The organism is Burkholderia theae (genome assembly GCF_048565265.1).
In the GTDB taxonomy this organism is placed as follows: domain Bacteria; phylum Pseudomonadota; class Gammaproteobacteria; order Burkholderiales; family Burkholderiaceae; genus Burkholderia; species Burkholderia theae.
Genome location: NZ_CP183461.1, coordinates 1,587,386 through 1,813,205 on the forward strand (window position 1 = coordinate 1,587,386; position 225,820 = coordinate 1,813,205).

The following is a 225,820-nucleotide window of genomic DNA, read 5'->3' on the forward strand; positions in this document are numbered from 1 at the left end:
CTACGTGAACGTGCCGTTCGAGCTCGTGACGCCCGAGAACATGAACCAGTACGCGAAGCACTGACCGGCTTTTCCGTTGAACTGCGCGGGCCCGGCATGCCGGGTTCGCGTGCGACTTGTCGAGGAACGTCCATGTTTACAGCCAGGATCGCGCGCCCGATGGCCGGCGGCGACGCGCCGGCCTCTTCGTCCGGAGGATCGCCCGGCGCGTCCGGATCGTCCGGTTCACCGGCTTCTTCCACCGCCGACTGCGTGCTCGAGGTGCGTGGCGTCGGCAAGTCCTTTCCGGGTGTCATTGCGCTCGACGGCGTGCAGTTCCGCGTGCGCCGCGGCACCGTCCATGCGCTGATGGGCGAGAACGGCGCGGGCAAGTCGACGCTGATGAAGATCATCGCGGGCGTCTACACGCCCGACCAGGGCGAAATCCTGATCAACGGCGAACCCGTCGTGCTGAACGGCCCGCTCGATGCGCTCAATCGTGGCATCGCGATGATCCATCAGGAACTCAACCTGATGCCGTACATGACGGTCGCGGAGAACATCTGGATCCGCCGCGAACCGAAGAACCGCTTCGGCCTGATCGATCACGCGGAGCTGCGCCGCCGCACGGCCGCGCTGTTCGAGCGGCTGTCGATCGACATCGATCCGGAAACCGACGTGCGCACCCTGACCGTCGCGAGCCGCCAGATGGTCGAGATCGCGAAGGCCGTGTCGTTCGACTCGGACGTGCTGATCATGGACGAGCCGACGTCGGCGCTGACCGACAAGGAAGTCACGCACCTGTTCCGGATCATTCGCCAGCTGCGCGAGCAGGGCAAGGGCATCGTCTACATCACGCACAAGATGAACGAGCTGTTCGAGATCGCCGACGAGTTCTCGGTGTTCCGCGACGGCAAGTACATCGGCACGCATGCATCGACCGACGTCACGCGCGACGACATCATCCGCATGATGGTCGGCCGCGAGATCACGCAGATGTTCCCGAAGGAGGAGGTGCCGATCGGCGAAGTCGTGCTGTCGGTAAAGAACCTCGGCGTTGAAGGCGTGTTTCGCGACGTGAGCTTCGAGCTGCGTGCAGGCGAGATCCTCGGCGTCGCGGGTCTGGTCGGCTCGGGGCGCTCGAACGTCGCGGAGGCGCTGTTCGGCGTCGTGCCGGCCACGACCGGCGAGATCCGGATCGACGGCAAGCCGGTGCGGATCGCGACGCCCGCGCAGGCGATGAAGCACGGGATGGCGTTCCTGACCGAGGACCGCAAGGACACCGGCTGCTTCCTGAATCTCGACCTGCTCGCGAACATGGAAGCGGCGGTGCTCAGCAACCGCTACGTGAAGTTCAACTTCGTGCGGCAGGCGCAGCTCAAGCGCGACTGCGAGGAAATGAGCCGGACGCTGCGCGTGAAGACGCCCGGGCTGCACGAGGAAATCCAGAACCTGTCGGGCGGCAACCAGCAGAAGGTGCTGATCGGCCGCTGGCTGCTCACGCAACCGCGCATCCTGATCCTCGACGAACCGACGCGCGGCATCGACGTCGGCGCGAAGGCGGAGATCCACCGGCTCGTCAGCGCACTCGCCGGCAAGGGCGTCGCGGTGCTGATGATCTCGTCGGAGATGCCGGAGGTGCTGGGCATGAGCGACCGGATCATGGTGATGCACGAAGGGCGCATGACCGGCATCGTCGAACGCAAGGACGCCGACCAGGTCCGCATCATGGATCTCGCGTCGCGCTGAGCCGAACCAAGATTGGAGACAAAGAAATGGGCAACCTGAACCCGGTCGCGGATGCGCAGACCATGACCATCAAGGCGCGGCACACGAAGTGGCCGCCCGAGCTGAGCATCTTCCTGGTGCTGGTCGGCATCAGCCTGTTCTTCGAGATCGTCGGCTGGATCGTCGTCGGCCAGAGCTTCCTGTTCAACGCCGAGCGGCTCGAGATCATCGTGCTGCAGATGGCCGTGATCGGCATCATCGCGGTCGGCGTGAACCTCGTGATCATCACCAGCGGGATCGACCTGTCGTCGGGGTCGGTCGTGGCCGCCGCGGCCGTCGTGTCGGCAAGCCTCGCGCAGGTGTCCGACTTCCCGCGCGCGGTGTTTCCGCACCTGACCGACCTGCCGATCATCTGGCCCGTGCTGGCCGGCGTGTGCGTCGGGCTGCTGGTCGGGCTGCTGAACGGCTCGCTGATCGCGCTGACCGGCATTCCGCCGTTCATCGCGACGCTGGGCACCATGGTGGCCGCGCGCGGATTCGCGAAGTGGTTCACCAACGGGATGCCGGTGTCGATGCTGACCGACCCGTTCGCGGCGATCGGCGCGGGCGCCAACCCGGTGATCATCTTCCTCGTGATCGCCGCGATCTTCCACGTCGTGCTGCGCTATACGCGCTTCGGCAAATACACGTACGCGATCGGCGCGAACCGTCATGCGGCTGTCGTGTCGGGCATCAACGTCACGCGTCACCTGATCTTCGTCTATGCGATCGCGGGCCTGCTGAGCGGGATCGCCGGCACCGTGACGGCCGCGCGTGCGATCTCGGGCCAGTCGGGCATGGGCGTGATGTACGAACTCGACGCGATCGCGGCGGTCGTGATCGGCGGCACGTCGCTGTCGGGCGGCCTCGGCCGCGTGACGGGCACCGTGATCGGCGTGCTGATCCTCGGCGTGATGACGTCGGGCTTCACGTTCATCCGCATCGACGCGTATTACCAGGAGATGGTCAAGGGCGCGATCATCGTCGCGGCCGTGATCGCCGACCAGTACCGCAACAAGAAGTCGCGTCGCTGACCCTGCCGGTTCGACCGGAATCCGCTATCGCCAAGGATGCCTGATGAAGATCGCGCTGGACCCTTACATGATTCGCCACCTGCCGCTCGACCGGCTGCCGCACGCGGTGGCCGAGCTCGGCTACGACCAGATCGAGCTGTCGCCGCGCAGCGACTTTCTCGACTGGTGGGTGATGCCGCGTGCGACGCGCGAGCGCATGGCCGGGTTCCGGCAGGCGATGCGCGCGAGCGGCGTCGGCCTCGCGTCGCTGCAGCCGATGTACCGGTGGGCGAGCCCGTTCGAGGACGAGCGGTCATGGGCCGTGCGCTGCTGGAAGCGGGCGATCGAGGTCGCGGTCGAGATGGAGTGCACGCTGATGGTGTCGGAGGTCGGCCGCGGCGCGTCGCCCGAACGTTCGGTCGGCGAGCGGCCCGGCGCGAACCCGAAGGAGCTGTGCGAGGCCGCGTGGTTCCGGTCGATGGACGAGCTGCTGCCGATCCTCGAGCGCGAACGCATCGTGCTGTCGGTCGAGCCGCATCCGGAGGACTGGATCGAGCAGCTGCAGCCGGCGATCGACATCGTCACGAACCTCGGCTCGCCGTCGCTGAAGCTGTCGTACATCGCGCCGCACACGTTCTACTACGGCGACGACATGGCCGCGATGATCGCGCAGGCCGCGCCGATCCTCGCGCACGTGCGTGTGGCCGACACCTTCGACCACCGCAAGAGCAGCCAGCTGCGCTACATCGTGAATCCGCCGGGCTCGAACCAGATCCGCGTGCACCAGCATCTCGACATCGGGCAGGGCGAGATCGACTGGGACATGTTCTTCCGCGCGCTCGGCGCCGCGGGTTTCGACGGCGTGATGTCGTCGTGCGTGTTCGCGTGGGAGGACCGCGCGGAAGCGTCGTCGCGCTACATGCGCGACACGATCCAGCGCTACGTCGATCGCCATTTCGATCACGCGGCGCGCTGAGAGATTGTTGACCGGTGCGGCACGGGCCGCGCCGCTGATGAATGACTGGAGACCTCTAGATGACCTTGCAAATCGGCGTGATCGGCTGCGGCGCGATCGGCCAGGACCATATCCGCAGACTGACCCGCACGCTGTCCGGCGCGCGCGTCGTGGCCGTCAACGACATCGATCCGCAGCAGGCGCGCGATGCGGTGTCGAAGTTCGGGCTCGATGCCGAGATCTATGCCGACGGCCATGACGTGGTCGCGGCCGCCGACGTGCAGGCCGTGCTCGTCACGTCGTGGGGGCCGACGCACGAAGCGTTCGTGCTCGACGCGATCGCGCACGGCAAGACGGTGTTCTGCGAGAAGCCGCTCGCCGTCACGGCCGAAGGCTGCATGCGGATCGTCGAAGCCGAAGTCGCGCACGGCAAACGGCTCGTGCAGGTCGGCTTCATGCGGCCTTACGACGAAGGTTATCGCGCGCTGAAGCGCGTGATCGACAGCGGCGAGATCGGCGCGCCGCTGATGCTGCATTGCGCGCATCGCAACCAGTCGGTCGGCGAGCGCTACACGACCGACATGGCGATCACCGACACGCTGATCCACGAGCTCGACGTGCTGCGCTGGCTGCTCGGCGAGGACTACACGAGCGCGCAGGTCGTCTATCCGAAGAAGACGCGCCATGCGTCGGCGCATCTCGCCGATCCGCAGATCGTGCTGCTGGAAACCGCGAGCGGCGTGCGCATCGACGTCGAGATCTTCGTGAACTGCCAGTACGGCTACGACATCCAGTGCGAGGTGGTCGGCGAGCAGGGCATCGCGAAGCTGCCCGATCCGCCGGCCGTGGGCCTCAAGCGCGCGGCGCGGCAATCGGTCGAGATCATGACCGACTGGAAGGAGCGTTTCATCGCGTCGTACGACGTCGAGCTGCAGGCGTTCATCGACGGCGTGCGGCAGGGTGCGCTGACCGGTCCGTCCGCATGGGACGGTTACGCGGCGGCGGTCGCCGCCGACGCCTGCGTGCGTGCGCAGCGCAGCGGCGCGGTCGAGCCGATCGCGATGGCCGATCGCCCCGCGTTCTATCGCGGCTGAAGCGTAGCCGCGCGCCGCTTACTTGCCGGACTGACCGACATGACGATGAAGATAGGTTGCGCCCCGTGCTGCTGGGGTGTCGACGACGTGAAGAACCCGCACCTGCCGCCGTGGCGGCACGTGCTCGCCGAGGCCGCGCAGGCCGGCTATTCGGGCATCGAGCTTGGGCCCTACGGCTATATCCCGCTCGAGCTCGACGTCGTGAGCGCCGAGCTCGAGCGGCAGCGCCTGAGCATCACCGCCGGCACGATCTTCGACGATCTCGTGTCGCCGGAGAACCTGCCGAACCTGTTGCGCCAGACGCGCGAGATCTGCGCGCTGATCACGCGGCTGCCGAAGCTGCCGACGCAGCAGGGCCAGCGCTACGCGGCGCCGTACCTGGTCGTGATGGACTGGGGGCACGAAGAACGCGATTACGCGGCCGGCCACGCCGATCGCGCGCCGCGGCTGTCCGACGAACGCTGGGCGCGGATGGTCGACCACATCCGGCAGATCGCGACGCTCGCGCGCGACGAGTTCGGCGTGCGCGCAGTGATCCATCCGCATGCGGGCGGCTACATCGAGTTCGCGGACGAGATCGACCGGATCGTCGCCGATCTTCCGGCCGACACGGTCGGCCTCTGCCTCGACACGGGCCACCTGCATTACTCGGGCATGGACCCGGAGACGTGGCTGCGCCGTCATGCGGCACGCGTCGACTACGTGCATTTCAAGGATATCGACGCAGCCGTGTACGACGCGGTGATGGGCGAGCACATCGCGTTCTTCGCCGCGTGCGCGCGCGGCGTGATGTGCCCGATCGGCACCGGCGTGCTCGACTACCGGGCGATCCGGCGCGCGCTCGACGACATCGGCTACGCGGGCTATATCACGATCGAACAGGAGCGCGATCCGCGCAATGCCGGCACGAGCCTGCGCGATGTTGCCGCGAGCCGCGCGTTTCTCGCGTCGGCCGGCTTCGCATGAACCCCTGAACACGGACCAGGAACACCATCATCATGATTGACGGACAGATTCTGCTTGGACATTCGATTCGCTGGGGCATGGTCGGCGGCGGGCTCGGCAGCCAGATCGGCTATAGCCACCGGTCGGCCGCGTTGCGCGACGGCAGCTTCCAGCTGGTTGCCGGCGCGTTCGACATCGACCCCGAGCGCGGCCGCCAGTTCGGCGTGAAGCTCGGCGTCGCGGCGGACCGTTGTTATCCCGACTACGCGACGATGTTCGAGGCCGAGGCGCGCCGCCCGGACGGCATCCGCGCGGTGTCGATCGCGACGCCGAACAACACGCACTTCGAGATCTGTCGCGCCGCGCTGAACGCGGGGCTGCACGTGGTCTGCGAGAAGCCGCTGTGCTTCACGACCGACGAGGCCGAGACGCTGCAGCGCCTGTCGGTCGAGAAGAACCGCATCGTCGGCGTCGCGTACGGCTACTCGGGGCACCAGATGATCGAACAGGCGCGCGAGATGATCGCGCGCGGCGATCTCGGCGAGATCCGCATCGTGCAGATGCAGTTCGCGCACGGGTTCCACAGCGAGGGTGTCGAGGCCGCGAGCGCGGCCGCGCGCTGGCGGGTCGACCCGAAGTTCGCGGGCCCGAGCTACGTGCTCGGCGATATCGGCACGCATCCGCTGTACATCTCCGAGGTGATGGCGCCCGAGCTGAAGATCCGGCGGCTGATGTGTTCGCGGCAGAGCTTCGTGAAGAGCCGCGCGCCGCTCGAGGACAACGCGTTCACGATCATGGAATACGAGTCGGGCGCGATCGGCTACGTGTGGTCGAGCGCGGTGAACGCGGGCTCGATGCACAGCCAGAAGGTGAGGGTGATCGGCTCGAAGGCGAGCGTCGAATGGTGGGACGAGCATCCGAACCAGTTGCGCTACGAAGTGCAGGGGCAGCCCGCGCAGGTGCTCGATCGCGGGATGGGTTATCTGCATCCGCACGCATTGCGCGAGGATCGCATCGGCGCCGGGCATCCGGAAGGGTTGTTCGAGGCCTGGTCGAACCTATACCAGCGTTTCGCGCTCGCGATGGACGCGGCCGATCGCGGCGACGCCGCGGCGTTGAAGACGATCCGCTTTCCGGACGTCCACGCGGGCGTCGAGGGCGTTCGATGGGTCGAGAACTGCGTGCGTTCCGCCGACGCGGGCAGCGTGTGGGTCGACTATCGCTGAGTCGCACCCGACGGGCCGGTTGCGGCGCTGCGTACCGCTTCGCACCGGCAGCCGGCCTCGACGGGCACTCGGTAGACGCCCTAATCTTTACGACGCCGCGAGAGCGTTGGACAATCGCTTCCAGTCCTGCCGTGGAGCGTGTGCAAGTGATGATCGAGCGCGTGGGAGCGAACCGCGCGGCGCGGGCCGTGCCGCAAACGTGATTAAATTCGCCCTTCATGCATGTATCCAGGTGAGTCCCGGGCCGCGTCCGTCAGTGCCGCGCGCGCATCGGGGCCGTCAACTTCGCGCTATCCGATGAGTTCATCCGAGAAACCTCCCGCCACCGTCGAGCAGTTCCTGCAGCACCTGACGCAGGAATACGACGGCCTCAGCAATCGCCTGAAGGTCATTGCGCGCCACGTGGAAACCCATCGGGACCAGCTGGGGCTGGAAGGCATCCAGTCGCTCGCGGAGGCGTGCGGCGTCCAGCCGTCCGCGGTCGTGCGCTTCGCGAAGCACTTCGGCTTCTCCGGCTTCTCCGAGATGCAGCGGGTGTTCCGCGAAGGGCTCGCGCAGCAGATCGCGCCGGGGCGCGCATACAACCTGCGGCTGCGCGACGTGATCGAATCGGGTTCGTCGAGCCTGCAGCCCGAGCAGATCGCCGACGAATTCATCAAGGGCAGCATTGCCGGGATGCAGCAATTGCGGCAGACGCTCGATCCGCAGGCGCTCGCGCAGGCCGTCGACCTGCTCGCCGACACGCAGGCCATCTGGATCGCGGGCTCGCGGCGCGCGTTTCCGATCGCCGTGTATCTCGACTATGCGCTGCAGCACACCGACAAGCGCATCGGGCTGTTCAGCGCGCTCGGCAGCATGCATCTCGGGCAGATCCGGTCGGTGCGCAAGGGCGACGTGATGATCGTCATCTCGTTCATGCCGTATGCGGACGAGACCGTGCAGGTCGCGCAGCAGGCCGTGCAGCGCGGCGCGCGCCTGATCGCGATCACCGACAGCCGGATGAGCCCGCTCGCGCGGGAGGCCGAGGTGACGCTGATGGTGCAGGACAGCGAGACGTTCGGTTTCCGCGCGCTGACGGCCACGATGGGCCTCGCGCAGAGCCTGTTCGTCGCGCTCGCGTACCGGCTCGAACTGTCGTACCTGCCGACCGCCGACGGCGCGCACGGCAGCAAAGCCGGCTGACGGGTTACGGGTTCTGCCGGCGCACCGCCCGCGCAATCGATCGGCGGGCGGCGCACCGCCTGGCTTACTTCGCGGTCGGCATCGCGAATTCGGCGCCCTTGCCGATGCTCGACGACCAGCGCTGCATCACCGACTTCTGGCGCGTGTAGAAGCGCACGCCTTCCTCGCCGTACGCGTGCATGTCGCCGAACAGGCTCTTCTTCCAGCCGCCGAAGCCGTGCCACGCCATCGGCACCGGAATCGGCACATTGATGCCGACCATCCCGACCTGGATGCGCCGCGCGAATTCGCGCGCGATGCCGCCGTCGCTCGTGAAGCACGACACGCCGTTGCCGAATTCGTGCGCGTTGATCAGGTCGACCGCTTCGCCGAAATCCTTCACGCGTACGCAGCCGAGCACGGGCCCGAAGATTTCTTCCTTGTAGATCCGCATGTCGGGCGTCACGTGGTCGAACAGCGTGCCGCCGGTGAAGAAGCCTGCCTCGCGGCCCGGCACGCGCAGCCCGCGGCCGTCGACCACCAGTTGCGCGCCTTCGCTCACGCCTTGCTCGATATAAGCTTCGATGCGCTTCAGCGCTTCGCCGGTGACGATCGGGCCCATCTCGACTTCCGGCGACATGCCGTCGCCGATCACCAGCTTGCGCGCGCGCTCGGCCACGGCCGGCACGATCTTGTCCGCGACGTCGCCGACCAGCACCGCGACGCTGATCGCCATGCAGCGCTCGCCGGCCGAACCGTACGCAGCGCCGATCAGTGCGTCGACGGCCTGCTCGATGTTCGCATCGGGCATCACGACGAGGTGGTTCTTCGCGCCGCCGAGTGCCTGCACACGCTTGCCGGACTGCACCGCGCGTTGCTGCACGTAGGCCGCGATCGGCGTCGAGCCGACGAAGCTCACGGCCTGCACGTCCGGGTGGTCGAGCAGCGCGTCGACCGCGCCCTTGTCGCCCTGCACGACGTTGAATACGCCGGCCGGCAGCCCGGCTTGAGTCAACAGGTCGGCGATGAACAATGCCGCCGACGGGTCGCGCTCGCTCGGCTTCAGCACGAACGTGTTGCCCGTCGCGATCGCGACCGGGAACATCCAGCACGGCACCATGCACGGGAAGTTGAACGGTGTGATGCCCGCGACGACGCCGAGCGGCTGGCGCATCGTCCAGTTGTCGATACCGGTGCTGACCTGGTCGGTGAAATCGCCCTTCAGGAGCTGCGGCACGCCGCACGCGAATTCGATGATGTCGATGCCGCGCGCGACTTCGCCCTGCGCGTCGGAGAACACCTTGCCGTGCTCGGCCGTGATGATCGCCGCGAGCGTGTCCTGGTGCTCGTTCATCAGCTGCAGGAAGCGGTGCAGCACGCGCGCACGGCGGATCGGCGGCGTCGCGGCCCAGGCCGGGAACGCGGCGTGGGCGGAGGCGACGGCCTGCTGCACTTCGCTGTCGTCGGCGAGCGCCACGCGGCGCACCGCGCGGCCGAGCGCCGGGTTGAGGACGTCCTGGAAGCGGCCGCTGCGGCCGGCAACGGGCGCGCCGTCGACATAGTGGCCGACGTCGGCATCGGACGTGTACGCGGGAACCGGATTCATCGTGTCTCCTGGGGATGAGGGGGAACGGTACCTAGTCTAGGGAAACCGGCGGGGCGGGAGAAGACCGCGCAACTTGATTCACTGTTCAGAATTCTGAATAATCGATGGATGAATCAGCAAAATGTCCAGGCGCTCTGGCCGCATATCCATTCGCTGACGGTACTGGCCGCGGCCGGCAGTTTCACGGCCGCCGCGCAGCGGCTCGGCATCAGCAAGGCCGCGATGAGCCAGCGCATCGCCGATCTCGAAAAGGCGGCGGGCGTGCCGCTCGTGCGCCGCACGACGCGCAGCGTGCGGCTCACCGATGCGGGCCAGACGCTCGTCGACAGCACGCGCGACGCGTTCGAGTCGATCGGGCAGCATTTCGCGCGCGTGAAGGATCTGGCCGGCGAGCCGCGCGGACTGCTGCGCGTGACGGCGCCGGTCGCGCTCGGGCGCCAGCAGGTCGTGCCGCACCTGCCCGATTTCCTGCGGCAGCATCCCGGCGTGCACATCGAGCTGGACCTGTCGGACCGGCTGCATTCGCTGACGCAGGAGGGTTTCGACCTCGCGATCCGCCATACCACCACCGCGCCGCAGACCCATGTCGCGTGGAAGCTGTGCGACACGCGCTCGCTGCTCGTCGCGAGCCGCGACTACCTCGACGCGCGCGGCGCGCCGCGGCACCCGAGCGAACTCGTCGATCACAGCTGCCTGTGCTACCTGCGCGACAACGAGCCGGCCGCTTGGAGCTTCGAGCCGGACGGCCGGCGGCGCCAGCGCGTGAGCGTGCCGGTGCGTGGCAGTTTCGCGGCGAACAACAGCGAGGCGATGCGCGAGGCCGCGCTCGGCGGGCTCGGCATCGCGCTGCTGCCGGATTTCAGCGCGCGGCGCGATCTCGACGCCGGCCGGCTCGTCGCGCTGCTCGACGGCTGGCGGCCGTCGGGCGCGTTCGGCGACCACATCTTCGCGATCCGCCCGTACAGCCCGGTCGTGCCGAGAGCGGTGCGCGCGCTCGTGCGGCACCTGCGCGAACGGCTCGCGGGCGGCTTTTCCGGCACCTGACGGCGTCGCCCGCGGGCGCCGGGCCGCGGGCCGCCCGGGCGGCCGACGCGGTGCTGCGGTAAAATCGCTGCTTCCTCCCGCGCCGCGTGTGGCGCGTCATTCGAAGGTCGACAGCCGATGCAGATTCACAAGGAAGTGGACGCGCGCGGGCTTAATTGCCCGTTGCCGATCCTGCGTGCCAAGAAAGCGCTTGCCGATATGGAAAGCGGGCAGATCCTCAAGGTGCTCGCGACCGATCCGGGTTCGCAGCGCGATTTCGCCGCGTTCGCGAAGCAGACGGGCAACGAGATCGTCGAATCGACGACGCAGGACAAGACCTTCGTGTTCCTGATGCGCCGCCGCTGACGGCCCGCATCACGTGTCCGCCGCGCCCGGCACCGACCGGCCGCGCCTCTGACAATTCTTAAACCTCGCTTCGTTGCCTGCTGCGTATACTGACGCGGCCGGTCATCCGCTCGCAGCGGAGGCACCGGCCACGGTACGTCACAGGGCGGGCACGGGGGCCATGCCTGACGCTACCGTCGTACAAACGGGGAGAGGACATGTCCTTCAGACCAGGGACCATTCGAAGTCCATCCGAAGCGGGATGCATCGCGCCTGTGCGCGCGTCGGAGCTGAGTCGTATCGAGCTCGATCCGCAACAGGATCGCCACGCGCGTGCCGCGCTGGAGGCCTACGCGGATTCGGCCGCGGCCGAGATGCCGTGGCTGGCCGAGTGGCTCGACGAACGGCTGCGCGATGCCGCGCAGGACGACGGCTCGGGCCCGACCTACTGCGGTGCGACGATCGAGCGCGTGTTCGATCTGGCGCAGGCATGGGCGGCGGGCCAGCCCGACTACGCGGCCAGCGCGTGGGAACGCGTGCGCGGCCAGTTGCAGCGGATGCTCGCGCAACCGGCGCCGCCGGAACCGCTGTCGCACCGGGTGACGGCCGACGATTTCGCCGAGCCGGTAGCCGGCATCGCGGGCGCCGACTAGGCGTCCGATTGAACGACAGGAAGGATTATTCGAAAAAGGACGGTAGTCCGCGCAATTTCTTGGCGAATTTCATACTACTATGATGAAATCGCCGGTTCGTCCGTGCCCCGTTTTTGAGATATTTAGCCGGGGTCGCCGGTTTGCGCAGGTGGCGCGAGCGGCGAACGACGGCTCACCGGCCGGTATCCGGAATCCGCGCACGTGCTGCGCGGCGGGGTGGGCGCGGGGAGCTGAACTGGACGAATCGCTTTTGATTTGCGGGGTGCTATGAGAATTGCTGTACTGGATGACGATCCGGCCCAGACGGATTTCGTCAGTCAAACGCTGACGGCCGTTGGCCATACGTGCTATGCGTTCAAGGAAGGCAAGGCCCTGAAGAAGCGTCTGCAGCGCGAGACGTTCGATCTGCTGGTGCTCGACTGGAACGTGCCCGACATGTCAGGCGAGGAAGTGCTGAAGTGGGTGCGCGCCAATCAGACCGAGCACAGCCTGCCGATCATCTTCATGACGAGTCGCGACGACGAAGCGGGGATCACGCAGATCCTCAACGCCGGCGCCGACGATTACGTGGTCAAGCCCGTCTCGGGCCCGATCCTGCGCGCGCGCATCGGCTCGCTGCTGCGCCGCGCGTATCCGGTCAATGCCGAGGCGACCGTTCGCGAGTTCGACCAGTTCCGTTTCGACGTGAACCTGAAGCAGGCGTACGTCGGCGACAAGGCGGTGAGCCTCACGCAGAAGGAATTCGAACTCGCGCTGCTGCTGTTCCAGCATCTCGACCGGCCGCTGTCGCGCGCGCACATTCTCGATCTCGTGTGGAAGCAGGCGACCGACATTCCGTCGCGCACGATGGATACGCACATCTCGATGCTGCGCACCAAGCTCGGCCTGCGACCCGAAAACGGCTATCGCCTCGCGCCGATCTACGGTTACGGCTACCGGCTCGAGCGGGTCGGCCAGGGAGAACCGGAGTGATCGCGGGCGTCACGCAGCGCACGGCGAACCTGCGCACGGTGGCGTTGCGCACGGCCTGCGCGGTCGCGTTCGCGTTCGCCGCGCAACATGCGGCTGCGCAACCGCCTGCCGACGCCGGCAAGATGGTGGTCTACCGCACGCAGGCGGGCGACACGCTGTACGACGTCGCCGCGCGCTACCTGCAGGGCGCGGACGACTGGCAACTGCTCCAGCGGATCAACGGCGTGCCCGCGCCGAAGCACCTGCAGCCCGGCGTCGCGCTGAAGCTGCCGGTCGCGCGGCTGCGCAAGGAAAAGCTGACCGCGCGCGTCGTCGCGGTGCAGGGCACGGCCGAACGCGCGTCCGGCGGCGCTTACGCGCCGCTCGCGAACGATGCGACGCTCGCCGAGGGCGACCGCGTGCGCACCGGCCCGAACGGTTTCGTCACGCTCGAGCTGACCGACGGCACGCACATGAGCCTGCCGCCCGACAGCCAGCTCGACCTGAAGTCGCTGCGCCGCACCGTGCTGACCGGCACGCTCGATCGCGAGTTCGAACTCACGCGCGGCTCGGTCGAAAGCGAAGTCACCCATCTGAAGAAACGCGACGACCGCTTCCAGATCCGTTCGCCGTCGGTCGTCGCCGGCGTGCGCGGCACGCGTTTTCGCGTGAACTACGATGCGGCCGGCAATGCGTCGACGCGCGTCGAAGTACTCGACGGCACCGTCGGCGTCGCGGGTCACCGGCAGGCGGCCGACCCGACGCTCGTGCATGCGAACTTCGGCAGCGTCGCGACATCGTCCGGCGCGGTCGGCGCGCCCGTCGAACTGCTGGCCGCACCGGCGCTCGCGCATCCCGACAAGGTGCAGGACGAGCCCGACGTCGCGTTCGACGTCGCGCCGCTCGCACAGGCCCATGCGTACCACCTGCAGATCGCGCACGACGCGGGGATGCTCGACCCGTTCCGCGAAACGCGCACCGTTTCGTCGCGCGCGGTGTTCCGCGATGTGCCGAACGGCACGTATTTCGTGCGGGTGGCCGCGATCGACGAGAACGGTCTCGAAGGCGTGCCGCGCATCTATGCGTTCGAGCGGCGCCTGATGGGGCTCGACGCGAGTGCGTCGCCCGCCGCGAGCGGCTACGAATTCCGCTGGTCGCCGAACGGTTCGGGCAAGGATGCACGCTACCGGTTCGTGCTGTCGCGCTCGAAGGACCTGAGCGCGCCGGTCGTCGACGAGGTCGGCCTGCAGGCGCGCAAGATCACGATCGCGCACCTGCCGCCCGGCGACTACTACTGGGCCGTGACCGTCGAGGAATACGAAGGCGGCAAGTTCTACGAGAAGACCAGTCCGGTCAGCGCGTTCACGCTGTCGCGCTGATCCGCGGCGCATGAAACCCGACTCCGTTTCCCCGCGGCGGCATCTCGGCCGCCGCTTCCTGATCGAATGGATCGCGATCGGCTGCCTCGGGATCGCGGTGATTCTCGCGTGTGCGCTCGGCCGCCTGTCGTCGAGCGTCGACGGGCTGATCTACGACCGGCTGCTGATGCAGCGCAGCCTGCCGCTGTCGCCCGACGTGGTCGTCGTCGACATCGACAACCAGAGCGTATCGGCGCTCGGCCGCTGGCCGTGGTCGCGCGACGTGCATGCGCGGCTGCTCGACACGCTGGCCCGCGCGCAGCCGGCCGCCGTCGTCTACGACGTGCTGTTTACCGAACCGTCGCCGCAGGATCGCGCGTTCGCGGACGCGATGACCCACGTGCCGACCTTCCTGCCCGTGCTGCTGAGCCCCGAGCAGGCGGACGGCACGCGCACCGTCGATCCGCCGGTGGCCGCGCTCGCCGCGCGCGCGATGGGGCTCGGCCACATCAACCTCGAAGTCGATCGCGACGGCATCGTGCGCAGCGTCGCGCTGTTCGAAAGCGACGGCCGCGTGCGCTGGCCGCAGCTGATGGTGCCCGTCTACCGCGCGATCCAGGGCGGCCGGCTGCGTCCTGCCGGCGGCGCGCCGGGCGCGGGCGCGCACGACCTGTCGCGCGACGCGGCCGGCGAGGGCCGCTACCTGATCCCGTTCAGCCGCAACACGCCCGCCTATCCGACGCTGTCGTTCGACGACGTGCTCGAAGGGCGCGTGAAGCCCGACGCGCTGCGCGGCAAGATCGTCGTCGTCGGCGTGACGGCGTCGGGGCTGTACGACCGCTTCGCGACGCCCGTGTCCGGCGACTTCGGCCCGCTCGCCGGCGTGTACATCCATGCCAACGTACTCGACATGCTGGCGACCGGCAGTGCGATCTCGCCGGCGTCGCGCCTGGGACTGTTCGCCGCGTCGCTGCTGCCGCTCGCCGCGCTGCTCGGCGGCTTCCTGATGCTGTCGCCGTGGCGCGCGCTGCTGCTGACGCTGAGCCTCGCCGCGCTCGCCGTCGTCGCGAGCACGGCGCTGCTGTTCGAGGCGCGCATCTGGCTGTCGCCGGCCCCCGCGATCTTCGGGCTGATCGCCGTCTACCCGATCTGGAACTGGCGACGCCTGGAAATGACGATGTCGTACCTGCGCCGCGAGCTGCAGCGTCTTGCCGACGAGCCGCACCTGCTGCCCGAGGCGCCGCGCACGCGCAGCGTCGGCGGCGACGTGCTCGAGCGGCAGATGGCGCTGATGGCGCAAGCCGCACAGCGCGTGCAGGACATGAAGCGCTTCGTGTGGGACAGCCTCGACAGCATGCCGGAACCGATCTTCGTGACCGACCTGGCCGGCACGGTGCTGATCGCGAACCATGCGGCGAAGCGCTACGGGTCGCGGCTCGCGCTGCCGTTGCCGGAAGGGCGGCCGCTGCGCACCGCGCTCGGCGAGCTGACGTTCATGAAGACCGTCGACGGCAACGCCGAGCACGATGCGACGATCCGCGAGCACTGGCCGGCCGCGCTCGACCCGACGCTCGAGGCCGAGCACGACGCGATGGCGCGCGGCATCGAGGTGCGCGATCGCGACGGCCTCGACCATCTGTTACGCTACGCGGCTTGTACGAACGCGCAGGGCCGCGTGACGGGCTGGATTGCCGGCCTCGTCGACGTGACCGAACTGCACGCGGCCGAGCGGCATCGCGAGGAAGCGCTGCACCTGCTGTCGCACGACATGCGCTCGCCGCAGGCTTCGATCCTCGCGCTCGTCGAAATCGAGCGCGACCGCGTCGAGACCGACGCGACGCGCGGGCTGCTCGCGCGGATCGAGCGCTATGCGCACCGCGCGCTGTCGCTCGCCGACGAGTTCGTGCAGTTGGCGCGCGCGGAGTCACAGGCGTACCAGTTCGAAGTGACGAGCCTCGTCGACGTGCTGATCGATGCGAGCGACGAGGTGTGGCCGCAGGCGCAGGCGAAGCACATCCGCATCGACACCGAGGTCGGCGCCGACATGTGCTGGGTGCGCGCGGATCGCTCGCTGATCACGCGCGCCTTCGTGAACCTGATGAACAATGCGGTCAAATACAGTCCGTCCGATACCGTGATCACGTGTACGCTGACGGTCGAGCACGCGTCGAAGCGGATGTTCTGTACGATTCGCGATCAGGGGTACGGCATTGCGCCGGAAGATCAGCGGCATCTGTTCGAACGTTTCAAGCGATTCCACGCCGGCGAGCGGCCCGAGATTTCGGGTTCCGGGCTCGGCATGGCATTCGTGAAGACGGTCGTCACGCGCCATGGGGGCAGCGTGACGGTCGACAGCGAAGTGGGGGTCGGCACCGCGGTGACGGTGTCGCTGCCCTCGATCGACGAGCCGTCCGCCTGACAGGGCCGGGCGCGACGGCAGGCATTTGGGGAAAGTCATGAGAAAGCAATGGGCAGCGGCCGCGCTTGCGGCGTCGCTGTTGGCGGGTTGCGCCGGCGTGACGAGCGGCGTGAGTGCGGTCGGGCAGCCGAATGCGTTTGCATCCGGCGCGCACGGTTACGATTTCGTGCGGACGGCCGCGCAGGCCAATGATGCCGAGTACCGGCAGATCGAGACACTCGTGCACGACGAACTCGCGCGCCGCGGCTTCGACGCGCAGCCGCTCGCGGCCGCGCGCTACCGGCTGTCGATCGCGTACGCCACGCAGCCGGCCTCGGTCGCGGCGAGCGCCGACCGGTGCGGCGCCGCGAGCAGCGCGTGCGTGACGGTCGACGGGCCGGCGCCGTTCGCGCTGCCGTTCATGGGCACCGTGTATCGCCACGTGCTGACGCTGCGTTTCGTCGATGCGAAATCGGGTGCCGACGTCTACCGCGTGTCGGCCGCGCTGCGCGATCGCGATCCCGGCACGCAGCAGGCCGCGCCGGCACTCGTGAAGAGCGCACTCGCGAAGGTGCCGTTCGACGCCGGCGGCGGCTGGCTGGTCAAGACGAAAAAAGACGACGCGGGCGCAATGCCGGGCGTCGTCTCGGTGAAGCCGGCCGAAGCACGCTGAAGCGGCGGCCGGTAAGGTGAGGGCGGACCCGCCGGGGCGAGCCCTTGCCGCGTTCAGGCGGCCGGATGCGCGCCGCCTCGCGTGCGCAGGTAGGCTTCGAATTCCGCACTGACTTCCGGGTGGCGCAGCGCGAATTCGACCGTCGCCTTCAGGTAGCCGAGCTTGCTGCCGCAGTCGTAGCGCGTGCCCTGGTACTTGTAGGCCAGCACCTGTTCATCGGTGAGCAATGCCTGGATCGCGTCGGTGAGCTGCAGCTCGCCGCCCGCGCCGGGCTTCAGCGCGCGCAGGTGTTCGAAGATCCGCGGCTTCAGGATATAACGGCCGACCACGCCGAGGTTCGACGGCGCGACTTCCGGCGCCGGCTTCTCGACGATCGCCGACATCTTGACGATCGACTCTTCCCATTCCTTGCCGTCGACGATCCCGTACGACTTCGTCTCCGACGGCGGGATCTCTTCGACGCCGATCACCGAGCTGTGATAGTGGTCGAACACGTCGACCATCTGCTTCATCACGGGCGGGTTGCCGTCGAGCAGGTCGTCGGCGAGGATCACCGCGAACGGGTTGTCGGCGACGAGCTTCTCCGCGCACAGCACCGCATGGCCGAGGCCGAGCGCTTCCGGCTGGCGCACGTAGAAGCAGTCGACATGGCTCGGCTTGATGCTGCGCACGAGCTCGAGCAGCTTTTCCTTGCCGCGTGCCTCGAGTTCCGCCTCGACCTCGTACGACTTGTCGAAGTGATCCTCGATCGCGCGCTTGCTGCGCCCGGTGACGAAGATCATCTCGGTGATGCCGGCGGCGATCGCTTCCTCGACCGCGTACTGGATCAGTGGCTTGTCGACGACCGGCAGCATTTCCTTCGGGCTCGCCTTCGTTGCCGGCAGGAACCGCGTGCCGAGACCGGCAACGGGGAATACCGCCTTGGTGACTTTCAACATGATCGAACCTTTATTCCTGTAATCGACTTGTCAGACGATGTATGTTCACGTCCCCATTATAGTGAACGCAAACAGCCTTACCGATTGTTACGCAGGCAACCGATCGAGCTGCGCACGCAGTTTTTCGAGCGTGCTCTGGAATTCCGCGACGCGTTTCTGCTCCTGTTCGACCACGGCCGGCGGCGCTTTCGCGACGAATGCCTCATTGCCGAGCTTCGCGTTGCACTTCGTGATCTCGCCCGTCAGGCGCGCGATTTCCTTCGACAGGCGCTCGCGTTCGGCCGCGACGTCGATTTCCACCTTCAGCACCAGCTTGTTCGGGCCGACGATCGCGATCGGCGCACCGTGCGCCTCCTTGTCGAGCGTTGCCTCGTCCGCGAGGATCTGCACTTCCGACAGGCGCGCGAGGGCCTGAACGTACGGCGCGAACGAGCGCAGGCGCTCGGCATCGCCGGCCGCGAGCAGCGGCACCTTCGTCGCCGGCGACAGGTTCATCTCGCCGCGCAGGTTGCGGCATGCGTCGACGATCGCCTTCAGGTCGGCGGCCCATTGCTCGGACGCCTCGTCGATCTTCTGCAGGTTGGCGACCGGATACGCCTGCATCATCAGCGACGCTTCGCCCTCGGCCTTGCCTTGCGGATAGCGGCCCGCGAGCGGCGCGACCTTCTGCCAGAGCGCTTCGGTGATGAACGGGATGACCGGGTGCGCGAGGCGCAGCACCGTTTCGAGCACGCGCAGCAGCGTGCGGCGCGTGGCGCGCTGCTGCTCCGGCGTGCCGTTCTGGATCTGCACCTTCGCGAGTTCGAGATACCAGTCGCAGTACTCGTCCCACACGAACTTGTAGATGCTGGTCGCGACGTTGTCGAAGCGGTAATCGGCGAAGCCCTTCGCGATGTCGGCCTCGGTGCGCTGCAGCAGCGACACGATCCAGCGGTCGGCCGCCGAGAAGTCGAGGTAGCCGCCCGGGCCGCAGTCGCCCGCGCCGCAGACCTCCGGCTTGTCGCTGCCGCAGTCGTGGCCTTCGCAGTTCATCAGCACGAAGCGCGTGGCGTTCCACAGCTTGTTGCAGAAGTTGCGATAGCCCTCGCAGCGCGCGAGGTCGAAGTTCACGTTGCGGCCGAGCGTCGCCATCGACGCCATCGTGAAGCGCAGCGCGTCGGTGCCGAACGCGGGGATGCCGTCCGGGAATTCCTTGCGCGTCTTCTTCTCGATCGTCGCGGCCTGCTTCGGGTTCATCAGGCCCGTCGTGCGTTTTGCGACCAGCGTTTCGAGGTCGATGCCGTCGACGATGTCGAGCGGGTCGAGCGTGTTGCCCTTGCTCTTCGACATCTTCTGGCCTTCCGCGTCGCGCACGAGACCGTGCATGTAGACGGTGTGGAACGGCACCTTGCCCGTGAAGTGCGTGGTCATCATCACCATCCGGGCGACCCAGAAGAAGATGATGTCGAAACCCGTGACGAGCACCGACGACGGCAGGAAGTGCTGCAGTTCAGGCGTTTCGTTCGGCCAGCCGAGCGACGAGAACGGCACGAGCGCCGACGAGAACCACGTATCGAGCACGTCTTCGTCACGCGTCAGCGTGCCCGTGTAGCCCTGTGCGGCGGCCTTCGCGCGTGCGTCTTCCTCGCTGCGTGCGACGAACACCTCGCCGTTCTCGCCGTACCACGCGGGAATCTGGTGACCCCACCACAGCTGGCGCGAGATGCACCAGTCCTGGATGTTCTCGAGCCACTGGTAGTAGGTGGTCGTCCAGTTTTCCGGGACGAACTTGATCTGGCCGTCACGAACGACGTCGAGCGATACCTCGGTGATCGACTTGCCCGGGTGGAACGTGCCTTCCGGCGCCGGTTTCGTCATCGCGACGAACCACTGGTCGGTCAGGATCGGCTCGATCACGACGCCCGTGCGGTCGCCGCGCGGCACCATCAGCTTGTGCGGCTTCACGGAGTCGAGGAAGCCCAGCGCGTCGAGGTCGGCGACGATCGCCTTGCGCGCGTCGAAGCGGTCGAGGCCGCGATACTGCTCGGGGCCGTTGTCGTTGATCTTCGCGTCGAGCGTCAGGATCTCGATCGGCGCGAGGTTGTGGCGCAGGCCGACCTGGTAGTCGTTGAAATCGTGCGCGGGCGTGACCTTCACGACACCCGTGCCGAATTCGCGGTCGACGTAGTCGTCGGCGATCACCGGGATCTCGCGGCCCGTCAGCGGCAGCGTGACGAGCTTGCCGATCAGGTGCGCGTAGCGCTCGTCTTCCGGGTGGACCATCAGCGCGACGTCGCCGAGCATCGTCTCGGGACGCGTCGTCGCGACGGTCAGCGAGCCGGAGCCGTCGACGAGCGGGTAGCGGATGTGCCACAGGTGGCCGTTTTCTTCTTCGCTGACGACCTCGAGATCCGACACGGCGGTCAGCAGCACCGGATCCCAGTTGACGAGGCGCTTGCCGCGATAGATCAGGCCCTGTTCATGGAGCGTGACGAACACGTCGCGCACGGCGGCCGACATCTTGTCGTCCATCGTGAAGTATTCGCGCGACCAGTCGGTCGACGCGCCGAGGCGGCGCACCTGGCCGGTGATCGTCGAACCGGACTGCTGCTTCCATTCCCACACGCGCTCGACGAACTTCTCGCGGCCGAGGTCATGGCGCGACACGCCCTTCGCGTCGAGCTGGCGCTCGACGACGATCTGCGTGGCGATCCCCGCGTGGTCGGTGCCGGGCACCCACAGCGTGTTCTCGCCGAGCATCCGGTGGTAGCGGGCGAGGCCGTCCATGATCGTCTGGTTGAACGCGTGGCCCATGTGCAGCGTGCCCGTCACGTTCGGCGGCGGCAACTGGATCGCGAAATCGGGGCGCGCCGGGTCGAACGCCGGGGCGGCATAACCGCGTTTTTCCCACTCCGGCCCCCATTGGGCTTCGATGGTGTGGGGTTCGAAACTCTTCGCAAGCGTGTTGTCGCTCATGTTGGAAATCTGCCGAAATATGCGTGAATTGGATGCCGAATCTGACAATTATAAAGGGATGCCCATCGGCCAGCCATCGCCTTGCCCGCACGGGCCCGTCGCGAGGTGGCCGCAACATGCTCGCGGCACGCGATCGAACGGATCGGGAACGGCGGCGCGCGGCCGACTTATAATGTCGGGTCCGCATTTTTCTCGCCCGCCCGCTGCCGCTCCATGCCCGATCTGCTCGCCAATCTGAACCCCGAACAACACGCCGCCGTCACGTTGCCGAACGAACCGGCGCTGATCCTCGCAGGGGCGGGCAGCGGCAAGACCCGCGTGCTGATCACGCGCATCGCGTGGCTGATCCAGCAGGGCTACGCGTCGCCGCCCACGGTGCTCGCCGTCACCTTCACGAACAAGGCCGCGCGCGAGATGATGGCGCGCCTGTCGGCAATGATGCCGATCGACACGCGCGGGATGTGGATCGGCACGTTCCACGGCCTCTGCAACCGGATGCTGCGCACGCACTGGCGCGACGCCGGCCTGCCGCAGACGTTCCAGATCCTCGACACCGCCGACCAGCTGTCCGCGATCAAGCGGCTGATGAAGGCGGCGAACGTCGACGACGAGAAGTACCCGCCGAAGAACGTCCAGTACTTCATCAACAACGCGAAGGAGCAGGGGCTGCGCCCCGACAAGGTCGACGCAACCGACAGCTTCAACCGCAAGTTCGTCGAGCTGTACCAGGCATACGACCAGCAGTGCCAGCGCGAGGGTGTCGTCGATTTCCCCGAGTTGCTGTTGCGCTGCTACGAGCTGCTCGCGTACAACGCGCCGCTGCGCGCGCACTACCAGGCGCGCTTCAAGCACATCCTGGTCGACGAGTTCCAGGACACCAACAAGCTGCAGTACGCGTGGCTCAAGATGCTCGCGGGCGGCCAGAACGCGATCTTCGCGGTCGGCGACGACGATCAGTCGATCTACGCGTTCCGCGGCGCGAACGTCGGCAACATGCGCGACTTCGAAGACGAATTCCGCGTGCGCAACCTGATCAAGCTCGAGCAGAACTACCGGTCGCACGGCAACATCCTCGACGCGGCGAACCAGCTGATCTCGAACAACGCGCACCGCCTCGGCAAGAACCTGCGCACCGACGCGGGCCACGGCGAGCCCGTGCGCGTGTACGAGGCCAGCACCGATTCGCAGGAGGCCGGCTGGATCGTCGAGGAGATCCGCTCGCTGATCAACACCGGGATGGCCCGCAGCGAAGTGGCCGTCCTGTACCGCAGCAACGCGCAGTCGCGCTCGATCGAGCATACGCTGATGTCGTCGGGCATCCCGTACCGCGTGTACGGCGGCCTGCGCTTCTTCGAGCGGCAGGAAGTGAAGCACGCGCTCGCGTACCTGCGCCTGATCGACAACCCGAGCGACGACACGGCGTTCGTGCGGGTCGTGAACTTCCCGACCCGCGGGATCGGTGCGCGCTCGATCGAGCAACTGGCCGACGCCGCGCGCCTGTACGGCTGCTCGATGGCCGCCGCGATTCCGTACGTGACCGGCAAGGCCGGCACGAGCCTCGGCGGGTTCGCGAACCTGGTCGCGAAGATGCGCGCCGACACGCAGCAGATGAACCTGCCGGAGACCGTCGAGTACGTGGTGCGCGCGAGCGGCCTTTCCGATTTCTACCAGGGCGAGCGCGAAGGGCAGGACCGCCTCGAGAACTTGCAGGAACTCGTGAACGCGGCCACCGCGTTCGTCGCCGAGGAAGGTTACGGGCTCGATACGCCGGCGCGCTCGATCCCGCTGCGCGCGGGCGCGATCGCGGCGCCCGAACTCGGCGTGGCAACGGACGATGCCGCGGTCGACGTGCTCGATCCGGCGTCGCTCGGCGATCCGGCGCAGAACCCCGACACGATGACGCCGCTCGCGGGCTTCCTGTCGCATGCGTCGCTGGAGGCCGGCGACAACCAGGCGCAGGCCGGGCAGGACGCCGTGCAGCTGATGACGGTGCACGCGGCGAAGGGGCTCGAATTCTCGGCCGTGTTCATCACGGGCCTCGAGGAAGGGCTGTTCCCGCACGAAAACAGCGTGCTCGAATCGGACGGCCTCGAGGAAGAGCGCCGGCTGATGTACGTCGCGATCACGCGCGCGAAGGAGCGGCTCTACCTGTCGTTCGCGCAAAGCCGGATGCTGCACGGCCAGACGCGCTACAACGTGCGCTCGCGCTTCTTCGACGAACTGCCCGAGCACGTGCTGAAGTGGCTGACGCCGAAGGTCGAGGCCGGTTCGCGCTGGGGCGGGCGGTCGGACAACGCGGGTTACGGGCGCGACTGGTTCGCGCGGCCGGGCGGCGGCAGCCGCGAGCAGATCGTCGACGCGGCCGTGACCGCGCCGCTGCCCGCGTTCGCGAACAAGCAGCGCGCGGCCGACACCGGCTTCCGGGTCGGCCAGCAGGTGTTCCATACCAAGTTCGGCGAAGGCACGGTGACCGCGCTCGAAGGCAACGGCACCGACGCGAAGGCACAGGTGAAGTTCAAGCGGCACGGCGAGAAATGGCTCGCGCTCGCGGTCGCGAAACTGCAGGCGGTGGAATGATGGGTATCGACACGGATGTGACGCCTGCGGCTCGCCCGCTCGGCATTCTGGCCGCGCTGCCCGAGGAACTCGGCGACCTGATCGCCGCGATGCGCGCCGACGGCGCGATGAAGACGGTCACGCTCGGCCGCCGCGACTATCACGTCGGCACCGTGCACGGTGCTGCCTGCGTCGTCACGCTCGCGCGGGTCGGCAAGGTCGCGGCCGCCGCGACGGTCAGCGCGCTGATCCACGTGTTCGGCGTCGCGGGTGTCGTGTTCACCGGCGTCGCGGGCGGCGTGTCGCGCACGGTGCGCGTCGGCGACGTCGTCGTGGCCGACACGCTGCTGCAGCACGACCTCGACGCATCGCCGCTCTTTCCGCGCTACGAGGTGCCGCTGCTCGGCATCACGCGTTTCGCGACCGACGCGGAACTGACGGCCCGTCTCAGGGCCGCATGCACGCTGTTCGTCGCGGAAGAGGGCGCACAGTTCGCCGAGCGCTTCGGGCTGGCCGGCGCCCAGCTGCACGCCGGACTCATCATCAGCGGCGACCGGTTCGTGTCGAGCGAGAGCGAGGTCGTCGCGCTGCGCGATGCGCTGCCAGACGCGCTCGCGGTCGAAATGGAAGGGGCGGCGATCGCGCAGGTGTGCGCGGAACACGACGTGCCGTTCGCGCTCGTGCGCACGATCTCCGATACGGCCGACGATCACGCGACGCAGTCGTTCTCGCACTTCCTGTCGGCAATCGCGAGCAGCTATTCGTCCGGCATCCTCAAGCGTTTCCTGACGCTGCATGCGACGACGGCGGCCTGAAGCCGCCGTCGTTTTCTCCTTTCAAGCCGGTCGACCGGCCGCGGCGCGCACGCCGCGGCCGGCTTGTCACGCCTTCTTGCGCCGGCTGCTTTCGAGGTTCGGCAGGAACACCGTCAGCACGCCGATCAACGGCAGGAACGAGCACACCTTGTAGACGAACGTGATGCTCGTCGCGTCGGCGAGCTGGCCGAGCACGGCCGCGCCGACGCCGCCCAGGCCGAACGCGAAGCCGAAGAACAGGCCCGCGACCATCCCGACCTTGCCGGGCATCAGTTCCGTCGCGTAGACGAGGATCGCGGCAAACGCCGACGCCAGCACGATGCCGATGATCACGGTCAACACGCTCGTCCAGAACAGGTTCGCGTACGGCAGCAGCAGCGTGAACGGCGCGACGCCGAGAATCGATACCCAGATCACGTACTTGCGGCCGATCCGGTCGCCGACGGGCCCGCCGATCAGCGTACCGGCCGCCACGGCCGCGAGGAACACGAACAGGTGGATCTGCGCGGCCTGCACCGACAGGTGGAACTTGTCGATCAGGTAGAACGTGAAATAGCTGTTGATGCTCGCAAGATAGAAGTACTTCGAGAACACGAGCAGCACCAGCACGCCGATCGCGCCGATCACGCGGCCGCGCGACAGCGTCGGGTGGCCGGCCGACACGGCCTTCTTCTTCATCGACGGATGCTTCTTGTACCAGTGGCCGATCTGCGTGAGCACGACCATCGCGACGAGCGCGGCCGCCGAGAACCACGCGATGCTGTGCTGGCCGTGCGGAATGATCACGAGCGCGGCGAGCAGCGGCCCGAGCGCGGAACCCGCGTTACCGCCGACCTGGAACACCGACTGCGCGAGCCCGTGCTGGCCGCCCGACGCCATCCGCGCGACACGCGACGATTCCGGATGGAACACCGACGAGCCGCAGCCGACGAGTGCCGCGGCCACCAGCAGCACCGGGAAGCTCGGCGCGACCGACATCAGCAGCAGCCCCGCGAGCGTGAAGCCCATGCCGACCGGCAGCGAATACGGCTTCGGGCGCTTGTCGGTATAGAGGCCGACGAGCGGCTGCAGCAGCGACGCGGTGATCTGGTAGGTGAGCGTGATCAGGCCGATCTGCGCGAACGACAGCGCGAACTGGCTCTTGAGCATCGGGTAGATCGCGAGGATCAACGACTGGATCATGTCGTTGAGCATGTGCGAGAAGCTGATCGCGCCGAGCACCGGATAGACGGTGCGGGGAACGGGTGGCGCGGACGGCTGGGCGGCGGCTGCGCCGGCGACTCCGGTGTCGAGGCTGGTTTCCATGTGAGCTGAACGAGTTGAGGTGACGGGCGCGCTCTGATGGGGATCGGCGCGTTTTGAATCGTTGCTGCGTCAAAGAAGTGTAATGTGGCGTATCGAGAATGTCAGGCCAAGTTTTATCGCGAATCGGACATTCATGTGACGGATCGGCCGGTGCCCGTTTTTTTGACCGGGTATAACGCTGGCGACGCGTCCGCCCGTCCGCGGAGCCGCGCCGGGGCCCGGATCCGTGTATGACCGGACTCAAGAAACGGCGGTGGCGGCCGTAGATGAACCCAATGACAACAGGCGCGCCGCGCCCGGCACCGGCTACCCGCCGTGCGGGCGCAGGACGCGCGGCATGGCCAGCCGTCGCGGGAATGCCGGAACCGACCTATCCGGCAACGTGATCCATACGGGGATATATCGATGAAAGCAGCATCATTGCATCCGCAGCCAGGTGCGGCCGCCGGTCGCGCCGCACGGCGCACGCGAGCGGCGCGTCGCGAGCGCCGGCCGTGGACCGTCAAGTCGACCTTGCGCGCCGCATTCGCGATCCTGCTGGCCGGCACGCTCGCGATCGGCGTGTTTTCGCTGTGGCAGATCAGTCGGCTGAACGCGTCGATCGCGTCGGTCTACGAGCAGGGCCACGTCGCGAGCCGCGCGGCGCAGGAGGTCCGGGCCGAGCTGCTGCGGGCAAGCCGTGCACAGAAGATGCTGCTGACCGCCACCACCGCGAAGGAGCGCGACGAACTGGGCGCCGAGGTCGGCGCGGGGCTCGCGTCGATCGGGCAGGCGCTCGGCACGCTGCAGCGCTACGCCGATCCGGCCGATGCCGACGATTCGGCGCGGCTGCGTGCGTTCTCGACGGCGGTCGGCACGTGGAGCGCGCATCTGCGCGATTTCGTCGCGCTGGTGCGCGCGCAGCCGCTCGACCTGTCGCAGATGAACTGGCAGGTCGGCACGCAGGACGTGTCGCTGCTGGTCGAAACCGGCAAGCTCGAGAAACTCGTCGCCGACCTCGTGAAGACGCGCGGCGAGAAGTCGAAGGCGACGCTCGATGCGTCCGCCACCATCTTCTCGTCGTCGTTCGCGATGATCGCGGCGATGACGGCCGCGCTGATCGTGCTCGCGATCGTGATCGCCGAGCGCGTCGTGCGCCGCCTCGCGTCGCAGCTCGGCGGCGAGCCCGCGCATGCGAAGGCGATCGCCGCGGACATCGCGCGCGGCGACCTGACGCGACCGATCACGCTCGGCCGGCACGACCGCGACAGCATGGTGCGCGCGCTGGCCGAGATGCAGACGGGGCTCGCGGCGACCGTCGGCGAGATCGCCGTCAGCGCCGAGGCCATCGCGGCCGCGTCCGGCGAGATCTCGACCGGCAATCTCGACCTGTCGCGGCGCACCGAGCAGCAGGCCGTCGCGCTCGAGCGCACCGCGGCCAGCATGGAGCAGCTCACGTCGACCGTGCGGCAGAACGCCGAGAATGCGCGCCAGGCGAGCACGCTCGCGGCCAATGCGTCGGCCGTCGCGGAGACGGGCGGTGAAGTCGTCGGGCGGGTGGTCGCGACGATGAGCGAGATCGACGACAGCGCGAAGAACATTCGCGACATCATCGGGACGATCGAGGGGATCGCGTTCCAGACCAACATTCTCGCGTTGAACGCGGCGGTCGAGGCCGCGCGCGCCGGCGAGCAGGGGCGCGGCTTCTCGGTGGTCGCGGGCGAGGTGCGCCTGCTCGCGCAGCGCGCGGCGACCGCGGCGAAGGAGATCCGCGCGCTGATCGGCGCGTCGGTCGAGCGCGTCGCGAACGGCGCGGCGCTCGCGCACGATGCGGGCCGCACGATGGGCGACGTCGTGCGCGCGGTCAAGCGCGTGACCGACATCATCGGCGAGATTTCCGCGGCATCGGACGAGCAGAGCGCCGGGATCGAAGAGATTGGCCGCGCGGTCACGCAGATGGACTCAGGCACCCAGCAGAACGCGGCACTCGTCGAACAGGCGGCTGCCGCGGCGAACGCGCTCGACGAGCAGGCGCAGGCATTGAAGTCGCTGGTCGGGCGCTTTCGCATCGCGGCCTGAGCGCGCCCGGCCGTCCGGCCATCAGGACTTCTTTCGCTGGTCCGGATCGATGATGACCGTGCAGGTCGTGCCCGCCGACAGCACCACGTCGGCCGGCACCTCGTCGATCCGGATGCGCACCGGCACGCGCTGCGCGAGGCGCACCCAGTTGAAGGTCGGGTTCACGTCCGCGACGAGGTCGCGGCTTTGCGGATTGTCGCGATCGTAGATGCCGCGCGAGATGCTTTCGACATGGCCCTTCATCACGCCGCCGCTCATCAGCCGCATTTCGGCCGGCGCGCCGATCTTCACGCGCGGCAGCTTGGTTTCCTCGAAGTAGCCGTAGACCCAGAACGAATGGCTGTCGACGATCGCGAGTTTCGCCTGGCCGGCCACCGCGTAGTTGCCCTTGAACGTCTGCAGGTTCGTGATGTAACCGTCGACCGGCGCGACGACGCGCGTGCGCTCGAGATTGAGCTTCGCGGCGTCGAGCGCGGCGATCGCCTGCTGGTACTGCGCATCGGCGCTCGACGCGCTGTGCGCCGCGTTCTCGCGGTTTTCCTTCGACACGACGAGCGCATCGAGATCCGCGCGGCGGGCCGCATCGTCGCGGCGCATCTGCAGTTCCGCGCGGCGCGCGGCGACGGCCGCCTGCGCCTGCTCGACCGCGATCTGGTAGTGCGACGGGTCGATCTGCATGATCAGGTCGCCCTTTTTCACGAGCTGGTTGTCATGCACGGGCAGCTCGACGATCGCGCCCGACACGTCCGGCGCGACGTTGACGATCTCGGCGCGCACGCGCCCGTCGCGCGTCCACGGATCGTCCATGTAGTGCACCCACAGCGAGCGCCCGATCAGGATCGCGACGAGAAGGATGACGGCGGTCGCGACGAAGCCGAAGAGTTTTCTGAGAATCATGATGGTTCGGAATCAACGGTAAACGGCAAGACTCAGTCCGCCGCAAATGCAGACGAGAAGACAGGCCCGGAACAGCGACGGGTGCCAGACGACCCGGTAGAGGCCCGTATAGGCAAGCAGGCGGTCGACGGCCCAGGTCGCGAGCGCGCCCAGGACGAACATCAGCACCACCGTGGGCATGTAGGCATCGAGAATGGCGATTTCACGCGGCATCATGACGAGGCTCCAGGTTGGGGACGCACGGGGCGGTTGCGGTAAAGCGGCTCGAGCGGCGATTCCGGATCGAGCAGCGCCGTGCGCACGAAATGAAGATGGCTCAGAATGCGCTGCAGCCGGTGGCGTTCGTCGCGCGTCGGTGCGAACACGTCGAGCGCCTGCCGGGTCGCGTCGATCGCCGCATTGGTCGCGGCGAGCGTCGCATCGAAGCGTGCGGCGCTCGGCTTCGAGAACAGCGTCGCCAGCGCGCCGCGCATCGTCTCGATCGCACGACGCCACGGCATCGACGGCGCATAACGCGGGTCGGGCGGCAGCGCCGCCAGCTCGTGGCGCAGGTCGATCGCCGCATTGCCGGTTTCGAGCACCGCGAACATCCAGCGCAACGCGTCGCGCTGCACGTCGGGCTGGTCCGCCGACAGCGTGTGCGCCTGATACATCAGGTCGCGCGCACCGCTCTCGAAACGCGTGCGCAATCCGGCGAGCCGCGCGTGGCAGGCCGCGACGGCCTGGTGGCGCAGGTCGGCGAACAGCCGCTTCTTGAGCCACGGCGCGGTCGGCGGGAACAGCACCGCGAACGCGATCGCCGAGACCAGCATCGACAGCACGAGCGCGAGCGCGTCGTTCATGAAGCTGGTCGGGTCGTAGTGCGTGATGTTGTCCGGGCCGGCGAGGAAGCTGAAGAAGATCAGGTAGCCCATCCCGTAGCCCGCGAGCTTCGGCTTCAACGTCATGAAGATGCCGATCGCGAGGAGCGGCGCGAGGGCGACGCACAGCAGCGGGAATCCGTCGATGTGCGGATAGATCCCGAACGTCAGCAGGAAGCCGGTACAGACGGCGAGCGCCGTCCCCATGCCCATCTGCGCGGACATCGCGGTCGGCCGCGGCGTCGACGACGCGAGCGCGCAGGTGGCCGCCGCCGTCAGCGTGAGCGTCACGCCGCTCGGCCAGGCCGTCTCGATCCAGAACCAGCCGAGCAGGAGGATCACGGTCGCGGTGCGGATCGCCGCGATCACCATCGCCGTCATGTTGGTGCGCGGCTCATAGCGTTCGATCCAGCGCTCGCGTTCGTGCGTCGGCGTCGACAGCGACGCGTAGGTCGCCGCGTACTCGTGCAGGTCGGTGATGAAGCGGTACAGCAGTTCGGCGGCCGTGTCGAAATCGAGCAGCGGAAAGTCCGGCTGCGTTTCGAGCGCCGCGCGCGTCGCGCGGATGCGGCGCGGCAGCGCATCGCGCCACGCGAGCAGCTGCTCGGCTGCATGCCCCGCGTCGGTCGACGTGCGCACGGGTTCGCCGGCCGGCGTCAGCAGCAGCGGCGCGATCTCGCGGAAGTACGGCTCGATCGCGTCGATCGCGGCCTGCGCGCCGATCGCATGCAGCCGGTTCATCAACTGGTGCAGCGCATGGAAACGGCTCGACGCGCTCATGAATTCGCTGTTCAGCCGCGCGAGGCGGCCGCTGCGCATCCGTGTGTCCGGATCCTCGAACACGGCCATGCTGCGCGCGGCTTCGAACCCGACCACGTCGGCGACGAAGCGCGTATGGATGGTTTCGATATGCGCGCGGTCGAGCTTGCCCGACAGCGCCGACGCGACGTAGTCGACGAAGCTGCCGAAGCGCTTGCGCACTGTCGTGCGCATCTGCTCGCCCGTGTACTGCGGAAACACGAGCGCGCTGACCACGCCGGCCGACACGATCCCGACCATGATTTCGGCCACCCGCGTCAGCGCGCTCATGAACGCGCCGTCCGGGTGCTGCGAAGCGGGCAGTCCGATCAGCGCGGTCGTATAACCGGCCAGCAGGAAACCGTAGCTGCGGAAGTTGCGGTTGCGCGCGGCACCGGCCGTGCACAGCGCGACCCACAGCGCGACCGCCAGCAGGAACAGCTGCGGCTGCTGCGGGAACAACCCGACGAACGTGAGCGTCGCGATGAGCCCGAAGATCGTGCCGGCGACGCGATAGAAGCTCTTCGCGAGCACCGCGCCGCTTTGCGGCTGCATCACGATGAACACCGTCGTCATCGCGGTTTTCGGCGCGGGCAGGTCGAGCCGCATCGACACGCCGGTTGCGATGAACGCGGCGAGCAGCGCCTTGAACAGATAGAGCCACGCGGCGCCGTCGGTGCGGGCCCAGTCGCCGAACGCGGCGTACCAGGCCGCGAGCGGACCGCCGGCGTGCGTGGAAGCGGAGGAGGAGGCTGACATGGCGGGTGCTCCGCGTTACCGTGCGGCCGGCACGCCGGACGCGCCGGCGGTGGCGACCTGCGCGGGCCGGGCGACCGCCGCAGCGGGTTCGTCATGCGGCGGATGGCCGCCCCGAACGTCGCTACCCGTCTCGACACCGCCGCCGAGCGCGGCCATCAGCTGCGCATGCGCGGCGAGGCGTTCCGCATCGATGCGGGCGGCCGTCTCCTGCGCGCGCAGCAGCTGCTGTTGCGCGATCAGCACGTTCACGTAATCGGTCAGCCCGCGCCGGAAGCCTTCGCGCGACAGCTGGTAGCTGCGGTCGTTGGCGGCCACCGAGCGTGCGGCGTCCTTCTTCTGCGTATCGAGCGAACGGATCCGCACGACCTGGTCGGCAATATCCTTGAGCGCGCCGACGATCGTCTGGTTGTAGCGCTCGACCGCCTGGTCGTAACCGGCGTTCGCGGCGCCGAGCTGCGCGCGCAGCCGGCCGCCTTCGAAGATCGGCAGCGACAGCGCGGGGCCGGCCGTCCAGCCGCCGTTCATCGCGCGCAGGAAGTCGGTGAACGGCGCGGTCACGCCGAAGCCGCCGACCGTCGCGAGCAGGTCGATGTTCGGGTAGAACGATGCCTTCGCGACGTCGATGCCGCGCGCCTGCGCGTCGACCGTCCAGCGCGCCGCGACCACGTCGGGGCGGCGGCCGAGCAGGTCGGCCGGCATGGCCGACGGCAGGCCGGCCGGCGCGTCGAGCGAGAGCTGCGGCCGCTTGATCGCGTCGCCTGCGCCCGGACCCTTGCCGGCCAGCGCGGCGAGCTGGTGGCGCGCGAGCTGGATCGCTTCTTCATAGCTGTCGATCTGGCGTTCGTAGTCGGGCAGCGTCGATTCCGCCTGGCTTACTTCGAGCTGCGTGCCGAGGCCGGCCTGCAGGCGCTTGCGCGCGAGATCGGCGAGCGAGCGCTGGCGTTCGAAGGTTTCGTGCGCGAGGTCGAGCAGCGCATAGTTCATCGACATGCCGACATACGCGCGCACGACGTTGACTTCGAGCTCGAGCTTCGCCGCACGCGCGTCGGCGGCGGTCGCATGCGCGGTGTCGAGTGCGCGCTCGGTCGTGTTCTTGTCCTTGCCCCACAGGTCGAGGTGGTACGACAGGCCGAGCGTGCCCGTGTTGTTCCAGGTATCGGCGTTCGCGAGCGGGCCCGGGCCGTAGTACACGTTGTCGGGCCAGTGCTCGCGCATCAGCGACAGGTTGCCGTTGATCTGCGGCAGTTCGGCCGAGCGGGCGACACGCGCCATTGCCTGCGCTTCGCGTACCCGTGCCTCGGCGGCCGCGAGCGTCGGGTTGCCGGCCTGGGCGGCGGCGATCCACGTATCGAGTTGCGGATCGCGGTACGCGCGCCACCAGTCGGCCGCGGGCCAGCCCGCGTCCCGGTCGGCCGCGCGGATGGCCGCGCCGGCGTCGAGCGCGTTCGCTTCGATGCGGGCCGACTGCGGCTTGTTGTCGCCCATGCTCGCGCATCCGGCCATTATTAATGAGACTGCAAGAACCGCCAGTGCGAGCGTCCCTTTTGGTGCCGGAGACTGCACGATTTTCTCCCTTTCGGATATAGATGAGCCGGATGCGATTATATTTTTCAGTGATTCCTGAATAAATGGACAACGGTGCAAGTCATTTTTACGAATCCTGAGATAATATTTGTTGGCCTCTGTGCAACAATCCCTCCGGATTCAAACGGGTATTGGGATGGATACGTTACAAAACATGCGGGTATTCGTCCGTGTGGTCGACGCGGGAAGCTTTACCGCGGCTGCCCAGCAGATGAATTCGACCACCGCCTACGCGTCGCGCGCGGTCTCGGATCTCGAGGCGCACCTGCGCACGCGTCTCCTGAACCGCACGACGCGGCGGATCGCGCTGACCGAAGCCGGTGAGCGCTATCTGCAGCGTTGCGAGCAGATCCTCGCGTATGTCGACCAGGCCGAAGCCGAGGCTGGCGACGCGCATGCGCGGCCGTCGGGCAAGCTGAAGGTCCATTGCTTCACGAGCCTCGGCCAGCACTACCTGGTGCCGGCCATCGCGCGCTATCGCGAGCGCTATCCGGACGTGCACGTCGAGTTGACGCTCGCGCAGCGGATGCCCGATCTGCTTGACGAGGGGTACGACGTCGCGATCGTCGTCGGCCGCGACCTGCCCGATTCGGGGCTGGTGTCGCAGCGGCTCGGCGAGAGCTACAGCGTGGTGTGCGCGTCGCCCGGCTACGTCGAGGCGCACGGTGTGCCGCTGCGGCCGGCGGATCTCGCGCAACACGTGTGCCTCGGGATGGTCGCGCCGGGCTTTCACTACGACGAATGGGTGCTGGCGGGGCCGAACGGCGACGAGATCGTCCCGATCACGGCGCCGCCGTTTCGCGTGAACGTCGCCGAGGCGCTCGCGGTGGCCGTGCGGGAGGGGATGGGGGTCGGCGGGCTGCCGCTTTATTCGGCGATCGGCTGGCTGCGCAGCGGACACATCGTGCGCGTGATGCCCGAGTACCGGTCGCACGTGATGAACATCTACGCGCTCTATCCGTCGCGCCAGTACCTCGACGCGAAAATTCGCACCTGGGTCGATTTCCTGCGCGACGAGCTGCCGACCACGCTCGAAGCCGACGAAGCCGCGCTCGAGCAATACACGCGTGCGACATGAGCGCGCGGTCGACCGCAATCTGACCAGATTTGTCCTTCACGCAACATTTTTTTACGAACGCGTGCCAGACAGTTTGATACTGTGGGAATTATCGAGATACGTCACACCGGAGTAGCAATGGATACGCACCTGATGATCGGCCTTGGCGTCCTGCTTGGCGCGGCCGCTGCCGCCGCGGCAACCCGCGACCTGCTGCGTGCGATGAAGGCGAAGGCGCGGATGAAGCCGGTGCCGGTGCGCGTGCGCGAGCCCCAGCACGGCGCGCGTCGTAACGACCGCTGATCGGGCCGTATCAGCCCGGGTTGGAGCAGGCCGCGCAACGCGGCCGGGCGGGCCGGCGTTCAGCCGAGCTCGACGACCTTGTCCCATGCGAACGCGGTATTTTCCCGTTCGCCGGTGCGCCGGTGGATGTAGCCGCGCGGGTTGCACACCACGCGTGTGCCGCCGTCCGCAACGTAGTCGAATGACGTATGCGTGTGGCCGTGGAGCCACAGATCCACCGGTGGACGCACCAGTTCCGCCATGTCCGTGACGAATCCCGCCGAAGCGAGGTCTTGCGCATAGCGTTCCGCCAGCGAACGCCGGTGCGGCGCATGATGGGTGACGACGATCGTCCGGCCCGCGAACGGCACCGCGAGCTGCGCTTCCAGCCATGCGCGGCCTTGCCGATGCAGCGCGATCGCGTCGGCCGGCGAGAAATCCCGTTCCGCGGCGCCCGGTGCCGCATGCAGCGCCGCGTCGTGCGGCCAGGTCACCTGGATCAATCCCTTGAAATCGAGCATTACGCGCAGCGCGGCGTCGATTGCATTGGCGATGCTGGCCTCGTCCGTGCCGAACAGTGAGAAATCGGCCCAGAGCGTCGTGCCCAGCACGCGGAAGCGCTGTTCGGGATCGACGTAGACGCCGTTGTTCAGGTAATGCACGTTGTCGAGCGTATGCGCGGCGTCGCGCATCGCCGTCTCCAGCGCACCGAATTCCCCGTCGTAGTATTCGTGGTTGCCGGGCACGTAGATCACGCGTACTTCCGGGTCGAACGTCTCGGCGGCCCAGCGCAGCCCTTCCGCGTGATTGTGGATGTCGCCGGCCAGTACGACGAGGTCCGCGTCGGCATGCGCGATGGTGTCGGGCTGGTTGCTCTCGAGATGCAGGTCGGACAGGACGCGGACTTTCACGGGCTTCGCTCCGGAGTGGGCGGGTTCAGCGCAGGACCTTGCCGGGGTTCATCAGGCCGCGCGGGTCCAGCGCGGTCTTCAGCGTGCGCATCAGCGTCGTTTCGACCGGCGACTTGTAGCGCTGCGCATCGTCGATCTTCAGTTGGCCGATGCCGTGCTCCGCGCTGATCGTGCCGTGGTGGCGGTGCACGTTGTCGTAGACGATCCGGTTGATCGGCGCCTGGAACGCGGCAAGGAACGCCTTCGGATCGCCGCCTTCGGGCATCTGCACGTTGTAGTGCAGGTTGCCGTCGCCGAGGTGGCCGAACGTGACCATCCGCGCGCCCGGCGCGGCCTGCTGGATCGCCGTGTCGGTCTCGTCGATGAAACGCGCGACCGACGAGATCGGCACCGCGATGTCGTGCTTGATGTTGAGCCCCTCGTCGGCCTGCGCGAGCGGGATGTGCTCGCGCAGGTCCCAGAACGCGCGCGACTGCGCGAGATTCTCCGCGACCACCGCGTCGACCACGAGCCCGGCCTCGAACGCTTCTTCCATCAGTTTCTCGAACAGCGCGCGCGCATGGGCTTCGCTTTCGTTGTCGGACAGTTCGAGCAGCACCGTCTGCGCATGCGTCTGCGCGAACGGGTAGCGCAGTTGCGGGTAGTGCTTGCCGACCAGCTGCATGCAGAAATCCGACATCAGCTCGAAGCCGGTCAGCAGCGGCCCGGCCGCGCGCTGCGCGAGCGCGAGGAAATCGAGCGCCGCGTGCGGCGATTCGAGCGCGGCCAGTGCGGTGACCTGCGCGGCCGGCAGCGGGTGCAGCTTCATCACGGCCGCCGTGATGATCCCGAGCGTGCCTTCCGCGCCGATGAACAGGTCGCGCAGGTCGTAACCCGTGTTGTCCTTGCGCAGGCCGCGCAGGCCGTCCCAGATCTCACCCTGCGGCGTCACGACCTCGAGCCCGAGGCACAGCTCGCGCGCGTTGCCGTAGCGCAGCACCGCGGTGCCGCCCGCATTGGTCGACAGGTTGCCGCCGATCGTGCAGCTGCCTTCCGCCGCGAGGCTCAGCGCGAACAGCCGGCCGCCTTCGCGGGCGCGCGCCTGCACGTCGGCGAGGATCACGCCGGCTTCGACGGTGATCGTGTTGTTGTGCGGATCGAGCGCACGCACGCGGTTCAGGCGCGCGACGCTCAGGACGGCCTGGCTGCCGCTCGCGTCGGGCGTTGCGCCCCCGGCCAGGCCCGTGTTGCCGCCTTGCGGCACGAGCGCGATGCCGTGCGCGTTGGCCAGCTTCACGAGCGCGGCGACTTCGGCCGTGTCGGCCGGCTTCAGCACCGCGCACGCGGCACCCTTGTAGCGGCGCCGCCAGTCGGTCAGGAACGGTTCGGTATCGTGCGGGTCGGTCAGCACGTGGTCGGCGCCGATCGCGTCGCGGCACGCGGAAACGAAAGCTTCGGAGGACATCATCACCTTGTCGCGTAAGGGTCAGGACGCGGCGCGCGATTTTTTCGCCGCGCGCTTGAACGGCGCGACGTACGCCAGCGCCGCCACGAAGAAGCCGACGGCGAGCGCGGTCTCGCACCAGCCGAGCGTGGCGGACAGCCCGCGATCGGACATGCCGCGCACGATGCCTTCGGCGAAATAAACGAGAATCAGCATGCTCGCCCACTGCAACGTATAGATGTTACGCCGCCAGACGCCGGGCAGCGCGAGCGCGAGCGGCACGGCCTTGAGCATCAGCGCGGAGCCGCCCGGGCGCAGCGGCGCGAGCCACAGCTCCCACGCGAGCGACAGCGCGATCAGCGCGACGAGGCACGCGGCGGCGGCCAGCGCATAACGCGGCCGGGCCGCGACGGCGGGGCGGGCGGGGGCGTTCATGCGGCCTCGGCGGCGGCGAGGGCGGCCGCCGCGCGCGCGAGCCGCACGCCGAGCGCGGCCGCGAGCGCCTTTTCGTCCGCCGACAGCCCGCCGGGCGCGTCGCGATCGTGCTGCGACACATGCGATGCGCCGTACGGCGTGCCGCCGGTGCGCGTCGTGCTGAGCGCGGATTCGGTGTACGGGATGCCGACGATCATCATCCCGTGATGCAACAGCGGCAGCATCATCGACAGCAGCGTCGATTCCTGGCCGCCGTGCAGGCTGCCCGTCGACGTGAACACGCTCGCCGGCTTGCCGGTCAATGCGCCCGACAGCCATTGCGGCGTCGTGCCGTCGAGGAAATACTTGAGCGAGGCGGCCATGTTGCCGAAGCGGGTCGGCGAGCCGAGCGCGAGGCCCGCGCATTCCCCGAGGTCGCGCAGTTCCGCGTACGGCGGGCCGTCGGCGGGGATGTCGGGGGCGGTGCTTTCGCAGACGGTCGATACGGGCGGCACGGTGCGGATGCGTGCCTGCATGCCCGGCACGCTGTCGATGCCGTTCGCGATCGCAAGCGCGAGGTCGCGCGTGGCGCCGTGACGGCTGTAATAGAGGACGAGGATGTCTTTCATGGGCTACGGAGCCGCGTGCGGCCGCGCGCGTGCCCGGTGCAGTCGGCCCCTGCTGGATCGAGCGGCTATTATAGGGGCTGAAGCCGTCGCGCAGCGCGGCGGCGGCGCGCCATCAGGCGCGCGGCATCAGGAAGGAGAAGCCGTTTGCCGAAGTTGAGCGTCGATCTCGACACCCTCAAGCGCCTCGCGCAGTTCGCGGCCCGGCGCAGCGCCGAGGATCGCATCCCGCAAGTGGCGGGCAGCCTGACGTTCACGACGATGCTGGCGCTCGTGCCGCTCGTGACGGTCGCGTTCGCGCTGTTCACCGCGTTCCCGATGTTCGCGTCGTTCCAGATCTCGCTGCAGGGGTTCCTCGCGGATCACCTGATGCCCGCGCAGTTCAACGTCCAGATCTTCAAGTACCTGAACCAGTTCGCGTCGAAGGCCAAGGGGCTGACGACCGCCGGCCTGATCGTGCTCGTCGTCACGTCGGTGATGACGATGATGACGATCGAATCGGCGTTCAACCTGATCTGGCGGGTGCGCAAGCCGCGGCCGTTCGCACAGCGCGTGCTCGCATACTGGGCGCTGATCACGCTTGGGCCCTTGCTGTTCGGCGTGAGCCTGTCGATCTCGTCGTACCTGTTCACGCAGTCGCTCGCGTTCACCGGCGCGGGGCCGTCCACGTCGATCGTCGAGTGGCTGCTCGCGCTCGCGTCGCTGCCGCTGACGGTGCTCGCGTTCACGCTGCTGTACGTGTACCTGCCGAACTGCACGGTCGCGTGGCGCGACGCGGTGATCGGCGGGCTGTTCGCGGCCATCGCGTTCGAGTTCGCGAAACGCGGCTTCGGCTACTACGTGCGGCGCATTCCGACCTATACGGCCGTCTACGGCGCGTTCGCGGCGCTGCCCGTGTTCCTGCTGTGGGTGTACCTGAGCTGGTTCATCGCGCTGCTCGGCGCGATGGTGGCCTCTGCGCTGCCGGCGATCCGCGTCGGCCAGTTCCACCGCATCCACTATCCGGGCAGCGACCTGCTCGACGCGCTCGAGCTGCTCGCCCGGCTGGCCGAGGCGCGCGCGGCCGGCAAGCGCGGTTACACGGCGATGCGGCTCGCGACCATGTTGCGGTGCGACATGGAAACCGCGCAGCGGTTGCTGACGACGATGGAAGAGCGGGAATGGATTGCGCGCCTCGACGGCGGCGGCGATGCCACGCCGCGCTTCATCCTGCTCGCGAACCCGGAAGAGCTGACGCTCGCGCAATTGTTCGACGTGCTGGTGATCGACCGCACGGAGCTGACCTACCAGTTGCAGCGGCGCCGCAGCCATGTCGACGGTGCGGCGCTGCTCGCGGTGCTGTCGAGCGACCGCTTCGACGTGTCGCTCGCGTCGCTGATCGCCGCGCACCGGCTCGCGGGCGCGCAGCCGGCGGGGATTCCCGGGCAGGCGCCTGACGGCGTGTCCGATCCGCACGCGCGGCCGCCGCGGCCCGCGTGAGCGCGGTGCCCGGTGGTTACAGCGGAATCTTGCCGGTGCAGATGTCCTTGAACATCACCCAGTCGCCCATCAGGCTGTAGATCGGGTGCCGGAATGTGGCCGGGCGGTTCTTCTCGAAGAAGAAGTGCCCGACCCACGCGAACCCGTAGCCGCAGACCACCGCCGCCGGCAGCCACAGCCAGTGGCCCGTCGCGATCGCCATCGCGACGCAGCCGATCACGCCGAGCGAGCCGATGAAGTGCAGCCGCCGCGACGTCAGGTTCTGGTGTTCGTTCAGGTAATACGGGTAGAAATCGGCGAAGCTCGCGAATTGCTCCGAATGCGTATGCGCCATGGCCGTCTCCTCGGGCGGCTGTCGATGGGGTCATTGTGCGGCGGCCGGCCGGCATCCGCAAGCGGGGCGCGGCTGACCGCACCGGCCTGCGCTTTCCTTTTGACAGGCTTTCCGATAGGATCGAAAGAGGTTTTGCATTCGCATTCAAGCATGAGGGGACTAAGATGCGCGTCAGCGATATTCTGAAAGTGAAGGGCAACACGCTGTTTACGGTGACGCCCGATATGCCGCTGCGCGAAGCGGTCGATACGATGGCCGAGCACGACATCGGTTCGCTCGTCGTGATGGAGTACGGCGATCTCGTCGGGATGCTGACGTTCCGCGAGATCATCCTGCGCCTGCACACCAACGGCGGCGCGATCGGCGACGTGCAGGTGCGCAAGGTGATGGACGAGCCGCTCACGTGCACGCCGGAAACCGACGTCAACGAAGTGCGCCGGATGATGCTCGAGCGCCACGCGCGCTACATGCCGGTGCTCGACAAGAAGGTGCTGATGGGCGTCATCTCGTTCTACGACGTCGCGAAGACGGTCGTCGAGGCGCAGAGCTTCGAGAACCGGATGCTGAAGGCATACATCCGCGACTGGCCGGAATCGGAAGCCGAAGCGCACAAGCCGTGAACCCTGCCGCGCCCGTCGCCGTGATGCGTGGGCGCCGCCATCCGGCACGCGGCGGCGCAGGTTTGTCCTGCGCCGCCGTTTTTTCAACGACAACACAAGGCCCGCGCAGCTTCGCCGAGACGATGCACGCGTATTCCGCATGAGCGATCAAACGCAAGCCACTTCGGGGGAGCGCGCAGAACGGCGCGCCCACGCGTCACAGTTCGACCTGCTGCGCGAGCGCCGTTTCGCGCCGTTCTTCACGACCCAGTTCCTCGGCGCGCTGAACGACAACGTCTTCAAGATCGGCTTCACGTCGCTCGTCACCTATCACACCGCACGGTTCTCCGGCGTCGATGCGAAGACGGCCGCATTCCTGATTTCCGCCATTTTCATTCTGCCGTTCGTGCTGTTCTCGGCGACGTCCGGCCAGATCGCCGACAAATACGACAAGGCGACCCTCACGCGCTTCGTGAAGACCTTCGAGATCGCGCTGATGCTGGTCGGCGCGGCCGGCTTCGTCACGCACAGCGCGACCCTGCTGTATCTGTGCACGTTCATGATGGGGATGCACTCGACGCTGTTCGGGCCCGTCAAGTATTCGTACCTGCCGCAGCATCTCGCCGAGCACGAGCTGGTCGGCGGCAACGGCCTCGTCGAGATGGGCACGTTCATCGCGATCCTGATCGGCACGCTCATCGGCGGCGCGGCCGCGGGCATCGAAGGCAGCGGCGAGCGCGTGCTCGCGGTGAGCGTCGTCGTCATCGCACTCGCGGGGCGGCTCGTCGCGCAGCGCGTGCCGTCCACGCCGGCGCCGCAGCCCGATCTCGTGATCAACTGGAATCCGGTCAGCGAGACCTGGCGCAACCTCGGGCTCGCGCGCCAGAACCGCACGGTGTTCCTGAGCCTGCTCGGCATCTCGTGGCTGTGGTTCGTCGGCGCGACGTTCCTCACGTCGTTCTTCAATTTCGCGAAGGACGTGCTGTCCGCGAGCCCTGACGTCGTCACGATCCTGCTCGCGACGTTCTCGGTCGGCATCGGCCTCGGCTCGCTGCTGTGCGAGCGGCTGTCGCAGCGGCGCGTCGAGATCGGTCTCGTGCCGCTCGGCTCGATCGGCATCAGCGTGTTCGCGATCGAGCTGTATTTCGCGAGCCACGCGCTGCCGGCGCCCGGCCATCTGCTGTCGGTCGGCGAATTCCTGGCCGGCGCGCGCCACTGGCGCATCCTTGCGGACCTGTTCCTGCTGGCGATGTTCGGCGGCTTCTACAGCGTGCCGCTGTACGCGCTGATCCAGAGCCGCAGCGCGCCGACGCACCGCGCGCGGATCATCGCCGCGAACAACATCCTGAACGCGCTGTTCATGATCCTGTCGGCGTTGATGGCGATGGGGCTGACGAAGGCCGGCGTCGGCATTCCGGGCCTGTTCCTCGTCACCGCGTTGCTGAACGTCATCGTCGCGGCGTATATCTACCTGCTCGTGCCCGAATTCCTGCTGCGCTTCGTCGCGTGGGTGCTCGTGCACACCTTCTACCGGATTCGCCTCGTGCACGCGGAGCGGATTCCGGAAGAGGGCGGCGCGGTGCTCGTGTGCAACCACGTCAGCTACGTCGATGCGCTCGTGCTGGCCGCCGCGAGCCCGCGCCCGATCCGTTTCGTGATGGATCACCGGATCTTCAAGACGCGCTTCGCGAGCTGGGTGTTCCGGCATGCGAAGGCGATCCCGATCGCGCCGCGTCACGAGGATCCCGCGATGCTCGCGCGCGCGTACGACGCGTGCGAGGCCGCGCTGAAGGATGGCGAACTCGTGTGCATCTTCCCCGAGGGCAAGCTGACGAAGACGGGCGACATCAACACGTTCCACCACGGCATCACCGAGATCCTGACCCGTACGCCGGCGCCGGTGATTCCGATGGCGCTGCGCGGGCTGTGGGGCAGTTATTTTTCACGGCATTCCGATGCGCGGATGCCGCGGCCCATCAAGCGCGGCGTGATGAGCCGCCTGACGCTGGCGGTCGGCGAACCGGTCCCGGCATCGGTTGCAACGCCCGAGGCGTTGCAGGCCGCGGTCACCGAACTGCGCGGCGCGCGGAAGTAGGCGGGCGCCCGCCGGCGGTGCGCCGGGCAGGCATTCGGCTGCAACCAACCGGGCCTGAACGGGCTTCCGGCCGCACCGTCCGGGCCGGACGTGCACGCCCCGTGCACCCGGCCTGCGTTTCATGCGGCCCGCGCGCCCGGGACGGCTGGCATAATAGCGTCTTACCTCTTTTTCTCGACCGGCAAACGATCGACCTGCCTGCGGCCCGGGCAGCGCATCGGTTTGCCCATTTCTATTTGGGCGGTTCCATCATGTCCGGCAATACCCTCGGCACGCTTTTCACTGTCACGACCTTCGGCGAATCGCACGGTCCCGCGATCGGCTGCGTGATCGACGGCTGCCCGCCGGGGATGGGGCTGACCGAAGCCGATATCCAGGGCGAGCTGGATCGCCGCAAGCCCGGCACGTCGCGGCACGTGACGCAACGGCAGGAGGCCGACGAGGTCGAGATCCTGTCGGGCGTGTTCGAAGGCTTGACGACCGGCACGCCGATCGCGCTGCTGATCCGCAACACCGACCAGCGCAGCAAGGACTACGGCAACATTGTCGAGACGTTCCGCCCCGGTCACGCCGATTACACCTACTGGCAGAAATACGGCATCCGCGACTACCGCGGCGGCGGCCGTTCGTCCGCGCGCCTGACCGCACCGATCGTCGGCGCGGGCGCGGTCGCGAAGAAGTGGCTGCGCGAGCGCTTCGGCGTCGAGGTGCGCGGCTACATGAGCAGCCTCGGCGAGATCGACGTGCCGTTCGTCGACTGGTCGCACGTGCGCGAGAATCCGTTCTTCTCGCCGAACGCGGCGGTCGTTCCGGAGCTCGAGGCCTACATGGATGCGCTGCGCAAGGACGGCGATTCGATCGGTGCGCGTATCGATGTCGTCGCGTCGGGCGTGCCAGTCGGCTGGGGCGAGCCCGTGTTCGATCGACTCGACGCGGACATCGCGAAGGCGATGATGAGCATCAACGCGGTGAAGGGCGTCGAGATCGGCGCGGGTTTCGGCAGCGTCGCGCAGCGTGGCTCGGTGCACGGCGACGAACTGACGCCGGGCGGCTTCGTCGGCAACCATGCGGGCGGCGTGCTGGGTGGGATTTCGACGGGGCAGGACATCACCGTGTCGATCGCGATCAAACCGACGTCGAGCATCCGCACGCCGCGCCGTTCGATCACGAAGGCCGGCGAACAGGCGACGGTGGAGACGTTCGGCCGCCACGATCCGTGCGTCGGCATTCGTGCGACGCCGATCGCCGAGTCGATGCTCGCGCTGGTGCTGATCGACCATGCGCTGCGCCATCGCGCGCAGTGCGGCGACGTCGAGACGCCGACGCCGAAGATTTCGGGCAGCGCGACCTGACGCAAGCGGGCGGGGCGCGGCTGCCCCGTCTCGATCGTCGTGCGACGAAGGCAAACGGGGCGCTGCTTGATGCAGCGCCCCGTTTCGTTTGCGGCGGCAAAAAAACGCGCCGCTCGTGGCGGCGCGTTCCGGCAGCTTACATGTTCGGGTAATTCGGCCCGCCGCCACCTTCCGGCGTGACCCACACGATGTTCTGCGTCGGGTCCTTGATGTCGCAGGTCTTGCAGTGCACGCAGTTCTGCGCGTTGATCACGAGGCGATCGCTGCCGTCGTCGTTCTTCATGAACTCGTACACCGCCGCCGGGCAGAACCGCGCCTCCGGCCCCGCGTACGTGCGCAGGTTCACGTTCACCGGCACGCTCGCATCCTTCAGCGTCAGGTGCGCCGGCTGGTTCTCCTCGTGGTTCGTGTTCGAGATGAACACCGACGACAGCCGGTCGAACGTCAGCTTGCCGTCCGGCTTCGGATACTCGATCGGCTCGCACTGCGACGCCGGCTTCAGCATCTCGTGGTCCGCATGCTGGTGATGCAGCGTCCACGGCACGTTGCCGCCCATCACCTTCTGCTCGATCCCCACCATCAGCGTGCCCAGGTACAGGCCCTTCGCCATCCACTGCTTGAAGTTGCGCGCGCGGTACAGCTCCGTGTACAGCCACGACTGCTTGAAGGCGTCCGGGTATGCGTTGAGCTCGTCCGACTGACGGCCTGCCTGCAGCGCGTCGAACGCGGCATCGGCCGCCAGCATACCGGTCTTGATCGCCGCGTGGCTGCCCTTGATCCGCGATGCGTTCAGGAAGCCTGCATCGTCGCCGATCAGCGCGCCGCCGGGGAACACCGTCTTCGGCAGCGACAGCAGACCGCCCGCCGTGATCGCACGCGCGCCGTACGACACGCGCTTGCCGCCTTCCAGGAACGCGCGGATCGACGGGTGCGTCTTGTAGCGCTGGAATTCCTCGAACGGCGACAGGTACGGGTTCGTGTAGCCAAGGCCCACCACGAAGCCGACCACGACCTGGTTGTTGTCCATGTGATACAGGAACGAGCCGCCGTAGGTATCCGACTTCAGCGGCCAGCCGGCCGTGTGGATCACGAGGCCCGGCTTGTGCTTCGCGGGATCGATTTCCCACAGTTCCTTGATGCCGATCCCGTACGCCTGCGGCTCGGCGTTCGCGTCGAGCTTGAACTTCGAGATCAGCTGGCGGCCGAGGTGGCCGCGGCAGCCTTCGGCGAACAGCGTGTACTTCGCGTGCAGCTCCATGCCGAGCTGGAAGTTCTCGGTCGGCTCGCCGTCCTTGCCCACGCCCATGTTGCCGGTCGCGACACCCTTCACGGAGCCGTCGTCGTTGTAGAGAATCTCGGCGGCCGGGAAGCCCGGGAAGATCTCGACGCCCAGCGCTTCGGCCTGCTGGCCGAGCCAACGCGTGACGTTGCCCAGCGAGATCACGTAGTTGCCGTGGTTCTTGAAGTTCTCGGGCAGCGCCCAGTTCGGCGTCGTCACCGCGCTCTTCTCGGACAGGAACAGGAAGCGGTCTTCCGTCACCTCGACGTCGAGCGGCGCGCCGCGTTCCTTCCAGTCGGGGAACAGTTCGGTGATCGCGCGCGGGTCCATCACCGCGCCCGACAGGATGTGCGCGCCGATCTCGGAACCCTTCTCGAGCACGCACACGCCGATCTCGGTGCCTTTCTCGGCGGCCAGCTGCTTGAGCCGGATCGCCGCCGACAGCCCGGCGGGGCCGCCGCCGACGATCACGACGTCGTATTCCATCGATTCGCGCGGGCCGTATTGCTCGATGAGGCTTGCGGGGGTCATTGGCGTTCCTCTAACCGTTAGAATGCTTTTATTCGGGAGCGTATTGTCTGCGAAACGAAACGCTTGCCGCAACAGCATGCGGCTAGATTAGCACGATCGTTCTATTTTTGTGCTACGGTAATGCCGCTCGGGCCATGCTGCCCGTGGCGGCGAAATGACATCGAAAGGGGATGTGCAAATGGGTCGATCGATCAATCTGGAAGGCAAGGTTGCGCTGGTCACGGGCGCGTCGAGCGGCCTTGGGCAGCGCTTTGCGCAGGTACTGTCGCAGGCCGGTGCGAAGGTCGTGCTCGCAAGCCGCCGCGTCGAACGCCTGAAGGAGCTGCGTGCGGAAATCGAGGCGGCGGGCGGCGCCGCGCACGTCGTGTCGCTCGACGTCACCGACGTCCAGAGCATCAAGGCGGCGGTCGCGCACGCGGAGACGGAAGCCGGCACGATCGACATCCTCGTGAACAATTCGGGCGTTTCGACGATGCAGAAGCTCGTCGACGTGACCCCCGCCGATTTCGAGTTCGTGTTCGACACCAACACGCGCGGCGCATTTTTCGTCGCGCAGGAAGTTGCGAAGCGGATGATGATGCGCGCGAACGGCAACGGCAAGCCGCCGTACCGGATCATCAACATCGCGTCGGTGGCCGGGCTGCGCGCGTTCCCGCAGATCGGGCTGTATGCGATGAGCAAGTCCGCGGTCGTGCAGATGACGCGCGCGATGGCGCTCGAATGGGGGCGCCACGGGATCAACGTCAACGCGATCTGTCCGGGCTATATCGATACCGAAATCAATCATTACCTGTGGGAAACCGAGCAGGGCCAGAAGCTGCAGTCGATGCTGCCGCGTCGGCGCGTCGGCAAGCCGCAGGATCTCGACGGGCTGTTGTTGCTGCTCGCGGCCGACGAGTCGCAGTTCATCAATGGCTCGATTATCTCCGCCGACGACGGCTTCGGCCTCGCCTGAGCGGATGACATTCAGCAATAAAGAAGACTGCAATGAGTGCAACAAGCGATTATTCACCCGTATTCGAGATGTCGATGCCGATCCGCTGGGGCGACATGGACGCGTTCGGCCACGTGAACAACACGGTCTATTTCCGTTATATGGAGCAGGCGCGGATCTCGTGGTTCGAGGAGCTCGGCATTGCCGGCGGCAACGGCGAGGGGCAGGGGCCCGTGATCGTCACGGCGTCGATGGAGTTTCTCAAGCAACTGCACTATCCGGGCGACGTGATCGCGAAGATGTCGGCCGCGAAACCGGGCCGAAGCAGCTTCGACACCGGTTTCGAGCTCACGCGCGCGGACGATCCGCAGCACGTCTATGCGCGCGGCAAGGCGCGTTGCGTATGGGTCGACTACGCGCTCGGCAAGTCGGTGCCGCTGCCGCAACTGCTGCGCGACACGATCGAGCGCGCGCTCGCGACGAAGATCGGGTGAGCGTCGACAGGGTGAGGCCGGCGCCGGTCACGCCCCATAACCATGGTTTCCCGAATCGGCCGCTTTACGCGGCCGATTGTCATCCGGGAGCCGCCATTCAGTGCCCAAGCAGGCGCTGCAGCAGCTCCGGCGTATTGTTCGTCCCGTATTTGCGCATCAGCCGTGCGCGGTAGATGTCGACCGTGCGCGAGCTGATGTCGAGCACGCGCCCGATCTGCTTGCTGGTCTTGCCGGTCGCGAGCTGCGCGGCGATCTCGCGTTCGCGCGGGGTCAGCTCGACGGCGACCCGGCGCGTCGCGCTCAAATCCTCGAAGGTCCAGACGCCGGCCGCGAGCGGCGCGGTGCGGTCGAGCGCGCGGCCCGTCACGTGGCACCAGAACAGCTCGCCGTCCGCCCGCTTCATGATTCTGTCATCCGAGTAGATGCCGTTCGCGGCCATCACACGCGCGATACGCTCGCCGATTCGCTGGAATTCGTCCGTCGACGGGTAGAGCACCTCGTACGATTTCCCGATCAGGTCGGCCCGCGCGCAGCGGAAGATCGACGCGAGCGCGTCGTTGCAGTCCTCGATCACGCGATCGCGCGACAGGACGAGGCCGAGCGGCGCGAGGTGGAAGGCAGTCTGGTAATCGAGAGCGGGCATGGCGCGGGCAAGCGGAGGCAAACGCTTATGTATTTTTGCGTATTGTGCCGCATCCGCGCCGCATCGTACCCTTTCAGGCATCTCGCGGCGGTTTGCCGCGACATAAAAAAGCGCGCCTCGACGCAGGCATCGCCGTGCATGCATAGAATGATGCGGCGGGCTTGCGGGCCACGTGGGCGCGTGAACCGGTTTTGCTGGTTTCCATAAAGGAAGGGACAACAGATGAACAAAGTCTATCCAAGCGCGGCTGCCGCGCTGGAAGGGATCGTCCGCGACGGACAGACCTTCGCGGTGGGCGGCTTCGGCCTGTGCGGGATTCCGGAGGCGCTGATCGCGGCGTTGCGCGATTCGGCCGTCAAGGGCATCACCTGCATCAGCAACAACGCGGGCGTCGACGGTTTCGGCCTCGGCCTGCTGCTGGAAACGCGCCAGATCAAGAAAATGATCTCGTCGTACGTCGGCGAGAACAAGGAGTTCGAGCGCCAGTACCTGGCGGGCGAACTCGAGCTCGAATTCACGCCGCAAGGCACGCTCGCGGAAAAACTGCGCGCGGGCGGCGCCGGCATCCCCGCATTCTTCACGAATACCGGCTACGGCACCGTGATTGCGGAAGGCAAGGAAACGCGCCAGTTCGGCGATCGCCACTACGTGCTCGAGCCGTCGCTGACGGCCGACGTCGCGCTCGTGAAGGCCTGGCAGGCCGACAAGTCCGGCAACCTGATCTATCGCCGCACCGCGCGCAACTTCAACCCGATGTGCGCGATGGCCGGCAAGATCACCGTGGTCGAGGTCGAGGAGATCGTCGAGAACGGCACACTCGATCCGGACCAGGTCCATACGCCGGGGATTTTCGTGCAGCGCATCGTGCTGAACGCGACGCCCGAAAAACGCATCGAACAACGCGTCGTACGCGCGAAAGGAGACTGACATGGCCTGGAATCGTGACCAGATGGCCGCGCGCGCGGCGAAGGAACTGCAGGACGGCTTCTACGTGAACCTCGGCATCGGTCTGCCGACGCTCGTCGCGAACCACGTGCCGGAAGGCGTCGAGGTGTGGCTGCAGTCGGAGAACGGCCTGCTCGGCATCGGCCCGTCGCCGACCGAAGACGAAGTCGACGCCGATCTCATCAACGCCGGCAAGCAGACCGTCACGACGCTGCCGGGTTCGTCGATCTTCTCGTCGGCCGACTCGTTCGCGATGATCCGCGGCGGCCACATCAACCTCGCGATCCTCGGTGCGATGCAGGTCAGCAAGCAGGGCGACCTCGCGAACTGGATGATCCCCGGCAAGATGATCAAGGGGATGGGCGGTGCGATGGACCTCGTCGCTGGCGTGAAGCGCGTCGTCGTGCTGATGGAGCATGTCGCGAAGGGCGACCAGCACAAGATCCTCGAGGAGTGCAACCTGCCGTTGACCGGTGTCGGTGTGGTCGACCTGATCATCACCGATCTCGGCGTGATCGAAGTGACGCCGGCCGGCCTGAAGGTCCTCGAGCTCGCCGACGGCGTGAGCGCCGACGAGATCCAGGCGAAGACGGGCGCGCCGCTCGACGTCAGCGCGGTCGCCTGAGTTCTCCGCGCGCAGGCGCGGTGTCGACGCCCCGCATGCCGGACGACGGCATGCGGGGCGTTTGTCATAACGTGCGGCCGCGCCGCCTGTCCGGCGCCCGGTGGGCGGACCCGTGCGGCGGAAGCGGTTTACAATCGTTTGCATCGGGCGTCGCAAGCGTTGCCCCGCGCGTCGCCCCCGTTCGACAGGATGCCAACGATGCCAACAATTCCAGCGAATCCCCCGGTTCCTCGCCAGCGGCGCGTGCAGTGTGCGAGCGTTGCCGGCCTGCATCACGTCGCCTATACGGAGTGGGGCGATCCCGCCAACCCGCGCGTGCTGGTCTGCGTGCATGGCCTGACCCGTTCCGGGCGTGATTTCGACCGGCTCGCCGCCGCGCTGTCCGATACGTATCGCGTCGTGTGCCCCGATGTCGTCGGGCGCGGCCAGTCCGACCGGCTGGTTGATCCGCGGCTCTATGCGATTCCGCAATACGTGGCCGACATGGTGACGCTGATCGCGCGGCTCGACGTCGAATCGGTCGACTGGTTCGGCACGTCGATGGGCGGCCTGATCGGCCTGGCGCTCGCGGGGCTGCCCGGTTCGCCGCTGCGCCGGATGATCGTCAACGACGTCGGCCCGCGCATCGAGCCTGATTCGCTGACGCGCATCGGCGAATATCTCGGCGTGCAGCCGCGCTTTGCGACCGAACAGGAGGGCATCGATTACCTGACGTCGCTGTCGTTGCCGTTCGGCGCGCTGACCGGCGACGAGTGGCGCGAGATCAACGGACCGCTGCTGCGCGAGCTGCCCGAAGGCGGCTGGACGATGCGCTACGATCCGCGCATCGCCGAACCGTTCAAGGCGACGACGCCCGAACTGGCCGCACTCGGCGAGGCGGTGCTGTGGCGCGCCATCGAGACGACGGACGCGTCGCTGCTCGTCGTGCGCGGCGAAACATCCGACCTGCTGTCGCGCGACACGGTGGCCGAAATGATGCGTCGCGGCCGGCATGTGACGCAGGTCGAGATTCCGGGTGCGGGTCACGCGCCGGCATTCATCAGCGCCGACCAGATAACGCTCGCGCGGCGGTTTTTCGTCGAAGGCGTCGCATAAACGCGTCATAATATGCGGTTCGGCGGCACGCGGGCCGTGTCGCCGTCCGATTCATCATCCACTCACGACCGGAACATTCCATGGCAGTCATTCGTCACCACGTCGGGGCCCGTCTCTCCGAAACCGCGATCCACAACGGTACCGTGTATCTGGCCGGCCAGATCGCCGAAGACACCACGCAGGACATCAAGGGCCAGACGCGCGAAGTGTTCGGCCACATCGATCGCCTGCTCGCCGAAGCGAACAGCGACAAGGCGCATCTGCTGTCGGTGCAGATCTACATTTCGGATCTGGCGAACTTCGAAGGCATGAATGCGGAGTGGGACGCGTGGGTCGCGCAGGGCAACACGCCGCCGCGCGCCACCGTCGAGGCGAAGCTCGCGGATCCGGCGCTGCTCGTCGAGATCGTGGTCGTCGCCGCACAGCGGAGCTGAGCGTCGTTCGACGATGACCGCATTACGCCAGGCCGTGCAATGACCGAGTCCGTTTCCGCTTCCTCCGTTTCGGCACCGTCGTTCGACGACGTGCTCGCATTCGTGCGCGAGCGGGCCGGCGATGCGCGCCTGTCATCGGGTGAACTGCTCGCCGACCACTCGGCAGGCACGGCGTCGATCATGCGCACGCTGAACGTCGATCCGTCCGCGATGCAGGCCGCCGCGCTGTTCGTGCTGACACCGCACCTGAGCGACCCCGAGCGCGAGCTGACCGAGCGTTTCGGCGACGAAGTGGCGCGCCTCGTGTCCGACGTGCGCAAGCTGTTGCGGCTCGGTACCGTCAGCCTGCGTGCCGCGCAGAATGCGGTGGCCGACGCGGGGCGCGACGCGGCGGAAGAGCGGCGCACGCAGATCGAGGCGTTGCGCAAGATGCTGCTCGCGTTCGCGCAGGATATCCGCGTGGTGCTGATCCGGCTCGCGTCGCGGCTGCAGTCGCTGCGTTACTACGCGGCCGCGAAGATCGATCCGCCGCCCGACGTCGCGCGCGAGACGCTCGAGATCTATGCACCGCTCGCGAACCGTCTCGGTATCTGGCAACTGAAGTGGGAGCTCGAGGATCTCGCGTTCCGCTTCGAGGATCCCGTCACCTACAAGCGGATCGCGAAACTGCTCGACGAAAAGCGCATCGAACGCGAGGCGTACGTCAGGCAAGCGATCGAGCGGCTGCAGCATGAGCTGGCGGAAGCACACATCCAGGCCGACGTGAGCGGCCGGCCGAAGCATATCTACAGCATCTGGCGCAAGATGCGCGGCAAGGAGCTCGATTTCGCCGAGCTGTACGACGTGCGCGCGTTCCGCGTGATCGTGCCCGACATCAAGGATTGCTACACGGTGCTCGGTATCGTGCATCACCTGTGGCAGCCAGTGCCGAAAGAGTTCGACGACTACATCTCGAGGCCGAAGCCGAACGGCTACAAGTCGCTGCATACGGTCGTGATCGGCGACGACGGCCGTGCGTTCGAAGTGCAGATCCGCACGCACGAGATGCACCGCTTCGCCGAGTACGGTGTTGCCGCGCACTGGCGCTACAAGGAGGCCGGCGCGCGCGGCTACGGCGGTCAGTTCTCGGCGAGCGACAAATACGACGAGAAGATCGCGTGGCTGCGCCAGTTGCTCGCGTGGAAGGACGACGTCGAGGACGGCACCGAGGTGTCGGGCGACCAGGCGTGGGCGCAATTGCGCGAGACGTCGCTCGACGACGACCACATCTACGTGCTGACGCCGCAGGCGCGCGTGATCGCGTTGCCGCAGGGCGCGACGCCGGTCGATTTCGCGTACCACCTGCACAGCGAACTCGGTCATCGCTGCCGCGGTGCGCGCGTCGACGGCGTGATGGTGCCGCTGAACACGTCGCTCGCGAACGGCCAGACGGTCGAGATCGTCGCGGTGAAGGAGGGCGGGCCGTCGCGCGACTGGCTGAACCTGCAGCTCGGTTACCTGAAGAGCCCGCGCGCGCGGCAGAAGGTGCGCGCGTGGTTCAACTCGATCGAGCAGGAAGAAAACGTCGCGCATGGCCGGGCGCTCGTCGAAAAGACGCTGCAGCGCGAGGGCAAGACGTCGGTCAGTCTGGACAACCTCGCCGCGAAGCTCGGCTTCAAGTCGCCCGAGGAGTTGTTCTCGGTCGTCGGCAAGGAAGAGTTCAGTCTGCGCCACGTCGAGCACGCGCTGTCCGATGCGCCGCCGCCTGAACCGGCGCCCGAGGCGCCTGCCGATTTCGAGAAGCGCAGCAGCGGCGCGAGCGTGGCGCACGGCGCGTCGACCGGCGTGCTGGTGGTAGGCGTCGACGCGCTGCTGACCCAGCTCGCGCGCTGCTGCCGCCCGGCACCGCCCGATCCGATCAGCGGTTTCGTCACGCGCGGCAAGGGGATGTCGATCCACCGCACCGACTGCCCGACGTTTCGCCGGATGGTCGAGCGCGCGCCGGAACGCGTGCTGCAGACGACCTGGTCGGCCGACGTGCTGGGCGGGCGCGGCGCGTCCGTCTATCCGGTCGACCTGATGATCGAGGCGAGCGACCGGCAGGGGTTGCTGCGCGACATCTCCGAAGTGTTCGCGCGCGAAAAGATGAACGTGGTCGGCGTGAAGACCCAAAGCCGCCGCAATGCGGCATTCATGCAGTTCACGGTCGAGGTGTCGAACTCGGCGCAGGTGCAGCGCGCCTGCACGCTGCTCGGCGAGGTGCAGGGCGTCGTGCGGGCGGGGCGGAAGGCATGATGGGGTTGAAACACGGTTATTTTGCTGCGACTGCATAAAAAGGCTTGCCAAACGGACGGCAGCTCCATATAATTTCAGCTTCTCTAGGCTCGTAGCTCAGCTGGTTAGAGCACCACCTTGACATGGTGGGGGTCGTTGGTTCGAGTCCAATCGAGCCTACCAACGAATTGAGAATGCCCGGTTTCCGGGTATTCGATGCAGTAAATAACTCAACGCAGACAAGGCGAATACGGTTATGACACCGCGAACGTTGACCGAAACCTTTTCGGACCGACGCTAGTCGAGGAACGTTTTCGCCCTTTCAGTTTGAGTGAAGTATCGAATGCGGCCCCTCGAAAGCGGGGCCGCATTTTTTTTGTCGCGAAATTTTCGCGCGTGACTTTTATATCGCGTGTTTGGTCTGCCGCCCACTGTCGGCATCACGGAGATTGCTATGGTTTCGATACGCTTGCCTGACGGCTCAGTTCGACAATACGAGCATCCGGTGACAGTTGCCGAGGTTGCAGCCTCGATCGGTCCCGGCCTTGCGAAGGCTGCGCTTGGTGGCAAGCTCGATGGCGAGCTCGTCGATACGTCCGCGGTGATCGACCGCGACGCGTCGCTCGCTATCGTCACGGACAAGGACGCCGACGGCCTCGACATCATCCGTCACTCGGCCGCGCATTTGCTCGCGTACGCAGTGAAGGAACTGTATCCGGAAGCGCAAGTGACGATCGGTCCGGTGATCGACAACGGCTTCTATTACGACTTCGCGTATCAGCGTCCGTTTACGCCGGAAGATCTCGAGAAGATCGAAAAGCGCATGCTGGAGCTCGCCAAGAAGGACGAGCCCGTGACGCGCCGCGTCGTGTCGCGCGACGAGGCGGCGGGGTACTTCCGCAGCATCGGCGAGAAGTACAAGGCCGAGATCATCGAGTCGATTCCGCAGAGCGACGACATCAAGCTGTATTCGCACGGCGGCTTCACCGACCTGTGCCGTGGCCCGCACGTGCCGTCGACCGGCAAGCTGAAGGTCTTCAAGCTGATGAAGGTCGCGGGCGCCTACTGGCGCGGCGATTCGAAGAACGAGCAGCTGCAGCGCATCTACGGTACGGCCTGGACGAAGAAGGAAGACCAGGATCAATACCTGCACATGCTCGAGGAAGCGGAAAAGCGCGACCACCGCAAGCTCGGCAAGCAGCTCGACCTGTTCCACATGCAGGAAGAGTCGCCGGGCATGGTGTTCTGGCATCCGAAGGGCTGGGCGCTGTGGCAGCAGGTCGAGCAGTACATGCGCCGTCGTGTGAACGAAGCCGGCTACCTCGAGATCAAGACGCCGATGATCATGGACCGCTCGCTGTGGGAAGCGTCGGGTCACTGGCAGAACTACCGCGAGAATATGTTCACGACGGAGTCGGAGAAGCGCGACTACGCGATCAAGCCGATGAACTGTCCGGGGCACGTCCAGGTGTTCAAGCACGGCCTGCGCTCGTACCGCGACCTGCCGCTGCGTTACGCGGAATTCGGTTCGTGCCACCGCAACGAGGCGTCGGGCGCGCTGCACGGCCTGATGCGCGTGCGCGGCTTCGTGCAGGACGATGCGCACATCTTCTGTACGGAAGACCAGATCATTGCCGAGTCGATCGCGTTCAACAAACTCGCGATGAGCGTGTACGGCGATTTCGGCTTCGATCACATCGACATCAAGCTGTCGCTGCGTCCGGAGCAGCGCATGGGTTCCGACGAAACGTGGGACCGTGCCGAGCAGGGTCTGCGTGAAGCGCTGACGGCGTGCGGCCTCAAGTGGGAAGAGCTGCCGGGCGAGGGTGCGTTCTACGGTCCGAAGATCGAGTATCACATCAAGGACGCGCTCGGCCGCTCGTGGCAGTGCGGTACGCTGCAGCTCGACATGATGCTGCCGGAGCGTCTCGGTGCCGAGTACGTCGCGGAAGACAACAGCCGTCGTCGGCCCGTGATGCTGCACCGTGCGATCGTCGGTTCGATGGAGCGATTCCTCGGCATTCTGATCGAGCACCACGCTGGTGCGATGCCGGTCTGGCTCGCGCCGATTCAGGCTGTTGTGCTCAATATCGCCGAAAATCAGGTCGAATATGCGCAGTCTCTGGCCCAAACGTTGCAAAAACAAGGGGTTAGAGTGACGGCCGATTTGCGCAACGAGAAGATTAGCTATAAAATACGCGAGCACACGCTGGAAAAGGTGCCTTATCTCCTCGTCGTGGGTGATAAGGAGCGTGATGCGCAAACGGTAGCCGTGCGTGCCCGTGGCGGCGTCGATCTTGGCGTGATGCCGGTCGATGCCTTCGTTGAGCGTCTGCAGGAAGACCTGCGCTCGTTCAAGTAACCGCCCTGGCAGCGCGGCTCGTTTTTTTAATTTTTAGAGGAAACGTAACATCGCTACTGATAAGTCGTCGCATCGCATCAACGGTGAAATCACTGCGCCGGAAGTGCGTCTGGTCGGGATCGAGAACGAACCGCTCGGTATCGTAAAACTCGCTGATGCTTTCCGTAAATCGGAAGAACTGGATGTTGACCTGGTGGAAATCGCGCCGCAAGCGGTTCCCCCGGTTTGCCGTCTGATGGATTACGGCAAGTTCAAGTACCAGGAATCGAAGAAGCAGCACGAAGCGAAGCTGAAGCAGAAGGTCATCCAGGTCAAGGAAGTCAAATTCCGCCCGGGTACCGATGACGGGGATTACAACGTCAAGCTCCGCAACCTCGTGCGCTTCCTCGAAGAAGGCGACAAGACGAAGATCACGTTGCGTTTCCGCGGTCGCGAAATGGCTCACCAGGAAATCGGTATGCGGATGCTTGAGCGTCTGCGCACGGATCTCGAGGAAGTCGGCCAGGTCGAGCAGATGCCGAAGATGGAAGGGCGCCAGATGATCATGGTGCTCTCGCCGAAGAAAAAGAAGTAACCGGCCCGCGCGCTTCGCGCGCAGGTTCGACAGTGGTTCGGTGCGTTGCCCGGTCAGGGCGGCGTGCCAACAATGACGGCGGCTGCGCAAGCGGTTCGCCGTACACAAGTGGACTGGGTTTCGAAGGGCGGGTCAAGGGCGCAAGCCAACCGCACACCCATCGCCATCTAATAAACTGGAGTTGTTCGTCATGCCTAAGATGAAGACCAAGAAGAGCGCTGCAAAGCGCTTCGTGGTGCGTCCGGGCGGTACCGTCAAGCGCGGTCAAGCCTTCAAGCGTCACATCCTGACCAAGAAAACCACGAAGAACAAGCGCCACCTGCGCGGCGCAACGGCAGTTCATGATTCCGATCTGAACTCCGTCCGCGCAATGCTGCCGTTCGCGTAACCCCTCAATCGATACTCTAAGGAGAGAAATATGCCTCGAGTCAAACGTGGGGTAACCGCACGGGCCCGCCACAAGAAGATCATCAACCTGGCCAAGGGTTATCGCGGCCGCCGCAATAACGTCTACCGCATCGCCAAGCAGGCGGTGATGCGCGCTGGCCAGTACGCGTACCGCGATCGCCGCAACAAGAAGCGTGTGTTCCGCGCACTGTGGATCACGCGTATCAACGCGGCAGTCCGCCAGCACGACATGACCTACAGCGTGTTCATCAACGGCCTGAAGAAGGCGTCGATCGAACTCGACCGTAAGGTTCTGGCCGATATGGCGGTGTTCGACAAGGCTGCTTTTGCTGCGATCGTCAAGCAGGTGAAAGCCGCCGTTGCAGCCTAATTGCGAAATTAGCACTGCGTGGTTAGTTGCAGCGATGCTCCGGTAGTCTCGGCCGCTGCAGCGAAAACGGGGCTCTTCCGAGCCCCTTTTTTGTTTGGTGGAGCAGTTTCGCTCGCCAAGACCGAATGACGTTGGAAATGATGGGATCTATGGATCTGGACCAGATTGTCGCCGACGCGCAGCAGTCCTTCGAACAGGCTGCCGACATCACCACGCTCGAAAACGAGAAAGCACGCTTTCTCGGCAAGTCGGGTGCGCTGACCGAGTTGCTGAAGGGCCTCGGCAAGCTCGATCCCGAAACACGCAAGACCGAAGGCGCACGCATCAACGTCGTGAAGCAGCAGGTTGAAGCCGCGCTGACCGCCCGTCGCCAGGCACTGGCCGACGCGCTGCTGAATCAGCGCCTCACTGCCGAAGCGATCGACGTGACGCTGCCGGGTCGTGGCGCCGGCGCAGGCAGCCTGCACCCCGTGATGCGCACGTGGGAGCGGGTCGAACAGATTTTCGGCTCGATCGGTTTCGATGTGGCCGACGGCCCCGAAATCGAGACCGACTGGTACAACTTCACGTCGCTGAACAGCCCGGAGAACCATCCGGCGCGTTCGATGCAGGACACCTTCTACGTCGAAGGCAAGGATGCCGACGGCCGTCAGTTGCTGCTGCGCACGCACACGAGCCCGATGCAGGTGCGTTATGCGCGCATGAACCGTCCGCCGATCAAGGTGATCGCGCCGGGCCGCACGTATCGCGTCGACAGCGATGCGACCCACTCGCCGATGTTCAATCAGGTCGAGGGGCTGTGGATCGACGAGAACATCAGCTTCGCCGACCTCAAGGGCGTCTACACCGACTTCCTGAAAAAATTCTTCGAGCGCGACGACATCCTCGTGCGCTTCCGTCCGTCGTATTTCCCGTTCACGGAACCGTCGGCCGAGATCGACATGATGTTCGAGCAAGGCAAGAACGCCGGCAAATGGCTCGAGATCTCCGGCTCGGGGCAGGTGCATCCGACGGTGATTCGCAACATGGGCCTCGATCCCGAGCGCTACATCGGCTTTGCGTTCGGCAGTGGCCTCGAGCGCCTGACGATGCTGCGCTATGGCGTCCAGGATCTCCGGCTGTTCTTCGAGAACGACCTGCGTTTCCTGCGCCAGTTCGCATAACGCCGCTCGCCGCGCCGACCTGTGCCCGCGCACGCCCCGACGTACGATCCGACGGGGCCCGGGCGTCGATCTAACCTGTTTCGAACGTAGACATCCATGCAATTCCCTGAATCCTGGTTGAGAACCTTTGTCGACCCGCAGCTGACGACCGATGAACTGTCGCACGCGCTGACGATGGCGGGGCTCGAAGTCGAATCGCTGAGCAAGGCCGCGCCGCCGACGTCGAAGATCGTCGTCGGCCGCGTGCTCGAAGTCGCCAAGCATCCGGATGCGGACAAGCTCAATGTCTGCCAGGTCGACGCCGGCACCGGCGCGACGCTGAATATCGTCTGCGGCGCGCCGAACGTGGCGCCAGGCATCAAGGTGCCGGTCGCGCTGGTCGGCGCGGAACTGCCGCCGGCAGAAGAGGGCGGCAAGCCGTTCGCGATCAAGCTGTCGAAGTTGCGCGGGGTGGAGAGCCAGGGGATGCTGTGCTCGGCGCGCGAACTGAAGCTGTCCGAGGATCACAGTGGCCTGTTGATCCTGCCGGAAGACACGCCGGTCGGTCAGGATATCCGCGAGACGCTCAATCTCGACGATACGATCTTCGAAATCAAGCTGACGCCGAACAAGGCCGACTGCCTGTCCGTGTTCGGTATCGCGCGCGAGACGGCCGCGATCACCGGCGCGCCGCTGACGCCGGTCGACATCCGCCCGGTGCGCGTCGAGCTCGACGAGACGCTGCCGGTGCGCATTGCCGCCCCCGATCTGTGCGGCCGCTTCTCGGGTCGCGTGATCCGCGGCGTGAACGCGCATGCGAAGACGCCGCAGTGGATGGTCGAGCGCCTCGAGCGTTCGGGCCAGCGCAGCGTGTCGGCCCTCGTCGACATTTCGAACTACGTGATGTTCGAGCTCGGCCGCCCGTCGCACGTGTTCGATCTCGACAAGATTCACGGCGGTATTGAAGTGCGTTGGGGCAAGCGCGGCGAATCGCTGAAGCTGCTCAACGGCAACACGGTCGAACTCGACGAAACGGTCGGCGTGATTGCGGACGACCGCCACGTGGAAAGCCTGGCCGGCATCATGGGCGGCGACAGCACGGCCGTCACGCTCGACACGACCAACATCTACCTGGAAGCCGCGTTCTGGTGGCCGGACAGCATCCGCGGCCGCGCGCGCAAGTACAACTTCTCGACCGATGCGGCGCATCGTTTCGAGCGCGGTGTCGATTACGCGACGACCGTCGAGCACGTCGAGCGCATCACGCAACTGATTCTCGAGATCTGCGGCGGCAAGGCCGGCCCGGTCGACGATCAGTCCGTGAACCTGCCGCAGCGCGCGCCGGTGAAGATGCGCGTGTCGCGCGCGAACCGCATCATCGGCGTGAAGATCGGCGCCGACGAGATCGCCAGCATCTTCACGCGCCTCGGCCTGCCGTTCGAGCGTGACGACGACGCGTTCCTCGTCACGCCGCCGTCGCACCGCTTCGACATCGAGATCGAGGAAGACCTGATCGAGGAAGTGGCGCGCATCTACGGCTTCGAGAAGATCCCGGCGCGTCCGCCGGTCGCGACGAGCGAAATGCGCGCGACCAACGAGACGCGGCGCTCGATCCACGACATCCGTCACGCGCTTGCCGCGCGCGACTACGCGGAAACCGTCAACTTCAGCTTCGTCGATGCGGAGTGGGAGAGCGATTTCGCGGGCAACGACAACCCGATCAAGCTGCTGAACCCGATCGCGAGCCAGCTTTCGGTGATGCGCACGACGCTGTTCGGCAGCCTGATCGCCGTGCTGCGCCACAACCTGAACCGCCGTGCCGATCGCGTGCGCGTGTTCGAGTCGGGCCGCGTGTTCCTCGCCGATCCGTCGGTGAAGGCCGGCGAGCTGGCGGTGGAAGGCCATGCGCAGCCGAAGCGCGTCGGCGCGCTTGCCTATGGCCCGGCGCTCGACGAGCAGTGGGGCGCGGCGACCCGCGCGGTCGATTTCTTCGACGTGAAGGGCGATCTCGAGGCGCTGCTCGCGCCCGCGGCCGCACGCTTCGTGAAGGCCGAGCATCCGGCCCTCCATCCGGGCCGCAGCGCGCGCATCGAAGTCGATGGCCGTGCGGTCGGCTGGATCGGCGAACTGCACCCGCGCCTGATGCAGAAGTACGAGCTGCCGCACGCGCCGGTGATGTTCGAGATCGACGCGGACGCGCTGATTGCGCGTGCGCTGCCCGCGCCGACCGACGTGTCGAAATTCCCGCCGGTCCGTCGTGATATCGCCGTTGTCGTCGATCAGGCGGTCGAGGTTCAGGCACTTTTCGACGAAATGAAGAAGGCGCTTGCCGAAGAGGCCTGCCGATTCGTTCAGAAGGTTGTACTCTTCGACGAATTTCGTGCAAAATCAAATACTTCCGGTGGTCTCGCCGCGCACGAGAAGAGCCTTGCCTTCCGCGTGACGCTGCAGGACGCGGCTGGCACGCTACAGGACGAGGTCGTCGATCAGGCGATCCACACGCTGGTCGAGCGGATGGCTCGCGCCGGTGCGCGTCTGCGCGGCTAAGGAGAGGGCCCGCCCGTTCGCGGGCGGCTTTTTCCCCATCGTAAGTTTTGATTTAACGCGCTGTATGGCAGATATGAACGACATGACCTCGAGTGAATTCGAAGCCCTCCTGACGGCGCAACGCAGCGCCATGAACCGCGACGCTTCGGCGCCGGCGTCCACCGAGACGCCCACGCTGACGAAGGCGGAACTGGCGGAGCTGCTGTTCGACAGCGTCGGGCTGAACAAGCGTGAAGCGAAGGACATGGTCGAGGCGTTTTTCGAAGTCATCCGTGACGCGCTCGAAAACGGCGAAAGCGTCAAGCTGTCGGGGTTCGGCAATTTCCAGCTGCGCGACAAGCCGCAGCGCCCGGGCCGCAATCCGAAGACGGGCGAGGCTATTCCGATCGCGGCACGCCGGGTGGTAACCTTCCACGCGAGCCAGAAGCTGAAGGCGCTGGTCGAAAACGGCACGGAGTAACACTCCGCGCGCTGACGTCTCCGCGCGGCCGCCGCGCACCCTTTACCGACGGTTAACCGACGATGACCACTACGGTTGAGAAAGTCGTCTTGCCTCCGATTCCCGCGAAGCGCTACTTCACGATCGGTGAAGTCAGCGAACTGTGCGGGGTCAAGCCGCATGTGCTGCGATATTGGGAACAGGAATTCACTCAGCTGCGGCCGGTGAAACGGCGCGGCAATCGTCGCTATTACCAGCATCACGAGGTGCTGCTGATCCGGCGGATTCGCGAGTTGCTGTACGAGCAGGGGTTCACGATCAACGGCGCGCGCAACCGGCTCGATTCGCCGGGCGGCGAGCGTGCCGCGGCGGCAGCGCCCGTCGAGCAGGACGTTCAGGTCGCCGACGCGCGCGTGCCGGGCAAGCCGGGCGCCACCGTCGATGTCGTTGCGTTGCGGCAGGCATTGCTCGATGTGATCGACGGACTGAAGCACGACTGAGCGCGAACAACGAAACCTGAATCATCAAATGAAAAGCCCGGTTGGCGAAGCGCCACCGGGCTTTAATGAGATGGTCAGCCTGACCGAAACGGCCCGATCAGCGTACGCTGATCGGGCCGTTTCCTTTCTGGGAGATCATCATGGGCACCGCGACGTTGATCGGGATCGATCTAGGCAAGCACTGCTTCTTTCTACATGCGCAGGACCGTCACGGTCACGAAGTCTGGCGCAAGAAGGTGACGCGTACTCAGTTGCTGGTTTTGCTGGCGGGTTGTCCAGCCAGCACAATCGCCATGGAGGCCTGCGCGGGTGCGCACTGGCTTGCGCGCAAACTGCAGGTGTTCGGGCATCAGGTACGCCTGATCGCGCCGCAATTTGTCCGCCCCTTTGTGAAGGGCAACAAGACCGACTTCGCCGATGCCGAAGCAATTTGCGAGGCCGCTTCTCGCCCCAGCATGCACTTTGTGGCAATTAAGACGCCGGATCAGCAGGCACTGATGGCGTTGCATCGAGTACGCGAAGCACTGGTGAGCGAGCGCACCGCCACGGTCAACCAGGCTCACGCGTTCCTACTCGAATTCGGTATCAGCTTGCCGGTCGGCGCGCTTGCCATTACCCGCCTGCCAATCTTGCTCGATGATCCAGCATCGACACTGCCGCCCCGGCTGGTGGCGATCCTGCAGCGCTTGCATCGGCGATATGGCCAACTCAGCGAGGAGATCGCCCAGTGCGACGGCGAACTCAAGCGCCAACTCGCTGAGGACAACGCGGGGCAGCGGCTCATGACGATCCCCGGAGTCGGTCCGATCACGGCCAGCAATCTGCTGGCGATGGCCGGTGATGTGCATGCGTTCAAACGTGCTCGCGACTTCGCTGCTTCGTTGGGGTTGGTACCTCGTCAGCATTCGACGGGAGGACGCCCGACCTTGCTCGGTATCAGCAAGCGAGGCGACAAGCGCCTGCGATGTTTGCTGATTCAAGGCGCAAGAGCCGTCATGCGTTACGTCGAGCGCCGTACCGATGCATTGGGTATCTGGGTGCAAGCGCTGCTGCGTCGCCGTCATGGCAACGTTGTCGCCTGCGCGCTAGCCAACAAAATGGCCAGAATCGTATGGGCGATTCTGGCCAGGGGCGGCGAGTACCGGGCTCATCCGGCTATCGCCTGATCGAAGTACCTGCCTGCTTTTGCGACCTCTGATCCGTGATGAAGACAATCGGCTCACGGCCCGACAGAAAACCTGACATGAAATTCAGTCTCGCAGACTGACGCTTTTTTAAGGCCTGTCGGGCGCGGCTTCTCATCGAGGGCCGGGCGCGATCCGCGCCCATTTCGAGCCCGGATACATTAGCGCAAGCCTTTCTATCTTAGTCACTGTCCAAGGTTGCAAAAAACAGGCTGACCATACATTTTCATGCGTGTCGCGCATGCGCATCAGCGCGATGCGAGCGGATTCTTCTGTCCCATGTCGACGACCAGCGTGCCGTCCGGCAGCATCCGCACCGAGCCCTGCGCGACCTGGCTGCGGTAGCCGTACAAGTCGAAACGCATCGGGCCGGCCTCGGCCGAATTCCGGATCAGCGCGCGCACGTTCAGTTCGAGCACGTTGAACATCTTCATGTCGCCGCCTTCCATCCACATGTAGCTCGGCGCATCGATCTGCGGCCGCTTCGGCGCGGGCGCGCCCGCCGCGCGCCGAAACGTGAGGCGCAGCCCGTCGCGCTCGACCGTTGCCTGCCCGAGCTTGCCGTTCAGCACGGGCGGCGGGAACACCGTGTACTGGTCGAGCACGAGCGTGTCGCCGCGCAGTTCCGCGCCGCGCCGCTGCAGCGGCGTCAGCGAAGCGAGCTCGATGCCGAGCGAGCGCAGCAGCTTCGCCTGCGGAATCCCGAGCACCGACACCTGGGCCGGCTTGAACGCGAGGTGCCGGTCGTCGAGCACGGTCAGCGAGCCCTTCATGTCGGTCGGCAGCCAGACGCCCGGCACGTGATTCCACAGCTTGATGCCGCCCTGGACACGCAGGTTCTGGCCGTCCGCGCTCAGTTGCAGGTCGTTCAGCGAACGCGGCGAGTAGTCGAGCAGGTAGTTGTTGAAGAGCGCGGACATCGCCTTCCACGACTCGACGACCGTGCCGCCGAGAATGCGGATGTCGTACTGGTTCGGATCGTCGAGATCGACGGGTTCGCCGGGCCGCTTCGACACGAGTTCCACGTCGAGATCCTCGACATGGAAGCCGATATCGCCAGACAGGTTGAAGTCGACGTTGCGCAGATGGATCGTCGGGTTGCGGTTCGACACGTGGCGTTCGTCGAACGGCGTGGTCGACGAGCGCCGCATCGCGACCTTCTGCATGCCGGGTCGCACGGTGTCCGCCGCGAGCGCGTAGGCTTCCCAGTGCTGACGCACGTCGCGCAGCGCATTCTGCTGCGCGGCGAGGAAGCTGTCGTTCAGGCGCGCGGCTGCGTTGCCGAGCGCCGCGCCGCTGGCCGGGCCCGTGTACGAAGGCATCCGGATTGCCATCGCACCGTTTTCGTCGAAATTGAAGTAGCCGGCCGATACCTGGTCGCGATAGTGATACAGGTCGAACACGAAGGTCTGGTCGCGTTTCGCCGGATCGACCGGACCGATCAGGATGTCCGCGTTCATCGGCATCGAGCGCATGAACTTCACGTCGCCGCCGCGAATGACCATCGCCTGCTGCGGTGCGTTCGCGGGCATCGCGAAGCCGGCATGCGTGCCGTCGTCGAGCGTCAGGTCGAGGCCGGCCGGTGTCACGCGCAACGCGGTGATCGTGAGCTTCAGGCGCGGCGGCGGCATCAGCTTGTCGACCGACATCACGAGATCGTCGCCGGCGAGCCGCGCGATCGGCGTCTGGACTTTCAACAGGTCGGCCATCTTCACGTTGGCCGCGCGCATCACGGGCTGTGCGTTGATGCCCGACACGCGCACGCCGGTCGGGTGGAACACGAGCTGGCTGCCGTCGCGGATCGCGAGCGTGCCGGTCAGCGAGAACGGCACCCAGCCATCGCGCTGCATTTCGCCCTGCAGATGGATCACGCCGTCGCCGGCCGATACCGCGAGGTTGCGCAGCGGCGCGTTGCGGTAGCCGAAGATATAGGTGTTGAAGAGGGCGGTCAGCTTTGCATTGTCGAGCGTGACCGTGCCCTGATGCACGTCGATCTCGAAGCTGGTCGGATCGTCGAACACGATCGGCGCACCGGCCTGTGTCGGCACGAGCGTGGCCGACAACTGGTGGATGAAGAAACCGAGGTTGTTGACGATGCGGAAATCGACGTCACGCAGGAACGTCATCGCGCCGTTCTGGCCCGAGTCGCGCAGCGAAAACGGGCGCGGTTGCGTGAGGCTGATCGACGCGAGCGACGGTACGGTGCGCGCGATCTGCTGCTCGCGCGCGAGGCGTTCGGCTTTGGTGCGTTCGATCTTCGTCGACGCGACCGGCGGGTTGCCGTCGCGTTGCGCGGACGATTCCGCACAGCCGCTGCAGAGCAGCGCCAGTGCAAGCGCGCCGCAGCCGAACACGCGAGTTGTCTTGTGCCTGACCGGGGCGGCCGCGCGTCGCGGGCCGGAAATCCAGTCGAAAATTGCCAAAGGCGAGCGATGGCCGCGCCGGACCGCATTCCGCATCGTCTGTCTCCATGTCTTGTCGTGATCGACGGCGGTGCGCGCCAACGCGCGGCGCGAGCGTCGATGCGGTGCAGTGTGTCATAGCGCGCTAGAGCGGCGTTACCAAACAACGGGCGCGCGGGCGCGGCGAGCCGGCGCGCTGCGGGACAATGGATTCGGGCTGGCCGGGCGACCGGATCAAACGGTCGTTTGGTTGGTGCGGAGCGTCGGCAGGCGCGTTTTGAGACGACTGGGCAAACCCGCCGCCAGCCTTGGCCGGAGCGGGTTTCACCGGATTCGCGACGCGCTTGGCCGGTGCGGTCGAACGCCACGTGCGATCCGGCCCCGTCGTGGTCGCCCGCGGGCCGGGTCAGACCAGCATGCGCTGCCGGATGGCGCTCAGCGTTGCCTGGTCGAGTTGCAGGCCGTTGTCGATGTACGACGTCATCGAGCCGTACGACGCCGTGACCTGGTCGAACGCCGCCTGCAGATAATCGGTGTGAGCGCCTTGCAGCGCGGTCATCAGGTCTGCCGCATTTTGTCCCCCGGCTTTTTGAGCCTGGGCGACCGACGCGGCGATGGTGGAGGCGCTATAGACGTTGGTCAGCAGGTAGTCGGCGAGAATCGTTTGCTGAGGGATGCCGAGGATCGTGTGCAGGATGGCGGTCGCCCAGCCGGTGCGATCCTTCCCGGCCGTGCAGTGAAAGATCAGGTTTTCGCCGGCGCCGGCGAAGCCGGTGAACAGTGCGTGATAGCTCGCATGCGCGGTGTCCGACGTCACGAACGCCCGGTACATGCTCTGCATGAAGGCCGTCGCGGTTGCGCCGGTGGTCGGAAGCGGGTCGATGCTGGCGGCACCGAGCACATTGAGGTTTTGCCAGGTGGCACCGGCCAGCGGCACATCCGGCTGCGTCTTGATCTCGGCGGGCGTGCGCAGGTCGCAGACCTGCTTGATGCCCAACGTGCCGACGGTGGCGACGTCGGCGGCGGACAACGCGAGCGCGGACGACCGATAGATCAGGCCTTTCTTCATCGTCGCGCCGCTGGTCGTCACATAGCCGGTTCCGTCCGGTCCGGCCGTGTCGCGAAAGTTCGACGCCGAACTCAGTCGTGGCGTCGTGACGGGCGCGACCGAAATCGAGTCGCCGCCGCATGCGGACAGAAGCGACGCGCTCCCCAGCGCCACGCCGATCGTACCGGCGCCCAGCCGGAGAAAATCTCGACGGGAGATTTCGTTTTTCTGATGCATTCAATGCCCTTTGTCGAAGACGATTACAAGAGTCGCGACCGCGGTGGTGACCGAAGCCGCTCCCTGTATCGCGCGCGACGCGGCAAAGCCGGGGCGGGCCGGATCGATCGGCATGCAGTCGGACGGTTCGCCGTGCGCGTCGATATCGCGCCGGGTAACCGCACGGTAGCGATGTGCGGCGAAGCGGCCATCGTCCTTTTCGATTAGGGAGGAATGCGGGTTGCCGTCGCGGGCCGCGTATCGTTGACGGTTACGATCGGCGGCGGCGGCGAGTAAGATCGGCATCAGTGGCTGGATCGAACAAAGCACGGTAGCGATCACGGGGAAGCGCCATGGATCTGAAGGAAGTCGACGTATTGGGTGCGGGGGTGGGCGATCACTGGTACTACGCGTCGAAGGCGAGCGCGATCCGCCGGTTCCTCGGCGCGTCGGGCGCGAACCGGATACTCGACGTCGGTGCCGGCTCCGGCTTTTTCTCGAAGCATTTGCTCGAGCGCACGCAGGCGACGGAAGCGTGGTGCGTCGATACGAGCTACGCCGGTGATACCGATGGCGAGGCGGCCGGCAAGCCCATCCATTTCCGGCGGTCCGTCGACCGATTCGATGCCGATCTCGTTTTGCTGATGGACGTGCTCGAGCATGTCGACGACGACGTCGGGCTGCTGTCGCAGTATGTGGCGGGGGCGCCTCCGGGCAGCCGGTTCCTGATCACGGTTCCCGCGTTCCAGTTCCTCTGGAGCGGGCACGACGATTTTCTCGAGCACAAGCGCCGCTATACGCTCGGCGGTCTCGAGGATGTGGTTCGTCGTGCGGGGCTCGACGTCGAGCGTGGCGCCTACTACTTCGGTCTCACGTTCCCGCTTGCGGCGGCATTGCGGCTGGGCGAGCGGGCGCGCCCGCATCCGCGCGAGCCGGCGTCGCAATTGCGCCGCCACCATCCGCTCGTCAACGGCTTGCTCAAGATGATCTGTCGTATCGAGTTGCCGATGTTCCGCTTCAACCGCGTTGCCGGCCTGACGGTCATCTGCGTCGCGCGCAATCGGTGAATGCGAGGCGCAAGCCGTGCAGTCGAGGCGCAAGTTGCGCCGGCAGGGGCGTCTGCGCCCGTATTGGTGCCGTCACGCCAAAAAATTTCACAAGAACATTCACAAAATGCATGCGACCCGATTCTAAATAGGAAAAGTGTCTGTTATACTTTTCTTCTTTCGGGGCGTAGCGCAGCCTGGTAGCGTACCTGCATGGGGTGCAGGTGGTCGGAGGTTCAAATCCTCTCGCCCCGACCAGACAAGAACCCGCGTCGGCTTAGGCTGACGCGGGTTTTTTCTTGCCGGTCGCTTTTTTGCACATCGCGGCGCGGCCCCGGTAAAATCCAAGGTTGATCCACGGAAAGCGCCGTGATTTAGCGGAAGAGGATTCCCCGAACATGACTGATCTTCGTCTTACCATGCGGTTCGCTGCAGTGCTCGCCACCGGCGCGCTCGTTGCCGGTTGCGGTACGTCGTCGCCCACGAAAGTGGACTACAAGAGCGATTCGAAATCGAAAGAAGCGTCGCTCGCAGTGCCGCCCAACATGCTCGACGAGACGGCCGATCAGCGTTCGCTGCCGCCCCAGGGCGGCGCGACTTCCCTGTCTGCGCTACAGCAAGTCCAGAAGGCGGCGCCCGCCCTGGACACCGTCGCTCCGGCCGTGACCGGCATGCACATCCAGCGCGACGGCACCGAGAGCTGGCTCGTGATCGACGGCAAGCAGCCGGCCGACATCTGGCCGCAGGTCCGCCGTTTCTGGCAGGAGCAGGGCTTCCTGCTCGTCGTCGACCAGCGCGACAAGGGCGTGATGGAAACCGACTGGAACGAAACCCATCCGCAGATCAACGACGGCCTGATCCGCAGCGTGATCTCGAAGGCGATGGGCAACTCGTACGTGACGGCCGAGCGCAACAAGTACCGCACGCGTCTCGATTCGGCGCCGAACGGCGGCACCTACGTGTTCATCAGCCAGAAGGGGATGCGCGAGGCGATCACGGGCTCGAACAACGATTCGAGCAAGTGGGAACCGAAGCCGAACGATCCGGCGCTCGAGACCGAATACCTGAAGCGACTGATGGCGGTGCTCGCGCAGAACGAGCAGCGCGCGAAAAACGGCGAACCGCCGATCGCGAACATCAAGGACAACGTGGTGCCGAAGGAAAAGAAGGCCGATGACGACGCATCGTCGAAGGCCGCCGCCGCGATTGCCGCGCAGAACGTGTCGCGCACGTCGGCGCAAGGCAGCGATGCCGCCGATGCGGCCGCGGTGCCGTCCGAGGTCACGCTGGGCGAACCGTACGACCGATCGTGGCTGCATGTCGGTCTCGCGCTCGATCGCGCGAACTTCACGGTCGACGATCGCGATCGCTCGAAGGGCCTGTATTTCGTGCGCTACGTCGATCCGAAGGATCTGACCTCGGCCGAACAGGGCTTCTGGAGCCAGCTGTTCCACGGCAAGAAGGAAAAGCAGGCGAAGCAGTACCGCGTCAACGTGAAGGCGCTCACGGCCGACCAGACGCGCGTCGCGGTCATCGACGATTCGGGCGCGCTTGACACGTCGTCAGCGGCTCGCCAGATCATGGGGCTGCTCGTGAATCAGCTCCGCTGATCTCGACGCTTCTCCGCACCCGCGAAAAGCCCGCCATCTGGCGGGCTTTTTTCATGGCCGCTCGCCGGCGCGCACGTGTGCGAGAGGTTCGGTCCCTCCTCGTGACGTTACGTAACATCCGCGCGTTACGGCGGCAGAGCACGCGTCACATTGGCGTGGGTGAGGAAATTGTCCTTATAAATCAACGGCGTGATTGGCGTGCAAGGCCTGGCACGCAACCTGCTTTATATGTTGGAATCGTTAGAGCAGGGAGGACAGCGTCAGGTACCGGGTGTGCGCCGCGAGCGCCAGATCAACGGTATCGACGTCTTCAAATGCCGGTGCGACAAGCGCCGGCGCAACTGATGACGATCCGCGCCAGCGTGCGGATCTCGATGGCCCCGTCGCCTATCCTCGTAGGGCGACGGTTTCGCCCGCGCTTCTCTGAAGCGCGGGCTATTTTTTTTGGGGCCGTCGTACAGCCGCGCATCGGCGCGGCCGCTATGTGATTCGCGTATTCTCGGACTTTTCTCAAAGAAGGAGTCGGGAATGGCGGAAATTGCAGTCGTGGCGCTGATCGTGGCGAAGCCGGGCGCCGAGGAAAAACTGCGCACCGCGCTCGAAGGGATCGTCGAGCCGACCCGCAACGAAGCGGGGGCATTGCAGTACGACCTGCATCGGGACCTGAAGGAGCCCGCGCGGTTCGTATTCGTCGAGCGCTGGGAGAGCGAGGAGGCGCTGGCCGCCCATGCGCGTTCCGCGCACATTCTCGCGTATCGCGAAGCGGCCGCGGACTGGATCGAACGTTCCGAAATCCGCGTGCTGTCGAAGCTCGTCTGAGCAGGGTGGGGCGACCGGACGCATCCGGTCGCCGCGGCGCGTCAGTGCGACGTGCCGGGTACGTCGAGGATCAGGATGATCGTCCAGTCGGCGTCGCCATCGTGGTGATACTGGCGCTCGGCAACGATGAACGGTTGCTGCTTGCCCTGCGGGCCGAGGAAAAGCACGTCGCCCTCCATCGGCAGGCACTCGATCGGCGGCAGCGCGAGAAACGCGTCGGCCGAGCCGCGGGGCATCAGTTGCTTGATCTGGCGAGTGGCGGCTTCGGTCCACTCGATGTCGAGTTGAATGTTGCTCATGCTGTCCTCCGCACCGGGGTGCGCACGGGTGGAAAATTTCGGTGCGCGACTTTAGCACAGCGCACGGGCACCGCAACCAAAAAAGCCGAACCCGGTTGCCCGGATTCGGCTTTTTACTTGTGCGGTGCCGCCGAACTTACTGGCTGGCAGCGTCTGCGGCCTTGGCGGCCTTCTTGCCGGCCTTCTTCGCCGCTGCCTTGTGGTGAGCAGCCTTCTTGCCGTGGTGATGCTCTTCTTGCATCGCCGGCTGAGCGGCCTCGGCCGCTTGCTGCTGTTGCAGGGCTTGCGCGCGCTGCTCGATCTCGGAGATCTTGGCCGGATCGGTAATGGTCTTGATTTCCGTGCTCTCTTGCGCATACGCTGCGCCAGTCAGCGCCGACATCGCTACCAGGATAGCCAGGGACGTCTTCTTCATTGCTTTACCTCCGCTAAGTGGTGATGAACCCGAGTGTTGCCGTTTTGTCTGGCGACTGCAATCGAGTGCGTGTCGAGTGTAACAAAAGTGACGGATCAATGTGCATCGGATCGAGGCGCAACGCAAGGCCCCGTTGAAGTCGCGCAACAGTTTGTGAATTTCGTCACGCGCTTGCCATCCTGATTGGCGCGCCATTTCCGCTGCCGTTACCGTGCAGTCATCAGAACCATCCGAGCCATCGATAGACGTGGAATTGCGCGATGCCGACCAGTTCGTGCAGCGCTTGCTCGGCGTTGGCCAAATTGCGCCAGCGCGGCAGCCAGCCCGTTTGCGCGCGCCGGAGATTCGCATAAACAGGCTGCGGATCGAGGCCGAAACGGCGGAAATCGAGCAAGGCGCGGCGCATCTGGTACGACGACGTGACGAGAATGCGTGCGTCGTCATACTGTGGGCGTAGTATAGACGCAGTGAATTTCGCATTTTCGTAGGTCGTGCGGCTGTTCGGTTCGAGAACGAGGTCGGCGGGGGCGACGCCTTCCGCCACGAGTTGGCGGCCGTATACGGCTGCCTCGGTTTCGCCGTGGTGCTGCGGGTCGCCGCCCGACATCACCACGGTGCAACGCTCGGCCTGCTGCCGGCACATGCGATAGAGCGCCGCAGCCTTGTGGATGCGCGCGACTCCGTCGGGTGGCGGCCGCAGCCCGGTGTCGGTATGACGCGTTCCGGCGCCGATGAGAATCAGCGTGGTTCGCCCGTGCATGTCAGGGTGTTCGACCGGCGTGACGCCCGCCTCGGTCCAGGCGATCAGCGGTGCCGCGAGCCAGCCTGTCGCGAGCAGCCAGAACAGCGCAACGGTGGCGATCGCGATGGTTCGCCGCCGCTTGCGGCAGAGCATGAAACAGATGAAGAGAAGTACAAATGAATCGAACAGAATCAATTTGATTGGGGTATGGTGTCTTTTTATGGACGGCTGATGATCCGGCCCTGATGCGACGCCGAACGTCGGCCCCCAGAACCGGTGGCGGTATCGGCGGGCGGAGACCCCGCCCGGCGCGCCGCTTCGCATTGTCGCTGCACTTTAAGAAAGAATCGAGATGGCCACGTATTCCAACGAAGCGGTGCTCGACGCATTGAGACGAGTGCAGTACCGCCAGGTTCCGTGGGCACGCCGCCCGGGCGTGTTCGAATATCTCCGGTCGCTCGGGCTGATGGACACGGTCAGGCAGAAGACCGTTGCCCCTGCGCCGGGTTTCCACGCACCGGTCGACATCGCGGTGCTGACCGATAGCGGTCGAGCCGAATTTTCGCGCCTCGAACGCGACGAGAAATTACTTTCCTGGACCGATCGCCGTATGGACGACTACGCATTGAGCGAAGCGAGCGCCGTGGCGATTCTCGAAAGCCGCCTGTAGCGGCGCACCATCCTGCTCGGGCGTCGCCGCGCACGCCGGCGACGTCAAAAAAAAGCCCGTATCGCGAGGATACGGGCGTACCGGATACTTTTGCTGCTGCCACGCTGTGCTCATGGCAACGATGTGACTCGTCGCATGCGGCGCAGTTCCCGAAAGCGGGCATTTTCTTTGATGAAATCCTGAAGTTCGCAGTTCTACGGATGACGCGGCATGTCGGACGGCTGCGAGCTGATGCGCGCACGCGCGTTGCTGGCAATGTCGCCGCGCAGGTCGCCGCGCGGCACGGTCTGCCGGCCCGACTGCGCAGCGGACGGCGGCTGGCGGACGGTATTCCGGTGATCCTGCTGGTGATGGGGCGGTTTCACGCGATCATCGGCGTGAACTGGAGCGGTCAGCGCCAGCGAAATGACAATGCCGAATGCGACGAGCAGTGACATTGTTTTCATGGCGGGGCTCCCTTCAAGCCGTCGACGCGGCCTGTTGATATATCGCTAAGGTAAGCGTGGGAGTGCAGGCTTGCTGTAAATAATGGTAAATAGATGTATCGCGGCACGACAACGGTAATCGACGGCAATGCAGGCGTCGCGAAAAGATCGCGTCGCGGAAAGAAACCGGGCGGCCGAAGCCGCCCGATCGAGCATTCGTTACGCCATCTTGACGGGCGCGCGCCAGGATTCCGGGTTGGTCCAGAAGGCGCCGCGCAGCCGGTCGCGGCTCGGCGGTGCGGGCGGCTTCGCGGCGCTTGCGCCGATGCGCCCGCGCAGCGAGATCTGCCGGCCGCTCGTGCCGAGTCGCTTCACGATTTCGGCGAGCGTGCCGTCCGCCTGCCATTCGTCGAAGCGACGGCGGCAGGTCGGCGGCGACGGATAGCGTCCCGGCAGCTTGGACCAGCCTTCGCCCGTCGACAGCACCCACAGCACGGCGTTTACCACCGAGCGGGCTTCCACGCGGGGACGGCCGCGTCGCTCACTCCGTGCGGGTTCCGAGCAAAACAGACCTTCGACCAGCGCCCACTCGTTATCTCTCAAATCGTCGAACAGCATCATGTCCTCACCTCAGCGAAGCTAACTCCGGTGCGCTGCCCTGCGCCGCGCACTCTTCAAGCACTCGATCGTCGAGTGCCGGGTGGGGGCGTCCGGTTGGCCGGCAGCGGCGTTTCTGCTCTTCCGTCCGACGAAACCTGCGCCCTGTGCGCCAGGTAATGCACGAAGCGTGCCATGTCGGAGGTGAATCCCTCGAGAGCCGCTTGGCAGCGAGCTAACGGCTAAGTCAGCTAGGGGCGTATAAGACGCCAAAATAACCCGCCAGCAAATCGGGACAATCACCAATCTTGTGCAGTTCGCCCGCACCACGTGCGTTTGCGTAGATATTGCACCGCAGCGAAACATGTGCGGCAGGTGCCGGATTCGTACATCGGCACCGGATTCACGCATTAAAATCGCGCATTGATATCGACGATTGATGAGGTCAGGAGATGAACGTCACGCTGCGCCAGCTTCGCGTATTCATCGAGGTAGCGCGGCTCAAGAGCTTCAGTCGCGCGGGCGACGAGATCGGGCTCACGCAGTCCGCGGTCAGCCGCTGCGTGCGTGAGCTCGAGGCCGAGCTCGGGCTGAAGCTGATCGACCGCACGACGCGCGACGTGCAATTGACCGACGTCGGCGCGAACCTGATCGCGAGCGTGTCGCGCCTGATCGACGATCTCGACGACACGCTGCGCGAGATTCGCGAGATCGGCGAGCAGCGCCGCGGGCGCGTGATCGTCGCGGCGAGCCCGACGATCGCATGCAGGCTGATGCCGCGCGTGGTTGCATCGTGCGAGCGCCAGTTCCCGTTCGTGACGCTGGGCCTGCGCGACGACGTGCAGAGCGATGTGTTGCGCAAGGTGAAGTCGAGCGAGGTCGATTTCGGCGTCGTGATCGGGCCGCTCACGGTTGCCGATCTCGTCTGCGAGCCGCTGATGACCGATTCGTTCTGCCTCGTCGCGCGTGCCGACCATCCGCTCGCGGCGCGTGCCGAGGTGCCGTGGACGGCGCTGGACGGCGAGCGCCTCGTGCTCCTCGATCATGCGTCGGGAAGCCGGCCGCTGATCGATGCCGCGCTGGCCGCCCATCACGTCAATGCGACGGTCATGCAGGAGCTCGGGCATTCGGCGACCGTGTTCGGGCTCGTCGAGGCCGGGGTGGGCGTGAGCGTGCAGCCGTGGCTGTCGCTGCCGCTGCCGGCCGGCTCGACACTCGTCGCGCGGCCGCTCACGCCGCGCACCGAGCGCACCGTCGAGCTGGTGCGCCGCCGCGACCGGTCATTGTCGCCCGCGGCGCAGGCGATCTGGGAGCTCGTGCGGCAGATGCCGGCGAGGGCGGAAGATCTCGACTGACGTGCCCCGGCGTGCGCCGGCCCGGCTCACAGGCCGGTACACTACGCGGATCGTGTTCCTGGGCGATGGTTCTCGATGACGCATCCTGCAGATTCCTTTCCGGTGACCGGCGAGCCGGCGGCACGTGCCGCGGTGCACGCGCTGCGTCCGTCGCTGATTCGCGAGGTGGCGAACGCCGGCTTCGGCGTGCCGGACATGCTGCCGTTCTGGTTCGGCGAATCCGATCGCGTGACGCCGGACTTCATCCGTGACGCCGCAGCGGCGGCGCTGCGCGACGGCGTGACCTTCTACACGCACAATCTCGGCACTGCGCCGCTGCGCGACGCGATCGCTGCCTATGTCAGCGCGCGGCATGGTGCGACGGCGGCCGACACGGTGGCCGTGACCAGTTCGGGCGTCAGCGCGCTGATGCTGGCCGCGCAGATGCTGGTCGGGCCGGGCGAACGTGTGGTCGCGGTGACGCCGCTCTGGCCCAATCTCGTCGAGATCCCGAAGATCCTCGGCGCGCAGGTCGAATGCGTGCCGCTCGACTACGGCGACGCGGGTTGGCAGCTCGATGTCGGGCGGCTGCTCGCGGCGCTGACGCCCGATACACGGATGCTGCTGATCAACTCGCCGAACAATCCGACCGGCTGGACGATGTCGCGCGACGATCAGCAGGCCGTGCTCGCCCATTGCCGCCGTCACGGTATCTGGCTGGTCGCCGACGAGGTGTACGAACGGCTCGCGTTTGGCGCGGGCGGCGCACCGTCGTTTCTCGATATCGCTACGCGCGACGAGCGGGTCGTTGTCGTGAATTCGTTCTCGAAGGCGTGGGCGATGACGGGCTGGCGGCTGGGCTGGCTGATTGCGCCGGCATCGGTGATGGGCGATCTGTCGAAGCTCGTCGAATACAACACGTCGTGTGCACCGGGTTTCGTGCAGGCCGCGGGCGAGGTCGCGCTGCGCGACGGCGAGGCGTTCGTGCAGTCGTTCGTCTCGGCGCTGCGCGATGCCCGCGATCACCTGGTCGCCGCGCTGCGGACGCTGCCGGGTGTCGAGGTACCGCCTCCGCCGGGCGCGATGTACGTGTTCCTGCGTCTGCCGGGCGCGGCCGACAGTCTCGCGTTCTGCAAGACGCTGGTGCGCGAAGCGGGGCTCGGTCTTGCGCCCGGGCGTGCATTCGGCCAGGAGGGGGAAGGCTTCGTGCGCTGGTGCTACGCGTGTGATCCGGCACGACTCGACGCGGGCGTCGAGCGGCTGCGCCGGTTCCTCACGCGCGGCGCGGCTGCCCGCTGAAGCAGGGCCGGAGCGGATGCGGCGCACTGGCGGTGGCCCGCTCGGTCTATCTTTACGCACCGGGCAATTTTGCGTAATATGGCGCTCAGTCACGCGGTTCCGTCGTTGAGCCGTGCTGTTCCGTCCGGTTTGGGCCTGGCCTGAAGTTGGTTCGCCGCCCCCGGTTCGTGCTCCCATCAATATGACCGATCAGAATCGGGCGAGCGCGTCTTCCGTTCATTTCGTCTGTTTGTTGATCCGGTTCGTTTGACCACAGGGTCTGGCCTAGCTGCATGAATACCCAAGAGGCGAAGATCGTCCTCGAGACTGCTTTGATCTGCGCGCAGGAACCGCTGAAGCTCGGCGATTTGCGCAAGCTCTTTGCCGACGGCGTGTCGGCTGACACGGTCCGCACGTTGCTCGAAGATCTGAAACAGGATTGGTCCGGCCGCGGGGTCGAACTGGTGGCGCTGGCGACCGGCTGGCGCTTTCAGAGCAAGCCGGCGATGCGTCACTATCTGGATCGCCTGCATCCCGAGAAGCCGCCGAAATATTCGCGCGCGGTGCTCGAAACGCTCGCGATCATCGCGTACCGGCAGCCTGTCACGCGCGGCGACATCGAAGAGATTCGCGGCGTGACGGTCAATACGCAGGTGGTCAAGCAGCTCGAGGATCGCGGCTGGATCGAGGTGATCGGTCATCGTGACGTGCCGGGACGCCCGGCGTTGTACGCGACGACCAAGCAGTTCCTCGACGATCTCGGCCTGAAGGCGCTCGACGACCTGCCCGCGCTCGAAGAGCCGGCCGCGAACATCGAGGCCGCGCTGCTTGCGCAGCAGGCAATCGACTTCGAGGGTGACGTGCCGGCTGCCGACGACGCAACGGACGACGTGCCGCAAGCGCAGGCGGAAGAGGTGTCCGCCGGCCGATCGGCCGAATTGCCGGGCGATGGCGTGACGGACGTCGCGACGACGCAGGAAATCCCGAGTCGCGATACGCTCGATGCTGATCGCGGGCAAACGGAACAAATGGAACAAGCGGAACAGGTTGGTGCCGAAGCAGCGCCGACCGGTGCGCAGCCCGAGCCGCTGCGCGCGGATTGGAGCGAGGAAGATCGCAAGCCGGCCGCCGAAACGGCTGCCGGAGACGGAGCGGAAGCGGCCGGCGACATGCCCGGCGAGGCTGTTCAGGCCGACGCGTCCCGTTCCCGTCCCGCGGACTGCGAGATGCTGGACGACACGTCCGACAGTCTCGCGGATGCCGTACGAAGCGCCAGTGCGCCCATCGGCGCCGACGCGCTGCCGGACGACGAAGCAGAACCCGAACAGCGTCGCGCCTGAACGCGGCCAACTTCTTGCCGCGCCCGCGCCGGGCGCGAGACCTGACATTTTGAGGTTGTTTTGACAGATATCCACGATATTGAATCGTCCGCGCCTGCCGTGCAGGCAGCGCGTGCCGACGATGCACCGGAGCAGGACGCTTCGGCCGCGGGTGGCGACGACCGTCCCCGCCGCGGTCTGCGGCGAGGCCCGCGCAGCCTGATCGCGCGCCGTCGCGCGGCGGCCAAGTCGAAGGGCGCCGAAGGCGAGTCGCAGGGCGTTGAGGGCGAGGACGCGCAGCCGGCAGAAGCCGCCGAAGCGCAGCCGGCGCGTGCGCCGCGCAAGGAAGGTGCAGCCAAGGGCGGTCGCAAGCCGGCCGCGGGCAAGCGCGAAGGCGCGGCCAAGGGCGGCCAGGGTCGACGCGGTGGTGCGCCGAAGGCTGAAGGTGGCCCGGTGAAGGCGGAAGGCGATGCGTCCCAGGACGAACTGTTCGCCTACGTGACGTCGCCGGCATTCGACGCGGACAATTCCGCGGGCGGCAGCGGCGTGCGTGCGCCGATGCTGCGTCGCGGCCGCAGCCAGCCGGCCAACAAGCGCGTGCTGTCGCCGGACGACGACGCGCCGAAGCTTCACAAGGTGCTGGCGGAAGCGGGCATGGGCTCGCGCCGCGAAATGGAAGAACTGATCGTCGCCGGCCGCGTATCGGTGAACGGCGAGCCCGCGCACATCGGTCAGCGCATCATGCCGACCGACCAGGTGCGGATCAACGGCAAGCCGGTCAAGCGCAAGCTGCCGAACAAGCCGCCGCGCGTGCTGCTGTATCACAAGCCCACGGGCGAGATCGTCAGCCATGCGGATCCGGAAGGCCGTCCGTCGGTGTTTGACCGTCTGCCGCCGATGAAGACGGCGAAATGGCTGGCGGTGGGCCGCCTCGACTTCAATACCGAAGGTCTGCTGATGCTGACGACTTCGGGTGACCTCGCGAACCGCTTCATGCATCCGCGCTACAGCGTGGAGCGCGAGTACGCGGTGCGGGTTGTCGGCGAGCTCACTGAAGGCAACCGGCAAAAGCTGCTGCACGGCGTCGAGCTGGATGACGGTCCGGCCAACTTCCTGCGTATCCGCGACGGCGGTGGCGAAGGTACGAATCACTGGTATCACGTCGCGCTGGCCGAAGGCCGCAACCGCGAAGTGCGCCGGATGTTCGAGGCGGCCGGCCTGATGGTGAGCCGGCTGATCCGTACGCGTCACGGCCCGATCCCGCTGCCGCGCGGCCTGAAGCGCGGCCGCTGGGAGGAGCTCGACGATGCGCAGGTGCGCAAGCTGATGGCGACCGTCGGCCTGAAGGCGCCGTCCGAGGAGAAGGGCAAGCGCGGCGGTGCCGGTCCGGCCGAGCGTCGCCAGCCGGATCCGATGGAGACGTCGATGGGGTTCATCAGCCGTGAGCCGGTGTTGACGACGCACGGCCAGCTCGACCAGCCGCGTCGTGGCGGCGGTCGGCGCGGCGGGCCGGGCCTGCCGGGCCTGAGCGGCTACGGCAGCCTGCCGGTTGCGCCGTCGGGCTATGGCAACCGTGCTGGCGGCGCCCGCGATGGCAACCGCTCGGGCGGCGGCGGCCGAGATGGGAACCGCGCTGGCGGCGGCCGTGATGTCGATGGCAACCGCGCGTCATACGGCGCAGGCCCCAAGCGCGAGAGCGCGGGCCCCAAGCGCGGTGGTCCCAAGGGCGGCAATCGCAATCCGAACGGCAATCGCCCCGAAGGCGGCGGCAACAGCGGCGGCCCGCGTGGCGGCCAGCGTCCGCAACGCACCCGCACGCGCAGCCGCTGAGCGTTCGGGCACGCGGCGGCGCAAGGCCGCCGGCGTGCCGGCACGATCGGCATCCGTCCGGTTTTGTCGGCACGACGCATTGCGTTGATTGCTTTCGACTGTATATATGCCGCGTGCTGCTGGATGGCCGCCGGCATGGCCGATTTCCGGCGCGGCAGGATGGCGCCGGTCGATCGGGCAGTCCGATTTCGCATTTTCGGTCCGTAAAGGCAGGCGACGCGCTGCTTTTACCGGCTGGCTTGGCGTTTGCGCCAAAAATCGCTATAATCGCGGAGTCGCTGGGCGTACGGATTCAATGTGCGGCTCAGGTGCGACCACCAGTAAGAAGATGGGCGTTCCGCCCATTTTTTTTTGCTGAAACGGTTAGGCATCTCGGGTAGCGCTTCCTGCGCCGGCTAAGGCGCGCGCCCGCGGGTGTAATCGCGAGCGGCGGGCGCGAACACCTGAGAGGACACTGTGCAACTGACGGAACTGATAGAAACCACGGTCACCGGGCTCGGCTACGAGCTGGTGGATCTCGAGCGCACCGGGCGCGGCATGCTTTGCATCTATATCGATCAGCTTGCCGGCATCTCGCTCGAAGATTGCGAAAAGGTCACGCGTCAGCTCCAGCACGTCTTGACGGTCGAAAACATCGATTACGAACGGCTCGAAGTCTCGTCCCCGGGACTCGACCGCCCGTTGAAGAAGCTGGCCGACTTCGAGCGCTTCGCTGGCAGCGAAGTTTCCGTGACCTTGAAAAAGCCGCTGGACGGGCGCAAGACGTACCGGGGCATTCTGCACGCGCCGAATGGCGAAACGATCGGTTTGGAATTTGAAGGGAAGAAGGGCGAGGCGGCCATGCTGGATTTCACGCTGGCCGATATCGATAAAGCCCGCCTGATTCCGCAAGTTGACTTTAGGAGCCGCAAATAATGAGTCGCGAAGTGTTGATGCTGGTGGATGCGCTGGCGCGCGAGAAAAACGTCGAAAAGGATGTGGTGCTGGGCGCCCTCGAGGCTGCGCTCGCGTCCGCGTCCAAGAAGCTGTTCGACGAAGGCGCCGAAATCCGCGTCCATATCGATCGCGAAAGCGGCGAGCACGAAACCTTCCGTCGCTGGCTCGTCGTGCCCGACGAGGCAGGCTTGCAGGAGCCGGATCGCGAGATCCTGCTGTTCGAAGCACGTGAGCAGAAGCCCGACGTCGAAGTCGGCGAATATGTCGAGGAACCCGTGCCGTCGATCGAGTTCGGCCGCATCGGCGCGCAGGCCGCGAAGCAGGTGATCCTGCAGAAGGTGCGCGACGCCGAGCGCGAGCAGATCCTGAACGACTACCTCGAGCGCGGCGAAAAGATCATGACGGGTACGGTGAAGCGCCTCGACAAGGGCAACTTCATCGTCGAATCGGGCCGTGTCGAGGCGCTGCTGCGTCGCGATCAGCTGATCCCGAAGGAAAACCTGCGCGTGGGCGACCGCGTGCGTGCGTACATCGCGAAGGTCGACCGTACCGCGCGCGGCCCGCAGATCGAGCTGTCGCGTACGGCGCCCGAGTTCCTGATGAAGCTGTTCGAGATGGAAGTGCCGGAAATCGAGCAGGGCCTGCTCGAAATCAAGGCGGCGGCCCGTGACCCGGGCGTGCGCGCGAAGATCGGCGTCATCGCATACGACAAGCGGATCGATCCGATCGGCACCTGCGTCGGCATCCGCGGTTCCCGCGTGCAGGCCGTGCGCAACGAGCTCGGTGGCGAAAACATCGACATCGTGCTATGGTCGGAGGATCCCGCCCAGTTCGTGATCGGCGCGCTCGCGCCGGCAGCCGTCCAGTCGATCGTCGTCGATGAAGAAAAGCACTCGATGGACGTGGTCGTCGACGAGAACGAGCTGGCTGTCGCGATTGGCCGCAGCGGTCAGAACGTTCGCCTTGCCGGCGAACTGACCGGCTGGCAGATCAACATCATGACGCCGGACGAATCCGCCCTGAAGCAGGGTGAAGAGCGCGACCGGCTGCGTGCGCTGTTCATGGCGCGTCTCGACGTCGACGAAGAAGTTGCCGACATCCTGATCGACGAAGGCTTCACGAGCCTCGAAGAAATCGCTTACGTGCCGCTCAACGAAATGCTCGAAATCGAAGCGTTCGACGAGGACACCGTGCATGAACTGCGCAACCGCGCACGCGACGCGCTGTTGACGATGGCCATCGCGAACGAAGAAAAGGTCGAGAACGCAGCGCTGGATCTCAAGAGCCTCGACGGCATCACGCCGGAGTTGCTTGCGAAGCTGGCCGAACACGGCATGCAGACGCGAGACGATCTCGCCGAGCTGGCTGTGGATGAACTGGTCGACATGACCGGGATGGAAGAGGATGCCGCTAAGGCGTTGATCATGAAAGCACGTGAACATTGGTTCCAGTGAGAAATGACCATGGCGCACTGATTTGATGGCGGCCGTATGGCCTGACCCGATGCTAACAGCAAGGAATCGGTCCTTGCACTAAGAGGAATGAATGGCGAGTAACAACGTAGCCCAATTTGCCGCGGAACTGAAAATGCCTGCTGGTGTGCTGCTCGAACAGCTGCAGGCAGCGGGCGTCCAGAAAGCGAGTGAAGACGATGTGCTGTCCGAGACGGACAAGGCGCGTCTGCTCGATCATTTGCGCAAGTCGCATGGCGCAACCGACGGCGATAAGCGCAAGATCACGCTGACCCGCAAGCATACGTCGGAGATCAAGCAATCTGACGCGACGGGCAAGGCTCGCACCATTCAGGTCGAGGTCCGCAAGAAGCGTACGTTCGTCAAGCGCGACGACGTGAGCGAGGGTGCGGAACAGGGTCAGGCGCAGGTCGCCGAAGCGGACGACGATGCGGAACTGAAGCGTCGCGAGGAAGAAGCGCGCCGCGAGGCCGAACTGCTCGAGAAGCAGGCGCAGGAGTTGCGCGAACGCCAGGAACGTCTGGAGCGCGAGGAAGCCGAGCGCCGCGCCCGCGAGGAAGCGGCCGAAGCCGAGCGCCGTCGCGCCGAGGAAGAAGCTGCGGCGAAGCGTGCCGCGGCCGAAGCCGCTGCGGCACAGCAGCAGGCGGCAGCGCAGCAGCAGGCCGCCGCGGCCGAGCAGGAAGCACCGGGTGCGCAGTCCGCGCAGGACGAAGCGCGCGTGGCCGCCGAAGCGCGTGCGGCTGCCGAACGTGCGGCGCAGCGCGAAGCGGCGAAGAAGGCCGAGGATGCTGCCCGTGAGGCGGCGGACAAGGCGCGCGCCGAGCAGGAAGAGATCAGCAAGCGCCGTGCGGCCGCCGAGGCCGAAGCGCGTGCGATCCGTGAAATGATGAACACGCCGCGCAAGGCCGTGGTCAAGGCAGTCGAGCCGCCGAAGCCGGTCGAGCCGCCGAAGCCGGCCGAAGCGAAGGGCACGCTGCACAAGCCGGCGAAGCCGGAAGGTGCGCAGGCGCGTCCGGCGGTGAAGAAGCCGGCCGGCGCAGCACCGGCAACGACGCAGGCACCGGCAGGCGCGGGCGATCGCAACAAGAAGCCGGGCGCTGGCAAGGGCGGCTGGCAGGACGACGCGGCGAAGCGTCGCGGCATCAAGACGCGCGGCGATTCGAGCGGCGGCGTCGACCGCGGCTGGCGCGGCGGCCCGAAGGGTCGCGGTCGTCACCAGGACAGCGCATCGTCGTTCCAGGCGCCGACCGAACCGATCGTCCGTGAAGTGCACGTGCCGGAAACCGTTTCGGTTGCCGATCTCGCGCACAAGATGTCGATCAAGGCCTCGGAAGTCATCAAGGTGATGATGAAGATGGGCCAGATGGTCACGATCAACCAGGTGCTGGACCAGGAAACGGCGATGATCGTCGTCGAGGAACTGGGTCACCGCGCGGTTGCCGCGAAGCTGGACGATCCGGAAGCGCTGCTCGTCGAAGGCGAAGCGACCACCGATGCGGAGCAACTGCCGCGTCCGCCGGTCGTCACGGTGATGGGTCACGTCGACCACGGCAAGACCTCGCTGCTCGACCACATTCGCCGCGCGAAGGTTGCGGCGGGCGAAGCGGGCGGCATTACGCAGCACATCGGCGCTTATCACGTCGACACGCCGCGCGGCGTCATCACGTTCCTCGATACGCCGGGCCACGAAGCGTTCACGGCAATGCGTGCACGCGGCGCGAAGGCGACCGACATCGTCGTGCTGGTGGTGGCGGCCGACGACGGCGTGATGCCGCAGACGAAGGAAGCAATTGCCCACGCGAAGGCGGGTGGCGTGCCGATCGTCGTCGCGATCAACAAGATCGACAAGCCGGAAGCGAATCCGGATCGCGTGAAGCAGGAACTGGTCACGGAAGGCGTCGTGCCGGAAGAATACGGCGGCGATTCGCCGTTCGTGCCGGTGTCGGCGAAGACGGGTGCGGGCATCGACGATCTGCTCGAGAACGTGCTGCTGCAGGCCGAAGTGCTGGAGCTGAAGGCACCGGTCGAAGCACCGGCCAAGGGTATCGTGATCGAAGCGAAGCTCGACAAGGGTAAAGGCCCGGTCGCGACGATCCTCGTGCAGTCCGGTACGCTGAATCGTGGCGACATCGTGCTCGCGGGCTCGGCCTACGGCCGCGTGCGTGCGATGCTCGACGAGAACGGCAAGCCGACGAAGGAAGCCGGCCCGTCGATCCCGGTCGAAATCCAGGGTCTGTCGGAAGTGCCGGGGGCGGGCGAGGAAGTGATCGTGCTGCCGGACGAGCGCAAGGCGCGTGAAATCGCACTGTTCCGTCAGGGCAAGTTCCGTGACGTGAAGCTCGCGAAGCAGCAGGCCGCGAAGCTGGAAAGCATGCTCGAGCAGATGGGCGAAGGCGAAGTGCAGAACCTGCCGCTTATCGTCAAGGCCGACGTGCAGGGTTCGCAGGAAGCACTCGTGCAGTCGCTGCTCAAGCTGTCGACCGACGAAGTGCGCGTGCAGATCGTGCACGGCGCGGTGGGTGGCATCAGCGAAAACGACGTCAACCTTGCAACGGCATCGAAGGCAGTCATCATCGGCTTCAACACGCGTGCAGATGCGCAGGCGCGCAAGCTCGCGGAAGCCAATGGCGTCGATATCCGCTACTACAACATCATCTATGACGCAGTGGATGAGGTGAAGGCGGCGATGTCGGGCATGCTGGCACCGGAGAAGCGCGAAATCATCACCGGTACGGTCGAGGTGCGCCAGGTGTTCAAGGTGCCGAAGATCGGCGCGGTCGCAGGCTGTATGGTCACGGACGGTATCGTCAAGCGCTCGTCGTCGGTTCGCGTGCTGCGCAACAACGTCGTGATCTTCACGGGCGAACTCGAATCGCTGAAGCGCTTCAAGGACGACGTGAAGGAAGTCAAGCAAGGCTTCGAGTGCGGCATGTCGGTGAAGAACTTCAACGACATCGTGGAAGGCGACCAGTTCGAAGTCTTCGAAGTGACCGAAGTCGCGCGTACGCTGTAATCGTCGCGTATCGGCTCATGGGCGGGGCAGGCTTGGGCTTGTCCCGCCCATTTTTCATGGCGGCCCGCCAAAAGGCGGCCGTATTATCCTGATAAACGAATCAGGGATCGATCATGTCCAGGAAACGTACTTCCCCCAATCGCAACGTTCAGATCGCCGATCAGATTCAGCGCGATCTGTCCGAACTCATCATGCGCGAGGTCAAAGACCCGCGCATTGGCATCGTCACCATCCAGAGCGTGGAACTCACGCCGGACTACGCGCACGCGAAGATCTACTTCACGGCGCTGACCGGCGATCCGGCCAAGACGCAGGAAGCGCTGAACCACGCATCGGGTCACTTGCACAACCTGCTGTTCAAGCGCCTGCACATCCATACGGTGCCGACGCTGCATTTCCACTACGACCAGACGATCGAGAAGGCCGTGGAAATGTCGCGCCTGATCAAGGAAGCGAACTCGACGCGCGCGAAGGACGACGACGAGGCCGACGCACCCACCAAGGACGATTGAGCGCGACCGGCCTATGACGACTGCAGCACCCCAACGTCCGCGCGTCCCCCGGCGCGCGCTGGATGGCGTCCTCCTGCTCGACAAGCCGGTCGGCCTGTCGAGCAACGATGCGCTGATTCGCGCGAAGCGTCTGCTGCTCGCGAAGAAAGCCGGTCATACCGGCACGCTCGATCCGCTGGCTTCGGGCCTGTTGCCGCTGTGCTTCGGCGAGGCGACGAAGTTCTCTCAGGACTTGCTCGACGCCGACAAGACCTACGAAGCGACGATGCGTCTCGGCTTGCGCACGACCACCGGCGATGCGGAAGGTGAAGTGATCGACACGCGGCCCGTCGAATGCGACCGCGCGGCGGTGGAAGCGGCGCTCGTGCGCTTTACCGGCGGAATCGTGCAGGTGCCGCCGATGTATTCGGCGCTCAAGCGCGATGGCAAGCCGCTGTACGAATATGCGCGCGCGGGCCAGACCGTCGAGCGCGAAGGGCGCAACGTGACGATCCATGCGCTCGACCTGCTCGCCTGCGAGCTGCCCGACGTGACGTTTCGCGTGACCTGCAGCAAGGGCACCTATGTGCGCACGCTGGCGGAGGATATCGGCGAGGCGCTGGGTTGCGGTGCGCATCTGACGATGCTGCGTCGCACGGGTGTCGGTGCGCTGACGCTCGAGCATGCGGTGACGCTCGATGCGCTGTCGGACGCCGACGAATCGGCGCGCGATGCATGGCTCCAGCCGGTCGATGCATTGCTGTCCACGTTTCCGTCGGTTCGGCTCGACGACGCGGGTGCGAAACGGTTCCTGCACGGCCAGCGTTTGCCGCTGTCGGAACTTGCGCAGATCGATGCGGCCGAGGGCGAGCGCGTGCGCGTCTACGACGCAACGCGGCTGCTCGGCGTGGCGCGCAAGGCGAACGGTGTGCTCGCACCGGAACGGCTCGTCGTGACGGCTGCATGACCAGGCGGCGCGAGCGCGCCGTCGGAGCAAAAAAAAGCCCGGTCGATTTCGACCGGGCTTTTTTGTTTGGTGCGCGGTGACGCTCAGTGCGCCGCCGATGCCGCTGCGCCGGCATCGCCGCCGCCCGCGCGTTCGGGCTTCGTGATCCAGATCAGCGCAATCAGCAGCACGAAGATCGCCGCCGAGATGTAGAACAGGTCGTTCACGCCGAGCTGCGCGGCCTGCTGCGTGGCCAGGTTGTTGATGAGGCCGTGCGCCTGGTCTTGCGTCAGCCCGAGACTGCCCATTTGCGTGACGGCCTGGTTGAACGTCGGGTTGTACACGTTGGCCTGCTCGACCAGCTGTGCGTGGTGGAAGTTGTTGCGATGATCCCACGCAGTCTGGAAGATCGACGTGCCGATACCGCCGCACATGATCCGCACGAAGTTCGACAGACCGGACGCCGCCGGGATGCGATGACCGGGGAGGCCGGACAGCGTGATCGACACGAGCGGAATGAAGAAGCCGGCCATCGCGACACCCTGCACGAGCGTCGGCAGCGTGAGCGACCACTCGTCGACGCCCGTCGTGTACCCCGATCGCATCCAGAAGCACAGCGCGAATATCAGAAACGCGGCGGTCGCGATGTAGCGCGGGTCGGTGCGCGGCAGGAACTTGCCGGTCAGCGGCGACAGCAGGATCGCGAACAGCCCGACCGGCGCCATCACGAGACCGGCGTCGGTTGCCGTGTAGCCGATCTGGGTCTGCAGCCACAGCGGCAGCAGCACGAGGTTGCCGAAGTAGAGCCCGTAACCGACCGCCAGCGCGATCGTGCCGCCCGTGAAGTTGCGCCGGCGGAACAGCGACAGGTCGACGACGGGGTGCTCGGCGGTCAGTTCCCAGATCACGAAGAACGCGAACGAGATGATCGCGATCAGCGCGAGCGCGACGATCGTCGTCGACGCGAACCAGTCCAGATCCTTGCCCTTGTCGAGCATGACCTGCAGCGAGCCGACCCACAGCACGAGCAGCGCAAGGCCGACGCCGTCGATCGGCGCGCGGCGCACCGTCGATTCGCGCGTGCGATAGATCGACCACGTGGCGAGCGCGGCGGCGATGCCGACGGGGATATTCACGTAGAAGATCCACGGCCACGAGTAGTTGTCCGAGATCCAGCCGCCGAGGATCGGGCCCGCGACCGGCGCGATCAGTGTCGTCATCGACCACAGCGCGAGCGCCATCGGCGCTTTCGCGCGTGGGTAACTCGACAGCAGCAGCGATTGCGACAGCGGAATCATCGGCCCCGCGACCGCACCCTGGAGGACGCGCGACGCGAGCAGGAACGGCAGGCTCGGTGCGAGCCCGCACATCCACGACGAGATGACGAACAGGATGATCGACGCGAGGAACAGGCGAACCTGTCCGAAGCGGTCGGTCAGCCAGCCCGTCAGCGGCACGGAGATCGCGTTCGCGACCGCGAACGACGTGATGACCCACGTGCCCTGGTCGGACGACACGCCGAGGTCGCCCGAGATGGTCGGGATCGCGACGTTCGCGATGGACGTGTCGAGCACGTTCATGAACACCGCGAGCGATACCGCGATCGTCCCGATCACGAGTTTCCCGCCCTGCAAGGGCGGGTGGGAGACAGGAGCCTGTGCCATGTGTCGGTAGTTTTTCCGGAGTCGGAGCGGTTACATCATCTTCGCGGCGCTGTTCGACTTCGCCGCGGCCGGGGCCGCTGCGTTGCCGCCCGCGTTCTCGGCGATGATGCGCGCGATTTCGGCGTCGGCTTGGTCGCCGTACTTCGCGAACACGTTGGTCTCGTAGACGGTGTTCGGCGCGTTGACGAGCTGGTCGCCGCGTTCGTCCTTGATGTCCACGTCGACCTGCATCGACAGGCCGATGCGCAGCGGATGCTTGTCGAGATCCTTCGGGTCGAGCTCGATACGCACCGGCAGGCGCTGCACCACCTTGATCCAGTTGCCGGTCGCATTCTGCGCCGGCAGCAGCGAGAACGCCGAGCCGGTGCCGGCCGAGAAGCCGACGACCTTGCCGTGGTAGGGGACCGACGAGCCGTAGATGTCGGCCGTCAGTTCGACCGGCTGGCCGATGCGCATGTGCTTGAGCTGGACTTCCTTGAAGTTCGCGTCGACCCACACGGCATTCAGCGGCACCACCGACATCAGCGGCGTGCCCGGGGACACGCGCTGGCCGACCTGCACCGAGCGCTTCGCGACATAGCCGGTGACCGGCGCGGGCAGCACGTTACGCGCGTTCGCGAGGTAGGCGTCGCGAACCTTCGACGCCGCGGCGAGCACGTTCGGGTGCGATGCGACCGTCGTGTTCGCGGTCAGCGCGCGGTTCGATGCGAGCTGCTGCTGCGCGGCGTCGAGCGACGCCTGCGCGGCCTTCACGGCGTCACGCGCATGCGAGATTTCTTCCTGCGACACCGCGCCCGTCTGTGCAACGGCCATGCGGCGGCGCAGATCGTCGTCGGCCTTCGACAGGTCGGACTGGCGCAGCGCAACCTGCGCGCGGTACTGGTCGTCGTTGACGAACAGGCCGCGCACCTGGCGCACCGTCTGCGCGAGGTTGGCTTCCGCCTGCTGCAGCGCGACCTGCGAATCGGCCGGGTCGAGCACGACCAGCGGATCGCCGGCCTTGACGGTCTGCGTATCGTCGGCCTTCACGGCGATCACGGTGCCGGTGACCTGCGGCGTGATCTGCACGACGTTGCCGTTCACGTAGGCATCGTCGGTCCCTTCATGGAAGCGGGCGACGAGGAAGTAGTACAGGCCGTACGCGATGGCCGCGATCACGATGACCGCGACGAGCAGCGTCATCATCCGTTTGCGCTTCCCGTTGTTCTGCGACTGTGCGCTGGCAGCGTTTTGTTGAGGGTCGCTCATGGCGATTTTCTCCGTCCGTTATTTCGAGTGTCTGCGTAGTGGTGGCGCCGGATCAGTTGGCGGCCTGTTTTGTCGGCTTGTCGGCGTCGGGCGAGGCGAGCGGCGTGCCGGTCGCGTCGAACCCGCCGCCCAGTGCCTTGATCAGCGCAAGCTGCATATCGCGTCGGCGCATCTTCAGATTGGTCACCGTCTGCTCCGATGCGAGGCGGTTGCTGTCCGCGGTCAGCACCTGAAGTTGCGGCGACAGGCCGGCCTTGTAGCGGATCACGGCGAGATCGTACGCGCGCGTCGACGCGTCGAGCGCGCGTTGCGCGTCGCCCATCTGGCGATCGACCGAGCGGATCGACGCGACTTGCGTTGCGACGTCGTTCAGCGCGTTGATCAGCGTCTGGTTGTAGTTCGCCACCGACAGGTCGAAGTCCGCATAGCGACCCTTGAGCTGGGCGCGCAGCGCACCGGCGTCGAAGATCGGCAGGTGGATCGCCGGGCCGAACTGCGCCTGGCGGCTCGCGAAGTTCAGGAATTTGCCCCAGCCGAACGCATCGAAGCCGAAGCCGGCCGCGAGGTTCACGTCGGGGTAGAACTCGGCTTTCGCTTCCTTCACGTCGTGCATCGCGGCCTCGACCTGCCAGCGCGCGGCGACGATGTCGGGGCGGCGCGAGACGAGGTCGGCCGGCAGGTTGCCGGGCAGCGCGACTGCACCGCTCGGGTTCATCACGGGCGCCGCGATCTGCAGCCCGCGATCGGGGCCCTTGCCGAGCAGCGCGGCGAGCTGATAGCGCACCGTCGTGATCTGGCCGTCGAGATCCGACAGCGAAGCCTGGGTCGTCGCGATGTTGCCGCGGGCCGTCTGGCGTTCGACGTTGGTATCCAGGCCGGCCGACACGCGGCCGTCGGTGATCTTGCCGACCGTCTCGCGGTTGGAGATCTCGCGTTGCGCGATGTCGCGCAGCGCATAGAGCTGTGCGAGCGAGTTATAAGTGCGTGCGACCGACGACGCGAGCGTGATGCGTGCCTGCTGCATGTCGGCTTCGGCGGCCTTTTCCTGCGACACGGCGGTGTGCAGGCGTTCTCGGTTCTTGCCCCACAGGTCGAGTTCCCACGACGCGCTCGCGAGCACGTTGTTCTCGCTGTACCACTGGCCGCCGTACGGCGGCGGGAACAGCGCGTTCGACGAATACAGCTCGCGCGTCCACGAATAGCTGGCCTCGGCCTTCGGCAGCAGGTTCGAACGCGACGATTCGATGTACGACGACGCCTTCGCGATGCGTGCCTGCGCCTGCGCGATCGACGGACTGCCCTGAAGGGCCTCGTCGATCAGCTTCGGCAATTGCGGATCGCCGAACTGGCTGGCCCAGTCGAGCGCCGGCCACTGGCCGCCCTGGGCCGGCAGGCTCTGGGCGGATTCGAATTGCGACGCGGGGGCGATCTGCTTGTCGCTCTTGATGCCGATGTAGTTCGCGCAGCCCGCCAGCGCGAGTGCGGCGACCGCGGCGGCGACGGCGGCGCGGCACGACCCGGTGCGCACGGACAACGGGGAGGTTTTCATCGCGCTGACCCCTGACTCGGAATGAATGATGGACACTGCAAGGATTTCCTTACATTAATCTGTCAAAAGTAATTGTTATGGCAACTATTACGCGATGCTGCCGCCGGCCGTCTCGCAATAGTTGCTGAGAATGCGGCGCAGCATGCTCTTCAGGAACCCGACTTCTTCCGGCGTGAACCCGTCCAGCACCTGGTCGAGCACGCTGCGGAAAATGGGCGGCAGCCGTTCGGCAAGCGCGCGGCCTTCGTCGGTCAGCTCGAGGCGCACGACGCGCCGATCCTCGATGCTGCGGACGCGGGACAGCAGGCCGCGTTTCTCGACCCGGTCGAGCAGGCGCGTGACCGCGCTCGCGTCGATCCCGTATTCGCGCGCGAGTTCGGCGGCCGTCGAGCACTTGCCGACCGCGATCATGAACAGCATGCTCGCCTGCGTGCCCGTGATGCCGAGCTCTTCCTGCGTGCGTTGCGTGACGAGGTTGGTCATCACCGACTTCACGCGCGACATCAGATAACCGACGCTGTCGTTCATCTGATACGAAGACAGCGGCGAAACGGGCGATGGGGTAGAGGAATCCGACATAAAACCCTGAAACTGCAATAGTTGACTAGGCAGTATTATAGGTACAATTGCTTGCCGCGGCAAATGTTAATCGAACGGCAAAGGGCGCGCTTTGTGTTGCCAGAAGCCCTTGTTGCGATAAGGTTTTTCGGCTTGCCGACGGCGGCGCCTTCAGTCGATTTGCACGTTCGGGGGAGGGTGGGCAGGCCCGGTTTGTTGCGCTGCAACGTACTCGCCAGCTCTCGACACGCCCACGTGCTATAATTTCATGCTTTCCAAACTGCAATGCGCGCGCCCGTGAAAAACGAGCGGGCGCGTTTGCGCGTTCAAACGATTTCCAGGTTTCTATGACCCGCGCCCTTCGCAATATCGCCATCATCGCCCACGTCGACCACGGCAAGACTACGCTCGTCGACCAACTGCTCCGCCAGTCCGGCACCTTCCGCGAGAACCAGCAGATTGCGGAGCGGGTGATGGACTCGAACGACATCGAAAAGGAGCGCGGGATCACGATTCTCGCGAAGAACTGCGCGGTCGAATACGAAGGCACGCACATCAACATCGTCGACACGCCGGGGCACGCGGACTTCGGTGGCGAGGTCGAGCGCGTGCTGTCGATGGTCGACTCGGTGCTGCTGCTCGTCGACGCGGTCGAGGGCCCGATGCCGCAGACGCGCTTCGTCACGAAGAAGGCGCTCGCGCTCGGCCTGAAGCCGATCGTCATCGTCAACAAGGTCGACCGTCCGGGCGCGCGGATCGACTGGGTCATCAACCAGACCTTCGACCTGTTCGACAAGCTTGGCGCAACCGAAGAGCAGCTCGACTTCCCGATCGTCTACGCATCGGGCCTGAACGGCTATGCGTCGCTCGACCCGGCTGCGCGCGAGGGCGACATGCGCCCGCTGTTCGAGGCGGTCCTCGAGCACGTGCCGGTCCGCCCGGCCGATCCGGAAGCGCCGCTGCAGCTCCAGATCACGTCGCTCGACTATTCGACGTACGTCGGCCGGATCGGCGTCGGCCGCATCACGCGCGGCCGCATCAAGCCGGGCCAGCCGGTCGTGATGCGCTTCGGCCCGGAAGGCGACGTGCTGAACCGCAAGATCAACCAGGTGCTGTCGTTTACGGGCCTCGAGCGCGTGCAGGTCGAGTCGGCCGAAGCGGGCGATATCGTGCTGATCAATGGCATTGAAGACGTCGGCATCGGCGCGACGATCTGCGCGGTGGATACGCCGGAAGCGCTGCCGATGATCACCGTCGACGAGCCGACGCTGACGATGAACTTCCTCGTCAACTCGTCGCCGCTCGCCGGCCGCGAAGGCAAGTTCGTGACGAGCCGCCAGATCCGCGACCGCCTGATGAAGGAACTGAACCACAACGTCGCGCTGCGCGTGAAGGACACGGGCGACGAAACGGTGTTCGAAGTGTCGGGGCGTGGCGAACTGCATCTGACGATTCTCGTCGAGAACATGCGTCGCGAAGGCTACGAGCTGGCCGTGTCGCGTCCGCGCGTCGTGATGCAGGAAATCGACGGCGCGAAGCACGAGCCGTACGAACTGCTGACGGTCGACGTCGAGGACGAGCACCAGGGCGGCGTGATGGAAGAACTCGGCCGCCGCAAGGGCGAGATGCTCGACATGGCGTCGGACGGCCGCGGCCGCACGCGTCTGGAATACAAGATCTCGGCGCGCGGCCTGATCGGCTTCCAGAGCGAATTCCTGACGCTCACGCGCGGCACGGGCCTGATGAGCCACATCTTCGACTCGTACGCACCGGTCAAGGAAGGCTCGGTCTTCGAGCGCCGCAACGGCGTGCTGATCTCGCAGGACGACGGCGCCGCCGTGGCATATGCGCTGTGGAAGCTGCAGGATCGCGGCCGCATGTTCGTGAAGCCGGGCGATGCGCTGTATGAGGGCATGATCATCGGTATCCACAGCCGCGACAACGACCTCGTCGTGAACCCGATCAAGGGCAAGCAGCTGACCAACGTGCGTGCGTCGGGCACCGACGAAGCCGTGCGTCTCGTGCCGCCGGTCCAGATGTCGCTGGAATACGCGGTCGAGTTCATCGACGACGACGAACTGGTCGAAGTGACGCCGCAGTCGATCCGTCTGCGCAAGCGTCACCTGAAGGAGCACGAGCGTCGCCGCGCGAGCCGCGAAGGCGCGGTCGACTAAGCGTTTCGACCGTTCCCGTGCATGACGGAAAAGGCTGCCCCCGGGCAGCCTTTTTTGCATCTGCGCGGAGCGCAATCGGGTTGTCTGCAAAGCACTGTTACCGGGGCGCGTGGCAATCCGGCAAAACCCCGCCACGCGGTGCTTTCAGGCACATTTCGCCGTGAACTTTGGTATCGGTTCTGTGATATGCTGCGCGCACGCAAGTTTTAGGTCCTTCCAAGCAAGACTTGATTCGCAATCCGCTAAACGGTCAGGCCGTGTCGCGGAAGGTTGAGTAACCCGCTATTTCTCGAGAAGCTCGAAGAAAGGTGAGCGTAAAATGTCAGATGTAATGAAGCAGTTTCAGCTGAACTCCTATCTGTTCGGCGGCAATGCTTCGTACGTTGAAGAACTGTACGATGCATACCTCAATAATCCGGCGTCAGTGCCCGAGAACTGGCGAGAGTATTTCGACGCGCTGCAGAATGTGCCTGCAACGGACGGTTCGAATGCCAATGACGTCGCGCATTTCCCGATCGTCGAATCGTTCGCCGAGCGAGCGAAGGCCAATGCCTTCATCCCGCGCGAAAGCGGCACCAATCTGGCTGCGGCGCGCAAGCAAGTCCACGTCCAGTCCCTCATCAGCGCCTATCGCTTCCTTGGTTCGCAATGGGCCAATCTGGATCCGCTGAAGCGTCGCGAACGTCCCGCCATTCCCGAACTCGAACCCGCGTTCTACGACTTCTCCGAAGGCGACCTCGACCAGACGTACAGCGCGAGCAACCTGTATTTCGGTTTCGACCAGGCTTCGCTGCGCGACATCGTCAAGGGTCTGCGCGACACGTACTGCGGCACGATCGGCGCCGAGTACATGTACATCAGCGATCCGGAGCAGAAGCGCTGGTGGCAGGAGCGTCTGGAGTCGACCCGCGCGACGCCGAACTTCTCGACGGACGAGAAGAAGCACATCCTGAATCGCCTGACGGCCGCTGAAGGCCTCGAGCGCTACCTGCACACCAAGTACGTCGGCCAGAAGCGCTTCTCGCTCGAAGGCGGCGAAAGCTTCATCGCGTCGATGGACGAAGTCGTCCAGCACGCGGGCAAGCGCGGCGTGCAGGAAATCATCATCGGCATGGCCCACCGCGGCCGCCTGAACGTGCTGGTCAACACGCTGGGCAAGATGCCGGCCGACCTGTTCGCCGAATTCGAAGGCAAGCACGTCGACGACCTGCCGGCCGGCGACGTGAAGTACCACAAGGGCTTCTCGTCGGACGTGTCGACGGAAGGCGGCCCGGTCCACCTGTCGCTCGCGTTCAACCCGTCGCACCTCGAAATCGTGAACCCGGTGGTCGAAGGTTCCGCGAAGGCGCGGATGGACCGTCGCGGCGACGAAGACGGCCTGCAGGTGCTGCCGGTGCAGATCCACGGCGATGCGGCCTTCGCGGGCCAGGGCGTCGTGATGGAAACGCTGAACCTCGCGCAGACGCGCGGTTACGGCACGCACGGCACGCTGCACATCGTCATCAACAACCAGATCGGCTTCACGACGTCCGACCCGCGCGATGCGCGTTCGACGCTGTACTGTACCGACGTGGTCAAGATGATCGAGGCGCCGGTGCTGCACGTGAACGGCGACGATCCGGAAGCCGTGATCCTCGCGACGCAGATCGCGATCGATTACCGGATGCAGTTCCACAAGGATGTCGTGATCGACATCGTCTGCTTCCGCAAGCTGGGTCACAACGAGCAGGACACGCCGGCCGTCACGCAGCCGCTGATGTACAAGAAGATCGCGCAGCACCCGGGCACCCGTGCGCTGTACGCCGAGAAGCTCGTGCAGCAGGGCGTGATCACCGCGGAAGACGCCGACAACTTCGTGAAGGCGTACCGCAAGGCGATGGACGACGGTCACCACACGGTCGACCCGGTCCTGTCGAACTACAAGAGCAAGTACGCGGTCGACTGGGTGCCGTTCCTGAACCGCAAGTGGACGGATGCAGCCGACACGGCCGTGCCGCTCGCCGAACTGAAGCGCCTCGGCGAACGCATCACGACGGTTCCGGAGAACTTCAAGGTTCACCCGCTCGTCGAGCGCGTGATCAACGACCGCCGCAACATGGCGCGCGGCGACCAGCCGCTCGACTGGGGCATGGGCGAGCACCTCGCGTTCGCGTCGCTCGTTGCATCGGGCTACTCGGTCCGCCTGACCGGCCAGGATTCGGGCCGCGGCACGTTCACGCACCGTCACGCGGTGCTGCACGACCAGAACCGCGAGCGCTGGAACGACGGCACGTACGTGCCGCTGCAGAACATCGCCGAAGGCCAGGCGAAGTTCACGGTGATCGACTCGGTGCTGTCGGAAGAAGCGGTGCTGGGCTTCGAATACGGTTACTCGACCGCCGAGCCGAACACGCTCGTGCTGTGGGAAGCGCAGTTCGGCGACTTCGTCAACGGCGCGCAGGTCGTGATCGACCAGTTCATCTCGTCGGGCGAAGTGAAGTGGGGCCGCGTGTCGGGTCTCACGATGCTGCTGCCGCACGGCTATGAAGGCCAGGGTCCGGAGCACTCGTCGACCCGTATCGAGCGTTTCCTGCAACTGTGCGCGGATCACAACATGCAGGTCGTTCAGCCGACGACGCCGGCGCAGATTTTCCACCTGCTGCGTCGCCAGATGATCCGCCTGTTCCGCAAGCCGCTGATCGTCGCAACGCCGAAGTCGCTGCTGCGTCACAAGGAAGCCGTGTCGGACCTGTCGGAACTGGCGAAGGGTTCGTTCCAGCCGGTGCTGGGCGAAACCGACGGCGGCATCGACGCGAAGAAGGTCAAGCGCGTGCTGGCATGCTCGGGCCGCGTGTATTACGACCTCGTCGCACATCGCCGCGAAGCGAAGGCGAACGACGTCGCGATCATCCGTATCGAGCAGCTGTATCCGTTCGCGCACAAGCAGTTCGAAACGGAAATGAAGAAGTACGAGAACGCGACTGAAGTGGTCTGGGTGCAGGACGAGCCGCAGAACCAGGGTCCCTGGTTCTACGTCGAGCACCATCTGAAGGAAGGCATGAAGGACGGGCAGAAGCTGGCATACAGCGGCCGTCCGGCTTCGGCCTCGCCGGCGGTTGGCTACTACGCGAAGCACTACGAGCAGCAGAAGGCCCTGATCGAAGGTGCTTTCGGCCGCCTGAAGAGCGCATCGATCGCGAAATAACCGACGGAAGCGAAACGGGAAGGCGCGCTGCGCTTTCCCGTCTCTTTTGGCCCGCCGGGCGCGTCGCGCGCCGCTTCGGCCGAAGGAATCGCACGAACCTCGTCACACCCCAGATTAAGCATCCAGGAAAATCACATGGCTATCGTAGAAGTCAAAGTCCCCCAGCTTTCGGAGTCGGTTTCGGAAGCCACCATGCTGCAGTGGAAGAAGAAGCCGGGCGAAGCAGTCGCGCAGGACGAAATCCTGATCGAACTCGAGACCGACAAGGTCGTGCTCGAAGTGCCGGCACCGGCCGCGGGCGTGCTCGCGCAAGTGCTGCAGAACGACGGTGACACGGTGGTTGCCGATCAGCTGATCGCGACGATCGACACCGAAGCGAAGGCAGGTGCAGCCGAAGCAGCGGCGGGCGCCGCCGAAGTCCAGCCGGCAGCAGCGCCTGCTGCAGCCGCACCGGCAGCACAGCCGGTCGCCGCAGCCGCATCGTCGACCACCGCATCGCCGGCCGCATCGAAGCTGCTGGCCGAGAAGGGCCTGTCGGCGGGCGACGTCGCAGGTTCGGGCCGCGATGGCCGCGTCACGAAGGGCGACGCGCTGGCCGCGGGCAGCGCACCGAAGGCCGCACCGGCCGCCGCACCGGCCAAGGCCGCTGCGAAGCCGTCGCTGCCGGACGTGAAGGTGCCGGCGTCGGCAACGACCTGGCTGAACGACCGTCCGGAACAGCGCGTGCCGATGTCGCGCCTGCGTGCGCGTATCGCCGAGCGTCTGCTCGAATCGCAGCAGACCAACGCGATCCTGACGACGTTCAACGAAGTCAACATGGCTCCGGTCATGGAGCTGCGCAACAAGTACAAGGACAAGTTCGAGAAGGAACATGGCGTGAAGCTCGGCTTCATGTCGTTCTTCGTGAAGGCGGCCGTGCATGCGCTGAAGAAGTTCCCGCTCGTGAACGCGTCGATCGACGGTAACGACATCGTCTACCACGGCTACTTCGACATCGGTATCGCCGTCGGCTCGCCGCGCGGCCTCGTCGTGCCGATCCTGCGCAACGCGGATCAGCTGAGCCTCGCCGACATCGAGAAGAAGATCGCCGAATTCGGCCAGAAGGCGAAGGACGGCAAGCTGTCGATCGAGGAAATGACGGGCGGTACGTTCTCGATCTCGAACGGCGGCGTGTTCGGCTCGATGCTGTCGACCCCGATCATCAACCCGCCGCAGTCGGCAATCCTCGGCGTGCACGCGACGAAGGAACGTCCGGTCGTCGAAAACGGCCAGATCGTGATCCGTCCGATCAACTACCTCGCGCTGTCGTACGACCACCGGATCATCGACGGTCGCGAAGCCGTGCTGTCGCTCGTCGCGATGAAGGATGCGCTCGAGGATCCGGCACGCCTGCTGCTCGACCTGTAAGCCGAGTTTCACCGCATTGACCCGCTCCGCACGGGCGCGCAGACGCGCGACCGTGCGGATGCACAAGAAGAAAGGATTGTCATGTCCAAGGAATTTGACGTCGTCGTGATCGGCGCAGGCCCCGGCGGCTACATCGCCGCGATCCGCGCCGCACAGCTCGGCAAGACCGTTGCCTGTATCGAAAAGTGGAAGAACCCGGCCGGCGCGCTGAAGCTCGGCGGCACGTGCCTGAACGTCGGCTGCATCCCGTCGAAGGCGCTGCTCGCGTCGTCGGAAGAGTTCGAGAACGCGTCGCACCACCTGGCCGACCACGGTATCGCGGTCGACGGCGTGAAGATCGACATCGCGAAGATGCTCGGTCGCAAGGACGGCATCGTCGAAAAGATGACGAGCGGGATCGAGTTCCTGTTCAAGAAGAACAAGATCACCTGGCTGAAGGGCCATGGCAAGTTCGCCGGCAAGACCGACGCCGGCGTGCAGATCGAAGTGAGCGGCGAGGGCGAAACCGAAGTCGTCACCGCGAAGAACGTGATCATCGCGACGGGCTCGAAGGCGCGTCACCTGCCGGGCGTCCCGGTCGACAACAAGATCGTGTCGGATAACGAAGGCGCGCTGACGTTCGACTCGGTGCCGAAGAAGCTCGCCGTGATCGGCGCAGGCGTGATCGGTCTCGAGCTCGGCTCGGTGTGGCGCCGCCTGGGTGCCGAAGTGACGGTGCTCGAAGCGCTGCCGGCATTCCTCGGCGCGGCCGACGAAGCGCTCGCGAAGGAAGCGGCCAAGCTGTTCAAGAAGCAGGGCCTCGACATCCATCTCGGCGTGAAGATCGGCGAAGTGAAGGCGACCGCGGACGGCGTGTCGATCGCCTACACGGACAAGGACGGCAACGCGCAGACGCTCGACGCCGACCGCCTGATCGTGTCGGTCGGCCGCGTGCCGAACACCGACAACCTCGGCCTCGAGGCGATCGGCCTGAAGGCGAACGAGCGCGGCTTCATCGACGTCGACGACCACTGCCGCACGGCGGTGCCGAACGTCTACGCGATCGGCGACGTGGTGCGCGGCCCGATGCTGGCGCACAAGGCGGAAGACGAAGGCGTGCTGGTCGCGGAAGTGATCGACGGCCAGAAGCCGCACATCGACTACAACTGCATTCCGTGGGTGATCTACACGTACCCGGAAATCGCATGGGTCGGCAAGACGGAGCAGCAGCTGAAGGCGGAAGGCCGCGAGATCAAGTCGGGCAAGTTCCCGTTCTCGATCAACGGCCGCGCGCTCGGCATGAATGCACCGGACGGCTTCGTGAAGATGATTGCGGACGCGAAGACCGACGAGCTGCTCGGCGTGCACGTGATTGGCGCGAACGCGTCGGACCTGATCGCGGAAGCCGTCGTGGCGATGGAATTCAAGGCGGCGTCGGAAGACATCGCCCGCATCTGCCATCCGCACCCGTCGATGTCGGAAGTGATGCGCGAAGCGGCGCTCGCCGTCGACAAGCGCTCGCTGAACAGCTGAGCACGGTGTAGCGCCTGCCGGCCATCGGCCGGCGCAGCCGTCTCATGACGAAGGCGGGCGGGGTTTCCCGCTCGCCTTCGGTCTTTCCGGTTTGCCCGATGAACGTCACCGAATACTACACGCGCGAACTGACCACGCGCGGCTATCAGTCCGATCCCGCGCAGCGCGCGGCCGTCGATCGCCTGCAGCGCTGTTTCGACGAGTGGGTCGAGTACAAGGCGCGCCGCTCGAACGCGTTCAAGAAGCTCATCAATCATCCGGACCTCCCGCGCGGCGTCTACATGTGGGGCGGCGTCGGTCGCGGCAAGAGCTTCCTGATGGATAGCTTCTACGCGGTCGCACCCGTGCAGCGCAAGACGCGCCTGCATTTCCACGAATTCATGCGCGAAGTGCACCGCGAGCTCGAGGAACTGAAAGGGCAGGCCGATCCGCTCGACGAACTTGCTCGGCGCATCGCGAAGCGCTACCGGCTGATCTGTTTCGACGAGTTCCATGTGTCGGACATTGCCGACGCGATGATCCTGTACCGTCTGCTCGACCGCCTGTTCAACAACGGCGTGCAGTTCGTGATGACGTCCAATTACGATCCCGACGACCTGTATCCGGACGGGCTGCATCGCGACCGCATGCTGCCGGCGATCGCGCTGATCAAGGACAAGCTCGACGTGCTCAACGTCGACGCGGGCGTTGATTATCGCCAGCGCACGCTCGCGCAGGTGAAGATGTATCACACGCCGCTTGGCGCGGACGTCGATCGCGAACTGCGCCACGCATTCGCGCAGCTTGCCGCGGTACCCGACGAGAGCCCGATCCTGCATATCGAGAAGCGCGAGCTGAAGGCGCTGCGCAAGGCGGACGGCGTCGTTTGGTTCGACTTCGCGACGCTGTGCGGCGGCCCGCGATCGCAGAACGACTATCTCGAACTCGCGAGCCGCTTCCACGCGATCGTGCTGTCCGAGGTGCCGCAGATGTCGCCGCGGATGGCGTCCGAGGCACGCCGCTTCACCTGGCTCATCGATGTACTGTACGACCACAAGGTCAAGCTGCTGATGTCCGCGGCGGTGCCGGCGGAGCAGTTGTACGTCGAAGGCCCGATGGCCAATGAATTTACGCGCACGGTCTCGCGAATCACCGAGATGCAATCGAAGGAGTACCTCGAAACGCCGCGCCGCATCGTCGATACTTCGCTGACTTGATAGCGATTTTCGGCAATTGACGGGATTCAAACGTCAATTCCGGTCAAATACTCGGAATCTCGGGGTATTTTCGGATTTGTCTTATATTCATCGTTGAGGTGAGCCGATATCGTTGTGTCATGGTTACCAAGGCTGGAGATGTCCATGACACCGTATCGCGATTTGACCGACCACGAGTGGCGCTGCGTCGTGCCGCTTCTGCCCGAAATGCAGCCGCGCACCGAGTTGCGCGGCCGGCCGTTAGCCAATACGCGTGCCGTTCTGAACGGCGTGCTATGGGTGATCTACAGCGGCGCAACGTGGTCGGCCATGCCACGCCGTTACCCTTCGTATCAGACGTGCCATCGCCGCTTCAAGGTCTGGCACGAGACGGGCACGTTGATGAATATCATGCGTGAACTCTATGGCGACGCAGGCATGAATCTGTGCAACGAACTGTCCGCACGGATGCGCAAGCACACGCAATCGAAGGCGGCGGAGGCGCGTAGCAACGCGGCACCCGCATATCGCACACCGGGTGGTTATGCGTCGGACACGATGAAGCACGCGGCGTGATACCCGTCGGTTTCTGCTGCCGCACGCACCCAAAGAAAATCGGCCTGACGACTTCGTCGCAGGCCGATTTTTTCATTGCGCCGCGCGTTTCAGCGCATGCCGTGTTATTGCTGGCGAACCCAGGTCTGCGACCGGCCGAGCAGCGACACGCCGATGTAACCGCGCACGACGAGTTTCTGGCCGCCGTCTTCAAGCGTCATCTTGCACTTGTAGACCTTGCCGTTTTCCGGGTCGAGAATGTTGCCGCCATCCCAGTGATCGCCGTCCTTCTTCATCGCCTTGATGATCGTCATGCCCTTGATGAGTTGATCCTTGCGCTCGTCCGAGCAGGCGGTGCAGCGGCGATCGGGCGTATCATTCGCGCCGAGGCCCTTGACGACCTTGCCCGACAACGCACCGTCGCCGTCGTCGGCGATCTGCACGAGTGCCTTCGGCTTGCCCGTGTTGTCGTCGATCGTCTGCCACATGCCGATCGGGCTGTCGGCTTGTGCGAATGCGTGGGTAGCACAGGCGAGCAATGCGCCGGCGACTGCCAGTGCGCGCAACGGGCGGGTCAGTTGAATCATTGTCATCCTCCTTGATTTTGCATGTCGTGTTCGATGCGCCCGCACGACCGTCTGCATGGGGCGGGCATGTTGCGAGCTTCGCCAGAATACGTGAAACCGCGCGCCAAGTTTTATAGAGGGGACTCTAATCGAAACAGCCCGCGTGACGCGGGCTGTTTGGTGAACGATCAGTTGAGCTGATACGAGAATGCTGCGTTGATGCGCGGGCTGCGCGATGCGCTTTCGACGGGCGCATCGCCGACGGGTTTCGCGACGTTCAGGTCGAGACTGTAGAAACGGCTGTCGGTGAACCGCACGCCGATGCCGACCGACGACATGCGGCTCGGCGACGGCGTGCCCGCGTGCAGATACACGCGCGCCATGTCATACGCGATGTACGGCGTGACGGATTTCATGTATGTCCAGCCCGGCGTGAAGCCGCGGTTGACCTCCAGCGACATCCCCCATCCCGAGTCGCCCGATGCTTCGCCGGGCTGGTAGCCGAGCGCGTAGCGTGTCGAGCCGAACGAGATCTGCTCGGACGTCGGCAGCGAGTCGGGGCTGTATTGCCCGGTCAGCGAAACCGACGTGCCGATCCGGAACGGCCATTCGTTGGTTTGCGTGAAGGTCGCGCCGGTACGCACGAAGGTCAGCGATGTCGGGTCGGCATAGGTCGTCGTGGTGCCGCCGTTCGTGCCGATTTGCGATTTCGATGCGCCGAGGATGTCGAACGCCTTGGCGACGTTGACGCTGAGCTTCCGCACCTGTTTCGGCTGGACGTTCGTGTAGTCGAGTTGCAGTTGCAGCACGCGAACCTGCGACCGGTTGTCGAGCGTCGCGCCGTTGATCTGGTTCTGGTAATTGTCCTCGTTGTGCGCCGCATAGCCCGACACCGTGCCGAGCAGGCTGCGCTGGTTGTTCAGCAGTATCGGATAGGATGCCGAAAGACCGAGTTTTTCGTTCTTGACCGTACGCTGGACATACGACGGCAGCCCCGGGTTGTCGGTCGGCTTGCCGCGATAGGTGCTCGCGTCGAGGCGCGTGATCAGGCCGCTGCTGCCGACGGGCACCGCACCGCTGAATGCGAAGTAGGTTTGCTTGTCGCGTCCCGGCGGCGCCAGCGCGGAGATGCTCAGTTGCTCGCCGAACGACGTGAGGCCGTTTTCGGTCGCGGTAATGAGGCCCTGGACACCCGGGTGATTGAAGTCGATACCGGTGCTGACGTTGAACGGCTTGCGGTCGACCGCGAGTTCGAGTGTCGTGGCACCGTCGGTGGTTTGCGGCGGCGGCACGTTCGCCTTCACCGTGAGGCCGGGCAGCAGGCCGAACGTGTTCACGTAGCGCTCGAACGTCGCGCGGCGCAGCGGGCGATCGGCCGTGATATGCGCGGCGATCGCGCGAATCTTCGGTTCCATCGCACCGGGCTTGCCGGTGACCTTGACGTCCGACACGTAGCCTTCGACAACCGTGATGCGCACGACGCCGTTCTCGAACGTCTGCGCGGGAACGAACGCGAACGACAGCGCGTAGCCGCGATCCTGGTAGAGCTTCGTCACGCCGTTGGCGGTTTCGATCAGCTCGCCGATCGTGATGTCCTTACCGACGAGGGGCGTGAAGCGACGCGAGATTTCGTCGAACGGCACCGACTTCACGCCTTCGACCTGGAATGTCTTCGGCGTCAGGCGTCGCGACAGCAGCTCCTGCAGTTGTGGTGCCTGGGGCGCGACCTGCACGGTGACGTTCGGGCCGGTTTTCGGCGCGTTGATCTGGGGCAGGGAGTCGAGCGGGTTACCTCCGACGCGCGTTTGTGCTTGTGCCGTGCTTGCTGCCGCGATGGCGAGCAGCATCATCCATCTGTCGAGTCTGGATTTCATTGTTCTTCCTCGTAGGCCTTGCTTTTCGTCTTCTTTCTAATGCGGGCGCGCGACACCAGGGTGTCGCGCGCCGCGTGCCGCCATGCCGGATGTATTGGTACGGCCGCGCCATCCGCTCCGGCTGCGGAGGCGCGACCGTCCTCCTTACTTGCCAACGCTACCCAGCGTGCCCAGCAACCCCGTTACCGGCGCAAGCAGACCTGTCGAGCCGCCGCCCGACGATGCCGTACCCGAGACGCTGCCGATCAGCGACGTGACCGGCGCGAGCGGGCTCGAACCCCCGGATCCTGCTGCACCGCCGACTGCTCCCGTGACAGTATTCAGCAAACCGGTGACCGGCGCGAGAGGGTTTGCACTGCCTGCGCCGCCCGTTGCGCCGCCGAGCGTACCGGTGACCGTCGACACGAGATTCGTGACGGGGGCGAGCGGGCCGCCGCTGCCGCCGGCCGCGCCGCTCAGTGCGCCGGTAACCGTGGAGACGAGGCCGGTGACCGGTGCGAGCGGGCCGCTGCCCGAGCCGCCCGCTGCACCGCCAAGTGCGCCCGTGAGCGAGCCGAGCGGCGTCGAGCCGAGACCCGACAGCAGGCCGCCGAGCGGGTTCGTCGAGCCGGAACCCGACGACGTGCCGTTCTGGACGTTAGCCGTCGAGCCGCCGACGAGGCTCGTGATCAGGCCGGGGATCGGTGCCGCGCCGTTCGGACCGTTCGGGTTGACGAGGCCGCCCGCGTTGGTCACGGTATTGCCGACCGCGGTCACGAGCTGACCGACGTCGCCGACGAGCGGCTGGCTCGACGTGCCGCCGACCTGCTTGCCGGCCGAGCTGATCGCACCGCCGACCTGGCCGAGCAGGCCCGAGACGGGTTGACCGAGGCCCGTCGTCGTGCCGACCTGTTGCGTGACCTGGCCGGCGGTGATCACGAGCGGCGTGATCGCCGAGCTGAGCGGCTGCGTAACCTGCTGCACGGCACCCGACGACAGCGTCGAACCGATCGTCGTGCCGGCGGCCGTCAGGCCGTTGGCGACCGTGTCGAGCACGGTGCCGACCGGAGTCGTGACCGGCGCGAGCGGCGCGAGCGGGCCCGTGCCGAGTGCCTTGACCGTCGAACTCAGGCCGGAAACCGTGTTGCTTGTCGCGCCGACGACATTGCCGAGACCGGCAACCGTGGTGCCGACCGGATCCTTCGTCGAGCCGATCTGTCCCAGCCCGTTGCTCACGGCATCGGCGGCTGCACCGACGATCGTGCCGGTGCTGGAGAGCGTGCTGCCGACGCCCTTCGTCACGCCGTCGCCGAGGCCCGGCAGGCTGATGTTGCCAACCGTGCTGCCGAGATCGGTGGCCGTCTGGCCGACCGTGCTGACGACACCCTTCGTGCCGGTGGACGTGCCGCTGGTGCCACTTGTGCTGGGCGTGCCGCTCGTGCTGCTCTGGCCGTTGTTGCTGCTGGTCGGCGGCGAGCTGACGCCGCCGCCGCCGCAGGCGGCCAGCAGGCAGGCTGCGGCGAAGGCGGTGAGGGGTACGCGCCACTGGCGCAGGGCTGCCGTCGTGAGGGAACGTTGCTGGGACATGAAGGACTCCTCGCTGTCTTTTCGATGAATGGATCTTGGTTTACTTGCCGTGCGTGCCGCCGAGCAGGCCGCCGATCAGCGACGTGACGGGCGCGAGCGGATTCGACGACGAGCCCGAGTTCGTGACTGCACCCGTGCCGCCGGTCAATGCCGGTGCGCCGACCGTGCTGGTGACCGTGGACACCACGTTCGTCACCGGAGCGAGCGGGCTGCTGCCGCCCGAGCCGCCCGTCGCGCCGCCGAGTGCGCCCGTGACTGCGCCGAGGAGACCCGTGACCGGCGCGAGCGGGCCGCCGCTCGTACCGCCCGTTGCACCGCCCAGTGCGCCGGTGACCGTCGAGACGAGGCCGGTGACCGGGGCGAGCGGACCGCCGCTGCCACCTGCTGCGCCACCCAGTGCACCGGTGACCGTCGAGACGAGACCGGTGACCGGGGCGAGCGGGCCGCCGCTGCCGCCTGCTGCGCCGCCCAGTGCGCCGGTAACCGTGGAAACGAGGCCGGTGACCGGAGCGAGCGGGCCGCTGCCACCACCCGCTGCGCCGCCGAGTGCGCCGGTGACGGTGGAAACGAGGCCGGTGACCGGGGCGAGCGGGCCGCTGCCGCCACCCGTTGCGCCTCCGAGTGCGCCGGTGACGGTGGAGACGAGGCCGGTGACCGGAGCGAGCGGGCCGCTGCCGCCACCCGTTGCACCACCCAGTGCGCCGGTGACGGTCGAGACGAGGCCCGTGAGCGGTGCGAGCGGGTTGGTCACGCCGCCGGTGCCGCCCGTGAGCAGGCCGCCGACGGCCTTCACGGTGTTGCCGGTCGACGAGACGGTGTTGCCGAGGCCCGTCGTGACAGGGTTGCCGCCCGTCGACGCGAGCAGCGCACCGGCCTGGTTCAGGCCATTGCCGATCGTGCCGAGCAGCGTGTTGACCGGCGCGCCGAGGCCGGTCGCCGTGCCGATCGTCTGGGTCGTCTGACCGACCATGGTCGTGATCGGCGTGATGGCCGAGCTGACCGTCTGCGTGACTTGCTGGATCGGGCCGGTCGACAGCACGTTGGTGAGCGTGTTGCCGCCGTTCGATACGGCGCCGCCGAGCGTCGACACGAGGCCGCCGACGGCACCCGTGACCGGTGCGAGCGGCGACAGCGGGCCGCTGCCGAGGCTCGTGACCAGGTTGCCCGTCTGCGTGACTGCGCCGCCGAGCTGATTGACCACGCCGCCCGTGCTGGCGACCGTGGTGCCGATCGGATCCTTCGTCGCGCCGAGTTGGCCGAGACCGTTGCCGAGGCCGTTGCCGAGTGCGGTAACGGCGCCGCCTACGCTTTGCACGATGCCGCCCGCGGCTTGCGTGGTGGCCGGGTTGACGCCCGGCAGTGACTGGCCGGAGATGACGGTGCCGAGACCCGAGACGGTCCCGCCGACACCCGTGACGATATTGCTGCCGCTTGCGAGGACAGTTCCCACTGCGTTCGACGACACACCCGAGGTGCCGGAGGTGCCGCTCGTTCCCGAGGTGCCGCTGGTGCCGGACGTGCCGCTCGTTCCCGAGGTGCCGGTGCCGCTGGTGCCGGAGGTGCCGCTCGTGCCCGACGTCCCACTGGTGCCGGAGGTGCCGCTCGTGCCCGAGCCGCCGCCGCCCGACGTGGAGATCGCATCGCCGGTGCCCGAGCTGGAGCCGCCGCCGAGGCCTTGGCTGATGGAACCGGAGCCGCCGCACGCGGAGAGGGAAAGCATGGCTGCAACGGTGGCCGCGATCAGAGTCGTCCGGAACACGCCATGGGGGATAACCTTGATGTCCATTTCATCCTCGCATTAAAAATGTCTTGTGAACTTCGTTGTGTTGAGTGGTGCGAGGACTACTCTGCAACTGTCGTGCCATTTCGATGGCCGACGGTTCGACGACAGGTTTTAAACGAGGCAATTCCTTGTCGGAAAAGGAAGTTATGGAAATTGAAAGATTGTTGAATCTGTTTAAGTGCAGACGAATGAGAACGGTTTCGGCCGTTTCGTAACGTAACGTCACAACATTGGTGTTACGCGTGCGACGTAACGTAGGGCCCCTACGGGCTTGGTGGACAGGGCAATTGTTTTACTGGTGGATTAGGTGTGCACATCTAACCTATCGTAAATCCTATGTGTAAGACGTACCGAAACGCCGTACAAATACGTTGTGCTCCTGGTCATTTTTTTCGATCCATGCCGTTAAAAGAGGTTGGAAGTTAAATAGGATCGGATATAGAATCCGGAGCAGATGTAAGCAAATGTACGGTTCGGTACACAACGTTCGAGGAGGGTCACTATCGCGAATGTTAACTTGCATCAAATCGTGAGACATGCCCTTCGGGGCGACCTATAAAGAAAGCGCACCCGGTTGACGCTAACGCAGATGTGGCGAACGACGCGGGGCAAGGGCCAGATATGCGGGGATGTATACGTATAAAAGGCCAAAGAACGTAAATACAGGCACGAGGAATAAAATGAAAGCAATGATGATTCGCTTCCTTAAGGAAGAAGACGGGGTTACCGCAGTCGAGTACGGACTCATCGCCGGACTTGTCGCCGTCGCTCTTGTCACTGCCGTTGGCACGTTGACGGGTGGCATCTCGGGGGCGTTTACCTACATCGCCAACCAGTTGCCGAAGGCATAACGAGCGAGCTTTTGCTCATCTCCCTGTTGTTAGGGACGCGGATTGCTTCGGCAATCCGCGTAGGTAAGTTTTGCCGCTCGGGGCGTAAATGATCCTGCTAACTGGCGTCGGGGTTTTCCTCGCGTGGGCGGTGCTCGTCGCGCTCGAGGACATCCGTCATAGGCGTATACCGAATTCACTGGTGATCGGTGGATTCGTGTCTGCATTTGTACTCTCCGGACATAATCCATTTGGCATATCCGTGAATCAGGCGCTGATTGGCGCATTGATCGGCATTGTCAGTCTTTTCCCATTTTTCGTGCTGCGCATAATGGGTGCCGCGGATGTCAAGGTATTCGCGGTGCTTGGCGCGTGGTGCGGCCCCCATGCGTTGTTTTGGCTCTGGATCGTGGCGAGCCTGCTCGCGTTCGCCCATGCCGGCGCGCTGGTCTTCGCAACCCGTACGCCCGTATCCGCGTTGTGGCAGCGGCGCTCGCCGACGCTGGAGATCGCCGGTTTCCGGGCATCGCCGTATGCCGCGTTTCTCGTGATTCCGGCGGTGCTGTGGTGCGGATACCGGATTGCGACCGGGGGGATGCAATGACGATGATTCGTTCTGTCCCCGGAATGCGGCGTCGCGAGCGTGGTTCGACGGCGGTCGAATTCGCACTGATGCTGCCGGTGTTCTTTCTGATCCTGTACGCGATCATCACGTACGGAATGATCTTCGCCGCGCAGCAAAACCTGACGCTTGCGGCGACGGAAGGCGCACGCGCCGCGTTGAACTATCAGCAGGTCGGAGCGGCTGCGTCGGTGCAGGCAGCGCAGCAAGCCGCGCTCGCGGCGCGGGCCCAGGCCGCCTGCACGGCCGCAACGAATCTGACCACGTGGCTGAAGGGGGCGACGTGCGCGCAGACGCAACAAGGCAGCTGTTCGTACGATGCGACGATGTTATGCGTGCAGATCACGCTGACCTATCCGTACTCGCAGAACCCACTGATCCCGTCGTTCCCGCTGCTCGGTTCGCTGTTGCCGGTGCCGTCGACGCTCACCGGAACGGCGATGGTGCAGATCAGCCCGGTCAACATCATTTAGACGACAGCGATGGTGTCGTGCCGGGTCGAGGGCGCCCGGTCGTCAACGTTGCGCGGAGAATTCAATCGTGAGTAGCGGGGAAACATAACAACATCATGGCCAACAATCTGACGAAGATCATTGCGGGCTTGCTGATCGCGATTGCGGTCCTGCTCGGCGTCTATGCGTGGATGCTCGGACGCAAGCCCGTGGACGTCACGCCGGTCGCGTCGACGGTCGCGACGCAAAGCGTGCCTGTCGTCGTGGCAACACGGCCATTGCAAGCTGGCCAGCCGATTCCGGCCGATGCACTGAAGGTTCAGCAGTCGACCGCCGCGCCGCAGGGCGCGTTCGCCGATCCGCTGCAGCTGGTCGGCCGCATCCCGGCTGCCGACATTCCGGCGCAGGCGGCCGTCGTCGCAAGCGCACTGTCGTCCGGCCTTGCCGAGCAGATCGAGCCGGGAGAGCGGGCCGTCGCGATCAAGGTCGACGAAACCAACGCGGTCGGTAACCGTGTGCGGCCCGGCAACTATGTCGACGTGTTCCTGAACCTGAAGCGCGACGGGACTGGCGTGGCGATAGGCGGGACGTCGACGGCCGAGATCGTGAATACGCAGGCACGGCTGCTGATGTCGAAGATCCGCGTGCTGTCGTTTGGCGACGCAACGACCGAGCGCGACAGTTCGAACGGCTCCGTGGTCGGCATGCGGACCGCGGTGCTTGCCGTGCCGACCGCGCAGGTTGACGCACTGACGCTCGCCGAGCAGAGCGGCCGGCTCGTGCTCGCGCTTCGCAACCCGCGCGACGACGATGTCGCGGCGCAGACCGTCGCGGTTCGTGTAGGTGACGACAAGAGCCCGTCGGCGCTTGCTGCTTCTGGCGTGGTGCTCGGAGAGTTGTCGAAGAGTGCGACGACAGCGCCGGCCCCGCGTGCGGCGCCGCGGCTGGTCACGCGGCATGCGAGCGGCGGCAGCATCGAAGTGATTCGGGGTGGGCGGACCGAAACGGTCGCCTACTGAGCGGCACGAAGACGACAACCAGAGAAGGGGGGCGGTTCGATGCCTCCAAAACAATGAAAAAGAAACTGATTGGATTAGCTATTGCATTGAGCGCGCTGGCCATGCCGCCGCTGTCGGACGCGGCCGACACGAGCGGGACGATCAGCCTGGCGGTCGGCGCGCAACGGCAGATCGCGACGGGGCATGCGCTGCAGCGGGTTGCGGTCGGCGATCCGTCGGTTGCCGACGTGCTCGTCGTGAAGGGCGGGCATGGCGGCGTGCTGCTCGTCGCGAAGAACGCCGGGGCGACGAACGTGATGATCTGGGAACGCGGTCGCGACGAGCCGACCGTCTACAACGTGAACGTCACGAGCGGCGCGGCACGTGCACTGCTCGACGGCGCATCGCCGAGCGTGAATACATACGGCGGTACGACGGTGATCGGCGGTGCGTCCGGGACGCTCGACGGGCATCAGCGGGCGGTTCATGCGGCGAAGTCGGTCAGCGGCAAGGACGGGACGACCATCGACGCGTCGACGATCTCCGGCAAGAACGTCGTGCAGGTCGACGTGCGCGTCGTCGAATTCAGCCGTACGGTGCTGAAGCAGGCGGGCCTCAACTTTTTCAAGCAGAGCAACGGCTTTTCGTTTGGCGCATTCGCGCCGACGGGGCTGACATCGATTACCGGGACGCCGGGCGGTTCGCTCACGTACAACACGAACGTGCCGATTTCGTCGGCGTTCAATCTCGTCGTCAATTCGATGTCGCGCGGGTTGTTCGCCGACCTGTCGATTCTCGAGGCGAACAATCTCGCCCGCGTGCTCGCGCAGCCCACGCTCGTTGCGTTGTCCGGCCAGAGCGCGAACTTCCTCGCGGGTGGTGAGATTCCGGTGCCGGTTCCGCAATCGCTCGGCACGATCTCGATCGAATGGAAGCCCTATGGTGTCGGGCTGACCGTCACGCCGACCGTGCTGAACCCGCGCCGGATCGCGCTGAAGGTCGCTCCCGAGTCGAGCCAGCTCGACTTTGTGCACTCGATCACGATCAACGGCGTCCAGGTGCCGGCGCTGACGACGCGGCGCGCGGATACGACCGTCGAGCTCGGCGATGGCGAAAGCTTCGTAATCGGCGGTTTGATCGACCGCGAGACCACGTCCAACGTCAACAAGGTGCCGTTCCTGGGGGATCTGCCCATCATCGGCGCGTTTTTCAAGAATCTGAGCTACCAGCAAGCCGACAAGGAACTCGTGATCATCGTTACGCCGCATCTCGTCGCGCCGATCGCGCAGGGTGCACCGCTGCCGGCGACCCCGGGCGAGCTGTCCGAGCAGCGCGACGGTCCCGTGTGGCGTTCGTATCTGGGCGGCATGGCATCGCCGGACGCAGGGCCGGGGTTCTCGAAATGAGCGCGCCGAATTGTTACGGGACAGCGCAGGCCGTCGCGCACGACGCGATGCCTTGCTTCATTGGGAGTATCCAAGATGAATGCGAGAACCTATTCTTTGGCTGAGCCCGCCGTCACCGACCACTTCGTCTGCGCATCCTCGCATGCGGAGCGCGTGCAATGGCTGTCCCGGTCGCTGGTCTCGGCCGGCGCGGTCGAGGGGGCGCCGCTCGACGGTGCGGCGCTGTCGCAGCGTATCGGCGTATTGAATCCGGCACTGGTATTCATCGATTTCTCGGGGGATTGCGCGGCGGCGAGTACGGTTGTGGCTGCGGTGCGCGTGTCGCATCCGGGTGTGCCGGTCGTTGCGCTGGGCTCGCTCGCGCAACCCGAGGGCGCACTCGCCGCGCTGCGCGCGGGGGTACGCGACTTCGTCGATTTTTCCGCACCGGCCGACGAGGCGCTGCGTATCACGCGTGTGTTGCTCGACAACGCCGGCGAGCCGGCGCACCGCCACGGCAAGGTCACTGCGTTGCTCGGCGCGCGCGCCGGGATGGGGGTGAGCACGCTCGCCGCGAACCTGTCGATACTGATGCAGCGGCGGGCCGCCGATCCCGCGCACGCAGCCGCGCTCCTCGATCTCGGGTTGCCGGCTGGCGACGGCGCGCTATTCCTGAACACGCGCTGCGAATTCCATTTCGTCGAGGCGGTGCGCAACCTGCGCCGGATCGACCGCACGTTCGTGACGACCGCGCTCGCGCGCCATTCGAGCGGTGCCGCGCTGACGACGCTGCCACCGAACCTCGCCGATCTGCGCGAAGTGGCAACCGCGTCGTGCGCGGCGTTGCTGAACCGGCTGCGCGCGTTCTTCGATCACCAGATCGTCGATCTCGGCGGTTTCCCGAATCGCGAATTCATTGCGCAGGTCGTGAATCTTGCGGACGAGGCATGGCTCGTTTGCGACCAGGGCGTGGCATCGGTCGTATCGGCAGTCGAGATGCTGGACGGGTTGCGCGAGGTAGGTGCCGCGACCGAACGGATCCGGCTCGTCGTCAACCAGTTCGACGCCGAGCTCGGGCTGATGCCCGCGCAGATCGCCGAACGGCTGGGGCTGTCGCTGGTCGCGACGCTGCCGTCGCGGCGCGTATCGATCGGACATGCCGCGAACCAGGGCAAGCTGATTGCCGAGGTCGCGGAGCGCGATCCGTACGTGCGTGCGCTCGGGTCGCTGGTCGAGCACCTCGCGGGTACGCCGTCGCCGGGAGCGGCACAGCGTGCGGCGGGCGGCCTGTCGGCACTCAGGCGAATCATTCAATCCTCTACGAAGCGGTCGTAAGCGATGGCACAGGACATTCAATTTGCCGACGGCGCAGCGCCGTTTTCGCAATCGCAACAGTTCCACGACATCAAGAATGCCGCACACGAGCATCTGCTCACGCGGATCGAGGAACTGGGCGCCGAATTCGGCCGTTGGTCGCGGCAGGCGATCAACCAGTTCGTCGATCTCGAAATCGACAGCTTCGTGCGGCTGCGGCGGATCCCGCTCAACGAGAGCGAGGTGCGTGCGATTGCCGAGGCGCTGACGAAGGAGCTCGCCGGCTTCGGGCCGATCGAGGACCTGCTGGCGGATCCGCACGTCGAAGACATCCTGATCAACGGCTACAACGACATCTATGTGTCGCGGCACGGGATTCTGTCGAAGCTGCCGATCCGCTTCACCGATAACGCCCATCTGCTGCGGATCGTGCGACGGATTCTCGCGCCGGTCGGCCGGCGGCTCGACGAATCGAATCCGATGGTCGATGCGCGGCTGCCCGACGGCGGGCGTGTCAACGTGGTGATCGAACCGCTGTCGATCGACGGCCCGGTCGTGTCGATCCGGAAGTTCCGCAAGGACCCGCTGAAACCCGAGGACCTGCTCGGCAACGGCACCTACAACGAGGAAATCGGCCGGCTGCTCGAGGCTGCGGTCGAGGCGCGCTGCAACGTCCTCGTGTCGGGTGGCACCAGTTCGGGCAAGACGTCGCTGCTGAATGCGCTCGCGTTCCACATTCCGATGGCGGAACGCGTCGTGACGATCGAGGATACGGCCGAACTGTCGCTGAATCACCCGCACGTCGTACGGCTCGAGAGCCGCCCGGGTGGCTTTGACGGGAGCGGCGTCGTGTCGATTCGCGACTTGCTGCGAAACACGTTGCGGATGCGGCCGGACCGGATCATCGTCGGCGAAGTGCGTGGCGGCGAAGTGCTCGAAATGCTGCAGGCGATGAATACGGGCCACGACGGATCGATGGGCACCGTGCACGCGAGTTCGCCGCGCGAGTGTCTGTACCGGCTCGAGATGCTTGCCGGCTTCGCCGGCTTTCAAGGCACCGAGGCCAGTCTGCGCCGGCAAATCGCCAACGCGATCGATTTCATCGTGCAGATCGGTCGACTGTCCAACGGCCGTCGGCGCATCCTGTCGATCACCGAAGTCACCGGCATGTCGGACAACATCGTATCAACCCAGGAACTGTATCGCTACGAGGCGCGCGTCACGCCGGAGGGCGACGAGATCGATCATTGGGAGTCGCTCGGCATTCATCCGCATTCGCCGAAGCTTGCGCGCTTCCGCAACACGCTTGTGGCGAGCGGCGGCGGATTCGGCGGCAACTTCGGGCGAGGCGGAGGCTTCAATGTCTAGCGTCAGCTTGCTCGCGCTGATGTTCGCGCTGATCTGCGCGGCAGCCGGGTTGCTGTTGTGGCGCGGAAGCCAGGTACGGGAAGGGCGTGCACACGCACAACGGTTCTTCGACAGCCGGGTGGGACAGGGTGCGCGCGCCGCGGCGTCGGCGGGTGACGCGCGCACCGCGCGTGCCGCGGCGGCCGGTACGGTGAACGCGCAGGAGCCGGAACAAGGGTTCGCGCGCTGGCGCACGTCGGTGTTCGATGCATGGACGGTATTGTCCGACCGCGCGGGTCTCGACGAGATTCGCGCCGGCCTCGTGCTGGCGCTTGCGATCATCGCGCTGCTCGCACTGTGGGCCGGCGCGGCCGGCGGGGTGCTCGCGGCGGCGGCCGCGCTCGTTGCGGGCGGCGTGCTCGTCGTGCTTTGGATCACGTCGCGAATCAGCCGGCGCCGCCTGAAGATCGTTCGTCAGTTGCCGTCGTTTCTCGACGGAATCGTGCGGCTGGTTACCCTGGGAAACAGCGTGCCGGCGGCGTTCCAGTCGGCGCTCCAGACGGCCGAGATGCCGCTGCGCCGCTGCCTCGACGACGTGTCGCAGATGCTGCGCTCCGGCGTCGAGATCGATCGCGCGATGCTGCAGATCGCGCACAGGTATCGCATCCGCGAATTCGAACTGGTCGGCGCGGTGCTGCGTCTGTCGGTCCGCTACGGCGGGCGGGCGGACGTGATGCTCGACCGGATGTCGACGTTCATGCGCGATCTCGAGCAGGCGGAACGCGAGCTGTCCGCGATGTCGGCCGAGACCCGGTTGTCCGCCTGGGTGCTGGCGCTGTTGCCGATCGCGGTCGGCAGCTTCGTCATCGCCACGAGCCCACGCTACTTCACGGTGATGTGGAACGACGATGCCGGGCGTCAGCTGATCTATCTGGCATTCGTGCTGCAGGCAATGGGCGGCTTCTGGCTGTACCGGCTCGCGCGGTTGAGGTGAATCGATGGATGCAAACCGTTTAGGCGCGCTTGCGCTGGTGCTCGGATCGATCGGCGTGCTGCTGCTTGCCGCGCTCGCGATCGTTCGCGTCATGCTCGTGCAGCGTGCCGAACGTGCACTGGTGAATGCGCTCGACCGCCGCACCGCGGCGATCGAAGCGGCCGCCGTGCGAGCCGGTTCCGCCGAACCTGCGCGCGATGCCGCCGCACCCGCTGCGCCGCGCGCACGTTTCGCGGGGCTGCGCACGCGTTTCGAAAATGTCGGGATGCGATGGCTCGAGACCGGCTTCAGCCGTTATCTGATTGCCGACGAGGATCGTCAGCTGCTGGAACAGTGCGGTTTCGTCGACGTCCGCGCAAGAGCGCTGTTCGTCAGCGCGCGCATTGCCTCCGCGATCCTGCTGCCGGCGCTTACCGTGCTGGTACTGGTCAGTCGCGGGCACGAGACGCGCTGGCTGCTCTGGATCTCCGTCGCGCTCGTGACCGGATACATGCTGCCGAAAATCTACGTGCGCCGGCGGGCCACCGCGCGCCGGCAGAGCATTGCGGCCGAGTTGCCGCTGCTCGTCGACATGTTGCGGCTGCTGCAGGGCGTCGGCCTGTCGCTCGACCAGAGCATCCAGGTCGTCACGCACGATTTTGAGACCATGCTGCCCGTGCTGTCGTGGGAGCTTGGCGTGGCGCAACGGCAGTTCGCGGCCGGACGCACGCGCGAACAATCGCTGCAACGCCTCACCAACAGTTTCGACAACGAGGATCTGCGCGCGATCGTGCGATTGCTGATTCAGGTGGACAAGCACGGCGGCGCGGTGCAGGAGCCGCTGAAGCAGTTCGGCGACCGCCTGCGTGAAGGGCGTCGTGCGACGCTGCGCGAGCAGATCGGTCGACTGACGGTGAAGATGACCGGCGTGATGATCATCACGCTGTTGCCTGCACTGTTGATCGTTACCGCGGGGCCCGGGATCATGACCGTGCTGTCCGCGCTTGCCGCGATTCAACGCTGATGCGGCATGAGGGGAAGGAGCGACACAAGATGAATCGATTTGGTTGGATCCGCACGATCGCAGGCGCGACGGCGTTCACGTTGCTCGCCAGCGGGTGCTCGCTGTTCAAGGAATCCGGATACGGGATCGGTGCGCAGGCCGAACGCGGCGCGCTGATGCAGGCCGCTGCCGACAAGAGTGCGCCGCCCGATACGCCGGGCATGTACCTGGGCCTGATCGAGCGGATGCAGGGGCAGGGATTGTATTTTGCGTCGCTGGCGCACATCGACCAGTACGAAAAACAATATGGCGCATCACCGGACACGATCCTGCTTCGCGCCGACGCATTGCGCGCGACCGGCCAGTACGACGCCGGCGTGGCCGCGTATACGAAGCTGCTGACGACGCCGCTCGCCGCGCGCGGCTATCGCGGGTTGGGCCTGACCGCCGGCGCACGCGGTGATTTTGCGCTTGCCGGGCAGCAACTCGAACAGGCGACCGTGCTTGCGCCGACCGATGCGGCGACGCTGTCCGATCTCGCGTATTCGAGGATGCGCGAAGGCGATCTGGCCGGTGCTCGCGTGCCGCTGCTGAAGGCCGCTGAACTCGAACAGAAGAACCCGAAAATCCTCAGCAACTTTGTGCTTTATCTGCTCGTGAGCGGTCACGCGAAGGACGCGCGGCGGCTGATGGATCAGCAGAAACTTTCGCCGGCGGTACGCGGCGAGATTCGCGACGACGAGACGAAGGTCACGGCCGCGATACGCGCGAAGCAACGTGCAATCGCACACACGCCGGGCAGTGCGTCCGTGCCGTCGGTTGCGAGCAGCGACAACATCGATCTTGCCGTCCCGCTGCTGCAGCGTTTCGCGCGATAACGACGATATTCACGGAGGCCATCATGTTTCACCTTTCCTCAATCCGCGGGCGGGCCGCGTGCATCGCATTCGCGTGCACGCTTTGCGCGGGTGTCGCCCATGCGCAAGGCAACCCGCCGGCGTCCGAAATCGATCATGCAACGAATGCGCTGCTCGACCTGCAGCGCTCGAATCGTGCGGCGGCCGCACCTCAGCCGATCGACGGCGCGGCCGGCACATACGCCTATCAGCGCTATCTCGACTCGTTCAAGACGCCGATTCCGCAGTGGTTCGGCACGATGTCGGCGTCGGGCGGCGGCAGCAGTGGAGGCAGCGGCAGCGGCGGAGTGTCCGGTAGCGACCTCGCGCACTGACGGAGCGAAACGGTGAAGACCCGACACAGCGGCGGCGCATTCCGCCTCGCGTCACGACAGCGGGGGGCGTTCTCGGTGATGGCGATCATCGCGACGCTGATCGCCATCACGACGCTCGGCGCGATCGGCGTCGGTAATCTCTTTTACCAGCGTCGGGACGTGCAACGGATTGCCGACATGGCCGCGCTCGCGGCCGTGCAGCGCATGGATGACGCATGCGGGCAGCCGACCGCCACCGCGACCAGCAATGCGCAGTCGAACGGGCTCAATACGTCGAATGGCGACACGATCAGTGTCGAATGCGGTCGCTGGGATACGGCGGTCAACCCGAAACCCAGTTACTACGTGGCCGCGACCCCCGGGACCACGCAATTGAACGCGGCCAAGGTGATCGTTACGCGTCAGGTGCCGTTCTTCTTCGTCGGGCCACCGCAGCCGGTGTCCGCGGTATCGACCGCACGCTCGACGAACATCGATACGTTCTCGGTCGGTGCAACCCTTGCCGCACTCGGCGGCGTCGGTTGCGCCGGGGGATCCGCGCCGACGTCCGGTAATCCGGGGCTCGTCAACGGACTGATCGGCGGGCTGCTTGGCGCCAGCCTGAATCTGAACATCGGGTCGTATCAAGCGCTCGCCTGCACGAACGTGAAGGTCGGCGACCTCGTCGTGGCCGCGGGCGTCGGCACGGTCGATCAGTTGCTCGCGCTGAAGCTCACGTTGCCGCAACTGATTCAACTGATGGTGAACGCGGCAACGCAAACGTCCGTCGCGAACGCAAATCTGCAGGCGGGCCTCGCCACGCTGCAGACGATTCTGAGCGCCAACGTTCCGGGGACGTCGATCGGCCTCGGCGGGGCGGGCGGATTGCTTAACGTTGCGCTTGCGGATACGCAGGCAGCGCTCAACGCGCAGGTGGATCTGCTCGACCTGCTGCTCGTCGGCGCGGAGATCGCTGCAACAGGCAAGCCGGCGGTCACGGTCAACGTGCCGTCGCTGAATCTCGGCGGGCTGACGGGGACGCAGTTGCAGGTGCAGATCATCAGCCCACCGTCGATCGGCATCGGCGAGGGCGGGATCGATCCGTCGACGGGAACGTGGCGGACGACCGCGTCGACGGCCGCGGTGGGGGTGTATCTCAATGTCGATCTTGGCACGACGCAGTTGCCGCTGCTCGGTGCGTTGCTGGCTTTGCTCAACGTGAATGTCGATGTCAATCTGCCGATCTATCTGCAAGTGGGTACCGGCACCGCGACGTTGAACTCGACACAATGTGCCGCCACGCAGGCGGCGAGCACCGTCGTCATTACCGCGCAACCGGGCGTTGCCAATCTGTGCATCGGCCAGCCGCCGCTCGATTCGTCCGGCAAGATCAGCCTGTCGTCGACTTACAGCTGCAAGTCGCCCGGGCAGATCATCAACGCGAATGTGCTGGGGCTTGCGCAGCTGACGGCGACCTTGTCCAACGTATCGGTTCAGGTGCAAGGCGCTTCCCAGTCGCATACCTTCAATGGCGTTCCGGGAATCGATGCGGACTACTGGACGGTGAACTCGAATGCGCTCGGCTCGGCGCTCAGTTCGGCACTGACGCAGCTCGCGGCCGCGAATATCAACGTCAACGTCAGCTTGTTCGGTGCCAGCATCCTGTCGGTCCCGGGAAATTTCGTCTCGACGTTGCTCACTTTTTTGACTGGCCTGCTCGGCCCGCTCCTTTCGAGCCTCGATGCAGTCCTCGTACCGTTGCTGAATCTGCTTGGCGTCCAGGTCGGCGCGGCGACGGTCCACCAGATCTCGCTCAACTGCGGGGTCGCCCAAACGGTTTACTGAATAAGCAGATCCGATGAGAACCACGCCCGCAATCGAAGAGCTCGACCTGTACGTCTGGGAAGGCAAGGCGGACATTGTCGACCGCGTCGCCCGATGCATGGCGAGCTTCGACGTCGAAGTGATCCGCGCGGACAACGCGGAGATCTCGCCCGAACGCGCCGCATTGCGGCCGTCGCTGGCGATCATCAGCGTGACGATGATCGAAATCGGCGCAGCGTTCCTGCGCGACTGGCAGGCCAACATCGGCATGCCGGTCGTCTGGGTCGGCGCGGCGCGCGACCACGATTCGTCGCAGTATCCGCCCGAGTATTCGCATATCCTGCCGCTCGACTTCACCTGCGCCGAACTGCGCGGAATGATCGGCAAGCTCGTCACGCAACTGCGTGCGCACTCGGCCGAAACATCGCAGCCGTCCGAACTCGTCGCGCACTCGGAATCGATGCAGGCACTGCTGCACGAAGTCGACACGTTCGCCGACTGCGACACCAACGTGCTGCTGCACGGCGAAACCGGTGTCGGCAAGGAGCGCATTGCGCAATTGCTGCACGAAAAGCATTCGCGCTACCGGCATGGCGAATTCGTGCCGGTGAACTGCGGCGCGATCCCCGACGGCCTGTTCGAATCGCTGTTCTTCGGCCATGCGAAAGGGTCGTTCACGGGCGCGGTTGTTGCGCATAAAGGCTATTTCGAACAGGCGGGAGGTGGCACGCTGTTCCTCGACGAAGTCGGCGATCTGCCGCTGTACCAGCAGGTCAAGCTGCTGCGCGTGCTCGAGGACGGTGCGGTGCTGCGCGTCGGTGCGACGGCGCCGATCAAGGTCGATTTCCGCCTGGTCGCGGCGAGCAACAAGAAGCTGCCGCAGCTCGTGAAGGACGGGCTGTTCCGCGCGGATCTCTACTACCGGCTCGCGGTGATCGAGTTGAGCATTCCGTCGCTGGAAGAGCGCGGTGCAGTCGACAAGATCGCGCTGTTCAAGTCGTTCGTCGCACAGGTCGTGGGCGAGGAGCGGCTCGCCGAGTTGTCGGATCTGCCGTACTGGCTGACGGATTCGGTGGCGGACAGCTATTTCCCCGGCAACGTGCGCGAACTGCGCAACCTCGCCGAGCGGGTCGGCGTGACGGTGCGGCAGACGGGCGGGTGGGATGCCGCACGGCTGCAGCGGCTGATCGCGCATGCGCGCAACTCGGCCCAGCCGGTGCCGGCGGAGAGCGCGGCCGAGGTCTTCGTCGATCGCAGCAAGTGGGACATGAATGAGCGCAATCGCGTCATCGCGGCGCTCGACGCAAATGGCTGGCGGCGCCAGGACACGGCGCAGCAGCTCGGCATCAGCCGCAAGGTACTGTGGGAAAAAATGCGCAAATATCAGATCTTCGACGAAGAGCCCGAGACACGCGAAAGCGAGTAATTAATGAGATAAAATCGCGCTGAATTACAACGACACGGGCGGGAATAAAACTTCATGAGCCATATGACGGGGTTGGGGCGGGCGTGCGTGTTGCTCGCCATGGTGGGAGGCATTCAGGGCGCTTACGCGCAGGGGTTGGCAGACAGCACTTCGCCGGCGGTGCAGCAGGCGTCGGCGCCGGTGGCCGCGATTCCGGTGATCGATCAGCAGGTCCAGACGTCGGTGCAGCCGCAGGCGGGCGAATCGACGGGGCCGAGCACGGTCGACGACCTGCAGCGCCAGATCCAGGCGCACACGCTGACGGAAATGCGCACGAGCTACAACGGCAGCTACGGTGCGAGCCTGCTGTTCAACGTGAAGGACGGCGCGTACTTCGTCGCGCTGTTCCAGCAGAAGGCGTTCTGGCGCGTGATCAAGACCTTCGACGAAACGCGCGCGGAAGCGATCTATCGCGATTTCTCGCGCCAGGCGGAGCGGCTGGCCGTCAACGAACTGCGCGCGGCGAAGCTGGAATCGCAGAAGGCGCAAATGGACAAGCAGATCGAAGTCACGCAGGATCGCGCGCGGCGTCTGCAGGCTGATATCTCGATCGCGCGCCAGCAGCAGGCGGCGGTCGCGGATCGCCAGAAGAGCGTCCGCAGCGAGACGACGGCGTTGCAGGCCCAACAGGCCGAACTCCAGTCGCAATTGCGTGCATTGCAGCAGCAGGTGCGTTCGCTGCAGCGCGAGGCCGACGCGGGCCTGCCGACGACGGCACGCTGAACTCGGCGGCGGCGGTGCGGCGACATGCCGCGCCGGCCGCACAAGGAAAAAGGGCAAGCCGGTTGGCTTGCCCTTTTGTTTTACTGGCCGTCCGGCACGATTCGCCGGCGGCGCGTGACGATCACCGGCCCGTTGCCGCCGCGTGAATCCGACGGCGACGTGTTGCCGGACGCGTCGCCGGTGTCGCGCGGCGCGCCGTAGCTTTCACGCGGTTCGCGCGGTGCACTGTAGCCTTCGCGGGGTTCGCGCGGCGCGCCGTAGCCTTCGCGCGGCTCACGCGAGCCGTAACCCTCGCGCGGCTCGCGGGAGCCGTAGCCGCCGTCGCCACGCGATTCGCGCGAGCCGCCGTGCGAACCGTACGGGCTGTGACCGCCGCCTTCACGGCCGCCGGGGCGACCGCCGGTGCGCGGACCACGGGGGCCGCCGCCGCCCGGGCGCGAGCCGCCCGTGTCGAGCTGGATCGTGGAAATCGCGCGCTTGTAGATGCCTTGCAGACCCACGGGGGTGCGCAGCATCACCAGGTACTGGTCGAACGACTCGATACACCCCGTCAGACGAATGCCGTTGACGAGATAGATTTCAACGCGCTTACGTTCCTTGCGCGCCGAATTGATGAAGTCGTTTTGCGGATGGGATTCTGCGGGATTGGCCATTGAGGTGCGGCAGGAGCCTGCGTCAGAGAATATGTTGTGCGTGTGTGTGGCGTGTTCGTCCACAAGCCGTTTGGCGGAATTCTACCCTGTTCGATCGGGAAGCGCGCAGCCGTGATTGTGTCGAACCGTAACCCACTATAGACGTTGCAGCGCATTTTCGCGATTAGGCCGAATGGCCAAAGCCGTTTCGTTACGTCGCGTTACGACTCTCGCAGCGCCGTATCACCTTGGTGTGCGCGCGGCGCTTACATTGGCGTCGCGAGCCGGGCGGGCCGGTATATCAGGGATCCAGAACATGAACAAGAGGCGATGGGCAGGGTGGGTCGGGGGCGTGGCGTTGCTGGCTTCCGGCAGTGCAATGGCGGGGCATGTCGATCTGTCGGTCGGCATCGGCGTACCGGTCGCGCCGGTCTATGTCGAGCCGGCGCCGGTCTATGTAGCGCCGCAGCCGGCCGTGGTCGCTTATCCGGGCTACGGATACGGCTACTACGGCGACGAGGACGACGATCGCTACCGGAAGTGGCACCGGCACTATGACAAGCATTGGCGCAAGCACCATGGCGACGACGATGACGATTGATCCGAAGTTCGACCCCGTCGGCGCGCATCAGAACGCGTAGTCGGGGTTTTTTGGGTCGAATGCCGTGTCGTCGAGCGTCGCCGGCGCGATTTTCTCGATGACGATCCGCTCGAAGATCCTGCCGTCGTTGTCATAGGACTCGACGGTCCGGAAATAGGGCGCATGCAGGTCGAGCCCGAGGGTTTCCTTCTTCGCGTAGAACTGCGGCCGGCCGGTCGGCGTTTCGTAGGTGAGCGCGACGACGCGCACGCCGCCGATCGTCTTCGCTTCCACCTGGGTCGGCCGCTGCACGCCGGCTTCCTCGTATTTCTTCCCTTCGGTCAGGTACAGGTTCGTGATGAACTCGGTGCCGAGATCCTTCACCTGGTGATTCGACTGGGCGCGCGCGAGTGCGCCGTCGAGTGCCGTCCACAGCGGAATCTTGCCGAGCAGGCCGCCGAGATGGCCGTACATCTCGTCCTTGCGCTGCGTCGTGTCGTAGATGGTCTCCTGTCCGGCATGCGCACCGCCCGGCAGCCATTTTGCATACACCCGCAGCGGCTCGCGGGTGGTCTTCACGAGCATGCGGTCGGGCGTGTCGGACCATTTCCCGCTGATGCGCTCCTGGCGCACCATCGTGAACTGGTACGACGGATAGCCGTTAGGACCGTTACGGATATAGAGCGGCACGGCGAGCGGATCGAGTGCCTTGAAGAGCGCCGTGAGCGTCGCGTCGTCGAGTTGCGCGAGCGTGCCGCGCTGCGCGGCCGTGCGCAGCCAGCGCGCCTGCTGTGCAACCGGCTCGTGCGTGACCTTCGCCAGGTCCGCCGGCAGCGCGACGCCCTGCGCCGCGCTCGCGGCGTCGGCCGTTTCCTGCGCATGCAGGCCGGCCTGCGCGAACGACAGCATGCACGCAACTGCCGCGGCGGCGCCAAGCCGCGCGCGGTGCTTCATTCCTTCGTTCATCGACAGCGTCTCCCGGAGCGATGGATCGTTCAGCCTTGCTTCGCGGCCTTGATTTTGGCGAGTTCCTCGTCGCGCAGCGCGCGGCGCAGGATCTTGCCGACGTTCGTCTGCGGCAACGCGTCGCGGAATTCGACGAATTTCGGCATCTTGTAGCCGGTCAGGTTCTTGCGGCAGTGCGCGAGCACGTCGTCGACGGTGAGCGACGGGTCGCGGCGCACGACGAACACCTTGATCCGTTCGCCCTGCACGTCGTCCGGAATGCCGATCGCCGCGGCTTCGCTGATGCCCGGGTGCATCACGAGCACTTCCTCGATCTCGTTCGGATACACGTTGAAGCCCGACACGAGGATCATGTCCTTCTTGCGGTCGATGAGGCGGATGAAACCGCGTTCGTCCATCACGCCGATGTCGCCGGTGCCCAGCCAGCCGTCGGCGTCGATCACCTTTGCCGTTTCGTCGGGGCGCTGCCAGTAGCCGCGCATCACCTGCGGACCGTGCACGCACAGCTCGCCGGGTTCGCCGATGGCGGCCCAGGTACCGTCCTCGCGGCGAAAGCGCACGACGGTGGACGGCGCGGGAAGGCCGACCGAGCCGCTGAACGCGGCCATGTCGTTCAGGTCCACGGGATTCATCGTGACGATCGGCGAGCATTCGGTCAGGCCGTAGCCTTCGACGACCGGCCGGCCCGTCACCTGCTGGAAGCGCTCCGCGACCGCGCGCTGCATCGCCATGCCGCCCGCCATCGCGAGCTTGAGTTTCGAAAAGTCGCGCTGGCGGAATTCCTCGTTGTCGAGGAACGCGTTGTACAGCGTGTTGATGCCGGTGATCCCCGTGAACGTTTCGTTGCGGATGATCTTCATCACCATCTTCATGTCGCGCGGGTTCGCGATCAGGATGTTGCGCCCGCCGAGCCCCATGAAGATGAACGCGTTCACCGTCAGCGAATAGATGTGATAGAGCGGCAGCGGCGTGAGCACGGTTTCGACATCGCCCGAGACCTGGTCGGCGATCCATGACTTCGCCTGCAGCAGGTTCGCGATCAGGTTGCCGTGCGTGAGCATCGCGCCTTTCGCGACGCCCGTCGTGCCGCCCGTGTATTGCAGGAACGCAAGATCGTCGCGCGTCGTCTGCACCGGCTGCGGTTTGCCGCGCGCGCCGAGCGCGAGTGCGGAGCGCAGCCGGGTTGCCTGCGGCAGGTGGTAGGCCGGCACCAGCTTCTTCACGTGCTTCAGCACGAAATTGATCAGGCGTCCTTTCGCATTGAAGCCGTCGGCGAGCAGGTCGCCGAGCGCGGTGACGACGATGTTCTTCACCTGCGTGTCCGGCAGCGCGTCCTGCAGCGTGCGCGCGAAGTTCTCGAACACGACGATCGTCTGCGCGCCGCTGTCTTTCAACTGGTGCGTAAGCTCGCGTGCGGTGTAGAGCGGATTGACGTTGACGACGATCGCGCCGGCCTTCAGCGTGCCGAACAGCGCGACCGGGTACTGGAACGTGTTCGGCAGCATGATCGCGACGCGGTCGCCGGGCTTCACGCCGATGCTTTGCAGATAGGACGCGAATGCGTCGACTTTCCCGGCGAGCGTGCGATAGGTCATCGATGCGCCTGCGCTCACGTACGCGACGCGGTCGGCGAAGCGGGTCGTGCATTCGTCGAAGAACTGCACGAGCGACGCGTATTGCGTAACGTCGATTTCGTGCGGTACGCCGGGCGGGTACGACGCGTACCAGATGCCGTCGGTGTTCGGCGGAACCTGGGCCGCTGCGGATGCTGCGGAAGCTGACATGACGTATCTCCGGTCTTTGCTTTCGGCACCGGCAGGCGCGTTATCGCCTGCCGGTGCGTGATGCTTCGCGGTCGATCAGCACGGGCGCCTCGGCGCCCCGCGTGACCGCGCGTATGAAAAATCGTGAACAGGAAGCCGCGCGTGGCCTCGCGCGTTCAGTTCGTGGAATGCAGCGTCGCCGTATCGGCAGCCGCCGCACCCGGCAGCAGCCCGAATGCTTCGCTCGCCCCCGCGTCGTCGAGTACCGCCGCGAAGATCGACAACTGCGCGCTGTCGGGCATCGGTGCCTTCAGCGCGGCGACGATCAGCGACGACAGCCGCGCGATCATCTGCACGTCGTTCATCGTGCGGCCTTGCGAGAACTCGTCGATCAGGCTTTCCGTTTCGGCACCCGCGAGCGCGCCGGACAGCGCGCCGATCGCGAAGTGCAGCCGCCAGCCGAGCTCCGTGCGCGGCAGATGCGGCAACGCGCGCTGGAACGCATCGAAGAAGCGGCCCGCGACGCTCGCGTAGTGCGCGGTCAGGAAGTTGCGCACGAACGGCGACGGATCGGTGTACGCGCGGCCGATCAGCCGGAGGAACCCGGGCCCGCCGCGGTCGGGATTGCGCGATGCCTTCAGCGCGGGAATGAACATCGCGCCGAGCACGTGCTCGCAGGTGATGTGCGTGCCGAGCTGCGCATCGAAGCGGTCGAGGATGCCGAGGCGCTCCTGGTTGAGCTGGTCGAGCCGGCGCGACAGCATCGCGTGGATCAGCGCTTCCTTGCTGCCGAAGTGATAGTTGACCGCGGCGAGGTTGACCGCCGCGCGCGACGTGATCTGCCGCATCGACATCGCCTCGAAGCCATGTTCGATGAACAGATCCTCGGCCGCATCGAGGATGCGCGCCTTCGTCCCGCCAGTCTGCCGAGCGCCGGATGACCGCGTCCCGGACGGTCGTCCAGCGGACGGTCGCCCCTCCTGACTTACTGCCATGTTCCGCCTCCCATGCCGGTTGCCCGGCCGCGAACAGGTGATTTGATTATCTGATTCAAACAGTCGTTTTTATTAAGATAAAAAATCGCGGGCCGAGCGGGCAAGCGGGGAATCTGGACAAATTCCTCTAGTTCGATGTGCGAATGCGGAAAGTATTGAGCGCGGCCCCGGCGGGGCGGGGCACGCGCGATGGTGCGGTGCGGCAATGCGCGGATCTAGCTGACGGCGCTACGCGTATTGACCGATTGCGTCATGTCGATGCCGCGCCGCTCGCGGCTGAACAGGATCAGCACGGCGATCACGACGGCGACGATGCCGGCCACGAGCGCGAGCGCCAGGCTGTAATTGTTGCCGTGCGAAACGGCAAGCGATGCCTGCATCGTTGCGTTGCCCGACGCGAGCAGGTTGCCGAGCTGGTAGACGACGCCGGGGAAGGTCGCCCGGATCTCGTCGGGCGAGATCTCGTTCAGGTGAACCGGAATCACGCCCCACGCACCCTGTACCGAGATCTGCATCAGGAACGCGCCGGCGGCGAGGGCAATCGGACCGCTCGAGAACGCCCACAGCGGCAGCACGGGCAGCGCGATCAGCGCGGCGATGAAGATCGCGCGACGCCGGCCGATCCGCTCCGAGATCGCACCGAACGACAGGCCGCCGACGATCGCGCCGATGTTCAGCACGATCGTGATCCACGACACGGTATGCGGATCGAAGTGATGCTGTTCGCGCAGGAACGTCGGATAAAGATCCTGCGTGCCGTGCGAGAAGAAGTTGAACGCGGTCATCAGCACGATCGCGTAGATCGTGAGCTTCCAGTTCTGCTTCAGCGTGGCGCCGAGGCTCGGGCGCGGTCGCTTCTCCATCTGCTTCCACGCCGGCGATTCGGGCACGTGCGAACGCACGTACAGCACGAGCAGCGCGGGCAGCACGCCGACCATGAACATGCCGCGCCAGCCGATGTACTGGTAGAAGAGGCCGAACACGACGGACGCGAGCAGGTATCCGCTCGGATAGCCGGCCTGCAGCAGACCCGACACGAGGCCACGCGCATGGGTCGGCACGGTCTCCATCGTCAGCGCGGAGCCGACGCCCCATTCGCCGCCCATCGCGATGCCGAACAGCGCACGCAGCACGAGCAGCGCGGTCAGGCTCGGCGCGAAACCCGACGCGAGTTCGAGCAGCGAATAGCACGCGATGTTGACCATCAGCGTCGGGCGTCGGCCGAAGCGATCGGCGAGCCGGCCGAAGATCAGCGCGCCGATCGGGCGCATCGCGAGCGTCAGCGTGAGCGCGAACGCGACGGCTGGGATCGTCGACGAGAATTCCGCGGCGATGTCCTTCAGCACGAAAACCATCAGGAAAAAATCGAACGCGTCGAGCGTCCAGCCCAGGTAGGCGGCGATCGTGACGTTGCGTTGTTCGCGGGTCCAGCTCATGTCCGAGGTCTCCTCGTTGGCTTGCGCGCTTACGATGTGCATGCGGATGCCGGCCCGGCTTGCGCGCGGTGCAGGGGCATTGATCGAGTGTAGGTCGCCGCGCCGCGCGATGTGGGGCGCGATAACGGCGAATCGGGAATAATCCCTACGAAATGAACTGTTTCGAAAACGGCAACGGCGCCGCGCGAGACAAGCGACAGGCATCTGTATCATTCCGGAAGGCTGTTTGTATCCATTTCGTAATGCGCTCGACGCGCATCGTCACCGAATCAGGAGTCCAGATGACCGAAGGTTCCGCCGCCGCGCTGCCCGTGCTCGAAACCGCCAGGCTGTGGCTGCGTCCGCGCGTGCTGGCCGATCTCGATGCGTGCATCGCGATGGATCGCGATCCCGAGGTCACGCGGCACATCGCGGGCCCGTGGCACGATCCCGTCGAGCATCGCCGCTTCGTCACGCACCGGATCACGCGCGACTATCCGCCGGGCCTCGGCTACTGGTCGATCTTCGAGAAGGCCGCGCCCGATGCGTTCATCGGCTGGGTCCTGCTGATTCCCGACTACGCGGACGGTGCGCGCGACGTCGAGATCGGCTGGCGGCTGGTGCGCACGGCATGGGGGCGCGGTTTCGCGAGCGAGGCCGCGGCGGCCGTCGTGCGTCACGCGTTCGACACCGTGCGGCTGCCGCGCGTGATCGCCGATATCGCGGAGGCCAACAGCGGCTCGCTGAATGTCGCGCGCAAGCTCGGGATGCGTCGCGTGAGCGTCGTGCACGATGGCATTCCTTACATACGTCATCGTCTCGAGCGCAACGATCTGCGCGCGTAGCGCAGCGTCGTGCGCAGGCGCGGCCGGTTGTCAGAGATCGTCAATCGGATGCGTATCGAGGTCATGACGTATTAACGGCTCGCGCGATCAGGAGTATCGTTGCCGGAATTTCGCAACATGGGGTACGACCATGGCACTCGGCAACGACGTTCATCTCATTCCCGTCAGGCTCGACGCGCTGCGTCCGACGCAGATGACGGTTGGCTATCGTGAAGTCAAGGCGAAGCGCAAGCACTGGAAGGCGCTCGACAAGCGCGCGCGCAAGGCCGCGATCGAATCGCACTGGTTTCCGGCCGTCCTCGGCCCGGACGGGCTGCACTACATCACCGATCACCACCATCTCGGCCTCGCGCTGATCGAGGAAGGCGAGTCGCGCGTGAACGCGATGTTGCTGAAGGATCTGTCGTGGCTCGACAACACGATCTTCTGGCGGATCATGGAGCACAACCAGTGGGTGCATCCGTTCGGCGCGGACGGGTCGCGCCGCGACTATGCGCATTTGCCGAAGGCGCTGACCGGACTCGAGGACGACCCATACCGCAGCCTCGCCGGCGAGCTGCGCACGGCGGGCGGTTATGCGAAGGACGCGACGCCGTTCAGCGAATTCCTGTGGGCCGATTACCTGCGCCAGCATGTGTCGCTCGACCAGATTCGCAAGAACTTCACGAAGGCGCTCGACGTCGCACTGCACCGCGCGCACGATCAGGATGCGCGTTATCTGCCCGGCTGGTCGGGCGTCATCGCCGTCAAACCCTGACCGGCGCACGGCATCGACCGCCTCATGACGACCACCCCGATCCGCCCCGACGCCGGCCCGCAGCATGCCGACCATTTCTCCGCGCTCGATGCGCCTCCGCCACCGCGCACACGACGCATCGGGCTCGATGCGCTGGCCGGCCTGTCGATCGCCGGCCTGCTGATACCCGAGGCGGTCGCGTATGCGGGGCTGGCCAACCTGCCGCCGCAGGCCGGTCTCATCGCGCTGCTGTCGGGGCTCGTCGTCTATGCGCTCACGGGCAGCAGCCGCTTTGCGATCGTGTCGTCGACGTCATCGTCGGCCGCCGTGCTCGCGGCGACCGTGCTCGCGGAATCGGGGATGGCGCTTGCCGCGCAGCTCGCGCTCGCGGCGGCGCTCGTCGCGATGACGGGCGTGCTGTTCATCCTGGCCGGTGCCGCGCGGCTCGGCGGCATGTCGGATTTCGTCGCGCGGCCCGTGCTGCGCGGCTTCACGTTCGGCCTCGCACTGACGATCGTCATCAAGCAGTTGCCGAAGATCCTCGCGATTTCCGTGCAGCACAGCGATGCGCCGCGTGTCGCGCTCGACCTGATCACCGGCGCGCCGCATGCGAACCTCGCGAGTGTCGTGCTCGGTGCGATCGCGCTGGCGTTGCTGTTCGCGCTCGGGCGCCGCTCGCGCGTGCCCGCGACGCTCGTCGTGATCGTGCTGTCGATCGCGGTCGGTTATGCGGTCGACTGGCAGCGGTACGGGATCGCGATCGTCGGCCATATCGACTTCCGGCACCTCGAATTCGGCCTGCCGAACCTCGACCGCAACGCGTGGATGCAGACGGTCGAGCTCGCGTTCGCGCTGATGCTGATCCTGTACGCGGAGTCGTATGGATCGATCCGCAACTTCGCGCTGAAGCACGGCGACAGCGTGTCGCCGAACCGCGACCTCGTTGCGCTCGGGTGCGCGAACCTCGTGTCGGGCCTGCTGCACGGGATGCCGGTCGGCGCCGGTTATTCGGCGACCTCGGCGAACGAAGCGGCCGGTGCGCAGTCGCGCTTTGCCGGCCTGTGGGCGGCGGGCGTGGTCGCGCTGATCGTCTGGCTGCTGCTGCCGCAGCTCGCGCGCACGCCGGAGCCCGTGCTCGCGGCGATCGTGATTTTCGCGGTCAGCCACTCGCTGCATCCGTCCGTATTCCGGCCGTACTGGGCGTGGCATCGCGACCGGCTCGTCGTGATCGCCGCGCTGCTCGCGGTGCTCGTGCTCGGCGTGCTGCACGGGCTGCTCGCGGCCATCGGCGTGAGCCTGCTGCTGACGCTGCGCAAACTGTCGGAACCGAACGTCAGCGTGCTCGGCCGGCTGCGCGACAGCCACGATTTCGTCGACGTCGCGAGCCATGCCGACGCGAAGCCGGTGCCGGGCGTGCTGATTGTGCGGCCCGAGGCGCAGCTGTTCTTCGCGAACGCGGACCGGATGCTGAATCGCGTGCGTGCGCTGATGAAGGCCGCGCCGGACACGCATACCGTGTTGCTGAGCCTCGAGGAAACGCCGGATGTCGACGGCACGACGATCGAATCGTTGCGCACGTTCGCGGCCGAATGCACGGCGCGCGGGCTGCGGCTCGCGCTCGTGCGGCTCAAGGTGCATGCGCTGCATGCGCTGCGCCGTGCGGCGGACGATACGCTGCACGACGATGCGATGTCCGAGCTGAGCGTCGACGAAAGCCTGCAACTGCTGCAGGCCGGCAAGCAGCCGGGCGGCGGCGACGGAACGACGGCCGCGTGACGACGCGGCGCGTGGGCGCCGTCTATCGAGAAAGCACCGCGGTGGCGGGGCGGTTGGTCATGTCGGCCACTTCGGCAGCCGTCGGTGCATAGGCCCCTGCATGCTCACAGGCGACCGCAGCGCATGCGGCCGCGTAGCGCAGATGCTCGGCCGCCGATACCCCGGGCCGTGCAAGCTGGCTCGCGAGCCAGCCGCCGATGCTCGCATCGCCGCAGCCGACCGTGTCGGCGACCTCGGTCGGGAACGCAGGCTGGAACAACTCGGTGTCGCGATGCAGGAGCTGCATGCCGGCTGCGCCGCGCGTGACGAGCAGCGTCGCGTCGGGCGCCCACTCGCGCAGTTGCGCAAGCGCGGCCGCTTCGTCGAGTTCGGGAAACAGTCCGCGCAGATCCTCGTCGGATACCTTGATCCAGTCGGCGAGCGTGGCCAGCCGACGCAGCGTGTCGCGATACGACGGCGCGGCCATCGGTGCACGGAAGTTCGGGTCGAACGAGATTCGCTTGCCGGCCGCGCGCGCGGCCTGCGCAACCTCGATCAGGCGTGACGCGAGCGGCTCACGCACGACGCCGAGCGAGCCGACGTGCACGATCTCGGCCGCGTCGAGCGCGCCGGCGGGCAGGTCGGCCGGATCGAACGCGAGATCCGCGCCGTTCTCGCCGATGAAGAAATAATGGGGCGGCTGCTTCGACACGACCATCGCGAGCAGCGGCGCGCGGTCGACCTGCCGGATGAAGCGCAGGTCGAGCCCGGCGTCGGCGCTCTTGCGCATCAGTTCGTCGCCGAAGATGTCGCGGCTGACCGTGCCGGCGAAGGCCGTCGGCACACCGAGCCGCGCGCCGACGCGTGCGACGTTCCAGCATGAGCCGCCGGCGATGCTGTGCCAGTGCTGCGCGTCGTCGCGGATGAAATCGGTCAGCGCTTCGCCGAATACGATCAGGCGGGGAAACGTCGTCGTCATGTGAAAACCTTGTGCCGCACGATTGCGCGCGGCCGTGCGGCGGTTGAAGTGAGCGGGCGGGCAGCGCCGGCCGTCGCGCGCGGCGACACGGCCCGGCACTGCCCGGTTTCTCGGATGGGCGGCGCGATCAGCGCGGGGTGCTCCAGCCCTTGTAGGTCTTCACGTTGTCGCGCGTGATGAGCGTCGGCTCGATCAGGATCATCGGATTGGCCGGCTTCTGGCCGTTCATGATGCCGTAGCCGACGTTGACGGCCTGCTGCGCCATCGACCACGGGTCCTGGCTCGACGATGCCTGCACGAGCGTATTGGACTTGAGTGCCACCTCGATATCGGGCGCGCCGTCGACCGACGTGATCACGATGCCCGGGCGATTGAGCTGTTTCGCGGCGAGATCGCTGCCGATCGCTTGCGGGTCGTTGATCGTGAACACCGCATCGAGCTTCGGAAAGCGCGTCAGGTAGCCCTGCATCGCGTTCATCCCGCCTTCGCGCGAGCCCTTGCCGTCCTGGTCGCTCGACAGCACCTTGATACCCGCGTTTTTCGCGAGCACGGTCTTGCAGCCGTTGACGCGGTCGATCACGGCCGACACCTGCGGGCCGTTTTCGATGATCACGTTGCCCTTGCCGTTGAGTTTCTTCGCGATGTAGTCGCAGGCCAGCTCGCCGGCCTTCACGTTGTTGGTCTGCACGGTCGCGTTCGCGCCGGCCGCCGCGACGTCGACCGCGACGACCGTGATGCCGGCCGCCTGCGCCTTCTTCACCGCCGGCTCGATCGCCTTCGGGTCGGTCGCGTTGAGCAGGATCATGTCGACGTGTGCGGAGATGAAGTTGTCGATCTGCGTGAACTGCTTGTTCAGGTCGTAGTCGGCCGACACGGCCGTGACCTTCGCGTTCGGGTTGATCTGCTTCGCGCGCGCTTCGGCGCCCTTGACGATCGTGACGAAGTACGGATTGCCGAGCGATCCGACCGTGACGCCGATCGATTTGAGCGGCTTGTCGGCCGCGTGGGCGGCGGAAGCGCCGAAGGCGAGCGCGCAGGCGACGGCGGTCAGGGCGGCTTTGTGCTTGAACATGTCGTTGTGTCTCCGTGAGGTCGGTTGGCTGACGGGCGCAGGAGGACCTGCCCGCGCCGCAAGGTTGAATGGACGGGAAGGGCTCAGGTGCGCGCCGAATCGCGCTGGCGATAGCGGTCGAGCGCGACGGCGCCGATGATCACGAGCCCCTTGATGATGTACTGCCAGATGTCGGACACGCCGAGCAGCACGAGGCCGTTCGTCAGTACCGCGATGATCAGCGCGCCGATCAGCGTGCCGACGATCGAGCCGACGCCGCCGACGAAACTCGTGCCGCCGAGGATCACCGCGGCGATCGCATCGAGTTCGTACGACTGGCCGAGTTGCAGGCCGTTGGCCGCATAGAGCCGTGCGGCCGACATCACCGCGCCGAGGCCCGCGAGCAGGCCGGACGCCGCATACACGAACAGCTGGATCGCTCGCACGTTGATGCCCGACAGGCGGGCGGCTTCCGGATTGCCGCCGACCGAATAGATCCGCATCCCGAGCACCGTGCGGCGCAGGATGAACCACGAGATCGCGATCACCGCGCACGCGATCACGACGAGCCAGGGCACACCGAGGATCGAGCCGTTGCCGATGAACGCGAACGGCAATTGCGGATTGAACACGGTCGTGTCGTTGCCGATCAGCCGCGCGACGCCGCGCACGGCCGTCATCGCACCGAGCGTGACGATGAACGGCGGCAGGCGCAGGAACGAGATCAGGCCGCCGTTGATCGCACCGAACACGAGGCCGACGATGAGCGCGAACGGCACGCCGAGCCAGCCCCAGCCGGGGATGGTCGACGCGAGCAGCGCGGCGACGGCCGCGGCGGCAAGTACCGAGCCGACCGACAGGTCGATGCCGCCCGTCAGGATCACGAAGGTCATGCCGGCGGCGAGCACGATGTTGATCGATGCCTGCTGCGTGACGATCGACAGGTTCTGCAGCGTGAAGAAGCCGTCGGTCAGGAAGCCGAAGCCGATGCACAGCACCAGCAGCACCGGCAGCATGCCGGCGGTGCGGATCAGCGACTGCATGCGTGCGCGATGATCGGCGACGCGCGACGGGGGAGTACGATCGCCCACCGGATGGGCCGTCGCGGAAGCGAGGTTCCGCTGCTTGGTCGGGTTGATCATTTCGGTAACCTGAATGTAAGAGAGAAATGAAAGAGCGCGGCTCAGTGCGCGTCGGCGAGTTCGGCCTGCGAGCCGGTCGCGAGCGCGATGATCGCTTCCTGCGTGATGGGCGTAGGCGTGTGGCCGCCGAGTTCGCCCGCGATCTCGCCTTCGCGCATCACGAGCACGCGGTCCGCGACGCCGATGATCTCCGGCAGCTCGCTCGAGATCACGATCACGCCCACGCCGGCCCGGGCCAGTTCGTTGATGATCCGGTAGATCTCGGATTTCGCGCCGATGTCGACGCCGCGCGTCGGTTCGTCGAGGATCAGCACGCGCGGTTTCGTCTCGAGCAGGCGCGACAGCAGCACTTTCTGCTGGTTGCCGCCCGACAGCGCGCCGACGTTGACGTTCGCGTTGGGGACGCGGATCGACAGCGACGTGATCGCGTCGCGTGCGCGTTCGGCGCCACGTGCGAGGTTGAGCGCGCCGAGCCGGGCATCGCGGTTGCAGACCGAGATGTTGATGTTGTCGCGCACGCTCATGTCGAGGAACAGGCCCTGGCGCTTGCGGTCCTCGGTCAGGTAGACGAGGCCCGCATCGATCGCGTCGCGCGGCGAATGCGCGCCGAACGTGCGGCCGTCCAGCTGCACGTCGCCGCGCACGCGCGATTCCGCGCCGAAGATCAGCCGCGCGAGTTCGGTGCGGCCCGCACCGACGAGCCCCGCGATGCCTAGCACCTCGCCGGCATGCAGGTCGAGGCTGCAGCCGCGCACGCGCGCGCCGTCGGCGATGTCGCGTACCGACAGCAGCAGGTGGCCGGGATCGTACGGCGCGTGTTCCTTCTTGTAGAAGCCGGAGATGTCGCGGCCGACCATCATCGCGACGAGACGCTCGGCCGACAGCGATTCGCGTTCGAGCGTGCCGACGTACGCGCCGTCGCGCAGCACCGACACGCGGTCGGACAGTTCGTAGATCTCCGCCATCCGGTGGCTGATGTAGATGATCGCGAGACCTTCCTCGCGCAACTGGCGGATCAAGCGGAACAGGTGCTCGGTTTCGCGCGACGACAGCGGCGTCGTCGGCTCGTCCATCACGAGGATGCGTGCGCGGGTGTGCACGGCGCGCGCGATCTCGACGAGCTGCTGCTCGGCGATCGACAGCGTGTCGACGAGTGTGTCCGGTCCGAACGAGGCGCCGAGGCGCGCGAGCACGTCCTGGCAGCCGCGCGCCATCGCCGCGCGGTCGATCGTGCCCCAGCGCCGGTTGCCACGGCGCAGTTCGCGGCCGATGTAGATGTTTTCCGCGACGCTCAGGTTCGGCGACAGACACAGCTCCTGGTAGATCACCGCGACGCCCGCATCGCGCGCGGCGAGCGGGCTGTCGATGTCGATGCGTGCGCCGTCGATCAGGATTTCGCCGCCGGCGTCGGCGCGGTACGCACCCGACAGGATCTTCATCAACGTCGATTTGCCCGCGCCGTTTTCGCCCATCAGCGAATGGATCTCGCCGGGATAGACGGTCAGGCTGACGTTGTCGAGCGCGCGCACGGCCGGGAACGTCTTGCTGATCCGGCGCATTTCGAGCAGCGGGCGGGGCGACTCAGATCGCGACATGGTTGACCTCCTGCGAGTCGGTGCGGGCGCCCTTGAGGATGCCGGCCCGCGGGGAGAAATTGAAGAACATCGGCAGCGTCGCGGCGCCGATCGCGCCGGCGTCGGCGCCGAATGTGCCGCGCACGAGCACCGGCGTGCCGCGGGCTTCGGGCGCGGTGGCCACGAGCGCCGCGCGCAGGCGGGTCGTTACCGCGTCGAGGAGGCCTGCGTCGGTATCGGCGTCGAGCACGACCACCGGCGCATCGACCACGCACAGCACCGCGCGCAACGCCGGCGCCAGCGCGTCGACGCAGTCGTCGATCCATTCGTCGACGGCCGGCAGCCCGCGGGCGATGCACGCTTCGAGATCCGCGCGGTTCTCGACCGTCTCGCCGTGATGGCGCAGATGGCGCACGAGCGCATGCAGCGACGCGCGTGCGAGCAGGATGTCCCACGGGCCGCGCGGCGGCGGCGCGGATGCCAGCCGGCTCGGTGGCACCGGAATCACGGCGATGTCGCCCGCATTGCCGGTCACGCCGCGCAGACAGTCGCCGTCGATCGCGATGCCGCCGCCGATCGCCGGCCCGATGAACAGGTAGACGAAGTCGTCGCACTGCCGGCCGTATCCGTAGAACAGCTCGGCGATCGCGGCTGCATTGCCGTCGTTTTCGCCGAACACCGGCAGCGACTGCATGCGGCCGAGGTCGCTGGCGAAATCGACGTCTTCCCACGCGCGGAACGTGTCGGGTGCGAGCCCGAGTTCGCGCATCCACGCGCCGAGGTTGTAAGGCTGCGCAACGCCGATGCCGGTCAGGCGGGCGCGCTCGTGGTCGGGGAGCAGGGCCTGCATCGCGTCGATGTCGTGACGCACGATTTCGAGCACGTCGGCGGGCGGAGGCAGCAGCGTGTCGTGCGAGCGGCGGCCGAGCACGTCACCCGCGAAGTTGACGAGCGCCGTCTCGATGCGCATCCGGTCGAGATGGACGCCGATGCCGAACGCGCCGCGCGGGTCGAGGCGGATCAGCGAGGCCGGCTGGCCGCGCTGGCCTTCGGTGCGGCCCGCGGATTCGATCAGCTTCGCGTCGGCGAGCGACGCGATGATGCTGCCGACCGCCGTGCCCGTCATGCTCGCGAGGCGGGCGAGGTCGGCCTTCGACGCGCTGCCCGCACGGCGCAGCGTCTTCAGCAACAGGCGCTCGTTGTAACGGCGCACGTTGGCCGAATTGCTTCCCTGGCCGAAGTGCGGGCTTCTCATGGCGTCTCCTTCCATGTTGCGCCGCTCGGCGACGCATTAAATAAATCACGTTGATTTATTTAACCGCGTGAGCGGCGGCATGTCAGCCTAGGGAAATCCCGGTTTTGTCGTGGGGGAGGGGCGGTTGGGGAAACGGGGATGGGTCGCGGAACAGGGGAGCGAAAACTTTGGAATTCGGGTGGTAGGGGCGCGCACGTCGCGGGGGCGACGACGGTTTGTCCGTCCTGAAGACTGCTAGGGAAGGGGTTTGTCACGCCGTATAGATCAACGGCGCGGTGTGACTGTACGGGGTCGGAAATGAAAAAAGGCCGGCTAGAAGCCGACCTTTTTAAATACAGATGGTGCCCAGGAGAGGACTCGGTCACACATGCGCGACCCCGGCTGCGCTTGCAAGCGCAGCCTTTCGAGTCCTCACGCAAAGCGCGTAGGCGCTTTGCTTCCTGGGCCGGAAATGAAAAAAGGCCGGCAAAAGCCGACCTTTTTAAAAACAGATGGTGCCCAGGAGAGGACTCGAACCTCCACGATGTTGCCACCGCTAGGACCTGAACCTAGTGCGTCTACCAATTCCGCCACCTGGGCACGTTTCGCATTGCTGCATCGCGAAAGACCGCAATTATAGCGTGGCCGAGAGGCTTGTCAACAAATTTTGTGCGGTCTTTGAAGTGGGGCGAAAAAGAAGCGCGTGCCGGATGCGCCGTGTCCGGATATCGCTGCCGGGTCGATCCCGGTGCGGGGATTGTCGCCGATCGCAACGGAGCGCGACGCACACGCAAGCGCAGTTATTTGCATCGCGGCCATTTCTGTTACTATGATGGTTACTTTTATGCGGAATGGTCCGCACCAAGGAGATCCTCATGTCTGAAATCGCAGTGGTTTTTCATAGCGGCTACGGCCATGCGGCCGTCATTGCGGACGCAGTCGCTCGTGGTGTCGAGAAGGTCGATGGCGTGTCGGTCAAGCTGATCCCGGTCGACGCGATCGACGAACACTGGGAGTATCTTGAGCACGATGCGAAGGCAATCGTCTTCGGTTCGCCGACTTACATGGGCAGCGCGTCCGCGCAGTTCAAGGGCTTCATGGACGCATCGTCGAAGCATTGGGGCAAGTGGCGGGACAAGCTGGCGGCCGGCTTTACGGTGTCGGCTTCGCAAAGCGGCGACAAGCTGGCGACACTGCAGCAACTGGCTGTCTTTGCTGCCCAGCATCAGATGCTGTGGGTCAGCCTCGGTCTGATGCCCGGCAACAACAACAGCAAGGGTTCGGTCAACGACCTCAATCGGCTCGGGTCGTTCCTCGGCGCGATGGCGCAGGCAAATGCGGATGAGGGTGGTGACGCGATTCTCGAGAGCGACCGAAAGACGGCCGAAGTGCTGGGTGAGCGTGTCGCGATTGCCGCGAAGCGCTGGAACGGCGCCTGAGGGTGATGGCCGGGCGGCCGTGTGTCGATGGTCGTCCGGCTGGTGGATGAGTGGGGCCGCGAGCAAAGCGCGCAGGCGCTTTGCTTCCTGGGCCGGAAATGAAAAAAGGCCGGCTAGAAGCCGACCTTTTTAGAAAACAGATGGTGCCCAGGAGAGGACTCGAACCTCCACGATGTTGCCACCGCTAGGACCTGAACCTAGTGCGTCTACCAATTTCGCCACCTGGGCACGTTTCGCTTACTGCGATGCGAAGACCGCTATTTTAGCGTGTTCAAAGGGACTGTCAACATAATTTCATCGAAGGCGATGAAAAAACTTTGTCCCTCGTTCTCCGGCCGTGCGCACCGCGACAGCACTCGCCCGCTCGTCGCACAATCCCGGTGTCGCGCCCCGTTGCCGGGAAGGGCGCATAGGACAAGTACGGAAAACCTCGAATTCTTATGGGACAAGGGGGAAATGAATCCGTTACCAAATAAAAATCAAGGCCGTTCGGGCAACATGCCGGCTTGGCAACCTGCGCCCGCATGCGGCGCAATTGCGGTTGCAACGGGCCCGAGCCTGACTGAACGACTGCAGCGTGGCGGGATCACGCGTGCGACGAAGCAAGCGGCCGACCGCCGCAAGCATTCAGGAAGCACGCGAACGCGGTGAACTCGGGCGAATAAAACAATAACGAGGAATGCCACTCCATGCCTGACTGGCTCATTCGAGTCTGGAAAATCGCGACATCCGCATGGCCGCTCACGGCCGGCGTTGCGCTGCTGGCGGCGCTCAGTTGTACGCCGACCGCCGAAACGCTGCTGTCGCCGCTCGACCGCCTGTACTGGAATCTGGTCGCGACCGGCGTCGATCACGGCAAACGCGACGACGTCGTCGTCATCGCGATCGACAGGAAGACGATCGACGAACTGGGCGGCGGCGACAGTTATGCGCGGGCGTCACATGCGCAGGTGCTCGATCGTCTTGGCAGTGCATCGAGCGTCGTGCTCGACATGACGATGTTCGGTCCCGCGCGCGGCGACGATGCGCTCGCGGCCGCGATTGCGCGGCAAGGGCGCGTTGTCCTGCCCGCCCACCTTGCACGCGATCGCACGCGTGCCGACACCGTGTTGTTGCCCGCGGCGCAGCTGCGCCGCGCGGCGGCGGCCGTCGGCCAGCGCAACGTCGTGCTCGGCAGCGACCATCTGGTGCAGGGCATCGTGCCGTACGTCCGGATGGACGATGCGGCCGACGAGCTGCCGCATATCGCACTGCAGGCGATCCGCCTGGCCGGTGCGTCGCTGCCTGCCGGCGACGTGCGCGAGCTCGTGCAGGATCACGTGGCGAAGCTCGGGCGCGTCGAAGCGCGTTCGCTCGCGCTGTTCCTGCCGGCCCGTTTCGATCTCGATCGCTATTCGTATGTCGACGTGCTGAAAGGGCGCATCCCCGAGTCGGCATGGCGCGGCCGGATCGTCTTCATCGGCGACGCGATGTCGGATCTGTCCGGTGCGTACGACCTGTCGACGTCGGAAGATGGGCGGTTGCGACGCGTCGAGGTCGATGCGCTGGTGACGCAGGCGCTGGTCGACGGCCACATCCTGTGGCGCGAGCCAATGGCGATCCGGGTCACCGTCAGCATCGCGGTCGCGACGGGCATGCTGCTGATCTGCATGCTGGTGCCGGGCTGGCGTATGTATGCATTCGCGATCGGGTGGCTGGCCACGTTCGTTGCCGCCGAACTGGCGCTGCTTTTGCACTGGTCGTGCTGGACGCCGCTCGGTCCGTTGTTCGCCGTGTGCGTATTGATCTTCGCGGTGAGCGGCTGGCGGCGCGCCGGCAGCCTGCGTGCGTTCCTGCTGAACGAATACGGGATGCTGCGTGGGCTGGCCGGCAAGCACGCGTTCGTCGGCTCGCCGCATGCGGCAGGCGCCGATGTCGCGACGCCGACCAAGGACGAGGTCGAGATCGCGATGCAGCGCATTCGCGAGTGGCAGACGGCCTATGTCGACATGATCGAGACGCTGCCGTATCCGGTCTTCGTCGAACGGCACGGCCGGCTGCTGATGTGCAATGCGCGCGGCCGCGCGATGCTGGAGACGTTCGACGCGGACGGCGACGCGGCTGCGCAGCGCGTGCTGGCGATCGCCCATAACGAAGTGCTCGCCGCGAAGGCGACCGGCAAGATTCACTCGGCCGAGCTGGCACTGAACGGGCGCACGCAGATGATGATGGTGACGCCGTTCGGCGATGGCGACGAGCACAGTTCGACGGCGAGCATGATCTGCCTCGTCGATATCCACAACATCAAGGCAGCGGTCGAAAGTGACCGGCTGACGCTGAGACACATGGCGCACGACCTGCGCAATCCGCTCTCGACGGTACTGTCGCTGCTCGAAGAGCGAAACCAGGCCGACGGCGCGACCGACGAGGACTTCCTCGCCGACCTGCACAAGCTTGTCGACTACAGCTTGCGCGTCGCGCAGGATTTTACGCAGTTGTCGCGCGCCGAGCACCTCGATACGGCCGCATACGTGCCGGTGTCGGCGAACGATCTGGCGACGGAAGCGGTCGATCAGCTCTGGCACAGTGCGAACGCGAAGCGTATCCGTGTCGAGGGTCCGCATTACGACGGCGCCGACGTGTTCGTGCTCGGCAACCGCGACATGCTGTTGCGCGCGTTGACCAATCTGCTCGACAACGCGATCAAGTACTCGGCCGAGGATACGGTCGTCGACGTATGGATCGACGCCGACGACCGGCAGGTTTCGGTGGCGGTGCAGGACCAGGGGATCGGCATCCCGGCCGGCGCGCTGCGCCGGTTGTTCGAACCATTTTTCCAGGTCGACGGCACGTATCGCGACGCGAGTCGCGGAGTCGGTCTCGGGTTGCCGTTCGTCAAGGCGGTGATCGAGCGCCACGGCGGATCGGTCGACGTCGAGTCGACGCCGGGGCAGGGCAGCCGTTTCACCGTGCGTCTGCCGAGAACCGTGGCGGAAATGCTCGACGACGCGTGACAGGCAGCGGCCTGAACGGCGTAGCGGCATCGCGATGCGCGATCGTCGACCGATGTTGAAACGAGGCGGATGAAAGGCCGGATCCGGTGTCGCACCGGGCCGGCCTTTTTGCATTCGTGTGTCACGCATGCCACGTCCCGATGGACGCCGAAGCCGGATCGTTCGTCGCAAGGCGTGCTGCGCAAAGCGGTTGCGCCGTTTCGCTGTCGTTGCCGCGAGCGATCGCGCTGACGCCGGTCCGAGGTCGGCGGCGGCGCGTGGAATCCGATGACGCGCGGAATTCGCGCTTCCATCCCGGGTCGGCACCGGAAACGAAAACGCCCTCGCACGAGGCGAGGGCGGGACCGGCATCAGCCGTTCGGCGCCACGAGGCGCGGGTTTCAGGTCGGCCGCGGCGCCACGATGGCGCCGTCGGCCGGACCTGGCCTGTGCCGTTGCTTACTGCTTGTATTCCTCCCAGGCCTGATCCCACGCGGAGCCCTTGCCCGGCTCGTATGCCCACGCCGCCATCGAGCACCAGTTGGTGTACGGGAACGGCTTGCAGCGGTACAGCTTGCCGTGGTTGGAGACGATGTCGCCATCGTTGTACTTCGTCCCTTCCTTGTACTGCGGGTGATCGCCGCCGCCTTCGCCGCCGCCTTCACCGCCACCGCCGTTGCCACCTTCGCCGCCGCCGTTGCCGCCTTCGTCATCACCGTAGAGCGTCCACGCATCGTTCCACGCGAAGCCCTTGCCCGGTTCGTACGCGCTCGGCGCGCCGGAGCACCAGCCGCTGTACGGGAACGGCTTGCACTGGTACAGCTTGCCGAGGTTCGACACGACGTCGCCGGCGTTGTACTGCGTTCCGGCCTTGTACGCCGGGTACTGGCCGCCACCGCCGCCTTCACCGCCGCCCGTATCCTTCGCCTTCACGAGGACGGTGTGCCGGACGGTACTCGACAGCTTGCCGTCGCTCACCGTGACCGAAAAAACGAACGACTGGTCCTTGGCGAGTTCGGGCGCGGTGAAGCTCAGCGTCGCACCGGCCGGCTTCGCGTCGATGCCGCTCGGCACACCCCACTTGTAGGTCAGCGTGTCGCCGTCCGGGTCCGTCGACTTCTCGGCCGACAGCGTCACGGCCTGACCGGCTTCCGCCGTTGCCGGGCCGCCGAGCTGCGCGACCGGCGGTCGATTCTCCTCGGGCGGCGGTTCGACCGTGGCATCGGCCTGCGCGGTCACGACGACTTGCGCCGTATCCTTCAGGCCCGCCGGATCGGTGACCGTCACGCGGAACGTGTACTTCGTGTCCTGCTTGACGGACGGAACATCGACGCGTGCCTTCGCGCTCGTCGTATCGGCGAGCTTCAGCGGATCGCCGCCGACCTGTTCCCACTTGAAGCTCAGTTTGTCGCCGTCCGGATCGCGCGACTTCGACGCGTCGAGCGTGACCGTCTGCGGCCCGGTGACCGTCATGTCGGCGCCGGCGCTCGCGACCGGCGGATGGTTTTCGGCACCGCCGCCGCCTTCGTCGCCGTGGCCGAGGCCCTTGTGCATCGCGTTCAGGATGTCGCCGTCGTCCGCATCGATTTCCCACGAGAACAGGCCGCCCAGCTGATGCGCGCGCACATAGTCGCCCTTCGCGAGGACCGAACGTTCGTCGTCGAAGGTGAGGAGTTCGCCGGTGCTCTTGTTGAATACGTAGGGCGCCTCGGCCGTCTGATCGTAGTGATACTCGTAGCCGTTGATGCCGGCGTTGTTCGGCCCGATCATCTCGGCCTTGAGCTTCTTGTAGTCGAGGATGCCCGGTTCCCACTGGCCCTTGTGCGGCCCCGTCGCGGTGCCGGTGAACGGATTGCCGTCGGCATAACCGTGCACGCCGTTCCAGCCGCGCGCATAGGCCGCCGCGCCGACGACGAGCTTCTTCGGGTCGACGCCCTGCGCGAGCAGTGCCCGGATCGAGTTGTCCGTCGTATACGCGGTGTCCGGCTTCCAGTCCGGCGCGTGCAGTGCGGTCTGATGACCCAGCTCCGTCAGACTGAACGCACCGTAGTAGTCGTACGTCATGTCGAAGATGTAGTCCATGTATTTCGTGGCTTCCTTGTAGTTCACCACGTCGATCTTGTCCTTGCCCGCGCCGATCGCCGACGTCAGCTCGTAGGTCCGGCCGGTTTCCCGCGACAGCTTGTCGAGCATCTGCCGCAGTTCCTTCATCAGCGTCACGTACAGCGGGCCGTCCTTCACCGGATCGCCGAGGGACGGGTTCACGCCCTTGCCGCCGGGGAATTCCCAGTCGATGTCGACACCGTCGAAGAATTTCCACGTGCGCAGCAGCTGCTCGGTCGAATCGACGAACACCTTGCGCTTGGCCGGATCGTGCATCTGGAAGAACGGGTCGGACAGCGTCCAGCCGCCGATCGACGGCAGGATCTTCAGGTCGGGATTGCGCTTCTTCGCGGCCATCATCTGGCCGAGCACGCCCTTGAGCTTGGAGTTCGCCGTCTGGCCCGGCAATGCCTTGGCCATCTCGCCATAGGTGTCGTGGATCGCGACGCTGTAGTCGGGCAGGCCCTTGCAACTCTGCAGCAGCGTGTTGAACGAACCCGGCAGGTCCTTCGCGAGCGATGCGTTCACGTCCGCGCCGCCGCAGATCGGAATGAAGCCGTACAGCATGTGCGTGAGGTTCTCGACCGGCACGTTGTCGACGTTGAACTTGCGGTCGTAGATCGACCAGGTCGCGAAGTAGGTGCCGACCACCGAGCCGGACGTATTCGCATACGGCTTGTGGTTCTTGCTCGCGTTGTTCGGCAGGTCGTCCGCGAGCTCGGGAATCGTATCGAACACCACCACGTCGAGCGGCGCGCTGTCGGTCGCCGCGCCGTTGGCGTCGATGACGCGTACCTGCATCTTCTTCACACCGGGTGTCTTCACGTTAGCGACCACCTGGCCGCTTTGCGTGCCGCCAGGCGTCATCCGGACCTCGGAAGCGGGATCGACGACGCCGTCCACCACCGCGACTGCCTTCACGGCGGTGCCGTTGCTCCAGATGTCGAACGGCAGCGGCACGTCGACCTTCTTGTTCAGCTTGACGATGTCCTTGTACGGCGCGACACCGGCCTTCTGCATGTCGATCTCGACGAAGCCGTGCGGTTGAGACGTGATTTCGTACTGCTTCAGGCTCGGTGTGCCGGGCGCCGCGAACGCGGCGTTCGCGAAGCTCAGTGCGCTGGCCGCCGCGAGCGCTGCATAGGCGAAGTGCGCGCGATGCAGCGAGCGGCGTCGAACCAAGATGCCGGGAGTCCGTTTATTCGATTTCAATTTGATAGCCATCCATCCTTGTGTTGAAGAAGAGTGCCGGGAAAGCGAGGCCATTCTTTTTCATGGACCGGACGGCGGCAACGAATCTGAATGCAATCTCAATGCGAGCCGCGCACGGGAAAGCGGGTGGCCGGCGCGGCGCGCGACGCATCGTTGAGAGATCGTTCAGGAAGATTCGCCGATGCACCGTGCCTGACGATACTGCACTCCGCGTTTCGTCAGTCAAGCACGCGTCACGCACTGTCCGGCGATCGTTCGCGATTCGTCGATCGAAGCAACTTCCACTCAACTTTCAACCAACGGAATCAGATGAGAACTCGAACAGCGAAAAAGACGCTTTTCACCCTGTCGCCGCTCGTTGCCTGCGCATCGATGTTTTTCGCGCAAGCCGCATTCGCGCACGGCTACCTGTCGGAGCCGCCGTCGCGCAACCTGTTGTGCAGCTCGAAGTCGGGCAAGATCGAAAACTTCAACTGCGGTTCGGTGACCTATGAACCGCAAAGCGTCGAGGGCAAGCAGGGCTTCCCGGCAGCCGGCGCGCCGGATGGCGAGATCGCAAGCGGCGGCGTGACGCAGTTCAGCGAGCTCAACGAGCAGGCCGTCGATCGCTGGAAGATCAACGACATCAAGCCGGGCGCGCAGCAGTTCAAGTGGACCTTCACCGCGCCGCACGTGACGAAGGAATTCAAGTACTACCTGACGAAGCAGGGCTGGAACCCGAACGCGAAGCTCACGCGCGAGCAGTTCGACCTGACGCCGTTCTGCACGGTCGACGGCGGGATGAAGAAAGCCGACGAGATCGGCCCGCACAACTGCACGATTCCGTCGGACAAGAAGGGCCATCACGTGATGCTGACGACGTGGCACGTCGGCGACACGGCCGGCATGTTCTACAACGTGGCCGACCTCAACATTACCGGTGACGACGGCGGCACCGATCCGGGCAAGCCGAACTGGTCGAACGTCGGCAGCATCGCGCCGACGATGGACCTGAAGGTCGGCGACAAGGTTTCGAATCGCGTGTTCAAGTCGGGCGGCGAAGTGCCGTCGATGAAGACCACGGTGACGATCGGCTCCGCGCAGCAGGGCGAGCGCAACATGTGGCCGATGCTGCTCGCGAAGGAGATCAACCGCACGCAGGCGGCGAACCTGATCGCCGGCGTCGAGCGCGACGGCCGTGTCGAGCCCGCGCTCGGCAAGAACGACGTGTTCTCGAAGAACACCAGCGGCATCGTGCGCACCGAGACGACCATCGATCACCAGCCGGAAGGCGGCATCGACGAAGGCTTCAGCATTTCGAACAATGGCGAGTTCAAGATCCAGAACGGCAAGGCGACCGCGAAGTTCTTCCTGAAGTTCAACCACGCGAAGGACACGAACGTCACCGTCAAGGTGTACGACGCGTCGAACTCGCTGGTCGGTTCGAAGTCCGCGACGATGCGCATGCAGGGCGACGTGAACGTCGATATCGCGAATGCGAAGGCGGGCAATCACACGGCCGTGGCGACGTCGCAGATCGAAGGCGGCACGCTGAAGCAGGAAACCACCACGTTCAAGCTGACCGGCGAGTCGGGCGGCGGCGAAGGCGCGCAGTGCCAGGCCGAATGGAAGCAGGGCACGGCCTACACGGGCGGCGCGAAGGTGCAGCACAACGGCCGCACGTACGAAGCGCGCTGGTGGACCCAGGACGAGGTTCCGGGCAATCCGGCATCGACCGGCGCCGACCACACCGGCAAGGTGTGGAAGGACCTGGGCGCCTGCAGCAAGTAACGACCTGACGAGGAGATGAAGCGAGCCGCGCGCAGCGATGCGCGCGGCTCTTTCATTTGCCACGGATGCGAACAGGCGGATTGAACTGGTCTTTGAGACTTCCTTGATGAAGATGGAGCCATGTTCCTGCCACCGGGAAAATGACTTCATCGATCGGCGCTTTCCATCAATCGAACTCGTATTCCCGAAAGCGCCTGGCTCACCCGCCGTCTGCAACACGACGGCCCCCGGCCGCGACGTCGCGCCGGGATTTCTACAGAGGGCAAACGACATGAAACCGAACAATGGGAGCCGGACGAAGCGACGCGGCCAGCAGGGCTTCACGCTGCTGGAGCTGCTGGTCGTGCTGCTGATCATCGCGCTGCTGGCCGGCTATGTTGGTCCGAAGCTGTTCTCGCAGGTCGACAAGGCCAAGGTCAAGTCGACGGAAGCGCAGATGAAGACGCTGGGCGACGCAGCCACGCAATACCGGCTCGACACGGGCCGTTATCCGACGGCCGACGAAGGGCTCGACGCACTGGTCGCGCAGCCGCAAGGCACCGACGGCTGGAACGGCCCGTATCTCGCGAAGGCCGTACCGAAGGACGGCTGGGGCCGTGCGTACCAATGGAACGTGCCGGGCCGCGATGGCGAGGCTGAGATCGTGTCGCTCGGGCGGGATGGTCGTGTTGGCGGGAGCGGCATCGATGCGGACCTCGTCTATGGCATGTAAGGGTCTGCGTCGCTGGATCGCGGCGGTGGCGCTGTTCGCCATCTGCGCATCCGGCGCCGCGGCCAAGGATTGCTTCACGAAAGCGGGGGAGCGGCACGGCATCGATCCGCTGTTGCTTGCCGCGATCGCGACGGTGGAATCCGCGCTGAATCCGCGCGCGATGAACTGGAACAGCAACGGCACCTACGACATCGGGCTGATGCAGATCAACAGCTCGCATCTGCCACGTCTGGTCAAGGTCGGCGTGACGCGCAAGCGGCTGATCGACGAGCCGTGTACGTCGATCGACACCGGCGCATCGATTCTCGCCGGATTCATCGAGCGGCACGGCTACACGTGGAACGCGGTCGGCGCATACAACGCCGGATCCTCGCCGAAGCGCGAACCCGCCCGCAAGGCGTATGCGACCAAGGTGTGGCGCGAGTACCACGAGCTGACGAGCGATCGCGACGCAAGCCTCGCGATGCTCGACGAATGGCGGAGGTAGCGATGGACGCATTTCGGGTAAGCGTGCTCGCCGGCGGCAAGGTCACGCAGCAGACGGTCGAGGCCGCGAGCGAGACGGAAGCGCGCGCGCGCATCGCGGAGCAGGGTGGGGTCGTGCTCGAGGTACGGCGCGATACCCGCATCGGACGCCGCCGGCGCGCATCGAAGTTCGCGCTGACGCTGTTCCTGCAGGAACTGTCGACGTTGCTCGACGCGGGCCTCGTGTTGATGGAGGCGCTCGAAGCGTTGCGTGACAAGGCGGATTCGGGCAAGGACGCGAAACACGTGATCGACCGGATTCTCGCGGTGATGGTCGAGGGGCAGCCGTTGTCGAAGGCGCTCGCGCAGCAGCCGGCGATTTTTCCGCCGCTGCTCGTCGCGACGATCGAATCGTCGGAGGGCAGCGGCCAGTTGCCGGTCGTCCTGAAGCGCTATCAGCAATACGAAGTGCGGATCGAACAGGTTCGCAAACGCGTCACCGGCGCGCTGATCTATCCGGCCGTCGTGATCGGCGTCGGCGTCGCGATTCTGCTGTTCATGGCGTTTTTCGTCATTCCACGTTTCGCGGTGGTGTTCGAGTCGCTCGCGACGCTGCCGGCGACGGCCCAGGCCATGCTCTGGTGGGCGACCCTGCTGCGCGAGAACGGGATGGCGGTCGGGTTCGCGGTTGCGGCGTCGTTCGCCGGCGCGGTACTGGCGATCCGCTCGGAGGCCGTCAAGCGTGCCGCGCAGCGCCTGACGTGGCGCGCGCCGAAAGTGCGCGACATCTGCGCGCTGTTCGCGCTCACGCGGTTCTACCGGACCGTCGGACTACTGATCGCGGGTGGTACGCCGGCGATCGTCGCGCTCGAGCTGTCCGGCAAGGTGCTGCCCGAGCATTTTCGCGCGCGCCTCGCGGCGGCGCTGACCGACATGCGCGCAGGGCGGCCGGTCGCGGCCGTGCTGGCCGCACACGAACTGACCACGTCGGTCGCCGAGCGGCTGTTGCGGGTCGGCGAACAGAGCGGCGACCTCGGCGGGATGTGCGAGCACATCGCGCAGTTTCACGACGGCGCGCTCGATCGCGCGATCGAGATGCTCAGCAAGGTGTTCGAACCGGTGCTGATGCTCGCGGTGGGCGCGACGGTCGGCGCGGTGGTCCTGCTGCTCTACATGCCGATCTTCGAATTGGCCGGCAGCGTCGGATAGCGAACCCGGCCGGCAAGGCGTTCGCGATCCCGCTGTCCAACAGGAGAAAACTCTATGAAAACGGAACACATCGTTCAACGCTGGCAGTCGGAATGGGAAGCATCGGGCGTCGGTTTCGCGCAGTACGTCGACGGCCTGCTCGGCGCGGATGCGACGCGGCTCGCGGAAGTGGCGGCCTGCCTCGGCGTCGGCGCGCTCGACGCGGACGCGCTGCGCGCGGCGCCGACGCGCTTCGACCTGCTGCCGCTGCACGACGCGCTGACCTGGCGCGTGCTGCCGGTCGAGCTCGACGGCGCGCCGTGCATGGTCGTCGCCGATCCGTTCGCGCGCCACGTGCGCGACGAACTGCTCGCGCGCTTCGGCGCGCGGCCGGTCGAACTGGCCATGAGTGCGCCGGGCGAAGTCGAGCGGTTGCTCGGCGACATCGAGTCGAGCGAGCGGCCGATGGACGACGTGACGATCGATACGCAGGGTGACTCGCTCGCGCAGGCGATCGAGTCGATCTCGCTGGCGAGCATCGCGAAGGACGAAAGCCCGATCATCCGGCTCGTCAACACGACGCTCTACGACGCGCTGCAGAGCCGCGCCAGCGATATCCATCTCGAAGCGGTGCCGGACGGCCTGTCGATCCGCTACCGGATCGACGGTGTGCTGCAGTCGATCCGTCATATTCCGGGGCTCGAGGCGGCCGCGCAGACGTTGTCGCGTCTCAAGGTGCTGGCCACGCTCGACATCGCGGAAAAGCGCGTGCCTCAGGATGGCCGGTTCAAGGTCGTGATGCAGGGCCGCGAGATCGATTTCCGCGTGTCGATCATTCCCGGCACCTACGGCGAGAACGCGGTAATGCGCGTGCTCGACAAGTCGCAGCGCGGCGACAGCGTGAGCCTCGACGTGCTCGGCTTCGACGCGCAGACGGCGCGGCGGGTGCGTGCACTCGCGCATCGGCCGTACGGGCTGATGCTCGTGACGGGGCCGACCGGCAGCGGCAAGTCGACGACGCTGTACGCGGTGCTGTCGGAGGTCAACACCGGCGACGACAAGATCATCACGATCGAGGACCCGGTCGAATACGAGCTGAGGGGCGTGCTGCAGATTCCGGTTAACGAGCGCAAGGGGCTCACGTTCGCGCGCGGGCTGCGCTCGATCCTGCGACACGATCCGGACACGGTGATGGTCGGCGAGATTCGCGACGAGGAAACCGCGTCGATCGCCGTGCAATCGGCGCTCACCGGCCACCGCGTGCTGTCGACCGTGCACGCGAACGACGGGTTCAGCGTGATCGACCGCTTCATCTACATGGGTGTCGAGCCGTCGACGTTTCTCGAAGCGTTGAACGGCGTCGTGTCGCAGCGGCTGGTACGGCGGATCTGCGCGCGTTGCGGCGGCGCGGCGACGGACGGCGCCGACCTGCGCGACGCGGCGCTCGACGAACTCAAGCATGCGGTCGCGCCCGGCGCGGGCTGCGACACGTGCCGCGGCACCGGCTATCACGGCCGGATCGGGCTCGCGGAAGTGCTGACGCTCGACGCGGCGATGAAGGCCGCGTTGCTCGAGCGTTCGATCGACAAGCGTGCGCAGGCGCTTGCGGATCACGCCGACTATCAGTCGATGCGCGACGCGGGGCTCGCGGCGATTCGCGCGCGGCTGACGACGTTCCAGGAGGTGCAGCGTGCGATCGCCGTGGAATGACGTCGTCGCGGTGCTCGACGCCGACACGCTGCGCGTGTGGACGGGCCACGGCTGGCGCGCGCGGCGCACGGGCCCGCCGCACGCCGCCGTCGCACACGAGGGCCGGCCCGCCGAGGCGCTGGCGCAGGTGCTCGGCGGGCTGCGCAAGGCGCGCTTGCCGCTGCAGAACCGCGTGCATGTCGTCGCCGGGCATCCGTGGACGCATGGCGTCGTGTTGCCCTGGCAGGACGGGCTGGTGTCGGACGCCGCGTGGGACGGTTATGCGCGCGCGCTGTTCGCGGCTCGCGCACAGCGCGGTGCGCTGCGGATCCGCATCGAAACCGGGCGGCGCGGCCGCGCGCGCCTGGCGGTGGCGGCCTGCGACACGTTGCTCGCCTCGCTCGCGGACGCGAGCCGCGCGGCCGGCTGGCGGCTCGTCAGCCTGCGCGATGCGCTGTCGGCCTCGCTCGACCTGCATGCGGGTCGCCTGGGCGGCGACGACTATCGCTACGCGCTGCTGCAGCCGCGCGTCGTCACGTGCGTGTTTCGCCGTGCGGGCGAGTGGGCCGACGTGGTCACGCTGCCGCGCGCGGGCGGCCGGCGCCTCGACGACTGGTTTGCCGCCGCGGCGCTGATGGCCGGGCAGCCGCTTGCCGGCGCGGCCTTCGCGAGTGCGCTCGATGGCGCGCTGCCGGCCGCGGACGGCGTCACGCTGCTCGACGGCGGCATGGATGACGTGCCCGCGGGCGAGCCGGGAGGACCGGCATGACACGTCCGAGCGAACTGGATTTCGCGGCGCCGCGTGCGCGCATCACGCGGTGGGCGGCCGTCGCACTGTGCGGCGCATTGCTGACCGGCGCGTTTGCCGCGAGCGAGTGGGCGCGCGTCGATCAGTTGCGCGACGAGGTCGACGCAATCGAAAGCCGCATCGACCAGCGCAAGCGTGCGATCGAACGCGAGCAGCGCCGGCAGAAGAGCATGACGCCGGAGCAGCGCCGCATCGAACGCGTGCTCGCCGAGCAAAAGACGAGTGCAAAGGGCTCGGGGCTGTCGGTGGTCGACTGGATCGAGCACGCGTGGACACCGCAGATCGCGCTGAAGTCGCTGACGGTCGACAAGGCCGGCCGCGAGGCACGCATCGAAGGCGGCGCGGCGGAACTGTCGCACATCTACATCTTCGTCGACCGCCTGAACGACCGTCACCCGGATCGCAAGATCGGCCTCTTGCAGCACCGCACGAAAGCGGAGGACGGCAAGAACATCTTTCATTTCAGCCTGAGTATCGAACACCCATGACGAACCTGAAAGCAATCGACACCGCGGCGCTCGCCGCGCGGCTGCGCTGGGCCGCTTACGCGGCGGCCCGCAAGCTCGGCGTGCCGGGGCTGCTGGCGGGCGGACTGGTCGTGGCGCTGGTCGGCGCGCACGCGTTCTACCTGCAGCCGGACCGCGAGCATCTCGAGGCCGAGCGCGACGCGCGCACGACGGCGCTGGCTGCGCTGCCGAAGCCGGGGCAAAAAGCCGGCGATGGCGGCCTGACGCTTCAGCAGGTGCAGCAGTTGCGCAGCAGCGAGCAGGCGTACTCGATTTTCCAGATCCTGGCGCAGCGCGGCATGGACCGCAAGCACGCGACTTATCGCCGCGAAGTCGAGGTGAAGGGCAAGCTGCGCCGGCTCACGATCAGCATCGCGATGAGCGGCAGCTACGTCGGGCTGCGCGAAGCGATGCGCGAGATCGCGGACCAGCCGATGGTGCGTGTCGAGGGCGTGTCGATCGAACGCGACCGGATCGACAGCGCCAACGTGAGCGCCGACCTGCGGGTCAGCCTGCTGGGGCCGGACACATGATGCGTGCGCCCCTGATTCCGTTCGCGGCCGCGCTCGCGCTGGCCGCCGCCTGCGTCGCGGGCGGCAGTGTCGCGCAGGAGGGCGCCGGCCAGGCGCCGATCGTCGACGTGTTTCCGGCGCAGAGCTGGGCGTCGCTCGGCGCGGAGCCGGCGCGTGACGAGCCGCCGCCTGTCGCGGCGCCCGAACCCGTACCGCCGGCGCTCGACGATCCGATCGACGCGGCGCCGCCGCCGGCTGCGGCGCCGCCGTTCGAGATTGCCGGCGAATGGCGCGAGAACCACCAGCGCATCGTCGTGCTGGAAGGCGCGGGCAGGACGTTCCTGCTGTGCGAATCGCGCTGCGGTGTGCGCGACGCCGTGCTGCCGGGCGGCGAGATCGCCGAAGGCTACCGGCTGAAGCAACTGGGCGAACAGGGCACGGTGATCGTGGCCCGGGACAGCACCGAAGTCGAGCTGTCGCCGCCCGTCCCGATGCGATGACCCCTGAATTCAACATGTGCCGAAACCCATCATGAAACGACAAGTCAGTCTTTTGCTCCTGATCTCGGCGCTTGCGCTGACAGGATGCGCAAGCACCCCGTTCAACGCCGCGCCCGACGCCGCCGCGACGCCCGCCGAACGACTCGGCACGCTGCAGCAGCAGAAGGAGGCCGCCCCGGACGACATCGCGCTGACGACCGCCGTCGAATTCAGCCGGCAGGACTACGTGCGCGCGGAGTTGAAGGAGGCCGATCGCGAGGTCGCACAGGGCAACCATGCGGCGGCGATCGATCACCTCGGCAACGTGCTGGCCGAGGATCCGGGCAACCTGAAGGCCAGCCAGGCGCTCGAGCAGGTCAAGCGCCACCGGCAGATGGCGGTCGACCTCGCGCGTGCGCAGCGCATTGGCGGCGAGAAGCCGCAGGAAGCGCTCGAGATCGCCCGGCGCATCCTCGCCGAGCAGCCGAACCACGCGGACGCGAAACGCCTGCGCGACACGCTGCTGCGCCAGTCGCAGGCCGGCCGCGCGGCGCGCCCGCAACTGTCCGACGCGCTGCGCAAGCCGGTGTCGCTCAACTTCAAACAGCAGCCGCTCGCCAACATCTTCGACGTGATCTCGCGCGTGTCCGGCGTGAACTTCGTGTTCGACCGTGACGTGGATACCAGCCAGGCTGCGACGCTGTTCGCCGAGCGCACGACCGCCGAGGCCGCGATCAACCTGCTGCTGCGTACCAACCAGCTCGAAAAGAAGGTGCTCGACCCGCACACGCTGCTCGTCTACCCGTCGCAGCCTGAAAAAGCACGCAACTATACGGAGTTCGCGATCCGCACGTTCTTCCTGTCGCACGCGGACGCGAAATCGGTGATGGCCGCGCTGCGGCAGATGATCAAGCCGAAGGATGTCTACGTGGACGAGCGCGTGAACGCGGTCGTCATGCGCGACACGCCGGAGACGATCCAGGTCGCGGAGCGCGTCGTGATGGGCCTCGACATTCCGCAGTCCGAAGTGACACTCGACGTGCAGGTGCTCGAGGTCAACATGAACGACAGTCTCGATCTGGGTGTCCAGTATCCGGGCAAGATTCAATTCAGCGCGCTCGGTGCCGCGGAAGGCGGCGCGCTCACGCTCGGCGATCTGTTGCGCCTGAATCGCGACCGCGTCGGCGTATCGAGTGAAGCGGGCGGGCTCGCGCTCGCGATCGACCTGCTGCAGAAACAAGGCAAGACCAGGACGCTCGCGAATCCGAAGATCCGCGTGCGCAACATGGAGAAGGCCAACATCAAGATCGGCGAGCGCGTGCCGATCGTCACGACCACCAATGCGAACGGCGTCGTCACGGAATCGGTCAGCTACCAGGACGTGGGCCTGATGCTGAAGGTCGAGCCGCGCATCAGCCTGAACGAGGAGGTGAGCGTCAAGGTGAACATGGAAGTCAGCAGCATCCTGTCGAAGGAAACCACGAAGACCGGACTCGTTGCCTATGCGCTCGGCACGCGCAATGCGGAGACGCTGATGACCGCGAAGAATGGCGAAACGCAGATCCTTGCGGGCCTCGTCAAGCGTAATGAAACCGACAGCATTGCCGGGCTGCCTGGCGCATCGGGCTTGCCGGTGATCGGCCGGCTGTTCGGGTCGAACGGCCGCAGCAACGAGCGCACGGAGATCGTGCTGCTGATCACGCCGCACATCGAACGCAATCTCGACTTGCCGACGTCGGCGGTGACGACCTTCCTGTCGGGCACCGAGTCGCGCGTGACCACCGAAGCGCTGACGCTCGAATCCGCGCAGGCCGCGCCGGCGCGGCTGCCGTCGTCGGTCGGCCCGGATCTGGATGCGCCGATCGAGCCGGCGAAGTCCGCGGTCGACCGCGCGGCCACGGTGTCCGATACGGCCGAGGCCGTCGAGGCGGAGCCGGACGCGTCCGCGGAGGCGGGCGAGCACGACGCGAAGCGCCCGGCTGCCGAGCCCGGTGCGCGCGGCGCGGGGATGATGCGTACGGTGGTGAATGCGGGGCGGCCGCCGGTTGCGGCGATCAAGGTCGCGCAGGCGGTACCGGCCGGCACCGGGCCGGCAGCGTCGCGCGGGAAGGCGACGCCGGCGGTCGTGTCTTCGCCGAAGGCTGCCGGCCTGCGTTCGACCATCGCTGCCGCGCGCAACGAACTGGATCGCGCGGGTGAGGCCGGCGCGCCGTCGCAGTCTGAGCAACCGGCCGCGATCGCGCGTGCCGCGGCACCGGTACCGGCGGCCGGGGCGACGCCGGCACGTGCACCGGCCGCAGCTCTGCCGGTACGCGGCGAGAATCGCATCACGGCCGCGGTACGCTCGCTGATCGGCACGTTGCAGGCGTTCGTCGATCGCTTCGCGGGCGGGCGCGAAGCGGCACGGCCGCTGTATGCCGATGCGCCGGTACTGCCGTCGCGCGCGCGGAGCTTCGCATGAGCGTCCGTCGGCGCGTCCGTGCGCGCGGCTTCACGCTGATCGAGCTGATGGTCGCGCTGTCGCTGCTCGCGTTGCTCGCGACCGTCGCACTGCCATTGACCGATCTGGTCAAGCGTCGCGCGGACGAAGCCGAACTGCGCCGTGCGCTGGTGGTGATCCGCTCGGCGCTCGACGCGTACAAGGAGGCGGCGGTCGACGGGCGGATCGAGCGCAGCGTCGACGCGAGCGGTTATCCGCCCGACCTGCGCGCGCTCGTCGACGGCGTCGAGGACAAGCAGTCGCCGGACGGCGCGCGGCTGTACTTCCTGCGCAGGCTTCCCGCCGATCCGATGTGCGAATGCGACGGCAGGGCGCCCGAGGACACGTGGGAGACGCGCAGCTACGCGAGCGACCCCGACGCGTTTTCGTCGGGCGACGACGTGTTCGACATCCGCTCGACCAATCGCAAGGAGGGCCTCAATGGCGTCCCGTACCACCAGTGGTAGACGCGCGCGCCGCGCCGCCGGCTTCACGCTGATCGAACTGCTCGTCGTGATGGCGATCATCGCGGCGCTGACCGCGTTCGTCGCGCCCGGCTACCTGAAGCAGAGCGACCGCGCGAAGGAGACGGTGCTGCGTCACAATCTGAACACGCTGCGCCAGTCGATCGACGACTACCGGGCCGATCACGGCCGCGATCCCGACACGCTCGATGCGCTGGTCGAGCGGCGCTACCTGCGCGAGCTGCCGCTCGATCCGCTCACCGGCAAGCGCGGCTCGTGGCAGCCGCAGGCCGGCGAGACGGGCGGCATCGCGGACGTGAAGAGCGGCGCGAAAGGGCGCGCGCTCGACGGGAGCGACTATGCGTCCTGGTAACAGGCCGCGCGGCTGCAGGCGACGCAGGCAGCGCGGCATCGCGTATCTCGGCGTGCTGATGCTCGTCGCGGTGCTGGGGCTCGGCATGACGCAGGCTGCGCGGGTCTGGGCGACGGTGCAGCAACGCGAGCGCGAGGCGCAACTGCTGTTCGTCGGCGACCAGTATCGCGCGGCGATCGCCAGCTACTACAATGCTTCGGGAGGCAGCCGCTACCCGGCGTCGCTCGACGCGCTGCTCGAGGATCGCCGCGGCCTGCCGACGCTGCGTCACCTGCGGCGCCTGTACGCCGATCCGCTGACCGGATCGACGCAGTGGGGGCTCGTGAAAGCGCCGGACGGCGGCATCATGGGCGTGTTCAGCGAGGCGCCAGGGCAGCCGCTGAAGCGCCAGGGTTTCCCCGCGCGCTACGACGCGTTCGGCGACAGCGATGCGTATGGCGAATGGGCCTTTGTTTACTTGCCGCCCGCCCCGGCCGACGCAGCGGCGCCTGCGGACGGTGCGGCACACTGAGATCGGAACGAACATGATCGTCGCAATACTCGAAGACATCGTGACCCAGGCGGGCGTCGTGGCCGGCTGGCTCAACAAGGCGGGCTACGACACGGAAGTGCGGCACGACGGCGACAGCTTCGTCGAGCTGGTGCGCTCGCAGCGCGTCGACGTGCTGCTGCTCGACTGGGACGTGCCCGGCAAGTCGGGGATCGACGTGATGCGTTGGGCGCGCGAATCGTTCGCCGACGCACTGCCGATCATCATGATGACGCAGCACGACGGCGAGAACGACATCGTGTTCGGCCTGAACAGCGGCGCCGACGACTATCTGATCAAGCCGCTGCGGGAGCGCGAGCTGATTGCGCGCGTGAATGCGCAGGTGCGCAAATACTATCCGCAGACGCAGCGCGCGAAGATCGTCGAGGTCGGCAAGTTCGCGCTCGACGTGAGCGCGCATGCGGCGACCGTCGACGGCGTGCCGGTCGAACTGTCGCAGCGCGAGTTCGATCTCGCGCTGATGCTGTTCGAGAGCGTGGGGCAGATCGTGTCGAAAGACATGATGATCAAGCGCATCTGGGGCGGCGTCGACCGGAAGTACGACGCGACGCTGGCCACCTATGTCAGCAAGTTGCGGTCGAGCCTCGGGCTACGGCCGAAGAACGGGCTCGCGATCACGACGGTCTACAACTACGGGTATCGGCTGGAGCGGACCTGAGCCGGGCCGGCGGGTAGGGCCGCCGGCGTCGATATTCCGCGAGCCGGTCATTCGGCTCTTCCTGCTCATCGATTGCCGCCGCCGGTTCGAGCGGCGTGTTCGGCCTGCCTGCGCGCGATCGCGATCGCGCATTGAGGATTCTTCCAGATTTGTTTGGCCGCCACGGCGCGGCCGGAATAATGCCTGCGAACTCGACGGGTTCGCTGTTCCGCTGTCACGGACTGGCAACGGACATCCTCACCTTTCTTCTCAGGCATTCGATGAAACAGTACCAAAAGCATCTCGTGTTTGTCGCGCTGATGGCGGCATTCGGATCGACGTCCGCGCTGGCGGCGGACGGCACGATCAACTTCCACGGCAAGATCGTCGCGACGACCTGCCAGATCGACAACAGCAATATCCAGGTGCCGCTCGGTGCGATCGGTGTCGACCAGCTTGCCGCGGCGGGCCAGGAGAGCCGTCGCGTGCCGTTCCAGATCGCGCTGAGCGCGTGCGACGACCAGTTGAACGGCGTGCGTGCGCAGTTCGAAGGCATGGCGCACGGCGACGATCCGACGCTGCTCGCGATCGGCAGCGGCGGCACGGACGACGCGAAAGGCGTCGGCATCCAGTTGATGCACGACGACGGCGAGCCGATCGGCATCAACAGCGAGACCGACACGCTCCAGCTGACGCCGGGCAGCAACGTGCTGAACTTCGCCGCGAACTACGTCTCGACTTCCGACCAGACCGAGGCGGGCGAGGCGAACGGCACGGCGTCGTTCACGCTGCATTACCGTTGAGCGCAGGGGATCGACCGATGACGACTCGATTCGTGCACCGCATGCTCGCGTGCATGCTCGGCCTGTGCGTGACCCACGGTGCGCTCGCGGGCATCGTGGTGGGCGCGACGCGCGTGATCCTGCACGAGGACAGGCGCGAGGCTGTCGTGCCCGTGAAGAACACGGACGGCCAGCCGTATGTCGTGCAGGCATGGATCGATGGCGGGCAGGGGGAAGGCAGCGCGAAGGCGCCGTTCTTCGTCACGCCGCCGCTGTCGCGGCTCGATCCCGGCAAGGAAAACCTGTTGCGCGTGATGCGCGTCAAGCATGCGCTGCCGGCCGACCGCGAATCGATGCTGTGGCTGAACGTGAAGGAGATCCCGGCTGCGCCGAAGCAGGAGAACGTGCTGCAGATCGCGATCCAGACGCGCCTCAAGGCGTTCTACCGGCCGCAGGGGTTGACCGGCTCGGCCGCCGACGCGCCCGCGGCGCTGACGTGGCGCATCGTGCCGTCGAGCGACGGCGCGCTGCTGTCGGTGCACAATCCGACGCCTTATCACGTCACGTTCGCGAAGATCGGCGTGGACGCCGGTGCCGCCGAGGACGTCGATCTCGAGATGGCGCCGCCGCTGCAAACGACGACCTACCCGCTGCGCACGATCCGGGCGATGGCGACGCAGCCGGGTGCGCTGACGTTCAGCACGATCAACGACTACGGCGCCGTGACGCCGCCCGTCACGGTGACGATGCCGGCCGACGACGCCTGATGCGACGTGGCGTGCGAAGCGTGCCGACGGCCGCTTAGCACGCCGCAGTTTCCGACCCTTTCGATTACCCCGACTTCATACACGTGGCCCGCGCTCGTCCGGCGCGGCCGCGTCTTCGTTCATGACACGACGCCTTCACCTGCTGCGCCGATGCGTGCTCGCGCTCGCCTCGACCGCCGCGCTCGGCTTGCCGATCGCGGGCGGTGGGTCCGCGCACGCGCAGACGGCATTCAATCCCGCATTCCTCGCGTTCGGCAACACGCAGGCGGACGTGGATCTCGACGCATTCTCCGAAGCGAACGTGCTGCTGCCCGGCGTGCATCCGGTCGAGGTGACGGTGAATGGTGAATCGTACGGTCCGCATGACGTCCGTTTCGAGCGCGATGCCCGCGACGAGTCGGTACGGCCCTGCGTGAGCACCGCGCAACTGGATGCGTTCGGCGTGAACGTGGCGGCGTTTCCGCTGCTTGCCGAAGCTGGCGCAAACGACGGCGCAAACGACCGCGCAGCGATGTGCGTCGACCCGCGCAACACGATGCCGGACGCGACCGTCGCGGTGGACCCAGATCGCCAGACGCTGTCGCTGACGGTGCCGCAGGCGAAAATGAAGCGCGTGCCGCGCGGCTCGGTCGATCCGTCGCGATGGGACGAAGGCATCGACGCGATGCGTTTCGACTACCGCGTCAACGCCGCGCAGCGTCGTTACGGCGATTTGCCGTCCGGCCAGGCGACCGAAGCCTACGCCAGCGTGCGCGCGGGGCTGAACCTCGGCGCATGGCGGCTGCGCGGCAGCGCGATGGTGAACCACAACGCGTCGGGGTTGCAGACGCAGTTGACGAATACCTATCTCGAGCGCGACATTCCCGCGTGGCGCAGCCGCGTGACGCTCGGCGACAGCTTCACGTCCGATATCGTGTTCGACAGCGTGGCGTTCCAGGGCGTGCAGCTCGCGTCCGACGACACGATGCAGCCGGACAGCCAGCGCGGCTACGCACCCGTCGTGCGCGGCATTGCGCAAAGTCATGCGAAGGTCGAGATCCGCCAGAACGGTTATCTCATCTACAGCAATTACGTGCCGCCGGGCCCGTTCGAGATCGACGACCTGTACGCGGTCGCATCGAACGCGGATCTCGACGTGACGATCGTCGAGGCGGACGGGCAAGCGCGCAGCTTCATCCAGTCGTCGGCGAGCATTCCGACGCTGCTGCGCCAGAACGCGTGGTCGTATCGCGCGGCCGCGGGGCGCTTGCGCGCCGATTCCGACCGGCCGCAATGGTTTACGTCGGCGAGTGCCGCCTACGGCTTGCCGGGCGAGATCACGGTCTACGGCGGCGCGACGTTCGCGAGCGGGTATGCCGCACTGGCGGCCGGCGTGGCGCGCAACATGCCGCGGGTCGGCGCGGTTTCAGTCGATCTCGTGCATGCGCGCCACCGTGACCACAAGGGGCGGGCGGGGGCCGGCAGCGCGGCGCGCGTGATGTTCGCGAAGGCGTTCGCGTCGACCGGCACGGAACTGCGCGCCGCGCACCATTATTATTCGGCCGGCTATCGCAGCCTGTCCGACATTGCGGTGCGTTACGCGGCGTCGGTCGACAACTGGGCATATCGCGCCGGCAAGCGCAGCCGCGGCGATCTGAGCGTATCGCAGAACCTCGGGCGGGCGGGTTCGCTGTACGTCAGCGCGAGCCGGCGTACGTACCGCGACGGCGCGGGGCAGGACCGGCTGGTGCAGCTCGGCTACGCGGGCAGCGTTTCGCGCGTGTCGTACAACGTGAACCTGAGCAACGAATCGCGCGCGCGTGGTGCGAGCAGCCGGCAGGTGTCGCTGAACCTCTCGATTCCGATGGGCGGCGCGCGTGCGGCGGCGCGGGCGTACGGCAGTGCGACGCTGATCGCCGGTACGGCCGGCACCGAGCAGCGCGTGGGCGTGTTCGGCACGCTGCTGGCCGACGATCGCCTGAGTTACGGCGTCGACGCCGATCGTTCGGCGAACGGCGTGGGCGGTGCGGTGAACCTGAACTATCGCGCGTCGGCCGGCCAGTTCGCGGCCACTCACAACCAGGCGCGCAGCGGTTCGCAGACGTCGGTCAGCGCGGCGGGCGGCGTGCTCGTGCATGGCGGCGGCGTCACGCTGTCGCAGCCGCTCGGCGAAACCGTCGCGCTCGTGCGCAGCGAGGGCGCGGCCAACGTGGGCGTGATCGCGCACGCCGGCGTACGCACCGACCGCGCGGGTTATGCGGTCGTGCCGCATGTCGTGCCGTACCGACAGAATCGCGTCGCACTGCGCACGGCTGAACTCGATCGCCAGCTCGAGATTCGCAACGCGATCGTGCACGTCGTGCCGACACGCGGGGCGGTCGTGCTGGCGCCGTTCGAAGTCGAGGCGGGGCGCCTGATGCTCGACGTGGCCGACGACACCGGCAAGCCGGTGCCGTTCGGCGCCGCCGTGCTGACAACGGACGGCAAGGAAGTCGGCATGGTCGGCCCGAACGGCCAGGGTTTCGTCACCGGCGTCGAGCGCGCCGGCGATCTGCTCGTGCGCTGGGGCGCGCGTCCGGACGAGCGTTGCGGGCTGTCGTACGACATGGGCGAATCGACCGCGCCTCGCCATTTCCCCGAACTCGACGTCGTCTGCTCGCGCACGCATCCCGCGCTCCGGGCCGACGCTTCTTCCTCGCCATCATCCCGATCATGAAACCCGTGACTTCCCGATTTGCCACGCGCCTGTGTCGCTGGGCCGCGCTTGCCGCGCTGACGTTCGGCGCGGCGCCTGCATTCGCCACCTGCCTGAGCGCGCCCGAGGATTTCAATCCGATCGAATTCGGCCCGATGGCCGCCGACCTCGTCGAGGTCGGCGGTGTCGTCGAGTCGACCCGGTTCACGCTGACCGTCACCTGCTCGCTGAACGGCCAGAACGATGCCGAGCCGCGCAATCTGCGGTATTCGAGCGAGTTTGGCGCGCTGCCGGGCATGAACCTGTGGGCAACCAACCTGCCAGGACTTGCGCTGCGCGTGACGCGCGATGGCGAAAATCTCGGCGGCAACACCGACGGCCTGCTCGGCGTGCACCCGGGCGACGGCAGTGCGCGCGAGTACGTGATCGACATGGAACTCGTCAAGACCGGGCCGGTGACGCCCGGCTTCCTGCAGGGCCAGGCGCTGAGCATCGACGCGTCGGCTGCGATCGGCGATCCCGACCACAACGTCGTGCGCAAGCACGTCACGAGCAGCTACGTGCGAGGCGTCGCATGCACGGTCAACACCGATTCGAAGCACCTCGTCGTTCCGCTCGGGGCCGTGCCCGCGACCGCGTTCGACGGTCCGGGCGCGGCTCGTGCATCGCGCGAATTCGCGATCGACCTGACGTGCAGCCCGTACGGCGATCCGCGGCCGACGCCGCTGTCGATCCAGTTGCTCGGCGAGACCGTGCCGGGCACCACGGACATATTGAAGCTGCAAGGCGACGACGCGGCACAAGGTGTCGGGATTCGCGTGCTGAAGGACGATGTGCCCGTGATGCTGAACGCGTGGCACGGCCTCGGCGACGCGAAGGTCGGGGCGACCACATTGCCGTTCATCGCGCAGTACTACCAGTACGGCGAACGCGTAACGGCGGGCTCCGGCGACAGCGTGATGACATTCCTGATCGAGATGCGCTGATGGCGGCCGGCAGGGCGGAGCGTTGTCGCGCCGGATATTTTGAAATCCTTGAGATTGATTATCGGCAGCGGATTCGACCTCGATAATTTCATCCACTTATCCATGGCAACCATGAACCGACAATCGATAAAGGATGAATCATGCAGGTGGCTTACCCGATACAAACGCAGCGAACGTTGTCCGCCGACGGCCGATACGATCGCTTCTCCCGCGCGCTGCACTGGATCTTCGCGGTCGTGATCCTGTACACGATGGCGGCCGGCTTCGCGCTGCACTTCATCACCGATCCGGGGCTCTGGCGCTTCGTGTCGACGCTCAACATGTCGCTCGCGAGCTGCCTGATCGTATTGTTTCCGCTGCGGTACGTATGGTCGTTCTTCCGCCGGACGCCGCCCGACGTCGAGTCGGTCCCGCAGGGTCAGCGCGCGATCGCGCATCTGGTGCACTCGTTGATTTACGTGCTCGTCGCGTTCGTCCTGTTCAGCGGGTTCGTGATGGTGCCGGACGGTTACTGGCTGTTCGGGATCGTTTACGTGAAGACGCCGTTCAGCGCGGGGCCGGTGACCGAACACTGGTTCGTACTCCACCGGATCGGCTGCTATACGCTGGCCTTGCTGGTGGCGGCACATGCGGGCGCGGCGCTCAAGCATCATTTCGTGTCGAAGAACGACGTGCTGAAGCGGATGCTGTGATGCAGCTTCCGTCGTGCCGGAAGCGATGCGTTTTCGGAGAATAGGGGGCAGATGTCAGCCCGGGCGTGCAAGGCGCCCGGGTATTTTGCTTTCCTGGGCCTGAAAAAGAAAAAGGCCGGCTAGAAGCCGACCTTTTTAAATACAGATGGTGCCCAGGAGAGGACTCGGTCACCCATGCGCGACCCCGGCTGCGCTTGTAAGCGCAGCCTTTCGAGTCCTCACGCAAAGCGCGCAGGCGCTTTGCTTCCTGGGCCGGAAATGAAAAAAGGCCGGCAAAAGCCGACCTTTTTAAAAACAGATGGTGCCCAGGAGAGGACTCGAACCTCCACGATGTTGCCACCGCTAGGACCTGAACCTAGTGCGTCTACCAATTCCGCCACCTGGGCACGTTTTGCAGTAGCTGCTTGCTGCAAAGAAGCGAAATTATAGCGCCCCAATTATTCGTGTCAACACTTTTTTGCGACGCATCGCAAACCGGCCGCCGTCGCGCCGGCCCGCGGCATTCCCCGTTATTTGGTGACACAGGCGGATGATAGAATGGTCCGCCGCCGTCAATATAGAACTGTCTGACGGACACCTCTATGTTGATGCCGTGCACCATCGGTCAACGCAACGAGAACAATCATCGACAAACCCTTGAGCAAATATCCGTACCCCATTCCAAGCCGTGAAGAGATTCTCGGCGTGCTGCGTACGAGCGACGCGCCGCTGGCCGCCAACGACATCGCCGAAGCATTGTCGATCAAGCGTCAGGAGCGCGAGGGGTTCTTCCGGCGTGTCGCCGCGATGGAACGCGACGGCCAGATCCGCCTCGACAAGCGTGGCCACTACCAGTTGACCCATCCGTCGAACTTCGTCGCCGGGCGCGTGCAAGGGCATCGCGACGGCTATGGGTTCGTGATTCGCGACGACGGCCAGGACGATCTGTTCTTGCCGAACGGCGAAATGCAGAAGGTGATGCACAACGATCGCGTGCTCGCGCGGATCGTCGGCTACGATCGCCGCGGCCGCCCGGAAGGGCATGTCGTCGAAGTCACCGATCGCGCGAACAAGCGCGTGATCGGCCGCCTGCTCAACGAGAACGGTGCGCTGATCGTCGCGCCGGAAGACAAGCGCATCGGCCACGACATCCTGATCACGCAGAACGTGAAGAAGGCGAAGGTCGGGCAGGTCGTCGTCGTCGAGCTGACCGATTTCCCGAGCCGTCATTCGCAGCCGCTCGGCCGTGTCGTCGAAGTGCTCGGCGATATCGACGATCCGGGCATGGAAATCGAAATCGCGGTGCGCAAGTACGGCGTGCCGCATGAATTCAGCCAGCCGGCGCTCGACGAAGCCGCCGCGCTGCCCGACAAGGTGCGGCCGACCGACCTGCGGTTCCGCGTCGACCTGCGCGACGTGCCGCTCGTGACGATCGACGGCGAGGACGCCCGCGACTTCGACGACGCCGTCTACTGCGAGCCGGTCAAGGTCGGTCGCGGCGACGGCTACCGCCTGATCGTCGCGATCGCGGACGTGTCGCACTACGTACAGCCGGGCGGCGGGCTCGATGCCGACGCGCTCGAACGCAGCACGTCGGTCTATTTCCCGCGCCGCGTGATTCCGATGCTGCCGGAAAAACTGTCGAACGGCCTGTGCTCGCTGAATCCGCAGGTCGACCGCTGCGTGCTCGCGTGCGACATGGTGATCACCGCGCGCGGCGAGATCAAGGCGTATCAGTTCTATCCGGCCGTTATCCATTCGGCTGCACGCCTCACGTACACCGAAGTCGCGGCCGTGCTGTCGAACACGAAGGGGCCGGAGGCCGCGCGCCGCGCGGACCTGCTGCCGCACCTGCAGGATCTGTATGGCGTCTACAAGTCGCTGTTCGCCGCACGGCAGAAGCGCGGCGCGATCGACTTCGACACGACCGAGACCTACATCGTCTGCAACTCGCAGGGCAAGATCGAGCAGATCGTGCCGCGCCAGCGCAACGATGCGCACAAGCTGATCGAGGAGTGCATGCTGGCCGCGAACGTCTGCGCGGCCGATTTCCTGAAGCGCAACAAGCATCCGGGCCTGTACCGCGTGCACGCGGGGCCGACGCCGGAGAAGCTCGAGAACCTGCGCGCGTTCCTGCGCGGCATGGGCCTGTCGCTCGGCGGCGGCGACAAGCCGCATGCGAGCGACTACGCGGCGCTGATGGCGCAGATTCGCGACCGGCCCGACGCACAGATGCTGCAGCCGATGCTGCTGCGCTCGATGCAGCAGGCCGTCTACAGCCCGGACAACATCGGCCACTTCGGTCTCGCGTACGAGGCGTATGCGCACTTCACGAGCCCGATCCGCCGTTATCCCGACCTGCTCACGCACCGCGCGATCTACGCGATCCTGTCCGGCAAGAAGTACGTGCCGAAGGCGCCGGACGGCTTCGAGCTGAACACCGCGCTGTCGCCGCGCGCCCGCGCGATGCAGCAGGCCGACGACGAAACGCGCGGCCGCTCGCGCCCGAACACGGCGATCTGGGAAGAGCTCGGCCTGCACTGCTCGGCGAACGAGCGGCGTGCGGACGAGGCGTCGCGCGACGTCGAGGCATGGCTCAAGTGCTACTTCATGCGCGACAAGCTCGGCGAGGAGTACGGCGGGATGGTGAACGGCGTGACGTCGTTCGGCATCTTCGTGCAGCTCGACACGCTCTTCATCGAAGGGCTCGTGCACGTTACGGAACTCGGCTCGGACTACTTCCAGTACGACGAGATCAAGAACGAGCTGCGCGGCGAACGGACGGGCATCCGCTATCGCTTGTCGGACCGCGTGCGCGTGCAGGTCAGCCGTGTCGATCTCGACGCGCGCAAGATCGATTTCCGTCTCGTGCGCGATACGCCGGTGAAGGCGCCGCGTCCGTCGCCCGCGCCGGCTGCCGCAGGCGCCGATCGCAACGGCAACGGCCCGCGCGTGCGTGCGTTGCCGCCGGCGGAGGACTCCGCACCGCGTCGCAAGAAGGCCGCGAGCGCACCGAGCGTCGCGGTACAGGAAGCGCGCGCCGCGCGTACCGCCGCGAAGAAGAAGGGCGGTAATGGCGGTAGCGGTGGTGGTGGCGGTGCGGCGGCAAAGCCGACCGCGAAGAAGACACGCGCCCGCAAGAAGTATTGAGCGTTCGGGGCGGCGCAAGCGCACGCCCTGCAGTATCGAGAGACGCCGCGTCACCGGTCATCGGCCGGCAACGCGGCGCTTTCCTTTTCCATGGATCGCGGCCGCGCGCGTCGCGCGGCCGCACGTTTGATCGAAGGTTGTTCCAGTCATGTCACGTCTGAAGGTTCTTTACGGTTTTCATGCGGTGACCGCACGTTTGCGGCACGATGCATCGACGGTTGCGGAGGTGCTGTACGACCAGACGCGCCGCGACCGCCGCATGCAGGACTTCCTGCACACCGCGAAGGAAGCGGGCGTGCGGCTGATCGCGGCCGACGAAACGCGCCTGTGGGGCCTCGCCCATACCGAGCGTCACCAGGGTGTCGTCGCGCGCGTCGAGGACGTCCCGCTCGCGCAAAACCTGTCCGAGCTGCTCGACGGCATCCAGGGCCCCGCGCTGCTGCTCGTGCTCGACGGCGTCACCGATCCGCACAACCTCGGCGCGTGCCTGCGCGTTGCCGATTCGGCGGGTGCGCACGCGGTCATCGCGCCGCGCGACCGTGCGGTCGGCCTGAACGCGACCGCGGCCAAGGTGGCGAGCGGCGCGGCCGATACGGTGCCGTACATCACGGTGACGAACCTCGCCCGCGCGCTGCGCGAACTGAAGGAAGCCGGCGTGTGGATCATCGGCACGTCGGACGAGGCGTCGTCGACGCTCTACGACACGAAGCTCGACGGTCCCGTCGCGCTCGTGATGGGCGCGGAAGGCGAAGGCATGCGCCGGCTCACGCGCGACACCTGCGACGATGTGATGAGCATCCCGATGGCCGGCAGCGTGGAAAGCCTGAACGTGTCGGTCGCAAGCGGCGTGTGCCTGTACGAAGCCGTGCGCCAGCGGCGCGTGAAGGGCTGACGCAGCCCGTCTCGCGCGATGCGCGCGGGCCCGACCCGAACGACGCGTGCCGCGATGCGACGCGGCACGCGGCTCCCCGGAATTCGCGACCGATGACCCTGCTTCGTGTTGGCGCATCCTGCGCCGTGTTGTGCCTGCTGGCAGCCTGCACGTCGCCGTCGCTCGTCGAACGCGGCACCTACTATGCCGACACGAGCCAACACGCGCGCGGTGCCGATTCGCGGATCCGTTTTCTCGTGATGCACTACACCGAAAGCGACGAAGCGAAATCGCTGCGCACGCTGACGGGCGATTCGGTCAGCGTGCATTACGTCGTGCCGCCGCAGCCGCGTATCGAACGCGGGATGCCCGTCGTCTACCAGCTCGTGCCGGAATCGCAACGCGCATGGCACGCGGGCGTCAGCGAGTGGCAGGGCACGACCGAGCTGAACGCGGCGTCGATCGGCATCGAGAACGTGAACCGCGGCCCGCTCGATCCGCAGAATCGCACCTGGCAGCCGTATCCGCCCGAACAGGTCGAGGCGCTGATCCGCCTGTCGAAGGACATCGTCGCGCGCTACGCGATTCCGCCGACGCGCGTGGTCGGGCACAGCGATATCGCGCCGCAACGCAAGATCGATCCGGGGCCGCTGTTTCCGTGGCACGCGCTGGCCCAGGCCGGCGTCGGCGCATGGCCGGACGATGCGACGGTTGCCGCGCGGCTCGGCGGTCGCGATCCGCATGCGCCGGCCGATGTGCGCGAACTGCAGCTCAAGCTCGCGCGCTACGGCTACGACGTGCCGACCGACGGCGTGCTCGATGCACGTACGCGACGCGTGTTCGCGGCGTTCCAGATGCATTTCCGTCCGTCCGACTACGCGGGCAATCCGGACGCGGAAAGCGATGCGATCGCGCAGGCGTTGCTCGACAAATACTTCCCCGGCTCGCAAACGGCGGACAATGCGCCCGCGGCGGGCGCGCCCTGAACCCGCGGCGCACCGCGCGCCGAAAAACGCGGGCTGTCATCCGAGTCCGGTAAACTGGCGGTTTTCCGCAAACCCGCAGCATGACCACTCCATGACTCAAGACGAACTCAAACGCCTCGTCGGCCAGGCCGCCGCCGACTACGTGATCCAGAACGTGCCGGAAGGCGCCGTGATCGGCGTCGGCACCGGCTCGACCGCCAACTGCTTCATCGACGCGCTCGCCGTCGTCAAGTCGCGCTACCGCGGCGCCGTGTCGAGCTCCGTCGCAACGACCGAGCGCCTGAAATCGCACGGCATCAAGGTGTTCGACCTGAATGAGGTCGATTCGCTGCAGGTGTACGTCGACGGCGCCGACGAGATCGATGCGAGCGGCGCGATGATCAAGGGCGGTGGCGGCGCGCTGACGCGCGAGAAGATCGTCGCGTCGGTCGCCGACACGTTCGTCTGCATCGCGGACGCCAGCAAGCGCGTGCCGGTGCTCGGCGCGTTCCCGCTGCCGATCGAGGTCGTGCCGATGGCACGCACGGCGATCGGCCGGCGCGTGACTGAGCTCGGCGGCGTGCCGGTGCTGCGCGTGACGAAGGACGGTGCACCCTACATCACCGACAACGGCAACGAGATCATCGACGTGAAGGGGCTGCAGATCGCCGATCCGCGCGGTTTCGAAGCACAGGTGAATGCATGGCCGGGCGTCGTGACGGTCGGTTTGTTCGCCGAGCGCGGCGCGAATCTGTGCTTGCTCGGCACGGAAAACGGCGTTGAAACGATCGTGTATTCGGCTAATTGAAAGAAATGAAAAGCAGTCCGTAACGGCGTGTTACATCCGTAATGGATTGAATGTTTAAATCTTGTGGAAACCGGGGCCCGGCAAGCGCAGTGCGCTTCCCGGGCCTTTTTTGAAGCCTTATAAATCACCCCGTCAAAAAGAGGGATAACCCTGTCAGGTGTTTACCAGATAGCGAAATATCCCCGAACTCATCAACTTATAGATCATAAGAACAGTAGTAACCAGGGCCGGCGGAACTGCGGAGCAGGTGTTCGCAAATCGACGCACGGGGAGGTGTTATGGAGCAGGGCAAAGACCGGTCACTGGTCGCCAAAGTGATGGATGGGCTTGTCTCGGGTATCGTCGAAGACAAGTACGGCGGCATTTTGCCGCCGCAAGACGTGTTATCGAAAGAGTTCGATGTGAGTCGCACCGTGATGCGGGAAGCGTTGTCGATGTTGCTTGCGCGCGACATGCTGGACGTTCGGCCGAAAGTCGGCACGCGCGTGCGGCCGATGCGTGACTGGCGCATGATCGACGAAGACGTGGTGAGCTGGCGGTTTCGGGCAAAACCCGATCCACAGTTCATGCGCGACGTCATCGAATTCCGGATGCTGATCGAACCACGTGCGACCGCGCAGGCGGCGGTGCGTGCGACGGCGGCTGACATCGCGGGTATCCGCGAGGCGTTCGATGCGTTCAAGGTGCTGCAGCCTGGCGACACGGGCTACGACACGGCGGACGAGTTGCTGCACACGCGGATCGTGCAGGCGAGCGGCAATCAGTTCTTCCAGCAGATGGCGGCGATCGTGCGCGGTGCGGTGCGTCTCGTGAATCCGCGCGTCGTGCAGAAGGAGGGGGCGCACGAGATTGCCGTGAAGGCGCATGCGCGTGTCGTCGACGCGATCGAGCGGCGCGATCCGCGCGAGGCCGAAGCGGCCTCGCTGGCGCTGATCGATTTCAGCGCCGACGAGATCTCGCGCGATTTCTCTGTCGACGTGCCGGTGCGTGCCTGACGTTGTTCGTGTCGCTCATCCGAGTGCTGGCGAGCCGTTTATCATGACGGCCGACCGGCAGCGTGCCGGTCACCGTCATACGACCGACACGGAAGATCAGGATGAACGACAACGACCAACGCCCGGTGCGCTTCGGCATCGTCGGTGCGGGCAGCATTGCGCGCCGCTTCGCGCAAAGCCTCGCACACGTGCCGGGTGCCACGCTCGCCGGTGCCTGGGCCCGCCGCGCCGACGCAGCGGCAGCCTTTTGCGGGACGTGCGGCGGCACGCCTGCCACGAGCCTTGAGGCGCTCCTCGCGAGCGATATCGACGCGGTTTATATCGCGACACTCCATGACAGTCACGCGCAGTACACGCTGGCCGCACTTGCCGCCGGCAAGGCCGTGCTGTGCGAAAAACCCGCGACGCTGAACGCGGCGCAACTCGACACCGTGCTGCGTGCGGCACGCGACGCCGGGCGGCTTTTCATGGAAGCGATGAAGCCGCCGTTCTTTCCGTTGTACCGTCAGCTGCGCGCGCACCTGCGGGACGATCCGATCGGCGAGATCCGGCTCGTGCGGGCGGGCTGCGCGTCGTCGTCCGTACCGGACGACCATCCCGTCTATCGCCTCGATCGCGCGGGCGGCGCGCTGCTCGATATCGGGATCTACGAGGCATTTCTCGCGGTCGACTGGCTCGGCGCGGCGCTCGACGTGCAGACGCTCGGCCGCGTCGGCGCGACGGGTGTCGACATGTTCGCGAGCCTGAACAGCGTGCATGCGAACGGCGGGATCGCCCAGCTTTTTTGCGGGCTCGACGTGATGGGACGCGGTGACGCACTGATCGCCGCGGCCGGCGGTCACGTGACGATTCACGAGAAGTGGTGGAACCCCGCACGCGCGACGATCCGCTATGCGGACGGGCGGTCGGTCGAACTCGACGCGCCGGTCGACGGCGGCGGGTTGAACTACGAGACCGCGCATTTCTGCGACCTGCTGCGCGCGGGCGCAACCGAGAGCCCGATCATGACGCACGACCATTCGCGGCAGATGATCGCGATGACCGATGCGGCGCGCGCCGCGCTCGGCGTGCGCTATTCGGGCGAGTAAGCGGAGAAAGTGGGGCGCCGGGCACGCGTGCCCGGCGGATGGCGTGCGCTCAGTGCCGCGACGGCAGCGACAGGCGTTTTTCGTACCAGCGCTGCACCCACTCGAGGATCTGGCACAGGATCCAGTACACGGCCGCGGCGGCAAGATAGAGCGGCAGCGGCTGATAGGTCGCCGCAATCACTTCCTGCGCGCTGCGCAGCAGTTCGGTCACGGTGATCACGGACACGAGCGACGTGTCCTTGATCAGGCTGATCAGGCTGTTCGACAGGCTCGGCACCGCGATGCGCAGCGCCTGCGGGCCGATCACGTAACGCAGCGTCTGCCCCCACGACAGCCCGAGGCTGTACGCGGCCAGCCATTGGCCGCGCGCGATCCCGTTGATTGCGCCGCGCATGCTTTCGGACATGTAAGCCGCGACGTTCGCGGACAGCGCGATGACGCCGGCCGGCGTCGGGTCGAGCGAGATGCCGAGGCTCGGCAGCCCGTAGTAGATCACGAAGATCTGCACGAGCAGCGGCGTGCCGCGCATCAGGCTCACGTACGCGCGCGCCAGCCACGCGAGCGCGTTGACCCAGATGCGTTCGAAGCCTTCGAGCGGTTCGCTCTGGCGGATGCCCATCATCGCGAGCATGACGGCGCCGAGCAGGCCGAACACCATCGACAGTACGGCGAACTTGACGGTCAGTACGGCGCCCTGGGCGAGCACCGGCAGCGATTGGACGAGCAGGGACGTTGTCGACATGGAATACGAATCGAATGCTTGCGCGGAAGCGCAATCATAAACCGGACGAATAAAACAAAGGGCGGCATCGTTGCTGATGCCGCCCTGTTCGGCCCGCCGTCAGGCGGGAAATGCAGGCGTGCTTACTTGATCGGTTTCGTCACGTCGATGCCGAACCACTTGTCCGAGATCTTCGTGAACGTGCCGTCGGCCTCGAGTTGCGCCATCGCGTCGTCGATCGCCTTCTGGAACTGCGGGTTGCCCTTCTTGAACGGGATGCCCGACGGGTTCGCCGAGCCGACGTTCGCGCCCGGGCGCAGCGGCAGCTGCGAATTCTTCGTCAGGTAGGCGAGCATCAGGCGGTCGTTGAGCGCTGCGTCGAGGCGGCCGGCCGCGAGATCGCGCAGGTACTCGGGCGCGCCCGGGTACGTCTTCACGTCGATGCCGGGCACCGACTTCGCCATGTCCATGTAGTTCGTGCCGAGCGCGACGCCGAGCTTCTTGCCTTTCAGGTCATCCAGCGACTTGAACTGGCGCGTGTCGTCCTTGCGCTGGATCAGCTGCGCGGACGAATACGTGTACGCCGGCGAGAAGTCGAGCGTTTCCTTGCGCTTGTCGGTGATGCCGACCTGGTTGGCGATCACGTCGAACTTGCCGGCCTGCAGGCCGGCGATGATGCCGCTCCATTCGGTCGTTACGAATTCGGCCTTCACGCCGAGCTTCGCGGCCACGGCCTTCGCGATGTCGACGTCGAAGCCGACGAGTTCGCCTTGCGGGTTCTTCGAGTTGAACGGCGGGAACGTGCCTTCAAGGCCGATTCGCAGCGTGCCGCGTTGTTTCACCTGGTCGAGGAGGTCGGCCGCATGCGCGGTGGCGGCGGCGAACGACGTGCCGATCACGCCGGCAACCAGCAGCTTCTTCAGCAGCGAAAATTTCATCGTGTGAGCTTCCTTGCCCCGGTGGGGGCTTCTGTTCTGATAGTGCGATCGATGATAGCAAAAACGCAATCGATCGATAAATATCGTTTGTTTATGCCTATATTACTTACGCGGCAGGCTCGCGGGCGACGGCCTTCACGCATTCGGCGACGAGTGCGGGGCCGCGATAGATGAAGCCCGTATAGAGCTGGACGAGCGCCGCGCCGGCCGCGAGCTTTGCACGGGCGTCCTCGCCCGAGAAAATGCCGCCGACGCCGATGATCGGCACTGCGCTGCCCACTTCGGCGTGCAGCTTGCGAATCACCTCGTTCGACGCGTCGAACACCGGGCGGCCCGACAGGCCGCCGGCTTCGTCCGCATGCGGCAGGCCCTGGACGGCCGCGCGCGACAGCGTCGTGTTGGTGGCGATGACCGCTTCGATCTTGTGGCGCAGCAGCGTGTCGCCGATTTCCTTGACCTGTTCGTCGTCGAGATCGGGCGCGATCTTCAGCGCGAGCGGCACGAGCTTGCCGTGCAGGTCGGCGAGGCGCTGCTGCTTGTCCTTCAGCGCGGCGAGCAGCGCGTCGAGCTCGCCCGCGCCCTGCAGCTGGCGCAGGTTCTTCGTGTTCGGCGACGAGATGTTGATCGTCACGTAGCTCGCGAACGGGTACACGCGCTCGAGGCAGTACAGGTAGTCCTCGGCGGCGCGTTCGATCGGCGTATCGGCGTTCTTGCCGATGTTCAGGCCGAGGATGCCGCGATAGCGGGCGGCCTGGACGTTCTTCACGAACTGGTCGACGCCGTGGTTGTTGAAGCCCATCCGGTTGATCAGCGCGTCGGCCTGCGGCAGGCGGAACATCCGCGGGCGCGGGTTGCCGGGCTGCGGGCGGGGCGTGACCGTGCCGACTTCGATGAAGCCGAAGCCGAGCGCCGCGAGGCCGTCGATGGCCGCGCCGTCCTTGTCGAGACCGGCCGCGAGGCCGACCGGGTTGCGGAACGTGAGCCCCATCACGGTGCGCGGCGCGTCGGGCACGCGGGCCGACAGCGCGCAGGCGAGGCCCGTGCGGCCGGCCGCGCCGAGCGCGCGCAGCGTGAGGTGGTGAGCGTCTTCCGCATCCATTTTGAACAGGGATGCGCGGGCCAGCGGATAGAGAGAACTGAACACGGGAATTGGGCGGACGGCCGGAATGAATGACAACCCGCTATTTTACCGGGAGTTGCGCGGCAGGGGCGCGCTTCGCTTCGTCGCCCCCGGCGGTGCGCGTCAGCCCGAGCCGGAATGCCCGCCCGGCAACGGCGCGCGGGCCAGTGCCGCGTCGACGGGCGGCAGGTCGATCCGTTCCGGATCGAGTGTCTTCCAGCGGCCGTCGATCAGCCCCTCGAGCGGGTGGAAGTTCGCCTTGTAGGCCATCTTCGGGCTCTCGCGGATCCAGTAGCCGAGGTACACGTACGGCAGGCCGAGGCTTTTCGCCTGCTCGATCTGCCACAGGATGTTGTAGGTGCCGTAGCTCGTGTGCCGGTCGTCAGGCTCGAAGAACGTGTAGACCGACGACAACCCGTCGCCAAGGATGTCGATCATGCTGACCATGCGCAGCTTGCCGGGCTCGCCGCCCGGCGCGTCGAGGTCGCGGAATTCGACGAGGCGGGAATTGATCCGGCTCTGCAGCAGGAACTGCTCGTACTGGTCGCGGCTGTCGCGATCCATGCCGCCGCCCGCGTGTCGCGCGGACTGGTAGCGCATGTAGAGCGCGTAGTGCTCTTCGTCGTAGTGCAGCGGCGAAACCGTCGCGACGAGCGCGCGGTGCCGCTTCCACATCCGGCGCTGCGTGCGCGACGGCACGAACGCGTCGACCGGCACGCGCACCGGCACGCATGCGCGGCAGCCGTCGCAGTACGGGCGATACGTGAAGACGCCCGAGCGGCGGAAGCCGGCCTTCACGAGTTCGGTGTAGATGTCGGAGTTGATCAGGTGGCTCGGCGTCGCGACTTGCGAGCGCGCGATGCGGCCGTCCAGATAGCTGCACGGATAGGGCGCCGTTGCATAGAATTGCAGCGCCGAAAGCGGTGAAAGCGGCAGCTCAGTCGGGTGAGTCATGGGCAGCTCTCGATGCAGGGAAGGAGTGCCGCGCTAGCGCTCGATCCCGGAGGGCGCCGCCGTTTCGGCGGGGCCCGTCAGCGCGGCGAGCACGCGCTTGTCGAACTGCCACGGAATCGGCGGTTCGGCTACCGCGCTGCGCACGTGAGCGACAAAGGCCTTGCGTGCGATCTCGCGGCCGCCGAGCGACGCTAGATGCGACGTATTCTGCTGGCAGTCTATCATCTCCAGCCCCTGCTCGCGAAGGTGGGCGACGAGCGCGGCCAGCGCGATCTTCGATGCGTCGGTGGCATCCGCGTACATCGACTCGCCGAAAAACATCCGCCCGAACGACACGCCGTACAGGCCGCCGACACGGCGCCCGTCATGCCACGTCTCGATGCTGTGCGCGTTGCCGGAGCGATAGAGCGACGTGTACGCGTCGATGATCTCGGCGGTGATCCACGTGCCGCGCTGCCCGCGCCGCGGCGCCTGCGCGCAGGCACGCATCACGCCCGGAAAATCGTGATCGACGCGCACTTCCCATTCGGGCCCGCGCAGCACGCGTTTCAGCGTCTTGCGCAGCGACGGCGACACCTTGAATTCGGCCGGCACGAGGATCATGCGCGGGTCGGGACTCCACCACAGCACGGGCTGGCCGTCGGAGTACCACGGGAAGATGCCGCGCCGGTATGCGTCGATCAGGCGGGACGGCAGCAGGTCGGCGCTCGCGGCGAGCAGCCCGGGTGCGCCGGTCGCGGGACCGAGCGCGCGTTCGATGGACGGAAACGGATCGTCCGGGCCGAGCCAGGGGACCATGGGTCGCGGGCTCAGCCGTTGCGCAGCGAGCGGAAGATATCGCCGGTGTGCACGCCGTAGTCGCCCGCGGCGCGATCGGCGAAGAAGAATCGCAGGGTCTGGCTGACGGTCGGGAACGCGATCTCGTCCCACGGAATGTCGGCTTCGTCGAACAGCTTCACCTCGAGGCTTTCCTCGCCGGCTTCGAAGGCGGGATCGGTGAGCCGCGCGAGATAGAACAGGTGAACCTGATGCACGTGCGGCACGTTGAGCAGCGTGAACAGGTTCTGCACCTCGACGCGCGCGCCGGCTTCCTCGAGCGTTTCGCGCGCGGCGGCTTCCGCCGTCGTCTCGCCCATTTCCATGAAGCCCGCGGGCAGCGTCCAGAACCCGTAGCGCGGTTCGATCGCGCGGCGGCACAGCAGGATCTGATCGCCCCAGACCGGGACCGTGCCGACGACGTTGCGCGGATTCTGGTAGTGGATCGTGCCGCAGTGATCGCAGACGAAGCGCTCACGGTTGTCGCCCGGAGGAATGCGCGCGATGACTTCGTGACCGCAGACGGAGCAGAATTTCATGTCGAGTGGAAGGGACGAGGTGAATGCGAGTGTATCACCGGGGCGCGGCATTCTCGAACGCCTGCGCATGCGGGCGGCGTGCCGCGCGAAGCGCAGGACGCACGTGCGTGAAGAGGGGGAGAGAATCGTGTGCGGAAAAACAAAAAGCCCGGCGCGGAGCCGGGCTTTTTGCGTAATTCTGGACGTTTGGTTGCGGGGGTAGGATTTGAACCTACGACCTTCGGGTTATGAGCCCGACGAGCTGCCAGACTGCTCCACCCCGCGTCCGTCGAAGAAATGAATTATAAGGAGTTACCCGAACGCGTGCAAGCACTTTCTGACAATCGCGTGTCGCGTCTTGTGGGGACGGGACGGTGGGCGCGTGCGCTAGAATCGAACGGTTTGTTTCGTCTCTTCGGCAACGGCGCCTTGCGCGATCGCATCGGCGCCGTTGCGATTCTCATTACGGCATCGACGGATTCATGGACATCGCTCACGATCTGCAATCGATCGGCGCGCAGGAACAGGCGCTCGTGTTTCCCCATTTCGACCCGGCCCGCGCGTGGGCGCTCGGCAACCGGATGCATGCCCTCGCGACATCGCGCGGCCATGCGATCGCGATCGACATCGTCACGTTCGGCCAGCCGCTGTTCTACGCGGCGCTCGCCGGCGCGACGCCCGACAACGCCGACTGGGTGCGCCGCAAGCGCAACGTCGTCGCGCATTTCCGGCGCAGCTCGTATGCAATCGGCCTGCGCATGCAGCAGGCCGGCGCGACGCTGGCGGACAAGCACGGGCTGCCGATCGGCGAATATTCGCCGCACGGCGGCGCGTTTCCGCTGACCGTCGCGGGCGCCGGCGTGATCGGCTCGATCACCGCGTCGGGGCTGCCGCAGCGCGCGGACCACGAATTCGTCGTCGAGGCGCTGTGTGCCGAGCTCGGCCAGGACTACGCCGTGCTGGCCCTCGCGAGGAGTTGAGCGATGCAGATCCCGGGATACGCATGGCTCGCGATCGCGATCGTCGCGGAAGTGATCGGCACGTCGGCGCTGCGCGCGGCGGACGGCTTCACGCGCTTCTGGCCGTCGGCGCTCGTCGTCGTCGGTTACGGCATCGCGTTTTACTGCCTGTCGCTCACGTTGCGCACGATGCCCGTCGGCATCATCTATGCAGTCTGGTCGGGCGCCGGCATCGTGCTGATCACGCTCGTCGCGATGCTGCTCTATCGTCAGGTGCCGGACGTGCCGGCGGTGATCGGTCTCGGGCTGATCATCGCGGGCGTCGTGGTGCTGAACCTGTTCTCGAAGATGCAGGCGCACTGAACGTGCGACTGCCGTTTGCCGGATGGCCCTCATGACCGATTCCACTTCCGCTGCCGTTTCCGCCGAGCCCGACGTACGCGCTTATGTCGCGAACCGCATCGGCTTTCTCGAACTGAATCGGCCGAAGGCGCTGAACGCGCTGTCGGTCGGCATGATCCGGCTGGTGCAGCAGGCGCTCGACGCGTGGCGCGACGATCCCGAAGTCGTCGCGGTCGTCGTGCACAGTCCGCATCCGCGCGCCTTCTGCGCGGGCGGCGACGTGCGCTTCTTCCACGACGCGTCGCAGCGCGGCGACCGTGATGCGGTCGACACGTTCTTCATCGAGGAATACACGCTCAACCACACGATCTTCACGTATCCGAAGCCGTACATCGCGCTGATGCACGGCGTCGTGATGGGTGGCGGCATGGGCATTTCGCAGGCGGCGCGGCATACGGGCGGCCTGCGCGTCGTGACCGACTCGACGAAGATGGCGATGCCCGAAACGCGCATCGGCCTGTTCCCGGACGTCGGGATGAGCTGGTTTCTCGCACGCACGCCCGGCGCGATCGGCCGTTATCTCGCCGTGACCGGCGCGCCGCTCGACGCGGCCGGCGCACTGTACGCGCAGCTCGCCGACGTCTATCTGCCCGATGCCGCGCTGCCGGCGCTGCTCGACACGCTGCGCAGCGCGCGCATCGACAGCGGTGCGCAGGCCGTCGCGTGCGTGGCCGACGCGGCGGCTGAACACAAGGTCGTGCCGACGCCCGATACGTCGGCACTGGCCGATGCGCACGCCGGGATCGACCGGCATTTCGCGCAGCCGGATATCGGCGCGATCCTCGCGTCACTCGACGCCGAGCAGGATTGCGCGGCGGTCGACGGATGGGTCGAGAAGGCGACCCATGCGATGCGCAGCCAACTGTCGCCGCTGTCGATGGCCGTGTCGCTAGAAGTCGTCGAACGCGCACGCGGCGCGACGATGGGCGATTGCCTGCGGCGCGATCTCGATCTCACGCGCTCGACGTTCGCGCGCGGGGACGTGATCGAAGGCGTGCGCGCACTGATCGTCGACAAGGATCACCAGCCGGCCTGGCGCTTCAAGTCGGCCGCTGACATCGATCGCGCGGACGTGCTCGCGATGTTCGACAGCCCGTGGACGCCCGATACGCATCCGCTGCGGAATCTGCGCGACTGACGTGAGCCGGGCCGGGTCAGGCGCGGTATCGAAATGAAAAGGCCGCCTGCACATGCAGGCGGCCTTTTCGTTGATGGATGTCGATTCGTCCGCGGCCGAAGGATGCGGAGAGCGGGCTCGCGTTACTCGTCGCGCGCATCGTCCGACATGAAGGCGCGCATGAACACGAGCGCACCGAAGCCCCACACCGCGTTCGCCGCGAAGCCGGCCGCGAGCACGGGCATCATGTTGCCCGACGGCCAGATGCCGCGCAGCGGATCGATCGCGAACACGCGGGCGGCCGTCAGCACGATGCCGCCGAATACGAGCGCGCCGATCCACGATGCCTCGCGTTCCGGCGAGACGCGCAGCAACCACGCCATCGGGATTGCGCAGCACGCGCTGATCAACGCATTCGCGACAAATTCAGGAATGCCGAGCGGCGCGAACGGCTGCGTGGAGAAGCCGGTTGCGGCGATCAGGTCGGCCGTGTGAAGGAGTGCGAGCGTGGCCTCGCGGAAGAACAGGGCGGCCAGGAAGCCGGACAGGAATGGCAGGATGACTTTCTGCATCGATGAGCGCACCGCAGGCGCGCACGGCCGGGGCCGTCCGCGCGGAGTTATTCGGAAAGGTGCGTCATTATAGGGCCCGGCCGCCGCGATATTCGCTCCAGCGTCGTGCTAATCACGAAAGCGGAAAACCTAAGCTCAAAAAAATCGTTCCAAAGCCCTGTACCGATCCCTAGACTGATTTCCCAGAAACAGCCGTGCAATCGCGTCCTCGCCCGCTGCACGGCCTGACCGGCGAGCCATCCCGATTCGAACGCACACCATGCATGCGTCGCTCATCCGCGACGCGAGCAGGGCGGTGTTTTTTCCAAATTCCGGCAAGGACAGTCAAGCAGGAGCAGCAGATGAATGTGTTCTGGTTTATCCCCACGCATGGCGACAGTCGTTATCTCGGTACGGCCGAGGGCGCGCGCGCCGCGGATTACGACTATTTCAAGCAGGTTGCCGTGGCGGCCGACACGCTCGGCTACGACGGCGTGCTGCTGCCGACGGGCCGTTCCTGCGAGGATGCGTGGGTCGTCGCGTCGAGCCTCATTCCGGCGACACAGCGTCTGAAGTTCCTGGTCGCCGTGCGTCCCGGCATCGCTTCGCCGGGACTGGCGGCGCGGATGGCCGCGACGTTCGATCGCCTGTCGGGCGGTCGCCTGCTGATCAACGTCGTGACGGGCGGCGATGCGGCCGAGCTCGAAGGTGACGGCCTGTTTGCCGATCACGACACGCGCTACGAGATTACCGACGATTTCCTGAACATCTGGCGCGGGCTGCTTGCCGCGTCGCACGACAACGGCGGCTTCGACTACATCGGCAAGCACCTGCAGTCGAAGGGCGGCAAGGCGCTTTATCCGCCCGTGCAGCGTCCGCATCCGCCGCTGTGGTTCGGCGGTTCGTCGCCGGCCGCGCACGCGATCGCCGCCGATCACATCGATACCTATCTGACCTGGGGCGAGCCGCCCGAGGCCGTCGCGAAGAAGATCGCGGACATCCGGGCCCGCGCCGAAGCGCGCGGCCGCAAGATCAAGTTCGGCATCCGCCTGCACGTGATCGTGCGTGAGACCGAGGACGAAGCATGGCGTGACGCCGACCGGCTGATCAGCCGCCTCGACGACGACACGATCGCGCGTGCACAGCAGGCGTTCGCGAACATGGATTCGGAAGGCCAGCGCCGCATGGCCGCGCTGCACGGCGGCAAGCGCGGCGGCCGCGATGCGCTCGAGGTGTATCCGAACCTGTGGGCCGGCGTCGGTCTCGTGCGCGGCGGTGCGGGCACGGCGCTCGTCGGCAATCCCGAGCAGGTCGCGGAACGCATGCGCGAATACGCGGACCTCGGCATCGAGACATTCATCCTGTCCGGCTACCCGCACCTCGAGGAGTCGTATCGCTTCGCCGAGCTCGTGTTCCCGCTGATCAAGGGCAAGGGCGCGGAGAAGGCGACCGGCCCGCTGTCGGGGCCGTTCGGCGAGATCGTCGGTAACAGCTATCTGCCGAAGGCGAGCCAGAGCTGAGCGAGGAGAGGCCTGCGATGACAACGAAAACATCGACGACGGGCGCCGTCGTGGCCGCCCGCGCATGGCGCGCCGTCGCGCCGTGGCTGGTGCCGCTCGCGCTGCTGGTCGCATGGGAGGTCGGCGCGCGCGTCGGCTGGCTGTCGACCCGCGTGCTGCCCGAGCCCGTGGCGGTCGTGCGCGCGGCCTGGTCGCTCGTGACGTCGGGCGAAATGTGGGCGAATGTGAAAGTCAGTACGTGGCGCGCGCTGTTCGGCTTCGCGATCGGCGGCGGCGTCGGCCTCGCGCTGGGCCTCGCGACCGGCCTGTCGAAGGCGGCCGAAGTCGCGCTCGATTCGACGATCCAGATGATCCGCAACATCCCGGCGCTCGCGATGATTCCGCTCGTGATCCTGTGGTTCGGCATCGACGAGAAGGCGAAGCTGTTCCTCGTCGCGCTCGGCGTGTTCTTTCCGGTCTACATCAACACGTATCACGGGATCCGCTCGGTCGACGCGAACCTGATCGAGATGGCGAAGAGTTATGGCGTGCGTGGTTTTGCGTTGTACCGCGACGTGATCCTGCCCGGTGCGTTGCCGTCGATCCTCGTCGGCGTGCGATTCGCGCTCGGGCTGATGTGGGTGATGCTGATCGTCGCGGAAACGATTTCCGCACAGTCGGGCATCGGCTACATGACGATGAACGCACGCGAATTCCTGCAAACCGACGTGGTGGTGGTCGGCATCCTGCTGTACGCGGTGCTCGGCAAGCTGGCCGACGTGCTGGCGAAATGGCTCGAACGCGTGACGTTGCGCTGGCACCCCGCTTACCAATCAGGAGCAAAGGCATGAATGCGACGACTTCGGCGGCCGCTTATGGCCTGCTCGCCGGCGCAGACCTCGAGGCCGAGCTTGCGCAGGCGCGTGTCACGGACGGCGATGCACGAGACGCGGCGATCCTCGATCGCGACGGCAGCGCATCGGTCGTTCCGCTCGCGCGGCGGCGAGCGGGAAGCCAGGCACCCGACGATGCGGTGACGCTGTCGGGCGTCAGCAAGCGTTATGGCGCGCGCACCGTGCTCGACAACGTCGAGCTCGGCATCGCACGCGGCAGCTTCGTCGCGATCGTCGGTCGCAGCGGCTGCGGGAAATCGACGCTGCTGCGTCTCGTCGCGGGACTCGAGCAGCCGAGCAGCGGTGCGCTCGTGACGCGCGGCGAGGGCGGCGGCGTGCTCGATACGCGGATCATGTTCCAGGATGCGCGCCTGCTGCCTTGGAAAACCGTGCTGCAGAACGTGATGCTCGGCCTCGGGCGCGGTGCGCGCGACGATGCACGCGCGGTGCTCGACGAAGTCGGCCTGCTGGAGCGGGCGAATGACTGGCCCGCGCAACTGTCGGGCGGCCAGCGGCAGCGTGTGTCACTGGCGCGCGCGCTCGTGCACCGGCCGCAGCTGCTGTTGCTCGACGAGCCGCTTGGCGCGCTCGACGCGCTGACCCGCATCGAGATGCATGCGCTGATCGAGCGCCTGTGGCGCGAGCATCGGTTCACCGCGCTGCTCGTCACGCACGACGTGCAGGAGGCCGTCGCCCTCGGCGACCGCATCCTGCTCATCGAGCAGGGGCGTGTGGCGCTGGATCAACCCGTGCCGCTCGACCGGCCGCGCGCCCGCGCATCGGCAGCGTTTGCGGCGCTGGAAGACCGCGTGCTGAAGCGCGTCCTCGCCGGCGGGCCCGGCGCGGCCGAACACGGCACGGTGCATGAAGCAGACAACGTTCGACCGGTCGGGCAGATCCGCTGGGCCGTTTAATTCCGGGCGGCTTCGGCCGTCCGTTCTGAGACTTTTTTCTTCGGAGCGATCAACCCGATGAGCATCACTGCAATCAACGTGCGTAACCAGTTCAAAGGCAAGGTGAAGGAGATCATTCGCGGGCCGGTGGTGTCCGAGGTCGACGTCGAGACGCCGTTCGGCATCGTCACGTCGGTGATCACGACCCGGTCGGTCGACGAGCTTGAACTGAAGGTCGGCGCGGAAGTCGTCGCGCTCGTGAAGTCGACCGAAGTATCGATCGCGCGTCTCTGAGCGCGTGTTTCCCGCGCCGGTGTGGTGCCGGCGGGCAGCCTTGCCCGTCGGCGCGCGCCGCGCGGCATTCCCGCAGCGCGTTTGCCTCGATATTCGGCGTCCGGACGAAGTGCTAGGATGGAACGACACCTACGCCGGAGGCCAACGCATGACCCCCATCCTTTCCCCGGAAGCCATCGAGGCGCTGAAATGGATCGACCAGTTCGGCGAAAGCCGGCCGGTTCCCGCCGCGTTCGACGACGTCGTTTATGCGTTGCTGAACGAGGGGCTGATCTATCAGGCGACGGCCGACAGGGTCGACCTGACCGCGGATGGTAAATCCTTTTTGTCTGACGAATACGATTGAGCGCGCGGCGCCGGCTGCAAGGGCGGCCGGCGCCGTGTTGCCACGGAGCGTGCGATGGAACCGAGAGGCAGCGACCTCGGCGATTTCAGCGAGCCGTACCGCGGCTTCGAGATCGAGGTGAAGACCGAGCAGGTCTGGGATGGCGAGCATGCGCACTACCGCGTGCTGCAGGGCGATGCCGTGCGGATCGACTGGCGGCTCGTCAAGGTCGACGGCGTGCTGCTGACCGAACGGCGGGTGATCGAGCGCGTGCTGGAAGAGGCGCGGCGGGCGGTCGATGCGGAGCTGGGTGAGGGGTAGAGCGGGTGTCGGGCCGGCACGGCCCGTGTTGCGGTAAAATAGCAGGTTGTGTCCGCGCCGCCTGGCCTGTTGCCCGAATTCCATGTCTGTTCCGTCCTCGCTTCCTCCCCGCCGCGTATCCGTCGCGCCCATGCTCGACTGGACCGATCGCCATTGCCGATCGTTCCACCGTACGCTGACGCGCGACACTTGGCTGTATACGGAGATGATCACGACGGGCGCGCTGTTGTTCGGCGATGCCCAGCGGCATCTCGCGTTCACGCCGAACGAATCGCCGGTCGCGCTGCAACTGGGCGGCAGCGAGCGTGACGATCTCGCGCGCGCCGCGAAGCTCGGCGAGCAGTGGGGCTACGACGAAATCAACCTGAATTGCGGGTGTCCGTCCGAGCGCGTGCAGCGCGGTGCGTTCGGCGCGTGCCTGATGAACGAGCCGCAGCTCGTTGCCGACTGCGTGAAGGCGATGTGCGATGCGGTGTCGGTGCCGGTCACGGTCAAGCACCGGATCGGTGTCGATGCGGTCGAGGACTACGCGTTCGTGCGCGACTTCGTCGGCACGGTGGCCGAGGCCGGTTGCGAAACGTTCGTCGTGCATGCCCGCAACGCGATCCTGAAGGGGCTGTCGCCGAAGGAGAATCGCGAGATCCCGCCGCTCAAGTACGACTATGCGTATCAGTTGAAGCGCGATTTTCCGTCGCTGGAGATCGTCATCAACGGCGGCATCAAGACGCTCGACGAGGTCGCGCAGCATCTCGAGCATGTCGATGGCGTGATGCTCGGCCGCGAGGCGTATCACAACCCGTACGTGCTTGCGGATGTCGATGCGCGCTTCTATGGATCGACCGCAGCGGTACCGACGCGCGAAGAGGCCGAGGCTCAGCTGATCGAATATTGTGCGGCCGAACTGAAGCGCGGGACCTACCTCGGCGCGATCGTGCGGCACGCGCTCGGACTGTATCGCGGCATGCCGGGCGCACGCGGCTGGCGTCGTGTGCTGTCCGACAACAAGAAGCTCGCGCGCGGCGATCTGGCCGTGTTCGACGAGGCGCGCGCGCATCTGAACGAAGCCGAAGAATTTTTTGAAAAAAAGGCTTTGCAAGATTCAAAAGACTTCGTATAATCTTGCTTCTTCGCTGCTGAAACAAAAACAGCGGAGAAACAAAGCGGTACCAGTGGTGGCTGTAGCTCAGTTGGTAGAGTCCAGGATTGTGATTCCTGTCGTCGTGGGTTCGAGTCCCATCAGCCACCCCACAGAATTCCTAGCGGTATCAAGTAGTTATAAACGGCACTGAGATTTTATCCAGTGCCGTTTTTGTTTTTAAATTCCCAAATTGGGAATTACATTCCTCTCCGCTTTACGATCTTCGTTCGATCGTAGACGCGCGCCGTCGTCGCCGGATTCGCATGCAGGTCCGGCAATGCACCGCGTTCCGCCTTATGCCGCGTCACGTAATACGCGCGCAGGTCGTGGAACGTGAATCTCCTTCCGATCTTCTTCAGCTCGAGCGCCTTGCTCATCAGCTTCGACCATTCGGTCTTGAACCCGGCCGGCGTGTAGTGCGTCGCGTATCGATTCGAGAACACGTACAGGCAGTCGTCCTTGCGAGCGGCGCGCAGGCGCGCGATCAGCTCCGTAAGCGCCGGCGTGATTTCGATGTGCTCGATCACCTCGCCGCGCTTCTTCCCGCGTTGCTTCGCGCGCTTGACCCGAATCTCGCCGGCCGCCTCGTCGATCTGCGGCCACGCGAGATCGAGGAACTCGACCTTCCGATTACCTGCGAGCGCAGCGTACTCGGCCGCCATGCCGATGACCGCCTTCTGACCGCCGAGCGACGCTACCCAGACGGCGAACGCCTGGAAGTCTTCGGGATCGGGCGCCTCGGTGCGGGGCTGTTCTTCGTTGCGTCTGACCTCGCGACAGGGGTTGTGCTTCGCCTCGCCGCGGTCGATCGCCAGGCCGATCAGGTTCGAGAGCAGGGCGGCCTCGCGGTTGGCGCGCACCGGCGCGGCGGCGCGCTCGACGCGTAGGTACTTCGACACGTGCGTGGCGTCGATATCGGCGGCACGCGTGTCACCGAAGATTTGGAGCAGGGGCCCGCTGCATTGCTTGTAGTCGTTGCGGGTGTACTGCGAGTAGCGCTGCCAGCCGGGTGTCTCCTGGAATTGTTCCCAGAGCCGCGCGATCGTGCCGACGTCGTCGCCGGCGCCGAGCAGGTCGAGCACCTTACGGATCGCGACGAGTCGGTCCTGACCGAGGTTGATCGGCTTCTTGCCGATCGGGTGATAGCGGTACGTGAAGCCTTCCTTCCGTTTCCGCGCCTCCATGCGCGGCAGGAGGCCATCACGTTCCCGGTGCTTCTTCATGCTGCGACTCTCCATTTTGGTTGCGTGCGCGGCGTCGCATCGGCACGCGGCTGGTTGATCTGCTCCCACGTGATCATCGGGTGGCCGTCGGCTTTCCGCGGTGCGTCGATGCCGAGCGCCTTCTTGATCCAGCGAGCCTGCGCCGCGCCCTGTTTCAGGCCGCCCGTCAGCTCGACGAGCTCGGCATTCGTCACGATTGGCATGGTGTTACCTCCGGGAATTCATCGTGCGTGCGGCCATCGAGGTGGCGGCCGGCAGTCTTCTTGCCGATGCGGTAGACGGTCGGCTCGTCGTCGCAGGTCAGGCCGTCATGCGCACCCGGCGTAAGCGTGCTGAACGACCATTCGCCCGCGAACCAATCGGCGACTCGCTCGGTGCGGCTCGGCGGGCCGCCGCAGTTTTCGCCCGGAGCCCACTCCCCCCATTGCTTGAACAGGAAAGGCACGCCGGCGTCTGCGCACTGGTCGCGAAGATCGCGGGCCCAGTCCGGATGCATTGGGCGCGCATCGGCGCCGCTTTCCCCGCCGCATATGATCCAGTCGGGCATCAACTCGATCGGGATTTCTCCTAGATCTCCTAGCATCGGCTCGACGCTCCAGAAGCGCACGCGGGCCGGTACCGCAAGCAGCTTTTCGGCGTCTCGCAACATTTCCGCGCGGTTGGCGATCGTCGCACCGATCCAGACGTTTTCGTGCAGGCTCGGCTTCTCGACGCGTTCGAGGTCGAATTGATACTGGGCGGCTTCGCTGACCATCGACATGACGTTGCCGATCCTCTTCGTCAGCAACAGCCAGTCAAGGTTCGGCGTGCGCTCGATCAGATCGAACAGGTCGGCGTGCCACGCCGGATCGACGGCGTTGTCGAACACGTCGGCGAGTGACGCGCAGAACACGCGCTGGCGCCGGCCGTGGATCGCGTAGAACGTGCCATTGCGATTCCACTGCAGCGGCTTGCGCCAGTTCACCGGCGACGTGCGGCGGCGTGGCGCGCCGGGCCCCCAGTTCACGGCCGTGCCGCCGCCGAAGCGTGCGTTGCGCGTCTCGGCGTAGCAGTGGTCACAGCCCGGGCCGACCTTCTGGCAGCCTTCCCATGGGTTGAATGTGTGATCGCACCATTCGATTTTCGTGTTCTCGCTCACGATGCATCTCCTGCGCGGGCGGTGTCGATTGCGGCACGCATGCCGTCGCCGCTGCGGTCCTCGCCAACTGCGTCGCACATTGCGTCCCAAATCGGCATGCCGCTATAGCTGACGCCACGGCGGTTCGCATCCAGCTCCGCACAAATCGCACGCATGCGTTCCGCGTCGAGCCGAACGTCGTCCGTCACCTTGGCGCGCGGCTCCGGCAGCGGCGAGTGCTTCGGCTTCGCTGCCTGCTTCGCGCGGATCTTTGCGATCGTCTCGGGCACGGTGATGCGTGCCAGTTCCGTCTCGCCGGCCGCGTGCATGTCCAGGCCGTTCGAGAGGCAGAGCGCGGCGAGCGTGACCATGACGCCGCCGACCTCCTGCGCCGGCTCGCCGACCGGTCGCAACCAGGTGTAGTCCACCAGCGCGTGTGCCTCCTCGCGCGTCATGTCGCACGCCTGCACCAGCTCGCCAGCCTCTTCAAAGAACCGGTGATTGCGCTCGGCGCGGTCGGCTGCGATCTCGGCACCGAAACATTCGAGCATCCACGGACGGACACGTGACTGAAATGCAGATTGCATCGACCACTCGTGGAACAGGTCGACCGTCGACGGTATCGCCATGCACCAGCCCATGAAGCGGTCGTTGTCTCTGCCGAGTTGGTACGCCTCTTCAGCGTGCGGCACGACCTCGGTGAACGGGTTTCGGTCGGGTGTGTAATCGAAGGCGAGGCGCATCGCCGCTTCGAAGCGGGCCATTTCGCGCAGCACGTCGATCGGCGAGGGCAGTGAGTTCGGGGTATTGGCGGTAGTCATTGTTCCCGGCCCTCCATGTCAGCCGCGGTGATGACGTGTTCGCGCACGTTGATGACGCTGTAGAACGTAGGCTTCGCGTGCTTCTCGATCCAGCCAGCCAACAGCGCTTCGAGTTCCGCTTTCGCTTCCGATGAGACGTCCGGGTAGCCATCCGCGTATTCGCCGACCTGGTCGTAGGCACGATCGCCCATGGTGTCGAGTACGTCATCCGCATCGCACAGGTACTTGACTGGGACGGGCGCGACATCGCCGAAGAACACGACGTCGCCGATGGCGAGGTCGTCGTGCGAGTCGAGCAGCTCATCAAGCTCGTCACACGTGAAATCCTCGTTGTTGCGACTCCAGACGACGCGCACATCAGCTGCCTGGCTGTTTTCGGTTTGGGTGGTCATAGGGTGCTCCTCAAAAGGTTTTCGTGAGATCGCGATCGATAGCTTTCCCGAGCGAACGGAGACGGTTCGCGAGGCTCGCGCGGTCGTGATGGCTGGCGGTTGCCTGACGTAGCAAGCCGAAGTACGAATTCGCGACAGGCATCAGGTCGGTGTCCGGCGTCGCGGCGACGCGCCGCAACGCTTCGTTGCGCGTTCGCTTCCGCGTCTCGCGGCGCCATGGCTTGATGACCTGGCCGACGAAGTCGATGCCGCGGTCGATCGGCTGCAGGATGGTTTTGCGCGGGTTGATCCGCGCGCCGAGTTGCGCCGGCAGGAACGCGGTGACATCGGCGAGAATCGCGTTCAGGCGCGCCGGCGATTCGTGCAGGAACACGAAATCGTCGACGTACCGGATGTAGTGCCTCGCGCCGAGCACGTGCTTCGCGCGCTGATCGAGCACGTCGAGGTACACGTTCGCGAAGAACTGGCTCGACAGGTTGCCGATCGGTAGACCGAGATGGTCGGCTTGTTCCATCAGGCGCTTGTGCGGCGGCACGAGCTCCATCATTGCCGGGTCGCCGTGGTATTCGAAGTCGGCCCGTGGATCGTGCATCAGCACGCGCTCGGTCAGCGCGCGCCAGAACGGCTCGGAGATCTTCGCGAGCAGCAGGTCGAGCAGGATCCTCTTGTCGATGCTGACGAAGAAGTTCGCGAGATCGCACTTCAGATAGAACGCGCGCCGCGACCAGTTCTGCGTGATCGAACGTACCTTCGATTCGAGGCGCTGCGCGGCGTACAGGGTGCCGCGGCCCTTGATGCAGGCGCACGAGTCGGTGATGAACGATCGCTCGAAGCGCGGGCCGATCCGGTTGTAAAGCAGGTGGTGCACGATGCGATCGCGAAACGCTGCCGCCCAGACCTCGCGCGGTTTCGGTCTCGTGATGACGAAGCACTTCGAGCGGCCGGGCGTGTAGCTGCCGTCGGCCAGCTCGTCGTACAGGCGGCGCAGGTTGCGTTCGAGCCGCATTTCGAACGCGAGCGCTGCATTGCTGTTTCGCTTCGTTCGCCGGCAGTCGAGATACGCTTCGACCAGCTCGGCGAACGAAATTGGCCCTCGATCTGCGGACGGCGCGGGCGCGCAACTCGTTGTTCTGGTGGTTGTTGTTCTGGTTGCCATTGTTGAAGTTCTGGTACCACGCCCAGCCGGAGGTATCGTGCGATCTACGTCGCCCAGCCGATTTCTCAGCCAGGAAACTGCGCTGGACCTTTCCGCACGCCGGCGGCCGGTTTCCTCATTGCGCATGGCGGTGGCCTTGTGGGCCAGCGGCACGACCAGATTGATATATCGCTCAGCCGCGAAGGCCGTGACCTTAGCGGAGCGGGCGACGGTTTGCGGCGTTCTTCCAGCCGTTGGCCTGCTTCCCTATGCTCGTCGTTTTCTCGACTGCATTCGCGTAACCGTCACGCGCGATCAGGCGCTTGTCCATGCTGAGACGAAGCAGCAGCTCGATCACCTGCAGGCGCTCGAGCAATTCGACGAGGTGCGGCGCTTTGTCGGCCGCGACGTTCGCGCGGAACACCAGCACCATGATCTCGATGCACTCCGCGCTGATCTTCTCGCCGATGCTGCGCTTGAAGTCGCGGGGCATGTTCTTGACCAGGGTGGTGACGTCATCGAGCAGCCCGTAGGCCGCTCGATATATCGGGAGTTGGTTGTGCAGGGCCACGGTGGATTAAATGATCAAAAAACTGAAGGGATAAATCTGCGGACGGCGCGGGCGCGCAACTCGTTGTCCTGGCGGTAGCGGTACTGGTCGCCATTGCCGAAGTCCTGGCACCACGCCCAGCCGGAGTTCGATTCGTGACGCTCGCCGGACCAGTACCAAGCCGACTCGAATTCACCCTTCAGGTTGGCGAACAGGAGCGACTGTTCGCGCCGCGTCGGCAGTTCGCCGCCGCGCTCGGCCGCCCATGCCTTCGCCGCTTCCCAGTCCAGATCCTCGGCATCGCCCGGCAACAGGATCAGGTAGTGGCTCAGCGAGCCGTCCTCGAGGAGGATCTGCCCGGCGATGCGCTCGCCGGCGGCGAGCGGGATCGTCACCGCGTCGACGTGGTACTCGGTTGCCCGCGGTTGCTTCTTGAACTCGTCGATCATCGCGCCAATGCGCGCGTGATCTGCTTCGAGCTGTTCGAGCGTGATCGTCATTGCTTGCTCCGTTGGGAAATGGACGAAGGGTTAAATCGACAATCTGCGGACGGCGCGGGCGCGCAACTCGCTGCCCTGGGGGTCGCTGCCCTGGTCGCCATTGAGGAAGCCCTGGTACCACGCCCAGCCGGCGTAGCCCGGGTCGGTGTCGGGCTGGTTCGACCAGTAGGCAGCCTGCTCGAACAGGTCGCGGCGCTGTTCGTAGGCGATCGCGAGCTCGGCACGCGTCGGCAAATCACCGCCGATGCTCTTGGCCCACTCCATCTGGTCCTGCCACGAGGCGCGACCGTTGTCGCCGGGCAAGAGGATCGTGTGCGTGACGTCGCCGTTGGCGTCGATGAAACCGGCGAGGTAGATCTCGCCTTCAGCGAGCGTGGGAAGCTGGATCTGCATGGTTTCTCCGGAAAAAAGAAGGGCTCCGATGAATTTCGGAGCCCTTCGAATGCCGCGCGGACCGAGGAAAGCCGCGCGGTGTATGCTCTGTTTGGTCAGCGCGGCATCCACTCGGTGCCACGCACGATCCGGCCGACCGGTTCGAGCACGAGCACCTCGGATTCCTTTTCGCTGCGCACGAGGGCGCGGCCGCGGCGCTGGGCCTTCTCGATCGATTCGTGGCGCTGCGGCTTGCAGTTCCGGCCGACGGTCACGAACAGCGGCGCACGCGCGCCGACCGGCCCGAGCGTCAGCTCGTCGATGCGGGCTTCGAGCGTCGCAGCGTTCGCGCGCCAGGTGTCGGCTTTCAGCTGCGCGGCGTCGCGCTCGGCCGTGAGGCGCTCGATGTCAGCCAGTAGATCGCAGATGCGGACCTCGGCTTCGACAACACCGCCAGCCGCGGGCGGTAGATTCGCCACGGCCTCGGCCAGCGTCGGGCCGGCGGCCACCGGCGGAACGTTGGTGGTCTGCGACGCTGGCGGCGCGGCGCCAGCGAGCCAGTACACGTATTCGTTGCCGCCGCCCGCACGCTTCTCGCGCTCGACCGTGCCGATGCCGGTCATCTTGTGCAGGACCTTCGTGACGTCGATCTGGGGAAGGCCGGTCGCGTTGGCGATCGCCTTCGCGGTCGCTTCGCGCACGTCGCCGAGGTGCTTCTCGATGAATTCGATCATGCCGCCTCCCGTACGGCTTGTGGCGTGGCGGCAGCGACCTGACCATCCTCGACCCAGAACGCTTCGATGCCTTCCGGCAGACCGGCGGCCGGCGTTTTCAGGCTCATGAATACGAGTGCCGTGTCGATCTGCTCAGTGTAGGCGAGGTCGTCGAGCCAGTAGAGCAGCCGTTCACGCTCGGGCCCGACCAGGACGTCGGCGCGATCGAGCACAAGCAGCTTCAGACCCGAGAAGTGGCTGATCGCTGCGGCGATGTGCGCATCGACGCGCCAGCGTTCCGATTCGGACAGCAGGGCGTACGCGCGCCCGGCGGCGAGGACGTCCATCTCGGGCGTGATCGTCACGTCGGCCCATTCGGACAGCTCGGCGAGCGCCGTCAGGCGCTCGTTCATCGGCGTCAGCGCCTCGCGCAGCAGGTCGGCCGGGATACCGTTTGGCGCCAGCGCGTCGGCGATGGCCTCCCATGCCACGACGTCGTCGTGCAGCGCGGCAGCCTTGCGCGCGGTTTCCTCGACTGCGACGGCGCGGCGCTCAGCGTCGCGTGCGGCCGCGATGTCCGCGTCGAGTTGCTTGCGGCGCTGCATCAGCGTGCCGAGCTCGCCGCGCGCGGCGTCGATCGCATCGCTCGGTGCCGGCGCGTCGTCTGCGCTCGCCTCGCTCTCGAGTTCCTTCAGCTGCTTGGCCGCAGCGTCGGTCGCTTCCAGCTCGGCGCGCCGGTTGCGCGCGGCGTTCTGCAGCATGGTCAGGCTGTGCTCGTATTCGGGCAGCTTGGCGACGGCCTCCTCGTCTCGCGCACCGGCCGCAGCGGCCGCAGTGAGCGCCCCGTGCAGGAAGCGCAGCAGCGTGCCGCAATCCGGACATGTGCACTCGACGCCGGCCGGCGCGGCGCCGGCGCGCACGCGCAGCGCTTCGACCTTCGGCAGGAACTCGGCGACCTGGTCGTCAGCGAGCTGCGCTAGCTCGGCCGCCTTCGCATAGCCGGATGCCTTCTCGCGCAGCGCAGCGATCCTCGATGCGCGGGCGCGAGCGGTGGATTCACCGGCCTCGGCCGCGCCGATCTGCCGCTGCAGCTCACCGACTTCGCCGTCGAGCGATGCGCGATCACCTTCGAGCTTGCGCAGCGCCGCCGCGTCGAAGCTGATAGCGGCCGGCCGCCAGGTTGCCGCCTTTTGACTGCCGTATGTTTCGCCGGTCGTCGCGCGCCACGCCTGCTTCGCGCCGCGCGCGCGATCGGCGGCGTCCTTCTGGGCGCCTTCGAATCCCGCGCGCAGCATCGGCGTGATCGCTTCGAGGCGTGCGGCGGCGGTCGGCGGCAGTGCGTCCGGTTTCAGGTTGAGCCGCGAGAGCAGCCTGCGGCGCATCTCGTCCGGGCCGATCTTCACGCCCATCAGCTCGTACAGGAACGCGCGGCGCTCGGCCGCGCCGAACTGCGCGAACCGCTGCGCGTCGAGTACCAGCGGCAGACGCTGATCCTCGGCGATTTCGCGCTTGATCTTCCCGGCGGGAAGCATGACGCTGTTCGCCTGCTCGCCGCATGCGACCACGATCTGGCCGGCCTCCGAACCCTCGGTGACGAGCGAGCCGTATTCCTTCTTCAGTGCGACGCGCACGGTGTCGCCGGTGAGCGCCATGCGCACGGCTTCCTGAAGGCTGCTCTTGCCGGCGCCGTTCGGGCCGGCGAAGAGTGCGACGGGCTTCGCGAGCCGCACGTCGGCCGCGCGAATCCCGAGCACGTTCGACACGTAGATGTCGGTGATTTTCATGGCTGGCTCCCGTTAGTCGGCGCTGATCGGCCCGCGCGCACGGCGAGCGGCACCGGCGCGCGGCTGTTGCTGAGCCTGTTCGGCTGCGGCCGTGATGGCACGCATGCGCGCCGATGCCGCTGCATTCAGGTCTGCCTTCGCGGCCTCGTCGGGCACGCCGGCGATCGCGCTGCGCGCGAGATCGAGATCCTCGGCCGTCGCGGCGGACTCGATGTCCTCGCGGATGCCGCGCACCAGGCCGGCGATGTCGAAGTCGAAACCGCCTTGACCGTGGTTGCCGTCGTCAGATGGGCCATCCTGGTCGTCGACCGGATCGGCTTGGGTTGCCGGCGGCGGCGCGCCGGCCGGGCGAGATTCCGTTGCAGGTCCAGTCTGCTCAGGCGGCGTGCCGCGCGGCACTTCTTCGGCCGGCTGCGCGCGGCCGCCGCGCAGCTCCTCGAGCGTGCTGGTCACTGCGACCGTGCCGTCGGCTCGCACTTCGACGGTATCGATCAGCTCTTCCTGTGACGAGAGACCCATGCTGATTTCGGGGGCATAGGCCCGTTGCCAAAACGCGGCAGAGCGATACACGAACATCTGGTCTGGCATCGTGAGCCACTTGCTGCCGCTTTTCTTGTTCCAGCCTTCGGCCTTGACCATCTTCCAGTCGATCCACGTGCCATTGAGACGCTCGCCGGTCGACTTCTCGATCGTCCACGCCCGGCATCCGAAGTCGTCGCTCCCTTCGGTGCCGCGCCATTCGTAGCGAAGCGTCTCGAATCGACCGCACGTGTTCACGCTGGCGATCAGGAACTTGCTCGACCAGCCGGGATTGCCATGGACGATGTACAGGTTCTGCATGACCATCAGCTCATCGGCACCGAGTCGGCGCGCGAGATTCAGCGCGATCATGCAGTTCGCGACGTTGTTCTGGTAGTGCGCCGGGACCAGCGACGAAGACGCGAACGCCTTGGCGACTCGCTGCAGCAGCTCGAAGCCCTGGAGATCGAAGAAGCCTGCACGAACGGGCGGCAGGGATGCCTCGCGCGGGGCAGGGTTGCGGATCGCTTCGAGGGTGGTAGGCGTGGACATGGATATCTCGCGAGTTAGTCGTGGAACTGGCAGGTGCTGTGGCGCGGGCAGTACTTCTTGTCGCACAGCAGCGATTTCGGGTTGGGGTAGAAGCGGCCGGATCGGAACATGTCCGCGGCGAACTGGATCAGCCCGGGTGTTTCCTCGGTACCGACCATCACGCGCTTCGAGTTCGCGATCGGCGCGGTTGCGACCTCCGGCGTGCCCTTCGTCTTCAGGCCGATAATTTCGGAGGTGTCACCGATCTCGTCGCCGGTCGTGTGTTCGTAAAGCAGCTCGTACGTGCCGATCTGCGGACCGTGTCCCTTCGTGACGGCTGCACCTTTCTGGACGGCCGACGAACCGCTCTTCAGGTCGGCGATACCGACGCCGGCCTCCGAGCGGCGCACACGTGCGCGGTCCATCGTGCCGGTGAGGCGGACGACGATGCCGCCGCCGCAGTCGATCTCGAGCGGCTTCGTCTCCATCTCGACGGCGATGAAGTTGTAGCGTGGCGCAACCTCGAGGCAGTACTTCGTCGTGAGCGACAGGCCGATGCGCTCCGCGTCGGACATGCTCAGGTCGTCGCGCTCCGGATCGAACTCATTCTCCGGATCGCGCAGCTTGTCGACGAACGCTCCGGCCGCGTCGTCGACGGTCAGGCCCGAACCATCGAGACGCGCCTGGTCGAACACGGCCGTGCCGGCATGGATGGCCGTGCCGAGCGCGGCGCGCAGGCCGACAACATTGCGCAGGTTCAGCAGGTGGATGCCTTCCCAGCGGTATGCGCAGTCGAAGAGTGCGCCCCAGCTGGACGCGCGAACGGTATAGACGGACGGGTTCATCAGGTTCTCACGAGGTTGGCGATGGCACTGGTGCCATCGGCGTTGAGGATGGCGACGGCGTACATGCACGCAGCGGCGATCAAGCTCGCGACGATGTAGCCGGCGACCGGGCTGCGAGCGTGGATTCGATCGAGCAGCGCACCGAGAAAGTCGAAGGGGGTCATCCGAGGCTCCGCAGATAGGGGCCGGCGATCAGCGAGCCGTACCAGAGGCCAGCGATCGCGAAGCCGTAGGCGGCCATCCACACGGCGCCCTCGGCGGCGCGGCGCATGCGCGGTGCGCGCGCGGCGGCGCGCAGCAGGGCGTTGTCGTTGGCAGCACGCGATACAGCCGATCGGCTGTATCGGCGAAATACAGGCTGGAGGCTGTTGAGCGAGGAGCGCATCACAGGCCCTCCCCGCAGACGCGCACATGCCGCACGGGATCTGCGACCGGCATGGGCGCCGTGTAGCCAGCCTTGCCGAGCGCCGCGTCGACGACGGCGCGGATTCCGGACGTGAGCACGGTCTTCGAGGCGACGAGCCGAAGCGCGGTTACGATGTCCGGTGCCGCCGCGATCAGCTGAGCGCGCACCTGCGACTGCTCGCCCGTGCCGAGCACGACGCAGATGCGAGCGTCTTCGCCGAGCACGACGATGCAGTTGCCGTCGTAGTCGAGGTAATCGCCGGGCTCGCACGTTTCCCACGGCCCGTGTGGGTGATTGGTCTGTCCCATGTGGTCTCTCGGTGTGGTGTGCGGCTCAGCCGCGGTGGTGGTCGTCGTTGTTCGTGATGTCGATGCCGCGCTTCAGGCGATGCAACAGAACGACGAGCGCGAGGATTGCCAGCGCGATCGCGCCGATGAGAAAACGGTTCATGTCAGGCTCCGCGAAGGCGGCGCAGCGCGGGCGCGCCGTGGTCGCTGCAGCTGCTGACGCCAGAATTACCCGGGCCGAGCTCCGAGCCGCACGACGAGCAGGTCGTCATTGCGAAGCGCGGCGCGACTGCGGCGAGATCGGCGGCCGCGACGCGACGCGCGATTTCTGCCTTGAGCACGCCCCGGCACATGTTCCACACCTCGTACACGTCCTCGATGTAGCCGCGGCGCAGTGCCGCGTCGAGCACTGCGATCTGGTCGGCCGAGAACGGCAACACGTCGAAGGTCACGCGTTCGGCGATTGCTTCGTTGCGCTCGTCGCGCGCCAGCTCCGCATCGTCGGCCGCTGCTTGTTGGCGATCGGCGCTCGCATCCTTCCGTGCCGGGAGGGTGCGGACGTTACCGCCCGTCGAATTGTTCAGATGCATCGCACCGTCCATGCAGTTGAAATGGATGAAGGGTTAAATCGACAATCTGCGGACGGCGCGGGCGCGCAACTCGAGGTACTGGTGGTTGCAGTACTGGCCGCCATCGTAGAAGTACTGGGACCACGCCCAGCCGGAGTAACCGGGATCGGTGTCCGGCTGGCGCGTCCAGTACGCGTCGCGCTCGAACTCGTCGCGATGGTTTTCCAGCAGGAACAGCATTTCGATGCGCGTCGGCAGGTCGCCGCCGATCGACTTCGCCCACTCCATCTGTGCCTGCCAGCTGGCGTCATCGTTGTCACCCGGCAACAGCACGACGTGGTGCAGCTCGCCGGCCGTGTTGGCGACGATGCCGACGTAGATCTCGCCTTCGGCGAGCTGGGGAATCGTTGCAGCGGCGGGGGTAGGCATGTTCATGGAAACTCCAGATCGGAAGAACTACTAAGTAAATTGGGGTGTGAAACGTCGAATGCTGCTCTTTGCTCCAGCTCTCACCGGTGGCGCCTCGGAGAACGAACCGCCACTGGTCAGAACTGCATCGCTCGCGCGCCCGGCTACTCCCGGCCGTGCCGGCTCCGGGTCGCGCGAGGTTCTGTGCCGATTACCACGCCATCGGTCACGTGTTGCTGGCTGTCTTGCATCAGGCTCGCCCGGCGCACAGCGGTCTTCCGCTGCGTCCGTCCTGACTCACGGCGCTGATCGCGCCGGCCGGTTGCTCCGCGTGAGCGGTCCCGGCATACCTTCGATTGTTAGAGAGCGATCCGCCTGGGCGGTGGCGCAGCGCGTTGTGTGCTGCGTTGGATGGAATTAAACACGATGTTTATTCGCGTGTCAAACACCATGTTTATTTTTGCGGAAGGGCCGAGAGATGGCGCAAAAAAGCCCGCTCGTGGCGGGCTAGGGCGCATGAAAAAGAAAAGCCCCGCATGGAGCGGGGCCTCGAATAATTAGGGACTTACCATCCCATTTTCTTGAGAAATCCAGGCAGGAGCTGGGCAAGGAATATTGCCCCAACCACCCACATGATGATGGTTGCCTTTGCCTCGGCTACAGAGGTTTTGACCGCCTCGACATCAGCCTTGGTCGCATAGTTGGCGCGCACAACCGCGACGTCTTGTTGCAACGTCGTCAATGTGGCCTCCAGCTTTTTCACACGCTCTTCCATGCCACCATCATTGCCGCCACCACCGCTAGTGTCAAGAGATGAACCATTGCCGGTCGTACCGTTTCGGGTCGGCCTCTCGAATTTATGCACTCCCATGCGAAGCCTCGTCATCAAACATTTCAAGATATCCACAGACGGGGCATCGGTATAGCGCCACGGTGAAAACATTTCCTGATGGGCCTGTCGAAGTCATTGGCGTTCCGACTGCAGATCCTGCGACGAACGTCTGGCTGGTCACGCCAAGGAGCGTCCATCTATGCGTATTCGTATCATGCCCTTCGTTAGCAACCTCGAGGTTGCCGTGGCCGTATCGACATGTTGGCGTAATTTTCATCAATTCCCCCCGGCCCAACCAGAGCCCGATCGATAAATGACTTCACCCATGATCGAGACAGAGTTCATGTGCTCGAGTGTTACGGTCTTGTCAGGATATTTTCCCGAGTTGATCGAATGAAGGGCGATCGCGCCACCGGCCAGCTTGAATATCTGTTTCACGAGTGGCTCGTCTGCGAAATAGATCGCATACACCTTCCCATCCCGGATGCTGTTCTTCGCTGTGTCGACCATGATCATGTCACGGTCGAACAGGTAGGGCTCCATGCTGTCACCGTGAACCCGGACGAGCCGGCAATCTTTCGGCTTCGAGCCGAGCGAGCGGAAAAAGCCAATATCGAACGGCAGGGCCTTCTTTTGCCGAATCTCCCACTGAATCAAACCAGTCCCCGCGCTGAATCTGTAGTCGTATGTGTCCAGCCAGACGCGGTTATCGTCCGGCGGTAGATCGTCTGGATGCTCCCACACCAGGACGTTCCCTTGGTCTTCGGGAAGAGAGTGCTTTGGGTCAACTCCAGACGGAGGCGTCTCGGATGTGAGCATTGCGCCGATGCCATCCTCGATCCATGTTGCGCTGATCCCCAACTCTTTCTGGGCCAGTAGACGCCCTTGCTTGGATACCCCACTCCCACGGTAGGACCAATTGTTGATCGTCTGCTCGCTCTGATTGAGCGCGCGGGCGAGGTCGACCGGCGACTCAATGTCGGGCCGAACCTTCTTTGCAGCCTCGAATAGCCGGCTTGCCGTGGCGTGCATCACTTTTTCCATGGCGCGATTTTCTCGCGTGTAAACGTCTTGTTGATACACGTGGTGTTTGCAAACATCATAAACATCGTGTTTAATGCGGGCATGGATACGACCGATACCTCCCCACACCCCGACTGGCAGCTCATTGAGCGCCATGGGGGCGCCTCGAAAGTTGCTCGGCTCCTTGGCTATTCGGAGAAGGGGGGCGCGCAACGCGTCCACAACTGGAAATATCGCGGCATTCCACCCGAGGTGAAGATCCAGCACCCCGATCTATTTTTGACGGAGCTGCTCGAGCCGACCAAGAAACGCACGAAGGAGGGGAAGTGAAGAAGACCCGCGTGTTCGAGCCGGTTCGCGCTGATCGGAAGCCGTCGAGTGACAAGCGTGCGCGTCCCGCTTCGATCGGTACGTACGAAGTCCGATGCGAATGCGTCGTGAACGTCAAGCTCGAGGGCTTCGGAGCGGGAGCTGGTGGTGGGGGCGGTAGTTCGCTCAATTCACCAAGCCGGGTCCTGCTTTCAGCTGTTCCGCCTGCTGTTGAAGGTAAATCGTGAGCTGCTCTGCCGAACTTGGTGGCAACGCAAACGCGAGCCAGCCGAGGCCAGGGTGCCTCAGGGCCAACATCGATGCGCTGATCATGTGGTTCAGCTCGGTCCAGAAACGCGGATCGACTTGCGCAGGCATCTGGCTCCCGATTGGCGGATCCATCGGCACGGGCGGCTCCATAGCCTCCCGCATCGACGCTAAGGCCGCGATTAGTTTTTCGATCGTGTTTGCCTCCAGCGGCTGAGCCGAATTGCCGTTTTGATAGTTGATCGAAAGTTGTCCGTCGTTCTCGATCAGCTCGACCGTTACAAGAGTTTTCATGCGAACCCCGTTGTGTGTGGGTTGAGGAAGTAGAGAGCTTCGATTCTCGCATAGCGGTGGTTCGCATCTTTTTGCAGTCAGCCAGGTGTTGCCCTGGCTTTTATTTCGCCCGGCGCCCAACTGGGTAATCAAGTGGGTATTCAACTGGGTAACGATTGATTTTTCGTATGAACCAGACCGAATTCAGGATGTTCGCGCCGTGGGTGCAGGCGGCAACGCTGCCGGACGGGGACGTCGAGGCAATGAGCTTCGAGGACTGCCTGGCACGTGCGCTCGAGCTCGGCCTGCGCCGCTTCGATCGCAAGACGCTCGCGCACAACTGCGGGATCCACTATCCGCACTTCGCCGACCTGGTCGCTGGCCGCCGGCCGTTCCCCGCGACGAAACTGCACTTGTTCTGCATGTTCACGGGCTGCGACTACCCGCGCCAGTGGCTCGCGATTCAGGAGCGCAGGGCGATCGAGGAATACCGACGACTCAGCCAACAGGCGATCGGTGAGTTCGTACAGCAGGCGTTCGGCCAGCGGCAGGCGGCGGCATGACGTTGACCCTCGGCCAGCGCGACATCGGCAAGCCCTTCGCCGTCAAACTCGGGCGCCCCATGACCTACCTCGGCACCGTCGAGGAAAAGCACCTCTTCATCTACCGCGATCCGCCGCAGGATTACCTCGCCTTCCGGGCCGACCAGCTCTGGATGCTGGAGCGCGTTCGTCCGGAAGCGGCGCCGGTTTCTGCTGGGCCTCGCTGATGAGCCACATCCCGAATCCTCTCACCGTAGCTCGGGGATCCTGATGAATTACTACCCCCATCACATAGGCGATTTCCGGTCCGGCACGGTCAACATGACCCGTGTCGAGCGCTGGATCTATCGCGACCTGATCGACGTCTACTACGACACCGAGAAGCCGCTCCCGCTCGATCTCGACGCGGTGTGCTACGCCGTCGGCGTCAGCGCCGAGGAAGAGCGTCGTGCGGTCGCCAATCTGCTGCGCTTCAAATTCACCCAGACCGACGCCGGCTATGTGCACGATCGCTGCGAAATCGAGATCGCCGCGTACCGGTTGCGCGCCGAAACTGCTCAGGAGAACGGGAAGAAGGGCGGACGGCCTAAAAAGCGAACCGCTACCGGATCGGGTACCAAACAGAACCCATCAGAAACCCAAGAAAAACCCAGTGGGTTTCAATCCGGTTCCAATCCGGATGCCAGCGCCCACCCAGACATAACCGGTTCTAAAACTAACCAAGAACCAATAACCAATAACCAAGAAGTAAACATAAGCGGCGGCGGCACAGCACAGGCAGTAGGTGACGACGCGCAGAACGCCGCCGCCGCCTTCGTCGAAATCCTTCGCTCGAACGGGGTCGGCTTCGCTGCCGACGACGAGCGCGTGCTCAGTTGGCCTGCGCTCGGCGCGACACCGCTGGACCTGCGCACGGCGATTCAGATCGGGTTGCTGCGCCGGAAGCGCGAGCGGTCAGACCAGCCGCTGAACATCGGCCTGCTGAACTCGCTGCTGCCCGAGGCGATTGCGCAGCGCACCAGCCGCGCCGGCACCAGCTCGACCACCGCGCCCGCTGGCCCCTGGCACACAAGCTGGGCCGGGATCGTCGCGCAAGGACGCGCGCTCGGCCTCGAGCAGGGTGAGCACGAGACGTGTCCCGAATTCAAGCTGCGCGTGTTTCACGCCTCTGGCGACGGTCCGTGGCTGGACGAGCACAACCGCGCATTTCGCAACAGCGCCGGCCCGGTCGCGGCTGGCTCGATCCTGGAGGCCGGCCGATGAGCCCCGAGCAGCAGCACCCGATCGCCGCGCGTAGCGTCGAATTCACCGTTCCGGGCACGCCGGTCGCGAAGGGCCGTCCGCGCTTCTCACGCCAAGGCGGCCACGTGCGCACGCACACGCCCGAGAAGACCGAGCGCTACGAGAACCTCGTGAAGATGGCCGCTAGCGCCGCGATGCGCAGCACCGAGCCATACGCCGGTCCTATCCGTCTCGTCGTGCACATCGGCATGCCCATCCCGACGAGCTGGTCGCAGAAGCGTCAACGCGCGGCCGCTGCCGGCGAGATCGGCGCCACCAAGAAGCCGGACGCCGACAACGTTGTCAAGGCGTTGAAAGATGGCATGAACGGAGTCGTGTACATCGACGACGGCCAGGTCGTCGATCTCAGGGTTTCGAAGCGTTACGCAGTTGTGCCCGGCGTGCGCGTCGAAGCCATCGAACTGAACCTGCAGCGAGCATAGGGAGGGCCCTTTGAAGATGAAAACCACGAAAATCACCCTCGACACGGTGCTGTCGGTCATGAAGCCTGGTCAGCGCTACACGGCGCACGATCTCGCGCGCAGCTCTAACGTGCCGCTGTCGACCGTGCGGCACCTGCTCGCGAGCGACCGCGCAGCGACGCGCATCGACGTGAAACGCGGCGAGAAGCGCGGCCGCATGTTCTCGCTCGCCGGCACGTGTGGCGGCGACAGGCACGTCGACGAGCGGATCCGCCCGGACTTCACGAGCCATCTCACGGGATACGCCGGCTGGCTCGGCAGCGTGCGCGCGCTGGCCATGACGACGCGGGGTGCTCGATGAGCAGCTTCCGCAGCATCGAGGAACGGCTCGACAACTGGGGTAGCACGGTTCGCTCGCCGCGGTTCAAGCCGGAGGTGTGCGCGCAGTGGGCCCGCCTTCACGTCGCGCTGCGCGATAAGGCACTCGCCGAGATGACGATACCGCCGGAGCAGAAGGACGGGTGGATCGTCGAGGCGGCATGGTCGGCCATGCCGAACCACGTTGCGAAATGGGTGCTGAAGTACACCTACGTCTGGCGCATGGGCCCCGATCAGGTGCAGACACGGATGCGGAAGGTGCACAACGTCGTGCTGCGCGGCCGGCGGTTCGAGCTGGTACTCGCCGATGCGCACCGCGCGATCTCGCAGAGCATCGTCAAGTTCACCGCCGCATCGGTCATCGGAAAAATTGCATCGAGCGGTTGTAAACCCTCGGAATCTGTTCTATGATCCTCGGCAGATTACCGATTCCGCCTTGCGCGTGAGCTTTTGCTTCCCAGTTGGGAGGCAGACGCGCGAGGATACGAAGCCCCGTAGGCGACAGCCACGGGGCTTTTTGCATTGGGGCGCCGCCATGGGTTTCCGCATCTTCGAATCTTGCATGTATCGCGATCCGATGCTCGTGCTGGAGGCAAAGCAGGAGGCCGAGCAGCGCGAGCGGCAGCGCCAGGCGCTCAAGAACGAGCCGAGCCCCGCGCGCCGCGCGGCTGAGGCGCTGTTCGATCTGCCGCCGCGGCGGGATAGCGTCGCATGACCAGGGCGCAGAAGGCAGAGCCCGCCAGCAACCGGCCCATGCCTCCCGACGCGCTTTTCGAGCCGTCGAACTGGTTTCGACGCCTCATGCCGGCCGATGGCGTGAACGACTGGGTGCATCACACGTTCCTGCGCGACGGCGCGACGCTTCACAACGTCGACCACGCGCACCTGGTCGACGCCGACGTCGCCTACCTCTGGGCGGCCGTCGAGAATGTCCGACAGATGCGCCGCGTCGTCGGCCAGTGCGAAGAGGTGATGATCCGGGCTGGCGGCTGGCAGCGCGCCAGGCAGGAACAGCAGCTCTGCGAATGGTTCGGCCGCGTGCCCGCGTTCCTGATCACGCTCGATGCGCACTACGCGCGCGAATGCAGCGACATGGAGTGGTGCGCGCTCGTGGAGCACGAGCTGTATCACATCGGCCAGCGCGATGACGGGTTCGGCGCGCCAGCATTCACGAAGGACGGCATGCCGAAGCTTGGCATTCGCGGGCACGACGTCGAGGAATTCGTCGGCATCGTCCGGCGCTACGGCGTTGGCGGCGGCGCTGGCGATACCGCGAAGCTCGTCGACGCCGCGAGGCGCGCGCCCGAGGTCGGCCACGTCGACATCGCGCGAGCCTGCGGCACCTGCATCCTGCGCGCTGCATAGCCTACTGAACGCATCACGCCATGGCAAAACTTCAGGAGCCCATCAAGCTGTACATCGTGCAGTCCTTGGCCTGCTTCGACACGATCTCGCGCGTAGCGAAGGCCGTGCGCGAGGAGTTCGGCGTCGAGGTGTCGCCGCAGCAATGCGAGCGGTATGACCCGACGAAGCGAGCCGGCGCATCGCTCAGCAAGAAGTACTTGGAGATCTTCGAGCGCACGCGCGAGGAATTCCTGAAGGACACATCGCGCATCGGCGTCGCGCATCGCGCCGTGCGCCTCCGCAAACTCGACCACGCTGTCGGCCTCGCCGAGCAGCGCGGAAACATTCCGCTGATGGCCCAACTGCTCGAACAAGCTGCGAAGGAAGCTGGAGACGCGTTCACGAACCGTCACCGTCTGGAGCACACGGGCAAAGAGGGCGGTCCGATCACCGCGATCTCGACTGTGACGAACGACCCACAGGAGGCGGCGAAGATCTACGCCAAGCTCATGAACCCGTAGCATGCCCATCCCGTTCCCGTTCGATTTCCGTGCACCGGATTACGTGCAGGTGTTCGAATGGCGAGCGGAGCGGTTGAAGCGCATCCGCGCGAATCTGGCCATGCTGCCGGCGCTGCGGACGTTCTACCGTGACAACCCGGCCCAGTTCATCATCGACTGGGGCATGACGTTCGACCCGCGCAACGTCGAGCGCGGGCTGCCGGCGACGATTCCGTTCCTGCTTTTCCCGAAGCAGGAGGAATGGTGCCAATGGTTCATGGAGCGCTGGAAGTCGCAGGAACCGGGCATCACCGAGAAGACGCGGGACATGGGCATGTCGTGGCTGACGGTCGGCCTAGCCGACACGATTTGCCTGTTCCATGAGGGCGTCGCGGCGGGCTTCGGTTCGCGCAAGGAAGAGTACGTCGACAAGATCGGCGCGCCGAAAAGCCTGTTCTGGAAGGCCCGCGAGTTCCTGCGTCTGCTGCCGGCCGAGTTCCGCGGTACATGGGACATCGGCACGCACGCTCCGCACATGCGCATCCTGTTCCCGGACACCGGCTCGGTGATCACGGGCGAGTCGGGCGACGGCATCGGCCGCGGCGATCGCGCCAGCTTCTACGTTGTGGACGAGTCGGCATTCCTCGAGCGTCCGCAGCTGGTCGACGCGTCGTTGTCGGCGACGACGAACTGCCGCCAGGACATCTCGACGCCGAACGGCATGGGCAATTCGTTCGCGCAGCGCCGGCACAGCGGCAAGATCAAGGTGTTCACGTTCCACTGGCGTGATGACCCACGCAAGGACGACGCCTGGTACGCGAAGCAGGTTGCGGAGCTGCCGGCCGTCGTCGTCGCGCAGGAAATCGACATCAACTATGCGGCGTCGGTCGAGGGCGTGGTGATCCCGTCGGCATGGGTGCAGGCCTCGATCGGCGCGCACGTGAAGCTCGGCATCGAGCCTAGCGGGCTGCGGCGCGGCGGCCTCGACGTCGCCGACGAGGGCAAGGACAAGAACGCGTTCGCGGGCCGCTACGGCTTCCTGTTGAACTACCTGAGGTCCTGGTCTGGCAAGGGCGGAGACATCTACGAGACGGTCGAAAAGACCTTCGGCATCTGCGATGAGCTCGGCTACGAGTCATTCGACTACGACGCCGACGGCCTCGGCGCCGGCGTGCGCGGCGACGCGCGCGTGATCAACGAGCGGCGCATCGAGATCGGCAAGCGGCCGATCAACGACGAGCCGTTCCGTGGCTCCGGCCCGGTGCACGACCCGGAAGGCGAGATGGTGCAAGAGCGGAAGAACAAGGACTACTTCGCGAACCTGAAGGCGCAATCATGGTGGGCACTGCGGCTGCGCTTTCAGGCGACGTATCGCGCTGTCGTCGAGGGCAAGCCGTACAACCCGGACGACATCATCTCGATCGATCCTGCGCTCGACGAGCTTTCGGCGCTGACGATGGAACTCGCACAGCCGACCTATACGGTCAACGGCGTCGGGAAGATCGTCATCGACAAGGCGCCTGAGGGCACGAAATCGCCGAACCTGGCTGACGCGGTCATGATCGCGTACCAGCCGGCCGGGCAGGTTCTGGATATCTGGACAAGGTTGGCAGGATGAATCGAAAGCAACGCAAGGCCGAGCAGCGGCAATACCGCGCGATGGCTGCGGATTCCGCCAACGCGAAACGCTGGCTGACGCCGGACAGCTTCCAGAATTTCGAAGCGCGCGTCGGGCTCGGCACGCCGAACCAGTCGTCCGCCTACCAGTACGGGTTCGACTTCATCTCGCGCAACCGCGTGCAGATGGAGGCGATGTACCGGTCGTCGTGGATCGTCGGTCAGGCCGTCGACGTCGTCGCCGAAGACATGACGCGCATGGGTGTCGAGATCGGTTCGGACATCGATCCCGACGACAAGGACGCCCTGAACCAGGGGTTCGAGAACCTCGCGATCTGGGACAGCCTCTGCGACACGGCGAAGTGGGCGCGCCTCTATGGCGGCGCGCTCGCCGTCATGATGATCGATGGACAGGACGCGTCGAAGCCGTTGCGGCTGGACACGATCGCCGAAGGCCAGTTCAAGGGCCTCTGCGTGCTAGACCGCTGGCTCGTGCAGCCGACGCTCAACGACCTGGTGCAGGAGCCGGGTCCGGAGCTGGGCATGCCGCGCTATTACGACGTCGTGGCCGACTCGATGGCGCTCCCGCGCCAGCGGATCCACTACAGCCGCGTGCTGCGCTTCGACGGTGTCACGCTGCCGTACTGGCAGCGCATTGCCGAGAACCTCTGGGGGCAGTCGGTCATCGAGCGGCTGATCGACCGGCTCGTCGCGTTCGACAGCACGACGATGGGCGCGGCGCAGCTCGTGTTCAAGGCGCATCTGCGCACGATGAAGGTCAAGGACCTGCGCAAGATCATCGCGATGGGCGGCCCGGCGCTCGAGGCGCTGCTGAAGAACGTCGACTTCATCCGTCGGTTCCAGTCCAACGAAGGGCTGTCGCTGATCGACGCAGATGACGAGATGCAAATCGACCAGTACGGTTTCACCGGGCTGGATGCCGTGCTGCTGCAGTTCGCGCAGCAGCTCGCAGGCGCACTGCAGATCCCGCTCGTGCGCCTGCTTGGCCAGTCGCCCGCAGGCCTGAACGCGACGGGCGAGTCGGACCTGCGCACGTACTACGACAACATCAAGCAGCAGCAGGAGCGCCGGCTGCGCCGGCCGCTCAACGTGCTGTTCGAGGTGCTGTTCCGCTCGGTGCTCGGCATGGCGCCGCCGAAGGGCTTCTCATACGACTTCCGCGCGCTCTGGCAGATGACCGACGAACAGAAGGCGGCCACGGCCAACACGATCACTGACGCGGTGACGAAGGCGGTCGATGCCGGCCTCGTGACGCCTGCCGGCGGCATGAAGGAACTGCGCGCGTCGGCCCATCGAACCGGCGTGTTCTCGTCGATCACCGACGAGGAAATCAAGCAGGCCGAGGACGAGCCGCCGCCGGCCGCCGAAACGGAGCTTCCCCCTGATGCTGATGACCCGAACGACGGACCGCAAGCGACGCCGCAATCCGGTGCGCCTGGCCGGTCCCGAGCGTCAGCTAAGGACGCAGCTCCGCAAGATCGCCGAGCAGGTGGGCGCGTTGGTCGATGGCTTTCCGCCTGGCGATCCCGCGTACGCGCCGACGATCGAGCAGCTGCTTAGGCGGTACGCCGAGGCGCTCACGCCGTGGGCCGAGGCGACCGCCGCGCGGATGCTCGACGACCTCAACCGTCGCGACGAGCAGGCGTGGATGCAGCATGCGGCGGACATGTCGCGCGCGCTGCGCGACGAGCTGCGCCGCGCGCCGACCGGCGAGACGATGCGCGAGCTGATGGCCGAGCAGGTCGGCCTGATCAGGTCGATCCCGCTCGAAGCCGCCGAGCGCGTGCACCGCCTGACGATCGAGGCGCTCGAAGACAGCACGCGCGCGGCAGCGATCTCGAAAGAGATTCAGCGGTCCGGCGAGGTCGCAAAGAGCCGCGCCGACCTGATCGCACGCACGGAGGTCTCGCGCGCGGCGACGTCGCTCACCGAGGCCCGCGCGCTCGCCGTCGGCAGCACGCACTACATCTGGCGCACCAGTGGCGACAGCGACGTCCGGGCCGGCCACCGCGCGATGGAAGGAAAGGTCTGCGCGTGGGACGACCCGCCGGAGGTCGACGAGAACGGCCGCGTCATGCGATTCCACCCGGGGCAGATCTGGAACTGCCGATGCTGGGCCGAACCGATCATTTCCGAGGATTGACATGCGCTTCTATACCGTACAGAAGCTCGGGCCGAAGCGCTCGCTCACCCCCGAGGGCTTCCTGCTCTGCGAAGACGTTCCCGTCGCGCGCACCGGCGAGATGCTGTACGCCGACGGCGAGGTGCCGATCGAGGCTGGTCCCGACGGCCTGATCCGAATCAGCCGCACTCCCGAAGAGGTGTTTCGCGACCAGACGCTCGCAAGCTGTGCCGGCAAGCCGGTGACGCTGGACCATCCCGACGACTTCGTCACGCCCGCGACGTTTTCCGCGCTCGGCAAGGGCGTTATGTTGAACATTCGCCGCGGCGCCGGCATTGAGGACGACCTCATGATCGCGGACCTGCTGATCACCTCGCAGGACGCGATCTCGGCGGTCGAAGACGAAGAAATCGAAGAGGTCAGCCTCGGATACGAGGCCGACTACGAACAGGTATCACCCGGCCGCGGGGTACAGCGGAACATCGTTGTCAACCACGTAGCCATCGTCCCTCGCGGCCGCTGCGGCCCGCGCTGCGCGATCGGCGATAAGGAACCCGAGATGAAGACGAAAGACAGCAAGCCGACCACCAAGCCGCCGCGCCGCTCGTCGTGGCTCGACCGCCTGATGAAGTCGCTGAAGACCGGCGACGAGGATGGCGTCGAGGAAGCGCTCGAAGAGGGTCGCAAGTCGATGGACGAAGAGTCCGACGAAGAGCGCGAAAAGCGGGAAGCCGCCGAGCGCGAAGGCAAGACGGCCGACGCGATCGCCGCGCTCACCAAGACGGTTAAGGCACTCGACCGTAAGATCAACCGCCTCTCCGCGCGCGACGCCGAGCGGGAGCACGAAACCGAGGACGACGACGAGGAAGACGACGACGATTCGGATACCACGAAGGACACGATCATCGAAGCCGAGCCGTCGCGTCGCGTCAGCGAAGAAGGCGTCGACCTGTACACCGGCGACTCCGCGCGCCTGATTCCGGCACGCGCCGAGATCCTCGCCCCGGGAGTGAAGCTGCCGACGCTCGATGGCCTGAAGACGAAGGACCGTGCGGCGGCGCTTTGCCGCTGCCAGCGCAAGGCGCTCGACCAGGCATACGAGACGGATGCCGGCCGCGCAGCGATCACGCCGTTCCTCGGCGGCCGCGCGCCGGACTTCGACACCATGCCCGCGCGGGTCGTCGACACGATCTTCACCGGTGCGGCCGAGCTGATGCGCGTGAAGAACAACTCCAACGCGTCGAGCAGCAAGGTCACCACGCGCGATTTCGGCAAGCCGACCAGCATCGCCGAGATCAACGAACGCAACCGCAAGTTCTGGGCCGGTCAGTCCAGCCAATAAAGGAGAACGCCTCATGGGCAACGCAATTCTGTATCGCATGCCGTCGGGCATTCCCGGCGACGTGACCCGGCCGTCCCAGTCGACGATCGAGCCGGTCCCCCTCGACCCGACCGCGCCGTTCTCGGCGTATGGCCTGTTCGGCAAGATCGCGAACGGCAAGTTCGTACCGATCGGCGCAGGCGATGTCGCCGCGTCGGTCTACGGTCTGCTCGTGCGTCCGTTCCCGACGCAGAGCTCGCAGGATCCGCTCGGCACGTCGACGCCGCCCACGAAGGGGATTGGCGACGCGCTTCGCCGCGGCTACCAGACCGTGCTGTTGAACGCGGGCGTTGCTGCGCTCGACGGCCAGGTCTATGTGCGCGTCGCGGCGGCCGCAGCAGGCAAGCCGATCGGCGGCATCGAGGCGGCGGCCGACGGCACGAACACGATCGCGATCACCGGCGCGACGTTCATGTCGGCGGCAGATGCGTCCGGCAACGTCGAAATCGCCTACAACATCTAAGGAAGCCGACATGACGACTCACAACAAGACGCTGCTCGCCCGCGCGGCCGGCATCGCAATCGTCGGCGCGCCGGCGATCATTCGCGCGCGCACGCGCGACAGCATGATGACGTTCGACGCGCGCACGATCGACAGCACCGGTTCGTTCCTCGTCGGCGAGCTGGAACGGCTCGACCAGACGCTGCATATGCCGCTCGCGTCGGTCACCTGGTCGCGCGACATCGACCTCCGCGAGGACGTGTCGATTGCCGACGAGGTGTCGTCGTTCACGAACTCCATGTTCGCGGCGGCGGGCGGCCCGTCGCCGGCTGGCAAATCGTGGGTGGGCAAGGACGCGAACGCGATCGCGAGCCTTGGCCTCGACATCGGCAAGACGCCGAACCCGCTGACGCTGTGGGGCATGCAGATCGGCTGGACGATCCCGGAGCTCGAATCGGCGCAGAAGCTCGGCCGCCCGGTCGATCAGCAGAAGTACGAAGGGCTTCAGCTGAAGCACAACATGGACGTCGACGAGCAGGTCTACATCGGCGACTCCGTGCTCGGCGTGACTGGTCTCGTGAACAACACGGCCGTCGCCAACGTCTCGAACGCTCAAACCGGCGGGTGGGCTACCGCGACGCCCGATCAGATGCTGAACGATCTGAACGAGATGGAAAACAGCGCATGGGCGGCATCCGGCTATGCAGTGTGCCCGGGCCGCGTGCTGGTCGATCCGCTCAACTTCTCGCGGCTCGTGTCCCGCAAGGTGAGCGACGCCGGCAACATCAGCGTCCTGCGCTTTCTGCAGGAAAACAGCCTGTCGAACCAGCTCAACGGTCGACCGCTCGAAATCCTGCCGTCGAAGTGGCTCACCGGCCGCGGCGCGAGCGGCACGAACCGCATGATGGCGTACACGAAGGACAAGAACCGCGTGCGCTTCCCGCTCGTACCCCTGCAGCGCACGCCGCTCGAGTACCGCGATCTGCGGCAGCTGGTGACGTACTTCGGGCGCCTCGGCGTCGTCGAAGTCGTGTATCCGGAAACGCTCGCATACCGCGACGGCATCTAAGGGGGCATCATGGCAAAGACAAAAATCTATGTCGCGAAAGCGTTCAAGCTGCTCCGTGCCGATGGCATCCATGCCGATTTCCCGGTCGGCATGCATACCGTCGACCAGGACATCGCCGACAACTGGTATGTGAAACACCATACCGGCGATCCGGGTGATGTTCTGGCGACGCCCGGCGCGGACGAACTGGCCGCTGCAGTCGCGGCTGCGCGCGCCGAGCTCGACGCCGAGGGGCGCCGGCTCACCGAGCAGCATGCCGAGCTCGATGCGATGTCGAAGGGCATCGATGCCCGGGCGGCCGATCTGGACGCGCGCGAGGGCTCGATCGCCGCGCGCGAGCTGGAGCATGCGTCGAATGTCGCGGCGTTCGAGGCTTCCCAGGCTGCTACTGCGGAGGCCGCATCGCAGAAGCAAAGCGGCAGCCAGAAGCAGGGCGGCAAGCAGGCATAATGGCCGCAGGCGGGCGTGCCGCGCGTGCGGCGCGCTTGCCATCTCCAACTGAAGGTGACCCGTGGATATTGCTCAGTTCCGCCAGACGTTCCCCGAATTCACGAATTCGACGCTGTACCCCGATGCGGTCATCCAGATCTGGCTGACCGTATCCGTGTCGCTCGTGAATCCGGAGCGCTGGCAGGAGCTGACCGACATCGGCATCGGGCTCTGTACAGCGCACCACGTCGCTCTGTCGATGCGCGACCAGAACGCGGCGGCCGTCGGCGCAGTGCCCGGGCAGGTGACCGGGCCGCAGTCGGCGAAGTCGGTCGACAAGGTCAGCGCCAGCTACGACACGGCGGCCGTCGCCATTAAGGACGGTGGATTCTGGAATAGCACCATGTACGGGATCCGCTATCTGAGCCTCGCGATGATGATGGGCGCGGGCGGTATGCAGCTGTAGCGCCGCAGTGCATGGGAGATTTTGATGGTTGTAAGGGTGAAGCAAGACCACCTCGACGACGTTCTGAAATCGATCGCTGCTCTCGTGCAGAGGGAGGTTCTCGTCGGCGTGCCGGACAGCACGGCCGGACGTAAGGACGAGGGGGAACCGATCAGCAACGCTGAGATCGGCTACTTGATGGAGAACGGTTCTCCGGCGAATAATGTGCCGGCTCGACCTCATCTGGTGCCGGGAGTTGAGGGTGCCCTTCCGAGGATCGCGCCGCAGCTGCAGAAAGGCGTCGAGGCAGCTCTTCGCGGTGATGTCGGCAAGATTGATGCGAAGTTGACGCAGGTCGGCGAAATGGCGGTTGCATCAGTTCGCCTGAAGATCCGTAGCAACATTCCGCCGCCGCTCGCACCGTCCACGATCGCGAACCGATACCGTCAGCGTGGCACGAAATCGCAGCGGAAGTCGGAGAAGGATTATTCCGCGCTGGTCGACGCTGGCGCGCAGGCGGCAGGCATGAGCCTGTCTGAGATTCAGTCCGCGGCAGGGATCATCCCGTTGATCAACACCGGCGGCTATTTGAAGTCCATCACGTACGTGAAACGTACGAAGAAGTAACGTACCACTCCTGACATCGAAAGGCCGCCGTGTGCGGCCTTTTTGCATTGGAGCCAGCAATGGCATTCCTCGACGTCACCGAGGTCCTGCTCGACCCGGATTTCATGGATACCGGCCTGATCTGCAACCGCATGGCGCAGACGGTCGACGCGCGCGGTCGCGGGCAGAACACGCCGACGGCGGCTACGTTCGCGGCCGTTGTGACCAGCGACAAGGGCGACATCCTGCACCGCAACGCCGACGGCAGCCGGATCATCGGCTCGATCACCCTGCATACGATGTTCCGCCTGATGGACGGCAGTCCCGGGCAGGATGCAGACGAGGTGATCTGGGCCGGTCGAACTTACACCGTCGTCAACGTGAACGACTACTCGCACTTCGGGCGCGGCTTCGTCTGCGCGACGTGCGACCTGAAACCGCTTTCCGGATGACCCCATGAACGACAGCTCGACCGGTGGATATCTGGCGCCAGCCGTCGATACGCCGCCGGACGAGGATGATGCCCTCGACGATCTGGTGCACGACCTGGTCGCGGGCATCACGGCACTGTCCCCCGACCTCGTGCGGCCGCGCTGGCAGCCGGTCGTCGCGAAGCAGCCCGAGCCTGGCATCAACTGGTGCGCATTCGGCATCCAGACCCAGACGCCGGACGCGAGCCCCGCGATCGTGCACAACGGCGCGAACGAGGGCAGCGACACCTACATCCGCCACCAGGATCTCGACGTGCTCTGCACGTTCTACGGGCCGGCGGCCAAGGGCTATGCGCAGCGGCTCGCCGACGGGCTCGCGCTCCCACAGAACCGCGAGCAGCTCCAGCTGCTCGACATGGCCTTCGTCAGCGTCTCGGAAATCCGCGCCGTGCCGGACCTGGTCAATCAGCAATGGGTGCGGCGGTACGACATGACCGTGATGCTGCGCCGGAAAGTCACGCGCACCTATGCGGTGCTGAACCTGAAATCGGCGCAGGCATCGACGACGACAGACGCGTCGCCGCCCGTCACTTCCACCATAAACGTCAACCTGTAGGGGATCAGCATGTCCAACGGACTGCCGGTATCGCGCCGCATCAACGTGACGCTCAGCCTCGCGGCGCTCGCGGCGCAGGGCGCGAACCTGAACACCGCGCTCATTCTGGGCGCATCGACCGTGATCGACACGAATGAGCGGATGCGCCCGTATGCCGGGATCACCGACGTGGCGGCCGACTACGGTACCGCGGCGCCGGAATACCTCGCTGCCGCGCTGTACTTCGGCCAGACGCCGAAGCCGCAGAGCGTGTGCATCGGCCGCTGGGCGAAGACGGCGACGTCGGGCTCGCTGCGCGGCGGCGTGCTGTCGGCGGCGCAGCAGGCGCTCGCGCAGTGGCAAGCGATCACGAACGGCGCGTTCAACATCACGATCGACGGCACGGCGCGCAACGTATCCGCGCTGAACTTCTCGACCGCTTCCAACCTGAACGGCGTGGCCTCGATCGTGCAGGCGGCGCTCGCGTCGTATGCGACAGTCGTGTGGACCGGCAGCCAGTTCCAGGTGACGAGCAAGTCGAGCGGGATCGGCGCGGCCGCGAGCGGCACGATCACGCTGACGGCGAACCCCGCAGCAAACGATACGGTCACCATCAACGGCACTGCGGTTACCTTCGTTGCGGCCGCCCCGGTGGGCAGCCAAGTGCTGATCGGTGCCAACGCTGGCGCGACGGCAGCCAACCTGCAGACGTTCCTCGCAGCATCGACGGACGCCAACCTGTCGCAGTGCGGCTACTCGACCACCGGCGCCGTCACGACGGTCACCGCGATCGCGGTTGGCAACGCCGGCAATGCGATCACGCTCGCGAAATCGAGCGCGGCCATTACCCTGTCGGGTGCCACGCTCGCCGGCGGCGTCGCTGCATCGACGGTAAGTTACGCGACCGCGCCTGGTGCCGGTACCGACATCTCGGCGATGCTCGGCCTGACGAGCGCGCTCGCGTCGGCACCGGTGAACGGGATTTCGGCAGAACAGCCGACGGACGCGATCGCGATCTTCCTTGATCGCTTCGCGAACAAGTTCCTCGGGATCGAGTTCGCGGATACTGCGGTGACTGACGACCAGCACGTCGCGGTTGCGGCGATGATCGAGGCCGACCAGGCACACATCTACGGGATCACGACCCAGAACCCGCAGGCGCTGGACTCGACCGTGACCACTGACCTGGCGAGCCGCCTGAAGGCGCTCAACTACCAGTACTCGGTGATCCAGTACTCGAGCGCGAGCCCGTACGCGATCAGCTCGTTCCTCGGCCGTCTGCTGACCGTCGATTTCAACGGCAACAGCACGACGATCACGATGGACTACAAGCAGGAGCCGGGCATCGTCGCCGAAGCGCTGTCGACGTCGCAGGCCAACGCGCTGCAGGCGAAGAACTGCAACGTCTTCGCGGCGTACCAGAACAACACTGCGATCGTGCAGTACGGCGTCACGCCGAGCGGCATCTTCGTCGATTCGATCTACAACGCGATCTGGTTCAAGAATGCGGTCCAGACGGCGGTCTACAACCTGCAGTACCAGAGCCCCACGAAGATCCCGCAGACGGACGCGGGCAACGCGCTGATCGCGGGTGCGATCTCGTCGGTGTGCGACCAGGCCGTGACGAATGGCTATCTTGCAGCTGGCGTGTGGAACTCGGCCGGCTTCGGCGCCATCGTGCAGGGGCAGACGCTGTCGAAGGGCTACTACGTCTATGCACCGCCGATCTCGTCGCAATCGCAGGCGGACCGCGAGGCCCGCAAGTCCGTGTCGTTCCAGGTCGCGGCGAAGGAGGCGGGCGCGATCGGCGACGTCGACGTCGCGCTGACCGTCAACCGGTAAAGGAAGAAAAACACCATGAGCACCTACAGCTTTGTGGACGTCACGGCGACGATCGTCGGGCCGACGGGCGTGTTCTCGCTCGGATATGGCGAAGCCACCGCCGAGGAAGGCATCGTGATCGCGCGTGCCGGCGACAAGAACACGATGACCATCGGTTCCGATGGCGAGGGCATGCACAGCCTGCACGCCGACAAGTCCGGGCAGGTGACGCTCCGCTACCTGAAGACCGCGCCGATCAATGCCAAGCTGATGGCGATGTACGACGCGCAGTCGCTGTCGAGCGCCCTCTGGGGCAAGAACCTCATCGAGGTCTCGCAGACGGCGGCAGGCGACGTCATCACGGCGCGCAGCTGTGCGTTCAAGAAGGCGCCGGACCTGCGCTATGCGAAGGACGGCGACATCGTCGAGTGGATCTTCGATTCGATCAAGATCGATAGCCTGCTCGGGACGTACTGACCATGGCGACGGAAAAGGAAATCGGCGGCCAGCGGTACCAGCTCGGCAAGATGGATGCGATGCGGCAGTTCCACGTGAGCCGCCGCATCGCAACCGTGCTGCCCCCGCTGATCCGGTCCTATCTCGACCTCCAGACGTCCGACGTGCCGCTCACGAAGAACCTCAAGCTGCTCGCGACTTCGATCGAGCCTGTCATGGAGGCTCTCTCGGGCATGAAGGACGACGACGCGGAATACGTTGTGGGTGCCTGCATGCGCGTTGTTGAGCGGCATCATGGCGCTGTCTGGGCCCGTGTCTGGTCGCCGACACAGGACGTGTGCATGTTCGACGACATCGACATGGGCACGATGCTGACGCTCACAGGCTACGTGATCATGGAGAACCTCGGGCCTTTTATTCAAGGGCTGCTTACCGGTCTGGCGAGCAGCCCGAGCGAGGCGACACCAGCTGGATAAGGGTGCTGCCCGGTGGCGAGGATTGGCTGCTCGCACCGGTGCACGCGCAGATGTGCCGGTTCGAATCGCTGAAGGACGGCACACTCGACCTGGCTGACATCGCGCTGATGAACGATTCACTCGCCGTCCGGGCGGACAACGAAGCGGCCGCGCGCCGCAGACAGGAACAGAAGCATGGCTGAATCGTCCGTCATCCGCGAATTCCTGGTCGCGCTTGGCTTCAAGATCGACGTCGACTCGGAGAAAAAATTCCGGGACGGCGTCGAGGGCGCGACCAAGAAAACGGAGGAGCTTGACAAGGCGCAGGTGAAGGCTGGCAAGTCGGCTGTCACGATGGCGGCCGCGTTCGTCGGAGCAACCGCGTTCGTCGCCGCGCGCACCGTCGATTTCGCCCAGAAGCTGGAGAACCTGCACTTCGCGTCGCGTCGGACCGGTGCCGCCGCGAGCAGCCTCAAAGCTGTCGCGAACGCCGCGCAGGATGTCGGCGTGAGCGCTGACCAGGCGCAGAGCAGCATCGAGAACGTCGCGCGCTTCATGCGCAACAACCCGGCCGGCGAGAGCTATATCGGCTCGCTCGGTGTGCAGACGCGCGATGCTAACGGGCAGCTGCGCGACACCGTCGACATTGTCAACGACATCGGCAAGGTGATGGCGAAGAAGCCGGCATGGTTTGGCGCGCAGTACGCGCAGCAGCTCGGCATCGACGAGAACTACATGCTGGGCATGCGCGACCAGGCATACCAGCAATCGTATGACCGAGCGAAGGGGGATTACGCGCGGAGCGGTGTCGACACGGCGAACAACGGCGGCCATAGCCTGATGAGTGCGCTGCGTCACATGCAGAGCGGCTTGGAAGGCACGTTCGGTACCGTTGGCACCTTCGGGATTGAGACGGGCGCGACGCTAGGCGGTGGTCTCCTGACCGCGATGGCGGCGAAGAAGGCCGTGCAAGCGGCAATTGGTCGGGCGCTTGGCGTTGGAGTAGAGAAGGCGGCGACCGCCGCTGCGACCGCCGCCGCAGAGACTGCCGCAACAGCAGCGGTTGGGACAGGTGCTGAAGTTGGTGCGGCAGCTACGGGAGCTGCGGTGGCGGGGCGCGCCGGCCTGCTTTCTCGATTGTTGCCGTGGGGCGGCCGCTTGCTCGGACGGGCCGGCGCACTCGGGCTGCTTTTCCACAGTGAAGGGCTGAACCGAGGCGAGGACGAAGATCTGAAGCGGCGGCAAGCGCTTGGTCCGACGATCGACGGTCCTGCGTCGAAGAAGGCTCAGGCGTCGGCGCCTACTGATGCGACGCGGGCATCGCCTCCTATCGCAGCCGGTCAACCGGCGGCCGCCAATGCACCGCCGAGCACTGCCGCGCAGCGTATCGCCGATGCGATCGCAGCATCGAAGGAATCGGAGGCGCGATCCGGAATTCCTGCGCTCGTCACGTTCGCGCAATGGGTGCAGGAAAGTGGCTGGGGCAAAAAGATGTCGGGGAAGAACAACCCCTTCGGCATCAAGGCACGGAAGGGTGAGGCCGGCACCGATGTGGTCACCCATGAGGTGATCAACGGAAAGCGCATTCGGATGGTCCAACGCTTCGCAGACTACGACTCGATGGCCGACGCGTTCACCGCGCACGCAAACTTGCTCGCGAAGGGAAAGCCGTATTCGAAGGCACGCACGCATCTCGATGATCCGTTCGCATTCGCAGACGCGTTAACCGGTGTGTATGCGACCGACCCAAAGTACGGTGGCAAGCTGAAGAAGATCATGGGTGACATGCTGCAGAACTCGGAATGGTCGCAAGTGCCTGATGTTCAGCGTGATCGAGCGGCGCACATCGAGATCCATAACGACGTGAAGATCCAGGTTTCGGGCATGGCCGATCCGAATGAGACGGCGCGCGCCGTCGGGCGTGAGCAGCAGACGGTGGCGGATACCACCATTCGGAATATGCGGGGAGCGATGCAGTGACGACCATCTCCGATGTCCTCGATGTCACGCTGACAGGAGGCAAAAAGATCGGCGGCGTGACCATCTCTGCCATTGTGGAGGAGGTCTACAGCGACAACGCCGTGATCACCGAACACCCTGTCGAGAAAGGTGCACCGATCAACGATCATGCGTATGTGCGGCCGCGCGAGGTGATCATGAAATGCGGCTGGAGCAATGCCGACTACTCGGCGCTGCTTGGAGCGGCAGTGGTCTCGTTCGATCCGACGGGCGCGAACACGATGGCGACCGGCACGTATGTCGATGCGATTTACAGCAAGCTGCTGCAGCTGCAGGCGAACCGCGAGCGGATCGACGTCGTTACGACGCGCCGGAAGTACTCGAACATGCTGATCCAGGGCCTGACGGTCGTCACCGACCAGAAGAGCAGTTCAGCTCTGATGGTTACCGCCACCCTCAAGCAGGTGATTATCGTGAGCACGCAGGCAACGAAGCTGCCGCCGCGCTCGAACCAGGCGAATCCGGCCGCTACTGCCGAGACGCAGAACGCTGGAGTTAAGTCGGCCATGCCGGCGACGCCGGCTCCGGGCGGCTCGGTTCCTCCGACGAGTATGTGATGACGACGTTCTACGAAATCCCGCTGACGCCCGATCCGCAAACTTTCTCGATCACGCTGAGCGGCACGATCTATCGGCTGACGATCCAGTATCGCGAGGCGGGCGGTACGGGCTGGATACTCGACATCGCCGATGCGAGCGGTAACCCGTTGGTCAACGGTATCCCGCTCGTGACCGGTGTCGACTTGCTGGGCCAGTACGCGTATCTCGGCTTCGGTGGCCGTTTATGGGTGCAGGGCGCGGCCAGTCCTGACGATGTGCCGACGTTCGACGATCTCGGTGTCGGCTCTCACGTTTTCTGGGTGACGGACTGATGGGAACGCAACAATTCGGTCGCAAGGTCTCGCTGATCATCGGACCCGACGCCGGCGATGCGCTGGACCTGTCCGGCCTGCGCATCGTATTCCGCGTGCAGCGCGGCGATCTTCAGACGCCAAACTCCGCGCGGATCCGAGTGTACAACGTGTCCGATAACACGGCGCAGCGCGCCGCGGCCGAGTTCACGCGTGTGGTGCTGCAGGCCGGATATGAGGGCAACTACGGGATCATCTTCGACGGGTCCATCGTGCAGGTGCGGCGCGGGCGCGAGAGTCCGACCGACACCTATTTGGACATCACGGCCGCTGACGGCGACATGGCATACAACTTCGCCGTGGTGAACACGACGCTCGCTGCGGGTTCGACGCATGCCGACGTTGTAGATGCGTGCCTGAAGGCGATGGGGAAGTTTGGCGTGACCGCTGGCTATATCGTGGACCTTCCGTCGAATCCGATGCCGCGTGGCCAGGTGCTGTTCGGTATGGCGCGCGACCACCTCGAAACGGTCGCTCGGTCGACCCAGACCCTCTGGTCGATTCAGGATGGTCAGTTGCAGATCGTGCCCGATACGTCGTACGTGCCAGGCGAGATCCCGGTGATCAACGCGAAGTCGGGTATGGTCGGCCTGCCCGAGCAGACGCAGAATGGCATCACGGTTCGCATGCTGCTCAATCCGTCAGTAAAGATTGGCCGGCTGATCCAGCTCGACAACTCGAGCATCCAACGGTATGAGTTCGGCTTAAGCGTGCCTCAACAGAAGGACAACGGCGCCATTGCTCAGCAAAACCAGCTCAACGGAAAGATCAGCGGCGACGGCTTTTACTACGTGATGACGAACGAATTCTGGGGCGATACGCGCGGTAACGACTGGTACAACGAAGTCATTTGCTTATCGGTCGATGCGACGCCTGGATTGGATTTGACTACCAAGGCCAGCGGTGTTTCAGCGCCAGCCCCGGCAAAGCTCGGTGTGATTAATCCTTACGGTTAATTTTCGGTGATCTCTTTTCGCATCTTCTCCAAGGTCATGAGGCGATCAATGACCATCACGTGAGTTCCGTTTTTTCCAAGCTTGGTTACCGAGATGGAATAGTCTGGAAATTTATCGTACTGCGGCTGTCCGCGATACATATATACGGATGACACTTCATTTCCCAGTACGCGCCAGAAGCATCCGGATAGGATTGATCCATCCGGCAGGGTTCGCTCCATGTAACGCATGTCGCTTGCATTTGCTAGCGGAAGTTTGCATTTCCGCTCAGGGTAGTATCGATACAAGAAATACGATGATGGAAGAACTTGGCTGATGTGAGTGGGTGCTGTCGCGTATCCCCAAACGATCTCTCTATGAAGTGTTTTTTTCTTCTTGAAAACGTCATTAAGAAAATCCGCATATCCGGGGTCGCATGGTTGGTAATGGTTATTTTCTGGTGAGTAGCACCATCCCCCATAAAATAATCTGGCCTCAATTTCTTGGGCTCGCTCGCATGATTTTCGCCCTTCAAAGTCGTCAATTTTTGATTTATTGCATGTGGAAATCTCGAATGCGAGATTGTCGTTTAGAGATTTTCCTTGTTCGATAGACAGATCGGCGAAAGATAGGGCCGGAATTAGAAGGGCGGCAAACAAGATTATTTTCTTCACGTCATATTCCCTATGGATCGAAAAGAACGAGTCGACGACGAGCTGGCCTCGCTGCGCGCGGCGCTGCGCGGCTGGCAGGTCGGCATGTGGACGGCGCTGCCAGGTGTGATCGAATCGTTCGACGACGACGCTCAGACCTGCGTTGTGCAGCCGGCGATCAAGATCCCGATCCGGGCTAACGATGGCACGGTCACGACCGCCGCGCTGCCGCCTGTCGTCGACTGCCCGGTGCAATTCCCGTCTGGCGGGAATTGTACGCTGACCTTTCCGGTGGCTCAGGGTGACGAATGCCTGATCGTGTTCGCGTCGCGCAGCGTCGACGCTTGGTGGCAGTCGGGCGGCGTGCAGGAGCAGGCCGCTCTACGCATGCACGACCTGTCGGACGGGTTTGCGCTGCTCGGTTTCCGGTCGCGGCCGCGCGCGCTCGCCAGCGTCAGCGGCAGCTCGACGCAGCTCCGCAGCGACGACGGCTCGACCTTTTTCGACCTGAACCCGAGCACCCAGAAGGTGAAGATCGTCGCGCCTGGCGGCTTCGAGGTGATCGCGCCTACGCAGGTGCTGGCCGCCTCGACGTCGCTGACCGTGAACTCGCCGCAGTCTGGTTTCAGCGGCGCGGTGATCGTGCAGGGGCTGTTCTCGTTCCTCGGCGGGATGATCGGCAGCGCCGTCAGCGGCGCGGCCGCGGTGATCACCGGAACGATCAACTTCATCGGATCGCTGACCGCCAATGGGAAGCGGATCGACGACACGCACACGCATAACGGTGTCCAGCCGGGCCCGGGCAATAGCGGCAACGTCAACTGAGACACCCATGCGATACCGAAAACTCGACGCTAACGACGACTACGTCTTCGGCGGGTCGGCGAACGACTTCCTCGTGAACTCGCCGGATGCTGTAGCTCAAGCGGTCTTGACGCGTCTGCGTCTCCTGCAAGGCGAATGGTTCCTCGATACGACCGTTGGGATGCCGTGGGAACAGGCGGTGATCGGCAAGAACACGCAGGGAACTGCCGACGCTGCGATCCGCGCATGCATTCTTGGCACGACCGGCGTAGTCGAGATCACCGCGTATTCGAGCGCGCTGGATAGTGAAACGCGGAAGCTGACCGTTACCGCGACGATCACGACGCTCTACGGAACCACCACATTTGAGACCACCCTGTGACGACGACGCTTACCACTGTCGCGGCGACCATCGACGCGAACGGCATCACCGCGCCGACGTACGCGGACGTATACGCGTATTTCCAAGCGAAGTACCAGGCGATCTATGGGGCCGACGTGTATATCGATCCCGACAGCCAGGACGGCCAGCTACTCGCCGTGGTCGCAGAGGCGATCGCGGACTGCAATTCGGTCACCATCGGCGTCTACAACTCGTTCAGCTCGTCGAAGGCGGTCGGCGCTGCGCTGTCGAGCAACGTGAAGATCAACGGGATTGAGCGCGAGGCTGCTTCCTATTCGAGCGCCGATCTGACGCTGGTCGGTCAGGCCGGCACGACCATCACGAACGGGATCGTGAAGGACGGAAACAACTACCAATGGGCGCTCCCGGCCACGGTCACGATTCCGCCTGCCGGTGCGATCACGGTCACGGCGACGTGCACGACAATTGGCGCGATCGCGGCGCTGGCGGGCACGATCAACCAGATCGGCACGCCGACGCGCGGCTGGCAGACAGTTACGAACGCGTCGGATGCGGCACCGGGCGCACCGGTCGAGCTGGACCCGGCACTGCGCGTTCGGCAGAGCGTGTCGACGGCGCTGCCGTCGCAAACGGTGCTCGACGGCATCACCGGTGCTGTCGCAAACCTACCTGGCGTGACGCGATGCCAGCCTTACGAGAACGACACCAGCGTAACGGACGCGAACGGCATCCCGTCGCATTCAATCTCGCTCGTCGTCGAAGGCGGTGATGCCACGGCAATCGCTAACGCGATCACGATGAAGAAGACCCCGGGCGGTGGCACCTACGGCACGACGCAGATCATCACGACGAACCGCTACGGCATGCCGGTGCCGATCAACTTCTTCCGGCCCACTGACGCACCGATCGCCGTCGCCGTTGCGATTCGCGCGTTGCCCGGCTACACGACCGCGACAGGAATCGCCATGCAGAACGCGATCGCCGCGTACATCAACGGCGTCGTGATCGGCGGGGGCGCAGCGCAAAGCGTCGAATGGGACGAGTGCGTCACGCAGGCGAAATCGATCAGCGGTGCGTCGACGTTCAAGATCGTGAGTCTCGTGCTCACCGGGCCGCGCGGCGCCGGAGCGCCGGATGTCGCACTGCTGTTCAACGAATCGGCCTCGTGCACGGCTGATCAGGTGACGATCACGACGGGGTGAGCATGGCAGAACTGGACGATTACACCGGGCTGATCACCTCGGAGCACCAGCCGCGTCCGATATTCATGGCGGTTGTCGCCGCATGGTTGTCGCCGATCGTTGACCAGATCAACGTGCTCGGCGGCATGCCGGCGCTCTTTGATCTCGACTCGGCCGTCGGAGACCAGCTCGACACGCTGGGGGAGTGGATCGGCCTCGCGCGGCAGGTCAACACGCCGCTCGTCGGCGTGTACTTCGCCTTCGACATCTACGGCCTTGGCTTCGATCAGGGGGCATGGAAAGGCCCGTTTGACCCGGATACCGGCCTCGTATCGCTGGACGACGAGACGTATCGAATGGCGCTGCGCGCGAAGATCGCGGCGAACCACTGGGACGGAACGCCGGACGCCGCGGGCGTGATCCTCGAAATGCTGGCGCCGCCCGGCACGCTGGTTTTCATCGAAGACCACTGCGACATGTCGATCACGATCGGCATCGCCGGGAAGCAGCCCAATGCACTGTATGCGGCGCTTCTGACGAAGGGGTTTCTGTCCCTGAAGCCCGAGGCCGTCCACGTCAACTACGCCTTCACGTCGCTCGACGGCTCGCCGGTGTTCGGCTTCGACGTCGATAACGAGTACGTCGCCGGGTTCGACGCCGGTGCGTGGTCAACGACGAGCCTCACCCCGCAAAACCTCCTCGACTACACCTTCGCCCTCGACGTATCGACGCTCGCGTGACGCGTCGTCACGGCACTTTCTGGACTTCACATGGCAATCGAAAACGACTTCCTGGCGTTCGCGGTCGGCGCGGGCGCGAACGTGCTCACGCAGGCCCAGTACGCTGCGCTCGCCGCTGTCTCGCAAGGCTTCCAGTCCGGCACGGCCCAATCCGCCGCGTGTAACAAGGCGTGGCGACAGTCGAGCATCATGAGCGCCGTGCTCGCGCAGTTCATCGTCGCGCGGACCGGTCAGCCGGCAATCGACGACGGCACCACCGCGACGCTGCTAGCGAACCTGCTCGCATCGGCCGCAGCGGTGAACGGGGATGCAACGAAGACGTTTGCGGTCGCTTCCGCGACTGCATCGAATCAGGCCGTCAATCTCGGCCAACTCGCGAACCTCAAGACCGTTGCAGCTTTTGCCTCGAACGGCACGTTCACCGTGCCGGCAAACGTGACGGGTATCTGGGTGAGCGGTGTCGCAGCGGGCGGGGGTGGCGGCGCGGGCGCCAGCACGGGAGGCCTGTCGACGCTTGTCGGCGGCGGCGGCGGTGGTGGCGGCGGAAGCGGCCAGTTCCTCATGCGCGCGTTCTTCGCCGTGACACCTGGCCAGCAGATCGTTATCTCGGTCGGCGCCGGCGGGATCGGCGGCGTCGTGGGCGGCGCGGGCGCCACTGCCGGCGGGAACACGGTAATCGGCACGCTGGCGACTCTGACAGGTGGCGGTCCCGGGTCAGCCGGGTCGGCCGCGACGGTGAACGCGATCGGCGGTGGCGGAAACGGTGGCCTCGGAGGCTCGGGCAACCCGGGCGGACAGGCCGGTTCGGACGGCAACTACATGGGCAAAGGCGGCTTCGGCGCGTCGTCGCCGTTCGGCGGCGCCGGCGCAGGCGGTAAGGCTGCTCAGGGCAGCGCGCAGGCTGGCACGGGTGCCGCGTTTGGCGCTGGCGGCGGTGGCGGCGGTGGTTGTTACGGTAGCTCCGCGGGGACCGCTGCAGGCGGCGGCTCCGGCGGTCAGGGTCTGGTCATCATCGAGTGCTGAACGACATGAAATACGCATACTTCGACACGAACACCGCGCGCGTGCTGCGCCTGCTCGACACCGACGCGCTGAACTACGCGTCGCTGCCGCCCGAATCGAACCTGCTGCAGCTCACGGACGCCGAATACACGGCGGCCGAGTCGGGCACCTGGTACGTCGTCTCTGGGGAGATGACGCAGACTGCACCTGTTGTCCCGGCGGCCGAGCTGCTCGCAGCCGCGCAGATGGCGCAGATCGCCGCGCTGACCACGGCCTGCTCGAACGCGATCACGAAAGGGTTCGTATCGTCCGCGCTCGGCGCGGCGCACTCGTATCCGGCCTCGATCACCGATCAGCAGAACCTCACGGCCTCGGTGCTCGCATCGATCTATCCGGGTCTCGCAGCCGGCTGGACGACCCCGTTCTGGTGCGCGGACACGACTGGCGCGTGGGCCTACGCGGAGCACACGGCGGCCCAGATTCAGCAGGTCGGCCAGGACGGCAAGACGGCGATTCTCACCGCGCTGACGAAGAAGCAGCAGCTCGTCGACGCGGTCATGGTCGCGACGAAGGTATCCGATGTTCAATCGGTGGTTTGGAGCTGACGAGATGAAGCGACGAATCGGTGCATTGTTTTCTGCGATTGCCTTCGCGCTTTCGCTTTCGTTCATGGCATGCGCGCCGGCGCGCGCGCAGTTCGTTCCGGGCCAGATCCTCACGGCATCGCAACTGACGAACATGTTCGCGTCGGTGTCGCAGTTCCGTAGCACCGCGCCGGGCAGCGTATCGCGTACGGTGATCGACAAGCTGCAGGACGTGGTCAACTTCCGCGATTTCGGCGGGAAGTGCGACGGCACGACGAACGACGACGCGGCGATGACCGCGGCGTTGTCGAATCTCTCAGCGGGCGAGCTGCTTGTGTTCCCGGCGGGCACCTGCGTGTTCAGCACGCCGAAGGCGCTCCCGATCGTGCAGAACGTATCGATCCGCGGCGCGGGCGCGCGGCAGACGGTGCTGTTGTACACGGGTTCGAACACGACTTCGGACCTCTGGACCGTGGGCGACGGTACGACGTCGATGACGGGCTGGTCGATTTCCGGACTGCGCTTCGACTCGACCACTACGATGACGGCCGGCGCAGCTCTGCACCTGAAACGGATGCAGAACGGCAGCGAGCTGCTCGACGTCGACGCGGGCGTCTTCGGTCAGCCGTCGCGCAAGCTGTACAACGGCATCTGGCTCGACAACGTCAACGTTTTCAAGTACTCGAAGTTCAACATTCAGGTCCAGAACCAGGGCTTGATGATGAATGGGGCGCCGACCAGCGACGAGGGCTCCGACATCTTCCTCGATGACGGTGTTGTGACCTTCTCGAACATCGGGTACCACGTCGGCGGCGGCCAGGGCGGCGTCTACTTCGGCAAGATTCTCGCGTACGGCAATGGTACGAACTACCAGGTCGACAACGCGCTCGCCGCGCGCCTGAACCGCGAGATCTTCTTCAGCGATCAGTGCATTTCCGATGGATCGTACGGATACGGCGTCTGGATCAACGACTCGCTGACCTCGAACGCGCCGATCGTGATGAACGGCGCGTTCGGGTCTGCCGGTGTGTTGGGCGGCGGCCCGAACGGAATCGAGATCTACATCCAGAAGTGGCCGAACGGCCGCATCTCGCTCGGGCCGGGCCAGCTCTACAACGCGACGAGCGACGGCATGCGCGTCGACGACGCGAGCACGATCATCACCATCGATTCGACGCGCCATATCGCGTACAACGGCGGCTATGGCGTGAACGCGACTGTCCCGACGACCAACATCTACAGCCTGTCGCAATACGCCGTGTCGAACACGCTCGGGAACTACTCGAGCAACGTGAAGCTTGGCCCGCTGAACGTCGGCGGCGCGATCTCCGGAACGGCCATCACCAACAGCCAACAGCAGGTCGACAAGGCGTACACATACAGCACGCCATCCAGCGGCGCGACGGTGATGATCGCCGCGGGGACGCAAACCGCGATCATCGATCCGTCTGCGGCGCTCGCCGCGCTGACCGTCACTCTCCCGTCGTGCTCGTCCGGTTACGACGGCTCGATCGCGCGATTCTCGTCGACGCAGGCAATCACGGCGCTCACGCTCGGCGCTGCATCTGGGACTGTGGCGGCGCCGGCGACGTCGCTCGCTGCAGGCGCAGGGCACGGGTATCTATGCCGGGGGGTGAATACGACCTGGTACCCGTTGTACTGACAAATCACAAAAGTCGCACGACAGCCGCCCGCCGGGCGGCTTTTTCATTTCCGGGGGATGAATGACCGACAACGCATCGGCACCGGCGCGCGTCGAGGAACGGCTGCGCGCGGGAGACCGCCGCTTTTCGAGGTTGGAACAGCGCCTTGCCGCGAGTGATGCAGCGGTGAAGGCGCACCTGCAGCGTCAGGACGAGAAGATCGACGCCATCGTGGCCTCGGTTTCCATGATCCAGACGAACACGCAATCGATGGTCGACACGTGGGACGGTGGCGCGCGCGCGGTGCGCGCGTTGTGCCGTCTTGCCGATGCGTGGCGCTTCCTCATCCGGCACGTCGCCGGCCCGACGATCGCGTTCGGCACTGTCGGCGTGATCGTCTTTCGCTACATGCGACACGAACCCATTCCCGATTGGGCGAGCGCGGTCGTGAAGCTGCTTCTGGGATGACCATGACACCTCAAATCCTGTCCGACGCGCTGCAGATCCCGCTCTCGCACGCCACGCCGTGGGCCGACCCGTTGTCAGCTGCGATGGCGCTATATGCGATCGACTCGCCTGTGCGCCAGGCTGCGTTTCTTGCGGAGTGCGGTCACGAGTGCGGCCGTTTCCAGTGGCTTC

General features: G+C 65.8%; 222 protein-coding genes, 7 tRNA genes and 1 pseudogene (2 of these 230 cut by a window edge). 155 read left to right on the top strand and 75 right to left on the bottom strand.

What is annotated here, in order from left to right; translation table 11 throughout:
• The 8 genes from ACN22W_RS07360 to ACN22W_RS07395 form a co-directional block, all read left to right on the top strand.
• Positions 1–64, top strand: the end of a protein-coding gene (locus tag ACN22W_RS07360; protein ID WP_048244139.1) for a sugar ABC transporter substrate-binding protein. Its footprint begins 863 nt before the window's first position; only the last 64 of its 927 coding nucleotides appear in the window; the start codon falls outside the window, past its left edge; the stop codon is at positions 62–64.
• Between the two features lie 68 nt (positions 65–132).
• On the top strand, positions 133–1,728 hold the full coding sequence (locus tag ACN22W_RS07365) for a sugar ABC transporter ATP-binding protein (protein WP_419687039.1): 1,596 nt from the start codon (positions 133–135) through the stop codon (positions 1,726–1,728).
• A gap of 26 nt (positions 1,729–1,754) precedes the next feature.
• Positions 1,755–2,780 (top strand): ABC transporter permease, encoded by a 1,026-nt coding sequence (locus ACN22W_RS07370; RefSeq protein ID WP_048244135.1) that lies wholly within the window; start codon positions 1,755–1,757, stop codon positions 2,778–2,780.
• 43 nt (positions 2,781–2,823) lie between these two features.
• Positions 2,824–3,735, top strand: a complete 912-nt coding sequence (locus ACN22W_RS07375) for a sugar phosphate isomerase/epimerase family protein (protein ID WP_419687041.1) — start codon at positions 2,824–2,826, stop codon at positions 3,733–3,735.
• Between the two features lie 59 nt (positions 3,736–3,794).
• Complete coding sequence (locus tag ACN22W_RS07380) at positions 3,795–4,808, top strand: Gfo/Idh/MocA family oxidoreductase (protein ID WP_343491524.1); 1,014 nt, start codon at positions 3,795–3,797, stop codon at positions 4,806–4,808.
• Between the two features lie 39 nt (positions 4,809–4,847).
• The gene (locus tag ACN22W_RS07385) at positions 4,848–5,774 is read left to right on the top strand and encodes a TIM barrel protein (RefSeq protein WP_419687044.1); all 927 of its coding nucleotides are present in this window, start codon (positions 4,848–4,850) and stop codon (positions 5,772–5,774) included.
• 32 nt (positions 5,775–5,806) lie between these two features.
• A complete protein-coding gene (locus ACN22W_RS07390) occupies positions 5,807–6,979 on the top strand; it encodes a Gfo/Idh/MocA family protein (RefSeq protein ID WP_193098193.1) in 1,173 nt (390 codons plus the stop codon).
• 297 nt (positions 6,980–7,276) lie between these two features.
• Positions 7,277–8,161 carry a MurR/RpiR family transcriptional regulator gene (locus tag ACN22W_RS07395; RefSeq protein ID WP_343491521.1) on the top strand — a complete coding sequence of 295 codons (885 nt, stop codon included), beginning with the start codon at positions 7,277–7,279 and terminating at the stop codon, positions 8,159–8,161.
• A gap of 64 nt (positions 8,162–8,225) precedes the next feature.
• On the opposite strand, the gene ACN22W_RS07400 is transcribed toward ACN22W_RS07395, so the two are convergent.
• A complete protein-coding gene (locus ACN22W_RS07400; protein ID WP_412021991.1) occupies positions 8,226–9,746 on the bottom strand; it encodes a CoA-acylating methylmalonate-semialdehyde dehydrogenase in 1,521 nt (506 codons plus the stop codon).
• Between the two features lie 108 nt (positions 9,747–9,854).
• Between ACN22W_RS07400 and ACN22W_RS07405 the strand changes: the two genes are divergently transcribed.
• The 7 genes from ACN22W_RS07405 (at position 9,855) to ACN22W_RS07435 (ending at position 17,147) form a co-directional block, all read left to right on the top strand.
• Positions 9,855–10,790 (top strand): LysR substrate-binding domain-containing protein, encoded by a 936-nt coding sequence (locus ACN22W_RS07405; protein WP_419687046.1) that lies wholly within the window; start codon positions 9,855–9,857, stop codon positions 10,788–10,790.
• Positions 10,791–10,907: 117 nt separating this feature from the next.
• Positions 10,908–11,135, top strand: a complete 228-nt coding sequence (locus ACN22W_RS07410) for a sulfurtransferase TusA family protein (protein ID WP_006402122.1) — start codon at positions 10,908–10,910, stop codon at positions 11,133–11,135.
• Positions 11,136–11,332: 197 nt separating this feature from the next.
• Positions 11,333–11,767 (top strand): hypothetical protein, encoded by a 435-nt coding sequence (locus tag ACN22W_RS07415; protein ID WP_048244121.1) that lies wholly within the window; start codon positions 11,333–11,335, stop codon positions 11,765–11,767.
• Positions 11,768–12,034: 267 nt separating this feature from the next.
• Positions 12,035–12,739: a response regulator transcription factor gene (locus tag ACN22W_RS07420; protein WP_006490421.1), complete on the top strand. Its 705-nt coding sequence runs from the start codon at positions 12,035–12,037 to the stop codon at positions 12,737–12,739.
• Positions 12,736–14,097 (top strand): FecR domain-containing protein, encoded by a 1,362-nt coding sequence (locus ACN22W_RS07425; protein ID WP_419687055.1) that lies wholly within the window; start codon positions 12,736–12,738, stop codon positions 14,095–14,097. Before ACN22W_RS07420 ends, ACN22W_RS07425 begins: the two co-directional genes overlap by 4 nt.
• 10 nt (positions 14,098–14,107) lie before the next feature.
• Positions 14,108–16,495, top strand: a complete 2,388-nt coding sequence (locus ACN22W_RS07430; protein WP_419687057.1) for a CHASE2 domain-containing protein — start codon at positions 14,108–14,110, stop codon at positions 16,493–16,495.
• A 37-nt stretch (positions 16,496–16,532) separates the two neighbouring features.
• Positions 16,533–17,147: a DUF4136 domain-containing protein gene (locus ACN22W_RS07435; RefSeq protein WP_419687059.1), complete on the top strand. Its 615-nt coding sequence runs from the start codon at positions 16,533–16,535 to the stop codon at positions 17,145–17,147.
• A 53-nt stretch (positions 17,148–17,200) separates the two neighbouring features.
• Here ACN22W_RS07435 and galU read toward each other — a convergent pair whose 3' ends face one another.
• The gene (gene galU / locus ACN22W_RS07440; protein WP_129514362.1) at positions 17,201–18,085 is read right to left on the bottom strand and encodes a UTP--glucose-1-phosphate uridylyltransferase GalU; all 885 of its coding nucleotides are present in this window, start codon (positions 18,083–18,085) and stop codon (positions 17,201–17,203) included.
• 87 nt (positions 18,086–18,172) lie between these two features.
• Positions 18,173–21,040, bottom strand: coding sequence for a valine--tRNA ligase (locus ACN22W_RS07445; protein WP_419687061.1), 2,868 nt, complete (start codon positions 21,038–21,040; stop codon positions 18,173–18,175).
• A gap of 213 nt (positions 21,041–21,253) precedes the next feature.
• Between ACN22W_RS07445 and ACN22W_RS07450 the strand changes: the two genes are divergently transcribed.
• Both ACN22W_RS07450 and ACN22W_RS07455 read left to right on the top strand, forming a co-directional pair.
• Entirely contained in the window at positions 21,254–23,617 is a 2,364-nt protein-coding gene (locus ACN22W_RS07450) for a UvrD-helicase domain-containing protein (RefSeq protein ID WP_419687063.1), read from the top strand.
• Positions 23,614–24,411 (top strand): 5'-methylthioadenosine/adenosylhomocysteine nucleosidase, encoded by a 798-nt coding sequence (locus tag ACN22W_RS07455; RefSeq protein ID WP_193098200.1) that lies wholly within the window; start codon positions 23,614–23,616, stop codon positions 24,409–24,411. The genes ACN22W_RS07450 and ACN22W_RS07455 overlap by 4 nt, the downstream gene beginning before the upstream one ends.
• A 66-nt stretch (positions 24,412–24,477) precedes the next feature.
• On the opposite strand, the gene ACN22W_RS07460 is transcribed toward ACN22W_RS07455, so the two are convergent.
• Entirely contained in the window at positions 24,478–25,716 is a 1,239-nt protein-coding gene (locus ACN22W_RS07460; protein WP_419687064.1) for an MFS transporter, read from the bottom strand.
• 405 nt (positions 25,717–26,121) lie between these two features.
• Here ACN22W_RS07460 and ACN22W_RS07465 point away from each other — a divergent pair, with 405 nt between their 5' ends.
• Positions 26,122–27,774, top strand: a complete 1,653-nt coding sequence (locus ACN22W_RS07465) for a methyl-accepting chemotaxis protein (RefSeq protein WP_193098202.1) — start codon at positions 26,122–26,124, stop codon at positions 27,772–27,774.
• A gap of 21 nt (positions 27,775–27,795) precedes the next feature.
• Here ACN22W_RS07465 and ACN22W_RS07470 read toward each other — a convergent pair whose 3' ends face one another.
• Genes ACN22W_RS07470 through ACN22W_RS07485 form a run of 4 tightly spaced genes read right to left on the bottom strand, consistent with a single transcriptional unit; the run spans position 27,796 to position 32,651 of the window.
• Entirely contained in the window at positions 27,796–28,671 is an 876-nt protein-coding gene (locus ACN22W_RS07470; protein ID WP_129514368.1) for an HlyD family secretion protein, read from the bottom strand.
• Between the two features lie 12 nt (positions 28,672–28,683).
• Positions 28,684–28,887 carry a DUF1656 domain-containing protein gene (locus ACN22W_RS07475; protein ID WP_048244099.1) on the bottom strand — a complete coding sequence of 68 codons (204 nt, stop codon included), beginning with the start codon at positions 28,885–28,887 and terminating at the stop codon, positions 28,684–28,686.
• Positions 28,884–31,088: an FUSC family protein gene (locus ACN22W_RS07480; protein WP_412021983.1), complete on the bottom strand. Its 2,205-nt coding sequence runs from the start codon at positions 31,086–31,088 to the stop codon at positions 28,884–28,886. The genes ACN22W_RS07475 and ACN22W_RS07480 overlap by 4 nt, the downstream gene beginning before the upstream one ends.
• A gap of 15 nt (positions 31,089–31,103) precedes the next feature.
• A complete protein-coding gene (locus tag ACN22W_RS07485) occupies positions 31,104–32,651 on the bottom strand; it encodes an efflux transporter outer membrane subunit (protein WP_419687066.1) in 1,548 nt (515 codons plus the stop codon).
• A 157-nt stretch (positions 32,652–32,808) separates the two neighbouring features.
• On the opposite strand from ACN22W_RS07485, the gene ACN22W_RS07490 reads away from it, so the two are divergent.
• Together ACN22W_RS07490 and ACN22W_RS07495 are read left to right on the top strand one after the other, a co-directional pair.
• Entirely contained in the window at positions 32,809–33,750 is a 942-nt protein-coding gene (locus ACN22W_RS07490) for a LysR family transcriptional regulator (RefSeq protein ID WP_048244095.1), read from the top strand.
• 117 nt (positions 33,751–33,867) lie between these two features.
• Positions 33,868–34,032: a hypothetical protein gene (locus ACN22W_RS07495; protein ID WP_164992006.1), complete on the top strand. Its 165-nt coding sequence runs from the start codon at positions 33,868–33,870 to the stop codon at positions 34,030–34,032.
• A gap of 59 nt (positions 34,033–34,091) precedes the next feature.
• On the opposite strand, the gene ACN22W_RS07500 is transcribed toward ACN22W_RS07495, so the two are convergent.
• Genes ACN22W_RS07500 through wrbA form a run of 4 tightly spaced genes read right to left on the bottom strand, consistent with a single transcriptional unit; the run spans position 34,092 to position 37,388 of the window.
• Positions 34,092–34,922 (bottom strand): metallophosphoesterase, encoded by an 831-nt coding sequence (locus ACN22W_RS07500; RefSeq protein WP_419687067.1) that lies wholly within the window; start codon positions 34,920–34,922, stop codon positions 34,092–34,094.
• Positions 34,923–34,947: 25 nt separating this feature from the next.
• Positions 34,948–36,369, bottom strand: a complete 1,422-nt coding sequence (locus tag ACN22W_RS07505; protein WP_419687069.1) for an FAD-binding oxidoreductase — start codon at positions 36,367–36,369, stop codon at positions 34,948–34,950.
• A gap of 18 nt (positions 36,370–36,387) precedes the next feature.
• Positions 36,388–36,780, bottom strand: coding sequence for a DUF2069 domain-containing protein (locus ACN22W_RS07510; RefSeq protein WP_419687071.1), 393 nt, complete (start codon positions 36,778–36,780; stop codon positions 36,388–36,390).
• Positions 36,777–37,388, bottom strand: a complete 612-nt coding sequence (gene wrbA, locus ACN22W_RS07515) for an NAD(P)H:quinone oxidoreductase (protein ID WP_419687072.1) — start codon at positions 37,386–37,388, stop codon at positions 36,777–36,779. Before wrbA ends, ACN22W_RS07510 begins: the two co-directional genes overlap by 4 nt.
• A gap of 144 nt (positions 37,389–37,532) precedes the next feature.
• On the opposite strand from wrbA, the gene ACN22W_RS07520 reads away from it, so the two are divergent.
• The gene (locus tag ACN22W_RS07520; protein WP_419687074.1) at positions 37,533–38,864 is read left to right on the top strand and encodes a YihY family inner membrane protein; all 1,332 of its coding nucleotides are present in this window, start codon (positions 37,533–37,535) and stop codon (positions 38,862–38,864) included.
• 16 nt (positions 38,865–38,880) lie between these two features.
• Here the strand turns inward: ACN22W_RS07520 and ACN22W_RS07525 are convergent, their stop codons facing one another.
• A complete protein-coding gene (locus tag ACN22W_RS07525) occupies positions 38,881–39,198 on the bottom strand; it encodes an Mpo1-like protein (RefSeq protein WP_047900495.1) in 318 nt (105 codons plus the stop codon).
• A 164-nt stretch (positions 39,199–39,362) separates the two neighbouring features.
• On the opposite strand from ACN22W_RS07525, the gene ACN22W_RS07530 reads away from it, so the two are divergent.
• The 3 genes from ACN22W_RS07530 (at position 39,363) to aroC (ending at position 43,244) form a co-directional block, all read left to right on the top strand.
• Complete coding sequence (locus tag ACN22W_RS07530; protein ID WP_048244084.1) at positions 39,363–39,818, top strand: CBS domain-containing protein; 456 nt, start codon at positions 39,363–39,365, stop codon at positions 39,816–39,818.
• Between the two features lie 139 nt (positions 39,819–39,957).
• Entirely contained in the window at positions 39,958–41,892 is a 1,935-nt protein-coding gene (locus ACN22W_RS07535) for an MFS transporter (RefSeq protein WP_193098210.1), read from the top strand.
• Between the two features lie 251 nt (positions 41,893–42,143).
• On the top strand, positions 42,144–43,244 hold the full coding sequence (gene aroC / locus ACN22W_RS07540; protein ID WP_419687076.1) for a chorismate synthase: 1,101 nt from the start codon (positions 42,144–42,146) through the stop codon (positions 43,242–43,244).
• Between the two features lie 136 nt (positions 43,245–43,380).
• On the opposite strand, the gene ACN22W_RS07545 is transcribed toward aroC, so the two are convergent.
• Positions 43,381–45,054 carry an electron transfer flavoprotein-ubiquinone oxidoreductase gene (locus tag ACN22W_RS07545; RefSeq protein WP_419687077.1) on the bottom strand — a complete coding sequence of 558 codons (1,674 nt, stop codon included), beginning with the start codon at positions 45,052–45,054 and terminating at the stop codon, positions 43,381–43,383.
• Between the two features lie 178 nt (positions 45,055–45,232).
• On the opposite strand from ACN22W_RS07545, the gene ACN22W_RS07550 reads away from it, so the two are divergent.
• Together ACN22W_RS07550 and ACN22W_RS07555 are read left to right on the top strand one after the other, a co-directional pair.
• Entirely contained in the window at positions 45,233–46,009 is a 777-nt protein-coding gene (locus ACN22W_RS07550) for an SDR family oxidoreductase (protein WP_048244077.1), read from the top strand.
• Positions 46,010–46,041: 32 nt separating this feature from the next.
• Positions 46,042–46,482: an acyl-CoA thioesterase gene (locus ACN22W_RS07555; RefSeq protein WP_048244075.1), complete on the top strand. Its 441-nt coding sequence runs from the start codon at positions 46,042–46,044 to the stop codon at positions 46,480–46,482.
• 97 nt (positions 46,483–46,579) lie between these two features.
• On the opposite strand, the gene ACN22W_RS07560 is transcribed toward ACN22W_RS07555, so the two are convergent.
• Positions 46,580–47,125, bottom strand: a complete 546-nt coding sequence (locus tag ACN22W_RS07560) for a LuxR C-terminal-related transcriptional regulator (RefSeq protein ID WP_048244073.1) — start codon at positions 47,123–47,125, stop codon at positions 46,580–46,582.
• A gap of 222 nt (positions 47,126–47,347) precedes the next feature.
• Between ACN22W_RS07560 and ACN22W_RS07565 the strand changes: the two genes are divergently transcribed.
• From ACN22W_RS07565 to ACN22W_RS07635, 15 genes are all read left to right on the top strand, one after another.
• On the top strand, positions 47,348–48,052 hold the full coding sequence (locus ACN22W_RS07565) for a CoA transferase subunit A (protein WP_419687079.1): 705 nt from the start codon (positions 47,348–47,350) through the stop codon (positions 48,050–48,052).
• Between the two features lies 1 nt (position 48,053).
• Positions 48,054–48,695 carry a CoA transferase subunit B gene (locus ACN22W_RS07570; protein WP_065500190.1) on the top strand — a complete coding sequence of 214 codons (642 nt, stop codon included), beginning with the start codon at positions 48,054–48,056 and terminating at the stop codon, positions 48,693–48,695.
• Between the two features lie 198 nt (positions 48,696–48,893).
• Positions 48,894–49,790, top strand: a complete 897-nt coding sequence (locus tag ACN22W_RS07575) for an alpha/beta fold hydrolase (protein WP_419687081.1) — start codon at positions 48,894–48,896, stop codon at positions 49,788–49,790.
• 80 nt (positions 49,791–49,870) lie between these two features.
• Positions 49,871–50,224, top strand: a complete 354-nt coding sequence (locus tag ACN22W_RS07580) for a RidA family protein (RefSeq protein ID WP_419687083.1) — start codon at positions 49,871–49,873, stop codon at positions 50,222–50,224.
• 39 nt (positions 50,225–50,263) lie between these two features.
• Complete coding sequence (locus ACN22W_RS07585; RefSeq protein WP_419687085.1) at positions 50,264–52,498, top strand: RelA/SpoT family protein; 2,235 nt, start codon at positions 50,264–50,266, stop codon at positions 52,496–52,498.
• An 85-nt stretch (positions 52,499–52,583) separates the two neighbouring features.
• Positions 52,584–52,660, top strand: a tRNA-Val gene (locus ACN22W_RS07590).
• Positions 52,661–52,931: 271 nt separating this feature from the next.
• On the top strand, positions 52,932–54,839 hold the full coding sequence (gene thrS, locus ACN22W_RS07595; RefSeq protein ID WP_193098216.1) for a threonine--tRNA ligase: 1,908 nt from the start codon (positions 52,932–52,934) through the stop codon (positions 54,837–54,839).
• A 49-nt stretch (positions 54,840–54,888) separates the two neighbouring features.
• Positions 54,889–55,413 carry a translation initiation factor IF-3 gene (gene infC, locus ACN22W_RS07600; RefSeq protein ID WP_071734130.1) on the top strand — a complete coding sequence of 175 codons (525 nt, stop codon included), beginning with the start codon at positions 54,889–54,891 and terminating at the stop codon, positions 55,411–55,413.
• 190 nt (positions 55,414–55,603) lie between these two features.
• On the top strand, positions 55,604–55,801 hold the full coding sequence (gene rpmI, locus ACN22W_RS07605) for a 50S ribosomal protein L35 (RefSeq protein WP_004191477.1): 198 nt from the start codon (positions 55,604–55,606) through the stop codon (positions 55,799–55,801).
• A gap of 30 nt (positions 55,802–55,831) precedes the next feature.
• A complete protein-coding gene (gene rplT, locus ACN22W_RS07610) occupies positions 55,832–56,191 on the top strand; it encodes a 50S ribosomal protein L20 (RefSeq protein WP_004192938.1) in 360 nt (119 codons plus the stop codon).
• A 149-nt stretch (positions 56,192–56,340) separates the two neighbouring features.
• Positions 56,341–57,354, top strand: coding sequence for a phenylalanine--tRNA ligase subunit alpha (gene pheS / locus ACN22W_RS07615; RefSeq protein ID WP_059234715.1), 1,014 nt, complete (start codon positions 56,341–56,343; stop codon positions 57,352–57,354).
• 96 nt (positions 57,355–57,450) lie between these two features.
• Entirely contained in the window at positions 57,451–59,880 is a 2,430-nt protein-coding gene (pheT, locus tag ACN22W_RS07620; RefSeq protein WP_412021973.1) for a phenylalanine--tRNA ligase subunit beta, read from the top strand.
• Between the two features lie 73 nt (positions 59,881–59,953).
• Complete coding sequence (locus tag ACN22W_RS07625; RefSeq protein WP_046545481.1) at positions 59,954–60,340, top strand: integration host factor subunit alpha; 387 nt, start codon at positions 59,954–59,956, stop codon at positions 60,338–60,340.
• 62 nt (positions 60,341–60,402) lie between these two features.
• Complete coding sequence (locus tag ACN22W_RS07630; RefSeq protein ID WP_193098219.1) at positions 60,403–60,819, top strand: MerR family transcriptional regulator; 417 nt, start codon at positions 60,403–60,405, stop codon at positions 60,817–60,819.
• A 140-nt stretch (positions 60,820–60,959) separates the two neighbouring features.
• The gene (locus tag ACN22W_RS07635; protein WP_419686240.1) at positions 60,960–61,985 is read left to right on the top strand and encodes an IS110 family transposase; all 1,026 of its coding nucleotides are present in this window, start codon (positions 60,960–60,962) and stop codon (positions 61,983–61,985) included.
• 266 nt (positions 61,986–62,251) lie between these two features.
• Here the strand turns inward: ACN22W_RS07635 and ACN22W_RS07640 are convergent, their stop codons facing one another.
• The 3 genes from ACN22W_RS07640 to ACN22W_RS07650 all read right to left on the bottom strand — a co-directional run bounded on the left by ACN22W_RS07640 (position 62,252) and on the right by ACN22W_RS07650 (position 66,011).
• Positions 62,252–64,462 carry a hypothetical protein gene (locus tag ACN22W_RS07640; RefSeq protein WP_419687121.1) on the bottom strand — a complete coding sequence of 737 codons (2,211 nt, stop codon included), beginning with the start codon at positions 64,460–64,462 and terminating at the stop codon, positions 62,252–62,254.
• A 349-nt stretch (positions 64,463–64,811) separates the two neighbouring features.
• Positions 64,812–65,690, bottom strand: a complete 879-nt coding sequence (locus tag ACN22W_RS07645; protein WP_419687122.1) for a tyrosine-protein phosphatase — start codon at positions 65,688–65,690, stop codon at positions 64,812–64,814.
• Positions 65,691–66,011 (bottom strand): hypothetical protein, encoded by a 321-nt coding sequence (locus tag ACN22W_RS07650; RefSeq protein ID WP_419687124.1) that lies wholly within the window; start codon positions 66,009–66,011, stop codon positions 65,691–65,693.
• An 11-nt stretch (positions 66,012–66,022) separates the two neighbouring features.
• Between ACN22W_RS07650 and ACN22W_RS07655 the strand changes: the two genes are divergently transcribed.
• From ACN22W_RS07655 to ACN22W_RS07670, 4 genes are all read left to right on the top strand, one after another.
• Positions 66,023–66,736 (top strand): class I SAM-dependent methyltransferase, encoded by a 714-nt coding sequence (locus tag ACN22W_RS07655; protein ID WP_193098222.1) that lies wholly within the window; start codon positions 66,023–66,025, stop codon positions 66,734–66,736.
• 160 nt (positions 66,737–66,896) lie between these two features.
• Positions 66,897–66,973, top strand: a tRNA-Pro gene (locus ACN22W_RS07660).
• A 140-nt stretch (positions 66,974–67,113) separates the two neighbouring features.
• Positions 67,114–68,325, top strand: a complete 1,212-nt coding sequence (gene bamC / locus ACN22W_RS07665; RefSeq protein WP_129514390.1) for an outer membrane protein assembly factor BamC — start codon at positions 67,114–67,116, stop codon at positions 68,323–68,325.
• Between the two features lie 528 nt (positions 68,326–68,853).
• On the top strand, positions 68,854–69,144 hold the full coding sequence (locus tag ACN22W_RS07670; protein WP_089467938.1) for a putative quinol monooxygenase: 291 nt from the start codon (positions 68,854–68,856) through the stop codon (positions 69,142–69,144).
• Between the two features lie 41 nt (positions 69,145–69,185).
• Here ACN22W_RS07670 and ACN22W_RS07675 read toward each other — a convergent pair whose 3' ends face one another.
• The 3 genes from ACN22W_RS07675 to ACN22W_RS07685 form a co-directional block, all read right to left on the bottom strand.
• A complete protein-coding gene (locus ACN22W_RS07675; protein ID WP_034184019.1) occupies positions 69,186–69,443 on the bottom strand; it encodes a hypothetical protein in 258 nt (85 codons plus the stop codon).
• A gap of 136 nt (positions 69,444–69,579) precedes the next feature.
• Complete coding sequence (locus ACN22W_RS07680) at positions 69,580–69,858, bottom strand: hypothetical protein (protein WP_011351789.1); 279 nt, start codon at positions 69,856–69,858, stop codon at positions 69,580–69,582.
• A gap of 220 nt (positions 69,859–70,078) precedes the next feature.
• Positions 70,079–70,795: a YdcF family protein gene (locus ACN22W_RS07685; RefSeq protein ID WP_419687129.1), complete on the bottom strand. Its 717-nt coding sequence runs from the start codon at positions 70,793–70,795 to the stop codon at positions 70,079–70,081.
• Between the two features lie 157 nt (positions 70,796–70,952).
• Here ACN22W_RS07685 and ACN22W_RS07690 point away from each other — a divergent pair, with 157 nt between their 5' ends.
• Entirely contained in the window at positions 70,953–71,270 is a 318-nt protein-coding gene (locus tag ACN22W_RS07690) for a hypothetical protein (protein WP_006495354.1), read from the top strand.
• Between the two features lie 194 nt (positions 71,271–71,464).
• On the opposite strand, the gene ACN22W_RS07695 is transcribed toward ACN22W_RS07690, so the two are convergent.
• Positions 71,465–71,716: a hypothetical protein gene (locus ACN22W_RS07695; protein WP_419687132.1), complete on the bottom strand. Its 252-nt coding sequence runs from the start codon at positions 71,714–71,716 to the stop codon at positions 71,465–71,467.
• A 201-nt stretch (positions 71,717–71,917) separates the two neighbouring features.
• Positions 71,918–72,313: pseudogene (locus ACN22W_RS07700) on the bottom strand (transposase); the annotation flags it as partial.
• A gap of 431 nt (positions 72,314–72,744) precedes the next feature.
• Here ACN22W_RS07700 and ACN22W_RS07705 point away from each other — a divergent pair.
• The 9 genes from ACN22W_RS07705 to truB all read left to right on the top strand — a co-directional run bounded on the left by ACN22W_RS07705 (position 72,745) and on the right by truB (position 84,932).
• A complete protein-coding gene (locus ACN22W_RS07705) occupies positions 72,745–73,647 on the top strand; it encodes a LysR family transcriptional regulator (RefSeq protein ID WP_047900515.1) in 903 nt (300 codons plus the stop codon).
• Between the two features lie 75 nt (positions 73,648–73,722).
• The gene (locus ACN22W_RS07710; RefSeq protein WP_419687134.1) at positions 73,723–74,925 is read left to right on the top strand and encodes a pyridoxal phosphate-dependent aminotransferase; all 1,203 of its coding nucleotides are present in this window, start codon (positions 73,723–73,725) and stop codon (positions 74,923–74,925) included.
• Between the two features lie 272 nt (positions 74,926–75,197).
• Positions 75,198–76,244 carry an SMC-Scp complex subunit ScpB gene (scpB, locus tag ACN22W_RS07715; protein WP_419687136.1) on the top strand — a complete coding sequence of 349 codons (1,047 nt, stop codon included), beginning with the start codon at positions 75,198–75,200 and terminating at the stop codon, positions 76,242–76,244.
• Positions 76,245–76,304: 60 nt separating this feature from the next.
• Positions 76,305–78,053 carry a 23S rRNA pseudouridine(2605) synthase RluB gene (gene rluB, locus ACN22W_RS07720; protein ID WP_419687138.1) on the top strand — a complete coding sequence of 583 codons (1,749 nt, stop codon included), beginning with the start codon at positions 76,305–76,307 and terminating at the stop codon, positions 78,051–78,053.
• 456 nt (positions 78,054–78,509) lie between these two features.
• Positions 78,510–78,968 (top strand): ribosome maturation factor RimP, encoded by a 459-nt coding sequence (rimP, locus tag ACN22W_RS07725; RefSeq protein ID WP_006752291.1) that lies wholly within the window; start codon positions 78,510–78,512, stop codon positions 78,966–78,968.
• Positions 78,968–80,443 carry a transcription termination factor NusA gene (nusA, locus tag ACN22W_RS07730; RefSeq protein ID WP_048244039.1) on the top strand — a complete coding sequence of 492 codons (1,476 nt, stop codon included), beginning with the start codon at positions 78,968–78,970 and terminating at the stop codon, positions 80,441–80,443. Before rimP ends, nusA begins: the two co-directional genes overlap by 1 nt.
• A 91-nt stretch (positions 80,444–80,534) precedes the next feature.
• Positions 80,535–83,474, top strand: coding sequence for a translation initiation factor IF-2 (gene infB / locus ACN22W_RS07735; RefSeq protein ID WP_129514397.1), 2,940 nt, complete (start codon positions 80,535–80,537; stop codon positions 83,472–83,474).
• Between the two features lie 113 nt (positions 83,475–83,587).
• Complete coding sequence (rbfA, locus tag ACN22W_RS07740) at positions 83,588–83,986, top strand: 30S ribosome-binding factor RbfA (RefSeq protein WP_048244035.1); 399 nt, start codon at positions 83,588–83,590, stop codon at positions 83,984–83,986.
• A gap of 13 nt (positions 83,987–83,999) precedes the next feature.
• Complete coding sequence (gene truB / locus ACN22W_RS07745; RefSeq protein WP_129514399.1) at positions 84,000–84,932, top strand: tRNA pseudouridine(55) synthase TruB; 933 nt, start codon at positions 84,000–84,002, stop codon at positions 84,930–84,932.
• 83 nt (positions 84,933–85,015) lie between these two features.
• On the opposite strand, the gene ACN22W_RS07750 is transcribed toward truB, so the two are convergent.
• From ACN22W_RS07750 to ACN22W_RS07765, 4 genes are all read right to left on the bottom strand, one after another.
• On the bottom strand, positions 85,016–86,575 hold the full coding sequence (locus ACN22W_RS07750; RefSeq protein ID WP_129514400.1) for a DHA2 family efflux MFS transporter permease subunit: 1,560 nt from the start codon (positions 86,573–86,575) through the stop codon (positions 85,016–85,018).
• A 30-nt stretch (positions 86,576–86,605) separates the two neighbouring features.
• Positions 86,606–87,823, bottom strand: a complete 1,218-nt coding sequence (locus ACN22W_RS07755) for an HlyD family secretion protein (RefSeq protein ID WP_419687140.1) — start codon at positions 87,821–87,823, stop codon at positions 86,606–86,608.
• Between the two features lie 52 nt (positions 87,824–87,875).
• Positions 87,876–89,372 carry an efflux transporter outer membrane subunit gene (locus tag ACN22W_RS07760; protein ID WP_129514402.1) on the bottom strand — a complete coding sequence of 499 codons (1,497 nt, stop codon included), beginning with the start codon at positions 89,370–89,372 and terminating at the stop codon, positions 87,876–87,878.
• Positions 89,373–89,459: 87 nt separating this feature from the next.
• Positions 89,460–89,951, bottom strand: coding sequence for a MarR family winged helix-turn-helix transcriptional regulator (locus tag ACN22W_RS07765; protein WP_129514403.1), 492 nt, complete (start codon positions 89,949–89,951; stop codon positions 89,460–89,462).
• 326 nt (positions 89,952–90,277) lie between these two features.
• Here ACN22W_RS07765 and typA point away from each other — a divergent pair, with 326 nt between their 5' ends.
• The 6 genes from typA (at position 90,278) to ACN22W_RS07795 (ending at position 99,958) form a co-directional block, all read left to right on the top strand.
• Positions 90,278–92,104: a translational GTPase TypA gene (gene typA / locus ACN22W_RS07770; protein WP_048244023.1), complete on the top strand. Its 1,827-nt coding sequence runs from the start codon at positions 90,278–90,280 to the stop codon at positions 92,102–92,104.
• Positions 92,105–92,423: 319 nt separating this feature from the next.
• Positions 92,424–95,288 carry a 2-oxoglutarate dehydrogenase E1 component gene (locus ACN22W_RS07775; protein ID WP_129514405.1) on the top strand — a complete coding sequence of 955 codons (2,865 nt, stop codon included), beginning with the start codon at positions 92,424–92,426 and terminating at the stop codon, positions 95,286–95,288.
• A gap of 135 nt (positions 95,289–95,423) precedes the next feature.
• A complete protein-coding gene (gene odhB / locus ACN22W_RS07780) occupies positions 95,424–96,695 on the top strand; it encodes a 2-oxoglutarate dehydrogenase complex dihydrolipoyllysine-residue succinyltransferase (RefSeq protein ID WP_048244020.1) in 1,272 nt (423 codons plus the stop codon).
• Positions 96,696–96,776: 81 nt separating this feature from the next.
• Positions 96,777–98,207, top strand: coding sequence for a dihydrolipoyl dehydrogenase (gene lpdA / locus ACN22W_RS07785; RefSeq protein WP_129514406.1), 1,431 nt, complete (start codon positions 96,777–96,779; stop codon positions 98,205–98,207).
• A 98-nt stretch (positions 98,208–98,305) separates the two neighbouring features.
• Entirely contained in the window at positions 98,306–99,403 is a 1,098-nt protein-coding gene (zapE, locus tag ACN22W_RS07790; RefSeq protein WP_193098230.1) for a cell division protein ZapE, read from the top strand.
• Positions 99,404–99,547: 144 nt separating this feature from the next.
• Complete coding sequence (locus tag ACN22W_RS07795; protein WP_193098231.1) at positions 99,548–99,958, top strand: transposase; 411 nt, start codon at positions 99,548–99,550, stop codon at positions 99,956–99,958.
• Positions 99,959–100,062: 104 nt separating this feature from the next.
• On the opposite strand, the gene ACN22W_RS07800 is transcribed toward ACN22W_RS07795, so the two are convergent.
• The 4 genes from ACN22W_RS07800 to ACN22W_RS07815 form a co-directional block, all read right to left on the bottom strand.
• The gene (locus ACN22W_RS07800; protein ID WP_419687142.1) at positions 100,063–100,524 is read right to left on the bottom strand and encodes a DUF2147 domain-containing protein; all 462 of its coding nucleotides are present in this window, start codon (positions 100,522–100,524) and stop codon (positions 100,063–100,065) included.
• Between the two features lie 167 nt (positions 100,525–100,691).
• Positions 100,692–102,377 (bottom strand): ShlB/FhaC/HecB family hemolysin secretion/activation protein, encoded by a 1,686-nt coding sequence (locus ACN22W_RS07805; RefSeq protein ID WP_129514410.1) that lies wholly within the window; start codon positions 102,375–102,377, stop codon positions 100,692–100,694.
• A gap of 144 nt (positions 102,378–102,521) precedes the next feature.
• The gene (locus ACN22W_RS07810; RefSeq protein ID WP_419687144.1) at positions 102,522–103,943 is read right to left on the bottom strand and encodes a collagen-like triple helix repeat-containing protein; all 1,422 of its coding nucleotides are present in this window, start codon (positions 103,941–103,943) and stop codon (positions 102,522–102,524) included.
• A 40-nt stretch (positions 103,944–103,983) separates the two neighbouring features.
• Positions 103,984–105,729, bottom strand: coding sequence for a collagen-like triple helix repeat-containing protein (locus ACN22W_RS07815; RefSeq protein WP_419687145.1), 1,746 nt, complete (start codon positions 105,727–105,729; stop codon positions 103,984–103,986).
• Between the two features lie 677 nt (positions 105,730–106,406).
• Here ACN22W_RS07815 and ACN22W_RS07820 point away from each other — a divergent pair.
• The 14 genes from ACN22W_RS07820 (at position 106,407) to ACN22W_RS07885 (ending at position 119,872) form a co-directional block, all read left to right on the top strand.
• Positions 106,407–106,577: a Flp family type IVb pilin gene (locus tag ACN22W_RS07820; protein ID WP_129514414.1), complete on the top strand. Its 171-nt coding sequence runs from the start codon at positions 106,407–106,409 to the stop codon at positions 106,575–106,577.
• A gap of 88 nt (positions 106,578–106,665) precedes the next feature.
• Positions 106,666–107,160 (top strand): A24 family peptidase, encoded by a 495-nt coding sequence (locus ACN22W_RS07825; RefSeq protein WP_419687147.1) that lies wholly within the window; start codon positions 106,666–106,668, stop codon positions 107,158–107,160.
• Between the two features lie 2 nt (positions 107,161–107,162).
• Positions 107,163–107,651 (top strand): TadE/TadG family type IV pilus assembly protein, encoded by a 489-nt coding sequence (locus ACN22W_RS07830; RefSeq protein WP_419687149.1) that lies wholly within the window; start codon positions 107,163–107,165, stop codon positions 107,649–107,651.
• A 95-nt stretch (positions 107,652–107,746) separates the two neighbouring features.
• Positions 107,747–108,649: a Flp pilus assembly protein CpaB gene (cpaB, locus tag ACN22W_RS07835; protein WP_419687150.1), complete on the top strand. Its 903-nt coding sequence runs from the start codon at positions 107,747–107,749 to the stop codon at positions 108,647–108,649.
• Between the two features lie 53 nt (positions 108,650–108,702).
• Positions 108,703–110,034 (top strand): type II and III secretion system protein family protein, encoded by a 1,332-nt coding sequence (locus ACN22W_RS07840; RefSeq protein ID WP_419687152.1) that lies wholly within the window; start codon positions 108,703–108,705, stop codon positions 110,032–110,034.
• Between the two features lie 75 nt (positions 110,035–110,109).
• Positions 110,110–111,348, top strand: a complete 1,239-nt coding sequence (locus ACN22W_RS07845; protein WP_129514419.1) for a fimbrial protein — start codon at positions 110,110–110,112, stop codon at positions 111,346–111,348.
• 3 nt (positions 111,349–111,351) lie between these two features.
• Positions 111,352–112,695: a CpaF family protein gene (locus tag ACN22W_RS07850; RefSeq protein ID WP_419687153.1), complete on the top strand. Its 1,344-nt coding sequence runs from the start codon at positions 111,352–111,354 to the stop codon at positions 112,693–112,695.
• Positions 112,688–113,668, top strand: a complete 981-nt coding sequence (locus ACN22W_RS07855) for a type II secretion system F family protein (protein WP_419687155.1) — start codon at positions 112,688–112,690, stop codon at positions 113,666–113,668. The genes ACN22W_RS07850 and ACN22W_RS07855 overlap by 8 nt, the downstream gene beginning before the upstream one ends.
• Positions 113,669–113,672: 4 nt before the next feature.
• A complete protein-coding gene (locus tag ACN22W_RS07860; protein ID WP_419687156.1) occupies positions 113,673–114,671 on the top strand; it encodes a type II secretion system F family protein in 999 nt (332 codons plus the stop codon).
• Positions 114,672–114,700: 29 nt separating this feature from the next.
• Complete coding sequence (locus ACN22W_RS07865; protein WP_129514423.1) at positions 114,701–115,528, top strand: pilus assembly protein; 828 nt, start codon at positions 114,701–114,703, stop codon at positions 115,526–115,528.
• A gap of 23 nt (positions 115,529–115,551) precedes the next feature.
• Positions 115,552–115,881: a DUF3613 domain-containing protein gene (locus ACN22W_RS07870; RefSeq protein ID WP_419687158.1), complete on the top strand. Its 330-nt coding sequence runs from the start codon at positions 115,552–115,554 to the stop codon at positions 115,879–115,881.
• A gap of 12 nt (positions 115,882–115,893) precedes the next feature.
• Positions 115,894–117,705 carry a TadG family pilus assembly protein gene (locus ACN22W_RS07875; RefSeq protein WP_129514425.1) on the top strand — a complete coding sequence of 604 codons (1,812 nt, stop codon included), beginning with the start codon at positions 115,894–115,896 and terminating at the stop codon, positions 117,703–117,705.
• Between the two features lie 13 nt (positions 117,706–117,718).
• The gene (locus ACN22W_RS07880; protein WP_193098247.1) at positions 117,719–119,110 is read left to right on the top strand and encodes a sigma 54-interacting transcriptional regulator; all 1,392 of its coding nucleotides are present in this window, start codon (positions 117,719–117,721) and stop codon (positions 119,108–119,110) included.
• Between the two features lie 54 nt (positions 119,111–119,164).
• Positions 119,165–119,872 (top strand): DUF2968 domain-containing protein, encoded by a 708-nt coding sequence (locus ACN22W_RS07885; protein WP_048243978.1) that lies wholly within the window; start codon positions 119,165–119,167, stop codon positions 119,870–119,872.
• 80 nt (positions 119,873–119,952) lie between these two features.
• Here the strand turns inward: ACN22W_RS07885 and hfq are convergent, their stop codons facing one another.
• On the bottom strand, positions 119,953–120,525 hold the full coding sequence (gene hfq / locus ACN22W_RS07890; RefSeq protein WP_412023397.1) for an RNA chaperone Hfq: 573 nt from the start codon (positions 120,523–120,525) through the stop codon (positions 119,953–119,955).
• A gap of 295 nt (positions 120,526–120,820) precedes the next feature.
• Between hfq and ACN22W_RS07895 the strand changes: the two genes are divergently transcribed.
• Positions 120,821–121,105 (top strand): PXPV repeat protein, encoded by a 285-nt coding sequence (locus ACN22W_RS07895; RefSeq protein ID WP_129514427.1) that lies wholly within the window; start codon positions 120,821–120,823, stop codon positions 121,103–121,105.
• Positions 121,106–121,132: 27 nt separating this feature from the next.
• Here the strand turns inward: ACN22W_RS07895 and ACN22W_RS07900 are convergent, their stop codons facing one another.
• The 4 genes from ACN22W_RS07900 to ACN22W_RS07915 form a co-directional block, all read right to left on the bottom strand.
• Positions 121,133–122,050: a DUF1571 domain-containing protein gene (locus ACN22W_RS07900; RefSeq protein WP_343491472.1), complete on the bottom strand. Its 918-nt coding sequence runs from the start codon at positions 122,048–122,050 to the stop codon at positions 121,133–121,135.
• 29 nt (positions 122,051–122,079) lie between these two features.
• Positions 122,080–123,834 (bottom strand): AMP-binding protein, encoded by a 1,755-nt coding sequence (locus tag ACN22W_RS07905; RefSeq protein WP_129514429.1) that lies wholly within the window; start codon positions 123,832–123,834, stop codon positions 122,080–122,082.
• A 155-nt stretch (positions 123,835–123,989) separates the two neighbouring features.
• Positions 123,990–124,808, bottom strand: a complete 819-nt coding sequence (locus ACN22W_RS07910; RefSeq protein WP_343491471.1) for a TetR/AcrR family transcriptional regulator — start codon at positions 124,806–124,808, stop codon at positions 123,990–123,992.
• Positions 124,809–125,023: 215 nt separating this feature from the next.
• Complete coding sequence (locus ACN22W_RS07915) at positions 125,024–126,244, bottom strand: MFS transporter (RefSeq protein WP_129514430.1); 1,221 nt, start codon at positions 126,242–126,244, stop codon at positions 125,024–125,026.
• Positions 126,245–126,525: 281 nt separating this feature from the next.
• Between ACN22W_RS07915 and ACN22W_RS07920 the strand changes: the two genes are divergently transcribed.
• From ACN22W_RS07920 to ACN22W_RS07930, 3 genes are all read left to right on the top strand, one after another.
• Positions 126,526–127,068, top strand: a complete 543-nt coding sequence (locus ACN22W_RS07920; RefSeq protein ID WP_419687161.1) for a GNAT family N-acetyltransferase — start codon at positions 126,526–126,528, stop codon at positions 127,066–127,068.
• 130 nt (positions 127,069–127,198) lie between these two features.
• Positions 127,199–127,825: a ParB-like protein gene (locus ACN22W_RS07925; RefSeq protein ID WP_129514432.1), complete on the top strand. Its 627-nt coding sequence runs from the start codon at positions 127,199–127,201 to the stop codon at positions 127,823–127,825.
• Between the two features lie 24 nt (positions 127,826–127,849).
• Complete coding sequence (locus ACN22W_RS07930; RefSeq protein ID WP_419687163.1) at positions 127,850–129,580, top strand: SulP family inorganic anion transporter; 1,731 nt, start codon at positions 127,850–127,852, stop codon at positions 129,578–129,580.
• Positions 129,581–129,602: 22 nt separating this feature from the next.
• Here ACN22W_RS07930 and ACN22W_RS07935 read toward each other — a convergent pair whose 3' ends face one another.
• The 6 genes from ACN22W_RS07935 to ACN22W_RS07960 form a co-directional block, all read right to left on the bottom strand.
• Complete coding sequence (locus tag ACN22W_RS07935) at positions 129,603–130,538, bottom strand: carbohydrate kinase family protein (protein WP_419687164.1); 936 nt, start codon at positions 130,536–130,538, stop codon at positions 129,603–129,605.
• Between the two features lie 127 nt (positions 130,539–130,665).
• On the bottom strand, positions 130,666–131,610 hold the full coding sequence (locus ACN22W_RS07940; protein ID WP_419687166.1) for an ABC transporter substrate-binding protein: 945 nt from the start codon (positions 131,608–131,610) through the stop codon (positions 130,666–130,668).
• Positions 131,611–131,693: 83 nt separating this feature from the next.
• Positions 131,694–132,731 (bottom strand): ABC transporter permease subunit, encoded by a 1,038-nt coding sequence (locus ACN22W_RS07945; protein ID WP_419687168.1) that lies wholly within the window; start codon positions 132,729–132,731, stop codon positions 131,694–131,696.
• Positions 132,732–132,772: 41 nt separating this feature from the next.
• Entirely contained in the window at positions 132,773–134,326 is a 1,554-nt protein-coding gene (locus ACN22W_RS07950) for a sugar ABC transporter ATP-binding protein (protein WP_419687170.1), read from the bottom strand.
• The gene (locus ACN22W_RS07955) at positions 134,313–135,560 is read right to left on the bottom strand and encodes an ROK family protein (RefSeq protein ID WP_129514438.1); all 1,248 of its coding nucleotides are present in this window, start codon (positions 135,558–135,560) and stop codon (positions 134,313–134,315) included. The genes ACN22W_RS07950 and ACN22W_RS07955 overlap by 14 nt, the downstream gene beginning before the upstream one ends.
• 492 nt (positions 135,561–136,052) lie before the next feature.
• Positions 136,053–136,139: transfer RNA gene (locus tag ACN22W_RS07960), tRNA-Leu, on the bottom strand.
• A gap of 275 nt (positions 136,140–136,414) precedes the next feature.
• Here ACN22W_RS07960 and ACN22W_RS07965 point away from each other — a divergent pair.
• Positions 136,415–136,978 (top strand): flavodoxin family protein, encoded by a 564-nt coding sequence (locus tag ACN22W_RS07965; protein WP_129514439.1) that lies wholly within the window; start codon positions 136,415–136,417, stop codon positions 136,976–136,978.
• 141 nt (positions 136,979–137,119) lie between these two features.
• Here ACN22W_RS07965 and ACN22W_RS07970 read toward each other — a convergent pair.
• Positions 137,120–137,206, bottom strand: a tRNA-Leu gene (locus tag ACN22W_RS07970).
• Positions 137,207–137,667: 461 nt separating this feature from the next.
• On the opposite strand from ACN22W_RS07970, the gene ACN22W_RS07975 reads away from it, so the two are divergent.
• A complete protein-coding gene (locus tag ACN22W_RS07975; protein WP_419687173.1) occupies positions 137,668–139,971 on the top strand; it encodes an ATP-binding protein in 2,304 nt (767 codons plus the stop codon).
• 438 nt (positions 139,972–140,409) lie between these two features.
• Here the strand turns inward: ACN22W_RS07975 and ACN22W_RS07980 are convergent, their stop codons facing one another.
• Positions 140,410–143,235 (bottom strand): glycosyl hydrolase family 18 protein, encoded by a 2,826-nt coding sequence (locus ACN22W_RS07980; RefSeq protein ID WP_419687175.1) that lies wholly within the window; start codon positions 143,233–143,235, stop codon positions 140,410–140,412.
• A gap of 339 nt (positions 143,236–143,574) precedes the next feature.
• Here ACN22W_RS07980 and gbpA point away from each other — a divergent pair, with 339 nt between their 5' ends.
• The 19 genes from gbpA (at position 143,575) to ACN22W_RS08075 (ending at position 161,798) form a co-directional block, all read left to right on the top strand.
• Complete coding sequence (gbpA, locus tag ACN22W_RS07985) at positions 143,575–145,035, top strand: N-acetylglucosamine-binding protein GbpA (protein WP_193098260.1); 1,461 nt, start codon at positions 143,575–143,577, stop codon at positions 145,033–145,035.
• Between the two features lie 271 nt (positions 145,036–145,306).
• Entirely contained in the window at positions 145,307–145,747 is a 441-nt protein-coding gene (gspG, locus tag ACN22W_RS07990; protein WP_343491462.1) for a type II secretion system major pseudopilin GspG, read from the top strand.
• Entirely contained in the window at positions 145,722–146,234 is a 513-nt protein-coding gene (locus ACN22W_RS07995) for a lytic transglycosylase domain-containing protein (RefSeq protein ID WP_419687178.1), read from the top strand. Before gspG ends, ACN22W_RS07995 begins: the two co-directional genes overlap by 26 nt.
• A gap of 2 nt (positions 146,235–146,236) precedes the next feature.
• Complete coding sequence (locus tag ACN22W_RS08000; RefSeq protein ID WP_419687180.1) at positions 146,237–147,421, top strand: type II secretion system F family protein; 1,185 nt, start codon at positions 146,237–146,239, stop codon at positions 147,419–147,421.
• Between the two features lie 54 nt (positions 147,422–147,475).
• Complete coding sequence (locus tag ACN22W_RS08005; protein ID WP_419687182.1) at positions 147,476–149,110, top strand: GspE/PulE family protein; 1,635 nt, start codon at positions 147,476–147,478, stop codon at positions 149,108–149,110.
• A complete protein-coding gene (locus tag ACN22W_RS08010) occupies positions 149,091–149,858 on the top strand; it encodes a hypothetical protein (RefSeq protein ID WP_419687184.1) in 768 nt (255 codons plus the stop codon). Before ACN22W_RS08005 ends, ACN22W_RS08010 begins: the two co-directional genes overlap by 20 nt.
• Positions 149,855–150,385 carry a hypothetical protein gene (locus ACN22W_RS08015; RefSeq protein ID WP_419687186.1) on the top strand — a complete coding sequence of 177 codons (531 nt, stop codon included), beginning with the start codon at positions 149,855–149,857 and terminating at the stop codon, positions 150,383–150,385. Before ACN22W_RS08010 ends, ACN22W_RS08015 begins: the two co-directional genes overlap by 4 nt.
• On the top strand, positions 150,382–150,936 hold the full coding sequence (locus ACN22W_RS08020) for a hypothetical protein (protein ID WP_419687188.1): 555 nt from the start codon (positions 150,382–150,384) through the stop codon (positions 150,934–150,936). Before ACN22W_RS08015 ends, ACN22W_RS08020 begins: the two co-directional genes overlap by 4 nt.
• The gene (locus tag ACN22W_RS08025) at positions 150,936–151,415 is read left to right on the top strand and encodes a hypothetical protein (protein ID WP_419687190.1); all 480 of its coding nucleotides are present in this window, start codon (positions 150,936–150,938) and stop codon (positions 151,413–151,415) included. Before ACN22W_RS08020 ends, ACN22W_RS08025 begins: the two co-directional genes overlap by 1 nt.
• A gap of 31 nt (positions 151,416–151,446) precedes the next feature.
• A complete protein-coding gene (locus ACN22W_RS08030) occupies positions 151,447–153,855 on the top strand; it encodes a secretin N-terminal domain-containing protein (RefSeq protein WP_419687192.1) in 2,409 nt (802 codons plus the stop codon).
• Positions 153,852–154,340, top strand: coding sequence for a type II secretion system protein (locus ACN22W_RS08035; protein ID WP_343491453.1), 489 nt, complete (start codon positions 153,852–153,854; stop codon positions 154,338–154,340). Before ACN22W_RS08030 ends, ACN22W_RS08035 begins: the two co-directional genes overlap by 4 nt.
• On the top strand, positions 154,315–154,710 hold the full coding sequence (locus ACN22W_RS08040) for a type II secretion system protein (RefSeq protein WP_129514452.1): 396 nt from the start codon (positions 154,315–154,317) through the stop codon (positions 154,708–154,710). Before ACN22W_RS08035 ends, ACN22W_RS08040 begins: the two co-directional genes overlap by 26 nt.
• A complete protein-coding gene (locus ACN22W_RS08045; RefSeq protein ID WP_419687193.1) occupies positions 154,697–155,221 on the top strand; it encodes a type II secretion system protein in 525 nt (174 codons plus the stop codon). The genes ACN22W_RS08040 and ACN22W_RS08045 overlap by 14 nt, the downstream gene beginning before the upstream one ends.
• Before the next feature lie 13 nt (positions 155,222–155,234).
• Positions 155,235–155,918, top strand: coding sequence for a response regulator transcription factor (locus ACN22W_RS08050; protein ID WP_129514453.1), 684 nt, complete (start codon positions 155,235–155,237; stop codon positions 155,916–155,918).
• Positions 155,919–156,178: 260 nt separating this feature from the next.
• On the top strand, positions 156,179–156,700 hold the full coding sequence (locus ACN22W_RS08055; RefSeq protein WP_193098269.1) for a fimbrial protein: 522 nt from the start codon (positions 156,179–156,181) through the stop codon (positions 156,698–156,700).
• 17 nt (positions 156,701–156,717) lie between these two features.
• Positions 156,718–157,446, top strand: coding sequence for a molecular chaperone (locus ACN22W_RS08060; RefSeq protein ID WP_419687195.1), 729 nt, complete (start codon positions 156,718–156,720; stop codon positions 157,444–157,446).
• Between the two features lie 121 nt (positions 157,447–157,567).
• On the top strand, positions 157,568–160,141 hold the full coding sequence (locus ACN22W_RS08065) for a fimbria/pilus outer membrane usher protein (protein ID WP_419687197.1): 2,574 nt from the start codon (positions 157,568–157,570) through the stop codon (positions 160,139–160,141).
• 5 nt (positions 160,142–160,146) lie between these two features.
• Positions 160,147–161,106 carry a fimbrial protein gene (locus ACN22W_RS08070; protein WP_419687199.1) on the top strand — a complete coding sequence of 320 codons (960 nt, stop codon included), beginning with the start codon at positions 160,147–160,149 and terminating at the stop codon, positions 161,104–161,106.
• 176 nt (positions 161,107–161,282) lie between these two features.
• Positions 161,283–161,798, top strand: coding sequence for a cytochrome b (locus ACN22W_RS08075; RefSeq protein ID WP_419687201.1), 516 nt, complete (start codon positions 161,283–161,285; stop codon positions 161,796–161,798).
• A gap of 299 nt (positions 161,799–162,097) precedes the next feature.
• On the opposite strand, the gene ACN22W_RS08080 is transcribed toward ACN22W_RS08075, so the two are convergent.
• Positions 162,098–162,184, bottom strand: a tRNA-Leu gene (locus ACN22W_RS08080).
• A 250-nt stretch (positions 162,185–162,434) separates the two neighbouring features.
• Here ACN22W_RS08080 and rnr point away from each other — a divergent pair.
• The 6 genes from rnr (at position 162,435) to ACN22W_RS08110 (ending at position 169,654) form a co-directional block, all read left to right on the top strand.
• A complete protein-coding gene (gene rnr / locus ACN22W_RS08085; RefSeq protein ID WP_343491449.1) occupies positions 162,435–164,927 on the top strand; it encodes a ribonuclease R in 2,493 nt (830 codons plus the stop codon).
• 148 nt (positions 164,928–165,075) lie between these two features.
• Positions 165,076–165,819, top strand: coding sequence for a 23S rRNA (guanosine(2251)-2'-O)-methyltransferase RlmB (rlmB, locus tag ACN22W_RS08090; protein WP_048243915.1), 744 nt, complete (start codon positions 165,076–165,078; stop codon positions 165,817–165,819).
• Positions 165,820–165,911: 92 nt separating this feature from the next.
• A complete protein-coding gene (locus ACN22W_RS08095; RefSeq protein ID WP_419687202.1) occupies positions 165,912–166,784 on the top strand; it encodes an N-acetylmuramoyl-L-alanine amidase in 873 nt (290 codons plus the stop codon).
• Between the two features lie 91 nt (positions 166,785–166,875).
• Positions 166,876–167,571, top strand: coding sequence for a ribose-5-phosphate isomerase RpiA (rpiA, locus tag ACN22W_RS08100; protein WP_129514461.1), 696 nt, complete (start codon positions 166,876–166,878; stop codon positions 167,569–167,571).
• 278 nt (positions 167,572–167,849) lie between these two features.
• The gene (locus ACN22W_RS08105; RefSeq protein WP_048243909.1) at positions 167,850–168,566 is read left to right on the top strand and encodes a FadR/GntR family transcriptional regulator; all 717 of its coding nucleotides are present in this window, start codon (positions 167,850–167,852) and stop codon (positions 168,564–168,566) included.
• Between the two features lie 101 nt (positions 168,567–168,667).
• Positions 168,668–169,654 (top strand): Gfo/Idh/MocA family protein, encoded by a 987-nt coding sequence (locus tag ACN22W_RS08110; RefSeq protein ID WP_129514462.1) that lies wholly within the window; start codon positions 168,668–168,670, stop codon positions 169,652–169,654.
• A gap of 49 nt (positions 169,655–169,703) precedes the next feature.
• On the opposite strand, the gene ACN22W_RS08115 is transcribed toward ACN22W_RS08110, so the two are convergent.
• The 7 genes from ACN22W_RS08115 to ACN22W_RS08145 all read right to left on the bottom strand — a co-directional run bounded on the left by ACN22W_RS08115 (position 169,704) and on the right by ACN22W_RS08145 (position 175,006).
• The gene (locus tag ACN22W_RS08115) at positions 169,704–170,396 is read right to left on the bottom strand and encodes an amino acid ABC transporter permease (protein ID WP_048243905.1); all 693 of its coding nucleotides are present in this window, start codon (positions 170,394–170,396) and stop codon (positions 169,704–169,706) included.
• Positions 170,397–170,518: 122 nt separating this feature from the next.
• Positions 170,519–171,313 carry a cystine ABC transporter substrate-binding protein gene (locus ACN22W_RS08120; protein WP_129514463.1) on the bottom strand — a complete coding sequence of 265 codons (795 nt, stop codon included), beginning with the start codon at positions 171,311–171,313 and terminating at the stop codon, positions 170,519–170,521.
• A 106-nt stretch (positions 171,314–171,419) separates the two neighbouring features.
• Complete coding sequence (locus ACN22W_RS08125) at positions 171,420–172,457, bottom strand: quinone-dependent dihydroorotate dehydrogenase (protein WP_129514464.1); 1,038 nt, start codon at positions 172,455–172,457, stop codon at positions 171,420–171,422.
• A 99-nt stretch (positions 172,458–172,556) separates the two neighbouring features.
• Positions 172,557–173,387: an arginyltransferase gene (locus ACN22W_RS08130; protein WP_048243899.1), complete on the bottom strand. Its 831-nt coding sequence runs from the start codon at positions 173,385–173,387 to the stop codon at positions 172,557–172,559.
• 33 nt (positions 173,388–173,420) lie between these two features.
• Complete coding sequence (gene aat, locus ACN22W_RS08135; RefSeq protein ID WP_048243898.1) at positions 173,421–174,185, bottom strand: leucyl/phenylalanyl-tRNA--protein transferase; 765 nt, start codon at positions 174,183–174,185, stop codon at positions 173,421–173,423.
• Between the two features lie 11 nt (positions 174,186–174,196).
• The gene (locus ACN22W_RS08140) at positions 174,197–174,742 is read right to left on the bottom strand and encodes an NUDIX hydrolase (RefSeq protein ID WP_011351855.1); all 546 of its coding nucleotides are present in this window, start codon (positions 174,740–174,742) and stop codon (positions 174,197–174,199) included.
• 187 nt (positions 174,743–174,929) lie between these two features.
• A tRNA-Met gene (locus ACN22W_RS08145) sits at positions 174,930–175,006 on the bottom strand.
• A 197-nt stretch (positions 175,007–175,203) separates the two neighbouring features.
• On the opposite strand from ACN22W_RS08145, the gene ACN22W_RS08150 reads away from it, so the two are divergent.
• The 3 genes from ACN22W_RS08150 to ACN22W_RS08160 are packed head-to-tail and all read left to right on the top strand — an operon-like array spanning position 175,204 to position 177,220.
• Complete coding sequence (locus ACN22W_RS08150; RefSeq protein ID WP_129514465.1) at positions 175,204–175,701, top strand: heme-degrading domain-containing protein; 498 nt, start codon at positions 175,204–175,206, stop codon at positions 175,699–175,701.
• 3 nt (positions 175,702–175,704) lie between these two features.
• Positions 175,705–176,043, top strand: a complete 339-nt coding sequence (locus ACN22W_RS08155) for a DMT family transporter (RefSeq protein ID WP_419687206.1) — start codon at positions 175,705–175,707, stop codon at positions 176,041–176,043.
• A 31-nt stretch (positions 176,044–176,074) separates the two neighbouring features.
• Entirely contained in the window at positions 176,075–177,220 is a 1,146-nt protein-coding gene (locus ACN22W_RS08160) for an enoyl-CoA hydratase/isomerase family protein (RefSeq protein WP_419687208.1), read from the top strand.
• Between the two features lie 122 nt (positions 177,221–177,342).
• Here ACN22W_RS08160 and ACN22W_RS08165 read toward each other — a convergent pair whose 3' ends face one another.
• Positions 177,343–177,771 carry a hypothetical protein gene (locus ACN22W_RS08165; protein WP_048243891.1) on the bottom strand — a complete coding sequence of 143 codons (429 nt, stop codon included), beginning with the start codon at positions 177,769–177,771 and terminating at the stop codon, positions 177,343–177,345.
• 341 nt (positions 177,772–178,112) lie between these two features.
• Here ACN22W_RS08165 and ssuD point away from each other — a divergent pair, with 341 nt between their 5' ends.
• From ssuD to ACN22W_RS08205, 8 genes are all read left to right on the top strand, one after another.
• Positions 178,113–179,270 (top strand): FMNH2-dependent alkanesulfonate monooxygenase, encoded by a 1,158-nt coding sequence (gene ssuD, locus ACN22W_RS08170; RefSeq protein ID WP_048243889.1) that lies wholly within the window; start codon positions 178,113–178,115, stop codon positions 179,268–179,270.
• 17 nt (positions 179,271–179,287) lie between these two features.
• Positions 179,288–180,100, top strand: a complete 813-nt coding sequence (gene ssuC, locus ACN22W_RS08175) for an aliphatic sulfonate ABC transporter permease SsuC (RefSeq protein ID WP_048243887.1) — start codon at positions 179,288–179,290, stop codon at positions 180,098–180,100.
• Entirely contained in the window at positions 180,097–181,056 is a 960-nt protein-coding gene (locus ACN22W_RS08180) for an ATP-binding cassette domain-containing protein (protein WP_419687210.1), read from the top strand. Before ssuC ends, ACN22W_RS08180 begins: the two co-directional genes overlap by 4 nt.
• A gap of 57 nt (positions 181,057–181,113) precedes the next feature.
• Positions 181,114–181,329: a TOBE domain-containing protein gene (locus ACN22W_RS08185; RefSeq protein ID WP_006400187.1), complete on the top strand. Its 216-nt coding sequence runs from the start codon at positions 181,114–181,116 to the stop codon at positions 181,327–181,329.
• Between the two features lie 148 nt (positions 181,330–181,477).
• The gene (locus ACN22W_RS08190) at positions 181,478–181,675 is read left to right on the top strand and encodes a hypothetical protein (RefSeq protein WP_048243884.1); all 198 of its coding nucleotides are present in this window, start codon (positions 181,478–181,480) and stop codon (positions 181,673–181,675) included.
• A gap of 54 nt (positions 181,676–181,729) precedes the next feature.
• On the top strand, positions 181,730–181,975 hold the full coding sequence (locus ACN22W_RS08195; RefSeq protein ID WP_419687215.1) for a hypothetical protein: 246 nt from the start codon (positions 181,730–181,732) through the stop codon (positions 181,973–181,975).
• A gap of 130 nt (positions 181,976–182,105) precedes the next feature.
• Complete coding sequence (dusA, locus tag ACN22W_RS08200) at positions 182,106–183,092, top strand: tRNA dihydrouridine(20/20a) synthase DusA (RefSeq protein WP_419687217.1); 987 nt, start codon at positions 182,106–182,108, stop codon at positions 183,090–183,092.
• A 55-nt stretch (positions 183,093–183,147) separates the two neighbouring features.
• Positions 183,148–183,223: transfer RNA gene (locus tag ACN22W_RS08205), tRNA-His, on the top strand.
• An 87-nt stretch (positions 183,224–183,310) separates the two neighbouring features.
• Here the strand turns inward: ACN22W_RS08205 and ACN22W_RS08210 are convergent.
• From ACN22W_RS08210 to ACN22W_RS08305, 20 genes are all read right to left on the bottom strand, one after another.
• Positions 183,311–184,336, bottom strand: a complete 1,026-nt coding sequence (locus tag ACN22W_RS08210; RefSeq protein WP_419687218.1) for a tyrosine-type recombinase/integrase — start codon at positions 184,334–184,336, stop codon at positions 183,311–183,313.
• Positions 184,333–184,539 (bottom strand): DUF4224 domain-containing protein, encoded by a 207-nt coding sequence (locus ACN22W_RS08215; protein WP_419687220.1) that lies wholly within the window; start codon positions 184,537–184,539, stop codon positions 184,333–184,335. Before ACN22W_RS08215 ends, ACN22W_RS08210 begins: the two co-directional genes overlap by 4 nt.
• Complete coding sequence (locus ACN22W_RS08220; protein WP_419687388.1) at positions 184,527–185,474, bottom strand: phage Gp37/Gp68 family protein; 948 nt, start codon at positions 185,472–185,474, stop codon at positions 184,527–184,529. Before ACN22W_RS08220 ends, ACN22W_RS08215 begins: the two co-directional genes overlap by 13 nt.
• Positions 185,471–186,274 carry a hypothetical protein gene (locus ACN22W_RS08225; protein ID WP_419687221.1) on the bottom strand — a complete coding sequence of 268 codons (804 nt, stop codon included), beginning with the start codon at positions 186,272–186,274 and terminating at the stop codon, positions 185,471–185,473. The genes ACN22W_RS08220 and ACN22W_RS08225 overlap by 4 nt, the downstream gene beginning before the upstream one ends.
• Complete coding sequence (locus tag ACN22W_RS08230; RefSeq protein WP_419687223.1) at positions 186,271–186,666, bottom strand: hypothetical protein; 396 nt, start codon at positions 186,664–186,666, stop codon at positions 186,271–186,273. Before ACN22W_RS08230 ends, ACN22W_RS08225 begins: the two co-directional genes overlap by 4 nt.
• A 10-nt stretch (positions 186,667–186,676) precedes the next feature.
• A complete protein-coding gene (locus ACN22W_RS08235; protein ID WP_419687224.1) occupies positions 186,677–187,672 on the bottom strand; it encodes an RNA-directed DNA polymerase in 996 nt (331 codons plus the stop codon).
• A 343-nt stretch (positions 187,673–188,015) separates the two neighbouring features.
• On the bottom strand, positions 188,016–188,372 hold the full coding sequence (locus ACN22W_RS08240; protein ID WP_419687225.1) for a four helix bundle protein: 357 nt from the start codon (positions 188,370–188,372) through the stop codon (positions 188,016–188,018).
• A gap of 14 nt (positions 188,373–188,386) precedes the next feature.
• Entirely contained in the window at positions 188,387–188,851 is a 465-nt protein-coding gene (locus ACN22W_RS08245) for a DUF1566 domain-containing protein (protein ID WP_419687226.1), read from the bottom strand.
• Positions 188,852–188,881: 30 nt separating this feature from the next.
• A complete protein-coding gene (locus tag ACN22W_RS08250) occupies positions 188,882–189,244 on the bottom strand; it encodes a DUF1566 domain-containing protein (RefSeq protein ID WP_419687228.1) in 363 nt (120 codons plus the stop codon).
• A gap of 95 nt (positions 189,245–189,339) precedes the next feature.
• Complete coding sequence (locus tag ACN22W_RS08255; RefSeq protein ID WP_419687230.1) at positions 189,340–189,957, bottom strand: 1-pyrroline-5-carboxylate dehydrogenase; 618 nt, start codon at positions 189,955–189,957, stop codon at positions 189,340–189,342.
• Entirely contained in the window at positions 189,954–191,720 is a 1,767-nt protein-coding gene (locus ACN22W_RS08260; RefSeq protein WP_419687231.1) for an AAA family ATPase, read from the bottom strand. The genes ACN22W_RS08255 and ACN22W_RS08260 overlap by 4 nt, the downstream gene beginning before the upstream one ends.
• A gap of 12 nt (positions 191,721–191,732) precedes the next feature.
• Entirely contained in the window at positions 191,733–192,857 is a 1,125-nt protein-coding gene (locus tag ACN22W_RS08265) for a hypothetical protein (RefSeq protein ID WP_419687233.1), read from the bottom strand.
• Entirely contained in the window at positions 192,806–193,615 is an 810-nt protein-coding gene (locus ACN22W_RS08270; protein WP_256085945.1) for a RecB family exonuclease, read from the bottom strand. Before ACN22W_RS08270 ends, ACN22W_RS08265 begins: the two co-directional genes overlap by 52 nt.
• Positions 193,615–193,779: a hypothetical protein gene (locus ACN22W_RS08275; RefSeq protein WP_256085946.1), complete on the bottom strand. Its 165-nt coding sequence runs from the start codon at positions 193,777–193,779 to the stop codon at positions 193,615–193,617. The genes ACN22W_RS08270 and ACN22W_RS08275 overlap by 1 nt, the downstream gene beginning before the upstream one ends.
• Positions 193,776–194,000, bottom strand: coding sequence for a hypothetical protein (locus ACN22W_RS08280; RefSeq protein ID WP_419687235.1), 225 nt, complete (start codon positions 193,998–194,000; stop codon positions 193,776–193,778). The genes ACN22W_RS08275 and ACN22W_RS08280 overlap by 4 nt, the downstream gene beginning before the upstream one ends.
• A complete protein-coding gene (locus tag ACN22W_RS08285; RefSeq protein ID WP_419687237.1) occupies positions 194,000–194,329 on the bottom strand; it encodes a hypothetical protein in 330 nt (109 codons plus the stop codon). The genes ACN22W_RS08280 and ACN22W_RS08285 overlap by 1 nt, the downstream gene beginning before the upstream one ends.
• Before the next feature lie 143 nt (positions 194,330–194,472).
• Positions 194,473–194,898, bottom strand: coding sequence for a hypothetical protein (locus tag ACN22W_RS08290; RefSeq protein WP_419687239.1), 426 nt, complete (start codon positions 194,896–194,898; stop codon positions 194,473–194,475).
• 33 nt (positions 194,899–194,931) lie between these two features.
• Positions 194,932–195,312 (bottom strand): DUF1566 domain-containing protein, encoded by a 381-nt coding sequence (locus ACN22W_RS08295; protein WP_419687240.1) that lies wholly within the window; start codon positions 195,310–195,312, stop codon positions 194,932–194,934.
• 538 nt (positions 195,313–195,850) lie between these two features.
• Positions 195,851–196,156 (bottom strand): hypothetical protein, encoded by a 306-nt coding sequence (locus tag ACN22W_RS08300; RefSeq protein WP_419687241.1) that lies wholly within the window; start codon positions 196,154–196,156, stop codon positions 195,851–195,853.
• Between the two features lie 237 nt (positions 196,157–196,393).
• Positions 196,394–197,161: a S24 family peptidase gene (locus ACN22W_RS08305; protein ID WP_419687242.1), complete on the bottom strand. Its 768-nt coding sequence runs from the start codon at positions 197,159–197,161 to the stop codon at positions 196,394–196,396.
• On the opposite strand from ACN22W_RS08305, the gene ACN22W_RS08310 reads away from it, so the two are divergent.
• Positions 197,144–197,470 carry a hypothetical protein gene (locus tag ACN22W_RS08310; protein WP_419687243.1) on the top strand — a complete coding sequence of 109 codons (327 nt, stop codon included), beginning with the start codon at positions 197,144–197,146 and terminating at the stop codon, positions 197,468–197,470. The two genes, ACN22W_RS08305 and ACN22W_RS08310, sit on opposite strands and share 18 nt — an antisense overlap.
• A 165-nt stretch (positions 197,471–197,635) precedes the next feature.
• Here ACN22W_RS08310 and ACN22W_RS08315 read toward each other — a convergent pair whose 3' ends face one another.
• A complete protein-coding gene (locus ACN22W_RS08315) occupies positions 197,636–198,010 on the bottom strand; it encodes a hypothetical protein (RefSeq protein WP_419687245.1) in 375 nt (124 codons plus the stop codon).
• Between the two features lie 167 nt (positions 198,011–198,177).
• Here ACN22W_RS08315 and ACN22W_RS08320 point away from each other — a divergent pair, with 167 nt between their 5' ends.
• The 28 genes from ACN22W_RS08320 to ACN22W_RS08455 all read left to right on the top strand — a co-directional run bounded on the left by ACN22W_RS08320 (position 198,178) and on the right by ACN22W_RS08455 (position 218,231).
• Positions 198,178–198,552, top strand: a complete 375-nt coding sequence (locus ACN22W_RS08320; protein ID WP_124492638.1) for a hypothetical protein — start codon at positions 198,178–198,180, stop codon at positions 198,550–198,552.
• The gene (locus ACN22W_RS08325; protein WP_419687247.1) at positions 198,549–198,758 is read left to right on the top strand and encodes a hypothetical protein; all 210 of its coding nucleotides are present in this window, start codon (positions 198,549–198,551) and stop codon (positions 198,756–198,758) included. The genes ACN22W_RS08320 and ACN22W_RS08325 overlap by 4 nt, the downstream gene beginning before the upstream one ends.
• A 43-nt stretch (positions 198,759–198,801) precedes the next feature.
• Complete coding sequence (locus ACN22W_RS08330) at positions 198,802–199,794, top strand: YdaU family protein (RefSeq protein WP_419687248.1); 993 nt, start codon at positions 198,802–198,804, stop codon at positions 199,792–199,794.
• A complete protein-coding gene (locus ACN22W_RS08335; RefSeq protein WP_419687250.1) occupies positions 199,791–200,255 on the top strand; it encodes a RusA family crossover junction endodeoxyribonuclease in 465 nt (154 codons plus the stop codon). Before ACN22W_RS08330 ends, ACN22W_RS08335 begins: the two co-directional genes overlap by 4 nt.
• Before the next feature lie 10 nt (positions 200,256–200,265).
• Positions 200,266–200,595, top strand: coding sequence for a hypothetical protein (locus ACN22W_RS08340; protein ID WP_419687251.1), 330 nt, complete (start codon positions 200,266–200,268; stop codon positions 200,593–200,595).
• On the top strand, positions 200,592–201,023 hold the full coding sequence (locus ACN22W_RS08345; RefSeq protein WP_419687253.1) for a hypothetical protein: 432 nt from the start codon (positions 200,592–200,594) through the stop codon (positions 201,021–201,023). Before ACN22W_RS08340 ends, ACN22W_RS08345 begins: the two co-directional genes overlap by 4 nt.
• A 124-nt stretch (positions 201,024–201,147) precedes the next feature.
• Positions 201,148–201,327, top strand: coding sequence for a hypothetical protein (locus ACN22W_RS08350; RefSeq protein WP_419687254.1), 180 nt, complete (start codon positions 201,148–201,150; stop codon positions 201,325–201,327).
• Positions 201,324–201,977 carry a putative metallopeptidase gene (locus ACN22W_RS08355; RefSeq protein ID WP_419687255.1) on the top strand — a complete coding sequence of 218 codons (654 nt, stop codon included), beginning with the start codon at positions 201,324–201,326 and terminating at the stop codon, positions 201,975–201,977. Before ACN22W_RS08350 ends, ACN22W_RS08355 begins: the two co-directional genes overlap by 4 nt.
• Before the next feature lie 20 nt (positions 201,978–201,997).
• On the top strand, positions 201,998–202,477 hold the full coding sequence (locus tag ACN22W_RS08360; RefSeq protein WP_419687256.1) for a DUF2280 domain-containing protein: 480 nt from the start codon (positions 201,998–202,000) through the stop codon (positions 202,475–202,477).
• 1 nt (position 202,478) lies between these two features.
• Complete coding sequence (locus ACN22W_RS08365; RefSeq protein WP_419687257.1) at positions 202,479–204,074, top strand: TerL protein; 1,596 nt, start codon at positions 202,479–202,481, stop codon at positions 204,072–204,074.
• The gene (locus ACN22W_RS08370; RefSeq protein ID WP_419687258.1) at positions 204,071–205,654 is read left to right on the top strand and encodes a DUF1073 domain-containing protein; all 1,584 of its coding nucleotides are present in this window, start codon (positions 204,071–204,073) and stop codon (positions 205,652–205,654) included. Before ACN22W_RS08365 ends, ACN22W_RS08370 begins: the two co-directional genes overlap by 4 nt.
• Complete coding sequence (locus ACN22W_RS08375) at positions 205,593–206,237, top strand: phage minor head protein (protein ID WP_419687390.1); 645 nt, start codon at positions 205,593–205,595, stop codon at positions 206,235–206,237. Before ACN22W_RS08370 ends, ACN22W_RS08375 begins: the two co-directional genes overlap by 62 nt.
• A gap of 1 nt (position 206,238) precedes the next feature.
• Positions 206,239–207,558 carry a DUF2213 domain-containing protein gene (locus tag ACN22W_RS08380; protein ID WP_419687259.1) on the top strand — a complete coding sequence of 440 codons (1,320 nt, stop codon included), beginning with the start codon at positions 206,239–206,241 and terminating at the stop codon, positions 207,556–207,558.
• A gap of 13 nt (positions 207,559–207,571) precedes the next feature.
• A complete protein-coding gene (locus ACN22W_RS08385; RefSeq protein ID WP_419687260.1) occupies positions 207,572–208,060 on the top strand; it encodes a structural cement protein Gp24 in 489 nt (162 codons plus the stop codon).
• 10 nt (positions 208,061–208,070) lie between these two features.
• On the top strand, positions 208,071–209,108 hold the full coding sequence (locus ACN22W_RS08390) for a DUF2184 domain-containing protein (RefSeq protein ID WP_419687261.1): 1,038 nt from the start codon (positions 208,071–208,073) through the stop codon (positions 209,106–209,108).
• Between the two features lie 9 nt (positions 209,109–209,117).
• A complete protein-coding gene (locus ACN22W_RS08395; protein WP_419687263.1) occupies positions 209,118–209,558 on the top strand; it encodes an STY1053 family phage-associated protein in 441 nt (146 codons plus the stop codon).
• Between the two features lie 61 nt (positions 209,559–209,619).
• On the top strand, positions 209,620–210,003 hold the full coding sequence (locus tag ACN22W_RS08400) for a DUF4054 domain-containing protein (RefSeq protein WP_301853576.1): 384 nt from the start codon (positions 209,620–209,622) through the stop codon (positions 210,001–210,003).
• A 36-nt stretch (positions 210,004–210,039) separates the two neighbouring features.
• Complete coding sequence (locus tag ACN22W_RS08405; RefSeq protein ID WP_419687266.1) at positions 210,040–210,609, top strand: hypothetical protein; 570 nt, start codon at positions 210,040–210,042, stop codon at positions 210,607–210,609.
• 59 nt (positions 210,610–210,668) lie between these two features.
• Positions 210,669–211,040 carry a hypothetical protein gene (locus ACN22W_RS08410; protein ID WP_419687268.1) on the top strand — a complete coding sequence of 124 codons (372 nt, stop codon included), beginning with the start codon at positions 210,669–210,671 and terminating at the stop codon, positions 211,038–211,040.
• A gap of 4 nt (positions 211,041–211,044) precedes the next feature.
• Positions 211,045–211,635, top strand: a complete 591-nt coding sequence (locus ACN22W_RS08415; RefSeq protein WP_419687269.1) for a phage neck terminator protein — start codon at positions 211,045–211,047, stop codon at positions 211,633–211,635.
• Between the two features lie 9 nt (positions 211,636–211,644).
• Positions 211,645–213,456 (top strand): DUF3383 domain-containing protein, encoded by a 1,812-nt coding sequence (locus ACN22W_RS08420; RefSeq protein WP_419687271.1) that lies wholly within the window; start codon positions 211,645–211,647, stop codon positions 213,454–213,456.
• A gap of 15 nt (positions 213,457–213,471) precedes the next feature.
• Entirely contained in the window at positions 213,472–213,912 is a 441-nt protein-coding gene (locus ACN22W_RS08425; protein ID WP_301853583.1) for a phage structural protein, read from the top strand.
• Positions 213,913–213,914: 2 nt separating this feature from the next.
• On the top strand, positions 213,915–214,367 hold the full coding sequence (locus ACN22W_RS08430) for a phage tail assembly chaperone (protein ID WP_049096477.1): 453 nt from the start codon (positions 213,915–213,917) through the stop codon (positions 214,365–214,367).
• A gap of 2 nt (positions 214,368–214,369) precedes the next feature.
• Positions 214,370–214,549 carry a DUF6889 family protein gene (locus ACN22W_RS08435; protein WP_419687274.1) on the top strand — a complete coding sequence of 60 codons (180 nt, stop codon included), beginning with the start codon at positions 214,370–214,372 and terminating at the stop codon, positions 214,547–214,549.
• Complete coding sequence (locus tag ACN22W_RS08440) at positions 214,542–216,326, top strand: glycoside hydrolase family 73 protein (RefSeq protein ID WP_419687275.1); 1,785 nt, start codon at positions 214,542–214,544, stop codon at positions 216,324–216,326. Before ACN22W_RS08435 ends, ACN22W_RS08440 begins: the two co-directional genes overlap by 8 nt.
• Complete coding sequence (locus tag ACN22W_RS08445) at positions 216,323–216,922, top strand: phage baseplate protein (RefSeq protein WP_419687276.1); 600 nt, start codon at positions 216,323–216,325, stop codon at positions 216,920–216,922. Before ACN22W_RS08440 ends, ACN22W_RS08445 begins: the two co-directional genes overlap by 4 nt.
• Positions 216,922–217,236: a phage baseplate plug family protein gene (locus ACN22W_RS08450; RefSeq protein WP_256085973.1), complete on the top strand. Its 315-nt coding sequence runs from the start codon at positions 216,922–216,924 to the stop codon at positions 217,234–217,236. Before ACN22W_RS08445 ends, ACN22W_RS08450 begins: the two co-directional genes overlap by 1 nt.
• Positions 217,236–218,231, top strand: a complete 996-nt coding sequence (locus ACN22W_RS08455; protein WP_419687277.1) for a phage protein — start codon at positions 217,236–217,238, stop codon at positions 218,229–218,231. The genes ACN22W_RS08450 and ACN22W_RS08455 overlap by 1 nt, the downstream gene beginning before the upstream one ends.
• Here ACN22W_RS08455 and ACN22W_RS08460 read toward each other — a convergent pair.
• Positions 218,228–218,884 carry a hypothetical protein gene (locus tag ACN22W_RS08460; RefSeq protein WP_419687279.1) on the bottom strand — a complete coding sequence of 219 codons (657 nt, stop codon included), beginning with the start codon at positions 218,882–218,884 and terminating at the stop codon, positions 218,228–218,230. The genes ACN22W_RS08455 and ACN22W_RS08460 overlap by 4 nt on opposite strands.
• 12 nt (positions 218,885–218,896) lie before the next feature.
• On the opposite strand from ACN22W_RS08460, the gene ACN22W_RS08465 reads away from it, so the two are divergent.
• The 9 genes from ACN22W_RS08465 to ACN22W_RS08505 form a co-directional block, all read left to right on the top strand.
• On the top strand, positions 218,897–219,688 hold the full coding sequence (locus ACN22W_RS08465; RefSeq protein ID WP_419687281.1) for a Gp138 family membrane-puncturing spike protein: 792 nt from the start codon (positions 218,897–218,899) through the stop codon (positions 219,686–219,688).
• 7 nt (positions 219,689–219,695) lie between these two features.
• Positions 219,696–220,049, top strand: a complete 354-nt coding sequence (locus tag ACN22W_RS08470; RefSeq protein WP_419687283.1) for a hypothetical protein — start codon at positions 219,696–219,698, stop codon at positions 220,047–220,049.
• Positions 220,046–221,233, top strand: coding sequence for a baseplate J/gp47 family protein (locus tag ACN22W_RS08475; RefSeq protein ID WP_419687284.1), 1,188 nt, complete (start codon positions 220,046–220,048; stop codon positions 221,231–221,233). The genes ACN22W_RS08470 and ACN22W_RS08475 overlap by 4 nt, the downstream gene beginning before the upstream one ends.
• A 2-nt stretch (positions 221,234–221,235) precedes the next feature.
• Positions 221,236–221,952 carry a DUF2612 domain-containing protein gene (locus ACN22W_RS08480; RefSeq protein WP_419687286.1) on the top strand — a complete coding sequence of 239 codons (717 nt, stop codon included), beginning with the start codon at positions 221,236–221,238 and terminating at the stop codon, positions 221,950–221,952.
• A 30-nt stretch (positions 221,953–221,982) separates the two neighbouring features.
• A complete protein-coding gene (locus tag ACN22W_RS08485; protein ID WP_419687287.1) occupies positions 221,983–222,975 on the top strand; it encodes a phage tail protein in 993 nt (330 codons plus the stop codon).
• Positions 222,976–222,980: 5 nt separating this feature from the next.
• A complete protein-coding gene (locus tag ACN22W_RS08490) occupies positions 222,981–223,559 on the top strand; it encodes a hypothetical protein (protein ID WP_419687289.1) in 579 nt (192 codons plus the stop codon).
• Between the two features lie 4 nt (positions 223,560–223,563).
• Positions 223,564–225,201, top strand: a complete 1,638-nt coding sequence (locus ACN22W_RS08495; RefSeq protein ID WP_419687291.1) for a glycosyl hydrolase family 28-related protein — start codon at positions 223,564–223,566, stop codon at positions 225,199–225,201.
• Positions 225,202–225,262: 61 nt separating this feature from the next.
• Positions 225,263–225,649 carry a hypothetical protein gene (locus ACN22W_RS08500; protein WP_419687293.1) on the top strand — a complete coding sequence of 129 codons (387 nt, stop codon included), beginning with the start codon at positions 225,263–225,265 and terminating at the stop codon, positions 225,647–225,649.
• Between the two features lie 2 nt (positions 225,650–225,651).
• Positions 225,652–225,820 carry the beginning of a glycoside hydrolase family 19 protein gene (locus ACN22W_RS08505; RefSeq protein WP_419687294.1) on the top strand. 398 nt of this gene lie beyond the right edge of the window, so 169 of the gene's 567 nt are visible here — the first part of the coding sequence; it begins with the start codon at positions 225,652–225,654; its stop codon lies beyond the right edge, outside the window.

Excerpts from the sequence above, each read along its gene's own strand:
- ACN22W_RS07365 (WP_419687039.1), top strand. The coding sequence starts at position 133 with ATGTTTACAGCCAGGATCGCGCGCCCGATGGCCGGCGGCGACGCGCCG.
- ACN22W_RS07370 (WP_048244135.1), top strand. The coding sequence starts at position 1,755 with ATGGGCAACCTGAACCCGGTCGCGGATGCGCAGACCATGACCATCAAG.
- ACN22W_RS07375 (WP_419687041.1), top strand. The coding sequence starts at position 2,824 with ATGAAGATCGCGCTGGACCCTTACATGATTCGCCACCTGCCGCTCGAC.
- ACN22W_RS07380 (WP_343491524.1), top strand. The coding sequence starts at position 3,795 with ATGACCTTGCAAATCGGCGTGATCGGCTGCGGCGCGATCGGCCAGGAC.
- ACN22W_RS07385 (WP_419687044.1), top strand. The coding sequence starts at position 4,848 with ATGACGATGAAGATAGGTTGCGCCCCGTGCTGCTGGGGTGTCGACGAC.
- ACN22W_RS07390 (WP_193098193.1), top strand. The coding sequence starts at position 5,807 with ATGATTGACGGACAGATTCTGCTTGGACATTCGATTCGCTGGGGCATG.
- ACN22W_RS07395 (WP_343491521.1), top strand. The coding sequence starts at position 7,277 with ATGAGTTCATCCGAGAAACCTCCCGCCACCGTCGAGCAGTTCCTGCAG.
- ACN22W_RS07400 (WP_412021991.1), bottom strand. The coding sequence starts at position 9,746 with ATGAATCCGGTTCCCGCGTACACGTCCGATGCCGACGTCGGCCACTAT.
- ACN22W_RS07405 (WP_419687046.1), top strand. The coding sequence starts at position 9,855 with ATGAATCAGCAAAATGTCCAGGCGCTCTGGCCGCATATCCATTCGCTG.
- ACN22W_RS07410 (WP_006402122.1), top strand. The coding sequence starts at position 10,908 with ATGCAGATTCACAAGGAAGTGGACGCGCGCGGGCTTAATTGCCCGTTG.
- ACN22W_RS07415 (WP_048244121.1), top strand. The coding sequence starts at position 11,333 with ATGTCCTTCAGACCAGGGACCATTCGAAGTCCATCCGAAGCGGGATGC.
- ACN22W_RS07420 (WP_006490421.1), top strand. The coding sequence starts at position 12,035 with ATGAGAATTGCTGTACTGGATGACGATCCGGCCCAGACGGATTTCGTC.
- ACN22W_RS07430 (WP_419687057.1), top strand. The coding sequence starts at position 14,108 with ATGAAACCCGACTCCGTTTCCCCGCGGCGGCATCTCGGCCGCCGCTTC.
- ACN22W_RS07435 (WP_419687059.1), top strand. The coding sequence starts at position 16,533 with ATGAGAAAGCAATGGGCAGCGGCCGCGCTTGCGGCGTCGCTGTTGGCG.
- galU (WP_129514362.1), bottom strand. The coding sequence starts at position 18,085 with ATGTTGAAAGTCACCAAGGCGGTATTCCCCGTTGCCGGTCTCGGCACG.
- ACN22W_RS07445 (WP_419687061.1), bottom strand. The coding sequence starts at position 21,040 with ATGAGCGACAACACGCTTGCGAAGAGTTTCGAACCCCACACCATCGAA.
- ACN22W_RS07450 (WP_419687063.1), top strand. The coding sequence starts at position 21,254 with ATGCCCGATCTGCTCGCCAATCTGAACCCCGAACAACACGCCGCCGTC.
- ACN22W_RS07455 (WP_193098200.1), top strand. The coding sequence starts at position 23,614 with ATGATGGGTATCGACACGGATGTGACGCCTGCGGCTCGCCCGCTCGGC.
- ACN22W_RS07460 (WP_419687064.1), bottom strand. The coding sequence starts at position 25,716 with ATGGAAACCAGCCTCGACACCGGAGTCGCCGGCGCAGCCGCCGCCCAG.
- ACN22W_RS07465 (WP_193098202.1), top strand. The coding sequence starts at position 26,122 with ATGAAAGCAGCATCATTGCATCCGCAGCCAGGTGCGGCCGCCGGTCGC.
- ACN22W_RS07470 (WP_129514368.1), bottom strand. The coding sequence starts at position 28,671 with ATGATTCTCAGAAAACTCTTCGGCTTCGTCGCGACCGCCGTCATCCTT.
- ACN22W_RS07475 (WP_048244099.1), bottom strand. The coding sequence starts at position 28,887 with ATGATGCCGCGTGAAATCGCCATTCTCGATGCCTACATGCCCACGGTG.
- ACN22W_RS07480 (WP_412021983.1), bottom strand. The coding sequence starts at position 31,088 with ATGTCAGCCTCCTCCTCCGCTTCCACGCACGCCGGCGGTCCGCTCGCG.
- ACN22W_RS07490 (WP_048244095.1), top strand. The coding sequence starts at position 32,809 with ATGGATACGTTACAAAACATGCGGGTATTCGTCCGTGTGGTCGACGCG.
- ACN22W_RS07495 (WP_164992006.1), top strand. The coding sequence starts at position 33,868 with ATGGATACGCACCTGATGATCGGCCTTGGCGTCCTGCTTGGCGCGGCC.
- ACN22W_RS07505 (WP_419687069.1), bottom strand. The coding sequence starts at position 36,369 with ATGATGTCCTCCGAAGCTTTCGTTTCCGCGTGCCGCGACGCGATCGGC.
- ACN22W_RS07510 (WP_419687071.1), bottom strand. The coding sequence starts at position 36,780 with ATGAACGCCCCCGCCCGCCCCGCCGTCGCGGCCCGGCCGCGTTATGCG.
- wrbA (WP_419687072.1), bottom strand. The coding sequence starts at position 37,388 with ATGAAAGACATCCTCGTCCTCTATTACAGCCGTCACGGCGCCACGCGC.
- ACN22W_RS07525 (WP_047900495.1), bottom strand. The coding sequence starts at position 39,198 with ATGGCGCATACGCATTCGGAGCAATTCGCGAGCTTCGCCGATTTCTAC.
- ACN22W_RS07530 (WP_048244084.1), top strand. The coding sequence starts at position 39,363 with ATGCGCGTCAGCGATATTCTGAAAGTGAAGGGCAACACGCTGTTTACG.
- ACN22W_RS07535 (WP_193098210.1), top strand. The coding sequence starts at position 39,958 with ATGAGCGATCAAACGCAAGCCACTTCGGGGGAGCGCGCAGAACGGCGC.
- aroC (WP_419687076.1), top strand. The coding sequence starts at position 42,144 with ATGTCCGGCAATACCCTCGGCACGCTTTTCACTGTCACGACCTTCGGC.
- ACN22W_RS07545 (WP_419687077.1), bottom strand. The coding sequence starts at position 45,054 with ATGACCCCCGCAAGCCTCATCGAGCAATACGGCCCGCGCGAATCGATG.
- ACN22W_RS07550 (WP_048244077.1), top strand. The coding sequence starts at position 45,233 with ATGGGTCGATCGATCAATCTGGAAGGCAAGGTTGCGCTGGTCACGGGC.
- ACN22W_RS07555 (WP_048244075.1), top strand. The coding sequence starts at position 46,042 with ATGAGTGCAACAAGCGATTATTCACCCGTATTCGAGATGTCGATGCCG.
- ACN22W_RS07560 (WP_048244073.1), bottom strand. The coding sequence starts at position 47,125 with ATGCCCGCTCTCGATTACCAGACTGCCTTCCACCTCGCGCCGCTCGGC.
- ACN22W_RS07565 (WP_419687079.1), top strand. The coding sequence starts at position 47,348 with ATGAACAAAGTCTATCCAAGCGCGGCTGCCGCGCTGGAAGGGATCGTC.
- ACN22W_RS07570 (WP_065500190.1), top strand. The coding sequence starts at position 48,054 with ATGGCCTGGAATCGTGACCAGATGGCCGCGCGCGCGGCGAAGGAACTG.
- ACN22W_RS07575 (WP_419687081.1), top strand. The coding sequence starts at position 48,894 with ATGCCAACAATTCCAGCGAATCCCCCGGTTCCTCGCCAGCGGCGCGTG.
- ACN22W_RS07580 (WP_419687083.1), top strand. The coding sequence starts at position 49,871 with ATGGCAGTCATTCGTCACCACGTCGGGGCCCGTCTCTCCGAAACCGCG.
- ACN22W_RS07585 (WP_419687085.1), top strand. The coding sequence starts at position 50,264 with ATGACCGAGTCCGTTTCCGCTTCCTCCGTTTCGGCACCGTCGTTCGAC.
- thrS (WP_193098216.1), top strand. The coding sequence starts at position 52,932 with ATGGTTTCGATACGCTTGCCTGACGGCTCAGTTCGACAATACGAGCAT.
- rpmI (WP_004191477.1), top strand. The coding sequence starts at position 55,604 with ATGCCTAAGATGAAGACCAAGAAGAGCGCTGCAAAGCGCTTCGTGGTG.
- rplT (WP_004192938.1), top strand. The coding sequence starts at position 55,832 with ATGCCTCGAGTCAAACGTGGGGTAACCGCACGGGCCCGCCACAAGAAG.
- pheS (WP_059234715.1), top strand. The coding sequence starts at position 56,341 with ATGGATCTGGACCAGATTGTCGCCGACGCGCAGCAGTCCTTCGAACAG.
- pheT (WP_412021973.1), top strand. The coding sequence starts at position 57,451 with ATGCAATTCCCTGAATCCTGGTTGAGAACCTTTGTCGACCCGCAGCTG.
- ACN22W_RS07625 (WP_046545481.1), top strand. The coding sequence starts at position 59,954 with ATGAACGACATGACCTCGAGTGAATTCGAAGCCCTCCTGACGGCGCAA.
- ACN22W_RS07630 (WP_193098219.1), top strand. The coding sequence starts at position 60,403 with ATGACCACTACGGTTGAGAAAGTCGTCTTGCCTCCGATTCCCGCGAAG.
- ACN22W_RS07635 (WP_419686240.1), top strand. The coding sequence starts at position 60,960 with ATGGGCACCGCGACGTTGATCGGGATCGATCTAGGCAAGCACTGCTTC.
- ACN22W_RS07640 (WP_419687121.1), bottom strand. The coding sequence starts at position 64,462 with ATGCGGAATGCGGTCCGGCGCGGCCATCGCTCGCCTTTGGCAATTTTC.
- ACN22W_RS07645 (WP_419687122.1), bottom strand. The coding sequence starts at position 65,690 with ATGCATCAGAAAAACGAAATCTCCCGTCGAGATTTTCTCCGGCTGGGC.
- ACN22W_RS07655 (WP_193098222.1), top strand. The coding sequence starts at position 66,023 with ATGGATCTGAAGGAAGTCGACGTATTGGGTGCGGGGGTGGGCGATCAC.
- bamC (WP_129514390.1), top strand. The coding sequence starts at position 67,114 with ATGACTGATCTTCGTCTTACCATGCGGTTCGCTGCAGTGCTCGCCACC.
- ACN22W_RS07670 (WP_089467938.1), top strand. The coding sequence starts at position 68,854 with ATGGCGGAAATTGCAGTCGTGGCGCTGATCGTGGCGAAGCCGGGCGCC.
- ACN22W_RS07675 (WP_034184019.1), bottom strand. The coding sequence starts at position 69,443 with ATGAGCAACATTCAACTCGACATCGAGTGGACCGAAGCCGCCACTCGC.
- ACN22W_RS07680 (WP_011351789.1), bottom strand. The coding sequence starts at position 69,858 with ATGAAGAAGACGTCCCTGGCTATCCTGGTAGCGATGTCGGCGCTGACT.
- ACN22W_RS07690 (WP_006495354.1), top strand. The coding sequence starts at position 70,953 with ATGGCCACGTATTCCAACGAAGCGGTGCTCGACGCATTGAGACGAGTG.
- ACN22W_RS07695 (WP_419687132.1), bottom strand. The coding sequence starts at position 71,716 with ATGAAAACAATGTCACTGCTCGTCGCATTCGGCATTGTCATTTCGCTG.
- ACN22W_RS07705 (WP_047900515.1), top strand. The coding sequence starts at position 72,745 with ATGAACGTCACGCTGCGCCAGCTTCGCGTATTCATCGAGGTAGCGCGG.
- ACN22W_RS07710 (WP_419687134.1), top strand. The coding sequence starts at position 73,723 with ATGACGCATCCTGCAGATTCCTTTCCGGTGACCGGCGAGCCGGCGGCA.
- scpB (WP_419687136.1), top strand. The coding sequence starts at position 75,198 with ATGAATACCCAAGAGGCGAAGATCGTCCTCGAGACTGCTTTGATCTGC.
- nusA (WP_048244039.1), top strand. The coding sequence starts at position 78,968 with ATGAGTCGCGAAGTGTTGATGCTGGTGGATGCGCTGGCGCGCGAGAAA.
- infB (WP_129514397.1), top strand. The coding sequence starts at position 80,535 with ATGGCGAGTAACAACGTAGCCCAATTTGCCGCGGAACTGAAAATGCCT.
- rbfA (WP_048244035.1), top strand. The coding sequence starts at position 83,588 with ATGTCCAGGAAACGTACTTCCCCCAATCGCAACGTTCAGATCGCCGAT.
- truB (WP_129514399.1), top strand. The coding sequence starts at position 84,000 with ATGACGACTGCAGCACCCCAACGTCCGCGCGTCCCCCGGCGCGCGCTG.
- ACN22W_RS07750 (WP_129514400.1), bottom strand. The coding sequence starts at position 86,575 with ATGGCACAGGCTCCTGTCTCCCACCCGCCCTTGCAGGGCGGGAAACTC.
- ACN22W_RS07755 (WP_419687140.1), bottom strand. The coding sequence starts at position 87,823 with ATGAGCGACCCTCAACAAAACGCTGCCAGCGCACAGTCGCAGAACAAC.
- ACN22W_RS07760 (WP_129514402.1), bottom strand. The coding sequence starts at position 89,372 with ATGAAAACCTCCCCGTTGTCCGTGCGCACCGGGTCGTGCCGCGCCGCC.
- ACN22W_RS07765 (WP_129514403.1), bottom strand. The coding sequence starts at position 89,951 with ATGTCGGATTCCTCTACCCCATCGCCCGTTTCGCCGCTGTCTTCGTAT.
- typA (WP_048244023.1), top strand. The coding sequence starts at position 90,278 with ATGACCCGCGCCCTTCGCAATATCGCCATCATCGCCCACGTCGACCAC.
- ACN22W_RS07775 (WP_129514405.1), top strand. The coding sequence starts at position 92,424 with ATGTCAGATGTAATGAAGCAGTTTCAGCTGAACTCCTATCTGTTCGGC.
- odhB (WP_048244020.1), top strand. The coding sequence starts at position 95,424 with ATGGCTATCGTAGAAGTCAAAGTCCCCCAGCTTTCGGAGTCGGTTTCG.
- lpdA (WP_129514406.1), top strand. The coding sequence starts at position 96,777 with ATGTCCAAGGAATTTGACGTCGTCGTGATCGGCGCAGGCCCCGGCGGC.
- zapE (WP_193098230.1), top strand. The coding sequence starts at position 98,306 with ATGAACGTCACCGAATACTACACGCGCGAACTGACCACGCGCGGCTAT.
- ACN22W_RS07795 (WP_193098231.1), top strand. The coding sequence starts at position 99,548 with ATGACACCGTATCGCGATTTGACCGACCACGAGTGGCGCTGCGTCGTG.
- ACN22W_RS07800 (WP_419687142.1), bottom strand. The coding sequence starts at position 100,524 with ATGATTCAACTGACCCGCCCGTTGCGCGCACTGGCAGTCGCCGGCGCA.
- ACN22W_RS07805 (WP_129514410.1), bottom strand. The coding sequence starts at position 102,377 with ATGAAATCCAGACTCGACAGATGGATGATGCTGCTCGCCATCGCGGCA.
- ACN22W_RS07810 (WP_419687144.1), bottom strand. The coding sequence starts at position 103,943 with ATGTCCCAGCAACGTTCCCTCACGACGGCAGCCCTGCGCCAGTGGCGC.
- ACN22W_RS07815 (WP_419687145.1), bottom strand. The coding sequence starts at position 105,729 with ATGGACATCAAGGTTATCCCCCATGGCGTGTTCCGGACGACTCTGATC.
- ACN22W_RS07820 (WP_129514414.1), top strand. The coding sequence starts at position 106,407 with ATGAAAGCAATGATGATTCGCTTCCTTAAGGAAGAAGACGGGGTTACC.
- ACN22W_RS07825 (WP_419687147.1), top strand. The coding sequence starts at position 106,666 with ATGATCCTGCTAACTGGCGTCGGGGTTTTCCTCGCGTGGGCGGTGCTC.
- ACN22W_RS07830 (WP_419687149.1), top strand. The coding sequence starts at position 107,163 with ATGATTCGTTCTGTCCCCGGAATGCGGCGTCGCGAGCGTGGTTCGACG.
- cpaB (WP_419687150.1), top strand. The coding sequence starts at position 107,747 with ATGGCCAACAATCTGACGAAGATCATTGCGGGCTTGCTGATCGCGATT.
- ACN22W_RS07840 (WP_419687152.1), top strand. The coding sequence starts at position 108,703 with ATGAAAAAGAAACTGATTGGATTAGCTATTGCATTGAGCGCGCTGGCC.
- ACN22W_RS07845 (WP_129514419.1), top strand. The coding sequence starts at position 110,110 with ATGAATGCGAGAACCTATTCTTTGGCTGAGCCCGCCGTCACCGACCAC.
- ACN22W_RS07850 (WP_419687153.1), top strand. The coding sequence starts at position 111,352 with ATGGCACAGGACATTCAATTTGCCGACGGCGCAGCGCCGTTTTCGCAA.
- ACN22W_RS07855 (WP_419687155.1), top strand. The coding sequence starts at position 112,688 with ATGTCTAGCGTCAGCTTGCTCGCGCTGATGTTCGCGCTGATCTGCGCG.
- ACN22W_RS07860 (WP_419687156.1), top strand. The coding sequence starts at position 113,673 with ATGGATGCAAACCGTTTAGGCGCGCTTGCGCTGGTGCTCGGATCGATC.
- ACN22W_RS07865 (WP_129514423.1), top strand. The coding sequence starts at position 114,701 with ATGAATCGATTTGGTTGGATCCGCACGATCGCAGGCGCGACGGCGTTC.
- ACN22W_RS07870 (WP_419687158.1), top strand. The coding sequence starts at position 115,552 with ATGTTTCACCTTTCCTCAATCCGCGGGCGGGCCGCGTGCATCGCATTC.
- ACN22W_RS07880 (WP_193098247.1), top strand. The coding sequence starts at position 117,719 with ATGAGAACCACGCCCGCAATCGAAGAGCTCGACCTGTACGTCTGGGAA.
- ACN22W_RS07885 (WP_048243978.1), top strand. The coding sequence starts at position 119,165 with ATGAGCCATATGACGGGGTTGGGGCGGGCGTGCGTGTTGCTCGCCATG.
- hfq (WP_412023397.1), bottom strand. The coding sequence starts at position 120,525 with ATGGCCAATCCCGCAGAATCCCATCCGCAAAACGACTTCATCAATTCG.
- ACN22W_RS07895 (WP_129514427.1), top strand. The coding sequence starts at position 120,821 with ATGAACAAGAGGCGATGGGCAGGGTGGGTCGGGGGCGTGGCGTTGCTG.
- ACN22W_RS07900 (WP_343491472.1), bottom strand. The coding sequence starts at position 122,050 with ATGAACGAAGGAATGAAGCACCGCGCGCGGCTTGGCGCCGCCGCGGCA.
- ACN22W_RS07905 (WP_129514429.1), bottom strand. The coding sequence starts at position 123,834 with ATGTCAGCTTCCGCAGCATCCGCAGCGGCCCAGGTTCCGCCGAACACC.
- ACN22W_RS07910 (WP_343491471.1), bottom strand. The coding sequence starts at position 124,808 with ATGGCAGTAAGTCAGGAGGGGCGACCGTCCGCTGGACGACCGTCCGGG.
- ACN22W_RS07915 (WP_129514430.1), bottom strand. The coding sequence starts at position 126,244 with ATGAGCTGGACCCGCGAACAACGCAACGTCACGATCGCCGCCTACCTG.
- ACN22W_RS07920 (WP_419687161.1), top strand. The coding sequence starts at position 126,526 with ATGACCGAAGGTTCCGCCGCCGCGCTGCCCGTGCTCGAAACCGCCAGG.
- ACN22W_RS07925 (WP_129514432.1), top strand. The coding sequence starts at position 127,199 with ATGGCACTCGGCAACGACGTTCATCTCATTCCCGTCAGGCTCGACGCG.
- ACN22W_RS07930 (WP_419687163.1), top strand. The coding sequence starts at position 127,850 with ATGACGACCACCCCGATCCGCCCCGACGCCGGCCCGCAGCATGCCGAC.
- ACN22W_RS07935 (WP_419687164.1), bottom strand. The coding sequence starts at position 130,538 with ATGACGACGACGTTTCCCCGCCTGATCGTATTCGGCGAAGCGCTGACC.
- ACN22W_RS07940 (WP_419687166.1), bottom strand. The coding sequence starts at position 131,610 with ATGTTCAAGCACAAAGCCGCCCTGACCGCCGTCGCCTGCGCGCTCGCC.
- ACN22W_RS07945 (WP_419687168.1), bottom strand. The coding sequence starts at position 132,731 with ATGATCAACCCGACCAAGCAGCGGAACCTCGCTTCCGCGACGGCCCAT.
- ACN22W_RS07950 (WP_419687170.1), bottom strand. The coding sequence starts at position 134,326 with ATGTCGCGATCTGAGTCGCCCCGCCCGCTGCTCGAAATGCGCCGGATC.
- ACN22W_RS07955 (WP_129514438.1), bottom strand. The coding sequence starts at position 135,560 with ATGAGAAGCCCGCACTTCGGCCAGGGAAGCAATTCGGCCAACGTGCGC.
- ACN22W_RS07965 (WP_129514439.1), top strand. The coding sequence starts at position 136,415 with ATGTCTGAAATCGCAGTGGTTTTTCATAGCGGCTACGGCCATGCGGCC.
- ACN22W_RS07975 (WP_419687173.1), top strand. The coding sequence starts at position 137,668 with ATGCCTGACTGGCTCATTCGAGTCTGGAAAATCGCGACATCCGCATGG.
- gbpA (WP_193098260.1), top strand. The coding sequence starts at position 143,575 with ATGAGAACTCGAACAGCGAAAAAGACGCTTTTCACCCTGTCGCCGCTC.
- gspG (WP_343491462.1), top strand. The coding sequence starts at position 145,307 with ATGAAACCGAACAATGGGAGCCGGACGAAGCGACGCGGCCAGCAGGGC.
- ACN22W_RS07995 (WP_419687178.1), top strand. The coding sequence starts at position 145,722 with ATGCGGACCTCGTCTATGGCATGTAAGGGTCTGCGTCGCTGGATCGCG.
- ACN22W_RS08000 (WP_419687180.1), top strand. The coding sequence starts at position 146,237 with ATGGACGCATTTCGGGTAAGCGTGCTCGCCGGCGGCAAGGTCACGCAG.
- ACN22W_RS08005 (WP_419687182.1), top strand. The coding sequence starts at position 147,476 with ATGAAAACGGAACACATCGTTCAACGCTGGCAGTCGGAATGGGAAGCA.
- ACN22W_RS08015 (WP_419687186.1), top strand. The coding sequence starts at position 149,855 with ATGACACGTCCGAGCGAACTGGATTTCGCGGCGCCGCGTGCGCGCATC.
- ACN22W_RS08020 (WP_419687188.1), top strand. The coding sequence starts at position 150,382 with ATGACGAACCTGAAAGCAATCGACACCGCGGCGCTCGCCGCGCGGCTG.
- ACN22W_RS08025 (WP_419687190.1), top strand. The coding sequence starts at position 150,936 with ATGCGTGCGCCCCTGATTCCGTTCGCGGCCGCGCTCGCGCTGGCCGCC.
- ACN22W_RS08030 (WP_419687192.1), top strand. The coding sequence starts at position 151,447 with ATGAAACGACAAGTCAGTCTTTTGCTCCTGATCTCGGCGCTTGCGCTG.
- ACN22W_RS08035 (WP_343491453.1), top strand. The coding sequence starts at position 153,852 with ATGAGCGTCCGTCGGCGCGTCCGTGCGCGCGGCTTCACGCTGATCGAG.
- ACN22W_RS08040 (WP_129514452.1), top strand. The coding sequence starts at position 154,315 with ATGGCGTCCCGTACCACCAGTGGTAGACGCGCGCGCCGCGCCGCCGGC.
- ACN22W_RS08045 (WP_419687193.1), top strand. The coding sequence starts at position 154,697 with ATGCGTCCTGGTAACAGGCCGCGCGGCTGCAGGCGACGCAGGCAGCGC.
- ACN22W_RS08050 (WP_129514453.1), top strand. The coding sequence starts at position 155,235 with ATGATCGTCGCAATACTCGAAGACATCGTGACCCAGGCGGGCGTCGTG.
- ACN22W_RS08055 (WP_193098269.1), top strand. The coding sequence starts at position 156,179 with ATGAAACAGTACCAAAAGCATCTCGTGTTTGTCGCGCTGATGGCGGCA.
- ACN22W_RS08060 (WP_419687195.1), top strand. The coding sequence starts at position 156,718 with ATGACGACTCGATTCGTGCACCGCATGCTCGCGTGCATGCTCGGCCTG.
- ACN22W_RS08065 (WP_419687197.1), top strand. The coding sequence starts at position 157,568 with ATGACACGACGCCTTCACCTGCTGCGCCGATGCGTGCTCGCGCTCGCC.
- rlmB (WP_048243915.1), top strand. The coding sequence starts at position 165,076 with ATGTCACGTCTGAAGGTTCTTTACGGTTTTCATGCGGTGACCGCACGT.
- ACN22W_RS08095 (WP_419687202.1), top strand. The coding sequence starts at position 165,912 with ATGACCCTGCTTCGTGTTGGCGCATCCTGCGCCGTGTTGTGCCTGCTG.
- rpiA (WP_129514461.1), top strand. The coding sequence starts at position 166,876 with ATGACTCAAGACGAACTCAAACGCCTCGTCGGCCAGGCCGCCGCCGAC.
- ACN22W_RS08105 (WP_048243909.1), top strand. The coding sequence starts at position 167,850 with ATGGAGCAGGGCAAAGACCGGTCACTGGTCGCCAAAGTGATGGATGGG.
- ACN22W_RS08110 (WP_129514462.1), top strand. The coding sequence starts at position 168,668 with ATGAACGACAACGACCAACGCCCGGTGCGCTTCGGCATCGTCGGTGCG.
- ACN22W_RS08115 (WP_048243905.1), bottom strand. The coding sequence starts at position 170,396 with ATGTCGACAACGTCCCTGCTCGTCCAATCGCTGCCGGTGCTCGCCCAG.
- ACN22W_RS08120 (WP_129514463.1), bottom strand. The coding sequence starts at position 171,313 with ATGAAATTTTCGCTGCTGAAGAAGCTGCTGGTTGCCGGCGTGATCGGC.
- ACN22W_RS08130 (WP_048243899.1), bottom strand. The coding sequence starts at position 173,387 with ATGACTCACCCGACTGAGCTGCCGCTTTCACCGCTTTCGGCGCTGCAA.
- aat (WP_048243898.1), bottom strand. The coding sequence starts at position 174,185 with ATGGTCCCCTGGCTCGGCCCGGACGATCCGTTTCCGTCCATCGAACGC.
- ACN22W_RS08140 (WP_011351855.1), bottom strand. The coding sequence starts at position 174,742 with ATGAAATTCTGCTCCGTCTGCGGTCACGAAGTCATCGCGCGCATTCCT.
- ACN22W_RS08150 (WP_129514465.1), top strand. The coding sequence starts at position 175,204 with ATGGACATCGCTCACGATCTGCAATCGATCGGCGCGCAGGAACAGGCG.
- ACN22W_RS08155 (WP_419687206.1), top strand. The coding sequence starts at position 175,705 with ATGCAGATCCCGGGATACGCATGGCTCGCGATCGCGATCGTCGCGGAA.
- ACN22W_RS08160 (WP_419687208.1), top strand. The coding sequence starts at position 176,075 with ATGACCGATTCCACTTCCGCTGCCGTTTCCGCCGAGCCCGACGTACGC.
- ACN22W_RS08165 (WP_048243891.1), bottom strand. The coding sequence starts at position 177,771 with ATGCAGAAAGTCATCCTGCCATTCCTGTCCGGCTTCCTGGCCGCCCTG.
- ssuD (WP_048243889.1), top strand. The coding sequence starts at position 178,113 with ATGAATGTGTTCTGGTTTATCCCCACGCATGGCGACAGTCGTTATCTC.
- ssuC (WP_048243887.1), top strand. The coding sequence starts at position 179,288 with ATGACAACGAAAACATCGACGACGGGCGCCGTCGTGGCCGCCCGCGCA.
- ACN22W_RS08180 (WP_419687210.1), top strand. The coding sequence starts at position 180,097 with ATGAATGCGACGACTTCGGCGGCCGCTTATGGCCTGCTCGCCGGCGCA.
- ACN22W_RS08185 (WP_006400187.1), top strand. The coding sequence starts at position 181,114 with ATGAGCATCACTGCAATCAACGTGCGTAACCAGTTCAAAGGCAAGGTG.
- ACN22W_RS08190 (WP_048243884.1), top strand. The coding sequence starts at position 181,478 with ATGACCCCCATCCTTTCCCCGGAAGCCATCGAGGCGCTGAAATGGATC.
- ACN22W_RS08195 (WP_419687215.1), top strand. The coding sequence starts at position 181,730 with ATGGAACCGAGAGGCAGCGACCTCGGCGATTTCAGCGAGCCGTACCGC.
- dusA (WP_419687217.1), top strand. The coding sequence starts at position 182,106 with ATGCTCGACTGGACCGATCGCCATTGCCGATCGTTCCACCGTACGCTG.
- ACN22W_RS08210 (WP_419687218.1), bottom strand. The coding sequence starts at position 184,336 with ATGAAGAAGCACCGGGAACGTGATGGCCTCCTGCCGCGCATGGAGGCG.
- ACN22W_RS08215 (WP_419687220.1), bottom strand. The coding sequence starts at position 184,539 with ATGCCAATCGTGACGAATGCCGAGCTCGTCGAGCTGACGGGCGGCCTG.
- ACN22W_RS08225 (WP_419687221.1), bottom strand. The coding sequence starts at position 186,274 with ATGACTACCGCCAATACCCCGAACTCACTGCCCTCGCCGATCGACGTG.
- ACN22W_RS08230 (WP_419687223.1), bottom strand. The coding sequence starts at position 186,666 with ATGACCACCCAAACCGAAAACAGCCAGGCAGCTGATGTGCGCGTCGTC.
- ACN22W_RS08235 (WP_419687224.1), bottom strand. The coding sequence starts at position 187,672 with ATGCGGCTCGAACGCAACCTGCGCCGCCTGTACGACGAGCTGGCCGAC.
- ACN22W_RS08245 (WP_419687226.1), bottom strand. The coding sequence starts at position 188,851 with ATGACGATCACGCTCGAACAGCTCGAAGCAGATCACGCGCGCATTGGC.
- ACN22W_RS08250 (WP_419687228.1), bottom strand. The coding sequence starts at position 189,244 with ATGCAGATCCAGCTTCCCACGCTCGCTGAAGGCGAGATCTACCTCGCC.
- ACN22W_RS08255 (WP_419687230.1), bottom strand. The coding sequence starts at position 189,957 with ATGATCGAATTCATCGAGAAGCACCTCGGCGACGTGCGCGAAGCGACC.
- ACN22W_RS08260 (WP_419687231.1), bottom strand. The coding sequence starts at position 191,720 with ATGAAAATCACCGACATCTACGTGTCGAACGTGCTCGGGATTCGCGCG.
- ACN22W_RS08270 (WP_256085945.1), bottom strand. The coding sequence starts at position 193,615 with ATGAACCCGTCCGTCTATACCGTTCGCGCGTCCAGCTGGGGCGCACTC.
- ACN22W_RS08275 (WP_256085946.1), bottom strand. The coding sequence starts at position 193,779 with ATGACCCCCTTCGACTTTCTCGGTGCGCTGCTCGATCGAATCCACGCT.
- ACN22W_RS08280 (WP_419687235.1), bottom strand. The coding sequence starts at position 194,000 with ATGCGCTCCTCGCTCAACAGCCTCCAGCCTGTATTTCGCCGATACAGC.
- ACN22W_RS08285 (WP_419687237.1), bottom strand. The coding sequence starts at position 194,329 with ATGGGACAGACCAATCACCCACACGGGCCGTGGGAAACGTGCGAGCCC.
- ACN22W_RS08290 (WP_419687239.1), bottom strand. The coding sequence starts at position 194,898 with ATGCATCTGAACAATTCGACGGGCGGTAACGTCCGCACCCTCCCGGCA.
- ACN22W_RS08295 (WP_419687240.1), bottom strand. The coding sequence starts at position 195,312 with ATGAACATGCCTACCCCCGCCGCTGCAACGATTCCCCAGCTCGCCGAA.
- ACN22W_RS08300 (WP_419687241.1), bottom strand. The coding sequence starts at position 196,156 with ATGGGAGTGCATAAATTCGAGAGGCCGACCCGAAACGGTACGACCGGC.
- ACN22W_RS08305 (WP_419687242.1), bottom strand. The coding sequence starts at position 197,161 with ATGGAAAAAGTGATGCACGCCACGGCAAGCCGGCTATTCGAGGCTGCA.
- ACN22W_RS08315 (WP_419687245.1), bottom strand. The coding sequence starts at position 198,010 with ATGAAAACTCTTGTAACGGTCGAGCTGATCGAGAACGACGGACAACTT.
- ACN22W_RS08320 (WP_124492638.1), top strand. The coding sequence starts at position 198,178 with ATGAACCAGACCGAATTCAGGATGTTCGCGCCGTGGGTGCAGGCGGCA.
- ACN22W_RS08325 (WP_419687247.1), top strand. The coding sequence starts at position 198,549 with ATGACGTTGACCCTCGGCCAGCGCGACATCGGCAAGCCCTTCGCCGTC.
- ACN22W_RS08330 (WP_419687248.1), top strand. The coding sequence starts at position 198,802 with ATGAATTACTACCCCCATCACATAGGCGATTTCCGGTCCGGCACGGTC.
- ACN22W_RS08335 (WP_419687250.1), top strand. The coding sequence starts at position 199,791 with ATGAGCCCCGAGCAGCAGCACCCGATCGCCGCGCGTAGCGTCGAATTC.
- ACN22W_RS08345 (WP_419687253.1), top strand. The coding sequence starts at position 200,592 with ATGAGCAGCTTCCGCAGCATCGAGGAACGGCTCGACAACTGGGGTAGC.
- ACN22W_RS08350 (WP_419687254.1), top strand. The coding sequence starts at position 201,148 with ATGGGTTTCCGCATCTTCGAATCTTGCATGTATCGCGATCCGATGCTC.
- ACN22W_RS08355 (WP_419687255.1), top strand. The coding sequence starts at position 201,324 with ATGACCAGGGCGCAGAAGGCAGAGCCCGCCAGCAACCGGCCCATGCCT.
- ACN22W_RS08360 (WP_419687256.1), top strand. The coding sequence starts at position 201,998 with ATGGCAAAACTTCAGGAGCCCATCAAGCTGTACATCGTGCAGTCCTTG.
- ACN22W_RS08365 (WP_419687257.1), top strand. The coding sequence starts at position 202,479 with ATGCCCATCCCGTTCCCGTTCGATTTCCGTGCACCGGATTACGTGCAG.
- ACN22W_RS08370 (WP_419687258.1), top strand. The coding sequence starts at position 204,071 with ATGAATCGAAAGCAACGCAAGGCCGAGCAGCGGCAATACCGCGCGATG.
- ACN22W_RS08380 (WP_419687259.1), top strand. The coding sequence starts at position 206,239 with ATGCGCTTCTATACCGTACAGAAGCTCGGGCCGAAGCGCTCGCTCACC.
- ACN22W_RS08385 (WP_419687260.1), top strand. The coding sequence starts at position 207,572 with ATGGGCAACGCAATTCTGTATCGCATGCCGTCGGGCATTCCCGGCGAC.
- ACN22W_RS08390 (WP_419687261.1), top strand. The coding sequence starts at position 208,071 with ATGACGACTCACAACAAGACGCTGCTCGCCCGCGCGGCCGGCATCGCA.
- ACN22W_RS08395 (WP_419687263.1), top strand. The coding sequence starts at position 209,118 with ATGGCAAAGACAAAAATCTATGTCGCGAAAGCGTTCAAGCTGCTCCGT.
- ACN22W_RS08410 (WP_419687268.1), top strand. The coding sequence starts at position 210,669 with ATGGCATTCCTCGACGTCACCGAGGTCCTGCTCGACCCGGATTTCATG.
- ACN22W_RS08415 (WP_419687269.1), top strand. The coding sequence starts at position 211,045 with ATGAACGACAGCTCGACCGGTGGATATCTGGCGCCAGCCGTCGATACG.
- ACN22W_RS08420 (WP_419687271.1), top strand. The coding sequence starts at position 211,645 with ATGTCCAACGGACTGCCGGTATCGCGCCGCATCAACGTGACGCTCAGC.
- ACN22W_RS08425 (WP_301853583.1), top strand. The coding sequence starts at position 213,472 with ATGAGCACCTACAGCTTTGTGGACGTCACGGCGACGATCGTCGGGCCG.
- ACN22W_RS08430 (WP_049096477.1), top strand. The coding sequence starts at position 213,915 with ATGGCGACGGAAAAGGAAATCGGCGGCCAGCGGTACCAGCTCGGCAAG.
- ACN22W_RS08440 (WP_419687275.1), top strand. The coding sequence starts at position 214,542 with ATGGCTGAATCGTCCGTCATCCGCGAATTCCTGGTCGCGCTTGGCTTC.
- ACN22W_RS08450 (WP_256085973.1), top strand. The coding sequence starts at position 216,922 with ATGACGACGTTCTACGAAATCCCGCTGACGCCCGATCCGCAAACTTTC.
- ACN22W_RS08455 (WP_419687277.1), top strand. The coding sequence starts at position 217,236 with ATGGGAACGCAACAATTCGGTCGCAAGGTCTCGCTGATCATCGGACCC.
- ACN22W_RS08465 (WP_419687281.1), top strand. The coding sequence starts at position 218,897 with ATGGATCGAAAAGAACGAGTCGACGACGAGCTGGCCTCGCTGCGCGCG.
- ACN22W_RS08470 (WP_419687283.1), top strand. The coding sequence starts at position 219,696 with ATGCGATACCGAAAACTCGACGCTAACGACGACTACGTCTTCGGCGGG.
- ACN22W_RS08480 (WP_419687286.1), top strand. The coding sequence starts at position 221,236 with ATGGCAGAACTGGACGATTACACCGGGCTGATCACCTCGGAGCACCAG.
- ACN22W_RS08485 (WP_419687287.1), top strand. The coding sequence starts at position 221,983 with ATGGCAATCGAAAACGACTTCCTGGCGTTCGCGGTCGGCGCGGGCGCG.
- ACN22W_RS08490 (WP_419687289.1), top strand. The coding sequence starts at position 222,981 with ATGAAATACGCATACTTCGACACGAACACCGCGCGCGTGCTGCGCCTG.
- ACN22W_RS08495 (WP_419687291.1), top strand. The coding sequence starts at position 223,564 with ATGAAGCGACGAATCGGTGCATTGTTTTCTGCGATTGCCTTCGCGCTT.
- ACN22W_RS08500 (WP_419687293.1), top strand. The coding sequence starts at position 225,263 with ATGACCGACAACGCATCGGCACCGGCGCGCGTCGAGGAACGGCTGCGC.